This window comes from Xanthomonas sp. NCPPB 3761, from assembly GCF_041475705.2.
Taxonomy (GTDB): domain Bacteria; phylum Pseudomonadota; class Gammaproteobacteria; order Xanthomonadales; family Xanthomonadaceae; genus Xanthomonas; species Xanthomonas phaseoli.
The window spans coordinates 2,702,818-2,933,503 of sequence record NZ_CM191262.1 but is presented as its reverse complement, the minus strand read 5'-3'; the positions used below and the strand labels follow the sequence as shown (position 1 = coordinate 2,933,503).

The following is a 230,686-nucleotide window of genomic DNA, read 5'->3' as shown; positions in this document are numbered from 1 at the left end:
TGGGAAGAGCGCAGGATCTGCGATCGCCTGCAGCGCCTGTTGCCTGGATGGACCTGTTACGTCTGGGACGACGCCGATAACGCAGAACTGATGCGGCGTGCGTTCCCCGAGTTTGCCGCGCGCTACGAGCAAATCCGCTTCGGCGTGATGAAAGCCGACATCGCCCGCTGTGCGTACATGCACGCGCATGGCGGCTTCTACTTCGACACCGACTACAAGCTGCTGCGACCACTCGATGCGCAGGTGCTGTCGCAGCGTTGCGTGCTGCCCGTCGAGGAAGGTGCGCCGGGCCGGGAAGACTTCAAGATCGGCAATGCCGTATTCGGCTCAGAGCCCGGGCATCCGTTCTGGCGCGCGTTCATCGAACACATCTTTACCGCGCACGCGCCGGAAACGCTGAAGGACCACCGCGAGATTCCGATGATTTCGGGCCCGCGTGGGCTGACGCGTTTCTACAACGCGCACGGTGGGCAGTTCGCCGACATCCTGTTCCCCCCACGCGACGCCTTCCATCCGGATCGCACCTGGTTCGGGCTTGGCCATCGTGGCGGCAAGATCGCGGTCGGCTCGCACCTGTGCTGGGCATCGTGGCGCGGCAAGTCGCCGCGGCGTGCGCTGACCAACTACCTGCGCCGCAAGTTGAATGCGGTGCCGATTTGAATGGCAACATGCGCGGCGATACGGCAATCGACCTGGGGCACGCCCGCCCAGGTCGAAACCGAGTGAGGTCATTGCCCTGCATGCTGCAGGAGATTTATGCAAGCGCAAGCTTGCATGTTCAATTGGCTTCGCATCGGGTGTTGCCGGTGTTGCGCGAAGTCTGGCAGGCAGTGCAGATGGCGCGCGTTCGCTGATGGCGCGACCTGGCTCGATTGAATGCCAGCGGTGCTGGCGCTGATCAGACCGCCAGGCTACACAGCATGTGGCCGGAGCAGACTCGCCGTCTGCCAGGGTGCACGCCGACGACATGCGCGCCGGCGTGCCGCATGGAGCGACTCAGGCCGCTTCGGCCTGCACCTGACGTGGACCTTCCTTGAGCGCACGGGCGATCAGGCCGACCAGCAGATCGAGCTCGTCTTCGTCCATCGCGAAGTGCGGGGTGAAACGCAGCGAATTTTCGCCGCCGTGGATCACGTTGACGCCGCGATGGCGCAACCATTCCTCGGTGGAACCGGCGCCGTAGCACTTGAATTGCGGTGCCAGTTCGCAAGAGAACAACAGGCCGGTGCCTTGCACCTTGGTAATCAAGCCGCCGAGTTCGGCTTGCAGCGCTTCCAGTTTGGCAATCGCCTGCGCACCGCGGATGCGGATGTTCTCGCGCACTTGCGGCGTGAACAACGCCAGCGTGGCGCAGGCCACGTCGAGCGCGCGCGGGTTGGTGGTCATGGTGTTGCCGTAGGTGCCCTTGCGGTACACCTGCGCAGCGTGCTCGGTCACTGCCAGCACCGACAGCGGGTACTGGGCCGCGTTGAGCGCCTTGGAATAGGTTTCCAGATCCGGCGGGTCGAGCTGCTCGAATCCCGGGTAGTCCACCACCGAGAGCACGCCATGCGCGCGCAGCCCAGCCTGGATGGAATCGACCAGCAACAGGCTGCCATGGCTACGGGTGAGCGCGCGCGCAGCGGCGTAGAACTCGGCCGGCAACGCACGTCCCGGGTCGCCTTCGCCCATCACCGGCTCCAGGAACACCGCTTCGATAAACCAATGATTGCGCGCGGCCTCATCGAAGGCGCGTTGCAATGCGGCCACGTCGTACGGCGCGATCGCAATCACCGAATCTTCGTCGCGGTAACTGGCCAGGTACTTGGTGTAGGTCTTGCGGCTGGAATCGGAATACAGCCCCGGGCGATCGGTGCGGCCATGGAAGCTGCCCTTCACCACCAGGCGCTTGATGGTGGCGCCGGCGTGCCGTGCGCCCGGGTCGGTGTGCAGCTTGGCATTGGTATCGACGATACGCGCGGCCAGGCCCACCGCTTCGGAGCCGGAATTGAGACACATGAAGCGTGCGAACGGACAGCCGCCGCGGCTGTGGCCGATCTCCGCACGCAGGGCGCGATCGAGCCGGCGTTGCGCCAGGCTGGGCGTCATCACGTTTGCCATCACCTGCGGGCGCGCCATGGCCTCGAGCACCGCGGCCGGCGTATGGCCGAAGCCGAGCATGCCGTAGCCGCCGGCGTCGTAGAGCACTGCGCCCTTGAGCGTGACCACCCATGGCCCGCGTGCGGCCAGTGCCACATAGGGCGTCACTGCATCGTCGGCGTAGAAATTGATGAAACCTTCCTGCACGGCACCGATCTGCGCCTCTTCGTCCAGGTCCAGCAGGTCGGCGGCGTCATCGCGCACCAGCGCGTATTCGGCAGCGGCGGCCTGGATGGCGTGCTGCAGGTCAGGGTGGTTGGCGGCCAGGCGCGCGATGGTCGCGTCGTCCAGGCCTTCGGTCAGGCGGCGGCCGGCATGGGCACGCAGCGGGGCGAGCGGGGCAAGGACGGACATGGCGCATCTCCTTTAAGGTGGCGTTCCCTTTCTATTATCGGCAGAAGATCGGCATTTGGCAGCGTGAATCTGGGCAGGAAGTGCGGTATTTTCGGCGAATCGCCGAAACCAATGCGCAATAGTGAAGATAACCCCCTCCGACGAACGCCTGTTGTCGCTGCTGCGCGAGGACGCGCGCGCTTCCACCGCCCAGATCGCGCGGCGGCTCGGGCTCTCGCGCACGACCGTGCAAAGCCGCATCGAAAAGCTCGAACGCGATGGCGTGATCAGCGGTTACACCGTGCGCACGCATGACGACTACGAGCAGGGCCGCATCCGCGCGCACATCCTGATCACCGTGCTGCCCAAGAAGATGCCGGCCGTGGTGAAGGCGCTGCGCGATATCCCGCAAGTGCGCCTGCTGCACTCGGTCAGCGGTGCGTACGACCTGGTCGCCCTGGGCGTGGTCGGTGGCGTCAACGAGATGGACGTACTCACCGACGCCATCGGCGCCATCGACGGCGTGGAGCGCACGACCAGCGCGATCATCCTGTCGACCAAGTTCGAGCGGTGAATGGAGAATCGGGAACAGGGAATCGTAAGAGCAGCGAATCGGGGGCGGAAAGGCGACGATGAAGCCCTGCCGCTCGTCCGATTCCCCATTCCCAATTCTCCATTCCCGGCCGCAGTTACACTATGCGGCTACTCAGACAACGATCCTGCGGCCTTGAAGAAGTCCGATTTCCATTACGACCTGCCCGACGAACTGATCGCCCAGGCGCCGCTGGCCGAGCGCGCGGCGAGCCGGTTGCTGGTGGTGCCGCCGTCGCCGCAGGCGCTGGCCGACCGCCAGGTGCGCGATCTGCCCGAGCTGCTGCAGCCCGGCGATCTGCTGATCTTCAACGATACCCGGGTCATTCCGGCGCGCTTGTTCGGGCAGAAAGCCAGTGGCGGGCGGGTGGAAATCCTGATCGAGCGCCTGCTTGGCGAACGCGAGGCGCGCGTGCAGATCGGCGCCAGCAAGTCGCCCAAGGCCGGCAGCGTGATTGCGCTCGATGCCGGCGGCCAGGCCGAGGTGCTGGGCCGCGATGGCGAGTTCTATCTGCTGCGTTTTCAGATCCCGACCCCGCTGGAGCACTGGTTGCTGGAGGCTGGTCGCCTGCCGCTGCCGCCCTACATCCGCCGCGAGCCGGGCGTGGAAGACCGCGAGCGCTACCAGACCGTATTCGCGCGCGAAGTCGGCGCGGTCGCCGCGCCCACCGCCGGGCTGCACTTCGACGAGCCACTGCTGGCGCGCTTGCGCGAGCGCGGGGTGGAGTTCGGCCACGTCACCTTGCATGTGGGCGCCGGCACCTTCCAGCCGGTACGGGTGGACAAGCTCGACCAGCACGTCATGCACAAGGAGTGGCTCAACGTGGGTGCGGCGCTGGTGGAACAAGTGCGGCGCACCCGCGCCCGCGGCGGCCGCGTCATCGCGGTGGGCACGACGGTGGTGCGCTCGCTGGAAAGCGCCTGGCGCACCACCGAGGCCGCGCCCGAAGGCGAATTGCAGCCGTTCGCCGGCGAAACCCAGATCTTCATCCTGCCCGGCTACCGCATCCGCAGCGTCGATGCGATGGTCACCAACTTCCATCTGCCCGAAAGCACCTTGATGATGATGGTCTCCGCCTTCGCCGGCCGCGAGCGCATCTTCGAGGCCTACCACCACGCCATCGCGCAGCGCTATCGCTTCTTTTCGTACGGCGATGCGATGTTGTTGTGGGGCAGGGAATCGGGAATCGGGAATGGAGAATCGTAAGGCGGTATCCGCCAAACGATCAGCCGCCTGCCAACCGCTTTTCCGATTCTCCATTCCCGACTCCCCATTCCCGGCCTTTCAATGTCCCGACTCCAGTTCCAACTCCAAGCCACCGACGGGCATGCCCGGCGTGGGCGCCTGACCTTTCCGCGCGGCACGGTCCAGACCCCTGCGTTCATGCCGGTCGGGACCTATGGGTCGGTCAAGGGCATCCTGCCCGAGCAGATCCGTGCCCTGGGTGCGGAGATCATCCTGGGCAACACCTTCCATCTGTATCTGCGCCCCGGCCTGGAGGTGATCGGCGATCACGGCGGGCTGCACGGGTTTGCGCGCTGGGATGGCCCCATCCTGACCGATTCCGGCGGGTTCCAGGTGTTTTCGCTGGCGCATCGCCGCAAGATCACCGAGCAGGGCGTGACCTTTTCCTCGCCCACCGATGGCGCGCGGGTGTTCCTGGGCCCCGAAGAGAGCATGAAAATCCAGAAGGTGCTCGATTCGGACATCGTGATGATCTTCGACGAGTGCACGCCATACCCGGCCACCGAAGAGGTGGCGCGCCGCTCGATGGAGCTGAGCCTGCGCTGGGCGCAGCGCTCGCGCGATGCGCACGACGGGCTGGGCAACGATGCGGCGCTGTTCGGCATCGTGCAGGGCGGGGTGCATCCGGATCTGCGCAGCCGCTCGCTGGATGGCCTGCAAGGCATCGGTTTCGACGGCTATGCGATCGGCGGGCTGGCAGTGGGCGAGCCCGAGCACGAGCGCAACGCCATGCTCGAACACCTGCATCCACGCCTTCCGGCCGAGCGCCCGCGCTACCTGATGGGGGTGGGGCGGCCGGAGGATCTGGTGGAAGGGGTGGCCCGCGGGGTGGACATGTTCGACTGCGTCATGCCCACCCGCAACGCCCGCAATGGTCACTATTTCACCTCGTTCGGCACGGTGCGCATCCGCAACGCCAAGTACGAACGCGACCTGGACACCATCGAGCCGGGCTGCGGTTGCCATGCCTGCAGCAGCGGCTATACGCGCGCCTACCTGCGCCATCTGGACCGCTGCAACGAAATGCTGGCGCCAATGCTGGGCACCCTGCACAACCTCTGGTACTACGAAAAACTGATGGCCGACATGCGCGCGGCGATTGCGGCGGGAACCTTTGTGGAGTTCCGGCGGTCCTTCTATGCGGCACGCGGCGCCACCACGCCGCCGTTGCCGGGGGAAGCCAGCTGAGACCGGCCGCCCGCGCCCTGGCGCGGACGGCGTGGAACCTGCGTGGCATAATTCCCGGCTGTTCCGCTCCGGCGGTACCTGAATAGCGAGCGAGCCCATGGGCGCGCTGGCACCAAACTAGGATGCACTGAATGAATCTGCTCGATTTCCTGATCCCCGCTGCCCAGGCGCAGGCCGCTGGCGGCGCGCCGGCACCCGGCCCGATGGGCGGCCTGTCCACCTTCGCGCTGCCGATCATCCTGATCGCGGTGATGTACTTCCTGATGATCCGCCCGCAGATGAAGCGTCAGAAAGAGCACAAGGCGCTGCTGGACAAGCTGGCGCGCGGCGATGAAGTGATCACTTCCGGCGGCGTGGCAGGCGTGATCACCGACATCGGCGACAACTTCATCAGCGTGGAAGTGGCCGACAACGTGCGTATCCGCGTGCAGAAGAGCGCCGTGGGCCATGTGCTGCCGAAGGGCACGCTGAAGTCGGCGAGCTAAACGCGTGTTGCAACGGCTGCGCCGCCGGCAGGCAGGCGCAGTCGCAAAGTGGAGCCGGAGATTGTGACCCACCGGTTCCGCCGTACCGCCCGTATCCATCTGAAGACCATTGGCGACGTTGTACCGGTCGCTTGAAGTCGTTCTCACTGCTAGGCGCGGCGCCGGGATGGTGCCACGCGGGACTGTCGCAATGCTCGAATTTCCTCGCTGGAAGTATTTCCTGATCCTGCTGGTACTGGCCGTCAGTGCGCTGTATGCGCTGCCCAATGTGTACCAGAAGGACCCGTCCGTGCAGATCACCGCCAGCCGCGGTGCGCAGCTCGACGACGCATTGCGCAGCCGCATCGACGGCGAGCTCAAAAGCGCCGGCATCACCCCGAAGGCGATCACCAAGGAAGGCGACAGCCTGATGGTGCGGTTGCCTTCGCTGCAGGCGCAGACCCGCGCCAACGACGTGTTGCGTCAGCAGCTGGGCGAGAACTACACCGTGGCGCTGAACCTGGCCTCCACCGTGCCGGACTGGCTGGCCAAGCTGGGCGGCCGGCCGATGGTGCTGGGTCTGGACCTGGTGGGCGGTGTGCACTTCGCCATGCAGGTCGATCAGAAGGCCGCGCTGGAAAAGCGCCTGGACGGCTTTGCCGAAGACATCCGCACCACCTTGCGCGATGCGCGTATCCCGTACCGCTCGGTGGAGCGTCGCGCCGACAACAGTATCCAGGTCAACCTGGGCGAGGGCGCCAATGCCGACGCCGCGCGCGTTACGCTGGCCAAGGCGCAGCCGACCCTGACCTACGACGTCAGCGGCCAGAACATCGCAGTCAAGGTGCCGGAGGCCGAGCTCAAGCAGATCGCCAGCGGTGCGATCGAGCAAAACCTCACCACCTTGCGCAACCGCGTCAACGCGCTGGGCGTGTCCGAGCCCACCATCCAGCGCCAGGGCGAGGACCGCATCGTGGTCGAACTGCCCGGTCTGCAGGACACCGCCGAAGCCAAGCGCCTGATCGGTGCTACCGCGTCGCTGGAATTCCGCGCCGTGGTCGACGGCAACGCCGACGACGCCGTGCGCAGCGGCAACATTCCGCCGGAGGCCAAGGTCTATCGCCTGCGCGACAGCAACGCTCCGGTGTTGTTGAACAAGCGCGCGCTGGTGACCGGCGACCAGATGGTCAGCGCATCGGTCAGCACCGACCAGAACGGCATGCCGGCAGTGGCGGTGACCCTCAACAACGTCGCCGGCCAGCGCATGTTCGACTACACCAGCGCCAACGTCGGCAAGCTGATGTCGGTGGTCTACATCGAGCGCATCCCCACCGTGACCATGGTCGACGGCAAGGAAGTGCGCAGCGTGCGGGTCAAGGAAGAAGCCTTGTCGCCGACCCGCATTGCCGGCGTATTCGGCAAGAACTTCCAGACCACCGGTCTGGAAAAGACCGAAGCCGAGAACCTGGCCAAGCTGCTGAAGTCCGGCTCGCTGGCCGCGCCGATGGATTTCGTCGAGGAATACGTGATCGGTCCGAGCCTGGGTGCGGAGAACGTGGAGCGTGGCGTCACCGCGGTGGTCTACTCGTTCCTGTTCACCCTGGTGTTCTTCACCATCTACTACCGCGTGTTCGGCGCGATCACCTCGGTGGCGCTGCTGTTCAACCTGCTGATCGTGGTGGCGGTGATGTCGCTGTTCGGCGCCACCATGACGCTGCCGGGCTTTGCCGGCCTTGCCCTGTCGGTGGGCCTGTCGGTGGACGCCAACGTGCTGATCAACGAGCGTATCCGCGAAGAGTTGCGCCTGGGCGTGCCGGCCAAGTCGGCGATCGCGGCCGGCTATGAAAAGGCGGGCGGCACCATCCTCGACGCCAACCTCACCGGCCTGATCGTGGCGGTGGCCTTGTACGCGTTCGGTACCGGCCCGCTGAAGGGCTTCGCGCTGACCATGATGATCGGTATTTTCGCCTCGATGTTCACCGCGATCACGGTTTCGCGCGCGCTGGCGGTGTTGATCTACGGCAGCCGCAAGAAGCTGAAGTCTGTCGCTATCTGAGATGCGAGTCCGGCCCTGGCCGGTGCAGCCCAGCTGCACGCGGTCGGGGAATGAATCCCTTCGCAAGCGTCTGCGCCCCAATGGCGCAAACGTCTTAAACGGAAGATCTTTTCCATGAAATTGTTCCCGCTCCATCTCATTCCCAACGACACCAAGATCGATTTCATGAGCTGGCGCAAGCCGGTGCTGAGCTTGATGCTGGTGCTGGCAATCGCCTCGGTCGGCATCATCGTCGGCAAGGGTTTCAACTACGCGCTGGAATTCACCGGCGGCACGCTGGTGCAGACCTCGTTCCAGAAGACCGTGGACGTGGAACAGGTGCGCGAGAAGCTGTCCAAGGCCGGCTTCGAAAACGCCCAGGTGCAAAACGCACGCGGCGGCAATGAAGTGATGATTCGCCTGCAGCCGCATGGCCAGAACAATAATCGCGACGATGCCGCGCGCACCGTTGCCGAAGATGTGCGCAAGGCAGTGACCAGCGACGAGAATCCGGCCACCGTGCAGCCTGGCGAATTCGTCGGCCCGCAGGTCGGCAAGGATCTGGCCTTGAATGGCGTGTATGCCACGGTGTTCATGCTGGTGGGCTTTTTGATCTACATCGCGTTCCGCTTCGAGTGGAAGTTCGCGGTGGTCGCCAGCCTGACCGCATTGTTCGACTTGCTGGTCACCGTGGCCTTCGTGTCGCTGACCGGTCGCGAGTTCGACCTGACCGTGCTGGCCGGCCTGTTGTCGGTGATGGGCTTTGCGATCAACGACATCATCGTGGTGTTCGACCGCGTGCGCGAAAACTTCCGCGCACTGCGCGTGGAGCCGCTGGAAGTGCTGAACCGCTCGATCAACCAGACGCTCTCGCGCACGGTGATCACCGCGGTGATGTTCTTCCTGTCGGCATTGGCGCTGTACATCTACGGCGGCGAGTCGATGGAAGGCCTGGCCGAAACGCACATGATTGGCGCGGTGATCGTGGTGATTTCCTCGGTGATCGTGGCCGTGCCGATGCTGAGCATCGGCCCGTTTGCGGTGACCAAGCAGGACCTGCTGCCGAAGGCCAAGGACGTGGAGGCGCTGGCGCGTCGTCCTTGATGGGTTGGCAAAAGGTCTGACGAAAAAACCGCGCAGTGCGCGGTTTTTTCGTTTGTGGCGTTGGGCGCTTAGTTCACGGTTGAGCACTGTGACGCCACTACTTGAGATTGTGGGAACTAGGGATTTCGTCGGCCAAGTGATGCCGATCGATACGCAGTACGTTGCGTGGGAGGGCGGCTGGCCAGGATGAAGCGACATGTCTAACTGAGATGCGCCTGCACGGTGCGCAGGCTGTAGTGCAGAACGCGTAAGCGGTCGCTTACTCGATAGAGCAACTGCGTCGGCGTACATGCTGTTACGCCATTGTTTTTGGTGGTGTATTTCATACGCCTGTTTCATTTCTGGATAAAATTAGAAACCGCGCAAAGGTGGAGTCCGTTTGACGTCGCGTAATTCCTTGACGGCGGTTAGGATTTCCCCATTCACAAAGCGCCAGCGATCGGAGATACTCCGTGCCACACCGCATCTCAGCGGTCCAATAGTAGTTAGGCCGCGGAGGTAAGGCATATGTTTAGCTACTCAGACGAAACGACCATGAAGATCGGATACCCCGTGCTGTCGGAGAACGGCCAGACACCCGGCACCATGGGCGTGTCCTAGATTTTGTGTAACCGGGCCACAGGCAGGAGACTGCCACCTAACCCGGAGACACCATGAGCCCACGCACACATGAGGTACCCGACGAGCTGCTTAGCAGCCTGTTGGTCAACTACACCAAACCCGAGGATCTGATCGGCGAGAACGGCCTGCTCAAGCAGCTGACCAAGCGGTTGGTGGAGCGGGCGCTGGACGCGGAGATGACCGAACACCTCGGTCATGACAAGCATGAGCCGGTCGCCAACGCGGCCGGCAACACGCGCAACGGACGCAGCCGCAAGACGCTCAAGGGCGAGTTCGGCGAGCTGCCGATCGAGATTCCGCGTGATCGCCACGGCAGCTTCGCGCCACAGCTGATCCCCAAGCACCAGACCCGCTGGGCCGGCTTCGATGACAAGATCTTGTCGTTGTACGCGCGCGGCATGACCGTGCGCGAGATCCAGTCGCACCTGGAGGAGATGTACGGCACCGAGGTGTCGCCGAGTCTGATTTCCTCAGTCACCGATGCGGTCGTCGAGGAGGTCAAGGCGTGGCAGGCGCGGCCACTGGATCCGGTCTATCCGATCGTCTATCTGGACTGCATCCACGTCAAAGTGCGCGAGGGCGCGGTGCGGGTCAAGGCGGTGTACCTGGCCATCGGCATCACCATGGGCGGCGAGAAGGAAGTGCTGGGCCTATGGCTGGCGCAGGCCGAGGGTGCCAAGTTTTGGCTGCAAGTCGTGACGGAGCTACGCAACCGCGGGGTGCAGGACATCTTCATTGCCTGCGTCGATGGCCTGAAGGGGTTTCCCGAGGCGATCGAGGCGGTGTTCCCGCAGACCACCGTGCAGCTGTGCATCGTGCACATGGTGCGGCACAGCCTGAACTACGTCTCGTGGAAACGCCGCGCCGAGGTTGCCGCCGATCTCAAGCGCATTTACGCCTGCGCCACCGTCGAGGAGGCCGAGCAGGCACTGACCGAGTTCGAGGCCAAGTGGGACGCCCAGTACCCGCCCATCAGCCAGTCATGGCGGCGCAATTGGTCACGACTGATCCCGTTCTTCGACTACCCACCGGAGATCCGCAAGGTGATCTATACGACCAACGCCATCGAGTCGGTCAACATGAGCCTGCGCAAGCTGACCAAGAACCGCGGCGCGTTCCCCAGCGACGAAGCCTTGATGAAACTGTTCTACCTGGCTCTGCGCAACATCACCAAGAAATGGACGCTGCCGATCCGCGACTGGAAGGCTGCGCTGAACCGCTTTACGATCCAGTTCGAGGGGCGACTTCCTCAGCGGTAACCCAAACCACGGTTACACAAAATTCTGCACACGCTCGGAGCACGGACGGCGCGAGCCTCGACGAGTTCCCGCAGCGCGAGCAAGCGCGTCGCTCTCCCAGTGAAGCGGCTGAGCAAACCGATGCCTTTCCACCTCTAGCTCAGCGCTTCGCCGGTCCTGGATCAGGGGATGCGCCAAACGATGCCTCGCAGGTTCAGCGGAAATCCATTACGGGCGACCCGGACGTGGACGAGGTGCTCTACGCACTCGATAGCAAGAACGAGCTGGCGATCGAGCAGGCCTTGAACCGGGTGGCCAACAGCGCAGCAACGCAGGCGCTGATCAAAAGAGGCAACGAGTTCCTGGAGGCGCAGGCCCAGCAAGAAGCCCAGGAGCACGTCGCCACACGCCAGGCGCTGGGGATGGATGTCTCAGCTGAGGTCAACACCAGCCGGGGGCCGGTAATGGTGATGACCTTGCCGGAGTTCGCCAAGGGACCGATGCAGAGCGGTCCCCAAGGTGACGGCGGTGGAGGTGGAGACGGCGGCGGGGGAGGAGGAGGAGGAGGCGGTGGTGGTGGGGGCGGTGGTTAGTCAGAATCTCTTCCATGACCAGCCGAGCTGAGGAGACCTATGGACAGGCAAGACGCCGCCGCAATGGCGGAAATGATGGCGACGTTGAACGCATCCAATACGTCTTTGCAAGAGACCATCACGGTGCTGACGACCCTGGTGGCATCCATGCAGCAGCGCGAACAACGGCTGCGCGATGTGGTTGCCGAGCAACTCCAAGTGCTGCAACGCGCGGCCAGCAGCGCCGATGCCAAGGTCAACCGGGTGCTGGAGAATGCATTGCCGAGGCTGACGCAGCTGACCGATCAGGCGTTGACGCAGACGCTGGAACCGGCTGCCAAGCGGTTCAACAAAGAGATGGCACATGCGGACGAGACATTGCAGCAAGCCACTCGACGTTATGCGCAGGCCCAGCAATCCTTAGAAACACGGATCACACGGCGCATGTGGATCGCATCGGCCACGATGCTCTTGGCAGGCATTTTGGGGCTGGGTGCGGTGGCTTACTCGTTTGGGAACATCAACGAAAAGAAGGCCGAACTCGCGCAGCTTCGGGCCTCAATCGATTACCTGGATCGCGTGTCGCGTGCCGACTTGGCTCCCTGTGGCGAAGGCCGGCTCTGTGGCACCTTCGAGAAGAACGGGCCGCGTTACGGCAACCAGAGGCAATACAGAGCGATCAATCTGCGCGCGACATCAGATTCGCAATGATGCGACGTCGTTATTACAGCGACGTGCTTGCGCGCGATCTGGTCGACCGATACGCCTCATTGCGTGCGATCGCACGCCTAAGCGGCTCATCGAACTCGTCTACCACATCCGGCAAATGCCAATGCCAACCGGGTCGACGCAATGCGTTGCACTGCAGTCAGATGCAACGCACCCGCCACTCGCTTCACGCAGTGGTGTCCACCAAGCATGCGCGCAACGCGCACACCCTCTCGATGGCTCACAAATTCCAATCGATCCGCATGCCCGCAATCAACGCGTTCTTCAGATCGTTGGTGCGCGTGGGTTCGTTGAACTGGTCGGGGTTGATGACGTAGTGCAGGTTCGGGGCGATGCGCAGGCGCTTGGTGACCTGGATGCCGTAGCTCAGCTCCATCATGATCTGGTTGTCGGCTGGGGTGCCGGTGCCGCCGGCGGAGGCGCGCGCCAGGCGCAGGTTTTCGATCGCTTCGTCGCTGTATTTCTGCTGCGTGATCACGAAGGCGATGTTGTCCTGCGGGCGGCTGGCGAAGGTGCCTTTCTGCACCAGGCCGAGCTGGATGAAATGGTCCTCGATGGCCTGGCCGCCGGTGCTCTTGAGCACGGCACCGAACACGGTCAGGCCACGCGTGCCCGACGGGTCGGGATTGGTGACCTGCTGTTCGAAGCGTGCGAACAGGCCCGAGCGGCCCTGCTTGTTCTCATACCCCAGGCCGCTCAGCACGGCCGGGTTGCCGTTGCGGTCGCGCAGCGGATCGGTGTAGTCGGAGTTGTCCTGCCAGCCACCGAGTTCGTACATCGCGGCCATGCTGCCGTCGCCGCCCTTGTTCTTGTAGCCCACGGCGTAGGGCACCACCACGCCGGTGGTGTCGTTGGTGCTCCAGTTCAGGCCGTGCTGGCCGCCCTGCGCCTGGATGGGGTTGACCTCGTAGGCGCCGACATGCAGATAGACCTTCGGTGTGGCCCAGGCGGTGGCATGCGCGGCCCAGCTGGAGACCGGCCAGTAGGTGAAGTTGCTGGTACGGAAGACGAAGGTGGGGTTGCCGCAGGCCGAATTACCCTGAAAGTACTGGCACAGGTCCGAGCCGAGGAAGTGGATGTTGGCCACGCTGCGGCCGGCTTCCAGTTCCAGGCGGTCGTTGAAGAGCTTCTGCAGCAGGGTGAAGTTGGCCAGGCGGGTGCCCTGGCCGCCGTAGATTTCCTGCACCGAGGTGCTGTTGCCGATGCTGCTGTTGGCCAGGTTGGTGCCGTGGCGGTTGGTGATGTACAGCTTCACCGTGGCGCCGTTCCAGCCGAACAGGCGGTCCATGTCGACATCGGTGCCGACCATCAACTGGCCGGCGTAGGCGTCGCCGCTCTTGCGGCCGCCGTCGATCATCGAGGCGGCTTCGCCGGTGTAGCCCAACTTGAGCTTGAAGGCGTCGGCGGCGTCCTGCGCGTGGGCGAGCGGGGCAAGTGCCAGGGTCAGCGACAGGCACAACAGGCGGGGGCGGGCACGGCGGGGGGCGAGGGCGGTCATGGCAGGACTCCGGACAAAGGGCGTGGCCGTGGTGGCGAACGCGACAACACGTGGGTGGGCAAGCCGCTGGCAGCGCACCTGGGTGCGCGTGCAGCGGTGAAGCAGGTCAGGGGCGCGCGGGAAAACTCGGGCGCGTCAGGTGCGGCGGCAGGTTCATGCCGCCGTGGATGCCTCAGGCGACGACGTCGGTCACCGGCTTCTTGAGCAGGCGCAGCGCGATGGCCGTGACCACGACGCCGACCACCAGGGCCAGCACGTAGTTGAGCAGGTGGGTGACCGCGTTGGGGATTAGCAGCACGAAGATGCCGCCGTGGGGGGCCTTCAATTCGGCACCGGCGGTCATCGAGATGGCGCCGGCCACGGCCGAGCCGATCACCAGCGCCGGGATGGTGCGCAACGGGTCGCGCGCAGCGTACGGGATGGCGCCTTCGGTGACGAAGGCCAGCCCGAGCACGCCGGCCGCGGTGGCCGATCCGCGTTCTTCGGCGGTGAAGCGGTTGCGGAACACCCAGGTCGCCAGCGCGATGCCCAGCGGCGGGGTCATGCCGGCGACCATGGCGGCGGCCATCGGGGTATAGACCTGGCTGGCGATCAGGCCGGTGGAGAACGCATAGGCCGCCTTGTTGACCGGCCCGCCCATGTCGAAGGCCATCATGCCGCCAAGCAACAGGCCCAGCAGCAGTGCGCTGCTGCCGTGCATGCCGCGCAGCCAGGCGGTGAGCCAGGCCAGCAGGTCGGCTACCGGCTGGCCGAACACGTACATCATCGCCAGCCCGACCAGCAGGGTGCCCAGCACCGGCAGGATCAGCACCGGCTTGAGGCCTTCCAGGTTGCGCGGCAGCTTGATATAGCGGTTGAGCGCAGCCACGCCGTAGCCGGCGATGAAGCCGGCAATGATCCCGCCGAGGAAACCGGCGTTGAGATTGGCCGCGACCAGGCCCCCGATCATGCCGGGCGCGATGCCCGGGCGATCGGCGATGGAGTAGGCGATATAGCCGGCCAGGGCCGGCACCATCAGGGTGAAGCCGGCCTTGGCGCCAATCTGGAACAGCGACCAGGCCAGGGTGCCCTGGTGCGCATCGTCGCCGGCGTAGATACCGCCGAGCGCAAATGCCAGCGCGATCAGCAGGCCGCCGGCAGTGACGAACGGCAGCATGAACGAGACGCCGGTCATCAGATGCTTGTAGGCGCCGGTGCGGCCCTTGCTCGCGGTGGCGCTGGCGGGCGTGGCGCCGCCCTGCACGCTGGCGTCGGCCAGGGCCTTGTTGATCAGCGCCGGGCCATCGTTGATCGCCGGCTTGGTGCCGCTCTTGAACACGCGCTTGCCGCCGAAGCGGGCCAGGTCGACCTCGCGGTCGGCCGCGATGATGACCACGTCTGCTGCGCGGATTTCGTCGTCGGTGAGTGCGTCCTGCGCACCCACCGAGCCCTGGGTTTCCACCCGCATCTGGTAGCCGAGCTTCTTGGCGGCTTGCTGCAGGCCCTCGGCGGCCATGAAGGTGTGCGCGATGCCGGTAGGGCAGGAGGTGATGGCCACGATGCGCTTGCTGCCGCTGGCGGTGCCGCCGGGATTGCCGGCGACGGCCGGGTCGGCGTGTGCGGCCAGCTTGCCGATCGCAGCCGCCGGATCGTCAAGCACCGCGCCCAGGCTCAGGCGCACCAGTTGCGCATCGCCAAAGCGGGCGGTATCGACGTCGGCGTCGCCGACCACCAGGACCTGGGTGGCGGCGTTGGCGAGTTCGCCCGGCAAGGCGCCGAGCACGCCCTGGTCGCTGCGGATTTCGATCGTCACGCGGCGGCCGGCGGCAGTGGCCGCGCGGCGCAGCGCTTCGGCCGCCAGGACGGCTTCGGTACTGCGTTCGCCAGCGGCGATGACCACGATGGAAGAGGACATGGCAAAACTCCTGCTGTGTTGCGGTCGCCGGTGTCGCCGGCGGGGGAATTTCAAGCGTTATGCGTGGCGGTGATGCGCGCGATCTGCCGCCGTCTGCGACTGCCAGCCAGACGAACGCCTGGGTGCATGCATCGGCAGCGGCGAATGGCTGCTCATGACAGTGCTTCGATCACCACATCGGTTGCGGCGCGGCGCACGCCCTCTGGCGTAATCCGGCGCGCATCGCCGCTTTCCAGCCGGCACATCGAAAACGCCGTGGCCAGCCGTGCGCACTGCTCCAGCGTGGTCGCGGCATCGAGCGAGGCGGCGGCCAGACCGGCCACCATCGCATCGCCTGCGCCCACGCTGCTGCCGTGCGCCAGGCGAGGCGGGCGGGCGATCAACCGCTGGTCGCGTTGCACGAACAGGGCGCCTTCGGTGCCCATCGAAATGACCACCAACTGGATGCCGCGGGCGATCAGTTCGTGCGCGGCGGCGCTGAGTGCGCCGCGGTCGTTCAACGGGCGGCCGGTCCAGGCTGCGAGTTCGTCGCGATTGGGCTTGACCGCATACGGCAGCGCCTCGCGTGCGGCATCCAGCGCCCTCGCCAGCGGCATGCCGCTGGTATCCAGCAGCACGCGCGCACCGGCAGCGCTGGCCTGGGCCTGCAATTGCGCCCAGCTGTCGTCCGGCAGCCCGGCCGGCAGGCTGCCCGACAGCACCACCGGCAGGCCGGGGCGCAGCAGCGGGGCGAGATGATCGGCCACGCCTTGCAGATGCGCAGGCCCTAAGCGCAGGCCGGGCAGGTTGATGTCGGTGGTGTCGTTGCTGCGCGCGTCGACCAACTTGAGATTGGTGCGGGTTTCGCCGGCCATGCGCTGGCAGTGATCGGCGATGCCGCGTTCGCGGAACAGTGCTTCGAACACGCCGGCGTTGCCGACCCCGAGCACGCCCAGCGCGGCCACCTGGCTGCCCCAGTCGGCCAGGCACGCGGCCACATTGATGCCCTTGCCGCCGGCATCGTTGCGCACGCTGCTGGCGCGGTGCACGGCGCCCGGCTGCAGGTGCTCGAGCTGGATGGTCTGGTCGATCGCCGGGTTCAGCGTGACGGTGATGGCCTGCAGGCTCATGCCTTGTCCTCGCGCTTGGCTTCCAATGCGCGCACCTGTTCGGCGGTTTCGCAGGCCAGTGCCTGTTCGGCAAGCTGTTGCAGCTGGCTCAACGCGGCGCCACGCAGGCGTGCCTTGACCGCCGGGATATCGTTGGGCGTCATCGACAATTCCTGCACGCCCAGGCCGGCCAGCAGGCTGGCGCCGAACGCGTCGCCGGCCAAGCCGCCGCACACACCGACCCAGCGCTCGTGCTTGCGTGCACCGTCAATGGTGCTGCGGATCATGCGCAGCACCGCCGGGTGCAGGCTGTCGGCTTCGGCGGCCAGTTCCGGGTTCTGGCGGTCGATCGCCAGCACGTACTGGGTGAGGTCGTTGGTGCCGATCGAGAAGAAGTCTGCGTGGCGCGCCAGCACGTCGGCCTGCGCGGCGGCGGCCGGCACTTCGATCATGATGCCGATCGGCACCTCCGGTGCATCGAGGTCGGCGCGGATGCGTGCGCAGATGGCGCGCAGCGCGACCAATTCCGGCACCGAGGTGATCATCGGGAACATGATCGACAGCCGCGCCCCGTCCTTGGCGGCGCGATACAGCGCACGCAGTTGCGGCTCCAGCAGGTCGGGGCGGCGCAGCAGCAGGCGCGCGCCGCGCACGCCCAGGAACGGGTTTTCTTCGTGCGGCAATTCCAGATGCGCCACCTGCTTGTCGCCGCCGATATCCAGCGCACGCACGATCAGCGGGCGGCCATCCAGCGCCTGCGCCATGGCCAGGTAGGTGACGTGTTGTTCGTCTTCGCTGGGGGTGCGGCCGCTTTCCAGGAACAGGAATTCGGTGCGCATCAGGCCAACGCCCTCGGCGCCCTGGGTCAGCGCCATCGCCACCTGGTCGGGCAGATTGACGTTGGCGCCGATGTCGATGTGGTGGCCGTCGCTGGTTTCGGCCGGCAACGCGCGCTGCGCGGCCTCGCGCTCGCGGATGGCCTGCTGCTCGGCGATATGCGTGCGGGCCGCGTCCAGATCCTGCGCGGACGGGTCGATGTACAGGCGCCCGCTGCTGCCGTCGATGATCGCGGTAACGCCTTCTTCGATGTCCAGCAACTGGCCGCCGGCCGCCACCAGCGCCGGCAGGCCCAGGGTGCGCGAGAGGATCGCGGTGTGCGAGGTCGGGCCGCCTTGCGCAGTGGCCAGGCCGAGCACGCGCGCGGTGTCCAGGTTGGCGGTGTCAGAAGGCGACAGGTCGCTGGCGAGCAGGATGCACGGCTGTTCGGGCAGGTCGGTGAGACCGGCGCCGGCGGCGGCCGGGTCGAGCTGGGCCAGTACGCGGCGGCCGACGTCGCGCAGATCGGCCGCGCGACCGGCCAGCACCGGGTTGCCGAGGGCGGCCAGGCCGGAGGCCATCTGTTCCACCGCCTGGTGCCACGACCACGCCACGCCGTGGCCTTCGACCATCAGCTGGCAGGTGCGGGTGATCAGGTCGGTGTCGTTGAGCAGTTCGGCCTGGGCCTTGAAGATGGCCGCGTCCGAGGCACCGAGCCGGCGCTGGGTGTCGTCCTGGATCGCCGCCAGCTGCTGGCGGGTGCGGGTCAGCGCGTCGTGCAGTTGCGCGCCACCATCGCCCAGGCCCACCGGTTGATCGGCCACTTCGGTCTGCGCGGCGCGCAGGCGGTGCACGATGCCGATCGCCACGCCCGGGCTGGCGCCGATGCCGACAATGGCCGGCTGCGCCTGTGGCGGCGTCCAGCCGGCCACCGGGGCGGCGCGACGTTGCGCGGCGCGCTCGGCATCGGCCTTTTCCTGCGCGGTGAGGCTGTCCATGACGGCGCGCAGGCGTTTGAGCAGTTCCGCCGCGTCGCTGCCTTCGGCCGAGACGGTGATGCGGTCGCCGGCACGCAGGCCCAGCTGCAGCAGGCCGACCAGGCTCTTGGCATCGGCGGCCTGGTCGCCGGCGCGCACCTGCGCACGTGCGGAAAAGCCGCGTGCGGTCTCGGCCCAGCGGGTGGCCGGGCGCGCGTGCAGGCCGCTGGGGTAGGCGATGGTCCACTCGAATGTTTCGGCCAGGTCGGTGGCCGGCGTGGCATTGGTCTCGGGCGCACGGTCGCCGGTGAGTGCGGCCACGATCACGCCGGGGTCGTCGGTACTGAACAGCGCTTCGAGCTGGGCCGGGTCCTGGATCAACCGGGTCAGCCGGCGCAGCAGGGTGATGTGGGTATCGGACTGCGCGGCGATGCCGACCACCAGCCGGGTGACCTGGCCGGGGTTCCATTCCACGCCGTCGGGCAGTTGCAGCACTGCGATGCCGTCGCGGCGCACCAGGTGGCGGTCTTCGCCGACGCCGTGCGGGATCGCCAGGCCGTGGCCGAGGAAGGTGTTCGCCAGGCCTTCGCGGCGCCGCATGCTGGCGTCGTAGCCCGGCGCCACGCAGCCGGCCGCGACCAGCAACTGGGCGGCCTGGGCGATGGCGTCGTCCTTGTCGCGGGCGGAGGCGCGCAGGCGCACAAGGTCGGGGGTGACAGGGGCTGGCGACGGAGAGGACAAGACGGGCTCCGGATGGGGTCGGGCTGGGAAGTATAGTGGGAACGTTCCCACGATCCAGGTCAATGTGCGGTGCACAAAAACACTGTAGTGCTTTCGGGTTAGCATCAGGGCCGACACCGCGCCTGGGTCAAGGTGCGCAAAATGGAGCGGGAACGGTCCCAGTGAGTATCAGCATCAATGACGTGGCCCGCGTGGCCGGTGTGTCCAAGTCCACGGTGTCGCGCGCGCTGGGCAGTGGCCCGGTCAGCGACGACGTACGCGCCAAGGTGGAAGCGGCGGTGCGCCAGACCGGCTATCGGCCCAACCTGATGGCGCGGCGATTGCGATCCCAGCAATCCGGCATCCTGGGGGTGATCGTGGCCGACATCCGCAACCCGTACTTCACGGCGCTGATCCGTGCGGTGGAAGAGGTCGCCTACCGTGCCGGTATGCGCGTGACCCTGTGCAATACCGATGAAGACCCCGAACGCGAGGCGCTGTACCTGGAGCTGATGCAGGAAGAGCGCATCACCGGATTGATCTTCGCCCCGACCCGGGTCACGGTGGGGCGCATGCACGAGTTGGCGCTGGACTACCCCACCGTGCTGGTGGACCGCGCCGGCCCCGGCAGCCGCTACGACAGCGTGGTGCTGGACAACGGCGCGGCGATGGCCGAGCTGGTGGCGCATCTGCAGGCGCAGGGCTACCGGCGCATCGGCGGGCTGTTCGGCAGCACCAGCACCACCGCGGCCGAGCGTCGCGACGGTTACCTGGCCGCGATGCGCGCGCAGGGGCTGCAGCCGGATTACCGCGAAGTGGCACCCACCGCCGAGGCGGCGATTGCCGAGTTGGGGACATGGCTGGCCAACGACGGGCGGCCCGAGGCCATCGTCACCAGTAACAGCCTGCTGCTGATGGGCGCGCTGAAGGCCGCACGCACCGCCGGCCTGCGCCTGCCGCAGGATCTGGCGCTGGCCGGGTTCGACAACGAGCGCTGGACCGACCTGGTCGAGCCGGGCATCACCGTGGTCGAGCAGCCGGTGGAAGACATGGGCCGGGCGGCGATGTCCTTGCTGCTGGAACGGCTAAGCAATCCGCAATTGCCGATCCGCCGCATGGTCATGACCGGGCGCTGTGTGGTGCGTGGTTCGACTGGTGCGCGTATGCCGGGCGTCTGACTGCTCTGGAATCGCGTGGGTAACTTGAAGCACGCCATGCATGTTCGTGTCGTGGCTTGGCTTGATGCAGTCAAAGGCTTCAAGTCAAAAGACTGGCTTAGTCGAGATGCGGCGTCCTCACCGCTCGCGGGACACGCCGTAAATCCGTCCGTGGGGGCTCGATTGCGGAATCCATGCCGCCATCGGTCCCGCAAGCGGCGAGGGCACCGCGCAAGACAGTTTGCTGGCTGTTTAGTGGCAGCTCTGCGCACCGACCATTGTGATTGGTCCTTGCCCGCCTACCGTCGCGGGACCTTACGCGGCATGGATGCCGCGTAAGAGCTTACAAGGACGTACTTGCAGCGTGTCCCGCGATGGTAGGCGGGCAAGGGCCCTGCAACGAAGTGGCCGATTGCAGGCTCTCCAACGTGTCCATCCGCGCGCTATTGGAGAAACCGCTTCGAGTCGTCGCTTGGTTTGGATGCAGTCAAAACTTTCATGTCAAAGCATAAAAAAGCCCCGGCACTGCCGGGGCTTTTCGGTTTACAGCAAACGCCTGACTCAGCGATCCGGGCGGTGGGTGCCACCGTCGTTCTGCACGGCCAGATATTCCTTGGACTGCTCGTCCAGCTTGTCGCCCAGCATGCGCCGCACCACCACGAAGAACAGCGGGATGAAGATCACGCCGAGCACGGTGGCGAACACCATGCCGCCGATCACGCCGGTACCGATGGAGTGGCGCGAGTTGGCGCCGGCACCGGTGGAGATGGCCAGCGGCAGCACGCCCAGGATGAACGCGAACGAGGTCATCAGGATCGGGCGGAAGCGCAGGTGCGCCGCTTCCAGGGTGGCCTCGCGCAGGGTCTTGCCCGCCGCACGCTGCTCCACGGCGAATTCCACGATCAGGATCGCGTTCTTCGCCGCCAGGCCAATCACCGTGATCATGCCGATCTTGAAGTACAGATCGTTCGGCAATCCGCGCAACATCGAGAAGGTGATCGCGCCCAGCACGCCGATCGGTACCACCAGCAGCACCGCCACCGGAATCGACCAGCTTTCATAAAGCGCGGCCAGGCACAGGAACACCACCACCACCGACAACGCCAGCAACAGCGTGGCCGCATTACCGGCGATGATTTCCTGGTACGACATGCCGCTCCAGTCGAAACCGAAGCCCGGCGGCAGATCGTTGTTGACGATATCTTCCATCGCGCTCATCGCCTGGCCGGAACTGCCGCCCGGTGCCGGGTTGCCGACGATATTCACGGCGGAATAGCCGTTGTAGCGGTTCAGGGCCGGCGAGGCGTAGTTCCACTCGGCCTTGACCACGTTGCTCAGCGGAATCATCGCCGGCTGACCATCGGCACCGGTGGCGGTGGCACTGGGCGTGAAGAAGTCGCGCAGCGACTCCGGGCCGGCGCGGAACTGATCGTCGGCACGCATGTTGACGCGCTTGATGCGGCCCTCGGCGAAGTAGTCGTTGACGTACACCGGCGCCAGCATCAGCTGGATCGAGCTATAGATATCGCTGACATCCAGGCCCATCGACTGCGCCTGCACGCGGTCCACGTGCAACTGCAGCTGCGGCGAGTTTTCCAGGCCGTTCGGACGCACGCCAACCAGGGCGTCCTGCTTCTCCGCGGCCTTGCCGAGCACGATGTTGCGCGCATTGATCAGCGCCTCCTGGCCGGCACCGGAGCGGTCCTGCAGCCACATGTCGAAGCCGCCGAACTGGCCCAGGCCCTGCACGGTGGGCAGGTTGACCACGAAGATCTGCGCGCCCTTGATGCCGTAGAAGGCGCCATTGAGCTGCTGGATCAACTGCTCGGCAGTGACGTCGCGTTCTTCCCACGGCTTGAGCCGGATGAAGCCCATACCGACGTTTTCGCCCGAGCCCAGGAAGCTGAAGCCGGCGATCTGCAGCATGCCTTCCACGGCCGGCTGCTTCTCCAGCACCGCACGCATCTGCGCGAACGCCTCGTTGGTGCGGATCTTGGTCGCGCCCGGCGGCAGCTGCACGATGGCCACCGCAAAGCCCTGGTCTTCTTCCGGCAGGAAGCTACCCGGCATGCGCGTGAACAGGAAGCCGCACAGCACTACCAGCGCCACGAACGCAATCATCCACGGCGGCGAGCGCTTGAGGGTATGGCCGACCACGCCGACATAGCGATGCGCCAGCTTGTCGTAGTACTTGTCGAAGGTGCGGTAGACCCAGTTCTTCTTGGTCGAGTGGGTCGACTTGAGGAACGCCGCGCACAGTGCCGGGGTGAAGCTCAACGCCAGGAACGCGGAGAACCCCATCGACATGGCGATGGTCAACGCGAACTGCTTGTAGATCGCGCCCGAGGCGCCAGGCTGCAGCGAGGAGGGGATGAACACGGCCGCCAGCACCACGGTGATGGCCACCACCGCGCCGGTGATCTGGGTCATCGCCTTCTGCGTGGCCGCCTTCGGCTCCAGGTGCTCCTCGCTCATGATGCGTTCGACGTTCTCGATCACCACGATCGCATCGTCCACCACGATGCCGATCGCCAGCACCATCGCAAACAGCGTCAGCTGGTTGATGGTGAAGCCGATCATGTACATGCCGAAGAACGTGCCCAGCAGCGCGACCGGAATCACCAGCGTGGGAATCACGGTGGCGCGGAAGTTCTGCAGGAACAGCAGCATCACCAGGAACACCAGCACGATGGCTTCCACCAGCGTGTGGATCACTTCCTCGATGGATATGCGCACGAAGGTGGTCGATTCGTACGGCGCAAACCAGGTCACGCCCTGCGGGAAGGTGGGCTGCAGTTCGTCGAGCTTGGCGCCGACCGCCTCGGACACGTTCAATGCATTGGCGCCCGGCAACAGCTGGATACCGAAGGCACCGGTGGGCTTGCCGTTGTACTGGGTATCGAAGCCGTAGTTGCTCGGCCCCACGGTCACGCGCGCGACGTCCTTCAAGCGCACGGTGGCGCCATTGTTGTCGGTCCGCAGGATGATGTTTTCGAACTGCTCGGGCGAGCTGAAGCGGCCTTCCGCCGACACTGTGGCGGTGAAGCTGATGCCTTCCGGGGTCGGGTCGGCGCCCACCGAACCGGCAGCGAACTGCACGTTCTGGTTACGCACCGCAGTCAGCACCTGGGTCGCCGACAGGTTGTAGCCCTGCAGTTTCTCCGGGTTCAACCAGATGTTCATTGCGTACTCGGCGCCGAACTGGTTGGTGCTGCCCACGCCGGGCACGCGCGAGATCTGCTCGAGCACGCGCGAGCCGACGATGTCGTTGAGCGCGTCGCGGTTGATCGACGGGTTGTCCGAGCGCAGCGCGGCCACCATCAGGAAGCCGGCGTTGGCCTTGGCCACCACCACACCTTGCTGGGTCACTTCCGACGGCAGGCGCGGCGTGGCCAGCGACACCTTGTTCTGCACCTGCACCTGCGCGATATCCGCATCGGTGCCGGTTTCGAAGGTCAGCGTGATGGTCACGCGGCCGTTGGCGGCCGAGGACGAGTTGAAGTACAGCAGGTGGTCGATGCCGGTGAGCTGCTGTTCGATGACCTGGGTCACCGCCTTTTCTGCTGTGTCGGCGCTGGCGCCGGGGAAGTTGGCGGTAACGGTGACCTGCGGCGGGGCGATCGTCGGGTACGACTCGATACCCAGATTCAGGATCGAGATCACGCCCGCAAGCGAAATCAGGATCGCCACCACCCACGCAAAGACCGGGTGTTCAATAAAAAACTTAGGCATGTCCGGGTTCCGTCACTGCTGCTTGGACTGGGAGTCGGCCGGTTGCGCGGCCGCATCCTGCTTGGGCTGTTGCTGGGCGGCCGGCGCCGCTGCATCGGCCTTGTCGGCGGACGGTGCGGCTTGCGCGTCGCCGCCCTGTGCCGCGGCCGGTGCGCCGGGCTGGCCGCCCTGTGCCGGCTTGTTCGGATCCCACGGCACGCCCTTGGCTGGCTGCCCTTCCTTGGCCTTCTGCACGCCATCGACGATGACCTGGTCGCCCGGGGTCATGCCGCCGGTGACGATCCACTGGCCCTTCTGCTGGCCGTCGACGGTCAGGTTCTTGCGGACCACCTTGCCGTCCTTGCCCAGCACCAGGGCGTAGGGTCCGGTGGCATCGCGCTGCACTGCCTGCTGCGGCAGCAGGTAGGCATTGTTGCGCTGGCCCAGGCTGGCCTTGAAGGTCACGAAGGCGCCCGGCAGCAGCGATTGTTCGGGGTTGGGCAGGGTGGCGCGCAACGACACCGCACCGGTGCTCGGGTCCACCGTTACCGCAGACACGTCCAACGTGCCGGGGTGCTGGTATTGCGTGCCGTTGCCCAACTCCACGTTGATGGACGACTTGCCGTCGCCGCTGAGCTGCACGTTGCCGCTGCTCTGCGCCTGACGCAGGGCAGCCAGCTCTTCGCTGCTCATGGCGAAGTTCACGTACAGCGGGTCGATCTGGTCGACGGTGGTCAGCAGGGTGGCTTCACCGGCACCGACCAGCGCGCCTTCGGTCACGCGCTGGATACCGGCGCGGCCGGTGATCGGCGAGGTCACGGTGGCGAAGCCGAGCTGGATGCGCGCCGCTTCGACCGCCCCGCGCGCCTGTTGCACGTTGGCGCCGGATGAGCGCTCGTTGGCTTCGGCGGTGTCGATGTCGGCGCGCGAGACGTACTGCTGCGGCGCCAGGCTGCGTGCACGCGTAGCGGCGATCTTGGCGTTGGTATAGGTCGCTTCGGCGGCGGCCAGCTGGCCTTGCGCCTGCAGCAACGTGGCCTTCAGCTGCGACGGATCGATCTGGAACAGCGGCTGGCCTTCGGTGACGTTGGCGCCTTCGGTGTACAGGCGCTTGAGCACCACGCCGTCCACGCGCGCGCGCACGTCCGCCGAACGGTACGCCGAGAGGCGGCCGACCAGGTCGCGTTCCAGCGGCAGCGTCTGCGGCTTCATCTCCAGCACCGACACTTCCGGCGGCGGCGCCTGCTGTTGTTCGGGCTTGCTGCAGGCAGCCAGCGCCACGGTGATGGCACAGGCCAGGCCGAATGTGCGGAGCGGGGCAATCATCAGGAGGAACTCCGTTAGGGTCTTGAAGTGAGAAGAGAAGGTGGCGACGTCGGCGCGGCAGAAGCCGGAGCAAACGCACGCAGGAAGGTGTCCACGGCGAACTGCGCCCATCGCTGCCTGGCCGGAAGGCCGGCGCGATGGGGGACTTGAAACCGTTGGCGGTCGAAATCCAGCCCGACGATCATGCCCAGCAGCAGTTCGGCCATGAAGTGCGGATCGTCATGCCGCAGTTGGCCGGCGTCGATCGCCTGTTCGAAGCGATGCGCCAGGCGCTGCTGCATGCCGACCACGCCGTCGTGGAAGATCTGCTGCGACTGGTCGGGAAACCGATGCGACTCGGCTTCGACCAGACGGCAGGTCTGTAGCACATCGGGGTTGTTCAAACGGTCAAGATGGGCCAGCGCGAAAGCCAGCAGATCCGCGTGGAGATCGCCCGATACCGTGCCCAGCGGCCCGGCCGCCAGGTGCACGTGGTCCTGCAGCACATCGCGCAGCAGGTTTTCCTTGCAGCCGTAATAGCTGTACAGGGTCTGCTTGGAACAGCCGGCCCGCTCGGCCACCGCATCCATGCTCAGCCGCATGCCACGCTCGGCCAGCAGCGCATGCACGGCCGCATGGATGCGGCGGTCGCAGTCCGAACGCCGGGCAGCACGGTGGGAACGAGGGGTCATGGCGGTAGACTATACCGTCCAGTTTAGTTTTCAAACAGCCTTGACGGTCGCGGCGTTGTCTGCGCAACGCCTTGTGTGCCAAGCATTCGCCAGGACTTTGCCGGTTGTGGCGGTCCGGCCCCGCCTCCCGCCACTGCGTCCTCGTCCTACATTGATGTAGCGCTTTTGCATGCCGCCAGGAGCCATCGCAGCCGGCACATTTGCGCTATGCAGCAAGGCGTCGTCACCGCGCCCCGGTACAATTCAGGTTTTCCACCGAGCATTCCAGCTCTACTCATGACAGCCAAGAAAGCCGCTTCGAAATCGTCCACGACGTCGGTCAAACCGGTCGCCGAACGTGCCGTCCCCGTGCTTGCCACCGAACCGCAGGCGGTTACCCTCGAGCCGGTGTTTGCCGCGTTGCGCAAGCGCTACCCGGCCGCCCGTCAGGCCGAAGTCCAGGCGTTCGCCGCCGACTTCTACCGGCGCATGGAGGAAGACGAATTCCCGAACCATCCGCCGGAGCAGTGGGCGGCGCTGGCATCGGACATGCTGGAGTTCGCGCGCGCGCGCAAGGCCGGCACGGTCAACGTACGGGTGTTCAACCCGACCTTGAAGAGCCACGGTTACGAGTCGCCGCATACCCTGCTGCAGATCGTCAACGACGACATGCCGTTCCTGGTGGATTCGGTCAGCATGACCCTGGCCGACCTGGGCATCGGCGTGCACGTGCTGGGCCACCCGGTGCTGCGCATCGCGCGCGACAAGTCCGGCAAGCTCACCGCAGTGGGCGAGGGCAAGAGCGAATCGCTGATGGTTCTGGAGATCGACCGCCAGCCGCCGGAAGAAATGCCCAAGCTGGAAGCGGCAGTGCGCAAGGTGCTGGCCGAGGTGCGCGCCATCGTGCAGGACTGGTCGGCGATGCGCGAGCGCATGGTCATGCTGGCCGACGATCTGGCGACGCGTCGTTTGCCGATCGACGACATCAACCGGCACGAGGCGCAGGAGTTCCTGCGCTGGGCCGCGGCCGACCACTTCACCTTCTTCGGCTACCGCGAGTATCGGGTGGAGAAGCAGGATGGCCAGGACGTGCTGGCGCCGCTGGAAGAGACCGGCCTGGGCCTGCTGCGCGGGCGCGACACCTCGCCGGCGCGTCCGGTCACCACGCTGGCCGCGCATGGGCTGAATGCCTCGTCCAAGCTCAAGGATGCGTTGATCCTGACCAAGACCAATGCCCGTTCGCGCGTGCACCGGGTCGGTTACATGGATTACATCGGCATCCTGGAATTCGACGCCAAGGGCCGCATCGTCGGCGAGCAGCGCTTCCTGGGACTGTTCACTTCCAGCGCCTACAACCGCCGGCCGTGGGAAATTCCGCTGGTGCGTCAGCGCCACGAATACGTGATGAGCAAGTCGGGGCTGACCCCGAGCAGCCATAGCGGCAAGGCCTTGCGCCACATCCTGGAAACGCTGCCACGCGAGGAGCTGTTCCAGTCCAACGAAGAAGAGCTGTACCGCACCGCGATGGGCATACTCGGCTTGCAGGAGCGCGTGCGTAGCCGCCTGTTCCTGCGTCGCGACAAGTACGGGCGTTTCATCTCGGCGCTGGTGTACATCCCGCGCGAACGCTTCAACACCGATGTGCGCCTGCGCATCGAAGCCTTGTTGAAGGACGCGTTGCACGGCGAATACATCGACTCCAGCGTGGTGCTGGGCGAATCGCCACTGGCGCAGCTGCACCTGATCGTGCGTCCCAAGAGCGGCGAGGCGCTGGAGTTCAACACCACCGAACTCGAATCGCGTCTGGCGCACCTGCTGCGCAACTGGCGCGATGCCCTGCGCGAAGCATTGGTCGCGCGGCATGGCGAGGCCAATGGCCTGCGCATGGCGGCCAATTTCGGTCGTGCACTGCCGGCCGGCTATATCGAAGATTCCTCGATCGAATCGGCGGTCTCCGACGTCGAGCACCTCGCCTCGCTGGATGGCCCGGACGATCTGCATCTGAGCCTGCAGGAAATCCGTCGCGAGGATGGCATGCGTCTGGATGCTGGCGAAGGCCTGCGCCTGAAGCTGTACCGCCAGCTCGACGACATTCCGCTGTCCGATGCGATGCCGATGATGGAAAACATGGGCCTGCGGGTGATTTCCGAGCGGCCGTATCGGCTGCAGGTCGGCGACACGCCGGTCTACATCCAGGATTTCGAGGTCGAATCGACCTCCGGCAAGATCAATGCCGCACACGCCGATGCCAGCTTCGGCGAAGCGTTCGAGCGCATCTGGAACGGCGATGCCGAAAACGACGGCTTCAATCGCCTGATCCTGGCGGCCGGCCTGCATTGGCGCCAGGTGGCATTGCTGCGCGGCTACTGCAAGTACCTGCTGCAGACGGCAGTGCCGTTCTCGCAAGCCTACGTCGAAGCCACCTTTACCCGCTATCCGCTGCTGGCGCGCTTGCTGGTGGAACTGTTCGAAGCGCGCTTCGATCCGTCCACCGGTAGCGAAACCAAGGCACAGATCTTCGCCGGCCAGGAGCGCCTGCGCGAAGAGCTGTCTGCGCTGGCAGGCGGCGACGAGGCCACGCTCAAGGCGCTGGACGCCGTGTTGGAAGCGCGCGGTGGCGATCGCGACGCGCAGCAGGACGCCACCCGCGCCACCTTGCTGAAGTTGATGGATCGCGTTTCCAGCCTGGACGAAGACCGCATCCTGCGCAGCTTCATCGATGTGATCGATGCAACCTTGCGCACCAACTATTACCAGACCGACAAGAACGGCAAGCACCCCCACTGCATCAGCTTCAAGCTGGATTCGTCGCGCGTGCCGGACCTGCCCAAACCGCGTCCATATCGCGAAATTTTCGTCTACGGCCCGCGCGTGGAAGGCGTGCACCTGCGCTTTGGCGCAGTGGCGCGTGGCGGCCTTCGCTGGTCTGACCGGCGCGAGGATTTCCGCACCGAGGTGCTGGGCCTGGTCAAGGCGCAGATGGTCAAGAACACCGTGATCGTGCCGGTCGGCGCCAAGGGCGGGTTCTACGTCAAGCGCTCGCCGGTCGGCGGCGATCGCGACGCGATCCAGGCAGAAGGCATCGCCTGCTACAAGCTGTTCATCCAGGGCCTGCTCGACATCACCGACAACATCGTCGGTGGCAAGATCGTGCCGCCGCCGCAAGTGGTGCGCCACGACCAGGACGACCCGTACCTGGTGGTTGCGGCCGACAAGGGCACCGCCACGTTCTCCGATATCGCCAATGGCCTGGCGCTGGATCACGGCTTCTGGCTCGGCGATGCGTTCGCCTCCGGCGGTTCGGTCGGTTACGACCACAAGGGCATGGGCATCACTGCGCGCGGCGCGTGGGAATCGGTCAAGCGCCACTTCCGCGCGATGGGTCGCGATTGCCAGAGCCAGGACTTCAGCGTGGTCGGCATCGGCGACATGTCCGGCGACGTGTTCGGTAACGGCATGCTGCTCTCAAGGCACATCCGCCTGCTGGCCGCGTTCGACCACCGGCACATCTTCCTGGATCCGAACCCGGATGCAGCGCTGTCCTTCGGCGAGCGCGACCGCCTGTTCAAGCTGCCGCGTTCCAGCTGGGCCGACTACGACGCCAAGCTGATCAGCGCCGGTGGCGGCATCTATCCGCGTACGCTCAAATCCATCGACATCAGTGCACCGGTGCGTGAAGCGCTGGGCCTGGGCGCCAGCGTCAAGCAGCTGTCGCCGAACGAACTGATGAACGCCATCCTCAAGGCCCCGGTGGACCTGTTCTGGAACGGCGGCATCGGCACCTACGTCAAGGCGGCCAGCGAGTCGCATGCCGATGTCGGCGACCGCGCCAATAACGGCTTGCGCGTCAATGGCGGCGAGTTGCGCTGCAAGGTGGTGGGCGAGGGCGGCAACCTGGGCCTGACCCAGCTGGGCCGCATCGAAGCGGCGCAGGCCGGCGTGCTGCTCAACACCGACTTCATCGACAACTCGGCCGGCGTGGACACCTCCGATCACGAGGTCAACATCAAGATCCTGCTCAACGACATGGTGCAGGCCAAGAAGCTGACCTATGACGCACGCAACAAGCTGCTGGCGTCGATGACCGACGAAGTGGCCGACCTGGTGCTGTGGGACAACTACCGGCAGAACCAGGCGATCAGCCTGATGGAACGCATGAGCGTCAAGCGGCTCGGCTCCAAGCAGCACTTCATCCGCACGCTGGAACTGCAGGGCCTGCTGGATCGGCAGATCGAGTTCCTGCCCTCCGATGCCGAGCTGTCGGCACGCAAGGCGCGCGGCCAGGGCCTGACCCGGCCGGAGCTGTCGGTGCTGTTGTCGTATTCCAAGCTGGTGGCGTTCCAGCAGCTGCTGGAATCTGACATTCCCGAAGACCCGTACCTGTCCAAGGAATTGCAGCGCTACTTCCCGCAGCCGTTGCAGAAGAAGTACGCCGATGCGATGGAGCGTCACCGCCTCAAGCGCGAGATCATCGCCACCGCGGTCACCAACACCACCATCAACCGCATGGGCGCCACCTTCCTGATGCGCATGCAGGAAGATACCGGTCGCAGCATCGGCGAGGTCGCCAAGGCCTATACCATCAGCCGCGAAACGCTGGATGCGCGCGCGCTGTGGACACAGATCGACGCGCTGGACGGCAAGGTGCCCGAATCGGTGCAGATCGACGCGCTGGAAGTGATCTGGCGTCTGCAACGCTCGTTCGTGCGCTGGTTGCTGCTGCGTCCGGGCCAGATGCCGGGCATCACCGCAGCGGTGGAGCGTTACCACGGCCCGTTCAACGACATCCGCGTGGCGTCGGGCGTGCTGTCGGATGCGCAGCGCCCGCAGTACGAAGCCAGCGTGCAGGAGTGGCAGGACAAGGGCCTCACCCCGGCATTGGCGCAGCAGTTGTCCGAGCTGCGTTATCTGGAGCCGGCCTTCGACATCATCGAAACCGCACGCACGCGCAAGCTCAAGCCGGTGGACGTTTCCAAGGTGCACTTCCGCCTGGGCGAAGCGCTGCGGCTGCCGTGGCTGTTCGAACAGATCGACGCGCTGGAGGTCAACGGCCGCTGGCATGCGGTGGCGCGTGGGGTGCTGCGCGACGAACTGGCCGCGCATCAGCGTGCATTGGTAGGCCAGGTGCTGACCATGCCCGGCAGTAGTGCCGAGTACAAGGTGGCCAACTGGATGGCACGCGACGATTCCAGCCTGCGCTTCACCCTGGCCATGCTCGCCGATGTGGCCGAGCAGAAGACCCTGGACTACCCGACCGTGTCGGTGGCAGTGCAGCGGTTGGGCCAACTGGCTGCGCACGGGGTGTAACGTCAGTGTCCGTGGTGGCGAGACGCTGTTTCGCCACCACGCCGACCGCAGCGCGCCGTGTTGCCACTGCTTCTACAAAAAAGCCGCCTCAGCGCGGCTTTTTTTGTATGCAACTGCGGCACTTGACACCCGTGGTTGCCGCAATGAAGACTCTCTGAGCCGCGATAAATCTTGCAGCCGGGTGTGGAAGCCCGAAATCCAAGGCGCACAAGCGCCCACGCTGTCGATGCAGGCGCTTTTTTTGTGCTTGCTGATTGATGGGCGGGGCGTGCTCGTCAGCTTTATGGCGGGCGGTGCGTGGGGGCCGAAAGGCCCGCCGGCCCTTGGACCGGTCTTCCAACCGCGCACCGTCCGCCACCCTGTTTGGAAGCGGGGTGACGGACTCCCTCATCCAAGGAGATCTTCATGCCGCGTACCAATCCCGCCCATTCGGCCACTACTGCAACCGCCTCGCAGCCGACCGCCCATACCGTGGCCGATCATGGTGATGAGCGTGAGGACGTGTTCTTCCGTCGCCTATCCGAGTCACGTGGTGCGGAAGCTACCAACGGCCTTCATTGGTCCGATCTGCCGATGCAATTTGGCCTGGCTCTCAAATGCGCGCATATCGATCACTGCTTGCTCGGGCTGCAGGGCGTGTTGGAGATGCTGCACGCCGGTGAGGCGGCCCGCGAGGCGGGTCAACCTGGCCTGGGTGGCGAGCTCACCGATCGCCTGCTGTACGCCTCGCGTGCGCTGGCTGAGTCGGGAAAAGAATCGCTCTATGCGTTGCAAGCGCGTCTTGCGGCTACGCCAAAGTGAAGTGAGCAGGCGTCCAGCAATCGTGTGTAGCCTGCGACGTAGGTAGCGAAGACTGGTGGATGCCGAAGAATATCGGCCAAAAACTGCATATCTCGCATCAGTTTTAATCCATCCTTGTCATCGCCGCGGCAAATGGGGCAAGGCCTGGTGGTGATAGTATCGCTTGCGTTAACCTTTCTGTCGTGACCTGGCGAATCTTTCAGCGTTGCGCCATAGCTAATGACTTGCAAAGTGGATGACGGATAGCTCGGGAGACGGAACCGTGTCACCAACGCAAGACCATGCCTTGTTTTCCCTGCAGCTCATCATCGACTGCGTGATACGCGATCAAAGCCGATTGCTGATTTATCTTGAAGGGCAGGGCGTATTCGCGATCGATACTCCGGACAACGGGCTTTACCTGCCCAATGATCAGGCCTTCGCGAAAGAGCTGGGGTGCGCCTGCTACTGCAATGATCCGCATCCGTCCTACGTGGAAGGCATGCTTGGGGAACTACGACGGATCGAAGTGTCGGCCGACGGGCAGACGGCCATGCAAGGCGACCCGCTGGCTTGCCGACGTGTGGCTGAAGCCGTTACACACCTGCAGGCGACGATCAAGGTGGCATTGATCAATGGCGATCTGATACTTGCTTAATGGGTCGGTATGAGTGCCCGGTGTAGCCGGACGTACGGCGCTGGGATTGGCAAGTAGCGAAGAGCGCGCAGAACCCGCCCAGCCCGAGCAACGGCATGCGCAGAATTAGCCCACAGTGCTGGAGGGAAGCCGGGTTGCCAAAACCGCAGGCGTCGCGGTGCGACGATTGCGCGTGTTGTAGGTAGTCCCGTTCGCTGATGCAAGCAAACAGTTTGCTACGCTTTATCGATACATCATCTTGGAGAAATACGTGTCTACTCAGAATAAACCGAGGAAAGGCGAGTTCTACATCCTCAGGTCCGACGTGCGAGGCGGTGGTCGCGGGCATGGCGTGGAGTTCGACAACGAAGATGCGGTACCGTTCCCGATTGCTGACAGTCTGCCCGGAGAGGATGCAGGCCTGGCTGCATTGAAGGGAACCCCGCGCTTGCGCTACGACAGCCGCATCGGCGATATGCCGGATGACCTTGATAGTGGATTCAAAGGTTACTGGCTAGTCTCCGAACCGCTAAAGCAGCTACTCGAAGCCGCGGACCCGGAAGGCTTTGCCTTTGCGCTATGCGACTTCCGATTGGAAGACGGTACGCCCGGGGCACCGCGCTATCTCTGCGAGGTAGTGCGGATTATCGACGCCATCGACGAGGAGGCATCCACCGTCAAGGTGCTGACCGGGTATCCAAATGGCAAGTACTACAGTGTTATGGGGGGCGCCGAGTTAGCATTCAGGAAAGACGTGGTCGGGTCCGCACATGTCTTCATGACACCATATACGGCAAATGCCTTTTGCGATCGGTTCTTGCGCGACACCTTGATTGCGCAGGGATTTGGCAAATCACCCAGGACGCGCGGCGTCTGGCTGACAGACACTTTCGGCTGCTGAGCGATGAACCTTTGACCGTTCGATGGAGTAAAAGCAGATGCCGTCCAGTAACGTCATCCTTCAAAGTCATCATGTCATTGAAAATACTACCTTTCGAAAGCATGATTTGCTCAAGAAGTTGGCCGAGCATGGCTTGATCGAAAAGGACGTATCGACCAATCGCCTGTATCTACCGGTAGATGGCACGCTGGCCGACGCGCTCGAAACATCCCCCCACCGAGGACGCACGCGCAGTTCCTACACGAAGGGAGTTGTGGATTATCTTGACGATCTCGGTAAATCGCCAGATGGTCGCGCCGCCATGCGCAATGACGCTGCGGCATTGAAGCGCGTCGCCGCCCAGGTCCACGACCTGCAGGACACCCTCAAAGTCGCCCTGATCAATGGCGATATGTTCGCAACCACTCCGGATCGCTTGACCAAGGCCGAGGCCAACGCACAAAACCGCAGCACGCTCTCCGAATATGAGCAATACCTCACCACCCATGCTGACCAGCTGAAGACGCTACGCTCGATGAGCGCTGTCGAATCGGAATGGTTCGCCATCACCCGTTCGGAGCAGGGCATCGCCAAGGTGATCGATGCCGCACGCACGACCGGCAAAAATCTGGTCGGCGTTCCAGGCGAGCCCGATGCCGTTGCCCGAGAAATCGCCGGCCGCGAGGAATTTCGCATGGCCATCGCGCATGCCGAAGATGCCGGCCGTGTGAGGTTATCCGAGTCCAATGCGGCGTTGGTCCAGCAGGTATTGGATGACATGCCAGCGAACATCGGCGGTGCTGCGCGCAGCATCGGCCAAAGCGCAGGCGCCGTATCGCATCCGTCGTACACACCGCTCTCGCAACGCGGCTTCACCACCGCCGAGCTGTTGGCAGGCGACTTATCCGCAGGCCAGGCGCTACGCACCGCCGGCCTGCTCGCCACCGCCGCCGACACGGTCATGACCGGCCGACGCGCCACCCAGCTTCTTGGCCAGGACAACCCGCTCGCTGCGCAATCGGAGCTTGCGCACTTTGCCGGCCGCAACGTCGGCGGCTGGGCCGGCGGTACCGCCACTGCCTACGCGCTGGGAAGCTCGGGCGCGGGTCCGATGGTGTTGGTCGCGGCCGATGCGTACTTCATGACCGCGGCCGGCGAGAAGGCCGCTGATCTGCTCGACAACCGCGCCATCTATACCCAGACCGATCGCGATGGCACGCAATGGTCGTTCAACGGCACCGCGTGGGCACGCGCCGGCAAGGCAGACACCACTGCCGATGGCGTGGACAATCCCACCGCAACGCCTATCGTCGCCAGCTATCAAAAGGCGTGTGAACTCAACTACCAAGCCACCAATGCTGCCGCCGCGCTTGCTCTCAAAGATGCGCCCACTCCACAGGATCCATATCGCCAACCGGCCAACGCCACCGACCGCCCCAGCCTGAGCCCTGCCGCCTGGAAGCGCGACCCGGCAGACGGGCAATGGCATCGCCTGGTGAAGACCGAGGTCTCCGGTGCCAACGATCGCGGCAGCTACGTGCAGGAAACCGCATTGCCGCCCCGCGCGGCCGAACTCGACGCGCAGGCGCAGGACACCATCGCCCGCAACATCGCCAACAGCCCCGGCGCCATCGCCGCGCGCTATGAACTCGCTTACCACCGGAGCGGTTGGGCGGCCGATGGCCTGCCGATGTCGCCGGCGGTCCAGCAGGCGCTGCCCGACCCGGATGCGCTGACCGCCTCGAACGGCCAGCGCTATTACCGCAACATCGAAGGCCAGTGGACCAGCAACGGCGCCCCACCAGATGGCAACCGCGTGCTGGAATTGGAGACCACGCGCGCGATGCTGCAACCGGCACTGGCCGAACAGGCGCAGGCCATTGCCGCCATCCGGCAGTCTCCGCAAGACATACAGGGCGAGCAGACGCTCTACCGCTATCGCATTGTCGGCACCGAGTTGCAGCCGCAATGGCGGGAAGCGATCGAGCTGGCGACGCAACGCACCCGCGAGTCAGAGGGACTTGCGGGCGACGGCGCGATGCAGTTGCAGCGTGGCCCTGGTGGCACCTTCGGCGCCGATAGCCCAATTGCGCATCTGCAGCGCGGCCCCGACGGTGTGGAGCGCATTGCAGCGATCACCAGCACCGAGGACATTCGTCAGGCGCTGCAGGAGGTGCGGGCACACCAGGAGACGGGCGTGCCAGTGCAACAGCTGGCCGCTGCGCCTCGCTCGTCGGACGGATCCGCAGATGCGGACACCTCGTCTTCTGCCCCCTCCAACCAGCATGCGCTCGACGTGCAGGCGCGGGCCCAGGCGGCCAGCGCTGCGCAGGAGCGTCAGGAACGGCAGCAGGAGAGCCAGCAAGTGCAGGAACAGCAGCTGGCGCAGGCACGCGCGCACACGCTGCAGGAGCAAATCGCGCACGAAGATCGGGCGCAGGACGCTCAGGCATTGCAGGCGCACGCATTGCAGGAGCTTCGCCAACAAGATTCGCAACAACTTGAGCAGCAACAACGTCAGGCGCAGGACGCGCAGCAACGCGAACACGTTCAGCGGCAGGCGCACGACACCGAGCAGCGCGAACAAGCGCAGCAGCAGGCCCAGCAGACGCAGCAGCGCGAGCAGGAAACACGCCAGGCGCAGGACGCCCAGCAGAGCCAGCAGGAACGCCTGCAAGCGCAGGATGTGCAACATGCCGAGCAACAGCCGCTGCATGCCCATGCTGCTCCACAACGCGAGCAGGAGCTGGCACAGGAAGCCGCCGCACGCGAACTGTCGTTGCTTCATGCGCAAGACACATCGCCGCGCCTGCCCGAGCAGCGGTCTACCCATGATGACGCCGCCCAACGGCCACAGGAGCAGCTGGCAGCGCCTGTGCAAGCACATGCTTCCGAGGTAGTGCAGCAGTGGCCACAAAGCCAACACGCGCAAGAAGAGCGTCCGCAGGAACTCCAGCAGACGGCGGCGATCACGCAGACAGCACCGGTAGATCAGCAGCAGGTAGCGGAGCTGCACCAAGACCAACGGTCGATGACGGCGCAAGCCCCGGATGCGCAGCAAGGTGCACCTGCGCAGCAGCTCGGGCAACCAGCGGACGCGCGCCTGGTCCAGGCGGCAACGGCGCCTTCCGCGCCATCGCTCGCCGCCCCGGTGGCGGCAGAACACCGCGACGATCAACAGGCGCGCACGCCACAGGCTCAAGTACCGGAAGCACCAGAACCCACTGCAGCGTTGCCAGTGTCCGCACACCTCGCCCAGGCGAAAGGGCCATCGCCGGAAATGCCGACCGCTGACCGTTCCGCCGACACACCCGAGGACACAGCCGATGCGCGCGAGCCGCTTTCTGCGTCCCTGGCAGATCAGCACGACCTTCCTGCCGCTGTGCCCGCCGATCCAAACTCCTGGGAGGAAATAGCGCGCTCCATGCGTGAGCTGCGTATCCAACTCGAACAGGAGCTCGAAACAGAAGACCGCGTCGCAGCAGCGCGGCAGGCGCGCGTGGACCGTGGTGAGCGGCCATTTACCGAGTTGGAATTGCGTGAAGGGTACGATCCGGATGGTCCCTCTGGGCTGAGGCCACCACGCGCTCAGCCTGCAGACACCGCGCCACACCCTCTTGCCGCTGGCGAGCAGGAAGATCGGGCGCAGCCCCAGCGTAAAACCATCACCGGCGACCCGGATGTGGACGAATTGCTGTACGCCATCGATTGCAAGAACGAACTGGCGATCGAACAGGCCTTGAAACGGGTCGCCAATAGCCCCTACAGCCAGGCGCTTGCCAAACAAGGGCATGAATTCCTGGATGCCCAGGCGATGCAGGAGGCGCAGGAACAGGCGAGTACGCGCCAGGCACTGAACATGTACGTCTCGACAGAGGTACAGACCAGCCGTGGCCCAGTGATGGTGATGACACTGCCACAGTTCGCCAACGGGCCGGCGATGCAGGGGCCGCAGGGCGGTCCGCCAGGTGGTGGCGGAGACGGCGGAGGCGGAGGCGGTGGTGGGGGCGGCGGTGGTGGAGGTGGAGGCGGCGGTGGGGGCGGATAGCCGGGACACGTGCAGCAAGTTGAATCATCGAGAGAACACTATGGATATGCAGAACACCTCCGCATTACCCGATGCCAGCAGGGCAGAACGCACACTCAAAGAATCGATACAGGCCATGGCGGTGATGATTGGGACGCTGCAGCGGCGCGAGCACGCATTGGAAGATCTCGTCCGGGAGCAGCTGCAGCTTCTGCAGAGCGCGGTCAACAGCGCCGATCAGAGCGTCACTCGCGTGGTGGAAAACGCGCTGCCCCGGCTAACGCAATTGAGCAATCAGGCGCTGACGCAGACGCTGGAACCGGCGGTCGAGCGATTCAACAAGAAGATGGCAACTGCGGAGCAGACGGTCCAGCAGGCGACCCAGCGTTACGCACACGCGCAGCACTCCCTGGAAACAACGACAACGCGACGCATGTGGATCGCATCGATTGCGCTGCTGGCGGCGGGTGTCATCAGTCTGGTCGTCGCAGGCTACGCGCTCTACAGCACGAAGGAGGCTGTGGCTGAAGCCGCCCAGCTCCGGGCGGAAATTGCTTTTCTCGATCGTGTTGCTCGTGCCAATCTCGTGCCGTGCGGCGAAGGCAGATTATGTGCGGAGCTGGAAAAGAAGGGGCCGCGCTACGGCAATCGCGGCCAGTACCAAGTGGTCGCTACGCGTCGATGACGCTGCGAGAATGCGCGATCGAGGAAATGGAGCCATCGACACGTCGTGCGAGATTATATCCAGCCCCGATGCCGAGCCAATTTCCGTATTAAGCCTCTCGCCACGTAATGGTTTCAAGTGTGCTGACGCAGATCAGGCTTGCCACTTAGGAGATTGGCGCAGCTTGGCGCCACTGCGACTGGATGTGATCATCTTGTTGTAGGCGTACGTCCGCGGTCTGCAGTCAGAGCGAGAGATTGGCTGCCGACGGCCTGCCGTGCTATCCGAGGCGCTTGGCCAGCCGCCGTTTCCATTCCTGCGGTGACCTGTTCGGCGCATCGAGCCATGTCAGCCCAGACGCAGCTGCCGGCCACTGGCTCAGAACGCCTGCCAGCCCCTCTTCCAAGGCAGCGTTCAACACAAGGATGGTGGTCTGGAAGGCGATGCCGTCGATGACGCTGATGATGTCGGCGATCAAAACTGACCCGTTACGCCCGGTGCCCGCTCATTTCCCGCCCGGCATCCTTGTCGAAACGCACATGCCACCAGGTGGCGCTGAGCGAGATCAGGCTGACCACGCAAAACGCCAGCGAGAAATCGCTCTGACGCGGCGTTGCATGGCCGCCGGCCAGCATCGCCAGGTTGAGGATCATCGCGCCGGCACACACGCCGACCGAGAGCATCAACTGCTGCAAGGTCGTATACAGGCTGCTGGCGCGGCTCATGCGCGCGGCCGGCACGTTCTCGTAGGCGATGGTGTTGTAGGCGGCGAATTGAAACGACATGAAGGCGCCGCAGCCCAGCAGCAGGCCGAACATCACTGCCGGTGGCCAGTCGGGGCGGAAGAATGCGCACACCATATAGCCCAGGCTGGCGAGGACGCCGTTGCCGATCAGGCTGTTGCGATAGCCAAAACGACGCAGCAATTGCGGGGTGATGCTGCGCATCAATAGGGCTCCGAGCGCAGTGGCCAGGATCAACCGGCCGCTATGCGCCGCGCTCATGCCAAAGCCGATCTGAAACAGCAACGGCAACAGAAACGGCTGCGCACCCTGGGTGATGCGCATCAGCGCGCCGCCGATCACCGACAACCGGAACGAGGCGATCCGCAACAAGCTCAGATCCAGCAGCGGAGCGGGGTGGTGGCGCGCGTGCCACAGATATCCCAACCCAGCGCTGCCGCCGATCGCCAGCAGCCAGCTGGCTTGGCCGATGCCGTTTTGCTGGCTGACCATTTCCAGGCCGAACAGCAGGCAGCCCAGTGCGGTGCCGCACAGCAGAAAGCCGCGCAGATCGAAACGCGCTGGCGCCGATTCGCTGGGAATCTCCGGAATGAAACGCCGCACCAGCAGGAAGCCGGCGATACCGATCGGCACGTTGATGTAGAAGATCCAGCGCCAATCCAGGTACGAGACGAAAAAGCCGCCCAACGGGGGGCCCAGCATCGGGCCGATGAAGGCCGGCACCAGCGTCCAGGCCATGGCCGACACCAGGTGGCGGCGCTCCACCGTGCGTAGCAGGATCAGCCTGCCCAGCGGGGCCATCATGGCGCCGCCTGCGCCCTGCAGCACGCGCGCGGCGACCATGGTGGGCAGGCTATCGGCCAGCGAACACAGGATCGAGCCACCGACGAACACCCAGATGGAGGCGCCGAACACGCGGCGCAGGCCGAAGCGGTCGGCGATGGCGCCGCTGGCCGGGATCAGCACCGCCAGCGCCAGCAGGTAGCTGGTCATCGCGATGCTCATGGCCGGTGCCGCCACGCCGAAATCGCGCGCCAGGGTCGGCAGCGCGGTGGCCAGCACGGTGGCATCCATCTGCTCCATGAAAATGGCGCACGCCAGGATCAGCGAGATGATGCGGTAATCGGGATAAGGCGGCGGCGTAGCGCCAGCCTCGGACACGCTGGAGGACATCGGACTCTCGGTTGCGGGGCCGCGCCGCCTGCGCCGCAGACGGCAGCAGGGTCGGCCCGCGTCGCACGGTGTTGTGCGGCGCAACATGGGCATTGTCTGCTGGTGAGGGGCGGGGTTCAAGCGCACCTGGGTAACAGTGCGTGCTTGTGGATGCAGAAGCGGCGGTTTGGTGGCGGGTGTTGGCGTGATGCAAAAGAACGCAGCTAATGCGGCTGGCGGTGACGTGAGCGCGCGATGGCGATGTGGGACGCGCGAAGCGATGCAGCGTGGGCTGGTGGTCCCCGAGCTGCCCGCACCCTCATCCGGCGCGACGCGCCACCTTCTCCCAGAGCGAGAAGAATCAAGATGCGGCACGCGGAGGGATCGCCGCTGGGAAAGCCCCTCTCCATACGCGGACAGGGATCGAGCCTGGAAAAGCCCCTCTCCCTGTAGGAGAGGGGTTGGGGTGAGGGTGCGGCGGAAGACAGCCAACCTGACGTGGTCGCCCCCGAGCGCCCGCACCCTCATCCGGCGCTACGCGCCACCTTCTCCCGAAGGGAGAAGGATCAAGATGCGGCACGCGGAGGGATCGCCGCTGGGAAAGCCCCTCTCCCTACGCGGGCAGGGGTCGCCCCTGGAAAAGCCCCTCTCCTGCGGGAGAGGGGTTGGGGTGAGGGTACGGCGGAAGACAGCCCAGCTGACATCGCCAATGGGCGGTTGCCTTAGCTGCCCGAATCAGCGCTCAGCCGCAGGTCTGTCCCAAGCGTCCTTGATCTGCAGAATCTGCGGCAACGCTTCGTGGAAGTGCTGCACCAAGCGCGGTTCCAGTTGTTTGCCCGCCATGCTGTCGAGCTTGCGCAGGGCGTCTTCCACCGTCCAGGGCGCTTTGTAGGCGCGTCGTCCGCAGAGCGCATCGAAGACGTCGGCCACCGCCACGATGCGTGCCGATTCGGGAATCGCCTCGCCTGACAAGCCTTGGGGATAGCCGCTGCCGTCCCAGCATTCGTGATGATGCAGCGCGATTTCCGCTGCCAGCTGAAACACCGGACCGCGGCCGTGGCGCAACAGATCATGGCCGGCTTGCGGGTGCTGACGCACCACCGAGCGTTCGTGCTCGTCCAGCGAATCGGGCTTTTGCAGGATGCTGCCGGGCACCGCGATCTTGCCGGCATCGTGCAACGGGGCGGCGTCCTGCAGGGTCTGCGCCTGTTGCGGCGACCAGCCCACCGCTTCGGCCAGGACACGCGCATACACTGCCATGCGCCAGATATGCGCGCCGGTGTCGGCGTCCTGGCCCTGGCCGGCGGTGCCGAGCAGATGGATCGCCTCGCGGTAGTGCTGGGCAAGACGTGCGTTTTCGGCCAGCTTCAACTGGGTACCGATGCGTGCCTTGAGCAGTGCAGGCGAGTAGGGCTTGCTGACGTAATCGGCCGCGCCCGCTTCCAGCCCGAGGCGTTCGTCGTGTTCGCTGTTGCGCGAGGTCACGAACAGGATGGGAATGGCGTTGCTGGATGGTTGCTGCTTGAGCGCGCGCGCCACCGCATAGCCGTCCATGTCCGGCAATTCGACGTCCAGCAGGATCAACTTGGGCGTGTGGCGTGTCACCGCATCCAGGGCTTCGGCGCCGGATTTGGCGAATACCAGCGCGAAGTCATCGCGCAGCAGCTGGCGCAGGGTGGCCAGGTTGCTGGACTCGTCGTCGACACACAGCAGGGGGCGGGACGGCATGGGGGATCCTTGCCAGATGCTCGGGGAGCGCGATTAGTGCGGGTGGGTGGTCTGCCACTCGCGCAGCGTGGTTTCGGCGCGGCGAAAGTCGAAATCTTCGACCGCGCGCTGCAAGGCTTCCTGCAGTGCGCGCGGTAGGCGTGGCGCGCAGATCAACAGCGCGTGGTCGATCCGGTCGGCATCGTCGCTGGCAAAGGCCGATGTCAGGATCTGCACGCTGTCTGCATCCAACGCAGCGCCATCCTCGTCGGCGGCAACGTCGCTGTCGCCATGCTGCAAAAATGCCCGGATCGCGTCGGCGGTGCGCTGCATGACGTCCTTCAACGCACTCAGCGATGCGGTGATGTCGTGTCCTTCCTCGATACGCGTTTCCAGGTCGCCGGCTGCACCGGCCAGGGCCGGCAGCGCGAGCGAGCCGGCCGCGCCACGCAGCTTGTGCGCCATCGCGCCGATGGCCGGCAGTTCGTTGCGTCGCAGATGCTCGGCGGCTACCTCGGCCGGGTCCGGGTTGTCGCGCAGCAGCTTGATCAGATAGCGCGCGTAGGGTTCGCGCTCGCGCCACAGGCTGCGCGCGCCGGCGGCGTCCAGCAGTTCCGGGTCGCTGTATTCCCATTCGGGACCGGCGTGCGCCTGCGCCTCGTGCGGAAGCGATGGAATGCGCCGCGTGCCCGGCTGCAAGAAATGACGAATGGCAGTGACCAGTTCTTCGACGTTGAATGGCTTGGCGATAAAGCCGTTCATGCCGGCTTCCAGCGCTTTTTCCTGCTGCGGGCGGAATGCGCCGGCAGTCAGTGCGATCACCGGCAGGCTGGCCAGCGCCGGGATCTGGCGCAACCGGCGCGTGGCCTCGTAACCGTCCACCACCGGCATCTGCACATCCATCAGCACCAGGTGGAACAGATTGGGCGCGCGTTTGAGCGTGCTCACCGCTTGCTCGCCATCGTGAGCGACGGTGACCATGGCACCTTCGCCCTCCAGAATGCGCTGGGCGACTTCGCAATTGATGTCGCTGTCGTCCACCAGCAGCAGGTGCGCGCCCTCCAGGCGTCGCGCAACGAATGTCGGCGTGGCAGGGCGGGCACCCGGGCGTTGCTCGAGCAGTTGTTCGACCAGCCGGTGCAGGGCCGCGCCGGTCACCGGCTTGGTCATCACCGCATCCAGATCCTGCTGCTCGGGATGCTGCTCCAGCAGGCGGCGCTCGTAGGCGGTGACCATTACGATGACCGGATGCGGACCGGGCGTGGCGCGTGCACGGATCTGGCGTGCGATGGCCACCCCGTCGATATCGGGCATGCGCCAGTCGAGCAGGAAAATATCGTAGGGCTCCGTAGCGTGTTCGATGGCCTGCAATGCGGCCTGTCCGCTGGCCACCGCATCCACGCGCCAGCCAAGTTCGGTGGCGATGCGCACCAGGTTGTTGAGCGCTGCATCGTGGTCGTCGGCGATCAGCACGCGCGGCATCGCTTCCGGCGGCAAGGCCGGCAATTCGCGCTGCGCCTGTGGTGGCGCGGATTTTTCCAGCGTCACCACGAAATAGAATTCGCTGCCGCGGCCGGGCACGCTTTCCACTTCCAGTTCGCCGCCCATCAGTTCGACCAGGCGTCGGCTGATGGTCAACCCCAGGCCGCTGCCGCCGTACCGTCGACTGGTGGACGTGTCGGCCTGCAGGAACGGCGAGAAGATCACGCTCTGCTTTTCCTTGGAAATACCGATGCCGGTATCGCGGACCGAAAACAGCAGCTTGAACTTGTTGGGGTCGCCGCTGGGGAAGCGGCGCACCGACAGCACTACTTCGCCCTGTTCGGTGAACTTGATCGCATTGCCGACCAGGTTGACCAACACCTGGTTGATGCGCAGCGCATCGCCCAGCAGCCAACGACTGTCGCGTGGCAGGGGTTCGACGATCATTTCCACCGGTTTGGCGCTGAGCGAGGAGCGCATCAGGTCGGCGATGTTATCGAACAGCTGGTTCAGATCGAACGGCGCGCATTCCAGGTCGATACGCCCGGCCTCGATCTTGGAAAAGTCGAGAATGTCGTTGATGATTTCCAGCAACGTGCGCGCGGAGCGATCGATCTTGGCGACCATGTCCTGCGCGGCGCCGGGCAGTTCGCTGCGCTGAAGCAGGTACAGCATGCCCAGGATGGCGTTCATGGGCGTGCGGATTTCGTGGCTCATGTTGGCCAGGAAATCGGACTTGGACTGGTTGGCGCTCTTGGCCGCATCCATTGCCAGGCGCAGCTGTTTTTCGTGCAGCTTTTGCTCGGTGAGATCCACCGCCACGCCGAGATAGCCGATCACCTGGTCGTGGTCGTCGCGCAGGGTGCTCAAGGTCAGCAGCACCGGCAGGCGGCGCCCGTCATGACTGACGTAGGTCCACTCGCTGGTGTCGCTGCGACCCAGGCTGGTGAGCGCGGCGATCGCTTCCAGCGTCTGCGCCACCGGCGTACCGGTCTGTTCGGCCAGCATCTGCGCGCGCTCCTGCAGTTCCTCTTGCTCGACGAACTGGCTGGCCTTGCGCCGCCCGATCACCTCTGCCGCGTTGTAGCCCAACAGCTTTTCGGCGGCCGGATTGAACAGCGTGACGAAGCCGCTGGAATCGGTGGCGATGATGGCGTAGCCGGCGTGCGCCAGGATCGCGCGTTGCAGCACCGAGAACTTCACCAACTCGCTGGTGCGTTCGGCGACCTGGTGTTCGAGCGATGCATTGAGGTCGATGATGCGTTGATGCGAGCGCACGCGGTCGGAGATGTCGCGGAAGAAATGCGAATGGCCGCTGAGCGTGCCTTCGCTTTCGATGATCGGCGCCTTGCTGGCCAGCACATGCACCTGATGCCCGTCGCGATGGCGCATGGTCTGCGCCGCCGATGCGTTGCCCGCCAGTGCCGCATCGGCAGGGTCGACCTCCGGCATCGCATACGGCTGCGGCGACAGCAGCATGGTCAGGTCCTGATCGATCGCCTCCTCGGCCGTGTAACCGAACATCGCCTCGGCGGCCGGGTTCCAGTGCGTGATACGTCCATCCGGGGTTTCGGCGACGATGGCTTCGCTGGAATGGCTGACCAGCGCGGCCAGCTCCATCTGCTTGCGCAGCACTTCCTCGCGGCGCAGCCCGTTGCTGAAATACAGCACCAGCAGGGCGGCAAATAGGACCGCGGCACCCATCACCAGCCCGCCGATCAACCAGGGCGAACTCTGGTTGAGCGATGCGACGAAGCCGGCGGTGGGGTGGGCGGTGATGACCCAGGTGCGGCCGTAGATCGGCAACAGCCGCACCACCGGAGGACGCAGCGCGCTGTCGCTGGCGGGCGTGCCGCTGCGGTAGAAATTGTGGGTGGGCTCGTTGCGGTCGGACAGGTCCAGCGCCACGTCGTCGCGCTCGCCCAATGCGCTTCGCACCATCTGCTCGACGCTGAAAGGCGCATACACCCAGCCGCTGGTGGCGAGCATGCGTTGTTGCGGCGTCTGCAGCGGCATGCCCTCCCGATAGACCGCCAACAGCACCAGAAAGCCGCTTTCGTTGGGAACGCGGTAGCCGGACAGCGAGATCGGCGAGGTCATGACCGGCTCGCCGCTGCGTGCGGCTTGCAGGGCGGCGGCGCGCCGGCGCGGCTCGGAGGCGATATCGATGCCGAGCGGACGGTTGCCCGAGGATTCCGGCTCGAAGTACAGCACCATGTAACGCTCGCCATCCCACGGCGCCAACGGCCGGCGATGGATGTCCGGCGCACCATCGGCACGCGCGGCCTGCAGAAATGCGGCCTCGTCGGCAGGAGCGACCCGATGGATATAGCCGTACCCCAGCACCCCGGGAAACTCGCGTGAATAATCCCGCGAGCGGCTGTACAAGGTGAAGCGTTCTCGACTGATGATGCCGCTGCCTGCGCCGATCACCGCACCGCGTGCGCCGCGCAAGCCATGCTCGAAGGTGGACATGCGCTCGCTGATGTTGCGCGCCAGCGTACGCACGACGTAGTCGAACCGTTGCTGGCGCTCGAGCTCGTTATGGCGTTGCAGCCACACGCCGGTGACGATCGCGGCAACCAGGCCGGCGCTCAGGATCAGCAGTGCACCGAAGAATGCGCGACGCCCGTATGTCCTGCGCAAATCCCAGCGGCCCTTCGGCATGTTCGTTCCTTCGCCTTGCCTGTTACGTGCCCAGAGTGCTGGCCGACCTGCGTCGACCTCGTGGAACCGCCCGACATCCGACGGCTGTGTACAGTCCCCTAAGCCTGCACGTCGGCGCGGATAGGCGATCGACGTTTCCGCATCAAAACGACAGCCAGATCGACAACGCGTGAAGAATCAGTCCGATCAGTCCACCGACCAAGGTTCCATTGAACCGAATGTATTGCAGATCGCGTCCCACCCCCAATTCCAATTGTTCGACGAGGTGACGTTCGTCCCAACTTTTCATCGTCGATGCAATATGGTCGGTGACCGATGTGCGCAAGCGCGCCGTAAGTTTGTCGGCAGCCTGCAACATATGTTGATTGAGCGCCTCACGCAGCGAGGGATCCTGCGACAAGGCCCGGCCGAGCGATTGCATGGAACGCTCCACGTGCGCGGCCATCGACGATTGCTCGCGCGCCAGATCATTGCGCAGTGCGTCGCGAATTTCGCCCCATAACCCTTGCACATAGTCCTGCAGTGCCGGATGTTCGATGGCGCGTTGCTTGAGTTCTTCCACGCGCACGGCCATTTCCGGTTCGTCGCGCAAGCGCGTGATGTAGCCCTGCAGCCACGCTTCGTAGTCGAGCCTGATTGGGTGCTCGGGTGTTTTGAGGATGTCCTGCAGTTCTTCGATCGCCGCACGCGCCATGCGGTCGGCCAGGCTGTCGCCGATCTCACCGATCGGCTTGACCCAATTCACGGTGCCGACCAGCTTGGGCCATTCGCGGCGCGCGTAACGCACGATCAATGCAGACGCGCGCGTCTTGACCTGCTCCTGGTCCAGCCATTCGCCCAGCCGCAGCAACACTTCATCCAGCAGTTTTTGGTGGCGGCCGTCGGTGGTGAGCAGGGCCATGACATCGCCGATGGTGGCGGCGGCGTTCCATTTGCGCAGGCGGTCGACCACGAAGCCTTGAATCGCGCGGCGGACGGCCGCCTCGTCGAGCAGTTCCAGCGCCTGCAGCATCCAGCCGCGCGTCATCTGCGCCAGCATGCGTGCCTGCTCTGGTTTGGCCAGCCAATCGCCCAACCGGCTGGCGGGATCGAATACCCGCAGTTTTTCCATCAACGCATCCGGGGCGAGGAACTGGTCGCGCACGAACACTGCCAGCCCATTGGCCAGCCGTTCCTTGCCACGCGGCAGGATGGCGGTGTGCGGAATCGGCAGGCCCATCGGGTGGCGGAAAAGCGCCACCACGGCGAACCAGTCGGCCAATGCGCCCACCGTGGCCGCTTCGCAGAAGGCCGACACCCAGGCCCAGATGCCGTGCTCGCCCATCAGGTGGCTGACGACGAAGCCGGCGAACATCGCCAGCAACAAGGCCACCGCCAACAGCTTCATGCGCTGCAACTGGGCACGACGAGGATCGATCGGACGGGGAGTGCTGGGACTTGGTTCCATCGGTGAAGTGTACCCAGTCGTTTGACCAGGGCATGTCCACGGCAGGTGCCGCCAGCGCGCGCGCAGGTTGGTGGCCGCGTCTTGCGTGCCCTGTGCTCAGCTGCGCTTGGGTCGGGCGACCCAGCGCTGTTGCCGGCGTAGGAGCGTACCCGGGCGCGACGGGCTTTATCGGCAATGCCTGTCGCGCCCGGGTGCGCTCCTACGTGCTGCTGTCGACGGTCGGGTGCGCGCTCAGCCGCGCAGGCGTTCCAGCTGCGCCTGCAGTGCGGTCACCTTCGATTGCAGGGCGGTGTTTTCGTTTTCCAGTTCGGTGACGCGGCGCTGCAGGGCCTTGATGTCGCGGCGTTCGGCTTCGCCACCTTCGGCTTCGTCGGCCTTGGGTTTGCGCTTGGCATCGCGTACGCGCTTGGCGGCCTGTTTGAGCTCGGCCTTGCCGGCCTGCGCGGCGGCGCGTTGTTCGTCTTCGGACAGCGTGGCCACCGCAGCGGCGGCGCTGATCGAAATCTCGCCCGCCTTGACCGCCTGCACCACTTCCGGCGCGGCCTGTTTGTGGATGCGTTCGATCATCACCACTTGGTTGCTGCTCAGGCGCGCTTCGCGGGCCAGCTCGGCACGGCTGACCGGGGTAGAGGTTTCGTCCCAGGGTGGGCTGTCGGTGTCGTCAGCGGCGTGCGCGCTGCTCTGCTCCAGGCCAGTGTCGTGCTGGTCGCCAGCCACGGCCGGCGCTTCGGCAGCGGCGTCGGTGTCGCGCTGGCTGCGTTGGCGTGCGGCCAGGATCTCGCGCTTGCGCAACGCCAGTACGCCACGCTGGAAGTCGGACACGCTACGCCGGCCCAGGTGCTGCTCGATCATCCACAGGTGCACGTCCTGCATGGACTGGAAGCGCGGGTTCTGTACCGTCTGGAACGGCAGACCGTGTTTCTGGCAGATACCGTAGCGGTTGTGGCCATCCACCAGCACATCGCCCCACAACACCAAGGCATCGCGGCAGCCTTCGGCCAGCAGGCTGCGTTCCAGGGCCTCGTGCTCGTCGGGCGTCAGCGGGTCGATATAGGCCTTGAGTTCTTCTTTGACAACGATGTTCATACGGCAACTGCTGGGATGCGGGGCGGGCATTGTAGTGAGCCTGCCCCGGCTTTGCGCGCTTGACGGGTGCCTGCATGCGTGACACGCGGGAGCCCGTTGCCAGCGCAGGTTGCGGTCGTCGCCGATGGCCAGCCGCGCCTAGTCCACCTGGCGAAGAATCCTGCCCAGTGTCTCCACCATCTGCACGATCTGCGCTGGGGTGACGATCAGCGGCGGTGACAGTGCGATGACATCGCCGGTGACGCGCACCAGCAGGCCGCCCTCGTGGAAACAGCGCTCGAAGACGTCGTAACCGCGCGCGCCTGGGGCGCCGTCGCGTGGTGCCAGCTCGATCGCGCCGATCAGGCCGATGTTGCGGATGTCGATCACATGCGGCGAGCCGCGCAGGCTGTGCAGTGCGTCTTCCCACTGCGGGCCAAGCGTGATCGCGCGCGTGAACAGCTCTTCCTCGGCATAGGTGTCCAGCGTGGCAATCGCCGCTGCACAGGCCAGCGGGTGGCCGGAATAGGTATAGCCGTGAAAGAGCTCGATCGCGTTTTGCGGCCCGTGCATGAAGGCATCAAAGATCGCATCGGCCACCAGCACCGCGCCCATCGGCACGGTGCCGCTGGTCAGGCCCTTGGCGGCGGTGATGATGTCCGGGGTGACGCCGAAGCGCTGCGCAGCGAATGCATTGCCCACGCGGCCGAAACCGGTGATCACCTCATCGAACACCAGCACGATGCCGTGGCGGTCGCAGATGGCGCGCAAGCGCTGCAGGTAGCCCTCCGGCGGCAGGATCACGCCGGCCGAACCGGACACCGGTTCGACGAACACCGCGGCGATGGTGGATGCATCGTGCAAGGCGATCAGCCGCTCCAGATCGTCGGCCAGCTCCGCGCCGTGTGCGGGCAAACCACGCGCATAGGCGTTGCGCTGCAGATCCAGCGTGTGCCGCAGATGATCTGTGCCGGCCAGCAGCGGGCCGAACCATTTGCGGTTGTTGGGCAGCCCGCCGATCGACATGCCGCCGAACCCGACACCGTGGTAGGCCTTCTCGCGGCCGATGAAACGGGTGCGCTGGCCTTCGCCGCGCAGCCGGTGATAGGCCAGCGCGATCTTCATCGCGCTATCCACCGCTTCCGAGCCGGAGTTGGTGAAGAACACATGGCCCAAGCCCGGTGGGGCGATCGCGGCCAGCCGCTGCGCCAGCACGAAGGGCAGCGGCGAGCCCATCTGGAAGGTCGGCGCGAAATCCAGCGTGCCGGCCTGTTCGCGGATGGCTGCCACGATGCGCGCCCGGCTATGTCCGGCATTGCAGCACCACAGGCCTGCCGTGCCGTCCAGGATCTGGCGGCCGTGCACATCGCGGTAATACATGTCCTGCGCCGAGGCCAGCAGGCGCGGCCGTGCCTTGAACTGGCGATTGGCGGTGAACGGCATCCAGAAGGCATCCAGCTGCGTCGGTGCCTGCAGCGCATCGGCGGTATCGCTGGGAAGGTGGTGGGGCATGGCAGGCTCCATCGTGCAGGATCGCCCGACTGTACGCAGCCGGCACCTCGTCCGTCACCTGAGATGCCGGCACGCGCATGGGAACGCCGGCGCGTCGTGCGTACTCCGGTAGACGGGGCAGGGGGCGGACGATGCCAGCACCCACCACACCGCGGCGCGTGCAGCCGGTGCGGCGGGAACGGTTTCGCGACGCGGTTGGCGAAGTGCAGACAGACTAGTCAATTAGTCGCAGCTGCGGCCGCTAACACCAAGGCACGCTTACGCGGCATGGGCGGTGGCGGCGCTTTGCAACACTGCAGGGCGCTGGCGAGCATTGCAAACAGGCACGGATCGCCGATGATGCGCCAGACGACCGCCAGTTGGGCCTGGTCGGTGTCGCTGCCCGTATCGCAACGCGTTATTTGATTGCAGCTATCAATCGTATTCGGAACGGCCGACAGGACGTCGCCATCGCCCGCGAGGCGTTGGTGGTAGTCCTGTCAGCCGTGCTTTCGCAGTTCATCGTTGGTTTTTTGGGGGAAATGAGAATGACGCAAGGGTCCACCGTGGCGACAGCCAGCGGCGCAGACGCCGGGTTACTGTCCAAGGAGCGCATCATTGCGCGGCCGGGGTTCAATCGTTGGTTGGTACCGCCGGCAGCATTGGCGATCCACCTGTGCATCGGCATGGCCTACGGCTTCAGCGTGTTCTGGCTGCCGTTGTCCAAGGCGCTGGGCATCACCGAGTCGATCGCGTGCCCGGCCGAGATGGGCCTGTTCGCGCGCATGGTGGCCACCACCTGCGACTGGAAGATCAGCGAATTGCAGTGGATGTACACGCTGTTCTTCGTGTTGCTGGGCTGCTCGGCAGCGATCTGGGGCGGCTGGCTGGAACGGGCAGGCCCGCGCAAGGCCGGCGTGGTCTCGGCGCTGTGCTGGTGCGGCGGCTTGGTGATCTCGGCAGCCGGCATCCACTTCCATCAGATCTGGATGCTGTGGCTGGGTTCGGGCGTGATCGGCGGTATCGGCCTGGGCCTGGGCTACATCTCCCCGGTGTCGACCTTGATCAAGTGGTTCCCGGACCGTCGCGGCATGGCGACCGGCATGGCGATCATGGGCTTTGGCGGCGGTGCGATGATCGGCAGCCCGTTGGCCGATGCGCTGATGCGCCATTTCGCGACCCCCACCTCGGTGGGCGTGATGGAAACCTTCCTGGTGATGGCGGCGCTGTACTTCGTCTTCATGATGGCGGGCGCGTTCGGTTACCGCGTGCCGCCGAGTGGCTGGACCCCGGCCGGCTGGACCGCGCCGGTGGCCAGCAGCAATGCCATGATCACCGCCAACCATGTGCACGTGAAAAAGGTCTGGGGCATCCCCCAGTTCTGGCTGCTGTGGGGCGTGCTGTGCCTGAACGTCTCGGCCGGTATCGGCGTGATCGGCATGTCCTCGCCGATGCTGCAGGAAGTGTTCGGCGGCCGTCTGATCGGCGTGGATGTGGGCTTCGCCAGCCTGGATCCGACCCAGCTGGCCAGCATCGCGGCCATCGCAGCCGGTTTCACCGGTCTGCTCAGCCTGTTCAACATCGGTGGCCGGTTCTTCTGGGCCAGCATGTCCGACAAGCTCGGCCGCAAGAACACCTACACGCTGTTCTTCGTGCTGGGCATCTGCCTGTATGCAGCGGCGCCGTCGGCTGGCGGTATCGGCGGCATCGCGCTGTTTGCGGGCATCTTCTGCATCATCCTGTCGATGTACGGCGGCGGTTTCGCCACCATTCCGGCGTACCTGGCCGACCTGTTCGGTACCCAGATGGTCGGTGCCATCCACGGCCGGCTGCTAACGGCCTGGGCGACCGCCGGCATCCTGGGTCCGGTGGTGGTGGGTTACATGCGCGAGTACCAGCTGGCGCACGGCAGCCCGCCGTCACAGGTCTACAACACCACCATGTACATCCTTGCCGGCATGCTCGTGCTTGGCCTGATCTGCAACCTGTTGGTGCGCCCGGTGGCCGCACGTCACTTCATGACGCCCGACGAACTGGCACGCGAAAAGCAGCTCGCGCACGAGAAGGTCGACCGCACCGGGCATGGCGTGATTCCGCCGGAGCAGTTGGCGCGTATCGGTCATGGCGGCAACCCGGCACTGGTCGCGTTTGCCTGGCTGGCGGTGGGTATCCCGATGCTGTTCGGTATCTGGGTCACGCTGCAGAAAGCCTTCGTGCTGTTCCATTGAGGTGAGATGACCAGTCCGTCTTCCCGCACCGTGCGTCCCGGCAGTGTGGTACGCACGGTCCGTCGCCATCGCGGCGGCCGCAGCGCCACGGTGCAGGACATGGTGGCGGCCGAAATGCCGGTCGCCTTCATCTACAACGGCGTGCCATTCGCGGTGATGATGGCCACGCCGGAGGATCTGGAGGATTTCGCCCTCGGGTTCTCGTTGAGCGAAGGCATCGTCGATCACGCGCAGGACTTGCGCGTGATCGCGGTGGAGACGTTTCTGGAAGGCGCTTCGTTGCAGATCGAAATCCCGCCCGAGCGGGCAGCCGCGTTGGACCAGCGGCGGCGCAATCTGGACGGGCGCAGCGGTTGCGGGGTGTGCGGCAACGAGTCCATCGAAGCGGTGCTGCGTGTGCCGCCGGTGCTGCAAACGTCCCTGCAGATCGACGTGGATGCCTTGGCGCATGCGCTGGATGCGCTGCAAGCACGGCAGCCCATCGCCGCGCAGACCGGCGCCGTGCACGCGGCCGGTTGGGCCGATGCGCAGGGCAATGTGCAGCTGGTCCGCGAAGACGTGGGCCGGCATAACGCGCTGGATAAATTGATCGGTGCATTGGCGCGCGCGCGCATCGATGCATCGCACGGGTTCGCGGTGGTCACCAGCCGCGCCAGTTACGAAATGGCCATGAAAGCCGCGCAGGCCCGAATTCCGCTGCTCGCAGCGATTTCGGCGCCAACTGCGCTGGCGATCAGCCTGGCCGAGAGTGCGGGACTGACCCTGATCGGGTTTGCCCGCGATCACGATTGTGTCGTTTACAGCCATCCGCAGCGCCTGGATCTGGGCGTTGCCGTGGGAGAGCCCGCATGAGCAAGAAAACCATCAAGCAGTACGACAATCCCGCGGGCGGCTGGGGCGCATTGCGCTCGGTGGCCAAGCACCTGATGGAACAGGACATCGCCGTGCAGGGCGCCAAGACGCTGCTGCACGCCAACCAGCCGGACGGCTTCGACTGCCCCGGTTGTGCCTGGCCGGATCGCGACCACACCTCCACGTTCGAATTCTGCGAAAACGGCGCCAAGGCCGTGGCGGCCGAGTCCACCGCACGCCGTGCCGGGCCGGAGCTGTTCGCCTCGCACACCGTCAGCCTGCTGTCGCAATACAGCGATTACTGGCTGGAAGGGCAGGGTCGCCTAACCCACCCGATGCGCTACGACGCGGCGACCGATCACTACGTGCCGGTGAGCTGGGACGATGCCTTCGCGCAGATCGCGCGGCACCTCAATGGCCTGGCAACGCCGGATGAGGCCATCTTCTACACCTCCGGGCGCACCAGCAATGAGGCCGCGTTCCTGTATCAGTTGTTCGTGCGCGAGTTCGGCACCAACAACTTCCCCGATTGCTCCAACATGTGCCACGAGCCCTCCGGCACCGCGCTGCGGTCGCAGATCGGCGTGGGCAAGGGCACGGTGTCGCTACACGATTTCGAGCTGGCCGACGCCATCTTCATCTTCGGGCAGAACCCGGGCACCAATCATCCGCGCATGCTGGGCGAGTTGCGGCAGGCGTCCAAGCGCGGTGCGGCGATTGCGGCGTTCAACCCGCTGCGCGAGCGCGGGCTGGAAAAGTTCGCCGACCCGCAGGACAAGCTGGAGATGTTGCACAACGGCTCCACGCGCATCGCTTCGGATTATTTCCAGCTCAAGATCGGCGGCGACCTGGCCGCGGTGAAGGGCATCATCAAGCATGTGCTCGAGCGCGATGCGCAGGCGCAGCGCGATGGCACGCCGCGCTTGCTGGACCTGGAGTTCATCCACGCACATACCGCCAATTTCGACGCGTTCGCTGCCGACGTGCATGCGGAACGCTGGGACACCATCGTCGAAGAATCCGGGCTGGGCGAAGCCGCGTTGCGCAAGGCCGGGGAGATCTATCTCAATGCCGAGCGCGTGATCGCGTGCTGGGGCATGGGCATCACCCAGCACAAGCATTCGGTGGCGACTATCCACATGATCACCAACCTGCTGCTGCTGCGCGGCAACCTGGGCCGGCCCGGCGCGGGCGTCTGCCCGGTGCGCGGGCACAGCAACGTGCAGGGCGACCGTACGATGATGATCTACGAGAAGCCGCCGGCCGCTTTCCTGGACAAGCTGCAGTCGGTATTCGGCTTCGCCCCGCCACGCACAGACGGGTTCGATACCGTGGGTGCGATCGAGGCGATGCTGGACGGCCGCGGCAAGGTGTTCTTCGCGATGGGCGGAAACTTCGCTGCCGCCACGCCGGATACCGATGCCACGCACCGCGCGTTGCGCAATTGCGAATTGACCGTGCATGTCACCACCAAGCTCAATCGCAGCCACCTGGTGCATGGGCGCGATGCGTTGATCCTGCCGTGCCTGGGGCGCACCGAGATCGACATCCAGGATGCCGGCTCGCAAGGCGTGACGGTGGAAGATTCGATGAGCATGGTGCACCTGTCGGCCGGCATCAATCCGCCGGCCTCGCCGGACCTGCTGTCGGAACCGGCGATCGTGGCGCGCATGGCCGAAGCCACGCTGGGCGCACGCAGCGCGATCCGCTGGCGTTGGCTGGTGGGCGATTACGACCGCGTGCGCGATCTCATCGCCCAGGTGTTCCCGGATTTTGCCGGGTTCAACGAGCGCGTGCGGACGCCGGGAGGGTTCCGTTTGTCCAACACCGCGCGCGATCGCCAGTGGGTGACGCCGGAACAACGCGCGGTGTTCAAGCCGCACGCGGTGCCCACCGACAACCCGATCCATCGCGCGCGCCGCAGCCACGCCGAGCAGATGGTGTTCACCCTGGCCACCACGCGTTCGCACGATCAGTACAACACCACCATTTATGGGTTGGACGACCGCTATCGCGGCGTGTTCGGCGAGCGCCGCGTGCTGTTCATCAATGGCGCGGATATCGCGGCACTGAACATGAAGGCGGGCGATTGGGTGGACCTGGAAAGCCTGTGCGAGGACGGTGTGCGCCGCGAGGCGCGGCGTTTCCTGTTGGTGGACTACAACATCCCGCGTGGCTGCCTGGCCGCGTACTACCCGGAAACCAACGCGCTGGTGCCGTTGTCCAGTTTCGCCGACGAGGCGCGTACGCCGACTTCCAAGTCGATTCCGGTGATCGTGCTGCCGCACCGCGCCGAAACCGCCGATGCGGCACCGCGCGATATCGGAGCGGTGCTTGTCCGCTGATCCACAGCTGACCGCGCAGCTGCTGCATGTGCTTGCCGACGCGCCCGATGGCGTGTCGCTGGCGCGGCTATGCAAGCATCTGGGCGTGCGCATGAGCGTGCTGCTGCGCACGCTTGCCTGGTTGGGGGCCGCAAACCTGGACGGTCAACCGGGTCCGGATTGGGTGCGCGTGGAAGCGCGCGGCGAGCGGCAGTTTGCGGTGCTGACGCCGATCGGTTTGGCGGAGCAGACGCAGCGCTCAGCAGCGCAGGCGCCACAGAGCGGTTGAGCGAGTTCCTGCGGCTTTTGAAAGCTGTGCAGAACGACCAACTCAACTGGTCCTTGCCCGCCCATCGGCGCGGGACCGGTGGCGGCATGGATGACGCCACGGAGCTGACGTGGATGTAGTTGCAGCGTGTCCTGCGATGGTGGGCGGGCAGGGCTCTGCAGCAAACGCAAAGACCTTAAGTGCGCGGCATCCTCACCGCTTGCGGGACGCGCCGTGAATCCATCCATCGAGCCTGCGAGGACGTCCCTGCGGCGAGTCCTGCGATGGTGGGCGGCCCAGGGCGAGTAGCAAATGCGAAGACCTCGCACCTTGCAGGCTGAGCAGGCGACGATCTCCGGCGACGGGTTGCCGGAAACTTCTGCAAACACATCTGGTTCAAGACCAGTAGGACGCGATCCAAAGCACTGTCGGTCACGCCTGTAACCTTCTATCCCGGTTTGCCTGCGCAAAGCAGCGCCGCGATCTGCCAGAATCGGCCGTCTTGCTTCCCGGATGTCGATCAACCATGACTGCCGCTGCGCCGCTTGCCGCACCCACCAATTCACCCGCGCGCGTGCTGTTCGCCAGCCTGATCGGCACCACCATCGAGTTCTTCGATTTCTACATCTACGCTACCGCTGCAGTGCTGGTGTTTCCCACGCTGTTCTTTCCCGCCGGCGATGGCAGTGCGGCGATGCTGCAGTCGTTGGCGACCTTTGCGGTCGCGTTCGTCGCACGGCCGGTGGGCTCGGCGGTGTTCGGTCACTTCGGCGACCGGGTAGGGCGCAAGGCCACGCTGGTGGCAGCGCTGCTGACGATGGGTCTGTCCACCGTGGCCATCGGCCTGCTGCCCAGTTACGCGCAGATCGGCGTGTTTGCGCCTGCGTTGCTGGCGTTATGCCGCTTCGGCCAGGGCTTGGGACTGGGCGGGGAGTGGGGCGGGGCCGTGCTGCTGGCCACCGAGAACGCGCCGCCGGGCAAGCGCGTCTGGTACGGCATGTTTCCGCAACTGGGCGCGCCGCTGGGATTTTTGTTGTCCACCGGCACCTTTCTGGGCATGGGCGCAGTGCTGGACGATGCGCAGTTCATGCAGTGGGGCTGGCGCGTGCCGTTCTTGGCCAGTGCGTTGCTGGTCCTGACCGGGCTGTGGGTGCGCCTGAGCATCACCGAGACGCCGGATTTCCAGAAGACGCTGGACCGCAAGACGCGTGTCAGGCTGCCGCTGGGCACCGTGGTGTCGCAGCATTGGCCGGCACTGATTGTCGGCACGCTGGGCGCATTCGCCACCTTCGTGCTGTTTTATCTGATGACGGTGTTCGCGCTTGGCTACGGCACCAAGACGCTGGGCTACGACAAGGAACAATTCCTGTTGCTGCAGATGGCCGGCATCGTGTTCTTTGCGCTCGGCATTCCGCTGTCGGCCAAGTTTGGCGACCGGCACGGCGCGCCGCTGGCGATGATGCTGGCCAGCATCGCCATCGTGGCATTCGGCCTGGCGTTTGCACCGCTGTTTCAGGCCAGCCACCCGTTGCAGGTGCTGGCGTTCCTGTCGCTGGGATTTTTCTTCATGGGCCTGACCTATGGTCCCTGCGGCACGCTGCTGGCCGAGCTGTACCCCACCGAGGTGCGCTACACCGGCGCGTCGCTGTCGTTCAATCTGGCCAGCATCCTGGGCGCGGCACCGGCGCCCTACGTGGCCACGCAACTGGCGGCCAGTTACGGCGTGCAATCGGTGGGGTATTACCTGGGTGGGGCGGCCGTGCTGAGCCTGGTGGCGCTGGTCGTGGCGCGGCGTTGGCGTCGCTGAGCGGAGGTCGCGACGGTGTGTGAAGTGTCCGGATCGTGCAGCGAACTGGCGGTGCCCGATGACGCGATAGCGTGCGCGCATCAAAGTGCTGCTGCAGCGCCGCGGCGTCGATCCGGCTTTTAGCCGAAGATCCGCTTGAGCGTGCGGCCCAGCCAACTACCGTGCTGATGGGTCCGCGAAAACCGGTCCAGGTGTGCGATCACCTGCGGTGCGTAGGCCTGGTCGTCGCCGCGAATATGGTTGAACAGCCAGCGTGAGAGCATGTTGCGCAGCTCGTCGCTGACGTCTTCGCCGGCCTGGAAGCGCAGGCGGTATTCGCCCACGCGCTTGCCGAATACCGCATGCAGGCGTTGGTGCGCCTGGCTGAAGGGGTAGCCGGCTTCCTGCATCAGTTCTTCTTCGAAGGCGAAGTGCGAGAGCGTGTAATCGATCAGTTCGTCGATCACCTCCGCCACAGCCAGTTGCTGCAGACTGGTCTGCGCAACATGCAGCTGATTGATCATGTCCACAATGCGCCGGTGTTGATGATCGATCACCTCGATCCCGGTGTTGAGGTCGTCCTGCCAGACCAGCAGTGCCATCGAAGTCCCTTGCCCAGTGCGATGGGCATACGGTAAGCCGCGCACGCCGGCCGGGCGTTGATCTGGATCAAGGCATGTCGGCAGGCGCGTCATCCGCACGCGCCGCTTGGGCCTGCCGACGATGCAGCGTCAGCTTGCCAGACGCACCTGGTTACGGCCGCCGGCCTTGGCCAGATACAGGTGCTTGTCCGCTTCGTTCAGCAGGTAATGCAGCGACTGGTCGCTTTCGCTGGCGATGCATACGCCGATGCTCACCGTCATGCTCAACGTCTCGTCTCCCACGCGCACGCGCAGGGCGCTGATGCGCTCGCGCAGGGTTTCGAAATAGCTGGTGGCGTTGGCGGCATCCAGCCCGGGCACCAACAGGCAGAATTCCTCGCCACCGAAGCGTGCGACCAGATCTTGCGGCCGCGCATGCCCGGACACCGACGCGGCCACCGCACGCAACGCTTGGTCGCCGGCTTCGTGGCCCCAGGTGTCGTTGATGTGCTTGAAATGGTCGATATCCACCATCGCGGCGGTCACCGTCTGGTCCTCCAACAACAGCTTGGGAATGACCCGTTGGCTCTGTTCCAGAAAATAGCGCCGGTTGGGCAGGCCGGTGAGGAAGTCGCGGGTGGCAAGATCCTGCAGCGTGCCGATCAGTTCCAACTGGTCCACGTTTTGCGACACGCGGCAGAAGAATTCTTCGCGCGAAAAGGGTTTGCGCAGGAAGTCGTTGGCGCCGTTCTTCAGGAAACGCGGAATCAGCGACGAATCGCTGTTGCCGGATATGCCGATCACCGCCACCTTGTCGCGCGAGCGGATCGCGCGCAGCCGGCGGGTGAATTCCACGCCATCCATCCCAGGCATTTCCTGATCGACGATGGTCAGGCGAATGCCGGGATCGCGTTCGATCGCGTCCAGCCCGGCGGCGCCGTCGGCCGCCAGTACCACGCGGTAGCCGTACATCGACAGCAGCGCGCCGGCATAGGTGCGTGCCGACAGCGAGTCGTCCACCACCAGGGCGGCGATGCGGCGATTGCGCTCCAGGCGCTGCACCAGCCATGCCAGGTATTCGATGCTGCCCGGTGCATTTTTCAGCACGTAGTCGATGATCTGCTGCTGCAGCACGCGCTGGCGCAGGTCTTCGTCGTATACGCCGCTGACCACCACGGTGGGCAGTTTGCGCGAGAGAAAGAATTCCACGACCTTGTCGCGGTCGCCGTCCACCAGCACCAGGCCGGTGAGGACCAGGAACCAGCCGTCCTCTTCGTCGAGCACGCGCGCGGCTTCGGCCAGTGTCGAGACGACCGTGACCGGAAGTTCCACGCGTTGCTCGATGGCTTCGCGCAGCATGCTGGTGAACGTGCGCGAGTTCTCCACCAACAGCACGCGCTGCGGCAGGACTGCACTTTCACTATTGCGATGTAGGGTACCTGGAGACATCGGCTGGCCATCTGGATCGAACCGTCAGGTCAGCTAACGGCCCTGCTCGCCAAAACTTGAGCACCACGTTCCAAAGCGGGGCGCTCACCACAACGCATCGCGCAGCCGATACCAGCTCATCGCCGCCACCAGCAGCGGGGTCCGTAGCCGCTGCTCGCCGGGGAACGGTCGGTGCGGGATGCGTTCGAACACGTCCAGGCGCCGGCTCTGGCCGGCGATGGCCTCGGCAATGACCTGGCCGGCCAGCCCGGTGGCCGCCACGCCGTGCCCGGAAAAGCCCTGCGCGAAGTACAGGTTGGGCGCCAGCCGGCCCCAGTGCGGCGCACGGTTGCGCGAGATGTCCACGTAGCCACCCCACAGCGTTTCCAGCGGCACATCGTGCAGCTGTGGGAATACCGTGTGCATGCGCTGGGTCATCAGGCCCTGCAAGCCCGCAGGCGGACGCGAGGAGTAACTGGCGCGCCCGCCGAACAACAGGCGGTGATCGGCACTGAGCCGATAGTAATCCAGTGCCCAGTTGGTATCGGCCACCGCCATGTCGTTGGCGATCAGGGCGCGTGCACGCGCCTGGCCCAGCGGCGGCGTGGCGCCGACATAGGTGCCGACCGGCATGATGCGTTGTTCCAGCGTCGGGGCGATGCCGCGCAGCAGGGCGTTGCCGGCGATCACACCGAACGCGGCGGTCACGTTGCCGTGGGCGGTATGCATCACCACCCGCTCCCCGGGCTGCTGCCTGGTCACGGCCGAGTCTTCGTAGATGCGCACGCCGGCGGCCAGCGCGGCTCGCGCCAGGCCCAACGCATAGGCCAGCGGCTGCAGATGGCCACTGGCGGGGTCGAACATGGCACCCAGGTACAGCGGGCTGTCCAGTACCTGGCGGGTCCGTGCGCGGTCCCACCATTGCAGCGGGTAGTCGTAGCGTTCGGCCATGCGCAAGATGCCGTGTTGCAGCGCCCGCACCTGACGCGGCTTCAGCGGTACATGCGCGTGGCCGTCGCGCCAGTCGCAGGCGATGGCATGACGCGCGATGCGCTCGCGCAGCAGGCGCATGCCGTCGCGCGAGAAATCGAACAACAGGCGAGCATCGTCGTTGCCGACCAGCGCTTCCAGCGTTTCCTGCTCGCACCCGTAGCCAACGATGGCCTGGCCGCCATTGCGCCCGGACGCGCCCCAGCCCACGCGCCGGGCTTCCAGCACGATCACGGCGTAACCGGCCTCGGCCAGCACCAGCGCGGCGGCAAGGCCGGTATATCCACCGCCCAGAATGCAGACGTCGGCGTGCTCGGCGCCTTGCAGGCGCGGTTGTTGGGGCAAGGCCGGCGTGCTGCGTGCGTACCAGCTGTCCGGATACCCGTTGCCCGGTGAATCGCTGTGCGGCAGTGGCGCGTGCGGGTAGGCCATCACACGGTACGCAGGTACCGCGCGTAATCCAGGTCGGGGACCTGCGCCTGGTAGTCGAGCAGCTCGCGTTGCTTCTGCTGGCCGAATACGTGCTGGAACTGCGTGCCGAACTGCTCGGCGATGAAGTCGCTGCCGAGGAACGCATCCACCGCGCCTTGCCAGCTGCGCGGGATGAACGCCGACTGCGCGTACGCATTGCCGGTGACCGGTGCGGTGGGTTCGGCCGGCTGCCGCAGGCCGTCCAGCATCGCCGCCAGCACGGCCGCGGCGGCCAGATACGGGTTGGCATCGGCGCCGGCAATGCGGTGTTCGATACGGGTATTGTGCGCATCGCTGTGCGGGATGCGCAGCGCCAAGGTACGGTTGTTGAAGCCCCAGCTCGCATCCAGCGGCACGAACGCATTGCTGACGAAGCGGCGATAGCTGTTGGCATGCGGGGCGAACATCAAGAGCGAGGCGTCGGCATGCCGCTGCAGCCCGGCGATGGCGTGGCGTAGCGGCTGCGCAGGCACGTCGGCGGCACTGGCCAGCACGTTGTGCCCGGCGGCATCGAGCAGGCTCACATGCAGATGCAGGCCGCTGCCGGCCTGGCCGGGGAAAGGCTTGGCCATGAAACTGGCCAACTTGCCCTGCTGCTGCGCAATGGCTTTGATGGTGCGCTTGAGCAACATCGCCTCGTCGCAGGCGGCCACCGCATCGGCACGGTGTTGCAGATTGATTTCGAACTGGCCCGGTGCGTACTCGGCCACGGCGGTGTCGGCCGGAATGCCTTGCTGCCTGCACGCGGCGGTGACCGCATCGGTGAAGCCGCGCTGGTCGTCCAGGTCCTGCAGCGAATACACCTGCGTGCTGTCGCTGCGTTCACCGGTGATCGGGTCGCGCGGGGTCTGCGGTCGCCCCTGTGCATCGGCGATTGCATCGAACAGATAGAACTCCAGCTCCACTGCGATGACCGGGGTCAGGCCGAATGCGCCAAACCCCTGCAGCACGCGCTGCAACACTGCACGCGGGGCGACGTCGAACAGCCCGCCTTCGGGGGTATGCATCGCCAACAGCAGGTGCGCCATCGGCCGTGGCGCCCAGGGCACCGGGCGTAGCGAGCCTTCGATCGGCCGGCAGATGCGGTCGGCGTCGCCGATCGCATAGCCAAGCCTGGTTTCTTCCACCGTATTGCCGGTAATGTCGGTGGCGATCAGCGACATCGGCAGGCACACACCGTCGCGATACACCTTGCCCAGCGCATCGGCGGTCACCCGCTTGCCGCGCAGCACGCCATTGGTGTCGGGCAATAACAGATCGACGGACTCGCACCCGGCGATGCGAGAGAGGGTATCTGCATCGGCAGCGGGCAGGGAGGCGATGGAGTTCTCGGAAGCCATGGGCAACACCTGCAAAGTCGCCGCGCAGCGTAGCAAAGCGCGCGTGAGTAATCGCAAGCGCAGTGGCGCGCTTGGCAATGCCGGCAGTGGCGCGGTAACGTCGAGCGTATCGACGTTCCACCGAACGTATCGGATTTTCGCGCATGGCTGTCGTTCCGCTGGTCGGCCTGCCGACCGATCGCATCCTGCAAGGGCCTCATCCGTTCCTGGCCGCCGGCGAGAAGTACATCCGCGCGGTGGTCGAGGCAGCCGCCGCGATGCCGGTGCTGTTGCCCAGCCTGCAGCCGGCATTGGATGCGGGCGCGTGGCTGGAGCGGCTGGATGGGCTGTTGTTGACCGGAGCGGTCAGCAATGTGGAGCCGCATCACTACAGCGACGAGCCCAGCAGGGAAGGCAACCCGCACGATCCGGCGCGCGATGCCACCAGCCTTGCGCTGATCCCGCAGGCGCTTGCGCGTGGCCTGCCGGTGCTGGCGATCTGCCGCGGGCTGCAGGAGGTCAACGTGGCGCTGGGCGGGCGCCTGCATCAGCGCGTGCACGACGTGCCCGGCCTGGCCGATCACCGGGAAGACCGCGGCACACCGATAGACGCGCAATATGGCCCCGCGCATGAGGTGCACCTGCATCCGGGCGGCTGGCTGGCGGGCATGAGCGATAGCGCCCAGGTATGGGTCAATTCCCTGCACGGGCAGGGCATTGCCGCACTGGCTCAGGGCCTGCTGGTCGAGGCCACCGCGCCGGACGGCCTGATCGAAGCATTCCGCGGCCCGGGCCCCGGCTTTCTGCTGGCGGTGCAGTGGCATCCGGAATGGCGTGTCACACAGCATCCGTTCTACCGTGCCATCTTTCAGGCCTTCGGCGAGGCCTGTCGCCAATACGCCGCGCGACGCGGCACGTGAGGTTGCATGTCCATCCGCACACGTTCGCGCAAAACCACGTCCACGCAGCCGGAGAGCGCGCTGCGCCGCTGGCTGAAAGAGCGCAGCATCACCGAGGTGGAATGCCTGGTGCCGGACATCACCGGCAACGCGCGCGGCAAGATCATTCCTGCCGACAAGTTCTCGCATGACTACGGGACGCGCCTGCCGGAAGGCATCTTCGCCACCACCGTGACCGGCGATTTCCCCGACGATTATTACGCGCTGACCTCACCGTCGGATTCGGACATGCATCTGCGCCCGGATGCCAGCACCGTGCGCATGGTGCCATGGGCGGCCGACCCCACCGCGCAGGTCATCCACGACTGCTATACCAAGGATGGCCAGCCGCACGAACTTGCCCCGCGCAACGTGCTGCGCCGCGTGCTGGACGCCTACGCCCAGGCCAAGCTGCAACCGGTGGTGGCGCCGGAGCTGGAATTCTTTCTGGTGCAGAAAAACACCGACCCCGATTTCCCGCTGCTGCCGCCGGCAGGGCGCTCCGGGCGCCCGGAAACCGCACGGCAGTCGTATTCGATCGATGCGGTCAACGAGTTCGACCCCATCCTGGACCTGATGTACGACTATTGCGATGCGATGGAGCTGGACGTGGACACGCTGATCCACGAATCCGGCGCCGCGCAGTTGGAAGTCAACTTCACCCATGCCGACCCGATGTCGCGCGCGGACCAGGTGTTCCTGTTCAAGCGCACCATGCGCGAAGCCGCGCTGCGGCACGGTGTGTATGCCACGTTCCTGGCCAAACCCATGGAAACCGAGCCAGGCAGTGCGATGCATATCCACCAGAGCCTGCTGCATGCCGGCACCGGCAAGAACGTGTTCAGCGGCAAGCGCGAGGGCGGTTTCAGCGATACGTTCGCGCATTATCTGGGCGGCTTGCAGAAATACATTCCGATGGCGATGGGCCTGCTGGCACCCAACGTCAATTCATACCGGCGGTTGATGTTCGGCGAGGTGTCGCCGAGCAATGTGCTGTGGGGCTTCGACAACCGCACCTGCGGGCTGCGCGTGCCCATCGATGCGCCACAGAACATGCGGGTGGAAAGCCGCTTCGCCGGCTCCGACGCCAACCCGTATCTGGCGATGGCCGCGACGCTGGCGTGCGGATTGCTGGGCATTGGCGAAAAGCTCGAACCGACCGCGCCGATCAGCAGCAATGGCAAGGAGCAAGGCTACGATTTGCCGCGCTCGCTGGGCGAAGCGCTGGATGAGCTGGAAGGCTGCGAGGCGTTGCAAGAGATGTTGGGGCGGCGGTTCGTGCGTGCCTACATCTCGGTGAAGCGGAAGGAATACGAAACGTTTTTCCGGGTCATCAGTTCGTGGGAACGGGAGTTCTTGTTGTTGAACGTGTGAGCGGCGTGATTGAGACCGGTGCCGGGTGTTTCCCTAGTTCCGTCGGGAGCCCAGGTTTTTCCCTTCTCCCGCCGGGACATTGTCCTCCTTTATGGGAGAGAAGGTGCCCGAAGGGCGGATGAGGGTACGGCGCTGGGCGATGTTGAAGCGTGGCGTGATCAGTGCTTGCGCGTTTTTTTTGGGGGGCAAATTTAAAGCAGACCTTTCACGTTTCTTTGGAATTGTTCTGGATAGTTGAGCCGAAAGCAGGGCTTTCACGCCCTTCGGGCGCGAGTTAATTTTTCTTTGCACAAGCAAAGAAAAAGTAACCAAAAAGAAAGCACACCCCGTCCTCGCGCCCTGCGCGCCTTCGGCGCTGCGGGTGCGCAAGTCCGGCAGAAATTTTTGTAAGGGACATCCATGTCCCTTACAAAAACGTCGCGCATCCATGCGCGCCGCCCTGCGGGTCGTATCTGCCGGCCTTGCCGCTGCGGTATGGGGCCCCGGAAAAGCGTAAGCAAGGCAAAGCAAAGCAGGACAAGGCAGAGCAGGACAAGGCAGAGCAGGGCAATGCAATGAAGGGCCAGCGCCGCTTTGCGCAATGCACGGAGGTGCGGCGATGCCATGCACAGGCCAGGCAGTGCTGGGCAGGAGGCCGAAAGTGCGGTCGAAATGTGCAGGCCGTTTACGTCGCCAGATGTTTCCTTCTTCCATCGGGACATTGGCCTCCTTCATGGAGCGAAGGTGCGCGAGGGGCGAATGAGGGCGACGTCGGTGGCAGGGCAAGTTCTTGCGCCCCCCCTGTGTGTCGGGCGTGCAAGGAAGTGGCAGGGCTTTCTGCAAGGCCGTCCACGGTCCGGCAACAGGGCCTGGGTATGCTTGTAACCCCTCACGCGCGGAGCAGGTCGTGGATCCTTCGGTGCTCAAGGCGTTGCAGCAGCTCGATGCCGCCCATCATCTGCATCCTTTCAACGACAACGCGGAATTGGCGCAGAAGGGCACGCGCATCCTGACGCGCGGTGAGGGCGTGTACGTGTGGGATGCCGATGGCAACCAGTTGCTGGATGCGTTTGGCGGATTGTGGTGCGTCAATGTCGGCTATGGGCGAAGGGAATTGGCGCAGGCCGCGGCGCGGCAGATGGAGCAGCTGGCCTACTACAACAGCTTCTTCCAGTGCACCACCGAACCCACCATCCAGCTGGCGGCCAAGCTGGCGCAGTTGGCGCCGGGCGATTTGAATCATGCGTTCTTCGCCAACTCCGGATCGGAGGCCAACGACACGATCCTGCGCCTGGTGCGGCATTTCTGGGCCGTGCAGGGGCAGCCGCAAAAACGCATCTTCATCGGCCGCCATGATGGCTATCACGGCACCACCATGGCCGGCGCCAGCCTGGGCGGCATGAAGGGAATGCACCAGCAGGGCGGGTTGCCGATTGCCGATATCCACCATATCGCACCGCCCTATCACTTCGGCGATGGCGGGGAGATGGATCCGGAGGACTACGGGGTGCTGGCGGCGCGTCGTCTGGAAGACAAGATTCTGCAGCTCGGGCCGCATCACGTCGCCGCTTTTATCGGCGAGCCGATCATGGGCGCGATCGGCGTCTACATCCCGCCGCGCAGTTACTGGCCGGAAATCGAGCGGATTTGCCGGCGCTATGACGTCCTGCTGGTTGCAGACGAAGTGATCTGCGGCTTCGGCCGCACCGGCGAGTGGTTCGGTGCGGAGTATTTCGGCTTCCAGCCCGACGTGATGACCCTGGCCAAAGGCATCACCTCCGGCTACATCCCGCTGGCGGCGGCGATGTTCAACGACCGCGTGGCCGGTGTGCTCAAGAGCCAAGGCGGCGAGCTGGCGCACGGTGGCACCTATGCCGGGCACCCGGTGTGCGCGGCGGTGGCGCTGGAAAACCTGCGCCTGCTGCAGGACGAGGGCATTGTGGAGACTGCGCGCACGCAGGTTGCGCCGTACCTGGCGCAGCGCTGGGCCGCGCTGGGTGAGCATCGGTTGGTGGGCGAGGCACGCATCGCCGGGTTGGTCGGGGCGCTGGAACTGGTGCCGGACAAACAGCGTCGCGGTGCGTATTTCCCAGGGCGCGGGCGGGTCGGGGCGCTGTGCCGCGATTTCGCGCTGCGCCGCGGGCTGATCCTGCGCGCGACCTACGATGCCATGCTGCTGTCGCCACCGTTGATCATCACCCGCGCGCAGGTCGACGAACTGTTCGACAAGGCCTGGGCCGCGCTGGACGACACTGCGCAGGCGCTGGGCCGATAGCTCCCGCACAACCGGTCCCACCGCACGGCGGCAGGCCGCGACGAGGACGAGGACGAGGACGAGGACGAGGACGAGGACGAGGACGAGGACGACCAAGCATGCGCACACAGCGGTGCCACGCGGCGGCTGCCGCGCTCGCCAGCCGGCAAGGCCTGTCTGTGCCGGCCTCGCTGCGCTGGGCAAATCCGGGCGTGGTGGGTAGGCTGGAAAGAGCCCGGATTCGACACCGGCCGCCCCATCGCGCTGCCTGGAGACCCACATGACGCTGCGACTGCTCGCCCTGACGCTGTCCATCACCCTGTTGTCCGGCTGCGGCGGCGCTGGCGCGCCCGGCAAGACCGACGCGCAGGCCAAGGTGCTCAACGTCTACAACTATTCCGATTACATCGCCGAAGACACCATTCCCGCGTTCGAAAAGAGCACCGGCATCAAGGTCACCTACGACGTCTTCGACAGCGACGAAATGGTGGAAACCAAGCTGCTGGCCGGCGGCAGCGACTACGACGTGGTGGTGCCCACGCTGAACTTCTTCGGCCGGCAGATCCAGGCCGGCGTCTTCCTGCCGCTGGACAAGAGCAAGATTCCCAATCTGGTCAATCTGGATCCGGACGTGATGCGCCGCATCGCCGCGCAGGACCCGAACAACGCCTATGGCGTGCCGTACATGATCGGCACCACCGGCATCGGCTACAACGTCGACAAGCTCAAGGCCATCTTCGGCACTACCGACGTCGCCAACAGCTGGGATCTGGTGTTCAAGCCGGAGAATCTGTCCAAACTCAAGGACTGTGGCGTGACCATCCTGGACACGCCGTCGGACATGATTCCGATTGCGCTCAATTATCTCGGGCTCGATCCGCACAGCACGGCGCCGGCCGAGATCGAAAAAGCTGCCGCGCTGATCAAGGCCATTCGCCCGTACGTGCAGAACTTCCACTCCAGCCAGTACGTGACCTCGCTGGCCAACGGCAATACCTGCCTGGCGGTGGGTTGGTCCGGCGACATCATCCAGGCGCGCGACCGTGCCGTGGAAGCCGGCAACAACATCAAGGTGGCCTACGCCATTCCGAAGGAAGGTGCGCCGCAGTGGTTCGACATGCTGGCCATTCCCAAGGACGCCAAGCACCCGGACAACGCCTATGCCTTCATCAATTATCTGTTGAAGCCGGACGTGGCCGCGGCCAATACCAATTTCATCCATTACGCCAACCCGGTACGCACCGCCACCCCGTTGGTGGATGCGGCGATCCGCAACGACCCCACCATCTACCCGCCGCCGGAAGTGACCGCCAAGATGTTCACCTACGCGATCAATCCGCCGGAAGTGGACCGGCTGTACACGCGGCTGTGGACCGAGATCAAGACCGGGCATTGAACTGCGTCGTTGACGGTGGGTGCTGCGCCCGAGCGCCGTGCTGCCTGGCAAGACGGCTCATTCCGCGTGCCCAGCGCACGGCGTCGGGACGGCACCATCGGGACCTGGTAGGCCAATTGTCGGCCGACCAGGTCATCACGCAATCTGTACCGGGCAGTTCAAATAATTGTATGGTTGCGCCGCCGTTGCCGACGCCGCCGAGACGGCCGCTGCGTGGCGCGCCTCGCCCATCACACAGGACGCATCCTTTTGAGTAACCACGACCATCAGTCCAATGACGGCCAGTCCTCGGCCACGGATGCGCAGGGCGCAGGCGCGCGCGACGAGCAGGACGCGCCCAAGCCCTCGCCGTTGAAGAACCCCAGGGTGAAGTGGACGCTGATCCTGGTCGGGGTGCTAGTGCTGATCCTGCTGGTGGTATGGCTGGCCTATTACCTGATCAAGGGCCGCTACATGCAGGACACCAACAACGCCTATCTGCAGGCCGATTCGGTGGCCGTGGCACCGCGCGTCAGCGGCTACGTGACCAAGGTGCTGGTGAGCGACAACCAGATCGTGGAGGCCGGCCAGCCCTTGCTGCAGATCGACGACCGCACCTACCAGGCCACCCTGCAGCAGGCCGAAGCCGCCATTGCCGCACGTCAGGCCGATATCGTCGCTGCTACTGCCAATGTCTCCGCGCAGGAATCGGCGCTGCTGCAGGCGCGCACCCAGGTGACCGCGGCCGCTGCCAGCCTCAAGTTCGCCCAGGCCGAAGTGAAGCGCTTCGCACCGTTGGCCGCCTCCGGCGCGGACACCCACGAACACCAGGAAAGCCTGCAGCACGATCTGGCGCGCGCGCGCGCCCAGTACGACGCCGCGCAGGCGCAGGCCAAGGCCGGAGAGAGCCAGATCCAGGCCAGCCGCGCGCAACTGGAACAGGCGCAGGCCGGCGTGAAACAGGCCACCGCCGATGCCGACCAGGCACGGGTGGCGGTGGAAGACACCCGTCTGACCAGCCGTATCCACGGCCGGGTTGGCGACAAGACCGTGCAGGTGGGCCAGTTCCTCGGCGCCGGCACCCGCACCATGACCATCGTGCCGCAGCAATCGCTGTATCTGGTCGCCAATTTCAAGGAAACCCAGGTCGGCCTGATGCGTCCCGGCCAGCCCGCCGAGATCGAGGTCGATGCGCTTTCCGGCGTAAAGCTGCACGGCAAGGTCGAGAGCCTGTCGCCGGGCACCGGCTCGCAGTTCGCATTGCTCCCGCCGGAAAACGCCACCGGCAATTTCACCAAGGTGGTCCAGCGCGTGCCGGTGCGCATTCGTGTGCTGGCCGGTGAAGAGGCGCGCAAGGTGCTGGTGCCGGGTATGTCGGTGGAGGTCACTGTGGACACGCGCTCGGCCAAGGACGCCAAACAGCGTGCCGAACAAGAATCCGACCGCGTGCAGGAGCAGGAGCGCGCGCGATGAGTGCAGCGGCCGCCACCGGCCCGCGTGCCGGCGGCAGCGCCCAGCGCGAGAAGGCCGAGCCGGGCGCCTGGCTGGCGGTGCTGGCCGGCACCATCGGCTCGTTCATGGCGACGCTGGATATTTCCATCGTCAATGCCGCGCTGCCCACCATCCAGGGCGAGGTCGGCGCCAGCGGCACCGAAGGTACCTGGATTTCCACCGCCTACCTGGTGGCCGAGATCATCATGATCCCGCTGACCGGCTGGTTCGTGCGCACGCTGGGCCTGCGCAATTTCCTGCTGATCTGTGCGGTGATGTTCACCGCGTTCTCGGTGGTGTGCGGGCTGTCGACATCGCTGTCGATGATGATCATCGGCCGCGTCTGGCAGGGCCTGGCCGGTGGCGCGCTGATTCCGACTGCGCTGACCATCGTCGCCACGCGGTTGCCGCCCAGCCAGCAGACCATGGGCACCGCCTTGTTCGGCATGACCGTGATCATGGGCCCGGTGATCGGCCCGCTTCTTGGCGGCTGGTTGACCGAAAATGTCAGCTGGCACTACGCGTTTTTCATCAACGTGCCGATCTGCGTCGGCCTGGTGGCGCTGCTGCTGCTCGGCCTCAGGCATGAAAAGGGCGACTGGGCAGGCCTGCTCAACGCCGATTGGTTAGGCATCTACGGATTGACGGCCGGTCTGGGCGGGCTGACCGTGGTGCTGGAAGAAGGCCAGCGCGAGCGCTGGTTCGAGTCCAGCGAGATCAATACGCTGAGCCTGATGGCGCTGAGCGGATTCATCGCCCTGGTGATCAGCCAGTTCCGGCGGCGCCCTCCGGTGATCCGGCTGTCGCTGCTGCTGCAGCGCAGCTTCGGCGCGGTCTTCATCATGGTGATGGCGGTGGGCATGATCCTGTTCGGCGTCATGTACATGATTCCGCAGTTCCTGGCGGTCATCTCCGGCTACAACACCGAGCAGGCCGGATACGTGTTGCTGCTGTCCGGCCTGCCGACCGTGTTGCTGATGCCGATGATGCCCAAGCTGCTGGAAACGGTGGACGTGCGCATCCTGGTGATAGCCGGGCTGATCTGCTTTGCCGCTGCCTGCTTCGTCAATCTGTCGCTGACTGCCGACACCGTGGGCACGCACTTCGTCGCCGGGCAGCTGCTGCAGGGCTGCGGCCTGGCATTGGCGATGATGTCGCTCAACCAGGCGGCGATCTCGTCGGTGCCGCCGGAACTGGCGGGCGATGCCTCGGGCCTGTTCAACGCCGGCCGCAACCTGGGCGGTTCGGTCGGGCTGGCGCTGATCTCCACCTTTCAGGAGCGCCGCATGACCTTCCACACCGAAACCATCGGCAGCTCGATCACCGCCAACGCCAGCCGCGCGCAGGAGGCGCTGGCCGGCCTGACCGCACAGATGCAGGGCAGCGCCGGCGGCGAGGCCGCCGCCCGCTCGATCGCCCAGTTCGCCCGCGTCGTGCAACAGCAGGCCCTGGTGATGACCTATAGCGATCTGTTCTGGATCTTCGGCGTGATCGTGGTCTGCACGATTCCGCTGGCCTTTTTGCTCAAGCCGTTACCCAAGGGGGCGCACCTTGCAATGCACTGATTCCATGCGCCTGATCCGCATGCCGCTGGCTGCGGCGTTGAGCACGCTGCTGCTTGGCGGCTGCATGCTCGGCCCCAACTACACCAAACCGCCAGCGGTTGCCGACGCGGCGATGCAAGCACCCACCCTGCATCGCGCCAGCGGCGCGGACGTGGTCGCCGCCGCACCGTTGAACCATTGGTGGGAGGAACTGCACGACCCGCTCCTGACCCAGTTGGTTACCCAGGCATTGGCCGATAGCCCCAACCTGCGCGCGGCGCAGGCGCGATTGCGCGCCAACCGCGCGCTGGCCCAGCAACGCCGCGCCGAACGCCTGCCCAAACTCAACGCCAGCGCGGTGTATGCCTACGCCGAGCCGCCGCAGACCATCGTCGATACGCTCGGCGGGCTGCAACAGGGCCAACCCGGCCAACCGCCGGCGGCCGGCAGCCAGGCGCTGGATCTGGAAAAGACCGAGATCTACAGCGCGGGCTTCGATGCCAGCTGGGAGCTGGATTTCTTCGGCCGCCGCCGTCGCGCCGCCGAAGGCGCGCTGGCGCAGGCGCAGGCCTCCGAAGCCGAGCTGGCCGATGCGCAGGTGCAGCTGGCCGCCGAAGTCGGGCAGGTTTATCTCAATTACCGCGGCTTGCAGGCCCGCCTGGCCATTGCCGATGCCAACCTGGACAAGATCCGCCAGTCGCTGCAGCTGGTGCAGCAACGCCGCGGGCAGGGCGCCGCCTCGGATCTGCAGGTCGAGCAGATCGCCACCCAGGTGCAGCAGCAGCAAGCCCAGCGCCTGCCGCTGGAAATGCAATCGCAAGAAGCGCTGGACCAGCTGGCGTTGATGGTCGGGCGCGAGCCCGGCGCGCTGGATGCGCAGCTCAGCGCGCCGCAGCCCTTGCCGATGTTGCCGACACAGGTACGCGTGGACGACGCCGGCGCGTTGATCCGGCGGCGCCCGGACGTGCGCAAGGCCGAGCGCGAGCTGGCCGCCTCCAGCGCACAGATCGGCGAGGCCTTGAACGGCTACTTCCCGCAGGTAAGTCTGCTGGGGGGGCTGAGCTGGGTCGCCGGCTCGCCGAGCGATTTCAATTCAGATGCGCGGACCACGCTGGCGGTGCCGATGCTGCGCTGGTCGATCTTCGATTTCGGCAAGACCCGCGCGCAGGTGGAGCAGGCGCGCGCCGGCAATGCCGGTCGTACTGCAGCATACGAAGGGACCGTGCTGGCTGCGTTGCAGGATGCCAATTCGGCATTGGCGCGCTTCGGTTCGGCACGCAGGCAACTGGTGGTCGCACGCCAGGCCGAAGCCTCGGCCACGCGCTCGGCCGGGCTGATGCAGCAGCGTCGCGATGCCGGTGCCACTTCATCGATCGATCTGCTGGATGTGCAGCGCCAGCAGTTGTCGGCGCAGGACGCTGCCGCGCAGGCGCAGGTGCAGTTGCTGGTGAATTACGTGGCCCTGCAGAAGAGCCTGGGGCTGGGCTGGAGCGAACCGGCGCAGGCCGCGCGCTGAGAGCAGGCAAGGCAATCTGTGACGCGCCAGCCCATGCGGCGGCCGCGTCCGGGTTTTGCCATCATGGTCGGCAGTCGCCGTTGTGGCGTACGCATTGCGCAATCGAGAGGTTCAATGGCATCCCCCGAGGCCACTTCGCAACCCCACTTCACCGCTGGCGACAGCGGCTACCTGAGCATCGACGCGGTCCGCAAGGAGTTCGACGGCTTCGTTGCGGTCGACGAGGTCAGCCTGCAGATTCGCAAGGGCGAGATCTTCGCGTTGCTCGGTGGTTCCGGCAGCGGCAAATCCACGCTGTTGCGCTGCCTTGCCGGGTTCGAGCGGCCGACCAAGGGGCGCATCGTCCTGGATGGTCAACCCATCGATGCGCTGCCGCCGTACGAACGCCCGATCAACATGATGTTCCAGTCGTACGCGCTGTTTCCGCATATGAGCGTGGAGCAGAACATCGCCTTCGGGCTGAAGCAGGAAGGCTTGCCCAAGGCTGCGATCGCCACCCGCGTTGGCGAGATGCTCGAGCTGGTGCGCCTTGGCGCGCTGGCCAAGCGCAAGCCGCACCAGCTCTCCGGTGGGCAGCAGCAACGCGTGGCGCTGGCGCGCTCGCTGGCCAAGCGCCCCAAGCTGCTGTTGCTGGACGAACCGATGGGTGCGCTGGATAAAAAACTGCGCTCGCAGATGCAGCTGGAACTGGTCAACATCATCGAAACCTCCGGCGTGACCTGCGTCATGGTCACCCACGATCAGGAAGAGGCCATGACCATGGCCACCCGGATCGCGCTGATGGACCAGGGCTGGATCCAGCAGGTCGGCACGCCCGATGAAATCTACGAACAGCCGGCCAACCGGTTTGCGGCCGAGTTCATCGGCTCGGTCAATCTGATCGAGTCAATCATCGTCGAAGACCAGCCGCAGTACGTCACCTTGAAAACGCCTGCGTTCGATGCCTGCATCCGCATCGGCCACGGCATCACCGGCTTCGAAGGGCAGGCGGTGGCGTTCGCGTTGCGTCCGGAAAAGCTTGCGATCGGCAAGGACGAGCCGGCGCAGGCCTGCAACAAGGCGCGTGGCGTGATCGAAGACATCGCCTATTTCGGCAGCCATTCGGTGTACCACGTGCGCTTGCCCAGCGGGGTCAAGCTGATGGCCAATTTCGCCAATCGCCAGCGCTGGGCCAGCGAAGCGCTGACCTGGGGCGACACCGTGTGGGTAGGGTGGGGCGAAGACGACGGCGTGGTGCTCACCGCATGAAGCGCGTGTTCGTACGCGGGTTGCCGGGCACACGCTGGGGCGTGATCGCCGCACCGTATCTGTGGCTGCTGGTGTTCTTCGCGATTCCGTTCTTGATCGTGCTGAAGATTTCCTTCGCCGAGCGCGCCACCGCGATGCCGCCGTATACGCCGCTATTGGCGGTTGCGGCAGACGGTGCGGTGAGCCTCAAACTGCATCTGGGCAACTATCTGGCCTTGCTGCGCGATAGCCAGTACGTGGCTGCGTACCTGAGTTCGATCAAGATTGCGGCCATTTCCACTGCACTGGCGCTGTTGATCGGCTACCCGATGGCCTACGTGATCGCGCGGCTGCCGCTGGCCACGCGCAACGTGGCGATGATGCTGGTGGTGCTGCCGTCGTGGACCTCGTTCTTGATCCGCGTGTACGCGTGGATCGGCATTCTCGATGGCAATGGGGTGCTCAACCAGGCGCTGTTGGCGTTGGGCGTGATCAAGCAACCATTGCAGTTGCTGTACACGCCGATCGCTGCCTACATCGGCATCGTGTACTGCTACCTGCCGTTCATGGTGTTGCCGCTGTACGCCAACCTGGTCAAGCACGATCAGCGCCTGCTCGAAGCGGCTTACGATCTGGGTGCGCGGCCATGGCAGGCATTCGTGCGCATCACCTTGCCGCTCTCGCGCAACGGCATCGTGGCCGGCTGCATGCTGGTGATGATTCCGGCGGTGGGCGAATTCGTCATCCCGGAAATGCTGGGCGGGCCGAACACCTTGATGATCGGGCGCGTGCTGTGGGGCGAGTTCTTCAATAACCGCGACTGGCCGGTGGCCGCGGCCGTGGCCACGGTGATGCTGGTGTTGTTGCTGCTGCCGATCGTGATCTTCCACCGCTACCAGCAGCGTGAACTGGAAGGGCGGCTGACATGATGCGCGCTTCGCGCGGTGGGCGCCTGCTCGGCGGCAGCGTGCTGGCGCTGGGTTTCGGCTTCTTGTACCTGCCGATCCTGTTGTTGATGGTGTACTCGTTCAATGCCTCGCGCCTGGCAACGGTGTGGGGCGGGTTTTCGACCAAGTGGTACGGCGAATTGGTGCGCGACCGGCAATTGCTCGACGCGGCCTGGGTCAGCCTGGAGGTGGCGTTCTGGACGGCGTGCGCATCGATGGTGCTGGGCACGATGGCCGCCATGGCGATGGTGCGCATGCGACGTTTTCCCGGCAAAACCCTGTTCGGCGCATTGATCACCGCGCCATTGGTGATGCCCGAAGTCATCATCGGTCTGTCGATCCTGCTGTTGCTGGTGTCGATGGGAGGCGTGCTCGGCATCGCGCCGCGCGGTGCGGTGGCGATCTGGGTAGCGCATGTCACCTTCACCGTATCGTTCGTGACCGTGGTGATTTCTTCGCGGCTGCAGGAACTGGACCGCTCGCTGGAAGAAGCTGCGATGGATCTCGGTGCCACGCCGTTGAAGGTGTTTTTCCTGATCACCTTGCCGATCATCGCGCCGGCCCTGGCATCGGGCTGGCTGCTGGCCTTTACGCTGTCGCTGGACGATGTGGTGATTGCCAGCTTCCTGGCCGGGCCCAGTTCCACCACCTTGCCGATCAAGGTGTTTTCGTCGGTGCGCCTGGGCATCAGCCCGAAGATCAATGCGCTGGCCACGGTGATGGTGCTGGCAGTGTCGGGGGCCGCGCTGATCGGCTGGTGGCTGCTGTCGCGCAGCGAAAAACGCCGCCTGCGCGATACGCAACTGGCGTTGCAACGCGAGGGGTGAGCGCGCAGCAGGCTGGGCGCGAGATACAGATGCGTACGCGGGCAGGTGGACTTTCGGCAGAACTGCCTTGGAAACCAATGCGGCTGCACGCACCAAGTGGCTGACGGCCACGGTCCTTGCGAACACAGTGTTGCAGCAGTTTCAGGCGATTGTGACGCGCCCCGAACTTGCCGGCGTCTAGCATGACCGCCTCGCAACAGGAGACCGTCATGTCCTACGACACCGTCAACCCCGCCAATGGCCAGGTCGAGCACACCCAGCAAACCCTGGACGCCGCTGCCATCGAAGCGCGCCTGGCTGCTTCCGCCAAGGCATTTCCGGCCTGGGCCGCGTTGCCGCTGGCCGAGCGTGGCGCCTTGCTGCGCCGCATTGGCGAGGAGCTGACCACGCGCCGCGACGACCTGCAACGCATCATGACCGCCGAGATGGGCAAGCTACGCCGCGAGGCGCTGGCCGAGATCGACAAGTGCGCGCAGGCCTGCGCGTATTACGCCGAACACGCCGCCGACTATCTGGCGCCGCGCGACATTCCCACCGAAGCGCAGTCCAGCTATGTGCGCTACGAACCGCTGGGCTGCGTGTTCGCGGTCATGCCGTGGAATTTCCCGCTGTGGCAGGCATTCCGGTTTCTGGCACCAAGCCTGATGGCCGGCAACGTGTCGCTGCTCAAGCACGCCAGCAATGTGCCGCGCTGCGCTGACGCCATGAAAGAAGTGCTGGACGCCGCCGGCATTCCGCCAGGCGTGTTCGATGTGCTGCATATCGATAACGACCAGGCTGCCGATGTACTGCGCGATGACCGCATTGCTGCGGTAACGCTGACCGGCAGCGAACGCGCCGGCCGCTCGCTGGCCGCAAACGCAGGCGACCAGCTCAAGAAGTGCGTGATGGAGCTCGGCGGTAGCGACGCGTTCGTGGTGCTGGAAGACGCCGATCTGGAGCACACCGTGCCATCGGCCGTGCAGTCGCGCTTCGACAATAGCGGGCAGACCTGTATCGCCGCCAAGCGATTCATCGTGGTAGACGCGATCGCCGAGCAGTTCATCGAGCGCTTTGTCGCCGCCGCAGCCAAGCGTGTTCTCGGTGATCCGCAGGATGACAGCACCACGCTGGCGCCGATGGCACGTGCCGACCTGCGCGACGAATTGCACAAGCAGGTGCAGGCCAGCGTGGCGAAGGGCGCCAAGGTTTTGCTGGGCGGCGAACCGGTCGCCGGCTCGCATGCCGGTTATCCAGCCACCATCCTCGACAACGTCGCTCCCGGCATGCCGGCATACGACGAAGAATTCTTCGGCCCGGTCGCTTCGATCATCCGCGTGGCCGATGAGACCGAAGCTGTGCGCGTGGCCAATGACACCGCCTTCGGGCTGGGTGGCAGCGTGTGGACGGCCGACGCCAAGCGCGGCGAGCGCGTTGCGCAGCAGCTGCAGTGCGGCGCGGCGTTCGTCAACTCGGTGGTCAAGAGCGATGTGCGCTTGCCGTTCGGCGGCATCAAACGCTCCGGCTTCGGCCGCGAACTGGCCGAGCACGGCATCCATGAGTTCATGAACGTCAAGACGATTTATGTGGCTTGACGGCAGGGATTTGGGATTCGGAATTAGGGATTCGTAAGAGCAGGCGCCCGCGACTCAAGTGCATTCTGGCTTTGGTTGAAAATCAACAAACCGGCCAACCGCTCAAACCAATCCCGAATGCCCAATCCCGAATCCCCGGCCGCAACGCGGCCCTACAACCACTTAGCGCGCTTGAACAGGCGATACAGCACCAGGCACGAACCCACCACGCCGGCGACCAGCAGGGGGTAGGCGTAGCGGGCATCGAGTTCGGGCATGTGGGCGAAGTTCATGCCGTACCAACTGGTGATCAAGGTGGGGGCGGCCAACAGGGCGGCCCACGCGCCGAGGCGCTTGACGGTTTCGCCCTGGGCGAGCGTCACCATCGACAGGTTGACGCTCAGCGCCGTGCCCAGCATCTCGCGCAGGGTGTCGATGGCGTCGTTGATGCGTACGGCGTGATCGAGCACGTCGCGCAGGTAAATGCCGACTTCTTCGTGGATCAACGAGCCTGGATTGCGCTTCAGGTGCGAGAGCACGTCCTGCAGCGGCGCCACCACCAGCCGCATCTTGTTGAGTTCGCGCTTGAGCTCATACAGGCGCACCACCGTCTCGCGCTTGTAGTCGTCGGCGAAGATGTCTTTTTCCAGGCGTTCGAGCGTGTCGCGGAACTCGTCCATGATCGGCAGGTAATTGTCGACCACGAAATCGAGTACGCCATACAGGCAGAACGACGCGCCCATGTGCAGCATCGCCGGCTCGCGTTCGACCCGATGCCGCACCGGCGCGTACGACAGCGACGCGCCATGCCGCACTGTCAACAGGAAGCGCCTTCCCAGGAACGCGTGCGTCTCGCCATAGCGGATGCGCTCGTTGACCAGCTGCGCGGTGTTGACCACCACAAACAGCGAGTTACCGTAACTTTCGGCCTTGGGGCGCTGATGCGCCTTGAGCGCGTCTTCGATCGCCAGATCGTGCAGGCCGAATTCGTCCTGCAGCTTGCGCAGCACCGATTCCTGCGGCTCGTACAGCCCGACCCAGACGAAGCCATCCGGCCGCTGCAACACATCGCTGATGTGCTCCAGGCTGATGTCGTGGCGCTTGCCGTCGCCGTCGTAGTAAGCGCAGGTGATGACACAGGACGGATTATCCGGATGATGGCCGTGGCTGTTCATGAGCGCATCCTCGGGTCAGCGCATACGGACGGGCAGGTCACGCGGTCGCAGGGCAATGGCGAGTGCGGTATGGATCGGCAACAACAGCATCACCCATTGCAGGTTGTCCTGCGCCTGGAAGGACAGCCAGTGGATCACCAGCGCCGCCAGCGCGCAGGCCGCCACCACCCAGGACAGCACGTTGAACCAGCGGCCCGGCCGATGGCCCAGCTGCAGCCGTATGCCGCCGAACCACAGCAGCACGCACAGCGGGTTGACCAGCAGCAGGTTGCGGTTGCCCCACGCCGATTGATGCGCGGTGAATCCCCACAGATACACCAGCAGGCCGCCGCCGATGGCGCACAGCAGCCAGAACGGTAACGCCAGTCCAGCCAGCAGGCGCTGCCTACGGCCCAGGGCCAGCACGCCTGCGGCCACGAGGAGCCCGGTCAGCAACCACGGCCACCAGTGCCGCGGCTGTTCGGCCGGCTCCGGCGCGATGCGATGCGGCAGCAGGACCTGCGTGGATTGCACCAACGGGCGACCGGCGCTGTTGTGCACCTGGGTCAGGCTGTCGGCCAGCCGCATCGGCACGAAGGCCTCTTCCCAGCGCGACAGCGGACGGTCTGCATACGGCCCCAGGCCCAGGTCGAAGCCCAGCCACATCCAAGGCGCGGGGGAGGCCAGTCGCACCGCTTCGCTGCGGAAGGTGTTGCCGCGCGAACGACCAGCCAGCTGCGACTTGAGCGCACCGCCCATCGCACGGTCCAGCGTGTCGCGCACCATGGTGGCGCAGTTGGCCATGAAGTAATCGTAGTGGTAGCGCGCGTTTTCCGGTTGGCTACGCACTGCCAGGCCGTCGGCCAACGCGCGCGCCTGGTCCGGCGGCAGATCCAGCCACTGGATGCTGACACCGCGCCCGGCATCGCGATATTGCGACAGGTCTTCGTCCAGCGGCAGCGCGACCAGGTAGTACATCATTTCGCCGCGCGCAAACCGCGGTACGAAGTCCGGCTCGCTCGGGTCGAAAAAACCGAAGTTGTACGAGGTGGCCTGCTGCGTGCGCGGGTCGACCACCACGATGGCATCGTGGCCGAAACGTTCGAAAAACACTTCGCCCGGTTGCATGGTCACCACGCCGACGCGTGGCGCCGGTGCAACGCTCAGAGCTGCTTCCTGCGAGGCATTGCCTTGGACGGCCTGGGCTACTGCGAGCGGGGCTACCAGCAGCGTGACCAGGAGCAGTGCCCAGCAGGCAACACACTGCCAGGCGCCACCACGCTGCGGCGCCGTGTAGGCACTGCGGGTCAGCTGGTTCAAGCGTCGTCCTGCGGATCGGGCGGCAGAATGGTGACGTGGAAGGCGTGCACGCGCCGCGCATCGGCCTTGGCCACGCGGAATGCGAAGCGCCCCAGCGTCAACTCTTCGCCGGTTTCGGGCAGGTGCCCGATCGCATCGGTGACCAGCCCACCCACGGTGTCGTACTCGTCGTCGGGGAACTCGGCGCCGAAGCGTTCGTTGAAGTCTTCGATCGGCGTCAGCGCATCGACCACATAGCGCCCATCGGCCTGGATCGCAATGAGCGAATTCTCTTCCTCGGCATCGTCGTGCTCGTCGTCGATCTCGCCGACGATCTGCTCCAGCACGTCCTCGATGGTGACCAGTCCGGCAACACCGCCGTATTCGTCCACCACGATCGCCATGTGGTTGCGCGAGAGGCGGAATTCCTTGAGCAGGACGTTGAGCTTCTTCGACTCGGGGATCAGCACCGCCGGGCGCAGCAGTTCGCGCACGTTGCCCGGGCCGTTGTCGGCCACCACGCCGCGCAACAGGTCCTTGGCCAGCAGGATGCCGAGCACTTCGTCCTTGTTCTCGCCGTGGACCGGAAAGCGCGAATGGCCCGATTCGACCACCTGCTTCATCAGGTCGATGAAGCGCGCCTCCACCGGCAGCGAGACCATCTGCGAGCGCGAAATCATCACATCGCCCACGGTGAGCTCGGACACGGAGATTGCGCCTTCCATCATGCGCAAGGTGTCTGCGGCGATGAGACCGTCCTGTTCGGCGGTCCGCAGCAAGGCGACGAGTTCGTCGCGGGTATGGGGTTCGCCAGAGAAGGCAGCGCTGAGGCGCTCGAGCCAGCTACGGCGTTTTTCCGGTGTTTCTAGGGATTGGCTACTGTCGTCTTCGGACATCGTGACGGGGAAGGGCACCCGGCAAACCAGGCGTTAGCCATCAGTCTAGCAGGAAGCCGGCAAGGCGCTGTGGATGCGCCGTCGCCTGGCCCGGCTCAGGGCAGGTCCAGGCTGTAGCCGCAGCCGACCACGGTCTTGCCCGGGTGCGATTTGACGTTGGTCACGCTCAGCACGACCGATTCGATCATCGCCTCGCCGGTCTTGGGGTTGGTGGTGTCCTCGCTGACCAGCTCGCGCCCGTACATGACCTTCTCGGCGTTATCCACGCCCAGTTCCAGATCCAGTTGCTTGGCCAGCGGGCGCGGATCGGGCAGGTCCAGGATCGCCATGATGCTGGCGCCGGAAAACGCGATGTGATTGGTACTGTGGCCGAACACGCGAATGGGCGTGTTGAGCGTGTATTCGGTCATGAACAGGTTGGACTGATTCAGCGGCGTCCAGCCCAGCGCCACCGCCTTGAGCGGGTCGGCCAATACCGGCGCCAATGCGCTGAAATCGCCGATACGCTGGCGGCATTCGATCAAGGCGGCAAGGTCCGGGCGCACCGGTGCGGTCTGCGCCCAGGCCCCGGGCACGCTCAACAGCAGCAGGGCGCCGGCAATGCAAAAACGCATCAGTGTTCTCCTGCGTAAGGGTCGTCGATGCCGAGGTCGGCCAGGATCTCGCGCTCCAGTTGCTCCATCGCCTCGGCCTCCTTGTCGTCTTCGTGATCCCAGCCAAGCAAGTGCAAGGTGCCATGCACGGTCAGGTGCGCGTAGTGCGCTGCCAGCAATTTGCCTTGCTCGGCGGCCTCGCGCGCCACCACCGGCGCGCAGATCACCAGGTCGCCCAGCAGCGGCATCTTGATGCCCATGGGCAGGCCTTCCGGCAGTTCGGCGGGGAAGCTCAGCACGTTGGTGGCGTAATCCTTGCCGCGGTAGTGGTGATTGAGCGAGCAGCCTTCCTTCTCGTCGACCACGCGCACCGCCAGATCGGCCTCGCGGATGCGTCCCTTCAACGCTGCGGCCACCCATTTGCGAAAACTCACCGCCGACGGCAGGCCAGCGCGCGGCAGCGCATAGCTGACGGCAACGTCGAGGCGGACAGGGCCCTTGGTCATGGAACACCGGCATTCAGATCAGACAGAAGTGACAGTATCGCGCGAGTGGCGTCCTGCTGCGACGCCTGCGTGTGCGTCCTGGCCGCCCGGTGGGGGATCAGCGAACGCACTCGACCAGCACCATGACAAGCGCGCCGCCGTTGGCAACACGATAAAACGCACTGCCCATCGGCCCGTTCTGGCAGTGCGGGTCGACCCGTCTGATCTCCAGGGCCGGCGCGAAACCCGGTAGCGATTGGGTCCAGATTGCGGCTTGGCCGTGCTCCAGCAAGCGACCAACCAGATAGCGTGTCGGCACTTTCCTTGTCATCGTGAGCCACTGCGCAGCCGAAGCGGTCGCGCGCGTTGCCGGTAGCGGCAAGGAGCGCCTGCGCTCGCGTTGCGGCTAGCAGCGCCTGTCGCCGCGCATCCTCGTCGGCCGCCGCCGCACCGGCTGCAGGTGTCGCCGACGCCAGGCGTTCCAGTTCGGCCCGATCCAACAGGATGGTCGCTTGCGCACCGGCCAGCGAGACACAGGACGCGGCCAGCTGCTGCCGCAGCATGACGCGCGTGGTCGTGTCGGTCTGTTGGCGTGCCTGCGCATGCGCAGGTTGGTGGCAAGCCAGTACCAACCACACCCCAAGCAGGAGGGCGCGGCCTTGCACGTCAGTCAGCCGCAGGAGGCAGCACGGCGCTATCGCGCTTGTCGTAGGCGGTGACGATGCGCTGCACCAATGGGTGACGCACCACGTCGCGCGCTTCGAAGAAAGTGAAACTGGTGCCTTCCACATCGCGCAGCACTTCGATCGCATCGCGTAGCCCGGACTTGACGTGCTTGGGCAGGTCGATCTGGGTGAGGTCGCCGGTGACCACCGCCGTGGAGCCGAAGCCCAGGCGGGTCAGGAACATCTTCATCTGTTCGATGGTGGTGTTCTGCGCTTCGTCCAGAATCACGTACGCATCGTTGAGCGTGCGGCCGCGCATATAGGCCAGCGGCGCGATCTCGATGACGTTGCGCTCCAGCAACTTGACCACTTTTTCCACGCCCAGCATTTCGTACAGCGCATCGTAGAGCGGGCGCAGGTACGGATCGACCTTCTGGCTGAGATCGCCCGGCAGAAAGCCCAGCTTTTCGCCCGCTTCCACTGCCGGGCGCACCAGAATCAGCCGCTGCACACGCGATTCGTTGAGCGCTTCGACCGCGCTTGCGACCGCCAGGAAGGTCTTGCCGGTGCCGGCCGGGCCGATGCCGAAATTGATGTCGTGGGTGGCGATCGCGTGCAGGTACTTGGCCTGGTTGGCACCACGGCCACGCACGGTGCCGCGCTTGACCTTGATCGCCACATCCTGGGCCTGGTACGCGCGCTCGGCCACATGCTCGAGGTTGGCATCGTTGAGCCGCAGGTGGATTGCGTGCGTGTCGAACGTCGTGGCTGCGGCCTCGTCGTACAACGCGGTCAACAGCGACTGGGCAGCGGCGATGGCCGGCTCCGGTCCGGTCACCCGGAAGACGTTACCGCGGTTGGCAATCTCCACGCCAAGCTTGAGTTCGATCTGGCGCAGATGCGCATCGAACGGACCGGCCAGGTTGGCCAGGCGCTCGATGTCCTCCGGTTCCAGGGTGAAATCGCGATGTGCGGGTGCGTTCATGGTTGGATCGGACAGTGCACCTGGGTGCGCGTCGGTAGGGCGGGAGCGAAAGGGTAGCGCGCGGCATGTGATCCCGCCAACACAGCGGGCGGCGCGGCACCTCGGCGATGCGACTGTCCGCAGACACGTGCAGGTTTTCCACAAGCGCTGTGGAGTCACGCATCACTAAGCTGTGGATAAAACGCGGCGCGCTTACTGGCGCAAGGTTTGCCGGGGAGTTGGTGAAAAAATCGCCAGTGCCGACAGGGTTGTCCACACAGGATGTTGATCGAATTCGGCAAAGCCTGTGGGTAAGTAAGACGAGGCCTTGCGTTGCAAGGCGCTACGGAGGTGTGGCGAAATTTTGACCATTGCGCGCAACACGCTTCGCCGCGTGGCTGGCCTGCTTGAAGGGGCGCCGCATCGCGCAGCGCCCACGCGCCATCATCGTGCGCTGACGTCCAGTTGAATCCGGCCGCGCAGCGAATTGCTCATCGCCTCGGTGATCAACACATCGACGAACTGTCCGATCAAACGCGGGTTGCCCGGGAAGTTCACCGGGCGCATGTTCTCGCTCTTGCCGGTCAATTCGTTCGGATCGCGCCGCGAGGGGCCTTCCACCAGCACGCGCTGCACGCTGCCCACCATCGATTGCGAAATGCTCGCCGCGCGCGCGTTGATGTGCGCCTGCAGGCGCGCAAGACGCGCCTGCTTCACCGCCTCCGGCGTGTCGTCCTGCAGGTCCGATGCCGGGGTGCCGGGGCGGCGCGAATACACGAACGAAAAGCTCTGGTCGAAGCCCACGTCCTCGATCAGCTTCATGGTCTTTTCGAAGTCCGCCTCGGTCTCGCCGGGGAAGCCGACGATGAAGTCCGAACTGATCGAGATGTCCGGGCGCACTGCGCGCAGCTTGCGAATCTTCGACTTGAATTCCAGCGCGGTATAGCCGCGCTTCATTGCCGACAGAATGCGGTCGCTGCCGGCCTGCACCGGCAGGTGCAGGTAGTTGGCCAGCTGCGGCACGTCGCGGTAGGCATCCACCAGCGAATCGGAAAATTCCAGCGGATGCGACGTCGTGAAGCGGATGCGGCCGATGCCGTCGATCTGCGCGATGGTGCGAATCAACAGACCCAGATCGGCGTACTGCACCGCCTCGCCCGCATCGGCGCCATATGCGCCGCGATAGGCGTTGACGTTCTGGCCCAGCAGGTTGATCTCGCGCACGCCTTGCGCCGCGAGCTGCGCCACTTCCACCAGCACGTCCTCGAACGGACGGCTGACTTCCTCGCCACGGGTGTAGGGCACCACGCAGAACGAGCAATATTTGGAGCAGCCTTCCATGATCGAGACGAAGGCCGACGGACCTTCGGCACGCGGCTCGGGCAGGCGGTCGAACTTCTCGATCTCCGGGAAGCTGATGTCCACCTGCGACTTGCCCGATTCGCGCCGCGCGCGGATCAGTTCCGGCAGCCGGTGCAACGTTTGCGGCCCGAACACCAGGTCCACGTAGGGCGCACGCTTGACGATGGCTTCGCCTTCCTGCGACGCCACGCAGCCGCCGACGCCGATGATCACCGGCTTGCCGCCGGCCTTGAGCGCCTTCCAGCGACCCAGCTGGCTGAAGACCTTTTCCTGGGCCTTTTCGCGAATGGAGCAGGTGTTGACCAGCACCACGTCCGCTTCTTCCGGGTTGTCGGTCAGCTCCAGGCCTTCGGAAGCGGCAAGCACGTCGGCCATCTTGGCCGAGTCGTACTCGTTCATCTGGCATCCGTGGGTCTTGATATAGAGCTTGCCGCGGACCGCGGCAGGTGCCGATGGGCGCGCGACGGGCAAGGGCAACAGGGCGGGTGCGTCCACGGCAGCGGCCGCGGACAGGTCGGAAACGGGTGTCCCGGGCATGGCGCTTATTCCAGGCGGGTAGGAAGAGAGCCGCGCAGTTTACCCGCTTGCGCTGGCGCCGTCCGCGGGCGCGCGCCCGGCACTGACGGCGTCGGCGCGCGCCACTGCCGGGCGCGCGGCCATCCGGGCGATATAGGCGCGGGTCGGGGCCGGCGGGTCGATCAGGCCGAAGTCCACCATCCACGCCAAGGCGCCGCCCCACAGCACATCGGCTGCACTGCAGCGCTCGCCCAGCAGGTAATCGCCCTTTGCCAGCTGCGCATCGACCACCTGCAGCACCGTGTCGGCGTCGGCATAAGGCGAGAGCGAGCGCGGCGGGGCGGGGCGCTTGAGCGCAAGGTCGATGATCGCCGGTTCGAAGGCCGAGCCGTAGAACGCAAGCCAGCGCAGGTAGGCGCCGCGGTCGGCATCGCCCGGCGCCGGGGATAGGCCGGCTTCCGGGTACAGCTCGGCCAGGTACTGATAGATGGCGCCCTGTTCGGTGACCACGCTGGTGCCATGAACGATGGTCGGAATCTTGCCCATCGGGTTGATCGCAAGGAATTCCGGTGTGCGCTGCTGTTCCTTCTCCAGATCGATGGGCTGCAGGCTGTAGCGTGCGCCCAGCTCTTCCAGCAAGACCAGCACCCCCCGCGAGCGGGAGCGGGGGTTGTGGAAGAGGGTGACGTGGCGGTCGTCGGACATTGGGGGCTCCGGGGTGGCTGCGGTGGCGAAGCGGTGGTGTGAGGGCGGGGTATCACGATGTTACGGGCCACTTGCGGACAGTTTCTGTCCGCAATACGGTGGCGTAATGGCTTCCACTGCTGCTCGTCTGTTGCGTCTGCTTTCCCTGCTGCAAGGCGGGCGGAGCTGGTCCGGTGTCGCGCTGGCAGAGCGCTTGGACATCCATCCGCGCAGCCTGCGGCGCGATATCGAGCGCCTGCGCGAAGCGGGTTACCCGGTGCATGCAGCGCCCGGCAGCGGCGGAGGCTACCGGCTGGGGCAGGGCGGTGCGGCATTACCGCTGTTACTGGAAGAAGACGAGGCGCTGACCGTGGCGGTCGCCTTGCGCGCCGCCGCGCCAGCGGTGCGCGGGATGGACGCCGCCGCGGCACGCGTGATGGCCAAACTGGATCCCCTGCTGCAGCGCCGCAGCGGCCAGCGCGCCAGTGCCGCACATGCCGCCATCGCCAGCATGCCGGCTGCCGAAACGGAGTCGCTGGTCGATGCGGGCCTGCTCGCGCAGTTGGCCGCCGCCTGTCGCGACCGGACCACGCTGCGGCTGGACTATCGGCGCCATTCGGGTACGGCCATCACCCGCAACGTCGAGCCCGCGCTGCTGGTGAACTACGGGCGGCGCTGGTACCTGCTGGTCTGGGACTGCGAACGCCAGGATTGGCGCAGCCTGCGCGCGGACCGGATCGATCAGGCGGTCGCCACCGGCGCGCGGTTCGCTCCCCGCGCATTGCCCGAAGAGCCACTCCAGCTCTTGCGCAAGGCGATCGGCGAAGCGCCGTTTCCGTGCCGGGCGCGGGTGCGTCTGGCCGGCACGGTCCAGGCATTGGCCGCGCGCATCCCGCCCTGGCTGGGTGCATTGCAGGCCGATGGTCCCGCGCATTGCTGGCTGGGTCTTGGTGCGCCGAGCATGCCCGCGCTGGCAGCCAACCTGTTGTTGCTGGACCTGCCGTTCGACGCGATTGCGCCGGCCAAAGCCCGGCCCGCCTTGACCCAGGCGCTGGACGCGTTGCGCACGCAGCTGGACCGGCTGCCGCAGTGAGGTCGGCCACCAGGCCGTCGCGAGCGGTCCTCGGGTGGCTGGCGGCGCGCTCGTCATCGGAGTGCGGGATGGGGACTCGAGGATTTCGAGCACCGGTCCCGCACGCCTGGCGGCTGCGCAGGCGCTTTGCTGGCGACTCCCAAACGCCGGCCGACACTTGGCAAGCCCTGGGCAAGCTGGGACACTCCGCGCATGAAGGGGATGTCAAGATTGCTGGGGCTGATGCTCGTCACGTTGTCGGCTGCGCCGGTCAGCGCCGGCACGCTGTACAAGTGCGTCGGCGCTGACGGCATCACCAGCTACCTTAGCAAGCGCCAGAGCGGCGCCACCTGCAGCGTCATCAGCAGCTATACCCCCGACCGTTCGGCCCGCCGCCTGCCGTCATCTTCTTCGGCCGGGCGTCTGGCCGTCAGCCCTGCGCACAGCATGGCCAATATCGACAGCGGCGCGCCCGCCACCATTATCAGTCAGCCGGTCAGCCAGCCACCACGGCATGTTGCCGAGGTCGCTTCTGCACCCGCTCCGCGTGCCTTGCCGGAGTCGTCCGTCTCGGTCGTCACGCCGCCAGCGCCAGCAGCAACCAACCCGCGCCGGGTCGTCAGCGGGCAGGTTTACTCTTATATGAAGGACGGCGTGCGTCACTACACCAGCGCCCGTCCGCGCCAGGTCGCCAGCATCGAAGGCTTGCGCACCATCCATTACAGCTTCATCGAAACCTGCTACGCCTGCGGTGCCAAGCCCGGGGTGAATTTCGGTGCGATCCGGCTCAACACCAATGCATACCAGCAGGAAATCGCAGCGGCGGCGCGCGAGTTCGGGGTGGAAGAATCGATCGTGCGCGCGATCATCCACGCCGAATCGGCCTACAACCCGCTTGCGCTCAGTCGTGCCGGTGCGCAAGGCCTGATGCAGTTGATGCCAGGCACCGCGCGCCGCTTCGGCGTCAGCGATGCCTATGATGCAACGCAAAATATTCGCGGGGGCGTGCAGTATCTGTCCTGGCTGCTGAAGCGCTTCAATGGCGACCTGACCCTGGCCGCTGCCGGTTACAACGCCGGCGAGGGCGCGGTGGACCGTTACGGCGGCGTGCCGCCGTACAGCGAGACCCAGCGTTACGTGCAACGAGTGGGCGTCTTGGCCGGCCGCTATCGTGGCCAGGCCACGGCAGCCAACTAAAACGGCTAGCAAAACGACTGTGCAGCCGCCCGGCGGGCGCGGCCGGCGCTGCTGACATCTCACAAATCCCGAGGCGTCTGCGCGATCCATGCCCAGACCGCTGATTGACGTGCTTGGTAGCTGCGGTCGGGAATCTCCGCCACGGCGCCGCGCAGCGTGCGGTGGGGCGAGTGCTTGTGTACCAGCGACCTCGGTTGCAGCGTCCGCAGCGAGTCGCGGACGCGTATTTGCTGCGCTTGCACCATGTCCACGCATCCGCCGCACGCGTGCATTGCCGTTGCAGGCGACGCAATGGCACTACGTCACAGCCATGCGCCTTCCATGCTGCTTGAACTCCGTCGAATCGGCTGCCGTCTGCATCGGCCGTTGCATCGCATAGGGCCGACTGCGTACATTGCGTTGTCTGTGCATTAAGCGTTCCGCTACACTGCGGTCGATTCATCGCGGCTGGACCCCCCGCCAGCCGTTGGCAGCCTCACGCTACCTAATCAAGATCGGAGAGCCGGATGGCCAACGATGGGGTTAACGCACCTGCTGATATCGGGCGTCGTCGGTTTTTAACCGCGACAACGGCTGTGGTCGGTGCGGTCGGAGCAGGATTCGTTGCAGTTCCGTTCGTGAAGTCGTGGAATCCCAGTGCGCGCGCCAAGTTGGCCGGTGCACCGGTCACCGCCGACATCAGCGCCTTGCAGGAAGGCCAGCGCATGGTCCTTGAATGGCGCGGTCAGCCCATCTGGATCGTCAAGCGCTCCAAGGCCATGCTCGACGCACTCCCGTCGCTGGACGACCGGCTCAAGGACCCCAAGTCCGAGAACAAGGATCAGCAGCCTGAGTACGTGCTGAAAAACCCGGAATACCGCTCGATCAAGTCCGACATTTCGGTACTGGTCGGGCTATGTACGCATCTGGGCTGCTCGCCGGAGATGGTCGCCGAAATCCGCCCCGAGCCTTACGACCCGCAGTGGAAGGGCGGTTATTTCTGCCCTTGCCACAAGTCGCGCTTCGACATGTCTGGCCGCGTCTTCGACGGTGTGCCGGCGCCGATCAATCTGCTGGTGCCCCCACACCACTACGTGGACGACAACACCTTGGTGATCGGCGTCGATCCTGACGATGCCGGTGCGTCGACCAAAAGCACGGGGGCTGCCTGATGAGCAATGTTCTGGTCCGTACCGCCAACGGCGTGTTCGATTGGGTCAACGAGCGCGCGCCCGGGCTGATGCCCATGTATCGCAAGCACATCAGCGAGTACTACGCGCCGAAGAACTTCAACCTCTGGTACTACTTCGGTTCGCTGGCCATCGTGGTGCTGGTCAACCAGATCGTCACCGGCATCTTCCTGACGATGCACTACAAGACCAGCGCCGCCGATGCATTCGCGTCGATCGAATACATCATGCGCGACGTGGAGTGGGGTTGGCTGATCCGCTACATGCACAGCACCGGCGCCTCGCTGTTTTTCATCGTGGTGTACCTGCACATGTTCCGCGGCTTGATGTACGGCAGCTACCAGAAGCCGCGCGAGCTGGTGTGGATTCTCGGCATGTTGATCTACCTGGTGCTGATGGCCGAAGCCTTCATGGGCTATGTCCTGCCGTGGGGACAGATGTCGTTCTGGGGCGCGAAAGTGATCATCTCGCTGTTCGGCGCCATTCCGGTGATCGGCAATGGGCTGACCGAATGGATCATGGGCGACTACCTGCCCGGCGATGCCACCCTCAATCGCTTCTTCGCCTTGCACGTGATCGCATTGCCGTTGGTGCTGCTGCTGTTGATCGTGCTGCACATCGGCGCGCTGCACGAAGTAGGCTCCAATAACCCGGACGGCGTGGAGATCAAGAAAGGTCCGAAGGGCAATCGCTGGGATGCGCACAAGCCTGCCGACGGCATCCCGTTCCACCCCTATTACACGGTCAAGGACCTGGTCGGCGTTGGATTCCTGCTGTTGATCGCTGCATTCATCATCTTCTTCGCGCCGGCGTTCGGCGGCCTGTTCCTGGAGCACGACAACTTTACCGAAGCCAACCGGTTGGTGACGCCGGAGCACATCAAGCCGGTGTGGTACTACACGCCGTACTACGCCATGTTGCGCGTGGTGCCCAACAAGCTCGGTGGCGTGCTGGTGATGTTCTCGGCCATCGCGATCCTGTTCCTGGTGCCCTGGCTGGATCGCGCCAAGGTACGCTCGGTGCGCTACCGCGGCTGGATTTCCAAGCTGGCGTTGGGCGTGCTGGTGGTGTGCTTCGTCTGGCTGGGCGTGATCGGTTCCGGCCCCGGCACCGACGCGCACGAAACCTATGTCGGGCGGGTGTTGACCTTCCTGTACTTCGCCTTCTTCATCACCATGCCGGTGTGGACGCGGCTGGACAAGACCAAGCCGGTTCCGGAGCGGGTGACGACCCATGACTAATCCCAACGTGAGGTCATGGAAGTCGCGCGTGGTCGCCTTGCTCTGCGGCCTGATGGTCGCTGGCGGTGCGGTGGCGGCCGAAGGCGGGGCGGTGCAGCAAGCAGGTAACGACCTGAGCGATCGCGCTTCGCTGCAACGCGGTGCGCAGTTGTTCATGAACTACTGCTCCGGCTGCCATTCGTTGAAGTACCTGCGCTATTCGCGCATGGCCAGCGATCTGGGCTTGAGCGAAGAGGAGGTCATGACCAACCTCAACTTCACCGGCACCAAGGTCGGCGAACACATCGAAGGCACCATGCCGCACGATGCGGCGACCAAGTGGTTCGGCAAGGCGCCGCCGGATCTGACCTTGATTGCACGCGTGCGCGGAACCGACTGGGTCTACACCTATCTCAAGTCGTTTTATCTGGATCAGACCCGCCCGCTGGGCTGGAACAACAAGCTGTTTCCGAATGCATCCATGCCCAACCCGCTTTGGGAGTTGCAAGGCCTGCAGCAGGCGCAATTCGGCCCGGCCGACAAGGCCACCGGCGACAAGCCGGTAGAGGCATTGAAGCTTGGGCAGCCGGGGCGTCAAACGCCGGTGGAATTCGACCAGACCGTGCGCGATATCGCCAACTTCCTGGAGTACGCTGGCGAGCCAGCCGCATTGAAGCGCCAGAGCATGGGCGTGTGGGTGGTCCTGTTCCTGGCGCTGCTCACATTCATCGCTTATTTGCTGAAGAAGGAATACTGGAAGGACGTGCATTGAGCGCTGCGTAGGTCGTCATCGGCTGCGGAAGCGAACAAACGCAGTGCACTGCAGGGCAGGCATCGCCAGGTGCTTGGAGACCTCGCTGATCGCCGAGCCTTGCGGCCGCTCCCAACGGGAAAGCGCTTGCCCCCCTCCCGTGCGGAGAGGGGGCAGGGCGATGGTTGGCAGGCGAACGGCGTGTCTACCGGGCCAGGTAGAACCCTGCGACCGTGTTGCAACGCCCACACGTCCTGCGGTTCTCGGGGAGCAGCGCAACAGCTGGCTTATCGGAACATTAATAAGCCTTATCACTCTTGGCTTTTGCGTGACGTGATTGCACACTCGATAGACCGTGGTGACTGTCGGCGTTGGGCCGGCCGCGCCGATGCGGCCGGCGGATTCCGGTCGTCGGAGAGCCTTGAATGGCGACGAGTGTGCGTATGCGGAATACTTTGACTTTGTTTTCGTCCAACGACGACGTGTTGTGCCACCGGGTTCGTCTGGTCCTGGCGGCGAAAGGGGTGACCTACGACCTGGTGCCGGTCGACCCGCAAAATCCTCCCGAAGATCTGATCGATCTCAATCCCTACCATTCGGTGCCGACGCTGGTCGAACGCGACCTGGTGCTCTACGCCGCGTCGGTGGTCAGCGAATACCTGGACGAGCGCTATCCGCATCCGCCGCTGATGCCGGTGGACCCGCTCTCGCGCGCGCGTCTGCGCTTGGCGATGTTGCGCATCGAGCATGACTGGGTGCCGCAAGTACAGGCGATCCAGCTCGGCAACAAGACGCAGGCCGAGGCCGGCCGCAAGCGCCTGAAAGAACTGCTCACCGCATCGGTGCCGTTGTTCAAGGCCAGCAAATTCTTCCTCAATCCGGAAATGAGTCTGGCCGATTGCGCGATGGCGCCGATCATCTGGCGACTGGACGCGTTGGAAATCAGCCTGCCCAAGGATGGCAAGGCGATCGAGGATTACGGCAACCGGATCTTCCGCAACCCGGGCTTTATCCGCAGCCTGACCGATCAGGAAAAGAAGCTGCGCGATCTGCCGGGCTGATGCGACGGCTGTATGCCAACAGACCGACTTCCGATTGCATGGCCGCCGCGACGGGCCATGTGCGGGTAAAATGAGGCAATGAGCGAAGATTTCCCCCGCATGACCAGCCATCGCCCGTACCTGTTGCGGGCCTTGGTCGAATGGATCAACGACAACGGCATGACGCCGCACGTTTTGGTGGATGCCGGCCTGCCCGGTGTGCAGGTGCCTGCCAGTGCCGTCAAGGACGGTCGCGTCGTCTTGAATGTCGCCGAGCGTGCCGTGGTCGGCCTGCAGGTGGACAACGAAAGCGTGAGCTTCACTGCGCGCTTCGGTGGCGTGAGCCACCCGGTGATGGTGCCGATGGCCGCCGTGCTGGCGGTCTATGCGCGCGAAACCGGGCAGGGCATGGCCCTGCCGGACGACATTCCCGGCACCAACAGCGAGCCGCCCGATCCGGGCACGCCACCGCCGAGCGCGCCGACGCCGGACGAACCGCCCAGCGGTGGCAAGCGCCCGCATCTTCGCGTGGTGAAGTAAGGAGCGCGCGCCACACCACTGCACAGCCGCAAGGCGAATGCAGGTCGGTGCTCGGAATCAGCAGGGGCCATTTGTAAATTCTGGTTCCTGCGTGCCGTCCACAGCCGGTGATGGCGTGTCAGGTTCGCTGGCTGCGGTGAAAGCGGCCCAGCGTATGACCTGCAGATCCACGGAAATGGAGGGTCTGATTGCACGTGCAGCGCACCTGTCGATTGCAGCGCCCCGGATGCGTCCGGCGCACTCGAGGACGCCTACGAGTACGACATCTATCGCTTCTTGGACGGCGAGCGTTCTCTGATTGCGCGCAGCTACATCGACACACCGAGTGAGGCGCATTTTCTCAGCATCGACGTTGCCGGCGAGTCGCGCCTCTTGAAGGATGCCGATCTGCTCGAGTCGTTGTGGCTGTTTGCCCAGGCGCAGCTGCGTCGAGAGGGCAAGCTGCAGTTGTGCTGGCTGAGCGGCAGGGACAATGGCTACGAGCCCGTCCCCGCGGATTCGACGCCTTTGGAATGACGTGGCGGCTGTGGAGTGCCGCCAACTGCCGGAACGACCAACCCCGCGCGCAGATCGCAACTGCGCGTAGCGCAGCTCGATGAGTGCTGAAAGTCAGGATGAGTGCTGAAAGTCAGGGGGAAGCTGGCCGGCCAATCGCTGTAACCCGGGCAGGTGAAGCTGCAGGGATGTCAGGTGTCAGCTCGCGCGTGACCTGCGTTGCAACCGCGCGCCTTACTCCAGCCGCTCATGCTCCGGGTGCAAGGCCCTGACGGTAGCGACCTGCGGCCCGGTGAAGGCAATCAGTTGATCGCCCCGCAGCACCAGCTTGCCGCTATGGCGATCCACGCCGTCGTAGGAATACTCGAAACGGAAGGTGCGCTCGAAGCCCAGCCAGCCGTTGGGCATCCTGCACACGCGGAGATTGGTGGAATGCACGCTCTGGTCCAGCCATTGCACGTCGGCCGCGCGGCAGGCGTTGCGGCCGAGGATGTCGGCGCGTTCGGCAGCCGCACGCGAGGAGTTCCAGAACGCGAACAGCGCGGCGCCGGCAATCATGAAAAGAATCAGGCTGGGCATGCCGTCAATGTGCCACGGCACGTGGCCGGCGGACAATCGCCGGACCGGCGCCGCAGCGTTGCGAAGGCGTCGCCTTGTCGACGGCAGAGGCCGTCGCCATAGCGCTAAGAGCGGCTAACAAAACGTAGCGAGCAGCTGTCAGGTTGGCGCGGACGGCGCGCTCAGAGCCGGAGGGTACGAGTGGGACATGCCGATTCCGAGCACCGGCCGCGCCCGCCTGGCGGCTGCACAGTCGTTTTGTCAGCGCTCTAAATCGTTCACTACCGGCCTGGCCCATGGCTTGTCTGGACCGCTGCGCAGCCCCATTGATCGTGGTTCCCGCCGAGTTACATCCGCGCGCCTTGCCGTCATGATGAGCCCTTGCCGTCATGATGAGCAACGGCCTCGGGCATTGCCAATGCATCCTGTCCTGCAACACTTCCATCCTGTGGTCGCTGCGTGGTTCGCGCAGACCTTCGCTGCGCCGACACCGGCGCAGATCGCCGCGTGGCCGGCGATCCAGGCTGGACGCCACACGCTGGTGGCCGCGCCCACCGGCTCGGGCAAGACGCTGACGGCGTTCTTCGCCGCCATCGATGCGTTGATCCGCGACGGGCTGGCCAACGGCGGTGCGTTGCCAGACGAAACCCGTGTGGTGTATGTCTCGCCGTTGAAGGCCTTGTCCAACGACATCCACCTCAACCTGGACGCGCCGTTGCAGGGCATCCGTGCGGCGCTGGTCGCCGGTGGCTTGCCGGACGTGCCGATTCGTACGGCGGTGCGCACCGGCGACACCCCGCAGCGCGAGCGCGCGCAGGCGCGTCGCACGCCGCCGCACATTCTGGTGACCACGCCGGAGTCGCTGTACGTGCTGTTGGGGTCGGCATCCGGGCGCACGTCGCTGCGGCATGTTCGGACCGTGATCGTCGATGAAATCCACGCGGTGGCGTCGGACAAGCGTGGCAGCCACCTGAGCCTGACACTGGAGCGCCTGCAGCGGCTGGTCGCGCAGCCGATCACGCGGGTGGGGCTGTCGGCGACGCAGAAGCCCATCGAAACGGTGGCGCAATTTTTGGTCGGTGTCGACGCAGACGGCGTGCCGCCGCCATGCGAGATCGTCGATATCGGCTACACCCGCCGGCGCGACCTGGCCCTGGCGTTGCCGCCCACGCCGCTGAGCGTGGTGATGTCCAACGACCAGTGGCTGCAGGTGTACGCCGATGTGGCCGCACTGGCGCAGCAGCATCGCACCACGCTGGTGTTCGTCAACACACGGCGCATGGCCGAACGCGCGGCGCGGCACCTGGGCGATCTGCTCGGCAAGCAGCGCGTGTCGGCGCATCACGGCAGCCTTTCGCGCGAGACGCGCCTGCTGGCCGAGCAACGGCTCAAGGCCGGCGACCTCACCGTGTTGGTGGCGACCGCATCGCTGGAACTGGGGCTGGATATCGGCGATGTCGATCTGGTCTGCCAGCTCGGTTCGCCGCGCTCGATCGCCACCTTCCTGCAACGCGCCGGGCGTTCCGGACACAAGGTCGGCGGTACGCCCAAGGCGCGCCTGTTTCCGCAAACCCGCGACGAACTGGTCGAATGCGCCGCGCTGCTGGACAGCATCCGCCGCGGCGAACTGGATGCCTTGCGCATCGTGCCAGCGCCGGTGGATGTGCTGGCGCAGCAGATCGTTGCCGAAACCTCCTGCGAAGACTGGGACGAAGATGCGCTGTTCGCGCTGGTGCGGCGCGCGTGGCCGTTTGCCGGGTTGAGCCGTGCCAGCTTCGACAGCGTGGTGCGCGTGTTGTGCGATGGCTTCAGCACCCGGCTCGGTCCGCGCGCCGGCTACCTGCATCGCGATGCGGTGCATCGGCGCTTGCACGCCCGGCGCGGTGCGCGCATGACGGCGCTCACCTCCGGCGGCACCATTCCCGAAACCGGCGACTACAGCGTGGTGCTGGAACCGCAAGCCGAAAAGATCGGCACGGTGAACGAGGATTTCGCCGTCGAAAGCCTCACCGGCGATGTGTTCCAGCTCGGCAATGCGAGCTACCGCATCTTGCGCGTGGAAGCCGGGCGCGTGCGCGTGGAAGATGCCAAAGGTGCGCCGCCGAACATTCCGTTCTGGCTGGGCGAAGCGCCGGGTCGCAGCGATGAACTGTCTGCGGCGGTGTCGCGCCTGCGTGGCGAGATTGCCGCGCGTCTGGACACCGCGCCGCACCAAGCCGCGCGCGACTGGCTGCAGCGCGAGCTGGAGATGTCTGCCGAAGCGGCGCGGCAACTGGTGGATTATCTGGCAAGCGCTTGCACGGCGTTGGGCGCGATGCCTACCCAGCAGTGCCTGGTGATGGAGCGCTTCTTCGATGCCAGCGGCGGTACCCAACTGGTCATCCATTCGCCGTACGGCAGCCGCATCAACCGTGCGTGGGGGCTGGCGCTGCGCAAGCGCTTCTGCCGCACCTTCAATTTCGAATTGCAGGCGGCAGCCACCGAAGATGCGATTGTGTTGTCGCTGTCGACCAGTCATAGCTTTGCGCTGGAAGAGGTTGGCCGTTACCTGCATTCTTCGTCGGCCGAGCATGTATTGATCCAGGCATTGCTGGATGCACCGCTGTTCGGCGTGCGCTGGCGCTGGAACGCGACCAACGCGATGGCGCTGCCGCGCTTCAGTGGCGGCAACAAGGTTGCGCCGCAGTTGCAACGCATGAAGTCCGAAGATTTGCTCGCCACGGTATTCCCGGACCAGGTGGCCTGTGCGGAGAACCTGGTCGGCGAGCGCGAGGTGCCGGACCATCCGTTGGTGGCGCAGACCTTGGAAGATTGCCTGCACCACGCCATGGATAGCGAAGGCTGGCTGCAGGTATTGCGCGGTCTGGAATCGGGCGCGGTGACACTGGTCGCACGCGACCTGGCCGCGCCGTCGACACTGGCCGCCGAAGCCTTGAATGCGCGTCCGTATGCATTCCTCGACGATGCGCCGCTGGAAGAACGCCGCACCCAGGCCGTGCAAAGTCGGCGCTACACGCCGCAGAGCAGCGACGACCTGGGCCAGCTCGATCCGCAGGCCATCGAGGCCGTTCGCGAAGAGGCCTGGCCACAGCCGCGCGATGCCGAAGAGATGCATGAGGCACTGGTCGGGCTGGGCGTGCTGCCGGTCGCAGAGGCCACCGATGCGCAGTGGCAGGCATGGTTGGGCGCGCTGGCCGCAGCGGGTCGTGCCAGCTGTATTGCCTTGCATGGCAGCCCGGCGCTGTGGATCAGCGCCGAGCGCATCGACTGGTTCATGCCGTTGTATCGGCAAGCAACTGCGCAGCCGCCGCTGCAGGCGCCGGCCGATTGCCGTGTTGCCGACTGGCAGCGCGACTGGGCGGTGCGCGAACTGCTGCGCGGGCGCCTGTCTGCGGTTGGTCCGGCACAGGTACCGGCCCTGTCCAATGCGTTGCTGGTGCCCGAATCAGAGATCGCGCTGGCGCTGGCGGCCCTGCAACGCGAGGGCTATGTCATGGCCGGGCAGTTCAGTGCGCATGCGCAGGCCGAAGAGTGGTGCGAGCGCCATCTGTTGGCACGCATCCACCGCAACACATTGGGGCGTCTGCGCCGCGAGATCGAACCGGTATCGCAGCGCGATTACGCGCGTTTTCTGTTCGAGTGGCAGCACGTGGACAGCAGCAGCCGGGTGGCTGGGCCGGATGCGCTGGCCGGGGTGGTGGGGCAGCTCGAGGGCTTCGAGGCGCCTGCGGTGCTGTGGGAGAGCGAGCTATTGCCGGCGCGCATCCGCGACTATCAACCGGCCTGGCTGGACGAGTTGTGCACCGCCGGGCGCACGCTGTGGGCACGCTTGCGGCCCGGCGGTGGCCGCAGCGGCGCCGCCCTGCGCAGCACGCCGATCGTGCTGCTGCCACGGCGCGAAGCGCAGCGTTGGAGCGCATTGGCGCGCGATGCCGACGACGCGCCATTGGGTTCGCGCGCGCAACGCGTCATGGACGTGTTGCAGCAGCAAGGCGCGCTGTTCTTCGATGAAATCGCCGACGCGGCACATCTGATGAACACCGAGCTGGAAGATGCATTGAGCGAGCTGGTAATGCGCGGCCGCGCGCATTGCGACAGCTATGCCGGCCTGCGCGCGCTGCTGGTGCCGGCGTCCAAGCGGCCGTCGGCACTGTCGCGGCAGCGTCGCCGTGCCAGCGCGCTGGGCATCCGCGATGCGGGCCGCTGGGCGCCGGTGCGGGCGCTGCCCGAGCTGCCGCTTGCCGAGGCCGCGCAGCGCCATCAGGACACGCTCGAGCACGTGGCGCGCACGTTGTTGCGCCGCTACGGCGTGGTGTGCTGGCGGCTGCTCGAACGCGAGGCCGCGTGGCTGCCGCCATGGCGCGAATTGCTGCGCATGTATCAACGGCTCGAAGCGCGCGGCGAAATCCGCGGCGGGCGGTTTATCGCCGGGCTGTCCGGCGAGCAATTTGCGTTGCCGGAGGCGATTGCGGCCTTGCGCCGCGTGCGCGCGCAGCCATTGCCGCAGCAGTGGATCTGCATCAGTGCGAGCGACCCGAGCAATCTGCTCGGCAGTCTGCTGCCGGGCGAGCGGGTCGCGCGCGTGCCGGGCAATCGGGTCGCTTCGCTGGATGGGCTGCCGATGGCGGTGTGGGCGGCAGACCGCTTCCAGGCCTTGCAGGAGCTCACCCCCGCGCAGGCCGAGCAGGCGTTGCGTCTGCTACAGCGCGGACCGGGCGCGGCCGAACAATCGCCGATGGAGCGCTGGTTGGCTCAATCGCCGGCAAGCGCCGTGCCTTTTCCGGTCACGCGCGGAAGCCTACGCGATAAATAGCGGCTATCTGCAACCACCCAGCGCCATGGCGCATCCATGGCCTTGCGGATGCCGATGCGCGGCGTCGCCAATGGGTTGGACGGAGGCGGCGCGCCGTCGTCCTCGATCCAGAGCCGCGCGGTCGCAGTGCTGAGATCCAGCCCATTGTCCGCAGCAGTCACGCCGAACGCCTGCGCCAGGCGGCCTGGGCCGGTGGTCAACGCGGTGACCGGCGCGGCGCCGCGCGCGGCCTGCATGCGGTCGATACCGTCCAGCGGTTCCAGGGCGCGGATCAGCACCGCATGCCCGGGCGCACCGCCGCAGACCGCATTGATTGCCCAGTGCATGCCATAGATGAAATACACATACAGGTGCCCGGGCGCACCGAACATCACCCGCGTGCGCGGGGTCATGCCGCGGAACGAGTGCGCGGCCGGGTCGTCGCTGCCGCAGTAGGCTTCCACTTCGGTGATGCGCCCGCGGCGTCCGTCAGCGCTGACCAGCACCTTGTTGAGCAATTGCGGCGCGACCTGGCGGGCATCGTGGGCATAGAACGTGCGGGGCAAGGGCTGTGCAGGCATGGCAGAAGCATAGCTTCACGGACGTGATGTCCCAGCGGACTGGCCTGGACAGCGCACGGGCGAGGGTAGGGTTTTTCCGAATATGGGCTGTGACGAGCGCGTGATCTGTCACAAAAGCGCAGATTCGATTGGATGAATAGGCACTCCGGCCCTGGCTGCATCTCAAGCGGGTTTTGTCGTCGCCGATAGCCATTAGCGATGGGTTAGACCAGCCGTAGCGCCATGCGCGATACGCGCAGCGCCATCGCCATCCTGCAGCGCATGTCGCCCACGCACCCTTCTTGAGAGAACTCCCCAATGTTAGGCAACTTCAGAATCGGAACCAGACTGATCGTGGCATTCCTGATCGTCTCGGCCATCGGCGCATGCATCGGGTGGGTGGGCTATTCCAACTCCGGCCGCATCAGCGCGCTGTCGACGTCGTTATACGAGCGCGAGTTGCTCGGCATGTCCCACGTCAAGGAAGCCAACATCAACCTCATCTATGCGGGCCGCGCGCGCGCCAACCTGTTGTTGGCCAGCAGTGCAGAGGAGCGCCAGTCGCATGTGCAGAACATCGACAAATACACCGCCAAGGTGGTCGATCACATGGCCCGCGCGCGGGAGAGCTTCCAGAGCGAGGAAGGCAAGAACAAGCTGGCGCAATTCGATCGCGCCTGGCAGAAGTATCTGGACGAGCGCGGCCGCTTCATCGAGGTCGCCAACCGCGAAGCGCTGCGCGAGGCCAATCCGGAACTGGCCGCGCTCTCGCGCGCGGTCCGTGCCAGCTCGGACGAAGTGGATAACCTGATGACCGACCTGAGCGGCCTGCGCGAGCGCAGCGCCGCGGCGGCCAACGCCGAAGCCGGTGCGATCCACACGCGCAGTTCCAGGCTGCTGGTCGCCATCATCTGCAGCGGCGTGTTGCTCGGCGCCATTCTCGGTGTGGTGATCAGCCGCAGCGTCACCGGGCCGATCCGCCGCGCGGTGGCGGTGGCCAACGGCTTGTCGGAAGGCGATCTCACCATGCGCATCGATGTGCACGGCCGCGACGAAACCGCCCAATTGCTCGAAGCGATGCGCACCATGGTCGGGAAGCTGTCGCAGGTGGTCGGCGAGGTCAACACCAGCGCCGAAACACTTGCCAGCGCGTCGGAAGAAGTCAGCGCCACCGCGCAGTCGCTGTCGCAGGCAGCCAGCGAACAGGCCGCCGGTGTGGAAGAGACCAGTGCTTCACTGGAGCAGATGACCGCATCGATCAGCCAGAACACCGAGAACGCGCGCATCACCGACGGCATGGCCACCCAGGCCGCCAAGGAGACCGTGGAGGGTGGCGAAGCGGTGGTTGCCACCACCCAGGCGATGAAGCAGATCGCGCAGAAGATCGGCATCATCGACGACATCGCCTACCAGACCAATCTGCTCGCGCTCAATGCCGCGATCGAAGCCGCGCGCGCCGGCGAACATGGCAAGGGGTTTGCCGTGGTCGCCGCCGAGGTGCGCAAGCTGGCCGAACGCAGCCAGGTGGCCGCGCAGGAAATTGGCGAGGTGGCCAGTTCCAGCGTGGAATTGGCCGACCGCGCCGGTCGTTTGCTGGATTCGATCGTGCCCAGCATCAAGCGCACCTCCGACCTGGTACAGGAAATATCCGCTGCCTCCGAGGAGCAATCTTCCGGCGTCAGCCAGATCAATTCGGCGGTCGTGCAGTTGAGCCAGACCACCCAGCAGAACGCCAGCGCATCCGAAGAGCTTGCCGCCACTGCCGAGGAAATGAGCGCGCAGGCCGAACAGCTGCAGCAGAGCATGGCGTTCTTCCGGCTGGGCGGGCAGGGCGCGCCGACTGCGCCGCCCAAGCGCGGCAAGCAGGTCGCTGCGCGGCCGGCGCGTGCGGCGGGCACGCGTGGCTGGCGTAGCAACGCAGCGCCGGCGTATGCGATGTCCGAGGGCCCCGACGAAGGCCAGTTCGCGCGTTTCTGAGAGAGCGACCAATGACCGCACCGACGCTTGATGTGATGCCCGGCGACGCCGATGTTGCCGCGCAATATCTGACCTTCCAACTGGATGGCGAAACCTTCGCCACCAGCATTCTCGGCATTCGCGAGATCATTCAGTACCGCGCTCCCACACCGGTGCCGTCGATGCCGGATTGCGTGCGCGGGGTGATCAATCTACGCGGCGCGGTGGTGCCGGTGGTGGACCTGCAATCGCGCCTGGCGCGCGCGGACAGCGCGATCGGGAAACGCAGCTGCATCGTGATTCTGGCCACCGAGCAGCCGCAAGGCACGCAGGTGATTGGCGTGCTGGTGGATGCGGTCAATGCAGTGATCGAACTGGCCGACCAGGACATCGAGGCGGCGCCCTCGTTCGGCACGCATATCCGCCGCGACCTGCTGCGCGGCATGGGCAAGGTCGGCGAGCGCCTTGTGGTACTGCTGGAGATGGAGCAGGTGCTGCAGGTGGACGAGATCGCCGGAAATACCGACGCACTGGCGGCCTGAGCGACCGCCGTGCCGCAGGGCGATCGGCGCAAGCTGGGTCGATCAGGCCCGCAGCTGCCAACCGTCGAAGCGGTGCACGTGGTTGCGGCCAGCGTCACGCGCCTGCTGCAACGCGTGCCGCGCACGGGCCAACAAGGTAGCGCTGTCGAGCACGGTGGGCGTGGCAACATCCACCAGACCTGCGCTGAGCGTCAACGGGCCGGTCGGCCAGTGCGCGTCTGCCACCGCCTTGCGCACGCCTTCGGCAGCAGCAAGGGATGCAGATGCTGCGGTCGCCGGCAGCGCCACGCAGAATTGATCGCAGGCCAGGCGCGCCACGATTGCGGCAGGCGGAAGCTGCGCTTCCAGCAATGTAGCGACCTGCAGCAAAGTAGCATCGGCCGCTGCGGCGCCGGCCTGCAATTTTTGCCGCTTGAAGCCATCCAGTTCCAGCAGCATGAAACCCAGTGGCGCATCCGCGGCAGAGCTGGGCGCATCGGCAAGCGCGTGCAAGGCGTGCTCCAGCCCGGCGCGATTCCATCGCCCGGTGAGCGCATCGCGCAGCGCATCCAGCTCTACCAGCCGCGCGGCCTGTTGCAGTTCGAGGGTGCTGACGACTTGCCTGGCCAATGCTTGCAGCGCGTCGCGCTCGGCCACCGACAGTCGCCGCGGAACGCGATCCAGCACGCACAGGGTGCCCAGCGCGATGCCGTCCGGGGTCAACAACGGCGCGCCCGCATAGAAGCGGATCTGCGGCTCGCCTGTCACCAGCGCGTTGCCCACAAACCGCTCGTCCTGATGGGTGTCGCCGACTTCCATCACCTGATCGGGTTCGAGAATGGCGTGCGCGCAAAACGACAGCTCACGCGGCGTCTCGTTCTGCTGCATGCCGATCCTGGATTTGAACCATTGGCGATGCGTATCGACCAGTGAGATCAGCGCCATCGGCATCCGGCAGACTGCAGCTGCGATCGAGGTGAACGCGTCGTAGCTCGGCTCCGGTGCGGTGTCCAGCAGGCGGTAAGCATGCAGCGCCTGGACGCGCTCATCTTCGTTGGCCGGCAGGCGCGCCCCGATCGTGGCGTTGACGCCGCCTGGCAGCAACGTTGCGTGGAACAGGTTCAACGCGGGTGCCTCGGGTACCTGCATGCAAAACACCACCGGGAACAAGGCGCCATCAAGGCGATGAGGGTTAATGCGACAAGGCACTGGCCGATGCGATCGCTACCCTGGCACGGCACTGCTTCCCAGGGCAGCGGCATACCGGCGAGCGCCTGTCCGGATCTTGCCACAGGAGTGGCGTGGTTGGCCGGCGCCGGCTTTCCAGTTCCGTAGACGCAGCATTTTCAGCTGCGCGATAGGGCGCAACGCGCCGCCGACGATGCAGCACGGGGGCTCACCGCATCAGCGTTGCCGCGGAGCTGCCCGGTGCCAGACTGCAGGTTTGTCCAACTCACTTTCCCTGAGCGGCCTTGCCAGTTGGGCGACGGCTTTGCTCGTCGTGCACCTTCAGATCTTCCTGGCCCGGGCGCTGCCTGGCGGCATCGTCGTGCCGGCGGTCTTGCTGGCTCTCGGTCACGCCGTGCGCATCGTCGGCGACCTCGTCGGGCTGTTGGTCTTTCTTGCTCATGGCGTGGGTCCGCTGTGGAGTGAAGCCGGACGTTAGCGCGCGCGATGTGATCTCCACGCCATGGCGACCGGCCCGCCTGCACCGCAGGTTGCCCCACAGCCCCCCTCAAAACGCGCAAGCCCCGGAAACATGAGGTTTCCAGGGCTCGTGCGTTTGACTCGATGGTGGAGCGGAAGGGGATCGAACCCTCGACCTTCGCGATGCGAACGCGACGCTCTCCCAGCTGAGCTACCGCCCCACGTGCTTCGATTCTACCCACAAGCCGCGCGGTTCGCCAAGCGAAGGAGGCGGCCGACGGTGCGAGGCGGCACCGTCGTGCGGGCTTTCGCCTTACTCGCGAACCAGCGGAAACTTCAGGTCCGGGTTCTTGGCCTTCCATTCCTTGTACGACACCGAACCTTCCCAGGCGGCGAAAGCCTTCGGCGTGCGACCACGACCGGACCAGGTTTCACCGGTGTGCGGCAGTTCGTACTTGGGCTTCACTTCGCTGCGGCCGCTCTTGACCACTTCCTTGCGCGCGGCAGTGGTGCCCAGGTAAGCGGCAATGTCGTTGCGCTGCTTGGTGTTGAAGTGACCGGCGAACTGTTCGAGCAGCGAAACGATGGTCGCATGCGCAGAGGATGCCTCGCTCGCGCGCTCGGTTTTCTCCTGTTCTTCCAGCTTCTGCAGTTCGTCCAGCAGCTTGGCTTTGGCTTGCGCGATGGAATCCAGTTTCGAAGAGGTATTGCTCACAGAGGTATGGCCTCGGAATAAAGAGTGGACACGCCGCCCGGAGGGCGCGCGGCATTATGGCATGTGGCCCGGGAGCGGCCGTTATGGAGCGGGGGCTTGCACATGGCGTGAACAGGCCTTTCACGACGCCTGTTCGAACGCTCTCGCATTGTCGCCACGGGCGCTGCTGGGCCGAAGGCTCACGTTAGCAGACCCGACCACGACGATACAGGAGCATGTCATGAGTGACGACAAACGCAACGTCGGATCGCCAGACCGCGACCGCATCAACGTCAATGAAGCCTATGAGCTGCAGTACTGGACCAAGACCCTTGGCGTCAGTGCCGATGACTTGCGCGCGGCCGTGCAGAAGGTGGGGCCAATGGCCGCCAGCGTACGCCAGCACCTGGGTAAATAAGCGGAAGGTCTGCCATGAGCCTGAGCGAATACCGCCGCAAGCGCAGCTTCGACAAAACCCGCGAGCCGGAGCCGGGCAAAGCCCTGCCGCCGGGCCAGCGTGCGATCTTCGTGGTGCAGCTGCACCACGCCAGCCGTCGCCATTACGATTTTCGCCTGCAGGTGGGCGATGCGCTCAAGAGCTGGGCGGTGCCGAAGGGGCCAAGTTACGACCCCAAGGTCAAGCGCATGGCGGTGGAGGTGGAAGACCACCCGGTCGATTACGCCAGTTTCGAAGGCGAGATTCCCAAGGGCGAATACGGTGGCGGGCACGTGGCGCAGTTCGACCATGGCGTGTGGGCGACCGCGGGCGACCCCGAAGCGCAGTTGGCCAAGGGACATCTGCGCTTCGAGTTGTTCGGCAACAAGCTCAAGGGCGGTTGGCATCTGGTGCGCTCGGGCAAGCCCGCGCGGCAGCCGCAGTGGCTGCTGTTCAAAGAGGACGATGCCTACGCCGGTACATTAGAGGCCGACGACCTACTGGCCGACGTCGCTGCCGCGCCTGCCGACGATGTACGCCGCGCAGGCGCCGGCAAGACCCAGCGCAAGGCACTGACCACCGTGCCGACGCCGGTGGCGAAAAAGCGTGGTACGTGGGCGAAGCAGGCGCTGGCGCTGAGCAACGCACGTCGCGCCGAGATGGAGGATGCGCCGTTCGCGCCGCAGCTGGCCAAGCTGGGGCAGTCCCCGCCCGAAGGCGCGCAGTGGCTGCACGAAATCAAATGGGACGGTTACCGCATCCTGGCTACTGTGACAGACGGCAAGGTAAGGCTGTGGTCGCGCAATGCATTGGAGTGGACCGACAAGACGCCGGAAATTGCCGATGCCATCCAGTCGCTGGGCCTGCGCAGCGCGCAGCTCGATGGCGAATTGATCGCCGGGCGCGGCACCAAGGACGACTTCAACCTGCTGCAGGCCACCTTGTCCGGCGAGCGCCAGGTGCCGCTGGCGTTGGCGGTGTTCGATCTGCTGCACGTGGACGGGGTGGACATCAGCGAGGCGCCGTTGCGCGAGCGCAAACAGCTGTTGGAGCAGGTGCTGGAGGCTGCACCCAACACGCATCTGGCCTATAGCTCGCACGTCGAAGGCGATGGCACCGAGGCGTTCCGGGTGGCCGGCGAACAGCACTTCGAAGGCATCATTTCCAAGCGCGCGGATCGCCCGTATCGCGACGGGCGCAGTGACGATTGGCGCAAGACCAAGCAACTGGCCAGCCAGGACTATGCGGTGGTCGGCTACACCGCGCCCAAGGGCAGCCGCAGTGGCTTCGGCTCGCTGTTGTTGGCCACGCCGGACCCGGTGCATGGCTGGTTGTACGTGGGCCGTGTGGGTTCCGGGTTCTCCGATGCCCTGATGCGTGAGGTCACCCGGCAACTGGAAGGTGGCGGGCGCAAGCCTACCGCGCACATTCCCACCGAAGACACCGACCTGCGCGGCGCCACCTGGTTTGCGCCGCGCTTTGTGGTGGAGGTGTTCTATCGTGGCATTGGGGGGCAACAGCTGTTGCGCCAGGCCTCGTTCAAGGCGCTGCGCCCGGACAAACGCATTGCCGATCTGGCCGACAGCGATGCAGGAGCCGGCCCGGCTGCATCGTCGTCTGCCAAGCGTGCGCCAAAGAAACGTGCTGCCAAAGACGCCGCAACCCAGGCGCCCAAACGTGCAGCGACGCGAGCAACAGCGCCTGCGCGCAAATCTGCGGTTGCCACACCTTCCTCGGCTGCGCTACCCACGCTGTCCAGCCCGACCAAGTTGATCTACCCGGATATCCGCGCGACCAAGCGCGATGTCTGGGACTACTACCAGGCGGTGATGGATCACCTGTTACCGCAGATCGTAGGACGGCCGCTGTCCATCATCCGCTGCCCTAGCGGTGCCGAAAAACCGTGTTTTTTCCAGAAGCACCATACCGCCGGCCTCGAGCGCGTGAGCTCGGTCAAGCTGACCGAAGAGACCGGCACCAACGCGTATTACCTGGTGGTCGAAGACGCGCCCGGGTTGCTGGAACTGGTGCAGTTCAATGCGCTGGAATTCCATCCCTGGGGCTCGCATGCGGATCGCCCGGATGTGGCCGACCGGGTGGTGTTCGATCTCGATCCTGGACCGGACGTGCCGTTTGCCGAGGTCAAACGTGCGGCCAACGATATCCGCAAGCTGCTGGCGCAGCTGGAGCTGGAATCGTTCCTGCGTGTCTCCGGCGGCAAGGGGCTGCACGTGGTGGTGCCCCTGAACCCCGGCTGCGACTGGGAGGTGACCAAGCGTTTCGCCAAGGGATTTGCCGATGCCCTGGCGCAGGCCGAGCCGCAGCGGTTCATCGCCACAGCCACCAAGCGGCTGCGCAACAAGCGCATCTTCGTCGACTACCTGCGCAACGGCCGTGGCGCCACTGCAGTTGCGTCCTATTCCTTGCGTGGTCGTCCGGGGGCGCCAGTTGCGTTGCCGTTGGCGTGGTCGGACTTGTCCAAGCTGCAGCGCGCCGATGCGTTCACCTTGCGCGATGTCCCGGAGAAGCTGCGCCGTCGGCGCAAGGACCCTTGGGCAGACATGGACCGCATCCGGCAGAACCTGGCGCGCTGGGCGGAGCAGGACGAGGAGTGATGTGATTGGGCACAGAGCATGCCGGCATCGCCGCTGCGCGTGCGCGACCGGTAGTGAAGTCGCCGCGACGCAGGCGCTGCGCGCGTTCTGACGCATTCCATATTGCTCGCTAGGCGGCCTTCGCCAGTTCGGCGCCGCTCGCCCGCATCTGACGAAGAGCCCGCATCGCTGCCGGCTCTGGCGCGTCAACACGCCGCGATCCTACGCTGCGGTATTGTCCAGCAGCGGCATCAGCTGTGCTTCAAGCAGGGCACGGCGCCATTGGCCCAGCGCCGCAGGCCAGCTGCGCTGTTCCATCAAGGTTTCCAGGTGGCGGCGCGAGGCCAGCAGGCCGTCCGGCAAGCCGAGTTCGCGGCTACGTTGCGCCACCGTGTCTTGCAGCCGCTTGAGTAAGGCCTTGTTGCCGTCGGTGGCGGCCTGCGCCAGCGGCGCGTGCTCTTCGTCCGGAAGCGGGGTGTTGAGTGCATCCCACACCGCGTTGGCGAGCTTGCGCGGCGCCTTGGGAAATTTATCGAACTGCCGCAGCAAGGCGTCCAGATCGGCGGGCGGAAACCGCGCCAGCTGGCTGGCCAGTTCGTTGTCCAGGATCCAGCTGCGCGGGCGATCGCTCTGCCGTGCCTGCAAGTCCCGCCAACGCAGCAGACGCAGCAGCCGGCGTTGCGCTGCCGGTTCCAGGAACTTTGCGGCGCGCAGGCTCACATGCGGCCAGCGCTCGCCATCGTCGTGCTCCACCGTGGCGAGCAGGCGGTCGGCGTCTTCGGCCAGCCACTCCAGCCGGTTCTGCTCGGCGAGGCGGCGGGTGAGCTTGTCGTGGATCGCAAACAGGTAGCGCACGTCGTCGGCGGCATATTCCAGCTGCGCCGGCGACAGCGGGCGACGCATCCAGTCCGAGCGTGTTTCGCCCTTGGTCAGCAAGGTGCCGGTGACTTCCTGGACCAGTTTCTGGTAGCCCATGCCGCCACCGACACCGGCCAGCGCCGCGGCGATCTGGGTGTCGAACAACGGCCGCGGCAATGCGCCGCACGCGCATTTGAACGTGACCAGGTCTTCGCTGGCGCTATGCATCACCTTGACGATGTCGGTGGCGATCAACCACTCCTTGAGCGCCGCGTTCATGCCGGGGATCAGCGGGTCGATCAGCAGGATCTCCTCGCCGATGGCCATCTGCACCAGGGCCAGTTGCGGCCAGTAGGTGCGTTCGCGAATGAATTCGGTATCCAGGCCGATGCGCGATGGTCGCGCTGCCTGCAGGCGGTCAGTCAGCTCGGAGGGGTGGGTGATCCAATGGGGCACGTGATTTCCGTCGGCGGCAAGGGTTTGCGCAGAGCGCGCAGAATAGCCTAACGTCGCGATCGCCTGTCGTGCGGCAGAGCACTGGAAGGAGCAGGTGGTGGGTGAGTGCGGTGACCGGATGGCAGCGTGGGCAATGGTCGCGCCCAGAGCGGCTGGCAAAACGCCTGCGCAGCCAGCAGGCGGGCGCGGCCGGGGTGCGGAAGCGACATCCAGCATGCGCACGCTTGGGTTGCTGCGCACCGGCCACGCCCGCCCGAGCGCTGCTCGCTATGTTTTGTTGGCCGCGCTTGGCCTGTGCGCCTGTTCGCGCACGCCGACGCCCGCACCTGCGGTCGCGCCGCAACCGGCGCCTGCCGCCGTGCCGAGCAAGCCGAACGTTTCCATCGGTGGCGAAGAATCCGCCGAAACCGTGGCGCAATGGCAAGCGCCGGTGGTGGACCTGGGCGACGAGCCCCTGGCGCAGGTGCGCAAGCGCGCCGACCAGGCATTGCGGGAAGACCGCCTGTATCGCGATGCCGGCGATGCGATCCCGTTGTATCTGGCGATCCAGCAGCGCGCCGGTGGCAAGGATGCAGCCAGCCGGCGTGGCCTGGAGCAGGCGCGTGGCCGGTTGCTCGAACGCGGCGCAGCGCTGATCGAACAAACCGAGCGCCAGTACGACGCGTTGGAGCAGGCGCGTGAAGTGGCCTTCGTCGCGCTCGCCCTGGCGCCACAGGACCCGAAGGTGCGCGCACTGCAGCGCGAGGTGGAAACCGCGCAGCGCGTGCTGGCGTTCAACCGCGCCGGCGAAGACGACCTGCGCGGCGGGCGGCTGGGCGAAGACGGCAATGGCGCGCTGGTGAATTTTCGCGACGCTGCGCAACTGGATCCGGACAACCCGCGCACCCGACAGGGCCTGGCCGCCGTGGAAAGCGGCCTGCTGGAGCGCGCCGAACAGGCGGCGCAGGCGAGCGACTTCATCGGTGCCCGTTACTGGCTGCAGATGGCCGGGCAGGTACGCGAGCGTGCGCCCACCATCGCCGATGCACGCGCGCGGGTGGAACGCGTGCGCCGGGCGCAGATCGCGGCGTTGCACGACGCCGGCCTGCACGATCTGACCTCGCCGCGCGGGCTCAAGGCGGCCGGCGAGAAACTTGCCGAAGTGCTGCGCATTGCCGACCCCGGCGATGCGGTGGCCGGCGATCTGCGCCGTCGGCTGGAATTGGCCACCCATTACGGCAGCTTCCGGCCCGGGCAGGTGTTCACCGACGGGCTCAAGGTCGGCGGGCGCGGGCCGCAGATGATCGTGGTGCCGCATGGCGCATTCCAGATGGGCGCCGGCGATGCCGAACCGGGCGCTTCCGACAACGAGCGCCCCGCCCATTACGTGCGCTTCGCACGCGGCTTCGCGTTGTCGATCACCGAGGTCACGGTTGCCGAGTTCCGCCAGTTCGTCGACGCCACCGGCACGCGCCCGCGTGCCACCCGGCGTGGGCATTCGGTGGTCTACGACGAGCGCAGCGGCAACTTCATCCGCCGCAGCGGGGTGGACTGGCAGTCCGATTACAACGGCGCCCAGGCTGCGCCCAACAGCCCGGTGATGCACGTCAGCATTCGCGACGCCGAAGCGTATGCGTCCTGGCTGTCGGAACAGACCGGCCGCCATTACCACGTGCCCAGCGAGGCCGAGTTCGAGTATGCGGTGCGTGCCGGCACCACGGGACGTTACCCGTGGGGCAACGCGGGCTCGCCGCCGGCCGACGCCGGCAACTTCACCGGCGGCAACGACGTTTCGCGCAGCGGCCGGCATTGGAACAACGGCTTCGTCGGCTACGGCGATGGCTTTTGGGGTCCAGCGCCGGTCGGCAGTTTTCGCGCCAATGCCTGGGGTCTGCACGACATGGGCGGCAACCTGAGCGAATGGGTGGCCGACTGTTGGCACGCCAGCTACCGCCGTGCACCGGCCGATGGCGCGGCCTGGTACAACCCGGGCTGCCGGCAACGCATGATCCGTGGCGGCAGCTGGGCCAATTCGCCGCAACAGACACGTGCGGCCTGGCGGCAGTCGCAGGACTCGGACACTACCAGCGCCCGTATCGGCTTTCGCGTGGCACGCGGAATCTAGCGACGACCGGTGGCGCGTGGGCGCATCGATCGCGTCCGGCGTGACTGCAACATTAGGCTTGACGTCGCCGTCGCCGTCGCCGTCGCTGCGAACGCCTTCGGCTCAGCCCTACGTCCTGCGATGTCACGGCGGAAGGCGTTCATTCCGACTAAGTCGGCGGAGGCGCGCGGCTACACAAGCGAGGCATCTCTCTTGTACGAGGAAGGAACACGGCCGGAAGAGCGCTGCAATCGCGCAAGCGCCTTCGGGAATCGAGTGTGTGAACCGCGCTTGGATTGCGCTACTTCCATCCGACAACGTTCCCAAGGCGACCAACCAGGAGCGGACGTTTGCGGGGCGTCGGCTCCCGGTCCTTCGCGTTGCAGTGGGCGCCGACAGGCACGTGCTGCGCTGACCAGGCGCTATGCGCAATAGCTGGGATTCAGTTGGCTTAACAGCAACGAACACCGCGTGCATTCGCGGTGAAACCGGTCGTGTCTGCTGTGGTCAAATCGCAACCGCTATCAAGGGACTGCCGTCATGGGCATGGGGATCAAAATGTTTCGTTGGGTGATTGCGATCCTGCTGATCGGCGGCAGCGGCTATGCCGTGGCGCGGCATCTGCAGGACAGTAATACGGCTGGGCATTACGGCTCGGTCGAAGTGATTCGCCCGGAGGGTACGCCCAAGGCGATGGTGATCCTGCTGCCCGACAGCGATCATCCGCAAGACGGCCAGAAGCTGGCCGACCTGCTGAGCAACGATGGCGCGCTGGTGGCAGTGGTCGACACCGGCAAATACCGCGAACGCGTGCGCTCGCACCAAGCCGCCTGCAGCTCGCTGGCCGACGACGCCGAGCGACTGGGCAAGAAGTTGTTGCGCGCCGAACATGTCGATGCGTTCCTGCCGCCGGTGATGGTGGGGCAGGGCGATGGCGCGGTGCTGGCGCGCCAGGCGGTGGCTTCGGCCGCGCCCGACGTGCTGGGCGGCGCGGTGGTTGCCGATGCCGGCACCCAGGATCCAGGTCTGGCATGTTCGCGCGATCTGCCCAATGCCAGTCAGGGCTTCCTGGACGATCTGGCCGACGCATCCAGCCCGATGCAGATCGCCGCGGCCACGCGCGGGCACTTCCTGGCTGCCCAGTCGCAGGGCCTGGGCGATCTGCCGCTGGTGGAACTGCACGCTCCCGGCAGCGACCGTCTGGTGGTGATGCTGTCCGGCGATGGCGGCTGGCGCGAGCTGGACAAAGGCATTGCCGCGCAATTGCAGCAGCAGGGCGTGTCGGTAGTGGGCTGGAATAGCCTGCGCTACTTCTGGGGCAGCCGCACGCCGCAACAAGTTGGTGCGGATCTGGACCGGGTGATCGCCAGCTATCGCCAGCGCTGGCACATCCAGCACGTCGCCCTTGTCGGGTACTCGTTCGGTGCCGATGTGCTGCCCTTCGCCTATCCGGAACTGTCGCCCCAGCAACGCGCCTCGGTGCAGTTCGTCAGCCTGCTCGGCCTGGGGCACGAGGCTGACTTCAAGGTCCGCGTCGGTGGCTGGCTGGGCTGGCACAACGACGCCGAGCGCGATGTGGAACCGGCCATCCAGGCGCTGGATGCGCACCGCCTGCAATGCATCTACGGTAACGAAGAAAAAGACACGCTGTGCCCGGAACTGCGCGCACGTGGCGTGCAGGTGCTGGCACGTCCGGGTGGGCATCATTTCGATCACGACCCGGTGGTGCTGGCCAATCTGTTGATGGAGGGCTGGCAGCATGCAGCGCAGACGCCGATTGCGAAGACAGCGAGTCGCTCCTGATGCCGCTTGCAACCAGCCAAGCGTTGCATAACGTTTCCCAGAAAGGTTGATCGACAAGCAATGCTCGGCACTAAGCACCTTCCCAGGTGAAGGTGCTCAGTGCTGAAGCGCGGCTGGCGACCCCGTTTCAGCGAAATCGCGGATTCGCCCGACCTTGCGGCCTGTTTCGAGCGCGCACTCTGGCGCCGCGCAGAGCCTGGTGTTCAGAGTGCAATGGGCACCGTCGACGAGTGCATGTCAGCGCCCAGCGCCGGCATTGCCGCCGGAGCGACAGTGCTGCGCACGGCGTGCGGTCAGCTTTCGCCAGACTCCACACGCACCTGGATGCTGCCATCGGCCAGCTGCGCGCGCAGGCGTTCGCCGGTGACCACCTCGGCGGCGCTGCGCACCACGCTGCCGTCGGCAGGGCGGGTCACGATGGCGTAGCCGCGCGCGACCGTGGCCAGCGGGCTGACCGCTTCCAGCGAGCGCGCAATGCTGCGTAATTGCAGCTGATCATGCTGCAGGCGGCGTTGCATCGCCGCCTGCGGGTGCAGTGCCCGCAGGCGTTGCTGCAAGCCGGCCAGATGGCGTTGCGGGTTGTGCGATTGCAGCTGCGCTTGCGCGCGCTGCACACGCGCCTGCAAGCGTTCGAGCACCTGCATCATGCGCGCGCGCAGCTGGCGGCCGGCCTCTTCCTGGCGGCGATGGAGCAGTTGCAAGCGCGCCTGTGGGCTCTGCGCACGCAACCGCAGTGCCAGCCGGTCTGCGCGTTGCATGGCGTTGCCCAAGGCGTGTTGCTGCAGTTGGGTCATGCGCGCCTGCGCACGCCGCACGCGCGCGAGCAGCTCGCGTTGATCGGGCACCAGCAATTCGGCCGCGACCGAGGGCGTGGGCGCACGCACGTCGGCCACGAAATCGCTCAGGCTGAAGTCGGTCTCGTGGCCCACGGCAGACACCACCGGCGTCTGCGCGGCGGCGATCGCGCGCGCCAGGCGTTCGTCGTTGAAGGCCCACAGGTCCTCCAGCGAGCCGCCACCGCGGGTGATCAGGATGACGTCGTAACGCCCGGAGGCATCGGCGCGTTGCAGCAGCGAGGTGATTTGTGCGGCAGCGCTGTCGCCTTGCACCAGCGAGGGCAGCAGGTCCACTTCCAGCAGCGGAAACCGCCGCGCCAGCACGCTGAGCACATCGCGTACCGCCGCGCCGCTGAGCGAGGTGATCACCGCCAGCCGCTGCACATGCGCAGGCAGTGCCTGCTTGCGTTCGGCATCGAACAGGCCTTCGGCGGCAAGGCGCGCGCGCAGTTCGTCGAAGGCCCGACGCAGCGCGCCTTCGCCGGCTTCTTCCAGATGGTCGAGCACCAGCTGATAGTCGCCGCGCGCTTCGTACAGGGTCAGGCGCCCCCGCGCGAGCACGCGCAGGCCTTCGCGCGGCTGGAATTTCAGCCAGGTGCTCTTGGGCTTGAACATCGCGCAGCGGATCTGCGCGCGCGCATCCTTAAGCGTGAAATACAGATGTCCCGACGAGGGCCGGGTGACGCTGCTCAGTTCGGCCTCTACCCACACCAACGGGAAGCTGCCTTCCAGCAGGTCGCGCGCCAGCGAATTGAGCTGGCTGGGAGTGAGGATCTGTTCGTTGCGGTCGGCCATCGCTGCATTATCCCGTAGCGACGACGGTCATGGGTGATTGGCTGGCGAACGCCGATGCCAACGGTGTCGCATCGGTGATCAACGCATGCGCGTGCAGGCCGCAACTGTCGCACGCGAACCGCGCTCATAACTGGCCTGCGCGGATCAAAGACCGTGTTGCGCCAGCGCCCAGCCAACGTGTTCGCGCACCAGCGCCGAGTCGTCGTGGCGACGCGCTTCCAGTGCGGCCAGGACCTCGGGCGTGCCAGGCGCGTTGCCCAGGCCCACGGCAAGATTGCGCAGCCAACGCTCGTGTCCGCTGCGGCGGATCGGGCTGCCCTCGGTGCGGCGCAGGAAGTCGCCTTCGTTCCAGGCGAACAGCTGCGGCAGCGTCGCCACATCCAGCTCGTTGCGGGCGCGGAAATCGGCTTCGTCGGTGCGCTTGGCGAACTTGTTCCAGGGACAGATCAGCTGGCAGTCGTCGCAGCCGAAGATGCGGTTGCCGATCGGCTTGCGCATGTCTTCGGGAATTGCGCCATCGTGTTCGATGGTGAGGTAGGCGATGCAGCGGCGCGCATCCAGCCGGTAGGGCGCGATGATGGCTTGCGTCGGGCAGATATCGATGCAGCGCGTACAGGTGCCGCAATGCGCGGTCGCGGGCGTATCGATCGGCAGTGGCAGGTCGAGGTAGATCTCGCCGAGAAAGAACCACGAACCGCCGTTGCGATCGATCAGGCAGGTGTGTTTGCCGATCCAGCCCAAGCCGGCATTGCGTGCCAATGCGCGCTCCAGCACCGGCGCCGAATCGACGAACACGCGGAAACCGAATTGGCCGATTTCGCCCTGGATGCGCTCGGCCAGCTTCTGCAGCCGGTTGCGCATCAGCTTGTGGTAGTCGCGCCCCAGCGCATAGCGCGCCACATAGGCGCGGTTGCCGTCGTGCAAGGTGTTCCAGGCCTCGGTGTCGTCCTTGCGGCCGTAATCCATGCCAACCGACAACACGCGCAGGGTGCCGGGAACCAGTTCCTGCGGGCGCGAGCGTTTGTCGCCGTGCTGGGCCATCCAGTGCATGGTTCCGTACAGGCCTTCTGCCAGCCAGCTGCGCAGATGCACTTCATCCTCGCCCAGTTCGATGCCGGTAATGCCGCAGCGTTGAAAGCCTGCTTCGCGCGCAAGCACGCGAATGCGCGCAGCGGCATCGGCAGGGTCGGGGCGGGCAAGGGCGGCAGACATGCCGACAAGTATAGAATTCCCTGCATGTACGCACCGCTCGCTCTTTACGACACTGCCGCCGCGCGCACGCTCGATGCGCAGGCCACCACGCTGCTCGGCGGCGATGGCTACACCCTGATGCAACGCGCCGGGCAGGCGGCCTGGCAGTGGTTGCTGGAGCGCTGGCCGCAGGCGCGCCGCATCGTGGTGGTCTGCGGCACCGGCAACAATGGCGGCGACGGCTATGTGCTGGCGCGCCTGGCACACCGCGCAGGGCGTCAGGTCGGTGTGGTGCACCTGCCCGAACATGGCCCTGCCTCGGACCTGGCGCAGCGCGCCTGTACCGACTACCTCGCCGTCGGTGGTGCAATCGAATTGTTTCCGTATCCGCTGGCGCAGGCCGATGTGATCGTCGATGCGCTGTTCGGCATCGGCCTGAATCGTGCACCGGACGATGCGACTGCCGGGTTGATCGACGCCATCAATGCGGCGGACGTGCCGGTGTTTGCGCTGGATGTGCCCAGCGGCATCGATGCCGACCATGGGGTGGCCTTCGGTGCGGCGGTACGCGCAGCACTGACCTTGCAGTTCATCGTGCCGCATCTGGGGCTCTACACGGGCGATGCGCTGGAACATGCCGGCGAGCGTGAAGTGGCGTCGCTGGAGGTGCCGGTTTCAGCATTCGACGGGCTCGCGCCAGCCGCCCACGGCTGGAATGGCGATGCCGTGGCGGCGCAGTTGCGCCCGCGTCGTCGTAACACGCACAAGGGCGAATCCGGGCGGGTGTTGTGCGTGGGCGGCAATCTCGGCAGCGGTGGCGCGATCATGCTGACCGCCGAAGCGGCATTGCGCAGCGGCGCCGGGTTGGTGCAGGTCGCGACGCGCGCCGAGCATGTCACGCCACTGTTGGCGCGCTGCCCCGAAGCGATGGCGCGTGCCATGCAGGCCGACGACGACATCGCCACATTGGCCGAGGCCGCGGATGCAGTCGCGCTCGGGCCCGGGCTAGGGCAGGACGCCTGGGCGCAGGCGTTGTGGCGCGCAGCGCTGGGCGCCGCTACGGCGATGGTGATCGATGCCGATGGGCTGAATCTGCTGGCCGCCAACGACGTTGCAGCGCGTGGTCCGCGCATCTTGACGCCGCATCCGGGCGAAGCCGGCCGTCTGCTGGGCCTTTCGACCCGACAGATTCAGCGCGATCGTCCGGCCGCTGCTGCGGCACTCGCAAAACGCTACGACGCAGTGGTCGTGCTCAAGGGCGCCGGCACCGTGGTCGCCTCGCCAGGTCATCTGCCGCGCATCATCGACGCCGGCAATCCCGGCATGGCAGTCGGCGGAATGGGCGATCTGTTGACCGGCGTCATCGCGGCATTGCTGGCGCAGGGCTTCTCGCCGTTCGATGCCGCCAGCCTTGGCGCGCTGTTGCACGCCTGCGCCGGCGATGCGGCAGCGCACGCGGGCGAGCGCGGCCTGCTGCCCACCGACCTGCTTCCCGAGTTGCGCCGCCTCGCCAACGCTGGAGCCATTGCATGATCGACCTCAACGGACAACTGCACGACGTGCAGGCCACCGAAACCCTGGGCCAAGCGCTGGCCGCAGTGCGACCGGCCAGCGCGGTGGTGCAGTTGCATGGCGACCTCGGCGCGGGCAAGTCCACGCTCGCGCGCGCGCTGCTGCGTGCGCTCGGTGTCACCGGGCCGATTCGCAGCCCCACCTACACCTTGGTCGAACGCTATCCGCTGGCAACCGGCGATGAAGCCTGGCATCTGGACCTCTACCGCATTGGCCATGCCGGCGAGCTGGATTTCCTCGGGCTCGACGAGGGCAGTGCGAGCTTATGGCTGGTCGAATGGCCCGAGCGCGGTGCTGGGGTGCTGCCGCCGGTGGATCTGGATGTCGAGCTGGCCGTGGCTGGCGAAGGCCGCAGCGTTCGGTTGCTGGGCCGCAGTGCGATCGGGCATGCCTGGATGGAAAGCTTGTCGCAGCAGCCCCAGTTGCAGGCCCTTTTTGCCTCCTCACGAGAAGAATGAACGCCAGGTTATGGATTATTAAGGGAAATTGCCTTGCAATTCACACAGTTGGATGCTTGAATCCAGCGCCATGACACCGGGGATTCGCCAGTTCTGTCTTTCCGCCCTGACCGCCAGCTTGAGCCTGGCGGTTTTTGCTGCTTGGGCCGGTGAAATCAAGGGTGTTGGCGTCAGTACCGGAGCCACCGGAACCCGCGCGGAAATTCAGCTGGCCGGCAGCGGCGGCTTCAAAACGCTGTCGCTGGCGAACCCGACGCGCCTGGTTGTCGATTTTCCCGAGTCCTCGGGCGTGCGTGGTCTCAAGCTGCCGCCCGCTGCCGGATTGGTGACCTCGGTGCGCACCGGTCAGCCGGTGCCTGGCACGTTCCGTGTGGTGTTCGAATTGGCAACGCCGGTTACGCCGCTCAAGCCGCAGATGCAGACGCTGGGTAGCGTGTCGACCTTGGTGATCGAATGGCCAGGCGATCCGACGCCGGCGGCGGCCTCCGCAGTTGCCGCGGCTGCACCAACGGCAGTGCCGGCGCCGCGTCCGCTCAATGCGCAGGCCGAAGCTGCACGCGCAACTGCCGCCTTGGCTGCGTCTGCGCAACGGGCCTCGTCGGTGCCGCCGCCCCAGCCGTCGACTCCGCCGCCTGCACCGCCTGTGCCGGCATCGGCGATGCCCACCGTTACCCAGGCTCCGGTACCGACCACTGTCGCCACCGGTGTGCCGACGCCTCGGCCTGCCACCTCCGCGAGTGCACCGGCGCCGACCGGCGTCTCCGGCAACGCGCCGAACCGTGCCTCTGTGACCAACCCCAGCGGACTGTCCGGGGCGGGAGTGGCGGGCAGTAGTGCATCTGCAGCTGCCATCTTGAATGGCGGCAGCGCACCGATGGGCGCACCTTCCGGTAATGCCGCAGCAACCGTCCCCAACAATGCGGTCAGCAGCGTGGCTGCGGCAGGCGACGACGACCTGCCGCCGCGCCCGGTGCTGCCAAGCGAAGCGTCGCGGATCAAGATGGCGCCGGGTATGCGGCCATTGATCGTGGCGATCGATCCAGGCCACGGCGGCCAGGACCCGGGCGCCATGGGTCCCACCGGTAAGCGCGAAAAAGACGTCACACTGGCGGTGGGCCGTGAACTGGCACGCCAGGTCAACGCCACGCCGGGCATGAAGGCCTACCTGACCCGCGACACCGACGTGTTCATTCCGTTACCGATGCGTGCGCAAAAAGCCCGCGCCGCCAAGGCCGACATCTTCATCTCCATCCACGCCGACGCCGCCGAAAACCGCAGCGCCACCGGCTCCTCGGTGTATGTGCTGTCGACCAAGGGAGCCTCGTCGCAACGTGCGCGCTGGCTGGCCGACAAGGAAAATGCCGCCGATCTGGTCGGCGGCGTGCGCCTGCAGCAAACCGAGAGCACCCTGGCCAACGTGTTGCTGGACCTGGCCCAGAGCGGCCACATGAAGGCTTCCGAAGATGCCGCCGGCCACGTGCTTGGGGGGTTGAAGCGCATCGGCAACAACCACAAGCCGCAGCTGGAGCGCGCCAACTTCGCGGTGCTGCGCACCTCCGACATGCCGGCAATGCTGGTGGAAACCGCCTTCATCTCCAATCCGGACGAAGAACGCCGGCTGATCGATCCCGCTTACCAACGCAAGATTGCCGGCGCCGTCCTCGACGGCATCGATACCTTCTTTACCCGCCAACCGCCGCCAGGTACCTTGTTCGCCGCGCGTGCGCAGGCCGAAGCCGATGCAGTGGGCACCGTGGCCGGCGGCAGCCGCTGACCCGCTCGGCTATCATTCCGCACTGATTCCTTGATGACGGCGCCTGGCGCCGCCGGATTGCCGTGCCGACGTCTGTCTTGCCTGTCACACCGCCGATCTACCGCGTTTCGCGCGTGCCGCACGGGAGCGTGCGCTGATGGCGATCCGCCAGTTGCCCGAGATTCTGATCAACCAGATCGCTGCCGGCGAAGTCGTCGAGCGGCCCGCATCGGTGGTCAAGGAACTGGTCGAAAACGCGCTCGATGCCGGTGCCACGCGCGTGGATATCGAGCTCGAAGAAGGCGGCGTCCGGCTGATCCGTATCCGCGACAACGGTGGCGGCATCTCCCCTGACGAACTGCCGCTGGCGGTGTCGCGGCATGCCACCAGCAAGATCGCTTCGCTGGACGACCTGGAAACCGTCGCCACGCTTGGTTTTCGTGGCGAAGCCTTGCCGTCGATCGCCTCGGTCAGCCGCTTTACCCTGATCTCGCGTCGCCCCGACGCCGAACACGGCTTTGCATTGGAAATCGACGGCGGCCGCCTGGGCGAGGTGATTCCGCGTGCGCACGCGCCAGGCACCACCGTCGAAGTGCGCGAACTGTTCTTCAATGTGCCGGCGCGGCGCAAATTCCTGCGTGCCGAACGCACCGAACTCGGCCACATCGAAGAGTGGCTGCGTTCGTTGGCGCTGGCGCGGCCGGATGTGGAATTGCGCGTCTCGCACAACGGCAAGCCATCGCGGCGTTACAAGCCGGGCGATCTGTATTCGGACGCGCGGCTGGGTGAAACGCTGGGCGACGATTTTGCGCGCCAGGCCTTGCGCGTGGACCACAGTGGCGCCGGCCTGCGCCTGCATGGCTGGGTGGCGCAACCGCATTACTCGCGTGCCAGCACCGACCAGCAATATCTCTATGTCAATGGCCGTTCGGTCCGCGACCGCAGCGTGGCGCATGCGGTAAAGATGGCCTACGGCGATGTGCTGTTCCATGGCCGGCAGCCGGCCTATGTGCTGTTTCTGGAGCTGGACCCGGCACGCGTGGACGTCAATGTGCATCCGGCCAAGCACGAGGTGCGTTTCCGCGAAGCGCGGCTGATCCACGATTTCGTCTATCGCACCTTGCAGGATGCCTTGGCGCACACCCGTGCTGGCGTTACCCCGAACAGTATCGGTAGCGAGGGCGCCAGCGACATGGGCGGCACGTTCGGTGGAATGGGCAATTTCGCTGGCGGCGGCGCCCCGAGTCCAGGCGGCACGCCCGGCAGCGGCAATGGCACGTATGGCTACGTCAGCTGGACGCCTTCGCAAACGCCGTTGGGACTGCGTGTGAACGAGGCCCGCGCCGCCTACAGCGCGCTGTATGCGCCGCCGCCGAGCAGCGCGCAGCAATCGGCAGGCATGCCGAGCATGGCCGGCACCGGATTGCCGGCAACGGCAGAAGACAGCGGAGTGCCGCCGCTCGGGTATGCCATCGCGCAATTGCACGGCATCTACATCCTGGCCGAAAACGCCGAAGGTTTGATCGTGGTCGACATGCACGCGGCGCACGAGCGCATCGGCTATGAGCGGCTCAAAAATGCGCACGACAGCATCGGCCTGCACGCACAGCCGTTGCTGGTGCCGATCACGCTGGCGGTGGGCGAGCGCGAAGCCGACACCGCCGAGCGCGAAGCGGAGACCTTGGCCACGCTCGGTTTCGAGATTACCCGCGCCGGCCCGCAGTCGCTGCACGTGCGCAGCATTCCCGCGCTGCTGGCCAATGCCGAGCCGGAGGCGCTGCTGCGCGATGTGCTGGGCGATCTGCGCGAGCATGGTCAAAGCCGCCGCATCGCCAGCGCACGCGACGAATTGCTCTCCACCATGGCCTGCCACGGCGCAGTGCGCGCCAACCGCCGCCTCACCGTGCCGGAAATGAACGCGCTGCTGCGCGATATGGAAGCCACCGAACGCTCGGGCCAGTGCAACCATGGCCGACCGACCTGGGCGCGGTTTACGCTGAGCGATATCGATCGTTGGTTCCTGAGAGGGCGTTGATGGCAGTGCATGGGGGGAAGGGCTGGCTGCTCGGCATGCTGGTCGCAGCAGCGGTGGTCGGTTGCGGGCGCGATGCGCCGCCGCCGGCTGCGCCGGTCGCACTCGACAAGACATTTCTGGCCGACACCGCCGCCTGGCGCGAAGCACGGCTGAAGGAACTGCGCGCGCCCGATGGCTGGACCAGCCTGGTTGGCCTGCATTGGCTGTCGCTGAAGGCGCATTACATCGGCAGCAGCGCCGACAGCGGTATCAAACTCGCGGTAGGCCCGCCGAAGATGGGCATGGTGTCCACCGAAAACAACGCGGTCTGGTTCGTGCCCGAGCGTGGCGCAGCGCTGACTCTCGATGGCAAGCCGCTGACCAGCCGGATCCGCTTCCAGTCCGACCGCGATCCGCAGCCCACCCTGATCCATTTCGATGACGGCAAGGGCGTGTTGAGCCTGATCCATCGCGGCGACCGCTATGCGCTACGGGTCAAGCATGCCGACGCGAGCTCGCGCACGCACTTCGCTGGCCTGGACTATTGGCCCTTGGATCGGTCCTGGCGCATCAACGCGCGCTATGTGCCCAACGCCGTCGGCAAGACCATCCCGATCGTCGACATCGTCGGCATCAGTAGCGAGCAGCCGAACGCAGGCGCGATCGAGTTCGAGCGCGACGGCAAGAGCTACCGACTGGAAACCATCGGCGAGCCGGGGCGGCCGATGTTTGTGGTATTCGCCGACCGTACCAGCGGCCACGGCAGCTATCCGGCCGGACGTTTTCTGGATCTGGACGTGCCCGATGCCTCGGGGCATGTGATGGTCGATTTCAACCGCGCCTACAACCCGCCATGCGCGTTCACCCCGTTCGCCACCTGTCCACTGCCGCCGCCGGAAAACCGCATCGATCTGGCGGTGTCGGCAGGCGAGAAGGCCTACAAGGTGCCGCACTGACATGCGCGACATCTACATGTGCGGAGAAGCCTCGTGACCAGGCGACGGACACTGTCGACGCGCCAACGGATTGCCGCCTGGTGCAGCGGCGCGCTGCTCGGCCTGACTTTGTGGAGCGGCGCGCTCGTACCGGTATGGGCGCGCGGTGCTGGCGACGCGCCGGCAGGCCCGCCCGTGCCGCTGTTGTGGAAGGTCGAGGGCAAGGGCGGCACGCTGTATCTGCTGGGCTCGTTTCATGTGCTCAAGCCCAGCGACTACCCGCTATCGCCGGATGTCATGCAGGCCTTTGCCAAGGCCGACCGCCTGCTGTTCGAATTGCCGCCTGACGATGCGCAATCGCCAGAGCTGGCCGGTCGCATGTTGCAGGCGGCACGGCGCACCGACGGGCGTACGCTGCAGGACTCGCTGGATGCGAAGACCTGGCAGGCGCTGAGCGCCTACGCCCGCAAGTACGGTATGTCGCTGGCGAGCCTGCAGCCGCTCAAGCCCTGGTTCGTGGCGCTGACGATCAGCCTGGCGGAGATGACCCGGCAAGGCATGGACCCGAACGCAGGGCTGGACCATTACCTGATGGAACAGGCGCAGGCACGCGGCAAGCCGGCCGACGGCCTGGAGCGCGCCGCTGAGCAAATCGCCTTGCTCGATGGCATGTCGCCGACCGAGCAGCATCAGCTGCTGGAGGAATCGCTGGACGAGGCCGATGCCGCCGACCAGCTACGCCAGCTGCACGCCGCCTGGCGCAATGGCGATGTGCGGACGCTGTCCACGCAGATGGCCGAAGACATGCGCCGCCAGTATCCGGCGCTGTATCAGGACATCAATGTCGAGCGCAATGCACGCTGGGTGCCGCGGCTGGAACAACGGCTCGGCAAAGGCAGCGGAACCACGCTGGTAGTGGTCGGTGCGCTGCATTTGCTGGGCAATGACGGGGTGGTGGAGCGTCTGCGTGCACGCGGCTACCACGTGGAGCGGATCTGCTCGGCCTGCACGAAGCAGGCCAGCCACTGAGTGGTTGCGCCTGGGAGCGTGACGCTCCTGGCGCAGCGTCCGACGATTGAAACAGTCGACACCACGCCGCGACCAACCCGCAGGTGGCATGGTCGGCGCAGCGAAACCGGAATGTCCGAGGAGTACATTCCGGTCGCCGGCCGCATCTGCCGGGTTGCTGCCAAATCGTGGTGTTGGCGCCCTTAGCCGCGGTTGCGGGCCTTGCCGGTCGTGCCGTGGTTGCCACCGGCCGAGCCGTGCGTGCCGGTTCCCATCGGGCCACTGCCCAGGCCGCTCGCCCCGGGTGGGTTCGGCGGCGTGCCAGGGCCACCCGGGCGACCGAAGCCGGCGCCGAAGTTGCGCTGGAACTCCTGCCACAACTCCAGGTTGCGCTCGGTCAGCTGATTCATCATCGCCCACGGGGTCTGCCCGAGCAGGTTGCCCATCTGTTGACGGAACTGCTGCTGCTGGTCCAGGAACACCTGCATGCTGCGCTCCAGGTAGTTGCCCATGAAGCCCTGCAGCGAGTCGCCATAAAACCGGATGATCTGGCTCAGCAACTGGGTGGAGAGCATCGGCTCGCCGTCCTGTTCGCGGTCGGCGATGATCTGCAGCAGCACTGCACGGCTGAGGTCTTCGCCACTCTTGGCGTCGCGTACTTCGAATTCTTCGCCATCGATGATCAATTGGCGCACATCTTCGATGGTGATGTAGCTGGAGATTTCCGTGTCGTAGAGACGGCGATTGGGATACTTCTTGATGATGCGAAGTCCGGCCATGGAACGTTCACCCACACTGATAGTGCGCGCAGGATGGCGCACCGCAGCAGCGCTTGCAACAGCCAAAACGCCTTATTTGCTTAAGCGGACACATTAAAAATGTTGCGCAGCATGGTTTTTGAGCAAAATCCATGCTGCACCGCAAAGTCGCAGCAAACGTTACCAGCCCATGTGGTGGCCGCCGTTGATGTCCAGGTTCGACCCGGTGATCCAGGCAGCCTCTTCCGCAACCAGAAAGGCCACAGCGTAGGCGATCTCTTCCGGCCGGCCCAGACGACCGGTAGGGATGTCGGCCACGATCTTGGCGCGCACTTCTTCCGGCACCGCCATCACCATGTCGGTGGCCACGTAACCGGGCGAGACCGTGTTGACGGTAACCCCGAAGGCGGCGTTCTCGCGCGCCAGCGAAATGGTGAAGCCGTGCATGCCGGCCTTGGCGGCGGCGTAGTTGGCCTGGCCATACTGGCCCTTGAGCCCGTTGATCGAGCTGATCTGGATCACCCGGCCCCAGCCGCGTTTGCGCATGCCCTCGATGACCGGGCGGGTCACGTTGAAGACCGAATTGAGGTTGGTGTTGATGACCTCGTGCCACTGCTCGGCACTCATGCGATGGAAGGTGGTGTCGCGGGTGATGCCGGCGTTGTTGACCAGCACCTCGATCGGCCCCAGCGAGGCTTCGACCTCTTCCACCAGCGCGCGCGCATGCTCGGAGGAGGCTACATCGCCGCGAAACAGGGCGACCTCATAGCCCTGCGCCTGCATGCGCTGCTGCCAGTCGCGGGCCTTTTCTTCGTTGCGGAAGTTGCTGGCGACCCGGTGGCCCTGGTCGGCCAGGCGCTTGCAGATGGCAGTACCGATACCGCCGGTGCCGCCGGTGACCAATGCGACGCGAGATGTCATGACGACTCCAATCAACAAGTGAGGCTGAGGGCGATTCGGGGGCGCGGCAATGCTGCGCCCCGGCGCCGGTGCTGGGCCGCAATTCTAGTCACGCTGGAGGCCGGATGCGTACACATCGAGGTCCAGCTCGCGTTGGCGCGGAAGCAGCCGTGGCGAAAAGTGCTGCACGGCGTGCTGCAGCAGGGTTTCCACGGCTGCATGCCGCGGCAGCGCGTCGGCCTGTTGGCCCAAGGCGACCCAGGCGGCGTGCAGGACCGGCAGTGGATCGGCGTCGTCCAGTGCGGGCGCGTCGTGCGACTTGGACAGCTTGCGGCCGTTGCGATCCAGCATCAGCGGCAGGTGCACGTAGCGCGGCTGCGGCAGGCCCAGTGCGCGCTGCAGCAGCATCTGGCGCGGGGTGGAGTCGAGCAGGTCGGCGCCGCGCACCACATCGGTGATGCCCTGCGCCGCATCGTCCACCACGACCGCCAGTTGGTACGCCCAATATCCATCGGCGCGGCGCAGCACCACATCGCCCACCTCGGCGTAGACGTCCTGCAATACCGGGCCTTGCAAGGCGTCGTCGAAGCCGATCGGCGATTGCGGCGGCACCCGCAGGCGCACGGCACGGCGCTCGCCCAGTGGCGCGACGCAGGCGTGGTGGATGCCGCCCATGTCGGCCAGGTCGGCACGGCTGCAGCTGCATTCGAATGCCTGGCCGGTTTCCAGCAGTTGCGTGATAGCGGCGGTGTAGGCCGCATCGCGCTCGGACTGCCGGATCACCGGCAGGTCCGAGTGCAGCCCGAACGCGGCCAGCGTGCGCAGCTGCCGTTCGCTGGCGCCGGGTTCGGCACGCGGCGGGTCGATGTCTTCGATGCGTATGCACCACTGCCCCCCGGCATGCCGGGCCAGCAGCCAGCTGCCGAACGCTGTCAGCAGGGAGCCGAAGTGCAGGGGGCCGGTGGGCGAGGGCGCGAAGCGGCCGAGATAGGAGGGCGATGGCATGGGCAGCTGAATCGTCGGTCAGGTGCTTGCTTGATTTCAAGCCGCAACACCCGCAGATCCGCATCAGTTCACCCCGCATCCGTGGAGCCATCGCGCCATGTTCAACCGCATTTTCCTGTTCCTGCTGACCAATCTTGCGGTGCTGATGCTCGCCGGCATCGTCATGTCGTTGCTGGGCGTCAATCCCGCGCAGATGAGTGGCCTGCTGGTGATGGCCGCAATCTTCGGTTTCGGCGGCTCGTTCATTTCCTTGCTGCTGTCCAAGTTCATGGCCAAGCGCAGCACCGGCGCGCAGGTCATTACCGAGCCGCGCACGCCGACCGAGCGCTGGTTGCTGGAGACCGTGCGCCGCCAGGCCCAGGCCGCCGGCATCGGCATGCCGGAAGTGGCGGTCTACGACGGCCCGGAAATCAATGCGTTCGCCACCGGTGCCAACCGCAACAACGCCCTGGTGGCGGTGTCCACCGGCCTGCTGCAGAACATGGACCAGGATGAAGCCGAGGCGGTGCTTGGCCACGAGATCGCCCACGTTGCCAATGGCGACATGGTCACCATGGCGCTGCTGCAGGGCGTGCTCAATACCTTCGTGATCGTGCTGGCCCGCGTGGTCGGCGGCATCATCGACAGCGCCTTGTCGGGCAACCGCGAAGGCGGTCGTGGCTTTGCGTACTACATCATCGTGTTTGCGCTGGAGATGGTGTTCGGCCTGTTCGCGACCATGATTGCGATGTGGTTCTCGCGGCGCCGCGAATTCCGCGCCGATGCCGGTGGCGCGCAGTTGGCCGGCCGTAGCAAGATGATCGCTGCACTGGAGCGGCTGTCGCTCAACCATGGCCAGAACACCTTGCCCTCGCAAGTGCAGGCGTTCGGCATCTCTGGCGGAGTGGGCGAGGGCTTGCGCCGCCTGTTCCTGAGCCATCCGCCGCTCACCGAACGCATCGCTGCGCTGCGCGCCGCCAGCGGTAGCGCCATGTAAGTGGCCGGGTCGGTGGCTGCCTGGCAGGCAACAAAAAACCCGCGCAATGCGGGTTTTTTGTTGCGTTGCGATGGTGCAAACGCGCGGGCGCTGCCGGCATTCAGCCGAACTCGTAATTCATCAGCGGCCCGGTCGGCGCCACGAAATCGCCCTGGACATAGTCCACCCCGGCACTGAAGAAGCTGCTCATCGACTGCGCATCGGCGACGAATTCGGCCATTGTCAGAATGCCGGCCGGTTGCGCGCGCGAGGTGATTTCGCGAATCTTTTCCTGGCTCTCCCGCGCCGAGGCGATGTCGCCGGTGATGCCACGATCCAGTTTGAGGAAGGCCGGATGGAAATGCGCCAGCAACTGGAACGAATCCAGGCCCGAGCCGAATTGTTCCAGCCCGACCTTGCAATCCATCGCCGACACCGCAGCCAGGAATTGCTGCGCATTGCGCAGGTGCGTAAACACCTTCGACTCCGGCGTCTGCAGCCACAGCCGTTCGCCGGGGACGCCGTAGACCGCCAATTGCTCGCGGATGGTGTCGATCATTTGCGGGTCCGAGAACGAGTTCGGCCCGATGCGCACCAGCAGGTGGGTCTTGTGCCCGGCACGCTGGCGTTCGCCCAGTTGCCGGATCGCCCGCGCCACCACCCAGCGGTCGATTTCGGTGACCAGGTCGTGCTCTTCGGCAATGGCCATGAACGCGTTCGGCGACATCATTTCGCCGTTGCGTTCCAGGCGCAGGAAGGCCTGGTACAACTCCAGCGGCTCGCCTTGCAGGTTGAGCACCGGCTGGTAATGCAACAGGAAACCGTCGCCGACCAGCGCTTCGCGCAGCTGCTCGACCCAACGTTCGATGCGTTCTTCCTCGGCCCGATCTGCCGCAGCCGGGTCGTAGATGCTGACCGCGTTGCCACCGAGCTCGGCCGTGGTGCGCACCGCCTCGGTACCGCGATTGAGCACCTGGCCGATGCTGGCGATCTTTTCGCCGATCTGCACGCCGCCGATACTCACCGTCACCGTGGCCGAGCGCGTCCCTACGCTGACGACATGCTGCGCGAACGCATTGCGCACGGTTTCGGCCAGCGCATGCGTGCGCGCGTAATTTCCGTTCAACAGCAGGGCGAAACTATGTTCGCCGAAACGCGCGGCCAACACGCTGTCGTCTAGCACGCTCGCCACGTGCGCGGCGAGCGCCGCAATCAGCGCATCGGCCGAATCCAGCCCGAACTCCGGCAGGATGCGTGCGTAGTGATCCGGCTCGATCAACAGGAAGCCGGATTGGCCCTCGCTGCGGCCGGCCTGCGCGACGGCCTGTTCCAGCGCCACCATGAAAGTGGGGCGATTGAGCAGGCCGGTGACCTGGTCGCGCTGGCGCAAGTCTTCGACCTCGCGTGCCAGTTCCGGGTCGAACTCCTCGCGGCGTCGGAAAACCACCTGGATGCACGGCTCGCCTTCATAGGTGGCGGTGGCGAACTCCATCGTGGCCGGGAAGGTGTCGCCTTCCACGCGGCGTGCATCGAGCTTGTACTGCGCCGGCGGCGGCTCGCCCTTGGACATCGCCTTGAGCAGTTGCTTGAAATCGTCGACGTACTGCGCGGCGATCATGTCCAGCAGCGAGATGCCTTCGACATCGTCGAATGACTCGAAGCCGAACATTTCCAGATAGGCATCGTTGGCGCGGATATGCATGCCTTCGTGCACGTAGGCGATCGGGTCGCGCGAGGAGGCGATCAGGGCGTCGCAGCGCCGCTCGGTCTCGCGCATCTGTGCCTCGATGCGGCGCAGGCCACGGCGTGCCTGCAGGTCGTCCCATTCCGAGCGCACCAGTGCAAGCAGATGCGCAGGGCGGTGGCGCAATGCAATGGCGCGTACCCCGTGCGAAGCGGCCTCGACCAGGGTGTTCTCTTCGATCCGCTCGGCCAGCAAGATGATCGGGATGTCCTTGCCGCTGCCCGCAATCTGGGTCTGCAAGGCGCTCATGGGGATTTGCTGCGCCTGACCCAGGATGGCCAGATCGATCTGGCCCGACAGCATGCTGGCCAGTTCCTCCTGACTTTGCGGTCGCGATGGACGCACCGCAATGCCGCCGTTGCGCAGCGCGGTGACGATGGTCTCCGCACTCTCCACGCTGTCGTCGACGATCATCAGGCGGAGGGTGAGATCTTTGCCTTTTTGCATGCGCGGCTCCCTAGAGACGGGCTTTAATACACGAAGGGGTCTGGCACGTCCATGTGTGTGGAGCATGCCGCATCAAGTGTGAGACGTAGAGCAATATTTGCATTTGGAAGATGCCTTCTGGCGAGCATCGGCCGTTTCTCCAGCGCGCTGTCCGTGCCGCGAGCGCGTGTTCGAGGCGCCTGGGTGATTGCTGGGCGACCCGCAATGCCTCGCCAGCGGCATTACGCCACGCTTCCCGCTGCATGGCCGGACGCCCACGCCCATTGGAAGTTGTAACCGCCCAGCCAGCCGGTGACATCCAGCACCTCGCCGACAAAGTACAGGCCTGCCACCAGACGCGACTCCATGCTCGCACTGGAAACCTGATGGGTATCGACCCCGCCCAGGGTGACTTCAGCCGTCCGATAGCCTTCGGTGCCGCTGGCGATCAGCGGAAAGCTGCCGAGCAGCTCGGCGGCGGCTTTCAGCTGCGGCGGATCCAGCTGACGCACCGGCTTGTCTGGCAGCCACAGCTCGCACAAGCGCTGTGCAAACCGTTTCGGCAGCACGTCGGCCAGCACATTGCGCAGCTCGGTGGCGCCGCGTTGCTGCTTTTGTTCGCGCAGCCACGTCGCCGCATCGCGACCGGGCAGCAGATCCAGCCGCAAATCATCACCCGGCTGCCAATACGAGGAAATCTGCAGGATCGCCGGGCCGCTGACCCCGCGATGGGTGAGCAGCATGAAATTGCGGAAGCTGGCTCCGTTGCACTGCGCCTGCACCGGCAGCGCCAGCCCGGACAACGCTTGAAAACGTTCCTGATGCGTGCCGCTCAGCATGAGTGGCACCAGCCCGGCGCGGGTGGGCAGCAGCGCATGGCCGAACTGCTTGGCCAAGGTATAGCCGAAGCCGCTGGCCCCCATGCTGGGAATCGACAGCCCCCCGGTTGCCACGATCAACGACTGCGTCTGCACGCACCCCTGGCTGGTCTGGACCTCGAAGCCGTCGCTGCCGCGCTGGACCGACTGCACATCGCACTGGGTGCGGATCTGCACGCCGGCCGCGTCGCATTCGTCCAGCAGCATGCGCACGATCTGCTTGGAGGAGATGTCGCAGAACAGCTGGCCCAGCTCTTTCTCGTGATAGGCGATGGCATGGCGTTCGACCATCTCGACAAAGTCCGCCGGGCTGTAGCGTGCCAGCGCGGATTTGCAGAAATGCCGATTGGCCGAAATGAAGTTGCCAGGCGTGGTGCCGGTGTTGGTGAAATTGCAGCGCCCGCCACCGGACATCAGGATCTTCTTGCCGACCTTGTTGGCATGATCGATCACCAACACCTTGCGGCCGCGCTGGCCGGCAGTGAAGGCGCTCATCAGCCCAGCAGCGCCGGCGCCGATGACCAGCACGTCGCAACGCATGCTCATTCGGCCGGGGCTTGCCGCACCATCGGGGTCAGGGTGACGCTGCCGTGGTCGGCCAGCATCTGCACTTCGCCGTCCTGGATGATCACGTCGAACCGCATGCCGCGCTGGATCAATGCGCCCAGCGCTTCGGTGGCCTGCGAGTCGAGCTCGATCACGCGCAGATTGCGGTACCGGCCCATGGCGTTGGCGTGCTTCTTCCACCAGGTTTCGGTGGCCTGGCCGCCGTAGCCGATGACCACCGCCTCGCGCGAGCGGTTGCAGGCCTTGCGCACGCGGCTTTCGTCCGGCTGGCCGAGGTCGATCCACAGATCCGGATCGCCGGTGTAGTCGCGCCGCCATAGGTCCGGCTCGTCGTCGTTGCTGAGGCCACGGCCGAATTCCAGACGCTCGTCGGCGAAGAGCGCGAACGCCAGTAGCCGCACCATCAGGCGCTCGTCGGTCTCGGAAGGGTGCTGGGCCAGGGTCAGCGAATGGTTGGCGTAATAGCCGCGGTCCATGTCGCTGATCTGAAGTTCCGCCCTGCGGACGGTGGCGGTGAGGGCCATCAGGATGCCGGTTGCAAAGGGCGCTTATGATACGCGCCCGGTTCATGCGCCGGGTGTCGCCCGCATCTGGCAGAGGCGCGTCGTCGGTCGGGTCTGGGCTGGCTGACAGCTGGATGGTACGACCAAGGGCAGGGTGGGCCTGGCGCAGAGAGCAATCGGGCGCTGGGGCGCGAGGCGTGGCGGTACGTGCGGCGGCGCGGGCCGGCAGGTTCCGGAATTAAGGTCGCTCGGGAGTCGCTGCCGCCTTTCCTGATCTGCGCAGTTGCGGGGCGTCAGGCGGTGTCGCCAGGCCAATCGGGATGGGGGCGGTCCTGACAGGCCGTCGGATTGGACCTGACTGCAAAAGATTTGACGCAGGGTGTCGCTTTTTGCAGAAAACACGAGTACTGTGCACGCACTGTGTTTGCAAGGGTCACCGTGAATCGTGGCCTGGTGCAGCCGGATCGTTACAGATCTCGCTTCATCGTTCCGCTTTACCAACGCCTGCAACTCAGTCTCAGCTCCGGCTTTTCGGATGCTGCGATTTATCCATTTATAGTTTCAGGAGTTAGTAAAATGTCAGAACGTATGAACGGTACTGTGAAGTGGTTCAACGATGCCAAGGGCTTCGGCTTCATCACCCCGGAAAGCGGCCCGGACCTGTTCGTGCACTTCCGTGCCATCCAGGGCACCGGCTTCAAGTCGCTGCAGGAAGGCCAGAAGGTCACCTTCGTTGCAGTGCAGGGCCAGAAGGGCATGCAGGCTGACCAGGTGCAGGCGGTCTAATCCGCCTGCAACCGTAAGGTTGCCAAAAACGCCGGTCGCGCAAGCGACTGGCGTTTTTTATTGCCTGTCGACAAGCGGCTGGCCTCGCTGGCGCGTGCACCAGGCGCTGCTTGCGCACAGCGACGGCGCCTGGATCGGTAGGATGTGCGCTTTCCGCGCGCAGCCATCCCATGATCACTGTTCACCACCTCAATAATTCCCGTTCCCAGCGCGTACTGTGGCTGCTGGAAGAACTGGCGCTGCCTTATCAGATCGTGCGCCATGAGCGCGACCCCAAGACCATGCTGGCGCCGCCTGCGCTGCGCGCGATCCATCCGCTGGGCAAATCGCCGGTGCTCGTCGATGGCGATCTGGTGGTGGCCGAGTCGGGGGCCATTCTGGAGTACCTGACCGAGCGCTACGACACCGAGTGCGCACTGTCGCCCTCGCCGCGGCCGCTGGATTCGCCCGAGCGCCTGCAGTTTCGCTATTGGATGCATTACGCCGAAGGCTCGGCGATGCCGCCGTTGCTGATGACGCTGATCTTCGGTCGCATCCGCAGCGCCCCGATGCCGTTCTTCGCCAAGCCCATCGCACGTGCGATCGTGGACAAGGCGATGTCGGGCTTTGTCGGGCCGCAGCTCACCTTGCATCTGGACTGGATGGAGCAGTCGTTGCAGGCCGGCAACTGGTTCGCTGGCGAACGCTTCACCGCCGCCGATATCCAGATGAGCTTCCCGGTACAGGCAGCGGCTGCACGCGGCGGCGGTCTGGAGAAATACCCGCGCCTGCACGCGTTTCTAGAGCGGATCCAGGCGCGTCCGGCGTATCAGGCTGCGTTGAAGAAAGGCGGCCCGTTCGAGCTGATGGGAAGCAAGCCAATGAAGTGATGGCTGCGGGGAGCAGGGAGCGGGGTGCGAGCGAAACTGGGCGGGACCGTGTTCGCCCGCCACCTGCTGCTACGGCAGACCGTCTCTCATCGCGATGCATTCGCGCATCCCGACTCCGAATGGCGACCCAGCGACATCGGCGTCGGCATCGCCGCCACGGTAATCCCCCCGCCCATTAGCAGACGCCAGAAGTGGAATTTTCTCGTCCCCTTTCCCGAGGAGGTTCCATGAAGAAGTCCCGCTTTACCGACAGCCAGATCATCGCCGTGCTCAAGCAGGCCCAGGCCGGTGCGCCCGTGCCGGAGCTGTGCCGCGAGCACGGCATCAGCTCGGCCACGTTCTACAAGTGGCGCAGCAAGTTCGGCGGCATGGACGTGTCCATGGTCGCGCGCATGAAGGAGCTGGAGGAGGAGAACCGCCGGCTCAAGAAGATGTACGCCGAGGCGCAGCTCAGTACCGACCTGCTGAAGGAAGCGCTCGCAAAAAAATGGTGAGGCCATCTCAGCGACGCGAGATGGCCCAATCGGCAGTCACGAGCGGGCGTACGAACATCCGCCACGCCTGCCAGGCCTTCGCGGTGAGCGAGACCTGCTTCCGTTACCAGGCCAAGGCCAGCGAGCAGAACGCCCGGATCGCCGACTGGCTGGTCCGCCTGACGACCGCCCATCGCGACTGGGGCTTTGGCCTGTGCTACCTGTACCTGCGCAACGTGAAGGGCTTTGGCTGGAATCACAAGCGGGTCTACCGGATCTACCGCGAGCTGGAGTTGAACCTGCGGATCAAGCCGAGGAAGCGGCTGGTGCGTGAGCGGCCCGAGCCTCTGGCGGTGCCGGAGGCTATCAACCAGGTCTGGTCGATGGACTTCATGCACGACCAGTTGGCCGACGGCCGCAGCTTCCGGCTGTTCAATGTGCTCGACGACTTCAATCGCGAGGGGCTGGGGATCGAGGTGGATCTGTCGCTGCCGTCAGCCCGTGTGATCCGATCGCTGGAGCAGATCATCGAGTGGCGCGGCAAGCCCGCCGTGATCCGCTGCGACAACGGCCCTGAATACATCAGTGGCGCGTTGCTGTCCTGGGCGCAGCGGCATGGTATCCGGGTCGAGCACATCCAGCCGGGCAAGCCACAGCAGAACGCCTACGTTGAACGCTACAACCGCACCATCCGCTACGCCTGGCTCGCCCAAACCCTGTTCGACACCATCGACCAGGTGCAGGACAAAGCCACCCGCTGGCTATGGACGTACAACCACGAGCGTCCGAATATGGCGCTCGGCGGCATCACGCCTGCCATGAAGTTGGCGATGGCCGCTTAGCTCCACTTCTGGCGACCGCTAGAAGTGGGGGGATTACCCCACCAGTCGTTCGCGCAGTCACTCACTACCTAACTACGTCAGGGCGCATCGCGGTTCAAGGCGCCCGGCACTGGCGCACAAACTGCAGCGTATCGTTCAGTACCTGCGAGCGCTCGGGGGATTTACGCAGCGCCAGCAGGATGCCCAGATGGCCCATGCCGGGGTAAACCTTCAGTTCGGCACTGCCGCCTTCGCGCTTGAGCGCCTGCTGCAGCGAGATGCTGTTCTGCAGTTCGACCACGCGGTCGGCATCGCCATGCAGCAGCAACATGGGCGGTTCGTCGCCGCCAACGTAACGCACCGGTTGCGATTGCCGTTGCGCTGCCGGCGCATCGCCGAAGATTTCGACCAATTCGGGATCGGTCATCGGCATGAAGTCGTACGGCCCCGCCAGGCCCACCACGCCGCACAACTGGTGGGGTTTGAGGCCTTGCGCCTGCAGCCAGCGGGCATCGGTGCCGAGCAACGCGGCCATATGCGCGCCTGCCGAATGGCCCATCACCGCAAGGCGATCCGGGTTGCCGCCGTACTGGTGCGCGTGGCGGTAGCTCCATGCGGTGGCGCCCGCCGCGTCGGACATGAACCCGTGCAGCCCGACCTGCGGATACTTGCGGTAGTCGGCCACCATCGCCACCACGCCCTGGCGCGCAAGTGCGCGGCCTACCCAGCGATAGTTGGCGCGTGAACCGCGCTTCCAGGTGCCGCCGTAGAAGAACACCACCACTGGCGCATCGACTGCGCCGCGCGGCTGGTAGACGTCCAGCGCCAGACCGTGCGCGGGATCGAACACCTGGTCGCGATGCTCGACGATGCCCGATCGGCTGGATACAGCGTTGATGCCCCCAAAAAAGACGCTGCTGCAGGCCGTCATGGTCAACGAACCGAGCAACAGGATGGCAGGACGGAACCAGCGGGAAGCGCGCGAATGCATGGGCAATATCGGTGTAGGGGCAGGAAGGGTGGTGGGGGCCAGGTACGAACGCAGCAGGCCGGCAAGTGCAGGCGTGAAGGTGGCGAACCGGCAATGTTCGCCTCAATCTGGTTTGCACCTGATCGGCGGCCGGCGGCTATTAGCGGCTATCGCACGTCGCAAACATGTGCAGGACGAGCCCGCTCGGCACACGCCAAGCGAGTGAAGATACGGTGCGCGCGCAGCGGCGGATGCGGCAGCGCCCATGCCAGGTTCACCGCCGGTGGCCTAGGCTTGCCGGCATGACATACCTGCATTTCGATAATCGTCTGCGTCGACAGCTGCCCGGTGACCCGGAAGAGGGGGCGCGCCGGCGCGAGGTAGGCGCTGCCTGGTCGTCAGTCTTGCCCACGCCGGTCGCTGCTCCGTACCTCATCGCGCATTCGGCGGAGATGGCGCAGGTGCTGGGCCTGGATGCGGCCGAGATCGCCAGCGCGCAGTTCGCCCAGGTATTCGGCGGCAATGCGCTGTACCCGGGAATGCAGCCCTGGGCGGTCAACTACGGTGGGCACCAATTCGGGCATTGGGCCGGACAGCTTGGCGATGGCCGGGCGATTTCGCTGGGTGAGGCGATCGGAACCGACGGCGGGCGCTACGAATTGCAGCTCAAGGGTGCCGGCCCGACGCCGTATTCGCGCGGCGCCGATGGGCGCGCCGTGTTGCGCTCGTCGATCCGCGAATTTTTGTGCAGCGAGGCCATGCATCATTTGGGCGTGCCGACCACGCGTGCCTTGAGCCTGGTCGGTACCGGCGATGCGGTGGTGCGCGACATGTTCTACGACGGCCACCCGCAGCGCGAGCCGGGCGCGATCGTGTGCCGGGTGGCGCCTTCGTTCATCCGCTTCGGCAACTTCGAATTGCCCAGCGCGCGCGGCGATATCGCACTGCTGAAGCAATGGGTGGATTTCACCATCGCCCGCGATTTCCCGGCGTTGGTCGGTGCCGGCGAGGCGCTCTACGCCGACTGGTTCGCACAGGTCTGCGAGCGCACTGCGGTGATGGTGGCGCACTGGATGCGGGTCGGGTTCGTGCATGGGGTGATGAATACCGACAACATGTCGATCCTCGGTTTGACCATCGACTACGGCCCATATGGCTGGGTCGACGACTACGACCCGGACTGGACGCCCAACACCACCGACGCGCAGGGGCGGCGCTACCGCTTCGGCACCCAGCCGCAAGTGGCCTACTGGAACCTGGGCCGGCTTGCCCAGGCGCTGGCGCCGCTGTTTGCCGACCAGGCCCTGCTGCAACATGGGCTGGATCGTTTTCGCGATACCTACCTGGCCTGCGACCGCCACGACACCGCCGCCAAGCTGGGCTTGGCAGAGTGTCGCGACGAGGATCTGCAGCTGATCGACGCGCTGCGCGCATTGATGCGCGAATCCGAGATGGACATGACGCTGGCCTTCCGTGGCCTGATCGATCTGTCGCCCGAACATCCGGACCCCGCACAGCTGCGCGAGGCCTTTTACGACGAAGACAAACGCTTGGCGGATGCGCCGCAGCTGCAGCAATGGCTGCAGCGCTACGCCGCGCGCCTGCAGCAGGATCCACTGTCGCCGGACGCGCGCCGCGCCCGCATGCGCCTGGCCAACCCGCGCTACGTGTTGCGCAACTATCTGGCGCAGCAGGCCATCGACCGCGCCGAACAGGGCGACCCGTCCGGGGTGCAGGAGTTGCTGGAGGTCATGCGCCGCCCTTACGACGATCAGCCCGGGCGGGACGCATTCGCGGCGCGGCGGCCGGAATGGGCCCGCGATCGCGCTGGGTGTTCGATGCTGTCGTGCAGTTCCTGACGCGCTCAGATGCAGGTGTGCCGCAAGTCCGGCGCCGATGGCGCGCGCAGCCTAGAATAGGCGCAACCCCACCGGCCACCACGCCACCGCCCTCATGACTGACTGCAGCCGCTGCGCCGGCACCACTACGTCCGGACCCAACCATTGGTCGGAGCGCATTCGCGACATCGCCGATTTCCCCAAGCCGGGCATCGTCTTCAAGGACATTACCCCGTTGCTGTCGGACGGCCCGGATTTCGCTTCTGCGCTGGACGAAATGGCCCAGCCGTGGCGCACCACGCCGCTGGATGCGGTAGTGGGTATCGAGGCACGCGGTTTCATTCTGGGAGCGGCGCTGGCGCGCGAACTGCGGACCGGCTTTGTGCCGGTGCGCAAGCCGGGCAAGCTGCCCGGGCGCACGCTGATCCAGGAATATGCGCTGGAATACGGCACCGATCGCATCGAAATGCATGAGGATGCGCTGCCGCGCGGGGCACGCGTACTGATTGTCGACGACGTGCTGGCCACTGGCGGCACGCTGCGCGCGGCCTTGGGACTTGCTGCCCAACTCGAACTCGAAGTCGTTGGCGCAGCCGTGCTGGTGGAGTTGCAGGTGCTGCAGGGTCGCCAGAAATGGGCGAACGATGTCCCGCTGTTGGCGACGCTTTCTTACTGAGCCCAGGCTCTGGAAGCGCCCCTGGGTGCGTAGACGTGCGCGCATCCAGGATGGCTCCTGCTCAAGCATGGGCGGCCGGTACGACGCCGGCCGCGCTGCGTTCAGAGCTTGCTGACCCGAAACCGGCGTCCCTTGATCTTGCCTGCGTGCAGATGTGCCAGCGCCTTGGCGACCTGCGCGCGGGCAATGGCCACGTAGGAGCGGGTCGGGTAGATGGCGATCTTGCCGATTGCCGCGCCCGAGAGCCCGGCTTCGCCAGTCAACGCGCCCAGGATGTCGCCGGCACGCAGCTTGTCGGTCTTGCCGCCATCGATGCGCAAGGTGGTCATCGCCGCCTGCGGCAGTTGCGCCGGGCGCGCCGTGGCCAGCGGTGCACGCGACCATTTCAACGGCTGGCCTTGTTCGGTTTCCAATGCCTGCGCGCGGGCAGTTTCGCGCGGGGCAACCAGGCTCAGTGCCAACCCGTGCTTGCCGGCGCGCGCAGTACGGCCAATGCGGTGGCGATAGGTTTCGGTATCGGTGGGCAGCTCGTAATTGACCACGGCCGAGAGGTCTTCCACGTCCAGCCCGCGTGCGGCCACGTCGCTGGCCACCAGCACGTTGCAGCTGCGGTTGACGAAGCGCACCAGCACTTCATCGCGGTCGCGCTGCTCCATGTCGCCATGCAAGGCAAGCGCAGAAAAACCGAATTCCTGCAGCGAGCCAGCCACCTCGTCCACTTCCTTGCGGGTATTGCAGAACACCACGCTGGATTCGGGATTGAAGCGCAGCAGCAGGCCGGCGACGGCCTTTTGCCGATAGGTCGGGTCGACCTCGAAGAACTGCTGATCGATCTCCGGTGCGCTATCGGCGCCTTCCACGGTGATCTCGACCGGCTCTTTCAACAGCTCGCGTGCGAGCGTGCGAATACTGTCCGGGAACGTGGCCGAAAACAGCAGGCTCTGGCGATGTTTATCGCAGCGGCTGGCGATCTCGCGGATGGGTTCTTCGAAGCCCATGTCGAGCATGCGGTCGGCCTCGTCCAACACCAGCGTACGCACGCCGCCCAGGTGCAGGGCGCGTTTGCGGGCCAGTTCCTGGATGCGACCGGGCGTGCCGACCACCACTTGCGGGTCGTGCGCCTCCAGCGAGGCCAGCTGCGGGCCCAGCGGCATCCCGCCGGTGAGCACCACCAGCTTCATGTTGGGGATGCCGGTGGCGAGCTTGCGCAGCTGCTTGCCGACCTGGTCGGCTAGCTCGCGGGTGGGGCACAGCACCAGCGCCTGTGCGCGGGTCACTGCCGGGTCGAGCTTTTGCAGCAGGCCCAGTCCGAACGCGGCGGTCTTGCCGCTGCCGGTGGGCGCCTGCGCGATGACATCGAGCCCCTGCAGGATCGGCGGCAGGCTCTGCGCCTGGATGGGGGTCAAAACGGTGTAGCCAAGGGCGTCGATGCCGGGGGCCAGGGCCGGCGACAGCGGCAGCGCGGAGAATTCGTTCATGGCGCATTTTAGCCCGGGATTGGGGAGTAGGGATTCGGGATTCGTCACCGCGACAGCGTGCGCTTTTGCCAATCCCGAATCCCGAATCGCCAATCCCGTACAATTGCGCCATGCCTTTAATCACTCTGCAAAGCGTCGACTACAGCGTCGGCGGCCCCTTGTTGCTGGAAAAAACCGACCTCGCAATCGAGCCGGGCGAGCGTATCGCCTTGATCGGCCGCAACGGCGCCGGCAAATCGACCTTGATGAAATTGATCGCCGGCGAGCTCAAGCCCGACGATGGCGAAGTGCGCGTGCAGCAGGGTGTGCGCATCGCGCGGCTGGAGCAGGAGGTGCCGCAGGGCACCGGTGGCAGCGTGTTCGACGTGGTGGCCGATGGTCTGGGCGAGTTGGGTCATTGGCTGGCCGAATTCCATCAGCTCAGCCATGCCGAGGTGTTCGACGCCGAGGCGTTCGGCAAGGTGCAGGCCAAGATCGATGCGGCTGACGGCTGGGCGCTGGATCAACGCGTCACCGAGACGCTGACCAAGCTGGAACTGGACGGCGATGCGCAGTTCGCGCGGCTGTCCGGTGGCATGAAGCGCCGCGTGCTGTTGGCACGTTCGCTGGTGTCCTCGCCCGATGTGCTGCTGCTGGACGAACCGACCAACCATCTGGATATCGAAGCCATCGACTGGCTGGAAACCTTCCTGAAGGGCTGGAGTGGCAGCGTGCTGTTCGTCACCCACGACCGGCGCTTCTTGCGTGCGTTGGCCACCCGCATCGTTGAAATCGATCGCGGCCAGGTCACCAGCTGGCCGGGCGACTGGGCCAATTACGAGCGCCGCCGCGAGGAGCGGCTCAATGCGCAGGCGCAGGAGAATGCGCGCTTCGACAAGCTGCTGGCGCAGGAAGAGATCTGGATCCGTCAGGGCATCAAGGCCCGGCGCACCCGCGACGAGGGCCGCGTGCGGCGCCTGGAATCGATGCGCAACGAGCGGGTGCAACGGCGCGAGCTCACCGGCAATGTGCGCATGGAGGTCTCGCAGGGCGAGTCGTCCGGCAAGAAGGTGATCGAGGCCAAGCAGGTCGGCTTTGCGTTCGGTGCGCGCACGATGGTCAAGGAGTTTTCCACCATCATCCAGCGCGGCGACCGCATCGGCCTGATCGGCCCCAACGGCAGCGGCAAGACCACCTTGCTCAAGCTGTTGCTGGGCGACCTGCAGCCGCAGCAGGGCGAAATCCGCATCGGCACCAATCTGCAGATTGCGTATTTCGATCAGTACCGCTCGACCCTGCGCGAAGACTGGAGCGCGATCGAGAACGTGGCCGAGGGCCGCGATTTCCTGGAGATCAACGGCAAGCGCAAACATGTGCATGCGTATTTGCAGGACTTTTTATTCACTCCCGAGCGTGCGCGCGCGCCAATCACCCGGCTGTCCGGCGGCGAGCGCAATCGCCTGTTGCTGGCACGTCTGTTCGCGCAGCCGTCCAATCTGTTGGTGATGGACGAACCGACCAACGACCTGGACGTGGAAACGCTGGAGCTGCTGGAAGAATTGCTGGGCGAATACACCGGCACCTTGCTGCTGGTCAGCCATGACCGCGACTTCCTCGACAACGTCGTGACCTCCACGCTGGTGATGGAAGGCGATGGCCTGATCGGCGATTACGTCGGCGGTTATAGCGATTCGCTGCGCCAGCGCCGTACGCCGGTCGGCAATGCGATGGCCGTGGCCAAGGCGTCGGCCACTGCGGTGGCGACCGCGCCCGTGGCTGCAGTGCCTGCGGACAGCGCGCCCAAGCGCAAGCTCAGCTACAAGGATGCGCGCGAGCTGGAACAGCTGCCGGCCCTGATCGAGACGCTGGAGCAGCAGGTCGCCACGCTCACCGAGGCAATGAACGAGCCGGCCTTTTATCAGCGCGACAGTGCGGCGATGGCGGCCCACACCGCCGCATTGGCCGATGCGCAAAAACAACTGGATGCGGCGTACGCGCGCTGGAGCGAGCTGGATAGTTGATCGTCGCTCGGCACGCGCAATGCGTGCCGTTCGCGCGGTCTGGCGCGACGACGGCGATGGTGTGCGATCGCGCCTGGATGCAGGCGGGTGCGGTGCGTAGCGATCTGTGTTCGCCAGAAATGCCCGCGCTGATCGACAGCGCCGCGCGGTGCCTACCAGACACCGCGCGCTCATCAGGTCGGTGCGGGCGACATGCATGCAGCCATCGCCTCTGCACGGGGCATGTGGTGCCGGCGCCAGGCCTGTCCGCTCGCCGGCGGTGCAGGAGTTCTGTTGGTGCTCTCAGTCGCAGGCGCTTGCGGGCGCAACGAACGCGGCAAAGGTCAGCCCGCGCGCTGACCAGGCATTTGCAACGTCATCGAGGATGTCCAGCAAGGTGTCGCGGTCGCTGGGCGCCGTGCTGGCCAGCGCCTGGGCGCCGTCGATGAGCAGCGCATACCCATGCGGCGACGGCAGCCAGGCCAGGTCGCGCAGGGCATCGCTGAGCGCGTCCCAGTTGCGGCCGAAGCTGGCCGGGAAATCCAGTTGCGTGGCCAGGCGCATCAGCAGCATGCGTTTGTCGCTGCAGGCGGCCAGATCCACGCGCAAGATGCGTAAGCCGGCATCGCGGGCGAGCGCCGCCATGGTGTCCAGATCGGCTGTCTCGGCCTGATACACCCCCGATTGCTGCGGATCGGACAGATCCAGCGCGAAGTCGCCTGCGCTCATGGTGCCTGGTCCGGGGTCGGGCCATCGAAGGCTTTGAAGCTCTGGTAATGATCGTCGCTGTAGTACCACGCCTCGGGCGGGGTGCCGCCGGTGACGATGCGGCGTGCGCCGCGATCCGGGCTGCCGGGGGTATCGACAGTGTATTCGCGGTAGTAGCCGCGCGGACGCTCGGGCAGGCGATGCTCGCGATTGCCGAACACGCTGCCATCCTGCGGATGCGGGAACGGGCCGCCGCGCTGGATCAGCACGATGGTGGCCATCGCCTCGGTCGGCAGAAAGGCGGGCAGACGCGGCACCTCGCGCGTCGGTGCGGTCGCGGCGATCGGTGCGTTGAGTTGCGGCGCGAACTGCGGCTTGGGCGTCTGCATCGCGCGCATGCCCCACAGGCCGGCGACCAGCAGCGCGATGGCGACAATGAGCAAAGCGGGCTTGCGCATGAAGACGGTCCGAAAAAATGGGTACGGCAGAGCAAGTATGCCGATGCGCGACTGTGTCGACTTTGAACGTGGCCGGCACCGGCACGGTTCACGCCCAAGTAACCGGGACATGGTGCAAGGTGTGCGGCGAACATCGTGCGGCATGCGGTGGGATGAAGTTTCCCTGCCAGCACCCTTGGTAAGCGCTGCCGCCGTCCTTACCATTCACCCCGCAACGCCCGGCCTTCGCCGGGCGGCAAGTCCAGGAGATACGCATGGCTTACACCCTTCCGCAGTTGCCCTACGCCTACGACGCGCTGGAACCGAACATCGATGCGCAGACGATGGAAATCCATCACACCAAGCATCACCAGACCTACATCAACAACGTCAATGCGGCGCTGGAAGGGACCGAGTACGCCGATCTGCCGATCGAAGACCTGGTCTCCAAGCTGAAGAGCCTGCCGGAAAACCTGCAGGGCCCGGTGCGCAACAACGGCGGCGGCCACGCCAACCACTCCCTGTTCTGGACCGTGCTGTCGCCCAACGGTGGCGGCGAGCCCAAGGGCGAGGTCGCCAAGGCGATCGACAAGGATCTCGGTGGTTTCGAGAAGTTCAAGGAAGCCTTCACCAAGGCCGCCGTCAGCCGCTTTGGCTCGGGCTGGGCGTGGTTGAGCGTGACTCCGGACAAGAAGTTGGTGGTGGAGAGCACCGCCAACCAGGACAGCCCGCTGTTCGAGGGCAACACCCCGATCCTGGGTCTGGATGTGTGGGAACACGCGTACTACCTGAAGTACCAGAACCGTCGCCCGGAATACATCGGCGCGTTCTACAACGCCGTCAATTGGGAAGAAGTCGAGCGCCGCTACCACGCCGCGATCGCCTGAGGTCTTGCACCGGGCTAGGCAATGCCTGGCCCGGTGACGGCGGCACCCAACGCACAAGGCCGGGAGCGATCACGGCCTTGTGCGTTTACTGTGCGCTGTGTGCAGCAATGACCCTGGTCGCGAGGGGCTTTGCAAGGAACGCCTTCGCGCTCGGGCGCGCTCCCACGTCTCCCGGGCTGCCTGCGAACGGGTCGATCAGAACTTGGCGTCGAACTCGCGGGCGTAGCCGGTGTTGACGATGACCTTCTGCAACGCGTCGCTGATCTTGATGTTGCCGGCCACGATCTGCTGCGTCTCAGGGCCCATGTTGTCCATGCGCGGCGGGGTGGCGCCCTTGTAGTCGCAAACGCGGCCACCGGCCTCGCGCACCAGCAGCACGCCAGCGGCGATGTCCCAGGCTTTGACCCCTGCTTCGAAATAGGCATCGGCGCGGCCGCAGGCGACATAGGCCAGGTCCAGCGCGGCCGAGCCGGTGCGGCGCACGTCTTCGGCCTGTACCAGCAGCGCATCCACGCACTTGAGCTGCGCACTGGCGCGCGCGCGTTCGCGCGGCGGGAAGCCGGTATGGACCATGGCGCCTTCCAGGTCCTTGCGCTCCGCAATACGGATGCGGCGGTCGTTGAGCACCGCGCCTGCGCCGCGGCTGGCGGTGAACAGCTCATTGCGCAACGGGTCGAAGATCACCGCATCGGTCGGTTCGCCGTTTTCCACCAGTGCGATGGACACGCAGTAATGCGGAAAGCCGCGCAGATAATTGCTGGTGCCGTCCAGCGGATCGATCACCCAGGTATAGCGGCCACTCTTGCCGCCCTGCACGCCGCCTTCTTCGCCGAACACGGCGTATTCGGGGTAGCCGCGCTTGAGTTCCTTGATGATGACCTTCTCGGCATCGGCATCGACTTCGCTAGCGTAGTCCATGCGGCCTTTCTGCACCACATTGAGCGCATCGAGCTTGTTGATGCCGCGCAACAGCACATTGCCGGCGAGGCGGGCGGCTTTGACCATGACGGTGACGGCGGGTTTCTGCATGGTTAAAGCTCCCGTGAAGGCAGAATCGGACAATGGCGAAGGTAAAAGAGCGGTCCGGCGCGAAAGCCGGCCGCGCAGTTTACCATCTACGGCCGAACAGCTTCCCGATCTCCGTTCATGTCCGTCAGCCAGCGCATCCGATTTGTTCTTGTGGGTACCCAGCATCCAGGCAACATCGGCGCCGCGGCGCGTGCGATGAAGACCATGGGGGTCTCGCGCCTGGTGCTGGTAGCGCCGGAGCGCGCACTCGACGAAGACGCCTACCGGCGCTCGGCCGGCGCCGAAGACGTGCTGGGCCAAGCGCCGATCTTCGCCACGCTGGGCGAAGCGGTGGCCGACTGCACGCTGGTGATGGGTTGCACGGCGCGCGCGCGCCGGGTGGCACTGGAAGAACTGCTGCCGGACGAGGGCGCGCAGCGCGCATTGGCCAAGGCGGGCGAGCCGGCCGAGGTGGCCTTCGTGTTCGGCCGCGAGCGCACCGGTCTGACCAACGACGAGTTGCAGCTGTGCCACGCCGCAGTCCACATTCCCTCCGATCCGCAGTTCAGTTCGCTCAATCTGGCTGCGGCGGTGCAGGTGCTGGCGTACGAAGTGCGACTGGCGCAGCTGGCGGCAGGCGAGGCCGACCCCGCGCCGACAGCGGCTCCGGGCTTGCGCGACGGGCCGGCCAGCCACGCACAGCTGGAAGGCATGTTCGGCCAGCTGGGCGACACGCTGGACGAGATCGACTTCCACAAGGGCCGTGCGCCGGAGTCGGCGATGCGCAAGCTGCGCCGGTTGTTGCTGCGCGCAGAGATGACCGAGCAGGAGGTGCGGCTGATTCGCGGCATCCTGTCCGATGCGCAGCGCATGGCCATGCTTGCCAGGCAGGCCGGAAACTGACGTCTGTCACATCTTCAAAGATTCGGCTAGGCTGTCCGCGGCTCTAGGGGAGTGTCCGTTTTGCGCGGTCTACGATGGTGTCTGATTGCCTGCTGGCTGATCGCCGGGGCAGGCTTGGCCGTGACGGCTGCGGCAGCGCCTTCCTCGGTCCTGGTGCTTGGACGGATCAGCGATGATCCCGCCAGCCATTACGAGCAGCTCAAGCCCCTGCTGGATTACGTGGTGCCGCGCATGCGCGAGGTCGGGATCCGCCGCGGCGAAATCCTGATGGCGCCCGATGCGCGCCAGATGTCCAGCTATCTGCGGCGCGGCCGGGTCGATTGGGTCAGCGAAACGACCGGTGCGGCGATGCTGCTGGAGCAGCGCGGCAATGCGCACCCCTTGCTCATGACCGAGCGTGGCGGACTGCGCGACTTCCACACGCTGTTCTTCGTGCGCCGCGACAGCCCGATCCAGTCGCTGTCGCAGTTGCGCGGCCACACCTTGGCGTTGCAGAACGCCTCGTCCACCAGCGGCTACCTGCTGCCGATGCTCGAGCTGCTGCGTAACGGCATCGCGTGCGACGTGCTGCTGTCGGCCGACGACACCCCGGCGCGCGGATCGGCCGGCTATCTGATGGTGGGGTCGAAATTGAACGTCGCCGCGTTCGTGCACAAGCACCTGATCGACGTGGGCGCGCTCAGTAATGTGGATTGGGACGACGAACGCCACATGCCACCGGTGTTCAAGCGCGACTTCCGCATCGTGCACCGCACTGCGCCGGTGCCGCGCGCGGTGGAAATGGTGCGCGCAGGAATGGATCCGGCCGTGGAGCAGCGTCTGCGGGTGGTGTTGCTGCAGGCCGCCTCCGACCCCAAGGCCGGCCCGGCACTGAAACGCTTTTTCGATACCACCGGGTTTCGTCCGCTGGATCCCGCCAGCCGCCGACGTCTGCAAGAATTGAGCGCGGGCGTGCAACGCGTCAGGGATCACGTGGAATGACTCAGGTGCGCTTCGGCTTGCAGGCACGCTTTCTGTTGGTGATGGCGCTGACGCTGCTGCTGGTCGGTGCGATTCTGGCTTCGCTGCTGCAGCGACAAAGCGCGATGCAGCGCGAGGTGCGCGGCTTGAGTGCGCAGATCCTGCACGAACTGTTTGATCGCAGCCTGCGCACGCGTGGCGAAACGCTGGCGACCGAGCTGGCTTCCGGATTGGCCAACCCCTTGTATTACTCGGACCTGGGCGCGGTGGGCGCGCTGGTGCGCAATGCCTCGCGCCAGCAGGTGGTGAGCTATGTGCTGGTGTTCGACCGCCATGGCCGGCTGGTGCATGACGGCACGCCGACCTTGCAGCGTTACGGGCAGGCCATGACCGATCCGCTCGCCGCCAAGGCGCTGGCGGCGCAGGCGATGGTGTTGCAGTCCTCGCCGGAGGTGCTGGATGTGACGGTGCCGATCAAGATCGGCGACCAGCGCATCGGTGGGGTGCGCGTGGGCATGTCGCGCGAGCGGGTGCGCAAGATCGAAACCGGGGCCAATCTCACCCTGGTGCAGAATCTCAACGCCATCGGCAAGCGCGATCTGGGCTGGTTGCTGGTCCTGCTGGCCGCGTTGGTCGGGCTGGGCGTGTTGCTGGCCATCTACGTGCAGCGCACGCTGGTGGCGCCGATCCGGTTGCTGGCGGCAGCGGCAAAGCAGATCGAACGGGGCGACTACGCGGTGCAGCTGCCGCCGCACCCGCGCAACGACGAGATCGGCGAGTTGATTTCCGCGTTCGGGCGCATGAGCGAAAGTATCGCCCGGCACGACCGCGAAGTGCGGCACATGGCCTACACCGACGCGTTGACCGGGCTGACCAACCGGCTGGGCTTCCGTGAGGGTCTGGATCATCTGCTCCACACCGCGCGCAGCACCGGCAGCAAGCTGGCCTTGCTGTTTGCCGACATCGACGACTTCAAGCGCGTCAACGACACGCTTGGCCATGAGGCCGGCGACGAAGCCTTGCTGCAGTTCGCCAGCCGTATCAGCCGCGCAGTGTCCGCGCTGGGTGGCGACGATGCGATTCTGGCGCGCTTCGGCGGCGATGAGTTCGTGATCCTGCTGCAGAGCGGCGATGTCAGCCTGCTGGCGGCGCAACTGGCCGACCGGCTGGTGCACGAACTGAGCCGGCCGTTGAACGTGCAGGGTCGCGAGGTGTTCCTGGGGACCTCGATCGGCATCACGCTGTTCCCCGATGACGCGCGCGATGCCACCGCGCTGCTGAAGAATGGCGATATCGCCATGTACCAGGCCAAGGTGGCCGGCAAGAACTGCCATCGCTTCTATAGCCGCGCCGCCGACCACGCGGTGGAACGCCGCGTGCACATGGAGCACGAGTTGCGCGGGGCCTGGGAACGCGACGAGCTGCGTCTGGTCTACCAGCCCATCTACCGCACCAGCGACCGCGTGCTGGTGGGCGTGGAAGTGCTATTGCGCTGGCAGCACCCGGCGTTGGGAACGATTGCGCCGTCCACCTTTATCGATATCGCCGAGCAGAGTGGCCTGATCGAGGTGATCGGCCCCAAGGTGCTGCGCGCGGCCTGCCTGGAGGCGGCGCAGTGGCCCGTGGTGGGCGAGGGCTTGTTCGTGTCGGTAAACGTTTCTCCGCGGCAACTGCGCAGCGGTGCGCTGATCGACACCGTGGCCGGGTGCCTGGCCGAGTCGGGGCTGCCGGCCGCGCGCCTGCATCTGGAGCTGACCGAGACCGCGGTGATCGGCGACGAGATGATGGCTGCCAGCCTGCTCGACCAACTGCACCGCACTGGCGTGAAGGTATGGCTGGACGATTTCGGCACCGGCTTCTCCGGCTTGAGCCATTTGCGTCAGGTGCCGGTGGACGGGGTCAAGATCGACAAGAGTTTCATTGCCGACCTGCAGCGCGACCCGGACGATCTGGCGCTGACCACCGCGATCATCAACATGGCGCACTCGCTGGGAATCACCGTGGTTGCCGAAGGCATCGAGCAGGAAGCGCAATTCAACCTGTTGCGCGAGCGCGGTTGCGACCTGGGGCAGGGCTACTGGTTCAGCAGGCCGTTGAGCCCTGCCGACATGATCAAGCTGATCGCGGCGGGGTGAGTGCCGCCGGAGCGCGCCCGAGCGCAACGGGCTGTACTGGATAAGGCTCCATCGCCCCGGTGTGCTCCTGCAAGGCGCATGTCCGGGTCGTTGCAGCGGTCATCGCCGAAGACTTCGCGAAGTACCCGATAACAGCGTATGAGCGAACCTGGGCGCGATTGGGCGTTACCGGTACAGCTTCATCGCGCCCCGGGGGGGCGCTTCTACAACGGATTTGACTGAGCCGAGGGCTGTTACAACGGCCGCTTGCCGGTATCGCCGGGAACTTCGCGCACCAGCCGCGGGACCAGGTAGCCGGACAGGCGCGCGGCCAGCTCGGCATGCAGCGCGCGCGCGCGGGCATCGTCCACTTCGAAGTGCGCCACCCCGGCGACCCGGTCGAGCTGATGCAGGTAGTAGGGCAGCACGCCGGCGGCGAAGCTACGCTCGCTGAGCGCCGCCAGCGCATCCACGCTGTCGTTGACGCCATGCAACAGCACGGCCTGGTTGAGCAATTGTGCGCCGGTGTCGCGCAGCCCCTGCACGGCGGCGTCTACCGCGGGGTCGAATTCATTGGCATGGTTGGCATGCAGGACGAATGCCACCGGCCACGGCAGGCCGCGCAGCCAGGTCTGCAGGGGCGCATCCACGCGCTCGGGCAGCACGATCGGCAAGCGGCTGTGGATGCGCAGGCGCTTGAGGTGCGCAATGGCGCCCAGGGCGTCGGTGAGTTCGGCCAGCTTGGGGGTGGCCAGCGAAAGCGGGTCGCCGCCGGAAAGCAGCACTTCCTCGATGCTTGGGTCGGCGGCGATTGCGGCGACGGCGTCGCGCCAGCCATCGCGCGCAGCGGTCTCTTCGGCATACGGAAAGTGGCGGCGGAAACAGTAACGGCAGTGCACCGCGCAGCTGCCGGTGGCGATCAGCAGGGCGCGGCCGCGATATTTCTGGATCACCCCGGCAGCGGTCCTGGCGGCGGCATCGCCCACCGCATCCAGGCCAAAGCCTGGCACCGGCTGCATCTCAGCATCCAGCGGCAGCACCTGGCGCAGCAGCGGATCGTCGAGGTCGCCATGGCGCATGCGCGTCACAAAGGCGTGCGGCACCCGCAACGGGAACTGCGCGGCGGCGGCATCGCTGATGGCCGCCGCCTGCGCATCCAGGCCCAGCAGCTTCAGCAGCACGCGCGGGTCGCGCACGGCGTCGCGCCACTGCTGCTGCCAGCGCGCTGGCTGCGGGGCGGGGGGAGGGGATGGCTGTAAGGCGAGGGGGGCTGCGGTTATCATGTGCGGTCACAAAACCAAATGCCGGCCGGTTGCGGCGGGCGCCCCATTCTAATCCGACCTGCCACTGCATGGCGGGTCGTGGTCTTATCGAGGAGCTGCACCATGGCCACTGTTGGCATGAACGACGTCAAGAACGGCATGAAGATCCTGGTCAACAACGAGCCGGCGGTCATCACCGAGACCGAATACGTCAAGCCGGGCAAGGGCCAGGCCTTCACCCGCATGAAGTACCGCTTCATCAAGTCCGGGCGCGTGGTCGAAATGACCATGAAGGCGACCGACGATGTGGAAGTGGCCGACGTGGTCGATACCGACATGCGCTACCTCTACAGCGATGGCGAGTACTGGCACTTCATGGACCCGGAAACCTTCGAGCAGGTGCAGACCGACAAGGCCGGCATGGGCGGCGCCGACAAGTGGCTCAAGGGCGAGGAAGATTGCATCGTGACCTTGTGGAACGGCACCCCGATCTGGGTGCAGCCGCCGAACTTCGTCGAACTGAAGATCACCGAGACCGACCCGGGCGTGCGCGGCGATACCTCCGGCGGCGGCGGCAAGCCGGCCACGCTGGAAACCGGCGCGGTGGTGCGCGTGCCGCTGTTCGTCAACCAGGACGAAATCATCAAGGTCGACACCCGTTCGGGCGAATACTCGGCGCGCGTCAAGTAATCCAGATGCGCCTGGGACGCCGGTCCGGTCGAGCGGTACGCAGTGCCAGTGTCCTGATGGCGCCAGGAGCAGCTGACAAGACGACTGCGCCGCTGCCAGGCTTGGGTGGCCGGTGTGTGGAAGCTGCGTGTGCCACGGGTACGCCGCCGGTCCCGTGGGTCTCCGGCAGTCACCCGATCGCCATTCGCGTCGCGTTGCTGGCCGGGCTGAGCGGCCTGCTGGCGGCCTGTCCGGTGCTGGCACAAACCGCCGGCGCCACCGCCTGCGACGCGCAGAGCGTGGCAGCGGTGGCAGCTGGTGCGGCGTCCGGCGCGGCAGGTGCGGCGTCCGGCGCGGCAGGTGCGGTGCCGGTCGACCGTGCCGTGGCGCAGACCTGCAAGCCGTGGCCGTACGACCCATCGATACGGCTGGCGGCCATTGCGTTCGCCAGCGATGCCACCACCGAGGCAGGCGAACGCAACCTCGAGTTGCGCGTTGCCATGCTCGATGCCCGCACTGCCCAGGTCGTGGCGTTGTACACGCAGGACATGGGCGAGGATGCCGGCTTCGAACTTGCTGCCGACAGTCTGCGCCTGGATACCGCACGCTATGACCTGGCGCAAGGCGTACGCGCAGTTGGCGTGGTGGTGCACAGCGTTGCGCGCGGTCCCAGTTGTCCGGATTTCGACAGCAACGATGCGCTGACCTTGCTGGTGCGCGAAGGGCGCCGGTTGCGCCCGGTGCTGCAGCGGGATCTGACGGTGTGGCGGCGGGTGGAAGGCGAACCGTGCAACTGGGGCGCGACGGGTGTGGTGACCGAGCGCGGCACGCTCACCCTGTCGATGGACGCGCCGGTCCACGCCGGCTATGCCGACATCGCACTGACTGCCAACCTGGTGACCTCCACCACCGTCAAGGATGCCGAGGACATCGAGCGCACCCATCGCCAGCGCCAGGTGCTGCGCTACGACGGCACCCGGTATGTGCCTGTGTCACGCTCCGACGACTCCTGGCCGTTCGGCAACTAACTTCAATGGATCCACTCATGACCAATGCCCCGCCCGAACCCTGCGACCTGCTGATCGAGGCCGGCTATGTCGTGCCGATCGAACCGCATGCGGTGGTCCTGGAAGACCATGCGGTCGCGGTCAGTCACGGCGTTATCATTGCCGTGCTGCCGGTTGCAGAAGCACGCGCACGTTTTGCGCCCAAGCAGACCGTGTCGCGGCCTGATGCTGCGTTGATGCCGGGCCTGGTCAATGCGCATACGCATAATCCGATGACGCTGCTGCGCGGCGTCGCCGACGACCTGCCGCTGATGGTGTGGTTGCAGCAGCACATCTGGCCGGTGGAAGCGGCGGTGATCGGGCCGGAATTCGTGGCCGATGGCACCACGCTGGCCATCGCCGAAATGCTGCGTGGAGGCACCACCTGCGTCAACGAGAACTACTTCTTCGCCGATGTGCAGGCGGCCGTTTACAAGCAGCACGGCTTCCGTGCGCTGGTGGGCGCGGTGATCATCGATTTCCCGACCGCCTGGGCCTCCTCGGACGACGAATATTTCGCGCGTGCCGGCGAGTTGCACGACCAGTGGCGCGACGATCCGTTGATCAGCACCGCGTTCGCCCCGCATGCGCCGTACACCGTGAACGATGCCAACTTCGAACGCGTGCGCATGCTGGCCGACCAGCTCGACATCCCGGTGCATCTGCACACCCACGAAACCGCGCAGGAAGTGGCCGATTCGATCAAGCAGTACGGCCAGCGCCCGCTGGCGCGGCTGGATCGCCTGGGCCTGGTCAACGACCGCCTGATCGCGGTGCATATGACCCAGCTCACCGATGCGGAAATCCATCTGTGCGCCGAGCGCGGCGTCAGCGTGGTGCATTGCCCCGAATCCAATCTCAAGCTCGCCTCGGGTTTTTGCCCGGCGTGCGCGCTGCAGCGTGCCGGCGTCAACCTGGCCATCGGCACCGATGGCTGCGCCAGCAACAACGACCTGGACATGTTCAGCGAGAACCGCACCGCTGCGATCCTGGCCAAGGCCGTGGCCAACGATGCGACCGCGCTGGATGCGGCCACCACCTTGCGCGCGGCCACGTTAGGCGGCGCCCGTGCCTTGGGCTTCGGCGACAGGATTGGCTCGATCGAGGTCGGCAAGCAGGCCGACCTGGTCTGCGTGGACCTGGCCGCGCTGGAAACCCAGCCGCTGCATCATGTGCTGTCGCAGTTGATCTACGCGGCCGGCCGCCATCAGGTCACCGATGTGTGGATCGCCGGCAAGCCAAAACTGGTGCAGCGCGAGCTCATCGACATGGATACCGCCGCCCTGCTCGCCAATGCGCGGCAGTGGCGCGACCGCATCCGCACCGTCCGCGCCTGAGCGCGCGTCACCGCATCACGGAGCCCCCCGCATGAATTCGAATACGCACGCCAAATCCAGCAATTTCCATCAGAGCGAGCTGGATAAATTCGCCGCGCTGGCCAACCGCTGGTGGGATGCCGACGGCCCGCAGAAGCCGCTGCATGCGCTCAATCCTGTGCGGCTGGAGTACGTGTCCGCGCGGCTGGAACTTGCCGGTGCACGCGTGCTCGACGTCGGCTGCGGTGGCGGCTTGCTCAGCGAGTCGATGGCGCGCCTGGGCGCGCAGGTGACTGCGATCGACCTGGCGCCGGAATTGGTCAAGGTGGCGCGTCTGCACAGCCTGGAATCGGGCGTGCAGGTCGACTATCGCGTGCAATCGGTGGAAGACCTGGCCGCCGAACAGCCGGGCAGCTTCGATGCGGTGACCTGCATGGAAATGCTCGAACACGTGCCGGATCCGACCGCGATCATCCGTGCCTGCGCCAGCCTGCTCAAGCCGGGCGGCCAGCTGTTCCTGTCCACGCTCAACCGCACCCCGGCCGCGTTCGCACTGGCGGTGGTGGGCGCCGAATACATCGCGCGCCTGCTGCCCAAGGGCACGCATCACTACAAGGATTTCATCAAGCCGGCCGAGCTTGCGGCATGGTTGCGCAACGCCGGGCTGCAGCTCGAAGACGTCAGCGGCATGCTGTACGAGCCGTGGCGCAATCGCGCCCGCCTGTCTTCGCGTACCGAGGTGAATTACCTGGCGCATGCGGTGAGTCCGTGATGGGCGGGGATTCGGGAATCGGGAATCGGGAATCGAAAAGGCGGTTGGCTGAGGGTTTGAGATTTTCTCGTTTTCGGTGGAGTGCATGCAGTTGCATGCCCGTGGCGCTGTGGTGAGTTTCCCGCGCGCGGTGTTGTTCGATCTGGATGGCACCCTGCTGGACAGCGCGCCGGACATGCTCGCGACGGTTAACGCCATGCTGGATGCGCGTAGGCGTGCGCCCGTTGCGTTGGCTTCGCTGCGCCCGGTCGTCTCCAAAGGTGCGCGTGCGATGCTCGGCGTGGCCTTTGCCGAGCTCGATGCCGCGGCGTGCGTTGCGCTGGTGCCGGAGTTCCTGCAGCGCTACGAAGGCTTGATCGGCACGCAGTCGCAGCTGTTTGATGGCATCGAGCAGATGCTCATGCGGCTGGAGGACGCCGGCTGCGTCTGGGGCATCGTCACCAACAAGCCCGAATATCTGGCGCGCCTGATCCTGCCGCAGTTGGGCTGGGAGCAGCGCTGCGCGGTGCTGATTGGTGGCGACACGCTGGCCGAGCGCAAGCCGCATCCGTTGCCGCTGGTGGTAGCCGCCCAACGCATCGACGTTGCACCTGCGCACTGCGTGTATGTCGGCGACGATGAGCGCGACATCGTGGCTGCGCGCGCGGCGGCGATGCCGTCGGTCGCGGCGCTGTGGGGCTATCGCCTGGACGACGACGACCCGACGCGCTGGCAGGCCGATGTGCTGGTCGAGCAGCCGCAGGCGCTTTGGAATCCGGCAACGTGGCCGCAACTCTGATCTTTCTTGGTATTTTTCTGGACCCGCCATGAGCCAATCCAGCGCGCTCGACAGTTTTCTCGACAAGTGGGCAACCCGCTGGCCGGAATGGTCGGTTGCCGAACCGTTCGTGCCCGAGCCGCATCGCCGCCTGGCAGTTGCCTGGTTCGCGCTGCTGCAGGAATGGGAAGACATCATGAACATCGCCGGCGACCCGTTGCCGGCCGATGCCAAGCTGGCGTGGTGGCAACAGGAGCTGCGTGACTGGTCGAGCCAGCGCTCGCGGCATCCGTTGGGGCGCGTGCTTGAGCCAGTGCGTGCGCCGTGGTCACAGCTGGCCGACACCTTGCCGGCCATGCAGGCCGCGCGCGTCCAACCGCAATCGCTGCAGCAGGCACTGAGCACATTGCATGCATTTGCAGAGGCCGTGGTTGCGGCGGAAGCGGTGCTGTTTGCGCGCACTCAGCCGGGCGATGCCACTGCGGTAGCGGTGCAGTGGCTGGATGCACGTCAACGCGTGGCCGGCGATAGCGCCGCGCCTGGCGGCGTGGTCACGGCTGCATGGCGCACACAGTTGCTGCAGGCCTGGCCGCGCAAAGTCGCGTTGGCGCGGCCGCATCGGGTGTGGTCGCGGCTGGCGCGGCTGCGTCTGCAGCGCGCGCTGAGCGGCAGAACAGCCTATCCGCCGCCGGTGCAGCAGTTGTGGCATAGCTGGCGTGCGGCCAGCGGTACGGACTAACCGCAGCTAACGAAACATGTTGGTCGTCAGGCGGGTGTTGACTGCGCGGTCAGAACCGCAGTGTACGAATGGCGTATGTCGATTCCGAGCGCGGATCGCGCCCGCCTGGCGGCTGCGCAGTGTTTTTAGGCCCCTTAGGCGCAGCACGTACGCTGACCGCGTCGGCATCCGCGCTTGCCGTGTGGCAAGCGCGGTGTCCGGTAATCCCCCCACTTCTAGCGGTCGCCAGAAGTGGAGCTAAGCGGCCATCGCCAACTTCATGGCAGGCGTGATGCCGCCGAGCGCCATATTCGGACGCTCGTGGTTGTACGTCCATAGCCAGCGGGTGGCTTTGTCCTGCACCTGGTCGATGGTGTCGAACAGGGTTTGGGCGAGCCAGGCGTAGCGGATGGTGCGGTTGTAGCGTTCAACGTAGGCGTTCTGCTGTGGCTTGCCCGGCTGGATGTGCTCGACCCGGATACCATGCCGCTGCGCCCAGGACAGCAACGCGCCACTGATGTATTCAGGGCCGTTGTCGCAGCGGATCACGGCGGGCTTGCCGCGCCACTCGATGATCTGCTCCAGCGATCGGATCACACGGGCTGACGGCAGCGACAGATCCACCTCGATCCCCAGCCCCTCGCGATTGAAGTCGTCGAGCACATTGAACAGCCGGAAGCTGCGGCCGTCGGCCAACTGGTCGTGCATGAAGTCCATCGACCAGACCTGGTTGATAGCCTCCGGCACCGCCAGAGGCTCGGGCCGCTCACGCACCAGCCGCTTCCTCGGCTTGATCCGCAGGTTCAACTCCAGCTCGCGGTAGATCCGGTAGACCCGCTTGTGATTCCAGCCAAAGCCCTTCACGTTGCGCAGGTACAGGTAGCACAGGCCAAAGCCCCAGTCGCGATGGGCGGTCGTCAGGCGGACCAGCCAGTCGGCGATCCGGGCGTTCTGCTCGCTGGCCTTGGCCTGGTAGCGGAAGCAGGTCTCGCTCACCGCGAAGGCCTGGCAGGCGTGGCGGATGTTCGTACGCCCGCTCGTGACCGCCGATTGGGCCATCTCGCGTCGCTGAGATGGCCTCACCATTTTTTTGCGAGCGCTTCCTTCAGCAGGTCGGTACTGAGCTGCGCCTCGGCGTACATCTTCTTGAGCCGGCGGTTCTCCTCCTCCAGCTCCTTCATGCGCGCGACCATGGACACGTCCATGCCGCCGAACTTGCTGCGCCACTTGTAGAACGTGGCCGAGCTGATGCCGTGCTCGCGGCACAGCTCCGGCACGGGCGCACCGGCCTGGGCCTGCTTGAGCACGGCGATGATCTGGCTGTCGGTAAAGCGGGACTTCTTCATGGAACCTCCTCGAGAAAGGATACGAGAAAATTCCACTTCTGGCGTCTGCTAATGGGCGGGGGGATTACCTCCCAATCAGCTGTGCTCAGATCGGCGAATCCGGCAGCACCGAGTGGTAGGCGATGAAGGCGTCGTTGCATTGCAACGGCACGCCAGGGCCAGGCTTACCTTGCAGCTGCACATCGCTGGACGCTGATTCGGTCAGCTGATCGAAAAAGCTCACTGGACCGCCTTCAAACGTGAAATGCGTCGCGCCCGGGTTGCTCGCAGGCCCGCCGAAATGCGGCTTTGCGAACGCGACCTTTCCACCTTCCAGCACCACGTTGTCGAGCGAAATGCTGATCGGCAAGGTGGTCTTCGCATCGCGGTAGCCGTAGAAGCTCAGCTCGCCGCCGCCGAATGCCTTGGAACCCAGCGAGTGCACATTGGTCAGCGTGATGCCGCTGAAACTCGGCAGTTTGCGGCGCACTTCAGCATTGGCGTAGTTCGCATCGAACACCAGCGGCCTTGCCACACCACGCATGCAGATGTTTTCAAAACTGATGTCGTACACCTGGCCGCCGCGCGTGCCATCGGATTTGATCCGCAGCCCGTTGGAAGAATACGGGTCGGTGTATACATCGTTGCTATTGAAGCCATCGATGCTCAGCCCGCGCACGGCGATATGGCGTATGCCCGAGTCGGTTTCGCTGCCCAACGAAAAACCATGTGTGTAATAGAACTGGTTGTAGGCGAACAGCATGTTTTCCGATGCGATGCTGCGCTTGCTACTGGCATGTGCCTTGATCGCAACACCGTCATCGCCGGTAGCGATGTACGAATACGTCAGCAGTACATTCTTCGACTGGCCCGGATCAAAACCATCGGTATTCTTGGCGGTTTTCGGGGTGAAGCAGGTGGCGTGCGGATTGACATCAGGCGTGCTGCCGGCCGGGCAGTGGTAGCCTGGCCGCGAGTAGACCAGGCTGGGCGCAAGAATTTTGATGCCCCACGCCGTCAGGCCAACCACGTTATCGCTGGTCACATGGAAATTCGCCGAATTTTCCAGAGTGATGTCGTACAACGTGAAGTCAGTGCTGTCGTCGATCTGCAGCAGCCGCGGGACGTGTTGACTCAGGCCTTTAGTGACGTTGAGATAGGCCAGATCCCACCAACTGGCGGTGCCGGCGTTTGGCCCGGCAGTCAGCGTGCTGCCGCCGCGTCCATCAATCTTGCCCGCACCAACGATCGCGCTTTTTGCGGTATCGGCGACGTGGATGAGTGGCTTGCATGACTTCGTCTTGTCGCTGGTCGCAGTGCCGCAGGTGCCCAGGCCGTTGTCGTAATCCAGCGGATTGCGCGAGCCGAACAAGGTGACGCCGCGGTCGATCCATAGCGTGACACCGCTTTTAATGGTCAGCGGCCCGGTCAGCAACCCGGATTCGCCGGCATCGCCGGGCACAAGGTGCACTGCGCTGCCGGCAGGGCAATCGTCGATGGCCGCCTGCAAGCGCGCGGTGTCGCGTTTGGACTGTGCCGGATTTTGGTCAAGCGTATCGAGCGAGCCGCCCACCGGAATCAGCGCGGCCTTGAGCGTGGCGCATACCTGGGTCGGTAATGTGGGCTGCTGGACCACCCCCCAGCTGCTGGAAATGCTATGAGCGGTATCGGGTGCATCCTGCCCGTGCGGTCGCGCCGCGCTGGCGTGAAACGTGGCCAGGCCGAGCAGGGCAAGGGTCAGTGGCGCGACGGTGGGAACAAGGCGATGGTACGGCATAGTGCTTTCTCCGGTTAATGCGGCAGGCGCGCCAGATCAACGAGCGCAGCGAGATGCACCTGTATGCGGCGCTGCGAACATCGCTGCCCTGCACATGTGTGGTCTTTGCGTTGCTGTGTCGACCAGCGATAACGAGATGCAAGCTTGGCGAGCCCTGCCGAAGTTCGATGGCGCCAGCACGAATTCAGCACCGCAGCGCCGAAGGTATTACACGTGTTTTGCAGGGCTCCTGCATGCTGCAGATGCACGCCGCGGCGAACTGTGCAGTCGATCGATCGCATGCATAGACAAAGAGAGCTGGACGAACTGTTGTTGAAACATTCGTGATGTAGGCCGACCAACATATTTTTCGGTCACGCTGGATCACAGCTAGCGAACCTGTGGATGGCGCGCCGGCAATTGCTGCCGGTCCGGTGGTAATGCTGCCTGGCCGCAGCCAGAACCGCCAGAACGTTGCAGAAATCGCACCCTGCTCAGATTTTTGCCAGCCACTGACATACAAGAAGCAAGACTGAGGGGGCGGTGAGTTGTTAAGACTACCCTGGCCTTGTATATGGGGTTTCTCAAACATTCTTTAGGCGCATATTTCTGGTGCGCGGTGGATGCTGGAGAAATCGTGTTTAGGGATGGTCTGATCAATGCGGCCAGAGGATGCGTCGACCCGCATCGGTAGCGCTGACTACGCTCACACCTTCGGTTTTTCGCTGTTTCCAGCGCATTCTCGGGGCGTTCTCCCCATTACAGGCACAACTTCCCAACGGCAGGCATCAACTGCTTCCGCTTCAGCCACAGGTTCGACAGCGCAAAGAGCGTCAGCACCTGCGCGGTGTTTTTGACCAGGCCGCGATAGCGCACCTTGGCATAGCCAAACTGGCGCTTGATCACCCGAAACGGATGTTCCACCTTCGCACGCAGGCTGGCCTTGGTGTGCTCCCAGCGCTTGGCCAACTTCAGTTCGCGCTTGTTCTTGATCTGCTTCAGCTTCGAGGGCTTCTCCGCGATCAGGTAGCGTAGCTTGCGCTTGCCCTTGATCTCATCGCGCTTCTCAAGCCCGGTGTAGCCGCTGTCCCCACACACCGTGTCTTCCTTGCCATGCAGCAGCTTGTGCGCTTGCGTGATGTCCGCCACGTTGGCTGCCGTGCATTCCACGTGGTGCACTAGGCCGGATTCATCATCCACTCCAATGTGCGCCTTCATCCCGAAGAAGTATTGGTTGCCCTTCTTGGTCTGGCGCATCTCCGGATCGCGCTCACCGTCCTTGTTCTTGGTCGAACTGGGCGCAGAGATAATCGTGGCATCCACAATCGTCCCGCCGCGCAGGCTCTGACCCTTGCGCGACAGATGCGCGTTCACCCGATTGAACAGCTTGCGCGCCAAATCGTGCTGCTCCAGCAGATGGCGAAAGTTGAGAATCGTCGTCTCGTCCGGCACCTCATCCAGCCCGCCGATCTTGGCGAAACGGCGCATCGACACCGTGTCGTACAAGGCTTCTTCCGCCGATGGATCGCTCAATGCATACCACTGCTGCAAAAAGTGGATGCGCAGCATCGTCTCCAGCCGATACGGCTGTCGTCCCGGTTGCCCCGACTTCGGATAGTGCGGCTCGATCAGCCCCAGCAGCTCCTTCCACGGCACGACCTGCTCCATCTCGGCCAAAAACACCTCACGCCGCGTCCGCTTGCGCTTGCCGTCGTACTCCGCGTCGCCGAAGGTCAGCTGCATCGAAATCGTCTACTCGGGTCGATGATCGATTGTGGCAGATCAGGACGGATTGTTCAGAGTTTCCTTAGTGCGGCCCCGCAGTGGACCGAACGATGCCGGGGACTCTTGCCGCATCGTCAGGCTCGTAGCTGTATTTAACTGGTGCATTATTGAAGGTTAAGCCGATCGCCGAATTACCCGTTACTGCGTGATATACATTTTCTTTTTCGTAAAGATTGTACATGTCACCGTCTGATTCCAGTCGAATTTGGTTGCTATTGTTGGTTTTGTAGAAGTAGTTTGATTCGGAAAAAACAATACTGCCGCTACCTACTTGCAAAGCGTTGTACTGCTGCTTTTCATAGCGGCGACCATCGGCAGCGGTGTGCTCACCATTGGGTGATGTGCTATTGTCAAAGTAATTGTTATAGGCATGAACCCAGCCACGTAGTAGGGGGCGCCCGGCAAGATTGGGGCCAAACCAGTTGTGGTGCAGCGTTACGTGCAGCTTATTGCCACCATATACATATGAATCGTTCTTGCTGTGACCAACAAGGATAGCTAAGCGCTCATTTGCGAGGTCATGGTAATTTTTGTCGAACCAGTTCCATACCGGATCCGGATTCATGTTGACCCAGCTGTTGCTGAAGTAAAAGTGATTATACGACAGTGTGACGTAATCAGATGACATGCCGACTGATAAAAGGTCATCGCTCATGTCGTAGAAATCGCAGTGGTCGATCCAAGCATTGGATATACGTCGCAATGATACGCCTACGTAGTTGATGCCAGTGTTGTTGGAAGTTCCTTTGACTTGGTTAGGCAGGGCTTGCAAGTCGCCGATATTGCCAGCGAATGAGATGTTTCTGATAACCACATTCTGAATGTTTATCCCGGCGGGCAGGTTCTCGCCGCTAAATTTCAATTGGATATTCTGCAAGGCTGCTCCACCGCCTGCAGCACCCTCGATTGTTATGTTGTTCCAAATAGTGCTGGAGAAATTCAGGGTAGTTAGCTTTGGTCCGCCGTAGATCTTTCCACGGATGATAATATGGTGACTTTTGGCATTGAGTGCCGCTTGCAGTTCTGCAAGTGTTGCCACTGTAACAGCGGATTCGCCAGATATAGATGCAGAGGAAAAGCCGCCGGTATCAGCCTTGGCGATACCAGCCTGCGTGATTAAAATAGCCAGAAACAGCCGGATAGCGGGGAAATGTAAATGTAAATGCAAATGCGGGCCTTTACTGCAAAGCGAAAAATTTATATGGATCTCTAGATAATTTTTGCTAGAAGAAACACGCTATTCGATTAAATTGAACAGCGTGCTGTGTGTCAGCGAATAACGAGCGGTTATCGATCAGGTAAGGAATTATATGTCGCAGCGATCTTAATGCTTAGTTGGAGGCTGCTGCGGTCTGATACAGGTTACGGATTGCTGACGTCCACTGAGGACCGAACGAAGCGTGGGTGAACTGCTTATAGGCAAATGAGGTCATGCCGACTTCGACGTCCTGCACGGGATCCTCGTCGGTCGAAACCCACGGTGAGCCGCTGACACCGGAGCGTGCGTCCCACTCCAGGCCTTCAATGGCATAGTCCTTGTTCATCCATGGGTTGGGCTCTGCTGTGCTGTTCACGCTGACAGGCGTGTTCCCATTGGCGCCAGGGTCGGTGTTGTAGCCAGTTACCCGATATTCGTTGTCGTCCTCCTGACCGTCAAAGCGAACGCCAGACGCTCCTACAGTATTCGACAAAGTGGCGCCAGAGAGCTTCATTGTCATGGGAGCTTGCACCTGGAAGAAGGCCGTATCGTAGTCCACGGCTCGCTCTGAGACCCAGCGATTATCGGCCGTGATGGTCGTCGCAGGCCAAACACCATAGGGGGCGGTACCGTTGTAGGCTGGCACGAACACCAAGTCCGACACAAACTTGCCTGCTAGGGCAGAGATGCATCGCCCCGAGGTGGCTACGACGTTCCCGGAATCGGAGACGACCGCGTTGCCAGTGCAGCGCTGGTCTATGCCGTTCGCCCGAAAGAAGACCACGCCGAGGTGGGCTGAGGGGGAGAATCCTGGAACCGGCACGGACGGATCCGTCTTCGGCGTTGGCACAGATCTTGTCACCAACTTCAACTTTTCGCTCCTGTTTTTCCCACGGGCCAATGCCGAATTCTGCAACTCTGGCGGGTCGCCGTCGGCCGGGTTGGCATCCACGAATGATGCGGAAACAGCAGCTTGCATCCGTCCGAGAGTCCAGTAAGAAGCACTCTCATCTCGCTGAGCAGTCGGAACAACGTGCTGCACGATGGTGCCGGCGGAGAGGTTGGCCGAGTTTGTGCTTGCAGACACGTCGGTAATCGCTAGGAAGGCTAGGACCGCGCAAGAAGTACGCAGGGATGTAGTTTTTGGCATATATTTCATTATTATTTTAACCTGTATGTTTTGCTTGGAGTTGGGTGATTCAAGTGGATTGATTTAAATTATATTAAATAAATAATTTAAAATTAAATTGCAGCGTGCGCCCGTGATTATGGGATATTTTCGTCGCTCCTACCATCAGCGCTACTGCTTTTTTTCGCGCGCAGATGGGCTGCATTAGCAGCGTTTTTACCATATCCGTGATCCGCTTATTTGATTGTTTTTTTTGCGAATGCAAGCGTACGTGTGCGAAGTTTGCCACTATCTTCTGCCAAGGCGCGCGCTGGTGACGATGTTGGTATGTTGGTATTGGTGCCCAAGCAGAATTGCGTTGTCGCAATATGGTAGACGAGAGTGCGCACCGTCACATGCTCTGGTCAGAGCGAGTTCCAGACTGGCTCACCCGCGTACCACGCGCATGTCAGGAATCGAAATGGCAGACACCAAAGAGTTGCAGGAAAAATTCTGGAAGGCGCTCAAATCAGATCGCACCGTGATGCTGGGCCTGGACGGTGTCGAAGACGGCCACGCGCGTCCGATGACCGCACAGATCGAGGGCGATAGCGGTGGGCCGATCTGGTTCTTTACATCCAAGGACAACGCGCTGATCGCCATGCTGGGGCAGGGCCGCCGCGTCATCGGCGCCTTCAGCAGCAAGGGCCACGACTTGTTCGCCCGCATCAGCGGCTCGCTGCGCGAAGACACCGACCCGGCCATGGTCGACCGGTTGTGGAATCCATATGTCGCCGCGTGGTACGAAGGCGGCAAGACCGATCCGAACTTGGCGCTGCTGCGCCTGGATGCCGACCATGCGCAGATCTGGCTCAACGAGTCGAGCCTGCTGGCAGGAATCAAGGTGTTGTTGGGCGTAGACCCGAAGAAGGATTATCAAGACAAGGTGGCGGACGTTCCGCTGCGCTGACACCTGCCTCGCATACGCCACCGTCAAGGTGGCGTATGCGCGCTGGTTGCGCGATCGGTACCGCTCACCGCTGTGCAACGGCTGCGTTGCAATGCTGGCCCGCCAAGCGGAGCGCGCCGATGCGCGTGCATCACCTCAATTGCATCTCCACCTGCCCGCTAGGCGGCCATCTTATGGACGGCCGTACGCCGGGGGTACTGGATCGCGGCCATCTGTGTTGCCATTGCTTGCTGGTGGAAACCAGCGCCGGGTTGGTGCTGATCGGTACCGGTTTCGGCCTGCGCGATGTGGCCGAGCCACGCGCGCGTCTGAGTCGATTTTTTCTGGCGCTGGTCAAGCCAGACTTGCGCGAGGACATGACCGCAATCCGGCAGATACAACGGCTCGGGCTGGATCCGCGCGATGTGCGGCACATCGTGCTGACCCATCTGGATTTCGACCACGCCGGCGGGCTGGACGATTTTCCGCATGCGCGCGTGCACCTGATGACGAGCGAGCGCGATGCCGCACTGGCACAGCGTACCTGGATGGATCGCCAGCGCTTTCGTCCGCAGCAGTGGTCTACGCGTGGGCAGTGGCGCACCTACGATGGCGCAGCAGGCGAGCACTGGATGGGCCTGGAGTGCGTGCGCGACCTGCATGGACTACCGCCAGAACTGCTGATGGTGCCGCTTCCCGGCCACACCCTGGGTCACGCCGCGGTTGCGGTGCATACGCCGGAGCGATGGCTGCTGCTGGCAGGTGATGCATATTTCTTCCATCGCGAAATGGATGCAGATGCGCCTTACTGCACGCCGGGGCTGCGTGCTTACCAATGGATGCTGGAAAAGGACCGGACTGCGCGCTTGACCAACCAGCAGCGTCTGCGCGCGCTACGGCAACAGCACGGCGGTGAGGTGGAGGTGTTCTGTTCGCACGATGTAAGCGAGTTCGAGCGCGTTGCCGGGCAGCCGGCCCGACTGCCAAGCGGCGCCTTGCTGCACGCACCCACGCCACAGTGATCTGCGCTTCACCGCGCGCCAACGCACCGCAGCGCGATGATCTGCCACCGGCACAGCGCGCTTGCGTGATGACGCCATTCCAGGAGATCGAACATGCAGCAAATTGAAATTGGCCAGATGGTGTTTCTACGCGATGGCGAAGTCGGCGTCGGTGCCATCCGCGACATCCGCAACGAGGGGGCCGAGCTGGTCATCAATATCGAAAACGGCGGCGACTTCGTGCTGCCTGCATCGGTGGTGCGTGATGTGCATTCGGGAAAGGTGATGCTGGATGTCGACAAGCTTCCCGATGATGTACGCAATGCCCTGCGCCATCCGCATGACAACGAGCTGCAGACCAGCACCTATGCCGCCAGCAATATGCAGGATGGGGCATTGAAATAACGGAGTGATTGCTTGCTGAGCGGTGTCGATCCCGGGTCCCGCACACGCCGCGCAGGTCAGTCAGGCAGCAAGAACGTGCGCGGCGCAACATTGGCAGGGCCTGCCAACAATGCAGGTTGCTCGGCTTCGTCTTTCAGCTGCACGCCAGAGAGTTTGCGGCGAAATGCCTCGCGCAGCAGATACCCCAGTTTGTGGGCCGCCTCGGCGTAGCTCAGTCCTTCGGCGCGAATGTTGGAAATGCAGTTGCGCGCTGCATCGGTGAGCCCGACACGGGGCATGTAGGTGAGATACAGGCCCAGGCTGTCGGGCGAGCTCAGGCCCGGCCGTTCGCCGATCAGCACGATCACGGCACGCGCGTCGAGCAGCTCGCCGACCTCATCGCCGATCGCCACGCGCCCTTGTCTCACCAATACCACCGGGGCGAGTGACCAACCTTCTTGCGACGCCAGTGCGTCGATCTGGTCGAGCATGCGCGCCGCATGCCGATGCACGGCCAGCGCGGACAGCCCGTCAGCGACCACCACCGCAACGTCATGTCTGCCGCCATGCACGGCCGTGAGGCCGCGTAGCTGGGCGGCGGCTTCCTCGGCAAGACGCCGTCCCAGATCGGGACGTTGCAGATACTGATGACGATCGGCCGCAGCGCTTTGGAGCAAGATGCTGCTGCGCCCGCGTTGCTCCAGCGCGGCCTGAAGCGGTGCCGGGTCGAATGCCAGATGCACCGCATCGCGTGCCTGCGCATGCGCCAGTTGGAATTCCAGGTGCGCGTCCGTGGGCAGACTGGTCCCCACCCGGCCCAGCGCAATGCGCGCGGGGGTCAGTTGGCGCAGTTGCGCCCAGGCATCGCGTGGCGGTCTGGAGGGCGTGCTCATGGCGTCGTTCTACCGCTGACCTGTGCCAATGCACGCCGAAATGGCGCCGGTACTTCGCTGCCAAGTTCGAAGCGGCCATCGCGCAGCTGCAGGATGTCGTGCTGCTCCAGCCACTGTTCGAACTCGGGCGCAGCGCGCAGGCCGAGCGCCTGGCGTGCATACAGCGCATCGTGAAACGAGGTGGTCTGGTAATTCAGCATCACGTCGTCGGAGCCGGGAATGCCCATGATGAAATTGATCCCGGCAGTACCGAGCAGGGTGAGCAACATATCCATGTCGTCCTGATCGGCTTCGGCATGATTGGTGTAGCAGATGTCGCAGCCCATCGGCACGCCGAGCAACTTGCCGCAGAAGTGATCCTCCAGCCCGGCGCGGATGATCTGCTTGCCGTCGTAGAGATATTCCGGCCCGATGAAGCCCACCACGGTGTTCACCAGCAGCGGTTTGTAGTGGCGCGCCACCGCATAGGCGCGCACCTCGCAGGTCTGTTGATCCACGCCGTGGTGCGCATTGGCCGACAACGCGCTGCCCTGGCCGGTTTCGAAATACATCACGTTATCGCCGACGCTGCCGCGGCGCAGCGACAGGCCCGCTTCGTAACCTTCCTGCAGCAGGGCCAGATTGATGCCGAAGCTGGCATTGGCCGCCTCGGTGCCGGCGATCGACTGAAACACCAGGTCCACCGGCACGCCACGGCCGATCGCTTCGATGGTGGTGGTGATGTGCGCAAGCACGCACGATTGCGTGGGGATCCGATAACCGCTGATCATCGCATCGAGCATGCGCAACAAGGCGGTGGTTGCGGCCAGGCTGTCGCTGGCCGGATTGATGCCGATCACTGCATCGCCGTTGCCGTACAACAATCCGTCGAGCACGCTGGCGGCAATGCCGGTGGCATCATCGGTCGGATGGTTGGGCTGCAGGCGCGTCGACAGGCGTCCGCGCAACCCCAGCGTGTTGCGAAAGCGGGTGACGACCCGGGTTTTCTGCGCCACCAGGATCAGGTCCTGCACCCGCATCAATTTGGACACCGCGGCCACCATTTCCGGCGTCAGGCCGGGGGCCAACGCGGTCAATGCGGCTTCGTCGGCCTGCGCACTCAGCAGCCAATCGCGAAAGCCGCCCACGGTGAGATGCGCCACAGCGGCAAATGCAGCGGCATCGTGCTGGTCGATGATCAGCCGGGTGACTTCGTCCGCTTCATAAGGCACCACCGCCTCCTGCAGAAAATGCTGTAGCGGCAGATCGGCCAGTGCCATCTGTGCGGCGACGCGCTGCAGGCCGGAATCGGCGGCGAGTCCGGCAAGCTGGTCGCCAGAGCGTGCCGGCGTCGCCTTGGCCAGCAGCTGCTTCAGATCGGCAAACCTAAAACGCTCGCCGCCTGCGGTGAAGGCAAAGCCGCTCATCCGGCGCTGGCCGCGGGCGTGTGCTGCGTGCGCAGGCTAAGGACGCAGCACACCGCACCGAACAGCAGCAGGCCCAGAAAGATCAAGGCCACAATCGGGTTGAACCACACCATCGCCATCAGGCACACGAGCGCCAGCAGCAGCGCAATGGCAGGCACCACCGGGTACCCCGGTGCGCGGAAACTACGCTCCAACCCCGGTTCGGCGCGACGCAGCTTGAACAGGCTGAGCATGCTCATCACATACATCACGATCGCGCCGAACACCGACATGGTAATCATCGCTGCGGTCAACGACATGCCCTGGATCTTGACCACGCTGTCGCTGCAGATCGCGGCAATGCCGATGACGCCGCCGGCCAGAATGGCGCGATGCGGCGTGCGAAAACGCGAGAGCCTGGCCAGCCCATGCGGCAGGAAGCCGGCACGCGCCAACGCAAAAAACTGCCGCGAATAGCCCAGGATGATGCCGTGGAAACTCGCCACCAGCCCGAACAAGCCGATCCACACCAGCATGTGCAACCAGGTGGAACTGTTGCCGACCACCGCCTTCATCGCCTGCGGCAGCGGGTCGTTGATGTTGGACAGCTGGCGCCAGTCGCCGACGCCGCCGGCAAACACCATCACCCCCAGCGCCAAGATCACCAGGGTGAGAATGCCGGCGATATAGGCGCGCGGAATCGTGCGCCTGGGGTCCTTGGCTTCTTCGGCCGCCATCGCTGCCCCTTCGATCGCCAGAAAAAACCAGATCGCAAACGGAATTGCGGCGAAGATTCCGGAAATGGCCGCCGGCCCGAACACGTCGCTGCCGGCCCAGCCATTGGCGGTGAAGCGCGCCACGCTGAAACCCGGCGCCACCACCCCCATGAACACCAGCAGTTCGATCACCGCCAGCAAGGTCACGATCAGCTCGAAGGTGGCGGCGATCGCCACGCCGACGATGTTCAAGCCCATGAAGACGAGGTAGGCACCGATCGCGGCGATGCGCGGGTCCAGGGTCGGGTACTGCACATTCAGATACGCGCCGATCGCCATCGCGATGGCCGGCGGCGCGAAGACGAATTCGATCAACGTGGCCAGGCCCGCCAGCATGCCGCCATAGGTGCCGAACGCGCGCAGGCTGTAGGCGAAGGGCCCGCCCGCATTGGGAATGGCGGTGGTCAATTCGGTGAAGCTGAAGATAAAACAGGTGTACATCACCGCGACTAGCAACGTGGTCACCAGGAAGCCGAGCGTGCCGGCGGTGCCCCAGCCGTAACTCCAGCCGAAATACTCGCCGGAAATGACCAAGCCCACGGCGATGCCCCACAGCTGCCAGGTGCCCAGGGTCGGTTTGAGGTGCTCGTTGCGCATGTCGCACATCTCCTGCTGTCGGGGGAGGGAGATGAAGCACGCCCGACGCCGAAGCGACGGACCGACCGTCAGCAGCCCAAGCGCCTACGTGCAGCGACGCGCGACGGTCGTTCCGGTTATACCGCAACGGCCGCCGGCGGACACACGCACGACGGGTAGGTCGCCGCCGACCGGGTATGTAGCGTTCCGACGCACTGGTCGTGGGTTGCGTTTTTTTTCTTCTGGCGCCGCAGGCGTGGCGCGTTGTTGAATTGAGGGGGCCTGATCCAGTGGTCGCGACGCATCGAATAGTGGGGTCATCGCAGGATGACTCTGCAGCCGCACGCTAAGGCGGATCGGGATCACGGTCCATCAACGGGGCGGGGATGCGACCATTCGGTGTCATCCCGCTGACGACTGCGCCGGTAGCTGGGGCGCGCGGGTTCCGTCACGGCCCAGCCGGCTGCATGAACTCGATGGAAATATGGTCCGGACCAGACACGTAGGCGGTGAGCGTTCCTGTTCTCGGACCTCCCGGAATCGGCAGCGGCTTGCCCTTCGCCTTCCATCCGGCAGCTTCGACACGGGAGATGGCCGCATGGATGTCCCGGACGGTCAGCGCCAGATGGGCGGCCCCGATCGCACCCGCGCTGTCCGGCGACTGCCCATTCCGAGGACCTTTGGAATACTGCAGCAACTCGACGATGAATCCGTCCGGAGCCTTCACGATTGCCGTTCGCACGCTCGGATCATCCACGCCGGTGACCTGATGCAGGAAATCGCCGCCCATCTGTGCCTGTCGTTCGAGCGTAAACCCCAGGGCCTCGGTCCAGAACCGGATAGCCTCGTCAAGCGATGAAACGGCAAACCCGATGTGATCGACGCTGGTCACGCCTGCATTGCTATCCACTGTGGCGGCTCCGTTCCAGTACGTCCGAGACGCGATAATTTGTGTGAGCGAAGCTAGAGCCAGCAGAAGACCGCTGGCCAAGCAGGTTCTTATAGGAAGCGTAGGACAGCGTCCTCAATGCCTCCGCACGTCAACGAGGCGATCTTTCGAACGCTCTACTTCGTCCGCTCAAGCACCAGCAACGGATCGATGCGGGTGTCGAACCAGTTCATCCCCCAATGCAGATGCGGCCCGGTGGCACGTCCGGTGGCACCAACCGCGGCAATCACCTGGCCTTGCTCGACCCGATCGCCCACTTTCACGTCGATACGCGACAAGTGCAGGAAATTCGAGCTCACGCCAAAGCCGTGATCCAGCAGCACCGTGCCGCCGGTGAGATACAGGTCCGGCGCCGCGAACGTCACTACGCCGGCCGCCGGCGCCTTCACCGGGGTGCCGGTGGGCACGGCGATGTCCATGCCCGAATGGCCGGCGCCGGGCTGGCCGTTGTACACGCGTGCATTGCCGAAGCGGCCGCTGATGCGACCCTGCACCGGCCAGATGAAGGGTTGGGCGAAATCGGTGCGTGCATCGTCGCGGTCGCGTGCGGCGGTGACCTGCGCCTGCTCGCGCTTGATCCGTTCGGCGATTGCCGGCGGTGGGTTGACTGTCTTGGGCGGCACGCCGTTGACGCGTTCGATCGGCCAGTCGCGCGGCGTCACTGCGATGCTCACGTTCTGCGTGCTGCCTCCGGGCGGGGTGATCTGCACCTGCAATGGCCCGGTGGCATCGCGGCCGATACCGAACACCACGCTTCCATAACCGCTCACCCGCAAGCTGCGGCCGGCGTATTGCACCTTGCTGCCAGACGGCACCTTGCCGATCACCAGCGCACCTTGCGAGGCTCTTTGCGGAAACACGACATCAGTCGCGGCGGCCGCACTCTGCGCATCCGCGCGACCTGCAACCAGCACGACCGGCGCCAGGAGCAACCAGGCGCCAAACAGGGCTGCGCGCATTAGCGGTCGAAGGTCAGGCGCTGGCCGGCAGCGCTGCCCACCAGTTGTTCGCCGTCCCACACCTGCTGGCCGTTGACCCACGTCGCAGCGATACGCGAACGGAAGGTGGTGCCCTCGAATGGCGACCAGCCGCACTTGGACAGCACCTGCTCACGCTTCACGGTGAACGGGGTGTTGTCGATCATCACCAGGTCGGCGAAATAGCCTTCGCGCAGGAAGCCACGCTCTTGCACATCGAACAACTGCGCCGGCGCATGCGCGAACTTCTGCACGATACGGGTGATCGGCAACTTGCCTTCGTGCACCAGCTCCAGTGCCGCGACCAGCGCGTACTGCACCAGCGGCAGGCCCGAGGGCGCCTGCGCATAGGGCTTGTGCTTTTCTTCCCAGGTATGCGGGGCATGGTCGGTGGCGAGCACGTCGATGACATCTTCGGCCAGCGCATCGATCAGCGCCAGGCGATCTTCGGCATCCTTGATCGCCGGGTTGCACTTGATCAGGTTGCCCAGTCGTGCGTAATCGCTGCGATCGAAGCGCAGGAAGTGGATGCAGGTCTCGGCAGTGATGCGCTTGCGCAGCTTGCCGTCGGCATCGACCAGCGGGCCGGCTTCGAACAGCGACAGCTCGTCGGCGGTGGAGATGTGCAGCACATGCAGACGGGTGTTGTGCTTGCGCGCCAGCGACACCGCCAGTTGCGAAGACTTCAGGCAGGCCTGACGCGAACGGATGTCCGGGTGCATCTCCGGTGTCAGCGCATCGCCGTATTTTTCCTTGTACTGCGCCATCGTCGCATCGATGGTCGGGGTGTCTTCGCAATGCGTGATGATCGGCGTGGGCGCGTCGCGGAAGATCGCATCCAGCGTTTCGGGGTTATCGACCAGCATGTTGCCGGTGGAGGCGCCCATGAACACCTTGATGCCCGGGGCAGTCTTGGGGTCCAGCGACTGGATGTGGACCAGGTTGTCGTTGCTGGCGCCCATGTAGAAGCCGTAGTTGGCCCAGGCGCGCCCAGCGGCGGCATCGTATTTGGCCTGCAGCGCCGCGGCATCCAGCGTCGGCGGATTGGTGTTGGGCATGTCCATGAAGCTGGTCAGGCCACCAGCCACCGCGGCGCCGGATTCGGTCGCGATGTCGCCCTTGTGGGTCAGGCCAGGCTCACGGAAGTGCACCTGGTCGTCGATCATGCCTGGCAGCACCCAGCGTCCGGCGGCGTCCACAACGGTATCGCCAGGGGCAGGGGCGATCTTGTCGTCGATCTTGGCGATACGGTCGCCCTCGATCAGGAGATCGGCGTCGAACTTCTTGCCTTCATTGACCAGGCGGGCATTGACGATGACGGTTCGGCTCATGGATGGGGTCCTTTGCAGCTGCAGGAAGAAGACGGGGAGGGCGAGGCGGGTGCATCGGGCACCGGATCGAATCCGCCCGGATGGAAGGGATGACAGCGGCCGAGCCTGCGTGCGGCAAGCCAACTGCCGCGCAGCGGGCCGAAGCGGCCGATGGCGGTCATCGCGTAGTCCGAGCAGCTGGGTGCAAAACGGCAGCGCGGCCCGAGCAGGGGGCTGATGACGAGCTTGTAGACGCGCAGCAGCGCGATGAGCAGGCGTGAGATCACTTGCCAATGATATGCCACTTGCATTAATAGGTGGTTGCCGGGGGTCCGCGGGGTACGTTATAAAGGCCCGCTTTCCCGGGCCCCGGGGGAACCAAGGATGAGCGTTTCGTGGCTGCTAAAAAACCTGCAAAAAAGGCCGTAGAGGCCGCCAAGAAGTCCGCCAAACCCGTTGCGAAAAAGGCAGCGACGTCCGCTGCTGCGAAACCGGCCGCAAAACCGGCGACCAAGCAGTCGGCTGCCAAGAAGGCACCCGCGAAGAAGGCACCTGCGACGAAGACCGCTGCCAAGCCGGCGCCGGCTTCCAAGACCGCCGCGTCCGTAGCCCCCAAGTCAGTGAAACCCGTTGCCAAGCCTGCTGCCAAGCCGGCGGCGAAGAAGGCAGCTCCGGCTGCCGCCAAACCGGCTGCCAAGCCGGTGGCGTCCAAGTCCGTACCGAAGCCGGCCACCAAGCCGGCTCCGGCCAAGTCAGTCCCGGTCAAGGCTGAAAAGCCCGCGCCCGCACCGGTCCCCAAGGCCGTCCCTGCGAAGCCGGCAAAGCCTGCGACCCCGTCATCTAAGAATCCCGTGCCCGTTTCGAAATCTTCCGCAAAAACGCCAACCAAAACCGAAGCCCCCGCCAAGCCTGCTGCGACCCGTCCGGTCGGCAAAGTGGCCGTGGCAGTGACGTCCAAGCCGTCCAGTGCGGCTCCCAAGACCAAGTACAAGGTGGTCGAGTACAAGACCGACGAAGCAACCGGTCGCCCGATCCTGCCGCAGGGCTACAAGCCTTCCGCGGACGAGGAGTACATGAACAAGTTGCAGCAGGAATATTTCCGCCAGCGTCTGCAGAGCTGGCGCAACGAGATGGTGGAGGAATCCAAGCAGACCATCGAAAACCTGCGCGAAGAAGTGCGCGATATCGGCGATGAAGCCGAACGCGCCACCCGCGAGACCGAAAACTCGCTGGAACTGCGTGCCCGTGATCGCGCCCGCAAGCTGATTTCCAAGATCGACAGCACGCTCAAGCGTCTGGAAGACGGTGATTACGGCTACTGCGTGGATACCGGTGAAGAGATTGGCCTGGACCGCCTGGAAGCGCGTCTGACTGCCGAGCGCACCATCGACGCCCAGGAGCGTTGGGAGCATTTGCAGAAGCAGCAGGGCGACTGACCGTCCGCCTGGCTCATGAAGACCCCGCCATGTGCGGGGTTTTTTTATGGACGCCTGATCCGTTGCATCGGTACCTGGCCAGTCAGCGCACGTCGGCGAACCCCCGTCGCGCGCAGTTGAATGACGGCACCTGGCCGCGGCTTGCGGCACGAATGCCTTCGCTCCACCGCGACGCAGTGGGCCGGCAATCGCGCAATTGCGCAGCTCATTGCAGATCGCGCAGGTCCAGCTTGCGCAGGCGCGGCGCCTTCCACGCGGTGGTGGCCACCACGCCCAGGGTGACGCAGCCGCCGATTACCACCGCAGGCACCAGGCCGACCAGGCGCGCCATGACGCCGTCGTAGAATGCGCCCAGCTCGTTGGACGAGCCGATGAAGATGCCATTGATCGAAGACACCCGGCCACGCATGGCATCGGGGGTGGCCAACTGCAGGATGGTCTGGCGCACCACCACCGAGACGCCGTCGCACATGCCGTACACCAGCAGGATCGCCGCGGACAGCCAGAAATGGCGCGACAGTCCGAAGGCGATGGTGCAGAGCCCGAAGCCGGCCACCGACAGCAGCAGCACGCGCCCGGCATTGCGCTGCAGCGGGTGCCGCGCCAGCCATACGCCAACCACGATCGAACCCAGCGCCGGCGCCCCGCGCAGGATGCCCAGGCCTTCCGGGCCGTAGTGCAGGATGTCGTGGATGAAGGCCGGCAACATCGAGACCGCGCCGCCAAGCAGGACCGAAAACATGTCCAGCGCCATGGCACCCAGCATGATCTGGTTGGACAGTACGAACTGCGCGCCTTCGGCGATGCTGCGGAAGATCGGCGCACGCGGGCCCTCGCTGACCGGCTCGCTGACACGCAACAACGCCAGCGCCAGGATCGCCAGCATCGCCACGCTGGCGGCGACCCCGTAGGCCAGGCCCTTGCCGCCCCAGCCGACCAGCACACCGCCCAGCGCCGGGCCGATCACCATGCCGGCCTGGAAGGTGACGCTGCCGATGCTGGCACCACGTGCGAATGCTTCGCGCGGCAGCGCCCGTGCGAACAAGGCGTTGTAGACCGGCGACAGGAAAGAGCGCGCCGCGCCGGTGAGCGAGATGGCGGCGTAGATCGGCCACACGCCTTTGATGGGCAGCCAGCCTTGCGTGATCGCCAACAGCAGCAGTGCGGTTGCGACCAAGCCGAGCACGGCCACCATGCCCAGCCGGCGGCGCGGCAGGTGATCGACCAGGTAGCCGGCAAAAGGGGCGATGCAGAAGAGCGGCAGGATTTCAGCCAGGCCGATCAGCCCCAGCGAGAGCGGGTTGCCGGTCATTTCGTAGATATGCCAACCGACCGTCACGGCGACGATCTGGTAGGACAGCATCGCCGCCACGCGGTACAGCAGCACCAGGCCGAAGCCTGGATGGGCGAGCAGCGTCCGCAGCGAATCGGCGGGCGATGGGGTGGGCGTGCTCACTGCTGCGCGCGCGCGGTATCGCGGATGAAGGCCAGCATCGCTGCCACGCCGTTGCTGCGGGTCGGCGACAGATGCTTGGCCAGGCCGATTCCGGCGATGTAGTCAGGCTCGGTGGCCAGGATCTCTTGCGCGCTACGCCCCGAATACACGCGCAGCGCAAGGTAGATCAGCCCGGAGACAATGGCCGAATCGCTGACGGCATGGAAATCCAGCCGCTCTGCGTTGCCCTCCGGCACGATCCAGACCATCGATTGGCAGCCATGCAGGCGGTGCTCTTCGGTTTTCCACTGTTCCGGGAAGGCGGGCAACTTGCGGCCAAGGTCGATCAGGTACTGGTAGCGCTCGGACCAGTCGCCGAAAAAGGAAAACTCCTCGGCAATGGCGGCCTGCGCCTCGGCGGCAGTGGGTTCGAGCGGGAAGGGGGAGTTGGTCATCTAAGTTCCAGGATCGATCGCAAAAACTAAGGGCGTTTGGTCAGAGCCCCTCTCCTTCCGGGAGAGAGGGGTGAGGGTACGGGCGAAGCCTCGTGGCTGTTGCACGTGGCTTCGCTCGCACCCTCATCCGGCGCTGCGCGCCACCTTCTCCCGGTGGGAGAAGGGTAGGTCATGCGCGTTGGGTGTGGAGGTGTGCAAGTGCGGTTTCAGGGGATGAGCAGGGTATCGAACTCAGGCATTGCCCCTCTCCCATCGGGAGACGGGTTGGGTGAGGGTACGGGCGAAGCCTCGTGGCTGATGCAGGTGGCTTCACTCGCACCCTCATCCGGCGCTGCGCGCCACCTTCTCCCGGTGGGAGAAGGGTAGGTCATGCGCGTTGGGTGTGGAGGTGTGCAAGTGCGGTTCAGAGGATGAGGTGAGTGGTGAACCCGGGTATTGCCCCTCTCCCATCGGGAGACGGGTTGGGTGAGGGTGCGGGGGAAGCCTCGTGGCTGATACAGGTGGCTTTGCTCGCACCCTCATCCGGCGCTGAGCGCCACATTCTCCCGACGGGAATAGGAACGGTCAGGCGCGCTTCCAGCGTACGCCCTGCGGGGTGTCTTCCAGGACGATGCCCTCGTCGGCGAGCTGCTTGCGGATGGCATCGGCGCGGGCGAAATCCTTGGCTTTCTTCGCCGCGCTGCGCTCTTCGACCAGGGTGGTGATGCGGGCATCGTCGCCGGCATCGGTGCCGCGCGAGAACCATGCCGCCGGGTCTTGTTGCAGCAACCCCAGCGCCATGCCGGCACCGAGCAACTTGGCGCGCGCGGCATGCAGCTCGGTCATGCGCGCCGGCGCTTGGCCGCTGTGCATCAGTTCGCTGCGCAATGCACGCGCATCGGAGGCGATGCTTGCCATGACGGACAAGGCCAGCGGCGTGTTGAGATCGTCATCCAGAGCGGACTCCACCTCGGCGGGAATCGTCTTGGATGGTGCAAAGTCGCTGCCGCTGTTTTCGGCTTCCAGCGCAGCAAGATCCCGCAACGTCCCATACAACCGGTCCAGCGTGTTCTTGGCCTGCTCGATCAACCCATCCGACCAATCCAGTGGCTGACGGTAATGCGCGCTCAACAGCGCATAGCGCAGCGCTTCGGGCGGATGCCTGGCGATGAGCTCGTGCACGGTTTCGATATTGCCCAGCGACTTGCTCATCTTCGCGCCGCTGAAATTGAGCATGCCGTTGTGCAGCCAGAAGCGCGCAAAGGTGGCACCCCCATGCGCGCACTCGCTCTGCGCAATCTCGTTTTCGTGATGCGGAAACTGCAGGTCCACGCCGCCTGCGTGGATGTCGATGGTGGGGCCCAGATGCGCCGCAGCCATCGCCGAGCATTCGATATGCCAACCCGGGCGGCCGCGGCCCCAGGGCGATTCCCAGCCGGGCAGGTCGTCGCTGGAGGGTTTCCACAACACGAAGTCGCCGGGTTCGCGCTTGTACGGCGCCACGTCCACACGTGCGCCGGCCAGCATTTCGTCCGGGTCGCGCCGCGAGAGTTTGCCGTAGTCCTCGAAGCTGGAGACCGAAAACAGCACGTGGCCTTCTGCGGCATAGGCATGCCCGCTGGCGATCAGCTGCTCGATCATCGCCACGATCTGCGGGATATGCGCGGTGGCTTCCGGTTCGATGTCCGGTGGAACCACGCCAAGCGCCGCCATGTCCTGCCGGTAGATTGCCGCGAAGCGATCGGTGATCGTCGCAATCGGTACGCCCTGCGCCTGCGCGGCGGCGTTGATCTTGTCGTCCACGTCGGTGATGTTGCGCGCGTAGCGCAGTGCGCCGTAGCGTCGGCGCAGCAACGCGGCAAGCACATCGAACACCACCGGGCCACGGGCGTTGCCGATGTGCGCGTAGTTGTAGACGGTGGGACCGCAGACATACAGGGTGGGGCTGGACGGATCGAGCGGCGCAAACGGCTCGACCCGCCGCGTCAGGTTGTTGTGCAGGCGCAGGCTCATCGGCATCCGAAAAAGGGCAATCGCGCGATTCTAGCCCGTTGTGGCGCGATGGCGAATCGCCAGCCCGACCATGGCCACCGGATGGGTTGCGTTCAGCCCAGGCGGCCGCAAGCTCCATACACTTACGTACTGCCTGGCTGCGCGTTCCCGGTATTGATGCGACCTTCTCCGTTCTTCATGCTGCTGTGTACGTTTGCCGGGCAAGTCATTCCGGCGCATGCGGCAGAGCCCGACCCCAAGAACCGGGTTGTGGTGATCGAGAACGTGAAACTGGATTATGCGCAGGTGCTCAACGTCGAGCCGGTCTACCAGACGCTTCGCGCCACGCGTATCGAAGAGCAATGCGAAGCCGAGCAGGCGGCACAGGCTGCGGCAGCGCCGGCCGAGGACGAGGGCCGCATCAACCGCATGGTGGATTCGGTCAAGGAAATGTTCTCGCGTCGCCCCGAACCGGCCGCGCCCGCTGCGGTGCCGCCGACCAGTACGCGGCGCAACTGCAAGGTGGTGGAAGTGCCGCGCGAGTTCCGCCGGCCGATCGCCTTCGACGTGGACTATGTCTACAAGGGCACCAAATACCGTTCGCGCCTGCCGGAAGATCCGGGCAACCGGCTGCGCATCCGGGTCTCGGTGACTCCCTACATTCCCGACGCCATCGTCGCGCCGCCGCGATGAGATGCGCAGCGGTTGCGCCGTGCCCACATGCGTGCGAGGATTCGCGCCCTATGCAAGCAAACGCCTTTCAGCACGACACCAGCGCCGCCCGGATGGCCTCCGGCATGACCTCGCGTGCCCGCCGACCGGAATCCCACATTTTCGCTGGGTAAGCCGGGGCGTTTGCTGTTCCGACGTTGAAGACCCAGCCCCCAGGCTGGGTTTTTTCGTTTTGGCGTCACAAAAGTTTCAACCGCAAGAAACGCGCATGTCGCGCACCCCGTCGCTCCTGGCGGACCAACGCAGCAGTAGCACGCAGCACAAAGGATCGATCGATGTCACTGAAGCACTTCTTGAACACCCAGGACTGGAGCCGCGCCGAACTGGATGCGCTGTTGACCCAGGCCGCGTTGTTCAAACGCAACAAGCTGGGAAGCGAGCTGAAGGGCAAGTCGATTGCGCTGGTGTTCTTCAATCCCTCCATGCGCACCCGCACCAGCTTCGAGCTGGGCGCGTTCCAGTTGGGCGGGCATGCGGTGGTCCTGCAGCCGGGCAAGGATGCGTGGCCGATCGAGTTCAATCTGGGCACGGTGATGGACGGCGACACCGAAGAGCACATCGCCGAAGTGGCGCGCGTGCTGGGGCGTTATGTCGACCTGATCGGCGTGCGCGCGTTTCCCAAGTTCGTGGACTGGTCCAAGGACCGCGAAGACCAGGTGCTCAAGAGCTTTGCCAAGTATTCGCCGGTACCGGTGATCAACATGGAAACCATCACCCACCCATGCCAGGAGCTGGCGCATGCGCTGGCGCTGCAGGAACACTTCGGGACCCAGGATCTGCGCGGCAAGAAGTACGTGCTGACCTGGACCTACCACCCCAAGCCGCTGAACACCGCGGTGGCCAACTCGGCGCTGACCATCGCCACCCGCATGGGCATGGACGTGACCCTGTTGTGCCCGACGCCGGACTACATCCTGGATCAGCGCTACATGGACTGGGCCGCGCAAAACGTGGCCGAAAGCGGCGGTTCGCTGCAGGTGAGCCACGACATCGACAGCGCCTATGCCGGCGCTGATGTCGTCTACGCCAAGAGCTGGGGCGCGTTGCCGTTCTTCGGCAACTGGGAACCAGAGAAGCCGATCCGCGACCAGTACCAGCATTTCATCGTCGACGAACGCAAGATGGCGCTGACCAACAACGGCGTGTTCTCGCACTGCCTGCCGCTGCGCCGCAACGTCAAGGCGACCGATGCCGTGATGGATTCGCCCAACTGCATCGCCATCGATGAAGCCGAAAATCGCCTGCATGTGCAGAAGGCGATCATGGCTGCGCTTGCTTCGCAAGCGGGAATCGGGAATCGGGATTAGAGAATCGCAACAGCAACACCCTTGGCCCCCACCTTACGTACTAAGGAACATTGATGAGCGCTGCTTCCACCAATCCCGAATCCCCAATCACCACTCCCGGCGCCAAGGACATCGTTCTCGCGTTTTCCGGTGGCCTGGACACCAGCTTCTGCATTCCGTATCTGCAGGAGCGCGGTTATGCGGTGCACACCGTGTTTGCCGACACCGGTGGTGTGGATGCCGAAGAGCGTGAGTTCATCGAGAAGCGCGCCGCCGAATTGGGCGCGGCCAGCCACGTCACCGTGGACGGTGGCCCGGCGATCTGGGAGGGTTTCGTCAAGCCGTTCGTGTGGGCGGGCGAGGGGTACCAGGGCCAGTACCCGTTGCTGGTATCGGACCGTTACCTGATCGTGGATGCTGCGCTCAAGCGTGCCGAAGAATTGGGCACGCGCATCATTGCGCACGGCTGCACCGGCATGGGTAACGACCAGGTGCGTTTCGACCTGGCAGTGAAGGCGCTGGGCGACTACCAGATCGTCGCGCCGATCCGCGAAATCCAGAAGGAACACACCCAGACTCGCGCCTACGAGCAGAAGTATCTGGAAGCGCGTGGTTTCGGCGTGCGTGCCAAGCAGCAGGCCTACACCATCAACGAGAACCTGCTGGGCCTGACCATGTCCGGCGGCGAGATCGATCGGTGGGAAGCGCCGGGCGAGGGTGCACGTGGATGGTGCGCGCCGCGCAGCGCCTGGCCGAGCGAAGCGCTGACCGTCACGCTGAAATTCGTCGAAGGCGAAGCGGTGGAACTGGATGGCAAGCCGCTGCCGGGTGCCAAGATCCTGGCCAAGCTCAACACCTTGTTCGCGCAGTACGGCGTGGGCCGTGGCATCTATACCGGCGACACCGTGATCGGTTTGAAGGGCCGCATCGTGTTCGAAGCGCCGGGCCTGATTTCGCTGCTCACCGCGCACCGTGCGCTGGAAGATGCAGTGCTGACCAAGCAGCAGAACCGCTTCAAGCCGGACGTGGCGCGCAAGTGGGTGGAGCTGGTGTACGAAGGTTTCTATCACGACCCGCTCAAGAGCGATATCGAGGCGTTCCTGAAGTCCTCGCAGGCCAAGGTCAATGGCGAAGTGACTCTGGAAACCCGCGGCGGCCGCGTCGATGCGGTGGCGGTGCGTTCGCCGCACCTGCTCAACACCAAGGGCGCGACCTACGCGCAATCGGCCGACTGGGGCGTGGAAGAGGCCGAGGGCTTCATCAAGCTGTTCGGGATGAGCTCGACCCTGTACGCACAGGTCAACCGCTGAGCAAAAGCCCCTCTCCCCCGGGAGAGGGGGTGGGAGCGCCGCAGGGAATCTTCAGGATCGATCATGACGAACGCGTCGCCACGCGCCAGTCATGGGAACCACTGCAGCATTTGCTTCCATTGTTCGCCTTCTGGGCGCGTGGCGACGCGTTCGACCCGGTTGCCTCTCGAAGTTTCTGGAGGCGCCCCTCATCGCCCCCTTCGGGGCACCTTCTCCCGGTGGGAGAAGAGGGCCACTGCGATGGAATCCATGCCCGCACTACGCATCAGTACCGACAAGCAGGAACTCGACCTGCCGTTGATCCATCGCTTCCTCAGCGAGCAGGCCTATTGGTGCCTGGGCATCCCGCTGGACACGGTGCAGCGGGCGATCGCCGGCTCGCTGTGTTTCGGCGGTTATTGCGAGGGCGTAGGGCAGGTGGCGTTCGCGCGAGTGATCACCGACGGTGCCACCTTCGGCTATCTGGCCGATGTGTTCGTGCTTGATGCCCACCGTGGGCGCGGCTATGGCAAGCAACTGGTGGCGGCAGTGATGGCCCATCCGCATCTGCAGGGCCTTCGCCGCTTCATGCTCGCCACCTCCGACGCGCATGCGCTGTACGCACAGCACGGCTTCGCCGCGCCGGCGCGGCCGCAGGCGTTGATGGAAATCGCCTATCCCGATCTCTACCGCACCACCACCACGGCTGCCTGACACACATGACTGACCTGCTCACCGCCACGCTCGACCACCTGCAGGCGCTGGTGTCCTTCGACACCCGCAATCCGCCGCGTGCGATTGCCGCGCATGGCGGCATCTTCGATTATCTGCGCGCGCAGCTGCCGGGGTTCCAGGTCGAGGTGGTCGATCACGGTGCAGGGGCGGTGAGCTTGTATGCGGTGCGCGGCACGCCGAAGTACCTGTTCAATGTGCATCTGGACACCGTGCCGGATTCGCCGCACTGGAGCGCCGACCCGCACGTGATGCGGCGTCTGGACGACCGCGTGGTGGGCCTGGGGGTATGCGACATCAAGGGCGCGGCGGCGGCGCTGGTTGCCGCGGCCAATGCCGGCGATGGCGATGCCGCGTTCCTGTTCTCTTCGGACGAAGAAGCCAATGACCCGCGCTGTATCGCCGCGTTCCTGGCGCGTGGCGTGCAATACGAAGCTGTCTTGGTGGCCGAGCCGACCATGGGCGAAGCGGTGCTGGCGCATCGCGGCATCAGTTCGGTGTTGATGCGGTTTGCCGGGCGCGCAGGCCATGCCTCGGGCAAGCAGGATCCCTCGGCCAGCGCGCTCCATCAGGCAATGCGCTGGGGTGGCAGAGCCCTGGACCATGTGGAATCGCTGGCGCATGCGCGCTTCGGCGGCTTGACCGGATTGCGCTTCAACATCGGCCGCGTTGAGGGCGGCATCAAGGCCAACATGATCGCGCCGGCGGCCGAAGTGCGCTTCGGCTTTCGTCCGCTGCCGTCGATGGACGTGGATGGCTTGCTCGCAACCTTCGCCGGTTTCGCCGAACCGGCGGCAGCGCATTTCGAAGAAACCTTCCGCGGGCCGAGCCTGCCATCGGGCGACATCGCACGCGCGGAAGAACGCCGCCTGGCTGCACGCGATGTGGCCGATGCGCTGGACCTGCCGATCGGCAACGCAGTGGACTTCTGGACCGAGGCCTCGCTGTTTTCGGCCGGCGGCTATACCGCGCTGGTGTATGGTCCGGGCGACATCGCCCAGGCGCATACCGCCGACGAATTCGTGACGCTGGCGCAGCTGCAGCGTTACGCAGAATCGGTCCATCGCATCATCAACGGTTCGCGTTGAACCGACACGCGCCTGGCGCTCCCTTTCCTCTTTCGAACATGGCAATGTCCCCTTCCGCACAGCCCCACAAACAAACCCGCCAGACCATCGTGCGCCTGCTTTCGAGCATGGCCAGCGCGAAGGAAATCAGCCAGTACCTCAAGCGGTTTTCGCAGCTCGACGCCAAGCGCTTCGCAGTGGTCAAGGTGGGGGGCGCGGTGTTGCGCGACGATCTGGACGCGCTGACCTCGTCGTTGTCGTTCCTGCAGGAAGTGGGGCTGACCCCGATCGTGCTGCATGGCGCCGGCCCGCAACTGGATGCAGAGCTGTCGGTAGCCGGCATCGAAAAGCACACCGTCAACGGACTGCGTGTGACCTCGCCGGAAGCCTTGGCGATCGTGCGCAAGGTGTTCCAGGCCTCCAACCTGAAACTGGTGGAAGCGCTGCAGCAAAACGGTGCGCGTGCGACCTCGATCACCGGTGGCGTGTTCGAGGCAGAGTATCTGGATCGCGACACCTACGGCCTGGTCGGTGAGGTCAAGGCGGTGAATCTGGCGCCGATCGAAGCCAGCCTGCAGGCCGGCTCCATCCCGGTGATCACCAGCCTGGGCGAAACGCCCAGCGGGCAGATCCTCAACGTCAATGCGGATTTTGCCGCCAACGAGTTGGTGCAGGAGCTGCAGCCGTACAAGATCATCTTTCTCACCGGCACCGGCGGCCTGCTGGATGCCGATGGCAAGTTGATCGATTCGATCAACCTGTCTACCGAGTTCGATCACCTGATGCAGCAGCCGTGGATCAACGGCGGCATGCGGGTGAAGATCGAGCAGATCAAGGACCTGCTCGATCGCCTGCCGCTGGAGTCGTCGGTGTCGATCACCCGGCCGGCGGACCTGGCCAAGGAACTGTTCACTCACAAGGGCTCGGGCACGCTGGTGCGGCGCGGCGAGCGCGTGCTGCGCGCCACCTCCTGGGACGAACTGGATCTGCCTCGGCTGAAGTCGCTGATCGAGTCCAGCTTCGGCCGCACGCTGGTGCCGGAGTATTTCGACACCACCACGTTGCTGCGCGCGTATGTCAGCGAAAACTATCGCGCCGCGGTGATCCTGACCGACGAAGGCCGGTTCGGTGCGGGCAGGCTGACCTATCTGGACAAGTTCGCCGTGCTCGACGATGCGCAGGGCGAAGGCCTTGGCCGTGCGGTGTGGAACGTGATGCGCGAAGAGACCCCACAACTGTTCTGGCGCTCGCGTCATAACAACCAAGTCAATATCTTTTACTACGCCGAATCGGACGGCTGCATCAAGCAGGAGAAGTGGAAGGTGTTCTGGTACGGGCTGGAAAACTTCGAACAGATCCAGCATTGCGTTGCGCACTGCGCGACGCGTCAGCCGACGTTGCTGGGCTGACTGCGATGAGCGTCGTCGGCTTGCCAGCACGTTGGCGCGAACAGCCCAGCCTGCGTGGACGGCATGCGAGCCTGGAGCCGCTGCAGGCAGTGCACGCCGATGGGTTGCGCGAGGCACTGGGCGAGGGCGCGCTGTCGCGGCTGTGGTACACCAGCGTGCCCGCACCTGAGCAGGTCGATGCGTATATCGCCGCAGCCCTGGCCGCCTGCGCCGACGGCGCGGCGTTGCCATTTGCGGTGCGCGACGCGGCCGGCGACATCGTCGGTTGCACGCGCTATTACGCGCTGGATGCAGCGGTGCCCAGGCTGTCGATCGGCTACACCTGGTACGCGCCGCGCGTGCAGCGCACCGGCGTCAACACCGAAACCAAGCTGATGCTGCTGCAATACGCATTCGAAACACTGGGATGCTTGAGCGTGGTGTTCGAAACCAGCTGGTTCAACCATCCCTCGCGCGCAGCGATCTCGCGGCTGGGCGCAAAACAGGACGGCGTGCTGCGCCACCACACCCGCCACGCCGACGGTACGCCGCGCGATACCGTGGTGTTTTCCATCATCGATACGGAATGGGCCGGGGTCAAACGCCACCTGCAGTTCCGCCTGGAAGCAAACGCATGACTGTTCAACCAAAGACCATCGGCATTGTCGGCGCCCGCGGGCATACCGGCTCGGAATTGATCAAATTGGTGGCGGCGCACCCGCAGCTGCAATTGAGCTTCGTGTCCTCGCGCGAGCTGGCCGGGCAGCGCGTGGCCGAGCATAACGGTGCCTACCAGGGGCAGTTGCGCTACGAGAACCTGGATGCCGACGCGGTGGCCGCCAAGGCTGCCGATGTGGTGATCCTGGCGCTGCCCAATGGCATGGCAGCGCCTTTCGTCGCCGCGATCGACGCAGCAGCGCCGCAGACGCTGGTGATCGATCTGTCGGCAGATTACCGCTTCGATCCGGCCTGGTACTACGGCTTGCCTGAGTTGACGCGCGGCAGCTACGCCGGGCAAAGACGCATCAGCAACCCGGGCTGCTATGCCACCGCGATGCAGCTGACGATCGCGCCATTGCTCGACCAGCTGGCCGGCCCGCCGCAGTGCTTCGGCGTGTCCGGCTATTCGGGCGCGGGCACCACGCCTTCGGACAAGAACAATCCCGAGCTGCTCGCCGACAATCTGATGCCGTATGCGCTGACCAACCACATGCACGAGCGCGAGGTGTCTGCGCAGCTCGGCGTGCCGGTGGAGTTCATGCCGCATGTGGCACCGCATTTCCGCGGTATCACCATGACCGTCAATCTATGGCTGCAGCAGCCAATGACGCGCGAGCAGATCCAGGCACGCTATACGCAGCGTTATGCCGACGAGCCATTGATCGAGATCGTCGACGAGGCGCCCTGGGTGAGCCGCATCGCCGGCAAGCACGGTGTGCAGATTGGCGGAGTAACGCTGGCGCCCGGCAACAAGCGCGTGGTGGTGGTGGCGACGCTGGACAATCTGCTCAAGGGTGCGGCAACGCAGGCGATGCAAAACCTCAACCTGGCGCTGGGCTGGGACGAGTTGATGGCAATTGGTTGATGCGAGTCCCTCGCAAGAGCCTGTACATCCTTGTGCAGGGATTCAACGAAGCGAGTCCCTCGCAAGAGCCTGCACATCCCTGTGCAGGGATTCAACGAAGCGTGTGCATTGCAACAGCCCGCACATCCCTGTGCGGGGATCGAAACTGGACGACTGACTCGAGACGCTTTCCGATGACCAATCTGTTGTGGCAAAAACCTGGCGTTGCCGTGGACGCCAAGATCCAGAGTTTCCTGGCCGGCGACGATGTGATCCTGGATCGCGAATTCTTCCTGTATGACATCGCTGCCAGCAAGGCGCATGCGCAGGGGCTGCAGCACATCGGCATCTTGTCGTTGCAGGAGCTGGATGGCTTGAGCGAACAGCTCGACCTGCTGGCCGCCGATTTTCGCAGCGGCGCCTTCGTGCTCGATGCGCAATACGAAGATTGCCACTCGGCTATCGAAGCGCGCTTGACCGAGCGTCTGGGCGATGCAGGCCGCAAGATCCACACCGGGCGCAGCCGCAACGACCAGATCCTGGTCGCTACGCGCTTGTGGCTGAAGGACAAGCTGCAGCGCGTTGCCACGCTCAGCGCCGAGATCGCCAAGGTGGCGTTGGATCGCGCGCAGGCAGAGGCCGAGCTGCCGGTGCCCGGTTATACGCACATCCAACGGGCGGTGGTGTCGTCGGCCGGCATGTGGTGGGCGGGCTGGGCGGAAGCCTTCATCGACAATGCCGTGCGCGCAACCGATACCTTGCAGTTGGTGGACAGCAACCCGCTCGGCACCGCCGCAGGCTACGGCGTGAATCTGCCGCTGGACCGTGCGCATACCACCGCCGAACTGGGGTTTGCACGTTTGCAGGTCTCGCCGATCTACGCCCAGCTTTCGCGCGGCAAGTACGAACTGGCCGCGCTCGAAGCGCTCGGCGGCGCCACGCTGGATCTGCGCCGCATCGCCTGGGATCTGTCGCTGTTCACCAGCGGCGAATTCGCGTTTGTCGCCTTGCCGGCCCAATACACCACCGGCAGCTCGATCATGCCGAACAAGCGTAACCCGGACGTGATCGAGCTGATGCGCGCAACCCATGCCAGCGTGGCGGCAGCGCGCACCGAGATCGAACAGCTGCTGTCGCTGCCGTCGGGTTATCACCGCGATCTGCAGAGCAGCAAGGGCGCGATCGTGCACGGCTTTGGCCGCGGACTTGCAGCGCTGGAACTGTTGCCGGCCTTGCTGGCCAATCTGGAATGGCGCCCGGACAACTTGCGTGCCGCCATCGATTCGGGCATGTACGCCACCGATGTGGCCGTGGAAGCCGCGGTAGCCGGCGTGCCGTTCCGCGAGGCGTACAAGGCCGCAGCGCAGGCCTCCGAGACCGCAGGGCAGGGACGCACACCGGAAGGCAGCCTGGCTGCGCGGGTGTCGCCCGGTGCGGCAGCCGACCTGCAACTGGACGTGTTGCAGGCGCGCTGGCAGGCGCTGCGCGCATGACGACCCGCTATCTGGTGCTTGCGCTGCGCAAGCCGGGGTTTGCTGCCGATGTGGTGCAGCCGCATCTGGACTTTCTCGATGCGTTGCGCGCCGCCGGGCAGCTCGAGCTGACCGGCGGCTTCAGCGATCGCAGCGGTGGCGCGTATGTGCTGGTCAACGTGGCCACGCTTCAAGACGCAAAGCAGATCGTTGCGCGCGACCCGCTGGTGCTGCGCGATGCCTCTGCACTGACGGTGTACGAGTGGAACACGCACTGAGGACGCCATTGCCATGAGCACGCCTGCCAGCACCTTGTCGCCGTTCACCGAGCAGGCGCTGCCGCCATGGCGCCGTGCGGTGCTCAAGGTCGGCAGCAGCCTGCTCGCCGCCGATGGGGGCGGGCTGTCCCCACGCTTCGCGCTGGGTCTGGCGCAGTTCGTCTCCGCCAACCTGGCTGCCGGGCGCGAGCTGGTGATCGTGTCGTCGGGCGCGGTGGCCGCTGGTCGCGCCATCCTGCCCAAGGCGGTGGATGTCGGCGCGCCGATCGCGGCGCGGCAGGCACTGGCCGCCTTGGGCCAGGCGCAGTTGATTGCGTTGTGGCAGCGCTTTTTCGAGCGGCCGGTTGCGCAGGTACTGCTCACGCATGACGACCTGCGCAACCGTCGCCGCTATCTCAACGCGCGTGCCACCTTGGGCGAGTTGCTGCGGCTGGGCGCGCTGCCGGTGATCAACGAAAACGACACCGTCTCGGTGGATGAGCTGAAGCTGGGCGACAACGACAATCTGGCCGCGATCGTAGCGGCGCTGGTCGATGCCGACGCGTTGTTCATCGCCACCGACATCGATGGCTTGTACAGCGCCGACCCACGCAGCAACCCATTGGCGCGCCCGCTCGACGATGTGCCCGAGCTCACTCCCGAAGTGTTGGCGATGGCTGGCGGCAGCGGCAGCAGCGTGGGCACCGGCGGCATGCGCACCAAACTGGAGGCCGCTGCAAAGGCCGGTGCGGCCGGCATCGAAACCTATCTGTTCAACGGCCGAAGTGGCGAGGTGGTACGCGCCCTGGCGCAGGACCGCCTGCGTGGCACGCGCATCCACGCTGCACGCACGCGCATCGCTGCGCGAAAATACTGGCTACGGCACGCACCGGTGGAGGCTGGCGCGATCCTCATCGACGACGGTGCTGCGGCGGCCCTGACCGGCAAGGGCGCCTCGCTGTTGCCAGGCGGGGTGGCCGGTGCGCAGGGCGATTTCCGTCGCGGCGACATGGTGGAGATCCGCCTGCGCGACACCGCGGGCGAACAGTGTCTGGCACGCGGAGTGAGTCAGTACTCGGCCCTGGATATCCGTCGTATCGCAGGCCGCCACTCGCGCGAAATCGAGAATGTGCTCGGCTACAGTTACGGCGAAAACGTGGTGCATCGCGATGATCTGGTGGTGTTGTAGCAGAGATTTGACATTTGGGATTGGGGATTCGCAAAAGCATGTGTGCTGCGCGTTTCACCTTTTACCGCTTTGTTGCAGTGAATGAGTCCGTTTGTGGTGATAAAACGATGTCGCCTCCTTTTGCAAATCTCCAATCCCGACTCCCAAATCCCGGCCCCCAAATGACCATCAAAACGCTCGCTCTGCAATGCCGTGACGCCGCGCAGGTGGTGTCGCAATTGTCTGCACAGGCCAAGCACGCCTTGCTGGAGGCGATGGCTGCCGCGCTGGAAGCCGATGCCGCGGCGATCCTGGCCGCCAATGCGCGCGATCTGGAGGCAGCGCGTGCCAAGGGCACCGGCAGTGCCATGCTCGATCGTCTGGCGCTGGACGACAAGCGCCTGGCCGGTATCGCGGCTGCGTTGCGCGAGGTGGCGGCCTTGCCCGATCCGGTCGGCCAGGTCACCCGCGAAGATGTGCGCCCCAACGGGATTCGCGTGCAGAAGGTGCGTGTGCCGCTGGGCGTGATCGCGATGATCTACGAAGCGCGGCCCAACGTCACGGCCGACGCCGCCGCGCTGTGCATCAAGGCCGGCAATGGCGTGATCTTGCGCGGCGGCTCGGAGGCGATCCATTCCAACACCGCCATTGCGCGCGCACTGCAGCGGGCCTTGCGCGAGGCCAATGTGCCGGAAGCGGCGCTGACCCTGGTCGAGGATTTGCGCCGCGAGACCATGCTGGAGCTGCTGCAGCTCAACGAGATCGTCGACCTGGCGATTCCGCGCGGTGGTGAAGGGCTGATCCGGTTTGTCGCCGAGCACGCGCGCGTGCCGGTGATCAAGCACTACAAGGGTGTGTGCCATCTGTTTGTGGACGCGTCGGCCGATGTGGAGCTTGCGCTGCGGTTGTTGATCGATGGCAAGGCGACGCGGCCGGCAGCCTGTAATTCGCTGGAGACCTTGCTGGTGCATGCAGACATCGCCGAGCGCTTTCTGCCGCTTGCCGCGCAGGCATTGCGCGAACGCAAGGTGGAACTGCGTGGCGATGCGGCGACTCAGGCGGCGCTGCCGGACATCGGCGCTGCCAGCGACGACGATTATGCCGCGGAATTTCTCGACCTGATTCTGGCCATCCGCGTGGTGCCGGATCTGGACACGGCGCTGGCGCACATCCACCGCTACGGCTCGGACCACACCGAAGTCATCGCCACGCAGGACGCCGGCAACGCAGAACGGTTCGTGCAGTCGCTACGCTCGGCGGTGGTGATGGTGAACGCCTCCTCGCGCTTTTCCGACGGCGGTGAACTCGGCCTGGGCGCGGAGATCGGCATCTCCACCACGCGCCTGCATTCTTATGGCCCGATGGGCCTGGAAGCGCTGACCGTGGAGCGCTTCGTGGTGCGCGGCCAAGGCCAGGTGCGGCATTAGGCAAGGCTGCACACCTGCCGCAAGCGCCATCAACGGCTGCTGCTTGCATCGCTGAGCGATCGGCAATGTCGTCGCTGCGTCATTGGATGCTGCCCGGACGCACCTACCTCCCACAACACCTTGCGTGCGCAGTGCGACCTGGCTCGGTGACGCTGGGCCAGGCCATACCGTGCGGCGCAGCCAATCGCCGGCCAACGCGCAGATGCCTTGCCGCGCTTGCAACCGCGTCACGCTTCAAGCGCGGCCGGCACGTGGCACTGGCTCACAGCACGCGCAGCACTTGGCCACGTGCAAGCGTAATGTCGTGCGCCTGGGCGCCCCAGCTAAGGCGAGTGCGGGTGCCGCCGACGCTGCGCACGCTGACCTGCGTCGGCACGCCGTTGCGCCACGCCATGTCCACCGTAAATCCGCCACGTGCGCCCAGGCCGGTAACGCGGCCTTGCGCGGCCCAGGCCTTGGGCAGTGCCGGCAGCAGCGTGATCTGGCCAGGGCGCGAATACAGCAGCATTTCCAGCATTGCGGCCGGGGTGCCGAAGTTGGCATCGATCTGGAACACCCCGCCAAGGGTGGGGTCGCCGTGCTGGCTGAGATCGTAGATATCGAACAGATTCGGCGCGGTGCCATTGCTGTGACCGATCGAGGGTTTCAGATTGGTCAGCACCAGCGCATAAGCACGCTCCGCATCGCCCAGTCTTGCCCAGCACAGCGCCCGCCACGCGCAGGCCCAGCCAAAGCTCTGCATGCCGCGCGCTTCCAATAGCTTACGCGCTGCTTCCAGCTGCGCAGGCGGCGCCAGATCCGGATGCAGGCGATGGCCGGGGAACAGACCCATCAGCGGCGACAGGTGCCGGTGATGGGCTTCACCCAGGTCCGTGGGGGACATCCATTCCTGCAATTGGCCGCTGAGCGGGCTGATCTCCGGCAGGTACAGACGCTGCTGCAGCGTGGCGATGGTCGCGGCGTAGGCCGCGTCGCGGCCAAGCAGGGCGCTGGCCTGGCGGTATTGCCCGAACAACGTCCACACCAGTTCCTGCGCATAGGCAATACCGCGCGCATTTTCCGGGCCATGCTCGGGCGACCAGTCGTGGTCGTCGACCAGGCACTGTCGCGTGCGTCCGTCGGCGTCGGTGACCTCCATTGCGATCAGGCGCGCCTGCCAGAATTCGCAGGCGCCCTTGAGCAACGGATAGATGCGCGTCAGGTCGTCCCGGTCCTGGGTGAATTCGTAGTGCTGCCACAGGCTATCGCATAACCACGCGTTGCCTGCCGGGTGCCAGTACCAGCCGTTGCCGCCGAACGGATTGGTGGAAATGGCCACGGTCCAGCCGGCGATCTTGCCGGAGGTATTGCGGAAACGATTGCGCGGGTCGTTGAAGTGGGTCTGGGTGATGCGTGTCCAGGACGGCAGCTGCGCCAGGCAATAGCGTGTCAGCGCATCGACGCAGGCGCCCAGGCCGGACGGGTCCGCCAGCCAGTAGTTCATCTGCAGATTGACGTCGCTGTGGTAGTCGCTCATCCATGGCGGGTCGTTGTTTTCCAGCCACAGGCCCTGCAGGTTGGTGGGCAATCCATCACGCGAGGCGGCGATGGTGAGATAGCGGCCAAATTGCAGATAGGCCACCTCCAGTTCCGGGTCGGGGAGCGCCGGCGTGGCGGCGCGGGCCTGGATGCGCTGCCAGGTCTCCAGGCCGCGTTGCGCATCGCTGGACTGGCCAAGCTCCACCTGCAACGTGTCGAACAACGCCCGGTGATCGGCGACGTGGGTGTCCAGCAACAGCGCCGCAGGCACTGTGGCGGCGGCCTGTGCGCGGTTGCGCGCCAGCGCAAGCGGGTCGCGCGTGGCATCGCGCCAGCCGCGTGCGCCATCGGCGGCGTAGTCGGTGTCGCCGCACAACACGATGGTCAGGCCACGGCAGTCATGAAACTGCAGCAGGCCGTCGCCTGTTTCGAGCCTGCCACCGTCGCTGTGCACGCGCAGCGCTGCGGCATAGCGCAGGCCGTTATCGAGCTGGCCGGCGAAGCGCAGCCCGGCGCGGCCGTCGGCGCGACCGGCCCCGGCATGCGTGTCGACCAGGCGAATGCGGCCACGGTGGCTGCCTGCGCCTTCGCAATCCAGGCGCAACACGATGGCCGCATCCGGGTGGCTTGCGAACAGCGTCCGCGTATAACGCGTGTTGCCGATGCGATAGCGCACGCGTACGCAGCCGTTGCTCATGTCCAGTTCGCGCTGGTAATCGGACACCTGCGCCTGCGCATGTCCTTCCAGTTCCACGAAGAGTTTGGCCAGCAGCATGAAGCTGCCGAACTCTTCCTTGGTATACGCAAACTGGCCATCGTCCTGCAGCACCGCGTTGCTGCCGCCCGACCAAAGGCTGCCTTCGGAAACGAACAGCGTCTCGCAGGCAGGAGCTCCGCCGCAGAGCGCACCGAGCCGGCCATTGCCGATCGGCAGTCCTTCGCGCAACAGCTGGGCATCGCTGGCAGGTGTCGCATACGGTAGGCGTAGCGCATGCTCGGGCGGCAGCAACGGCGAGCGGGTGGGGCGCAGCGGTGGCGTGGTCGCATCGCTACTGCCAGCACGGCCGAGCAACGGCAGCAGCGTGGCCGCACCGAGGTGGGTGAGCAGGCGACGGCGGTGTGGGTCGACACCGGCATGTGAGGGGATATCGCGCATACGAGCGGTCGCTGCAATCGTGGGATCAAACGTTGTAAAGCATCTGCCGCGCCTGCGGAAGCGTGCGATTTTGCCGGTCTTCCAATGACGTTGGCTTGGCTTGTGGGTGGCTTGTGCGCACCGATCGAAGACTGGCGTGCAAGCGATGCAACGCGCGGCGTGGTCATTTCAGGACACCACCAAGGCACTGCCTTGCCGCCGATCCGCAGCGCGTGCTCTGCGCAGCGTGGCCGACCCGGTACCTTCGACACTCCCGCAAGCCAGTTGTCTATGCCTACGCTGCTGCAGTTGTTCACCCTGCCCACCGTTGCTGCCGGAGATTCCATGCGCCGCCTTGCCGCCTGCCTGCTCGCCACCGCCATTGCCGCCGCCATTGCCGCCGCCACCGGCAGCGCCTGGGCGCAAACCTCGCCGATGACGCCGGACATCACCGGCAAGCCGTTCGTGGCTGCCGATGCGAGCAACGACTACATCAAGCGCGAGGTGATGATTCCGATGCGCGATGGGGTCAAGCTGCACACGGTGATCGTGCTGCCGAAGGGCGCCAGGAACGCGCCGATCGTGCTGACGCGCACGCCTTACGATGCCAGTGGCCGCACCGAACGGCTGGCCTCGCCGCATATGAAGGACCTGCTGTCTGCCGGCGACGACGTCTTCGTGGAAGGCGGCTACATCCGTGTGTTTCAGGACGTGCGCGGCAAATACGGTTCCGAGGGCGATTACGTGATGACGCGCCCGCTGCGTGGGCCGCTCAATTCCAGCGAGGTCGACCATGCCACCGATGCCTGGGACACCATCGACTGGCTGGTGAAGAACGTCAAGGAATCCAATGGCAAGGTCGGCATGATCGGTTCGTCCTACGAAGGATTCACCGTGGTGATGGCGCTGACCAACCCGCATCCCGCCTTGAAGGTGGCGGTGCCGGAAAGCCCGATGATCGACGGCTGGATGGGCGACGACTGGTTCAATTACGGTGCTTTCCGCCAGGTCAATTTCGATTACTTCACCGGCCAGCTCAGCAAGCGCGGCAAGGGCGCCGGCATCGCGCGCCAGGGGCACGACGACTACAGCAATTTCCTGCAGGCCGGCTCGGCCGGCGACTTCGCCAAGGCTGCAGGCCTGGAGCAGTTGCCGTGGTGGCACAAGCTCACCGAACACGCCGCCTATGACGCGTTCTGGCAGGAACAGGCGCTGGACAAGGTGATGGCGCGCACGCCGCTGAAGGTGCCCACGATGTGGCTGCAAGGCCTGTGGGATCAGGAAGACATGTGGGGGGCGATCCACAGCTATGCGGCGATGGAGCCGCGCGACAAGGGCAATACCCTCAACTACCTGGTGATGGGCCCGTGGCGCCACAGCCAGGTGAACTACGACGGCAGCGCCTTGGGTGCGCTGAATTTCGAAGGCGACACCGCGCGCCAGTTCCGTGCCGAGGTGCTGCGCCCGTTCTTGGACCAGTACCTGGTCGATGGCGCGCCCAAGGCAGACACGCCGCCGGTGTTCATCTACAACACGGGAGAGAACCACTGGGACCGCCTCAAGGCGTGGCCGCGCAGTTGCGACAAGGGCTGCGCCTCGTCCAGCAAGCCGCTGTATCTGCAGGCCGGCGGCAAGTTGTCGTTCCGGCAACCGGTGGCCGGGCAGGCGGGGTTTGAAGAGTACGTGTCCGACCCGGCCAAGCCGGTGCCCTTCGTGCCGCGACCGGTGGATTTTGCCGACCGCGCGATGTGGACGACCTGGCTGGTGCACGACCAGCGCTTTGTCGATGGCCGCCCGGACGTGCTGACCTTCGTCACCGAGCCGCTGACCGAGCCGCTGCAGATCGCCGGTGCGCCCGAAGTGCATCTGCAGGCCTCCACCAGCGGCAGCGACAGCGATTGGGTGGTGAAGCTGATCGACGTGTATCCGGAGGAGATGGCCTCGAACCCGAAGATGGGCGGCTACGAGTTGCCGGTGTCGTTGGCGATTTTCCGCGGCCGCTACCGCGAGAGTTTCAGCACGCCCAGACCCTTGGCGTCCAATCAGCCGCTGGCATTCCAGTTCGGCTTACCAACCGCCAACCACACCTTCCAGCCGGGCCACCGGGTGATGGTGCAGGTGCAATCCAGCCTGTTCCCGCTATACGACCGCAATCCGCAGGCCTACGTGCCCAACATCTTCTTCGCCAAGCCTGGCGATTATCAAAAAGCCACGCAGCGGGTGTACGTGTCCCCCGAGCAGGCCAGCTACATCACTCTGCCGGTACGTTGAGCGCGTGGGCGCCGCGTGCCGGCGGCGCCCACGCATCTTCCAGCAACTGCGGGCGGCAGACCACCCAGGCGGCGGCCAGCTGCACCAGCAGGCAGATGACCAGGAACACGAACGGGGAGGTCCAGCCGCCACTGTGCGCGTGCAGCCAGCCGAACAGGAATGGCCCCAGGCAGCTCACCGCATAGCCCACGCCCTGCGAGAAACCGGACAGTGCGGCCGAACCGGCCGCCGTGCGGCTGCGCTGATTCACCAATACCAACGCCAACGGAAACGTGCTCGGCCCCAGGCCGAGCAGGGTCACCCACAGCACCGGTGCGGCCAGCGGCGCCCACCACAGCCCGGCGAACGCGACGAGGTGGCAGGCTGCGCAGAGCAGCACGATCGGAAACGGGTTACGCATGCGCACCGCCAGCGCCGGCATGGTCAGTGCACCGGCCATGCCCAATGCCGCGAACAACGCCACCATGGTGCCGCCGAACGCAGGCGATGCACCGGCTTCGCGCAGCAGCGTCGGCAGCCAGGTGAACATGGAATAGGTCACCAGCGAGGTCATGCCGAAGGTCACCGCCATGCACCACCCCAGCGCAGTACGGGCGACGCGGCCTTCGGCTTCGGGCGTGGGGGTGACCGGTGCCGGGCCGGTGGCGCGGAGGCGCCGATGGTTGGCGTGCACCAGCGCCCACGCCGCCGTTGCCAGCAGGGCCGGCAGCACCCACGCCACCATCGAACTGCGCCAACCCAGCGCATCGGCCACCGGCACTGCCAGCAGCGCCGGCAGCAGCGTACCGACCTGCAGCACGGTGATGTACAGCGTGCTCACCCGGCCCACGCGGTCGCCGAAGTAGCGCTTCACCAGTGGCGGCAGCACCACGTTGCCCATGCCCATGCCGGCCAACGCCACCAGCGAGCCGACCAGCAACCCGGCGGTGCCCGGCAGCAGCGGGCGCAGCACTAATCCCAGCGTGGCCAACGCCATCGACGCCAGCGCCACGCGCAGCAAACCGAAACGGCGCAGCAACGCCGGCGTTGCCACGCCGGTGAGTGCGAACGCTGCGGTCGGCAACATGCCGAGCGCACCCATGGTAGGCGCGCCGAAGGCGTACTCGTCGGCAATGCGTTCCAGCAGCGGCGTCAGCGACGTCACCGCGGTGCGCAAGTTGAATGCGGACAGCAAAATCGCGGCCAGCACCAGGCCGCGACCACGCAACTGGGCGGACGAAGAAGACGCGGCAGTGACAACAGACATGACAGACCATCCGCGCCGCGCACCTGCGTGCAACGACGCCTGAAAACACAAAACCGGCACGAGGCCGGTTTGTGTTTTGAAACTGGTCGGGGAGACAGGATTCGAACCTGCGACCTCTACGTCCCGAACGTAGCGCTCTACCAGACTGAGCTACACCCCGAAGGAGCCGAGTATGTTACATAGGGAATGGGGAATCGGCAAGCATCTGATGAAATTATTTTACTGAGGCGGCTCGCCACGCTCGGGCTCGCGTGCTTCGAACCACATGCCGTTGAGCACCGCGGCCAATGCCGCCAGGCCGGTGCCGAGTATCCATGTGAAATACCACATTGGTGTGCTCCTCGAATCCTTGAACAAGATGATGATGACGCGCAATGCGGCGACGGCAGCGCAGGCACTGCGATCGCTGCCGCAGCGCTCAGTACGCGTTGGGATTGGTCGTGACCGCATCGTCGGTGACCTTGCCCTTGAGCACGCGATACACCCAGCTGGTGTACGCCAGCACGATCGGCATGAACACGGCCGTGGCCAACAACATGATCCACAACGTCAGCCGGCTGCTGGATGCATCCCACACTGTCAGGCTCGCGCTCGGCGTGGTGGAAGAGGGCAGCAGGAACGGGAACAACGCAAAGCCCACCGTGAACACGATGCCGACGATGGCGCTGCCGGAGGCGATGAAGGCCAGGCCGCCGCGCCGCATGCGCAAGCACACCGCGCTCGTTGCAAGCCCGACCAGGCCCACCAGCGGCGCCATGAGTGTGGCCGGCATGCTGCTGTAGTTGTGCAACCAGCCGCCCGCGGCGGTGAGCGCAGCGGTCTTGCCGAGCGGGTTGGTGGCCGCATCGGTGGCCAGCACCGAGGTCACCGCGTAGCCGGGCAGGCCCAGCGCCACCCACGCGCCGCCTGCTGCAAACAGTGCCAGCGCACACAGCGCGGCAATGGCGCCGAAACGTGCCGCGCGCTCGGCCACCGGTCCATCGGTCTTGAGCACCAGCATCGCGGCGCCATGCGCGAGCAGCATCGCCACGCTGAGCAAGCCGGCAAGCAATGCGAACGGCGTCAGCAGCCCCAACAGGTTGCCGGTATAGAACGTGCGCATGCTGTCGTCGAAATGGAACGGCACCCCCAGCAGCACGTTGCCGACCGCCACGCCCATGATCAGTGCCGGAATGAAGCCGCCGACGAACAATGCCCAGTCCCAGTTGCTGCGCCAGCGCGGACTCACCAGTTTGCCGCGGAACTTGAAACCGACCGGGCGCAGGATCAGCGCGAACAGGATCAGGAACATCGCCAGATAGAACCCGGAGAAACTCACTGCATACAACGGTGGGAACGCGGCAAAGATCGCGCCGCCGCCCAGGATCAACCACACCTGGTTGCCTTCCCAGACCGGGCCGACGGTGTTGATCACCAGCCGGCGTTCGGCATCGTTGTTGGCGACGAACGGCAGCAGCGCGCCCACGCCCAGATCGAAGCCGCCCATCACCGCGTAACCGGACAGCAGTACACCGAGCAGCAGCCACCAGATCACGCGCAGGGTTGTGTAATCGAGCAATACGAAATCCATGATGTCTCTCCTTCGCTTACGGTGCGCTGCCGGCCACGGCACCGGAACTCAGCGGTGCGTGAGGCGAGGTGGCGTGGTCTTGCTTGGCATGCTCGGGTGGGGCGACAGGCAATGCGTTGGGCAGCATTGTCGGGAACAGCATCTCCGGGCCCTTGTTGATGGTCTTCAGCGACAACTTGATCGCAATTACCAGCAGCGTGGTGTACAGCGCGGTGAAGCCCACCAGCGTCATCACGATCTCGTACAGATCCAGCCCCGAGGCGGCGTAGAAGGTGGGCAACACGCCTTCCACCGCCCAGGGCTGGCGGCCGTATTCGGCCACGAACCAGCCGCATTCGATCGCGATCCACGGCAGCGGCAGCGTCCACAGGGCCAAGCTCAGGAACCAGCGTTTTTCCTGGAAGTTGTGCTTGCAGGCAAACCAGAAGGCGACAGCGAAAAACACGATGAGATACATGCCGATGGCGGCCATGATGCGGAAGGTCCAGGACAGCGGCAGCACGCGCGGCACGGTGTCCATCGCAGCCTGGGCAATCTGCTCCGGTGTGGCATTGCCGATATCGTCGCGGTAGCGCTTGAGCAGCAGGCCGTGGCCCAGGTCCTGCCAATGCGCATCGAAGGCCTTGCGCGCTTGGGCGTCGTTCTTGTCGGCACGGATGCGTTGCAGTGCGCCGTAGGCGATCTGACCACCGCGGATGCGGTGTTCGGCACGGCCGACCAGTTCGAGAATGCCTGGAACTGGCTCATCCAGCGAACGCGTGGCGATCAAGCCCATCAGGTACGGAATCTTGATGGCGTAATCGTTGCGATGGGTGGTCTGGTTCGGAATGCCGAACGCTGTGAAATCGGCCGGCGCAGCTTCGGTTTCCCACATCGCTTCGATGGCCGCCAGTTTCATCTTCTGGTGTTCGCTGGCGGCATAGCCGCTCTCGTCGCCCAGTACCACCACCGACAGCGACGACAGCAGGCCAAACGCTGCAGCCACCGCAAACGAACGCCGTGCCATTTCAATATGCTTGCCGCGCAACAGGTAAAACGCACTGATCGACATCACGAAGACCGCGCCCAGCACGTAGCCGGCACTGACGGTATGCACGAACTTGGCTTGCGCCACCGGGTTGAACAGCACCGCCACGAAATCCACCACTTCCATGCGCATGGTGTCGGGGTTGAACACCGCGCCGGCCGGATTCTGCATCCAGCCGTTGGCGATCAGGATCCATAACGCCGAGAAGTTGCTGCCCAGCGCCACCAGCCAGGTGGTGATCAGGTGCTGCACCTTGCTCAGGCGGTTCCAGCCAAGGAAGAACAGGCCCAAAAACGTGGCTTCCAGAAAGAACGCCATCAGCCCTTCGATCGCCAGCGGCGCGCCGAAGATGTCGCCCACGTAATGGCTGTAGTACGACCAGTTCATGCCGAACTCGAATTCCATCACGATGCCGGTGCCGACGCCCATGGCGAAGTTGATGCCGAACAGCACACCCCAGAACATGGTCATACGCCGCCAGATCTGCTTGCCGGTCATGACGTAGACGCTTTCCATGATGCCCAGCAGGAACGACAGGCCCATGGTGAGCGGCGGAAAGATGAAGTGGTACATCGCGGTGACTGCGAACTGCAGCCGCGACAGTTCGACAACTGTCGAGTCGATCATGGCGGGTGGGCCTGGTTGAGGGTCGGTAAGGAATGTGGCGATCATCTGCCGCCAGCGCGCCGGCCGCGTTGATCCAAATCAATGCGGCGCTGAACAGGTGCGTCACACTGTCTATCCCCCACCGGGAGGCGGCGACTTACAATCGCGTGCAATGTGCAGTCTTCAGAAGAGCGACGTGAGCCAGCCCAGCGTGCAAGCCAGCGAAACGCCCGCCCAGCGCCGTCAACGCGGCCACTGGCTGGGTGCGCTGGCCGCATCGGCCACGCGCGCGCGTCGGCTTGCCGGCGTGGCGGTGGCGTTGTCGGGTGTGCTGCTGCTTGTGCAATCGGCTGCAATCGCCTGGCTGGTACAGGCGGTGCTGGTGCAGCACCTGGCATTGGCGCAATTGCGCAACGTGGGCGCCGGATTGCTGGTTGCGCTGATCGGGCGCGCGCTCCTCAACGCCTGGGCGCAATCGTTGACCAGTGAAGTGGCCGACGTGGCCAAACGCGAACTGCGCGCGCGCATTGCGCGACGCCTGGTGCAGCACGGGCCGCTATGGCTGCGCCGGCAGCGCAGCGGCGAACTGGGCGAATTGAGCCTGGCGCATACCGATGCGCTGGAAGGCTATTTCGTTGGCTATCAGCTGGCTCGCATCGAAATGTTGCTGGTGCCGCCGCTGATCCTGATCGCGGTGTTTTACGTCGATTGGGTGGTCGGGTTGGTGTTGCTGCTCACCGCGCCGCTGATTCCGTTCTTCATGATGCTGGTGGGGTGGGGCGCCGAGGCCGCAGGGCGCGAACAACTCGGCGAGTTGGCGCGCACGGGCGGGCATTTTGCCGATCGCCTCAAGGGCCTGGGATTGCTGCGCGTGTATGGCCGCGGCCAGGCTGAGTTGCAGGGCATTGCCGCCGCTGCCGAGGGCGTGCGCGAGCGCTCGTTGAACGTGTTGCGTATCGCATTCCTGTCGTCGACCGTGCTGGAATTTTTTGCCTCCGTCAGCGTGGCGATCGTGGCGCTGTACTTCGGTTTGAGTTACCTGGGCATGCTCCATCTGCACGGTCTGCCATCGCTGGGTGCGGGCATGTTCTGCCTCCTGCTGGCGCCGGAATTCTTCGCACCGCTGCGGCGCTTGGCCGCGCACTACCATGACCGCGCAAACGCCTTGGCTGCAGTCGCCGAGGCCGAGCGATTGCTGCAGGGTTTCCAGCCGCCTGCCGCTGCGCAGATCGCGGCGCCTCCCGCACGTGCCCTGGAGCCGGCACAAGCGCATGCGCCCTTGTTGCAGGCGCGCGGATTGGCGCTGCGTCCTGCCGGCGCGCCGCAGCTGGTGGTCAGGGACTTTGCGCTGACGCTGGAGCCTGGGCAGCGCGTTGCGGTGATCGGTGCCAGCGGCAGCGGCAAGAGCACGCTGCTGGAAGGGCTCGCCGGTTGGCTTGCACCCGAGGCGGGCAGCGTAGCCGTGCGCCCGGGTGCGCGCATCGGATATGCCACGCAGCGGCCCTATCTGTTTCAGGCCAGCATTGCCGACAACCTGCGCCTGGCCGACCCGCAGGCCAGCGATGCGCGCCTGCACGCGGCGGCCGAGGCGGCCCAAGTGCTGCGCTTTACCGCGCACTTGCCGGCCGGCCTAGACGCGGTCATCGGCGAGCGTGGCTTCGGTCTGTCCGGTGGCGAAGCCCGCCGCGTAGCGTTGGCGCGGCTGTTGTTGCGCGAGCCGGATGTGTTGCTGCTGGACGAACCCACCGCCTTTCTCGACCCGGATACCGAAGCGGAATTGCTGCGTACGCTGGGCATCTTTGCGCGCGGCCGTGCGGTCGTTCTGGCGACGCACAGCGCTGCGGTGATGCGTTGGGCCGACACGGTCATCGATCTGCGCGGCGCGCCGGTCACGGTGCAGGCACCATGAGCCGCACCCAGCCCGAGCGTCTGCGCGATGTGTTTGGTCTGCATGCCTGGCGCCTGCTGCTGTCGGCAGCGCTGGTGCTGGTCACCATGCTTGCCGGTGTCGGCCTGCTGGGCTTGTCCGGCAGCTTTCTGACCGCCGCTGCGCTGGCTGGCGTTGCCGGCATGGGGGCCGGCTTCAATTTCTTCTCGCCGTCGGCCGGCATTCGCGCCTTGACCTTCGCGCGTATCGTGTCGCGTTATGGCGAAAAGTTGATCGGGCACGATGCCACCTTGCGCATCGCACGCGATCTGCGGGTGTGGTTCTTTCGCCGCGCCTTGCCGCTGGCGCCCGGGCGATTGTCGGCCACCCGGACCGGTGATCTGCTGGCGCGGCTGATGTCCGACATTGGCGAGGTCGACGGCCTCAGCGTGCGCGCATTGGCACCGCTGGCTGCGTTGCTCGGCATCTGGTTGGGCGGTGTGGTCGCCGCTGCACTGATCTATCTTCCCGCTGCATGCGTGTTGCTGGTACTTGGCGTGCTGATCGGCGGGCTGGTGCCGTGGCAGGTTGCACGCGGCGGCGCGCAGCGCGAGCGGTTGCGTGCACAGCAGCGAACCGACTTGCGTACACAAGCCTTCGAAGGCCTGGAGGGCGCAGCCGACCTTGCTGCGATCGACGCACAAGGCGCCTGGCTGCAGCGCAGCGACGCCGCGGCCGCCGCCGTGACCGGTGGCGATCGCATCCAGCGCAAACGGCTGATCACCGGCAACCTGCTGCATGCGCTCTGCGGCGGGCTGGGGCTGGCCGGCATGCTGTGGCTGGCACTTGGCGCGGCCGAGCGCGGGCTGATCGGCGCCGAGCGTGCTGCAGGGTTGGTGTTTTTGACCATGGCGTTGCTGGAAGTCTGGGCCGGTGCCGGGCTGGCCTTGCAGGCGCTGCAAAGTGCGCGCGTTGCCGCCGGGCGCCTGCAGGCCATCGTCGACCAAGCGCCGTCGGTGAGCGATCCGGCGCGCGCGATCGATGCGCCGCGCACTGGCACGCTGCAATTGCAGCAGGTGTCGTTTGCCTGGTCCGGTAGCGTGCGCCCGGTACTGCATGCGCTCGATCTCACCCTGGCGCCGGGCGAGCGCATTGCCATCAGCGGCGATAGCGGCAGCGGCAAAAGTACATTGTCGGCGTTGTTACTGCGCCTGTGGGATCCGCAGGCCGGGCAGCTGCGCTATGCGGGCATCGACCTGCGCCACGTCGCACAGGCGCAGTGGCACCAGCGTATCGCCTGGCTGCCGCAGAATGCGCCGGTATTTGCCGGCAGCGTGCGCGACAACCTGCTCATCGGCCATCCTGCTGCCGAGGATGCCGCGTTGTGGCAGGTACTCGAACAGGTGCGCCTGGGCGCGTGGGCCAGCGCGAACAACGGCCTGGACACCTGGGTTGGCGAAAACGGTGCCACGCTGTCTGCCGGCCAGGCGCGCCGGCTCGCCCTGGCGCGGGCACTGCTGCGCGATGCCCCGATCCTATTGCTCGACGAACCCACCGACGGTCTGGACGTGGATACCGCCGACGCGCTGCTGCTCGACCTGGCCGCTGCACTCGGCGAACGCTCGCTGGTGATGATCACCCACGACGCGTTACCGCCCGGCGTGGTGCAGCGGCATTACCGGATGCGTGAGGGAAAGCTGGAGTTGCTCGATCAGGGCGCATAGCCAATCGCTGCGTTGCTCGAAGGTTGTCACGGGGTGAGCGTTGATCACCCCGGCCACACGTTGTTGATCGCGTTCAATCGAATAGCACCGGAAGCGCGGCCATCAGATCGGTCTCGGTCACCACGAGCACCAGTGCGCTGACATTTAATGCAACCGTGATCCAGAACGTCATCTGGAACGCCGCCTTGCTGCATTTGTGCCGGTAGATTTCCTGCGCCAGCAATGCACCTGGCCAGCCACCGATCAGCGCCAGCAGGTGCAAGCTGGATTCGGGTGTGCGCCATTGATTGCGTTGCGCAGCCGATTTGTCCATCGCATAGATCAACAGTGTGAGCAGGCTGGCCGCCGCGTATCAGAGCGCTACGATCATCGGTATCACGTGCATCAGCGTGGCCGCCGCCAAGGCGAGCATCGACACCGCAGCCAGCGTCTTGCGTGGCAATCCGCTGCGACGCTGTTCGGCTCTGGCGGCGGTGGTACGGTCTGCCCACCGCACTTGCGTGGCATTCAGGCGCTTGTGCGCATCGCGTTCGATCGCGTAGGTGATGATCTCCCCGTCGCGCGGGCGACGGGTCTGCTGTGCAAACGCGCTGATATGGACGAATGCGCGGTCGCCACCACCATTGGGCGTGACGAAACCAAAGCCCTTGTGATCATTCCAGTCGCTGAGACGTCCCTGGTAGCGCATTCGCATTGCTCCGTTGGATGGTGTGGCGTGCTGGTGCGGTGTGCGCGCATCTCACGCATCGATTGCTCGGCCGGAAAAACAGCGGTGATGGTCGCCCCAGTCCAGCAACATCGGCCGAGATCCAGCAGCGCAGCGCGAGGTTCGAGCAGCTCAACAGCCCTGCAAAAAGTTGCTCACCGCTGGGCCGAACCGGGCGAAATCGACCAGGAACGCATCGTGGCCTTGCGGCGAATCCAGGCCGATGAAGTGCGCATCGGCGCCGCCGGCACGCAAGCCGTCGGCGATCTGTTCCTGCTGCTGCACCGGGAACAGGATGTCGGTATTGGCACCGATCGCCAGCGCACGCGCGATGCGGATACGCGCCAGGCCGGCAAGCACCGCGTCGGCGGTCGAGACGCCGGTCTGCGGCTTGGCAGAGGCGGGCAGGGCATTTGCATGGGCGTGGTCGACGGGAGAGCCGGCAGCGGGTCTTTCCTCGACATACTCGGCCAGGTCGAACCAGTCCATCGAGCGGCTCAGATACAGATAGCAGTTGGGGTCGAAGAAGCGCACGAAGCGGCGCGCGTGGCCTTCCAGATAGCTTTCCACCTGGAATTCCAGCCCGAACGGATCATCGGCGGCCTGTTCGGAGTCCAGCCGCACACGGCCGAAACGGCCGTCCCATTCCAGCGCCGAGCGGTAGGTGATCACGCCGAGCTTGCGCGCCATGCGCATGCCCGATTCGGGGTAGCTGGCATCGTCGTAGTGGCCGCCGTTCCAGTGCGGATCCAGCCGGATCGCCTCGCGTTGCAACGAGCGGATCGCGATCGAAAACGGCAATGCCTGCGCGCTGCCGGAGATATTGATATGGCTGCGCGCGATGCCGGGATGACGCAGCAACAGCGCCAGCGCCGTCATGCCGCCCATCGAGTTGCCGATCAGGCAGGCCAGTTGCGCGATACCCAGCGCGCGCACCACATCGGCTGCGGCGTCGGCCACGTCTTCGATCGACAGGTCCGGAAAGGTGAGGCGATACAGCATGCCGGTGGCAGGGTTCACCGAAGCCGGCCCGGTCGAGCCCTTGCAACTGCCCAACGAATTGACGCACACCACGAACCAGCGTGTGGTATCGATCGGCTTACCCGGCCCCAGCATTGCGTCCCACCAGCCCGGCTCGGGGTTGGCCTGGTTTGCCGCCGCGTGCGCGTTAGGCGACAGGCCGGTGACGATCAGGATCGCATTGCTGCGGTCTGCTGCCAGCGTGCCCCAGGTCTCGTACGCCACGCGTGCCTGATGCAGCACGCCGCCGCGTTTCATCGGAAACGGCGAGGGCAGGGCGTGGTACAGCGTGCCGGCGGGGATGAATTCAGTCATGGGCCAATTCTATCTGCCATGGCACGCGCCAGTGTGCAGGATGGGAATGGGAAATCGGGAATTGGCTGGAAGCCATGCGCTGCGTGATGCCACTTTGCAGGGCGGCAGACCTGCGGTTTGGCTGCAAGACCCTTGCATGCCCACCAGCGCGGAACGCTGCAATGCGTCTTTGCAAGCGCCTGAGCGACATCCGTGCCGCGACGGTGAGCAGGCAAGGGCCAGTCGAGATGGTCGGTACAGATGGTTTGAACATCGCAACCGACCAGGAGCGACCAACAGAACTCCTGCGCAGCCGTCAGGCTGGCGCAGATGGTGTTTGGCATTCTTATGCGACACTGCGCCGAAGCGTCGTAATGCAACGCAACACGCCATCAGCGGCCGATCACCAGCTCCACTGGCGCGTCCGCAGGCAGTGCGACCGTCACCGGTGCGCTTTCCACGTCGTCGGCCTGACGCATGGCGTTGCCGCTGCGCGACAGCCGGGCCAGCAGCTGTACGTTGTCCAGCGACGACAGCGTGCGCGTCGGCATCGGGCTGTCGCCATCGTCCAGCGTAATAGTCAATGGAAGCTCGCTCAGCGCGTGTTTTTCCACCGCCACCGGCATCGGCGTGTCGGCCGCGCGCGCGATCACGAACACGCTGGTGTCGCCGGACAATCCGGCGCGCTTGGCGAATTCGGCATCCAGCGTCACGCGCACCTGGATGCGTTTGTCGTTCGCTGCAGCGGCGGTAGGTGCAGCCGGTGCCTGGATCGGCTCGAGCTTGGCGTCCTGTCGAGCAGCATTGATCTGTTCGAGCAGGCCAGGGCGGGTTGCGGCATCGACCACGCGCAATAGCGGCTCCCATGTCGCACTGGCCTTGGCTGGCTCACCGGCCTGGCGCTGCACCACCCCCAGGAACCAGCGTGCGCGTTGATGGTCCGGTTGCACCGCCAGCGCGTGTTCGAGCAGGCGCATGGCTTCCGGATCCGGGCGACCGCTGTCGTCGGCAAGCATGCGCGCCTGCGCCGCGGCGACCAGCACGTCCGCTTCGTCCGGACGCAGTGCCACCGCGCGTGCGAAGGCATCGCGCGCTTCGGCAAATTTTTGCTGGCTGGACAGCGAGCGCCCCAGCAACACCCAGCCTTCGGCCTGTTCGGGGTTACTGGCCAGCGCCGCGCGCAGCTGCACGATGGCTTCATCCAGCGAGCGTGGGGTGGCCGGGCGATTGGTCGGCTGGGTCATGGCGCCTGGCGTGCCGACCAACCAGTACAACGCCGCACTCGCGGCCAGCAGCAACACTGCCACGCTTGCGGCCAGGCCGCGCGCCTCGCGCCACAGCGGGCGCACCACCACGCCGAAGGCCAGCAGCGCAATCACGATCCCCGCAATGACAAAGCCGGCCATCACCACTCCTGCTCGTCGGCAGGCATGGCAGGCGCGGCCACGCTGCGTTTGCGTACCACCAGCACAACGGCGCCCGCGCCCAGCAGCAACACCAGCAGCGGACCGAACCATAGCAGCCAGGTGCGCGACTCCACACGCGGACGGTACAGCACGAACTCGCCATAGCGCGCGACCAGGAACTGGCGGATCTGCGCATCGCTGCGGCCTTCGTGCATCAATGCCAGCACCTCGCGGCGCAAGTCCTGCGCAATCTGCGCGTTGGAATCGGCCAGCGACTGGTTCTGGCATTGCACGCAGCGCAACTCGGCGGTAAGTGCATGAAAACGCGCCTCCTCTTCGGCCGATGCATAGCGCAGCGGCGCCGGGTCGCCGACCGGCTGGGCAACGGCCAGACAGGGTAGCAACAGCAGCAGGAGCAGCCAGGTGCGCGTCATCGTTTGGCGTGCAGGTCCGGTGCGGCAGTGGGGGAACGCTCGATCTTGCTCAGCGCCGGAATCAACTGGGTGTCGATGATGGATTGGGTCAGCATGCCGCTGTACTTCCAGCGCACCACGCCACGCCCGTCGACCAAGAAGGTTTCCGGCGCGGCGGCGATGCCGAAATCGATGGCGGTGCGGCCATCTTGATCGGCGACCACCAGCAGATACGGGTTGCCGAGTTGTTCGAGCCAGCGCAGCGCATCGTTGCGCTCGTCCTTCCAGTTGTAGCCGATCACGCGCACGCGCTTGGTCAGGGCGAAGCGGCTCAGCACCGGGTGTTCTTCGCGGCAGGCCGGGCACCAGCTGCCCCACACGTTGATGATGTATGGCGCGCCGCGCAATTCGCGCGCATGCACCACGATGGCCGGGTCGTGCAGCAACGGCAGCGCGAATTCCGGCGCTGGTTTGCCGATCAGCGCAGAGGGCAGGGCATCGCGATCGTCCTGACCAGAGCGCACCACCGCATAGACCAGCAGCGCTGCCAGGGCGAGCAGCAGCACGATGGCGCCCACGAGAACCGCAGTGGGCAGGCGGGGCGAACGTGACTCAACCATCTTGGATCTCCGGAGAACGACGAAAACGCCGGTCGGCCGCGGTCACCAGGCCGCCAAGCGCCATCAGCAACGCTCCCAGCCAGATCCAGCGGACGAACGGTTTGAGGTGGACACGCACCGCCCAGGCCTGATTGCCCAGCGGTTCGCCAAGGGCGACATACAGGTCGCCGAACGGGCCAGGGCGGATCGCCGCCTCGGTCAACGTCTGCCCGCCACTGGCGTAACGGCGCTTTTCGGCATGCAGCGCGCCCACCGGGGCATCGTCCTTGAATACCTGCAGGTTGGCACGGTCGGACACGTAATTGGGTCCGCGCAGTTCTTCCATCCGGTCGAAATGCAGTGCATAGCGGCCGATCTGCACCTGTTGCCCGGGCGCCAGCGCCACTTCGCGCTGCAGGCTCAATCCCTCCACCAGCATGGCACCGGACAGGAACACTGCAACGCCCAGGTGCGCCAGCACCATGCCCAGCATCTCGGCCGTGAATTTGCGCCCCTTGGCCGCCCGCCGCGTCCACAGGAAGCGCGCGGTGCCCAGCAGCACCCAGGCTGCACCGGCGACACCGAAGGCGGCTTTCAATTGTCCCTGCGGCGCGGCGAACCAGGCCAGTACGCCGGCCGCCACCGCCAGACCCGCCCACGGCGCCAGCATCGCCATCGGCCGCGAAGCCTGTTCGCGCTGCCAGCGGGTGAGCGGGCCGAAGGGCAACAGTGCCACCAGCGGCGCCATCAACACCACGAACAAGGTGCCGAAGTAGGGTGGCCCAACCGACAGCTTGCCCAGCCCCAAGGCATCGGCGAGCAGCGGATACAAGGTACCCAGCAACACCATTGCGCAGGCGCAGGTGAGCAGCAGGTTGTTCAACAGCAACAAGGTTTCGCGCGAGCTGCCGGCGAATGCGCGACGCGGATCGTCCACCACCGACAGAAGCGGCGCGCGCAACGCATACAGCAGCAACGAACCACCGACCACGGCCAGCAGGAAGACCAGAATGAACAGCCCACGCGACGGGTCGGCGGCGAACGAGTGCACGCTGGTCAGCACGCCCGAGCGCACCAGGAAGGTGCCCAGCAGCGACAGCGCGAAGGCGGCGATTGCCAGCAACAAGGTCCAGCTGGCGAAGCTGCCGCGCTTTTCGGTTACCGCCTGCGAATGCAGCAGCGCGGTGCCCACCAGCCACGGCATGAAACTGGCGTTCTCCACCGGGTCCCAGAACCACCAGCCACCCCAGCCCAGCTCGTAATACGCCCACCAGCTGCCAAGCGCGATGCCGACGGTGAGCATCGACCAGGCGACATTGGTCCACGGCCGCGTCCAGCGCAGCCAGCGCGCATCCATGCGGCCTTCCAGCAGTGCGGCGATGGCGAACGCGAACGGCACCGCAAAGCCGACGTAGCCGCAATACAGCATCGGCGGATGGACGATCAGCCCCGGGTCCTGCAGCAGCGGATTGAGGTCGCCGCCTTCCAGCGGCACCGGGAACAACCGCGCGAATGGGTTGGAGGTAAACAGCAGGAAGGCCAGAAACCCAATGCTCACCAGCGCCATGACGCCGAGCACGCGCGCGATCACGTGCGCGGGCAGCTGCCGCGACCAGAGCGCCACCGCGCCGGTCCATAACGCCAGTACCAGCGTCCACAGCAGCAGCGAGCCTTCGTGCGCACCCCACACCGCCGAATAGCGGTACATCACCGGCAGCAGGCTGTTGGAATTCTCGGCGACGTAGCGCACCGAAAAATCCTGCACCAAGAAAGCGTGCGTCAACACGGCGAAGGCCGATGCGATCAGTGCAAACTGCACCAGCGCTGCCGGTCGCGCCACGGCCATCCAGCTGCTGCGTCCGCGCTGTGCGCCTGCCAGCGGCACCACGGCCTGCACCAGCGCCACCAGCAGGGCCAGCACCAGCAGGAACGTCCCGAGTTCAGGAAGCATCGGGGCGCCGCGTTGTCGCGCATGGGCCGGTGCGACGACCGCAGGTGCCCTGCAGCGCCAGCATTCCTGCAGCGCCTGCACCTGCTTGCCCACCCACCGCGACGTCGTTGGCCATGCACCTCCCGCGCAAGCCATCCGCCTGCCGGCATGCAGATGGCCTGATGCACGTCATCAATGCCGCTCTCCAACCTGATCCGCCGCGGCTGGCACATCGTGCTTGCGATGCGCGCTGCCCATCTTGTCGGCCACTTCCTTCGGCATATAGGTTTCGTCGTGCTTGGCCAGCACATCTTCGGCGACGAAGATGCCGTTCTGCATGCGGCCGGTGGCCACCACTGCCTGCCCCTCGCGGAACAGGTCCGGCAGGATGCGGTCGTAACTCACGGGCAATTGCGCATCGCCATCGGTGACGCGGAAGTGTGCTTCCAACGAGCCGGAGGCGCGTTGGAACGAGCCTTTTTCGACCATGCCGCCAAGCCGGAAGCGCGAATGCGCGCCGGCGTCGCCACGCAGCACTTCCGAGGGCGTGTACAGGTAGGCCACGTTGCGTTGCAAGGCCATGGCCACCAGCGTGGTTGCCAGCCCGCCGGCCAGTATCAAGGCCAGCACCAGCCACAGGCGGCGGCGACGTTGCGGGTTCACCGGATCAGCTCCGCATCACTGGGCACCGCGCGCTTGCGCTCGCGCAGGCGGCGCGCCTGGGCGGTCTTCAGGGCGCGACGCACCTGCCAACGGCCGGCGATCAGATCCCACAGCAGCACCAGCACGAACACCGCGTAAGCGGCGATGACGTAAGGCAGGTAGCTCATGCCGCGCTCTCCTGCGCATCGCGCACGATCCAGGCCTTGCCCGCCTCGCGGCGCAGGTTGTCGGCGCGCGCGCGCGTCAACAGCGACCCGACAAACCAGAACTTGGTACCGATCACCATCAACCATAGCGGCAGCAGCATGCTTGCATCGATCGTGGAAGGCCCAAGCAGGCGGATGCTCTGACCCTGGTGCAGCGAATTCCACCACACCACCGAATAGCGGATCACCGGCAGCAGCGCGACCCCGACGATGGCCAGCAACGCCGCCGCGCGCGCCGCCTGACGACGGTCGTCGATGGCGTGATACAGGCCGATCACGCCCAGATACAGAAACAGCAGAATCAATTCGGTGGTCAGGCGCGGGTCCCAGTCCCACCAGGCGCCCCACATCGGCTTGCCCCAGATGCTGCCGGTCAGCAGGGTGATCACGGTAAACGCAGCGCCGATCGGCGCGCACGCCATCGCCAGGATCTCGCAGATCTTGATGCGCCAGATCAACGCGATGGCCGCGTACAGCGCCATCAGCCCGAACACGAACAGGCTCATCCACGCGCTCGGCACATGGATATAGAGAATCCGGAAGCTGTCGCCTTGCTGGTAATCGGCCGGCACCGCGAACAAGGCCTGCCAGATGCCCACGCCCAGCAGCAACGCGGCCAGCGCGTAGCACCACGGCGCCCAGCGCGCAGTGAAACGGTCGAAGATCGGGGGCGATGCGAGTTGGTGGAACCAGCGGACGACGACGTTCATGCGATGGCAGTAGCCTTTGGAATGGCATTGGCTCTCGAAACAGCAACAACGCGTTGTACGGGGCGTGCTATCGACAATGCATCGAGTGCAGCGCTCAACTCAACGAAATGCGGATCGCGGCCGCCGCAGCCAGCGGTGCCAGGACCACGCCGATCACCAGTCCGGCGCCCAACAACAACAACGCACCCACTGCATCCTGCCCTTGTCCGCTGGCCGCCACGCTGCCGGCACCGAACACCAGCACCGGCACGTACAGCGGCAACGCCAGCAACGCCACGAGAATACCAGAGCGTTTCATCGTCACCGTCAGTGCCGCCACCACAGCGCCGAGCAGGCTCAGGAGCGGCGTTCCCAGCGCCAACGATGCCAGCAGCACCGGCAATTGGTCATGCGGCAGGTGCAGCAATTCGCCCAGCAGCGGCGTCACGGCAATCAGCGGCAACGCACTGGTCGCCCAGTGCAGCAGCACGCGCACTGCGATCAACCAGGCCAACGGCACCGGTGCCAGCAACCATTGTTCCATCGAGCCGTCTTCCACATCGCTGCGGAACAAGGCGTCCAGCGACAGCAGGCCAGCCAGCAATACCGACAGCCACAACACCGCCGGCGCGGCCTGCGCGAGCAGGTCCGGGCGTCCGCCCAGTCCCAACGCGAACAACACCACGATCAGCAATGCGAACAGCGCCGGCTGCAACGCATCGCTGCGGCGCCGCCACAGCAGCTGCAGGTCGCGGGCAAGCAGGGCGCGGGCGGCCTGCCACAGCGAGGGTTGCGGCGAATGCGTGCTCATGCCGCAGCCTCCAGCGTGAGCATGCGGGTGCGCACCGGCGGCGCTGCATACGCACCGTGCGTGGTGACCAGCGCCGCGCCACCGCCGCGCAGATGCGCAGAGATCATTCGGTTCACCAGGGTGATGCCGTCCAGATCCAGATTGGCGTACGGCTCATCCAGCAACCAGAGCGGTGCCGGCGAGAGCCATAGCCGTGCCAGCGCCAGCCGCTTGCGCTGGCCAGCCGACAACTGCCGCACCAGCGCATCTTCGTAACCGGCCAGGCCGACGATCGCCAGCGCGCTGCCTGGCATCTGCTTGGCGCGGCGGCCGTGCAGGCCGCACAGAAAGTGCAGGTTTTCCAGCGTGCTGAGGTCGGCCTTCAAGCCGGGCAGGTGGCCCAGGTAGGCCATGAAGCGGCTGCGGTCGCCGCGCTTGGCGGTCTTGCCATCGATCTGGATCTGTCCGCGCTCCACATGCAGCAGGCCAGCCAGCACGCGCAGCAACGTGGTCTTGCCGGCGCCGTTGTCGCCTTGCACCAACAACGCTTCGCCGGCATCGACATGGAAATCCAGCGGGCCAAACACCGGCTCTTCGTTGCGGCTGAAGGCCAGGGCGTGCGCCGCCAGCAGCGGCGGTGCGGTGTGCAGCGGTTCGATCATCGGTGCAGCAGGCTCGGGTCGCAGGACGGCATGGGGAAGGGCCGGGGCAGGCACGCGCCGGACCGGGCGCGCATTGTAGCGACGATGGTGGCATGCCGGGGACATCTGCGGCAGCGCCACAGGCGCCGCGATGGGTCGGGGAACGCTGTTTTGCAGTGTCCGGGCGCAACCGCCTGGCGGCTTTGCGTACACTCGCGGTCCCCGTTTCTTGTCCGGACAGGCACCATGCCCCTCACGACCAAGCTGCCCAAGGTGGGCACCACCATCTTCACCGTCATGTCGCAGCTGGCGGCCGAGCACGGCGCGGTCAATCTGGGCCAGGGCTTTCCCGATTTCGCGGTGCCGCAGCGGCTGGTCGACGAACTGGGCAAGGCCATGGCCGCCGGCCACAACCAGTACCCACCGATGACCGGCGTGGCCGCGTTGCGCCAGGCCATCGCCGGCAAGGCACAGCGCTGCTACGACGCGCACGTCGATGCCGACACCGAGATCACCGTCACCAGCGGTGCCACCGAGGCCATCTTCAACGCCATCCACGCGGTGGTGCGGGTGGGCGAAGAGGTCATCGTGCTGGACCCGGCCTACGACTGCTACGAGCCGGCGATCGAGCTGGCCGGCGCACGCGCCGTGCATGTGGCGTTGCACCCGCAGACCTTTGCGGTCGACTGGGCTGCGCTGCGCGCCGCGATCACGCCCAAGACGCGCCTGTTGATGATCAACTCGCCGCACAACCCGTCCGGCGCGATGCTGTCGGCCGCCGACATGCAGACGCTGACCGAGCTGTTGCGCGGCACCGACATCCTTTTGCTGTCCGATGAGGTCTACGAACACATCGTGTTCGATGGCCGCCGGCACGAATCGGTGCTGCGCTGGCCGGAACTGCGCGAGCGCGCATTCGTGATCTCCAGCTTCGGCAAGACCTACCACTGCACCGGCTGGAAGATCGGCTACGCCATCGCACCGCCGACGCTCACGGCCGAATTCCGCAAGGTGCACCAGTACAACACCTTCACCAGTTTCGGTCCGGCCCAGCACGCCTTCGCTGCGATGATCCGCGACGAGCCCGAACACGACGAGCAACTGGGTGCGTTCTACCAAGCCAAGCGCGACCGCTTCCGCGAGCAGCTGCTGACCACGCGCTTGAAGCCGTTGCCGGTGCCCGGCGGTTACTTCCAGCTGGTGGATTACTCGGCCATCAGCGATCTGACCGACACCGAATTCGTGAAGTGGCTGACGATCGAAAAGGGCGTCGCCGCGATCCCGTTGTCGCCGTTCTACGAGAACCCGCCTGCAGGGCAGCGCCTGGCGCGGCTGTGCTTTGCCAAGAACGATGCGACATTGGATGCAGCGATCGAGCGCTTGCAGCAGCTCTGACGAGCGGGGATTCGGGAATCGGGATTGGGGATTGGAAAACGCGGCGCGCTGTTGTCGCTTTGAATCCACACCAAACCGATAGCCCAGGCCGCCCGACACCCGCTGTTTCGAATCCCCAATCCCGACTCCCCAATCCCGCCTCTCTATGAACGACCTGCGCATCTCCCTGATCCAAGGCGACACCCTCTGGCATGACCCGGCCGGTAACCGCGACTATTACGCAGCGTTGCTGGAGCCGCTTGCCGGGCAGACCGATCTGGTGATCCTGCCGGAAACCTTCACCAGCGGGTTCTCCAACGACGCCATCTTCAAGGCCGAGGGGATGGACGGGCCAACCGTGGCGTGGGTGCGCGCGCAGGCCGCACGCCTGGGTGCAGCGCTCACCGGCAGCGTGCAGTTGCGCACCGAGGCCGGTGTGTTCAACCGGCTGCTATGGGCCACGCCCGACGGGGCGCTGCAGTATTACGACAAGCGTCACCTGTTCCGCTTCGGCAACGAGCATCTGCGCTACGCGGCCGGGCGCGAACGGTTGACCGTGGAATGGAAGGGCTGGCGGATCAATCCGCAGGTCTGCTACGACCTGCGTTTTCCGGTGTTCTGCCGCAATCGCTTCGATGTGGAGCGCCCGGGGCAACTGGATTTCGATCTGCAAGTGTTCGTCGCCAATTGGCCGTCCGCCCGCGCCTATGCGTGGAAGACGTTGCTGCGCGCACGCGCGATCGAAAACCTGTGCTTCGTCGCGGCGGTCAACCGTATTGGCATCGATGGCAACCAACTGCACTACGCCGGCGACAGCGCGGTGATCGATTTCCTCGGCCAGCCGCAGGTGGAAATTCGCGAACGCGAGCAGGTGGTCACCACCACCCTCAGCGCCACCGCGCTGGCCGAGCACCGCGCCCGTTTTCCCGCGATGCTGGATGCCGATCGGTTCGAGATTGGGGATTCGTGATTCGAGATTGGTACAAGCACTGCCGCGCAGATGCCTGCCTGCCCGCGGTTGCCAATCTCCAATCCCGAATCTCCAATCCCGGCTACTGAGCCAGCTTGATCTCGTAGATCTTCGGCCAGCGTTTTCCGGTGACGAACAAGCGATCGTGCGCGGCGTCGTAGGCGATGCCGTTGAGGACATCGTTGGTGGGGTCGGTCAAGGTGTCGGGGTCCGGCACCAGCGCCTTGAGGTCGATCCAGGCGACGACCTTGCCGCTGGCGGGGTCGATGCGTGCGATGCGGGTGGTCAGCCAGACGTTGGCCAGCAACTGTCCCTTGACCCATTCCAGCTCGTTGAGCTTGTCCAGCGGCTTGCCGCGGGCGGTGACCTTGATGCTGCCGATCTGCTTCAGGCTCTGCGGATCCAGGCGGCGGATGTTGGCGGTTCCGTCGCTCATATAGAGCTGGCGGTCGTCGCTGGTCAGCGCCCAGCCCTCGCCGGAATAGGTGAATTGGGTACGCGGTGCCAGCGTGGCCAAGTCGTAGACGAAGCCGCGCTGATTGCGCCAAGTCAGCTGGATCAGGCGATCCTTCCAGGCCACGATGCCTTCGCCATAGAACGGCGGCGGCGTATTGACCTGCTGCAGGACGTTGCCGCTGTCCAGGTCGACCTTGCGCACGCTGGACTGGCCCAGCTCGCCGGTGCTCTCGTAGAGATGCCCGTCCAGATAGAACAGGCCCTCGGTGAAGGCGGCGGTATCGTGCGGATAGGTCCTGACGACGGTGTAACCCTGGGTGGGAATCGCCTCGCCGCAGTGGGCGAGGGTGGGCAACAGCAGGGCGCTGACGAGCAGGCTGTAGACGGTGCGTGGCATGCGGCAATCATCCCATGCCGCGGCTGCAGACGGCAGTTCTGCTGACATCTCGAAGCCAGCGAAGACCTCGCTGAACAAACGCGTGCGTCGCGCTGGCATCTTGTCGCGGCTGCCACATCGGCGCTGCTAGTCTCGCGCCACGTCCACCACTGGCACTGCCCACATGATCAAGTCACTTTCGCTTATCGCGCTGCTTGGCGCCGCCACGCTGGCCCCGCAGGCGCGGGCCGCCGGCAATATCGATTGCCAGCTGTCGTTCAACTTGTCCGGCTGGTCGGTGTTCTACAAGACCGCCAGCGGTACCGGCACCATCAAGTGCGACAACGGTGCGGTCATTCCGGTCAAGATCTCCAGCAAAGGCGGTGGCCTGACGGTCGGTAAATCCAAGATCGTCGGCGGCCGCGGCACCTTTAGCGGCGCCTATAGCCTAAACGACCTGTTCGGCACGTATGCGGCCGCCGAAGCGCACGCGGGTGTGGTGAAGTCCAGCACCGCACAGGTGGTCACCAAGGGCGATATCTCGCTCGCGCTGGCAGGCACAGGCGAGGGCGTGGACCTGGGCGTCAACGTCGGTAACTTCGTGATCGAGCGTCGCAAGTAAGCGCGATAACGAATTGAGCGAGTGGTCCCCGGATGGGCGTGCACTGCACGTCCTTCACCGGAGCGCACGAGCGGTACGTGTCGATGTCGAACGGCGTTTGCGCCCACACGGAGGCCGCGCAGTTGTGTTGTAGGCTAGATCGCAGCATCGAGGTCGTGCCCACCCGGACCGGTGCGTGCGGCCCATGCATCGCGGTAGCGTCGTAGCGAGGTGGCTTTCGTTAAACGACTGCACCGCCGGATACGCGGCAGCGTCTCGGTCTCGGTGGATGCCCCGTGGCGTCCATCACAAAAAACGGCCCTTTTCGGGGCCGTTTTTATTGCGTGGATCGGTTGACGGTCAACGACCGCGATTACCGCCGCCGGGAGGACGACGATTGCCGCCGCCCGGCGGACGGCCGCCGGGGCCGCGCGGTGCGCCGCCTGGGCTGCCCGGACCGCGCCCGCCACCACCGGGACCGCCGGGGCCACGGTTGGCCGACGCGGGGCCGCGATTACCACCCGGACCCGGACGCCCACCGCTCGGGCGACCAGCAGGGCGTGCCGTACCGTACGGGCTGAAACCCGGGTTGGCGTGATCGGAGGGGAAGCTCGGTGCGTTGCCCGGGTGGCCATACGGATGCTTGCGCTGCCCCTGACCCTGCGACTGACCCTGTCCGCCGCCAGCGCCGCGTCCTGGACCACCCGAGCGGGCGCCGCCTGGACCGCCAGCGCCGGGACGCGCGCCGCCCGGCCCTTTCTTCGCATATGGGCGTGCCTGGCCGGTGCCCGGGCCGCTCGGGCCGGTGCTCACGCCATCGGGCACATACCAACTGCGGAACGCGGCCGGGTTGCCGTCCGGCAACGCGCCACGGTCGCCCTTGGCCGGGCCGCGCTGCTTGAACGGGCGCTGCTGCGATTGCTTGGCGGCCGCTTCGCCGCTGACGGTCAGGCCGCCCCTGAAGCCGCCAGGCTTGCCGCGACCGCCGCGGCCGCGATCTTCGCGCAAGTTGTCGAAACGTCGCAGCTCGCGGCCTTCATCGGCGCCGGAGGTCTGGCCGTTGACGTAGGCATTGCTGCGGCCATCGCGCGAGACGTGCACGGTGGACTTGGCGGCGCGGCGCTGGCCGATCACCGGCTGCAGGGTCAGTGCCGACGGCGCGCCTTCTTCCAGTTTCAGTTCGGCGCGCAAGGCGTCAACCTTGTCCTGCGCCACTTCCACCGAGTGCCCACGCAGCAGCTCGCGCGGCAGCGAGATCTTGCCGTAGCGGCTGCGCTTGAGGCGGCTGACCTGGCAACCCTGCGATTCCCACAGGCGGCGCACTTCACGGTTGCGGCCTTCCTTGACCACGACGCGGAACCAGTCGTGCGAATCGGTGCCGCCGATGCGTTCGATCTCGTCGAACTTGGCGCCGCCGTCTTCCAGCAGCACGCCGCGCGACAGGCGCTCGATGATGGCATCGGAGACTTTTTCTTCGCCTTCCGGCGCGCGCACGCGCACCACATATTCGCGCTCGACCTCGTAGGAGGGGTGCATCATCGCGTTGGCCAGCTCACCGTCGGTGGTGAGCAACAGCAGGCCGGTGGTGTTGATGTCCAGGCGGCCGATGGCGATCCAGCGCGAGCCCTTCAATGCCGGCAACGACTCGAACACGGTCGGGCGGCCTTCGGGATCTTCGCGCGTGGTCACTTCGCCTTCGGGCTTGTTGTAGATCAGCACGCGCGACGGTTCGGTCAGCGCGCTGGCCACGAAGCTGCGGCCGTCCAGCTCGATCTTGTCGCCGCTGCGCACCGACATGCCGGTCTGCGCAACGGCGCCATTGACCTTGATCAGGCCGTCGGCGATGCGCTGCTCCAGTGCGCGGCGCGAACCCAGGCCGGCCTGGGCCAGCACCTTGTGCAGGCGCTCTTCCAGCTTGGGCGCTTCGGGCGCGCTGTCGCGCTTGAGGGAAAGCTTGTTCAACGACAGCTTGCGGGGCGTGTCACTCATGTGTCTGGCTCCGGCCGCCGCGTTGCGGGTCGGCCTCTGGGTCGGAATCGGCTTCGTCAACAGCCACGGTCGTCGTCGCGACGGCGTTGTCTTCGTCTTCGTTCACTGCATCCGCGCGCGTTCCCGGCGCGGTGTCGGGGTCGCCCTCACGGGCGTCGTCTGGGTCCTGCATGTTGTTCTGGTGCGCCGAGCCATGCTCGGGGTGCTGCTGTGTCTGGTCGTTCACTGCATCGACCGCTTCGGTGTCGATCGCCTCATCGAGACCGTGGTGTTGCCGGTCGACTGCGGCATCGTCGGGTGAGTCCTGTACATGCTGGTCGGCGTCGGCACCACTTTCAATGTCGCTTTCAGTATCGCGTTCGGCGTCGGCCTGGTCATCGCTCGGTGCTTCGGTGCTGCTGGCCGGGTTCGCCGAGGCGTCGGTCTGGTCCGTTTTCAAACCCGCTTGCAAAGCGCCGGTGCCGCTGTCGTCAGCCGCAGCGCCAGCGTTGGCTTCCCTATCTGTGTCTGTGTTGCCAGCATCCGCATCGTCGGTATTCGCAACCGTATCGTCGCCCTCAGCGCCAGCCTGGTCTGCATCGGCCTGATCCTGCGCCGCGTCCATCGCTGCCGACGCCGGTACGGCGCCATCCAGTTGCCCGTCGCGGTCCAGCGGCAGCTGCGGTTCCAGCTCGGCGATGTCCTTCAACTCAGACAATGGCGGCAGCTCGTCCAATCGCTTGAGCCCGAAGTAATCCAGAAAGCCCTTGGTGGTGCCGAACAGGGCCGGCTTGCCGGGCACGTCGCGGTGGCCCACCACGCGGATCCATTCGCGCTCTTCCAGCGCCTGGATGATGTTGCTGCTGACTGCCACGCCGCGTACCTGCTCGATCTCGCCGCGGGTGATCGGCTGGCGGTAGGCGATCAGCGCCAGGGTCTCCAGCGTGGCGCGGGTGTACTTGGTGCGGCGCTCGGTCCACAGCCGGGCGACCCAGCCATGCACGTCGGCCTTGACCTGGAAACGGAAGCCGGAGGCCACCTCGACCAGTTCCACGCCACGCTCGGCACAGGCCTCGCGCAGCAATTCCAGTGCGCGCTCCACGCTGCCGGGCGGGGCCGGCTCTTCTTCCGGAAACAGGCCCTGCAGCTGCGCCAGCGTCAGCGGCTGGCTGCTCGCCAGCAGGGCGGCTTCGATAATGCGGGTGATCAGCGCTTGATCCATTCGATGATCGGCTTCAGATAGATTCGTTGGCGGCATCGCTGTCGTCGAATTCGCTGGAGAATTGCAACGGCGCATTGGTATTGCCCAACGCCAGCGACTTCACGTAGATCGGCGCCAGCGGCGCTTCCTGCACGATGTCCAGCAACTGCTCCTTGGCCAGTTCGAGCAGCGCCAGGAAGGTGACCAGCACGCCGAGCTTGCCTTCTTCGGCCGTGAACAGCGATTCGAAACGGTAGAACTTGCCGTCGTCCAGGCGGCTCAGCACATCGCCCATGCGCTGGCGCACGCTCAGCGCCTCGCGCTTGATCGCGTGCCCGGTGAACAGCTCGGCGCGTTTGAGCACGTCGTACAGCGCCATCAGCATTTCTTTCAATTCCACCGGCGGCGGCAGCTTGACCGCGGCGCGCTCGGGCAGATGCGCCTGCACCGGCGCGCTGTCGCGGCCCATGCGGGGCAGGGTGTCCAGATCCTCGGCGGCCTGCTTGAAGCGTTCGTATTCCTGCAGCCGGCGGACCAGCTCGGCGCGCGGATCTTCTTCTTCGCCATCCTGGCTGGGGGGGCGCGGCAACAGCATGCGCGATTTGATCTCGGCCAGGATCGCCGCCATCACCAGATATTCGGCTGCCAATTCGAAGCGCAGCTCCTGCATCACATTGATGTAGTCCACATATTGCCGGGTGATCTCGGCGACGGGGATGTCCAGGATGTCCAGGTTCTGTCGGCGGATCAGGTACAGCAGCAGGTCCAGCGGGCCTTCGAAGGCATCCAGGATGACTTCCAGCGCATCCGGCGGGATATACAGATCCTGCGGGATCTGCAGCACCGGTTGCCCATGCACCACCGCCAGCGGCATTTCCTGCTGCTGTGGCGGCGCGCTCGTGGCTGGCGGAGTCGCGACGTGCGCGAGTTCGGAATTCATCAGGTCGACATCGGTCTTACGGTCGCCGGCGGCGGTCTTAAGCCGCGCCCGCAGGGCTTTGCCTTGAGTTATTGCGATCAATGTCGTGCCTGCGCCGGCACGATCCCACAAATCCACATACAACGTGCGCCGCGTGGCATGCGGCGACGGAACAGCGAGGAGGTCGTCTACGCGGGCCGGCGGTGGGCAGCGAATCGGTCGTCGGGAAAAGCGTTGAGCCTGGGCCGACGGGCCGCTGCGTCCGGTTGCGTGTGCAGTAGTGGCAAGGGTAATGCGTGCGCGGGGGCGGTGTCCAGCGCCGGGCCAGCTAGAATCCCCTTGGCGATCTTCAAGTTCTGGCGAGGTGGCGTGTGTGGTACGTAATCGAGGGGTATGACCGGGCCGACGCACTGGCGGCGCGGCAGCAGGCGCGGCCGGCGCATCTGGCGCGTCTGCAGGCGCTGGCGGCCGCGGGACGATTGCTGGTGGCGGGCCCGTGTCCGTCCATCGATGCCGAAGATCCGGGTCCGGCCGGTTTCAGCGGCAGCGTCGTGATTGCCGAGTTCGACGCGCTGGAAGATGCCCGCGCCTGGGCCGATGCCGACCCCTATGTGGAAGCGGGTGTGTACACGCGCACCGAGGTCCGCCCGTTCCGCCGGGTGCTGCCATGAACCGGGTCGAGCAGATCCGCGCAGCATTTCAGGCGGCACTGGTGCCGACCGAGCTGGACGTCGTCGACGACAGCGCGCGGCATGCCGGCCACGCCGGCGCGCGCGACGGGCGTGGGCATTTCAATGTGCGCGTGGTCAGTGCTGCATTTGCCGGCAAGCCGCCATTGGCACGGCACCGCGCGGTGTATGCCGCGGTGGGCGAGCTGATGCAGACCGATATTCATGCCTTGTCGATCGAGGCCTTCGCGCCGGGCGAGGTTGGCTGAGCGTTCCCATGCAGGGAGCACTGCGGTGGTGCCAGCCGTTTGCTGGCGTCAGAATCGCTGGGGCGCAATGGTGATGGCCTTCGTGGAAGCGCGCGTCAGGGCGCCGCTGCCGAGGCGCACGGGGTGCCCCATGACGGTTGCTGGGTCGTGCGGCGCCTGGCCAGGCCGGGTTGACCCGCTGTCAATCGTGACCTGCATCGAGCTTCGCTTGTGGACGCATGGGTGCATGTTTGTTGCGCCGCAGCACATTGCTTCACGCGTCCCTCACCTGCAGCTGATTGATCTGTAAGCGTTTTCACGCATGTGAAGATAGGGGTTTACGCCTCTGTATGAAAACGCTTACAGTCCGCGCCAGTTTTGGGAAGTCGGTCGCGGAGGGCGACACGAATGGCCAAGGGTGCGGTCACCATCAAAGATGTCGCGCGGGAAGCGCAGGTCTCCGTCGCAACGGTGTCGCGTGCGCTCAATGGGCACGACAACGTTGCCGGACCGGTGCGTCAGCAGGTGCTGGAAGTGGCCGAGCGGCTGCGTTACAGCCCGCATGCGGCCGCTCGCAGCCTGAGCAGCCGGCGGTCGCAGACGCTGGGCGTGGTGTTGCCGGACTTGTACGGCGAATTCTTCTCCGAATTGATTCGCGGCATCGATGGCGCGGCGCGTGGGGCGGGCCAGCACCTGCTGGTGTCCAGCTATCACGGCGACCCGGAAGCCCAGGGCAGGGCGCTGCGCTCGATGCGCGGGCGCGTCGATGGCTTGCTGGTGCTCTCGCCCTACGCCGAGCAGCCGGGGTTCCTGACCGACAACCTGCCGCAGTCGCTGCCGACGGTGTTGATCAATGCGCACCTGCCCGGTGCCGACTATCCGGTGCTGAGCATCGACGACCACGCCGGTGCCATGGCCATGACCGAGCACCTGCTGCGTGCCGGGCACCGCCGCATCGCCTTCATCGGTGGCCCGGCGCTGAACTTCGATGCGCGCGAACGCCTGCGCGGCTTCCGCGATGCGCTTGCTGCGTTCGGTGCGCAGGCGCAGGGCGTGGAATACCCGGGCGACTTCGACGAAGCCTCCGGCCACCGTGCCGGGATGGCGATGCTGGCGGCCGGCGCGTTGCCGGATGCGGTCTTCGCCGCCAACGACATGACTGCGCTGGGTTGCCTGTACGCGTTCGCCCAGGCCGATGTGTCGGTGCCTGGCGACGTGGCGCTGGCGGGTTTCGACGACATTCCGCTGGCCCGCTTTGTCCACCCTGCGCTGACCACGATGCGGGTGAGCATCGCCCGGCTGGGCGAGCAGGCGATGAGCCGGCTGATGCGCCTGGTCGAAACGCCCGACCGCGACGACGGCATCCGGCAATTGCTGACACCCGAGCTGGTGATCCGCGCCTCCTGCGGTGCCGGCGAATCGGCTCACTGACCTTTGCGGCCACCCGTTTCTGGGCTGCCGACCCTTTCGCGGACGTTCTGTCCGCTCCCGCTGTCCCCGCAGCGGCTGTTCCTGCACCACTGCACTGCCACAACAACAATCTGTACCGATCCCTGGAGGGACGACCATGCGCCACCACCACCCCCATTCCGCCCGCCCGGCGCGCAAGCTGCTCAGCTGCGCGCTTGCCAGCTGCCTGCTGCTCGGCGCCGCACCGGCCTTCGCACAGAGCACCGCCGCCACCATCCGCGGCCAGGTCACCGTCGATGCCGCACCTGCCGCCCAGGCGCAGGTCACCGCCACCAATCTGGCCACCGGCCTGACCCGCACCGTGCAGGTCAGCAATGGCGGCTATTCGGTAGGCGGCCTGCCGCCGGGTTCGTACCGCATCGATGTCACCGCCAATGGCCAGACCAGCTCGCAGAACGTCACCGTGCAGGTCGGCCAGACCGCGACCTTGAACCTGGGCGTCGGCGGCGAACCGGCCACGGCCGCCGGTGGTAACGCCACCACGCTGGATGCGGTGCAGGTGAAGGCGCCACCGGTACTGGTGGAGACGCGCACCTCCGAGAACGCGACCTACATTTCCAACGTGCAGATCCAGAACCTGCCGCGCGCCACGCGCAACTTCCTGGAACTGGCCGACACCGTGCCCAACGTGCAGTTCACCCGCGAGGCCAACGGCACCACCAAGGTGCGCACCGGCGCCACCTCGGCCGAAGGCACCAATGTCTACATCGACGGTGTGAGCCAGAAGAACTATGTGCTGACCGGCGGCGTGAGCGGCCAGGATTCCAGCCGCGGCAACCCGTTCCCGCAGTCGGCGATCGGCGAATACAAGGTCATTACGTCCAACTACAAGGCCGAGTTCGACCAGGTCAGCGGCGCGGCCATCGTGGCCTCGTCCAAGTCCGGCACCAACGACTTCCACGGCAGCTTCTTCTGGGACACCAGCAACGACGGCTGGCGCGAGGAAAGCCCGCTGGAGAAGAAGGCCGGCGTGCGCGACGACTTCGAAGAAACCCAGTACGGCGCCACCTTCAGCGGCCCGATCCTCAAGGACAAGGCGCACTTCTTCATCGCCTATGAGGCCAAGGAATACACCACCCCGAACGTGGTGATTCCCGGCTCGATCTATTCGGACCGCGTCGACCAGTTGCCGGCCCAGCTGCAGCCGCTGGTGGTGACCTCCAGCACGCCGTTCAAGGAAGACCTGTATTTCGGCAAGATCGACTGGACCATCGGTGAGAACAACCTGTTCGAGCTGACCGGCAAGTACCGCAAGGAAGACGAGCTCAACGACGTCGGCCGTACTTCGACCTACGAGCACGGCAGCATCAACGGGCAGGAAGAAAAGCGCGCCAACCTGCGCTGGCAGTACAGCGGGGCCAATTTCCTCAACGAGGCCAACCTGAGCTACGAAAGCGCGTTCTGGAACCAGGCGCCGATCAACAACGGCAATGGCTACATCCTCAGCTACGCGCCGGGGCGCGGCAACGAGACCGACATCCTGGCGGCGGGCGCCGGCAGCAGCTTCCAGCGCAAGGGGCAGAAGGGCTGGACCTTCCAGGACGACCTGACCCTGAACAGCCTGGAATGGCACGGCGCGCACACCGTCAAGATGGGCGTGAAGTTCAAGAGCATCGACCTGGATTCGACCCAGTTCAACCCGGCCAACCCGCAGTACTACTACAACATCCTCACCGACGTCGAAACGCCGTACCGGGTGCGCTTCGGTGCGCCGCTGGTGGAAGGTGGCGGTTCGGTGGTGTCCAAGAACAAGCAGTACGGCATCTACCTGCAGGACGACTGGGAAGTCAACGAGCACTGGACCTTGAACCTGGGCGTGCGCTACGACTACGAAGAAACCCCTGCATTCCTGGATTTCGTGACCCCCTCGGATGTCGCCAGCGCGCTGCAGAACTGGCCCAACCTGCGCAACGCCAACTACAACATCAACGACTTCATCAGCACCGGCAACAACCGCAAGGCGTTCAAGAATGCCTGGCAGCCGCGCCTGGGTGCGTCCTACGACCTGTTCGGCGATCAGGCCCACGTGATCTATGGCGGCGCCGACCGTGCCTACGACCGCAACATCTTCGATTACCTGGCACTGGAGCAGCTCAACAACTCCTTCAAGTCGTACAGCTACTACTTCACCAGCGCCAACAATCCCACTTGCCTGGGCGACCCGTGCACGGCCTGGAATCCGGCGTACAACAGCCAGGATGGCTTGAACACGCTCACGGCCAACAGCACCGGTGGTGGCGGACGTGAGGTCTACCTGATCGACAACAACCTCAAGACCCCGTACTCCGATCAATTCAGCATCGGCATGCGCAACATGGTGCCGTTGTGGGGCCAGGACTGGTTCACCGATGTCACCCTGAGCCGCATCGAGAGCCATGACGGCTTCGCTTTCGTGCGCGGCAACCGCCTGCCGGACGGGTCGTTCTTCCAGCCGGGCACCACCTCCGGGGTGCCGACCGACGGCCCGAATGGCTATAGCGCCATCGTGCTGGGCACCAACGGCGTGGAAACCCGCAACAACCAGCTGGCCTTGCAGGTGGAAAAGCCCTTCGACGAAGAATCCGGCTGGGGCCTGACCGTGGCCTACACCTATTCCGATGCCAAGGAGAACCGTCAGTTCGGCGAGCACTATGCGCTGGACCGCGAACGCATCCAGGACTATGGCTGGCGCGAGGCCGGCGGCATCCCGAAGAACCGCCTGGTGGTCACCGGCATCTACGAGCTGCCGTATGAGATCAAGCTGTCCGGCAAGCTCTCGCTGGCCAGCCAGACCGCGCGCTACGGCCAGAATTGCCTGGCCGGCAACGACCAGTGCGAGATCATCCAGTTCAAGCCGGATGGCACGCTGGGCTACAAGGAATTCAGCATCGCCGCCAATAAAGAGTGGGACACCGGCGGTGGTGTCAAATTCAATGTGCGTGCGGATATCCTCAACGTGTTCAACTGGGTCAATTACGCCACCTTCAACGGCGATACCGGAACATTGCAGGACTTGAACACGGCTTACGGCACACCGACCGGTGTGCTGGCGTCGCCGATGCGTACCTTCCGTCTGGCCTTCGGCCTGAACTGGTGAGGTGCTCGACCGCCCTGGCCACAACGCCAGGGCGGTCGAACTCGGCGCCTGGATAGGGTAGGTTGGCGTGTCAGATGTAATCGATTACACACGTGGGGGGCGGATGGACAGGGGCAACACGTCGCGATGGTTGACGATTCCACTCTTGCTGGGCGCGCTGGTCCTGGCGTCGTGCAAGCAAGCCGAGGAACCCAAGGTGGCCGAAAAGAAGGCACCGGTGAAAGTCATCCTGGTTGAGGCGCAACTGCCGCCCAAACCGGTCAAGCCGCCGCTGCCGCCGCTGTTTTCGGACATCGAACGCCGCACGTTCCAGTTTTTCTGGGACACCACCAACGAGGTCAACGGCCTGTCGCCGGATCGGTTTCCGTCGCGCCCGTTCGCCAGCATTGCGTCGGTCGGATTTGCGCTCACTGCCTATCCGATCGGCATTGAAAACGGGTGGGTCAGCCGCAATCAGGCGATCGACCGCACCCTGACCACGCTGAAATTCTTCCGCGACGCGCCGATGGGCCCGCAGAAGACCGGCCGCGCCGGCTACAAAGGTTTCTACTACCATTTTCTGGACATGCAGCAGGGCAACCGCTACGACAGCTGGGTCGAACTGTCGAGCGTGGACACCGCACTGCTGATGATGGGTGTGTTGTTCACCCAGTCGTATTACGACGGCGACGACCCGCGCGAGAAGGAGATCCGCCAGATCGCCGACACGCTCTATAAGCGCGTGGACTGGCGCTGGCTGCAACAGCGTGCGCCGCTGATCTCGATGGGCTGGTTCCCCGAGAGCGGCTTCATCAACCACGACTGGATGGGCTACAACGAGGCGATGATGCTGTACATCCTCGCGCTGGGCTCGCCGACGCATGGCGTGGACCCGGACGCCTGGACCAGCTGGACCCGCACCTACAACAACGACTGGGGCGTCTACCAGGGCCAGGAATACCTGTCGTTCGGCCCGCTGTTCGGCCACCAATACAGCCATGTCTGGATCGACTTCCGCGATATCCAGGACCAGTACATGCGCGAACGCGGCATCGACTACTTCCTCAACAGCCGCCGCGCCACCCTGGCCCAGCGCGACTACGCCATCGACAACCCGATGAAGTGGAAGGACTACGGCGAGAACGTCTGGGGCCTCACCGCCAGCGATGGTCCGCAGAACACCAGCCAGGAATACCGCGGCGAGCAGCGCCAGTTCCGCCATTACTCTTCGCGCGGCGCCGGTCTGCGTGAGAATTTCGACGACGGCACCATCGCCCCGACTGCGGCGATCTCCTCGATCGTGTTCGCCCCGGAAGTGGTGATTCCTGCCACCCAGGAGATGCACAAGCGCTATGGCGACTTCCTGTATTCGAGCTATGGGTTCCTGGATTCGTTCAACCCCAGTTTCAACTACGACATCCCGATCAAGACCGGGCGCATGGTGCCGGACCGTGGCTGGGTGGCCAGCGACTACATCGCCATCGACCAGGGCCCGATCCTGACGATGATCGCCAACTACCAGGACGAATTCGTCTGGAACGTGATGAAGAAGAACGCCTACATCCGTGCCGGCCTGGAACGCGCCGGCTTCACCGGCGGCTGGCTCACCCCGGAGGGCGAGCCGCAGCCGGCGCCGCAGAAGGACGAGCAGAAGGCCGCTGCGCGCGCGCTGGGCATGGCCGAATCGCGTGCCGCCGCCGCCCAGGCCCAGCAAGACCCCTCGCAACGCCAAAAACCCGAGTAATCCGTGCGCCTTTTGAAACTGTTGATGTTGGCCCTCGCCCTGTGTGCAGGTGCGACGGGATGCGAACGCTCCGATCCGGGCAAGACCACGCTGCGCTTCTGGGCGATGGGCAAGGAGGCTGAAGTGGTCGCCGAGCTGGTGGCCGACTTCGAAAAGCAGAACCCCACCATCCATGTGGATGTGCAGAACATCCCGATGACCGCGGCGCACGAAAAACTGCTGACCGCCTTTGCCGCCGACGGCCTGCCGGACGTGTGCCAGCTCGGCAACACCTGGCTGCCGGAATTCGCGCTGCTGGACACGCTTGAGCCGATGCAGCCGTACGTGGCGCGCTCCAAGATCGTCGACCCCGCCGATTATTTCCCCGGAGTGTGGGATACCAATCTGGTCGACGGCACGCTGTACGGCGTGCCGTGGTACGTGGACACGCGCCTGCTGTTCTACCGCAAGGACTTGCTGCGCGAGGCCGGCTATAACCAGGTGCCCAAGACCTGGGCCGAGATGGAACAGGTGATGGCCGCAATCAAGCGCAAGGTCGGCCCCGACCGCTACGCCATCCTGATGCCGCTCAACGAATTCGAGCAGCAACTGTCGTTCGCGCTGCAGCAGGACGACCGCCTGCTGCGCGACCATGACAACTACGGCAATTTCCGTGGCGCCGGTTTCCGCAAGGCGCTGGGCTTCTACGACAACATGTACCAGCAGGGCTGGGCGCCCAAGGTCTCGGAGACCCAGGTCTCCAACGTCTGGTACGAGTTCTTCAACGGCTATTACGCGTTCTATCTGTCCGGGCCGTGGAACGTGCGCGAATTCAAGCTGCGCCAGCCGCCGGGCATGGAAGGCAAGTGGGGCACCGCGCCGTTGCCGGGGCCCAATGGCTTGGGTGCCGGTATTGCCGGCGGTTCCAGCCTGGTGATCTTCAAGTCCTCGCAACACAAGGACGCCAGCTGGAAGCTGATCGAATACCTGTCCCAGCCCACGGTACAGGCACGTTTCCACGCCATCATCGGCGACCTGCCGCCGCGTCGCAGCACCTGGAAGCTGCCCTCGCTGGCCAACGACGAACTGGCGCATGCCTTCGGCGACCAGCTGGAGCGTGTCAAGGCCACGCCCAAGGTGTTGGAGTGGGAGCGCATCGTGCAGGAAATGCGTCTGGTCACCGAACGCGTGGTGCGTGGCGGGCAATCGCACGAAGCCGCCGTGCAGGAACTGGATCAACGCGTGGACGAAATCTTGGCCAAGCGCCGCTGGATCTTCGAGCAGGAGGGCGGCCATGTCGGCCCGGCTGGTAACACGGCTCGGCCGGCAGTGCAGCCAGCGGCTGCAGACACCACTGCGCCAGCCGCCGCAGCGGACCAGGGAGCCGCACGATGATCAAGCGTAATTCCGTTGCCGGCTGGGTCTTCGCCGCGCCGTCGATCATGGTGCTGGGCATGTTCTTCGGCGTGCCGGTGTTCGCCGCGCTGGTGCTCAGCGTGACCGACTTCGACCTGTACGCATTGGCCGACAGCAGCCATCTGCGTTTCGTCGGCCTGGGCAATTACATCGACCTGCTACAGACGCCGCTGTTCTGGAAGTCGTTGTGGAACACCACGTACTTCGTGCTGCTGGGCGTGCCGATGTCGATCGGCGTGTCGCTGGGCGCGGCCGTGCTGCTCAACGCCAAGGCCTCGCGCTTCAAGGCGCTGTTCCGCACCGCCTTGTTCGCACCGGTGGTGACCACGCTGGTGGCGGTGGCGGTGATCTGGCGCTACCTGTTCCATATCAAGTACGGCCTGGTCAACTTCGGGCTGAGCCATCTGGGCATCGCCCCGATCGACTGGCTGGGCGACCCGCGCTGGGCGATGCCCACCATCATGCTGTTCGCGGTGTGGAAGAACTTCGGCTACAACATGGTGATCTTCCTGGCCGGGCTGCAGGCGATCCCGCAAGACCTGTACGAGGCCGCGCGCATCGACGGCGCGTCGCGCTGGAAGCAGTTCCTGCACATCACCTTGCCGATGCTGGGCCCGGTGCTGATGGTGGTCGGGGTGATCACCATTTCCGGCTACTTCCAGCTGTTCGCCGAACCCTACGTGATGACCCGCGGCGACCCGCTGCAAAGCACCGTCAGCGTGCTGTATTTCATGTTCGAAGAAGGCTTCAAGTGGTGGAACCTCGGCCGCGCGTCGGCGGTGGCGTTCCTGTTGTTCCTGATCATCCTGGCGGTGACCACCGTCATGCTGCGCTTTGGCCGCAAGAAGGACCTGATATGAGTCGTGATGTCGGCGAGTCGCGCTGGAATGCCGTGCTGATCAATGGCGGCCTGCTGGTGCTGGCGCTGATCAGCCTGGCACCGCTGCTGTGGATGCTGTCGGTGTCGTTCATGCCCACCGGCGAGGCCAGCCGGTTTCCGCCACCGATGCTGCCCTCGGCGTTCACCACGGCCAACTACCACGAGCTGTTTGCGCGCACCGGCATGGCGCGCAACTTCGCCAACAGCTTGCTGGTGTCCGGGCTGATCACGCTCGGCTCGCTGCTGGTCAACACCATGGCCGGCTATGCGTTCGCCAAGCTGCAGTTCGTCGGGCGCGAGCGCATCTTCAAGATCCTGATGGCGGCGCTGGTGATCCCGGCGCAGGTGGCGATGCTGCCGCTGTTCCTGCTGATGAAGCAGCTGCACCTGGTCAACAACATCGGCGGGGTGGTGGTGCCGGTGTTGGCCACGGTGTTCGGCATCTTCCTGGTGCGTCAGTACGCGCGCAGCATTCCGGATGAATTGATCGAGGCCGCGCGCATCGACGGTGCCAGCGAGATGCGCATCTTCTTCCAGATCGTGTTGCCGATGCTCAAGCCGGTGCTGGTCACCTTGACCATCTTCACGTTCATGGGCTCGTGGAACGACTTCATGTGGCCATTGATCGTGCTGACCGACCAGGAGCAATACACCTTGCCGGTGGCGCTGGCGGCGCTGTCGCGCGAGCACATCATGGATGTGGAATTGATGATGGCGGGCGCAGTGGTGACGGTGATTCCGGTGCTGCTATTGTTCCTGGCGCTGCAGCGTTACTACATCCAAGGGCTTCTGCTGGGGAGTGTGAAGGGGTGAAACCAGTGTTCCTGCGACTGTGTGCCATGGCCGCTTTCGTCACGTCTGCGGGCGCGGCGCAGGCGCAGGAGCGTGTGCTCGACGGCTTCAACGACATCGGCGCCTGGCGCCTGGTGGTGTCCAACCAGGTCAGCGGTTCGCTGCGTCCGGTGGCCACGCCCTCGGGCGGACATGCGCTGTGCCTGGACTACAACTTCAATGGCGTCTCCGGCTATGTCGGCATCCGCCGCAATTTGCCGATTACCTATCCGGACAATTACCGGATGTCGTTCGCGGTGCGTGGCGAGTCGCCCTCCAACGACCTGCAGCTCAAGCTGATCGACGCCAGCGGCGACAACGTGTGGTGGGTCAACCGGCCGGGCTTCAACTTCCCGAAGAACTGGACCACGTTCAACTACCGCAAGCGAACCATCGAGAAGGCCTGGGGCCCGGGTGCGGACAAGCAGTTGCGCACCAGTGCGGACGTGGAGTTCACCATCTACAACAAGGTCGGTGGCCAGGGCACGGTGTGCTTCGACCGGCTCACGCTCACGCCGCTGCCGCCCGAAGACACCTCGCCGCTGCAGGCCAAGGCCATCACCGACACCGCGCCTGCGTTGGAACAGCGCCTGGCCGATGGCAAGCCGGACACGTTCTGGCTCAGCGGCGCGGTCAAACAGCAGACGGTCACGCTAGATCTGGGCAAGGTGCGTGAATTCGGCGGCGCCGTGGTGCAGTGGGTGCCGGGCCTGCAAGCTTCGCAATATGTGGTGCGTTCCTCCAGCGACGGACGGAGCTGGCGCGACCTGCGCACGGTTACCGCCGGCGCGGGCGGCACCGATTGGCTGGCGCTTCCCGATACCGAGGCGCGCTACCTGCGTTTCGATCTCAAGGACGGCCCCAACTGGCGCTATGGCATCAAGGAAGTGCAGTTGCAGCCGCTGGCATTTGCCGCAACGCCCAACGACTTCATCAAGTCGCTGGCGGCGCAGCTGCCGCGCGGCAGTTATCCGCGCGGTTTTTCCGGGGAACAGCCGTACTGGACCATTCTCGGTCTGGACGGCGGCACCGAACAGGGCCTGATCGGCGAAGACGGTGCGGTAGAAGTCGGTAAGGGCGGTTTCAGCATCGAGCCGTTCGTGGTTACCGGCGGCAAGGTGTTGCACTGGTCCGATGTCAGCAGCGAGCAAAGCCTGCAGGACGATTACCTGCCGATTCCCAGCGTCGATTGGCACCACGACCTGATGAACCTGCGCGTCACCGCTTTCGTGCAGGGCACCCCCGATCAGGCGCAACTGGTCGCGCGTTACCAACTGCACAACACCGGCAAGGATGCGCGCGAGTTCACCCTGGCGTTGGCAGTCCGGCCATTCCAGGTCAACCCGCCGGCGCAGTTTCTCAATACCCTGGGGGGCGTCAGCCGCATCGAGCAACTCGCGGTGGAGGGCGGCCAGGTCAGCGTCAACGGCAAGCCGCGGGTGTTCGCTGCACAGCGGCCGGATGCCGGCTTTGCGAGCGCCTTCGACAGCGGCATGGACGTCAGCCATCTCACCGCGGCCACGCCCCCAACGGTGACCCAGGTCAAGGACGAAACCGGCCTGGCGTCGGGTGTACTGCTGTATCGCTGGAAGTTGGAGCCCGGCCAACGCCGTGAAGTGGCCCTGGTCATTCCGCAAACCGGCGCTGCGCAGCTGCCGGCTAATTTCGACGCGGACAAGGCGCAGCAGCAGGTGGCGCAGCAATGGCGCAGCAAGCTCGATCGCGTGCGCATCAGCGTGCCGGCCGAAGGCAAGCCGGTGGTCGATACCTTGCGCACGGCGCTGGCGCACATGCTGATTTCGCGTATCGGCCCGCGCCTGCAGCCGGGTACGCGCTCTTACTCGCGCAGCTGGATCCGCGACGGCGCGATGATTTCCGAGGGGCTGTTGCGGCTGGGTCGCGAAGACGTGGTGCGCGACTATGTGGACTGGTTTG

184 protein-coding genes, 2 tRNA genes, 3 other RNA genes and 4 pseudogenes (2 of these 193 running past the window's edge) are annotated in these 230,686 nt (G+C 65.3%); 103 read left to right on the top strand and 90 right to left on the bottom strand.

All coding sequences use genetic code 11. The features are described 5' to 3' along the window. On the top strand, positions 1-660 hold the 3' portion of the coding sequence (locus ACCQ00_RS12760; protein ID WP_039571807.1) for a glycosyltransferase family 32 protein. Its footprint begins 48 nt before the window's first position; 660 of the gene's 708 nt are visible here — the last part of the coding sequence; its start codon lies beyond the left edge, outside the window; its stop codon occupies positions 658-660. 336 nt (positions 661-996) lie between these two features. Here the strand turns inward: ACCQ00_RS12760 and ACCQ00_RS12755 are convergent, their stop codons facing one another. Then, on the bottom strand, positions 997-2,493 hold the full coding sequence (locus tag ACCQ00_RS12755) for an aminotransferase class III-fold pyridoxal phosphate-dependent enzyme (protein ID WP_039571813.1): 1,497 nt from the start codon (positions 2,491-2,493) through the stop codon (positions 997-999). Positions 2,494-2,614: 121 nt separating this feature from the next. On the opposite strand from ACCQ00_RS12755, the gene ACCQ00_RS12750 reads away from it, so the two are divergent. The 9 genes and pseudogenes from ACCQ00_RS12750 to ACCQ00_RS12710 all read left to right on the top strand — a co-directional run bounded on the left by ACCQ00_RS12750 (position 2,615) and on the right by ACCQ00_RS12710 (position 12,242). Then, positions 2,615-3,046, top strand: a complete 432-nt coding sequence (locus ACCQ00_RS12750) for an Lrp/AsnC family transcriptional regulator (RefSeq protein ID WP_017157266.1) — start codon at positions 2,615-2,617, stop codon at positions 3,044-3,046. Between the two features lie 153 nt (positions 3,047-3,199). Continuing rightward, on the top strand, positions 3,200-4,270 hold the full coding sequence (gene queA / locus ACCQ00_RS12745; RefSeq protein ID WP_039571816.1) for a tRNA preQ1(34) S-adenosylmethionine ribosyltransferase-isomerase QueA: 1,071 nt from the start codon (positions 3,200-3,202) through the stop codon (positions 4,268-4,270). A gap of 81 nt (positions 4,271-4,351) precedes the next feature. Then, positions 4,352-5,497, top strand: coding sequence for a tRNA guanosine(34) transglycosylase Tgt (gene tgt, locus ACCQ00_RS12740; protein WP_017157264.1), 1,146 nt, complete (start codon positions 4,352-4,354; stop codon positions 5,495-5,497). A gap of 131 nt (positions 5,498-5,628) precedes the next feature. Then, the gene (yajC, locus tag ACCQ00_RS12735; RefSeq protein WP_003489768.1) at positions 5,629-5,982 is read left to right on the top strand and encodes a preprotein translocase subunit YajC; all 354 of its coding nucleotides are present in this window, start codon (positions 5,629-5,631) and stop codon (positions 5,980-5,982) included. A gap of 190 nt (positions 5,983-6,172) precedes the next feature. Beyond that, complete coding sequence (gene secD / locus ACCQ00_RS12730; RefSeq protein WP_014090428.1) at positions 6,173-8,017, top strand: protein translocase subunit SecD; 1,845 nt, start codon at positions 6,173-6,175, stop codon at positions 8,015-8,017. Between the two features lie 114 nt (positions 8,018-8,131). After that, positions 8,132-9,100 (top strand): protein translocase subunit SecF, encoded by a 969-nt coding sequence (gene secF, locus ACCQ00_RS12725; RefSeq protein ID WP_039571822.1) that lies wholly within the window; start codon positions 8,132-8,134, stop codon positions 9,098-9,100. Positions 9,101-9,753: 653 nt separating this feature from the next. Next, positions 9,754-10,980, top strand: a complete 1,227-nt coding sequence (locus ACCQ00_RS12720; protein WP_011345585.1) for an IS256-like element ISXax1 family transposase — start codon at positions 9,754-9,756, stop codon at positions 10,978-10,980. 179 nt (positions 10,981-11,159) lie between these two features. Next, a pseudogene (locus ACCQ00_RS12715) lies at positions 11,160-11,552 on the top strand (hypothetical protein); the annotation flags it as partial. A gap of 39 nt (positions 11,553-11,591) precedes the next feature. Beyond that, positions 11,592-12,242, top strand: a complete 651-nt coding sequence (locus ACCQ00_RS12710) for a hypothetical protein (protein WP_039584316.1) — start codon at positions 11,592-11,594, stop codon at positions 12,240-12,242. A 238-nt stretch (positions 12,243-12,480) separates the two neighbouring features. On the opposite strand, the gene ACCQ00_RS12705 is transcribed toward ACCQ00_RS12710, so the two are convergent. The 4 genes from ACCQ00_RS12705 to ptsP form a co-directional block, all read right to left on the bottom strand. Beyond that, a complete protein-coding gene (locus ACCQ00_RS12705) occupies positions 12,481-13,758 on the bottom strand; it encodes a carbohydrate porin (protein WP_022559390.1) in 1,278 nt (425 codons plus the stop codon). 172 nt (positions 13,759-13,930) lie between these two features. Next, entirely contained in the window at positions 13,931-15,652 is a 1,722-nt protein-coding gene (locus tag ACCQ00_RS12700; protein WP_022559389.1) for a PTS fructose transporter subunit IIB'BC, read from the bottom strand. Positions 15,653-15,804: 152 nt separating this feature from the next. Next, positions 15,805-16,761 (bottom strand): 1-phosphofructokinase, encoded by a 957-nt coding sequence (pfkB, locus tag ACCQ00_RS12695; protein WP_022559388.1) that lies wholly within the window; start codon positions 16,759-16,761, stop codon positions 15,805-15,807. Further along, positions 16,758-19,274 carry a phosphoenolpyruvate--protein phosphotransferase gene (gene ptsP, locus ACCQ00_RS12690; protein WP_039573437.1) on the bottom strand — a complete coding sequence of 839 codons (2,517 nt, stop codon included), beginning with the start codon at positions 19,272-19,274 and terminating at the stop codon, positions 16,758-16,760. The genes pfkB and ptsP overlap by 4 nt, the downstream gene beginning before the upstream one ends. Before the next feature lie 161 nt (positions 19,275-19,435). On the opposite strand from ptsP, the gene ACCQ00_RS12685 reads away from it, so the two are divergent. Next, complete coding sequence (locus ACCQ00_RS12685; RefSeq protein ID WP_039573435.1) at positions 19,436-20,431, top strand: LacI family DNA-binding transcriptional regulator; 996 nt, start codon at positions 19,436-19,438, stop codon at positions 20,429-20,431. A 540-nt stretch (positions 20,432-20,971) separates the two neighbouring features. On the opposite strand, the gene ACCQ00_RS12680 is transcribed toward ACCQ00_RS12685, so the two are convergent. The 3 genes from ACCQ00_RS12680 to ACCQ00_RS12670 are packed head-to-tail and all read right to left on the bottom strand — an operon-like array spanning position 20,972 to position 26,118. Continuing rightward, complete coding sequence (locus ACCQ00_RS12680; protein WP_039573433.1) at positions 20,972-24,142, bottom strand: multidrug efflux RND transporter permease subunit; 3,171 nt, start codon at positions 24,140-24,142, stop codon at positions 20,972-20,974. 12 nt (positions 24,143-24,154) lie between these two features. Then, a complete protein-coding gene (locus ACCQ00_RS12675) occupies positions 24,155-25,447 on the bottom strand; it encodes an efflux RND transporter periplasmic adaptor subunit (RefSeq protein ID WP_039573429.1) in 1,293 nt (430 codons plus the stop codon). Positions 25,448-25,461: 14 nt separating this feature from the next. Continuing rightward, positions 25,462-26,118: a TetR/AcrR family transcriptional regulator gene (locus tag ACCQ00_RS12670; protein WP_039573425.1), complete on the bottom strand. Its 657-nt coding sequence runs from the start codon at positions 26,116-26,118 to the stop codon at positions 25,462-25,464. 276 nt (positions 26,119-26,394) lie between these two features. Between ACCQ00_RS12670 and ACCQ00_RS12665 the strand changes: the two genes are divergently transcribed. The 6 genes from ACCQ00_RS12665 (at position 26,395) to ACCQ00_RS12640 (ending at position 38,413) form a co-directional block, all read left to right on the top strand. Then, a complete protein-coding gene (locus ACCQ00_RS12665; RefSeq protein WP_039573422.1) occupies positions 26,395-31,404 on the top strand; it encodes an NAD-glutamate dehydrogenase in 5,010 nt (1,669 codons plus the stop codon). Between the two features lie 501 nt (positions 31,405-31,905). Continuing rightward, positions 31,906-32,205 carry a hypothetical protein gene (locus ACCQ00_RS12660; protein WP_039573447.1) on the top strand — a complete coding sequence of 100 codons (300 nt, stop codon included), beginning with the start codon at positions 31,906-31,908 and terminating at the stop codon, positions 32,203-32,205. A gap of 235 nt (positions 32,206-32,440) precedes the next feature. After that, positions 32,441-32,842, top strand: coding sequence for a hypothetical protein (locus ACCQ00_RS12655; protein ID WP_039573420.1), 402 nt, complete (start codon positions 32,441-32,443; stop codon positions 32,840-32,842). A 250-nt stretch (positions 32,843-33,092) separates the two neighbouring features. Further along, positions 33,093-33,722: an imm11 family protein gene (locus ACCQ00_RS12650; protein WP_039573444.1), complete on the top strand. Its 630-nt coding sequence runs from the start codon at positions 33,093-33,095 to the stop codon at positions 33,720-33,722. 322 nt (positions 33,723-34,044) lie between these two features. Continuing rightward, complete coding sequence (locus ACCQ00_RS12645) at positions 34,045-37,749, top strand: hypothetical protein (protein ID WP_099770614.1); 3,705 nt, start codon at positions 34,045-34,047, stop codon at positions 37,747-37,749. Positions 37,750-37,789: 40 nt separating this feature from the next. Continuing rightward, positions 37,790-38,413, top strand: a complete 624-nt coding sequence (locus tag ACCQ00_RS12640) for a hypothetical protein (RefSeq protein WP_039568991.1) — start codon at positions 37,790-37,792, stop codon at positions 38,411-38,413. 364 nt (positions 38,414-38,777) lie between these two features. On the opposite strand, the pseudogene ACCQ00_RS12635 reads toward ACCQ00_RS12640, so the two are convergent. The 8 genes and pseudogenes from ACCQ00_RS12635 to ACCQ00_RS12600 form a co-directional block, all read right to left on the bottom strand. After that, positions 38,778-38,867: pseudogene (locus tag ACCQ00_RS12635) on the bottom strand (methyl-accepting chemotaxis protein); the annotation flags it as partial. 13 nt (positions 38,868-38,880) lie between these two features. Further along, positions 38,881-40,308 carry a DHA2 family efflux MFS transporter permease subunit gene (locus ACCQ00_RS12630; RefSeq protein ID WP_039568987.1) on the bottom strand — a complete coding sequence of 476 codons (1,428 nt, stop codon included), beginning with the start codon at positions 40,306-40,308 and terminating at the stop codon, positions 38,881-38,883. A 714-nt stretch (positions 40,309-41,022) separates the two neighbouring features. Beyond that, the gene (locus ACCQ00_RS12625; RefSeq protein ID WP_039568986.1) at positions 41,023-42,015 is read right to left on the bottom strand and encodes an HD-GYP domain-containing protein; all 993 of its coding nucleotides are present in this window, start codon (positions 42,013-42,015) and stop codon (positions 41,023-41,025) included. A gap of 33 nt (positions 42,016-42,048) precedes the next feature. Then, a complete protein-coding gene (locus tag ACCQ00_RS12620) occupies positions 42,049-46,143 on the bottom strand; it encodes a CHASE domain-containing hybrid sensor histidine kinase/response regulator (RefSeq protein ID WP_039568984.1) in 4,095 nt (1,364 codons plus the stop codon). Positions 46,144-46,285: 142 nt separating this feature from the next. Next, on the bottom strand, positions 46,286-47,590 hold the full coding sequence (locus ACCQ00_RS12615; protein ID WP_039568983.1) for a DUF445 domain-containing protein: 1,305 nt from the start codon (positions 47,588-47,590) through the stop codon (positions 46,286-46,288). A 231-nt stretch (positions 47,591-47,821) separates the two neighbouring features. Continuing rightward, on the bottom strand, positions 47,822-48,676 hold the full coding sequence (locus ACCQ00_RS12610; protein WP_039568981.1) for a plasmid replication/partition related protein: 855 nt from the start codon (positions 48,674-48,676) through the stop codon (positions 47,822-47,824). A gap of 138 nt (positions 48,677-48,814) precedes the next feature. After that, on the bottom strand, positions 48,815-50,179 hold the full coding sequence (gene aptA, locus ACCQ00_RS12605) for an omega-aminotransferase AptA (protein WP_180301679.1): 1,365 nt from the start codon (positions 50,177-50,179) through the stop codon (positions 48,815-48,817). A gap of 206 nt (positions 50,180-50,385) precedes the next feature. Then, on the bottom strand, positions 50,386-50,568 hold the full coding sequence (locus ACCQ00_RS12600; RefSeq protein WP_080576027.1) for a hypothetical protein: 183 nt from the start codon (positions 50,566-50,568) through the stop codon (positions 50,386-50,388). Positions 50,569-50,694: 126 nt separating this feature from the next. Here ACCQ00_RS12600 and ACCQ00_RS12595 point away from each other — a divergent pair, with 126 nt between their 5' ends. The 5 genes from ACCQ00_RS12595 (at position 50,695) to ACCQ00_RS12575 (ending at position 57,625) form a co-directional block, all read left to right on the top strand. Then, positions 50,695-52,374: an OFA family MFS transporter gene (locus ACCQ00_RS12595; protein WP_017159940.1), complete on the top strand. Its 1,680-nt coding sequence runs from the start codon at positions 50,695-50,697 to the stop codon at positions 52,372-52,374. 6 nt (positions 52,375-52,380) lie between these two features. After that, the gene (gene fdhD, locus ACCQ00_RS12590) at positions 52,381-53,226 is read left to right on the top strand and encodes a formate dehydrogenase accessory sulfurtransferase FdhD (protein WP_039568979.1); all 846 of its coding nucleotides are present in this window, start codon (positions 52,381-52,383) and stop codon (positions 53,224-53,226) included. Beyond that, positions 53,223-55,571 (top strand): FdhF/YdeP family oxidoreductase, encoded by a 2,349-nt coding sequence (locus ACCQ00_RS12585; RefSeq protein ID WP_039568976.1) that lies wholly within the window; start codon positions 53,223-53,225, stop codon positions 55,569-55,571. The genes fdhD and ACCQ00_RS12585 overlap by 4 nt, the downstream gene beginning before the upstream one ends. Next, positions 55,561-55,839: a hypothetical protein gene (locus tag ACCQ00_RS12580; RefSeq protein ID WP_039568974.1), complete on the top strand. Its 279-nt coding sequence runs from the start codon at positions 55,561-55,563 to the stop codon at positions 55,837-55,839. Before ACCQ00_RS12585 ends, ACCQ00_RS12580 begins: the two co-directional genes overlap by 11 nt. A 505-nt stretch (positions 55,840-56,344) precedes the next feature. After that, complete coding sequence (locus ACCQ00_RS12575) at positions 56,345-57,625, top strand: MFS transporter (RefSeq protein ID WP_039568971.1); 1,281 nt, start codon at positions 56,345-56,347, stop codon at positions 57,623-57,625. A 119-nt stretch (positions 57,626-57,744) separates the two neighbouring features. Here ACCQ00_RS12575 and ACCQ00_RS12570 read toward each other — a convergent pair whose 3' ends face one another. The 4 genes from ACCQ00_RS12570 to ACCQ00_RS12555 all read right to left on the bottom strand — a co-directional run bounded on the left by ACCQ00_RS12570 (position 57,745) and on the right by ACCQ00_RS12555 (position 62,414). After that, entirely contained in the window at positions 57,745-58,206 is a 462-nt protein-coding gene (locus ACCQ00_RS12570; RefSeq protein WP_039568969.1) for a bacteriohemerythrin, read from the bottom strand. Between the two features lie 129 nt (positions 58,207-58,335). Next, a complete protein-coding gene (locus ACCQ00_RS12565) occupies positions 58,336-59,634 on the bottom strand; it encodes a diguanylate cyclase (RefSeq protein WP_039568966.1) in 1,299 nt (432 codons plus the stop codon). Between the two features lie 84 nt (positions 59,635-59,718). Beyond that, on the bottom strand, positions 59,719-61,038 hold the full coding sequence (locus ACCQ00_RS12560) for an NAD(P)/FAD-dependent oxidoreductase (RefSeq protein WP_180301680.1): 1,320 nt from the start codon (positions 61,036-61,038) through the stop codon (positions 59,719-59,721). After that, positions 61,035-62,414 (bottom strand): glutamine synthetase family protein, encoded by a 1,380-nt coding sequence (locus tag ACCQ00_RS12555; RefSeq protein WP_372353942.1) that lies wholly within the window; start codon positions 62,412-62,414, stop codon positions 61,035-61,037. Before ACCQ00_RS12555 ends, ACCQ00_RS12560 begins: the two co-directional genes overlap by 4 nt. Positions 62,415-62,557: 143 nt before the next feature. Between ACCQ00_RS12555 and ACCQ00_RS12550 the strand changes: the two genes are divergently transcribed. Continuing rightward, positions 62,558-63,313, top strand: coding sequence for a gamma-glutamyl-gamma-aminobutyrate hydrolase family protein (locus tag ACCQ00_RS12550; RefSeq protein WP_039568958.1), 756 nt, complete (start codon positions 62,558-62,560; stop codon positions 63,311-63,313). Between the two features lie 6 nt (positions 63,314-63,319). Continuing rightward, positions 63,320-64,705 (top strand): glutamine synthetase family protein, encoded by a 1,386-nt coding sequence (locus ACCQ00_RS12545; RefSeq protein ID WP_017156188.1) that lies wholly within the window; start codon positions 63,320-63,322, stop codon positions 64,703-64,705. Between the two features lie 33 nt (positions 64,706-64,738). Here the strand turns inward: ACCQ00_RS12545 and ACCQ00_RS12540 are convergent, their stop codons facing one another. Further along, positions 64,739-65,419 carry a hypothetical protein gene (locus ACCQ00_RS12540; protein WP_201442188.1) on the bottom strand — a complete coding sequence of 227 codons (681 nt, stop codon included), beginning with the start codon at positions 65,417-65,419 and terminating at the stop codon, positions 64,739-64,741. Positions 65,420-65,591: 172 nt separating this feature from the next. On the opposite strand from ACCQ00_RS12540, the gene ACCQ00_RS12535 reads away from it, so the two are divergent. The 9 genes from ACCQ00_RS12535 (at position 65,592) to ACCQ00_RS12495 (ending at position 77,439) form a co-directional block, all read left to right on the top strand. Further along, a complete protein-coding gene (locus ACCQ00_RS12535) occupies positions 65,592-66,959 on the top strand; it encodes an aspartate aminotransferase family protein (RefSeq protein WP_039568956.1) in 1,368 nt (455 codons plus the stop codon). 259 nt (positions 66,960-67,218) lie between these two features. Next, positions 67,219-68,334, top strand: a complete 1,116-nt coding sequence (locus ACCQ00_RS12530; RefSeq protein ID WP_039568953.1) for a polyamine ABC transporter substrate-binding protein — start codon at positions 67,219-67,221, stop codon at positions 68,332-68,334. 249 nt (positions 68,335-68,583) lie between these two features. Continuing rightward, a complete protein-coding gene (locus ACCQ00_RS12525; RefSeq protein WP_039568950.1) occupies positions 68,584-69,786 on the top strand; it encodes an HlyD family secretion protein in 1,203 nt (400 codons plus the stop codon). Further along, positions 69,783-71,369, top strand: a complete 1,587-nt coding sequence (locus tag ACCQ00_RS12520) for an MDR family MFS transporter (protein WP_372353941.1) — start codon at positions 69,783-69,785, stop codon at positions 71,367-71,369. Before ACCQ00_RS12525 ends, ACCQ00_RS12520 begins: the two co-directional genes overlap by 4 nt. A 4-nt stretch (positions 71,370-71,373) precedes the next feature. Further along, a complete protein-coding gene (locus ACCQ00_RS12515; RefSeq protein WP_017156183.1) occupies positions 71,374-72,864 on the top strand; it encodes an efflux transporter outer membrane subunit in 1,491 nt (496 codons plus the stop codon). Between the two features lie 114 nt (positions 72,865-72,978). Beyond that, positions 72,979-74,112 carry an ABC transporter ATP-binding protein gene (locus tag ACCQ00_RS12510; protein WP_039568948.1) on the top strand — a complete coding sequence of 378 codons (1,134 nt, stop codon included), beginning with the start codon at positions 72,979-72,981 and terminating at the stop codon, positions 74,110-74,112. Continuing rightward, complete coding sequence (locus tag ACCQ00_RS12505; RefSeq protein WP_039568946.1) at positions 74,109-75,020, top strand: ABC transporter permease subunit; 912 nt, start codon at positions 74,109-74,111, stop codon at positions 75,018-75,020. The genes ACCQ00_RS12510 and ACCQ00_RS12505 overlap by 4 nt, the downstream gene beginning before the upstream one ends. Continuing rightward, positions 75,017-75,865 carry an ABC transporter permease subunit gene (locus tag ACCQ00_RS12500; RefSeq protein ID WP_039568944.1) on the top strand — a complete coding sequence of 283 codons (849 nt, stop codon included), beginning with the start codon at positions 75,017-75,019 and terminating at the stop codon, positions 75,863-75,865. Before ACCQ00_RS12505 ends, ACCQ00_RS12500 begins: the two co-directional genes overlap by 4 nt. A 182-nt stretch (positions 75,866-76,047) precedes the next feature. Then, positions 76,048-77,439, top strand: a complete 1,392-nt coding sequence (locus ACCQ00_RS12495; protein WP_017159214.1) for an NAD-dependent succinate-semialdehyde dehydrogenase — start codon at positions 76,048-76,050, stop codon at positions 77,437-77,439. Between the two features lie 152 nt (positions 77,440-77,591). Here the strand turns inward: ACCQ00_RS12495 and ACCQ00_RS12490 are convergent, their stop codons facing one another. The 9 genes and pseudogenes from ACCQ00_RS12490 to ACCQ00_RS12450 form a co-directional block, all read right to left on the bottom strand. Beyond that, positions 77,592-78,593: a magnesium and cobalt transport protein CorA gene (locus ACCQ00_RS12490; protein WP_039568941.1), complete on the bottom strand. Its 1,002-nt coding sequence runs from the start codon at positions 78,591-78,593 to the stop codon at positions 77,592-77,594. A gap of 15 nt (positions 78,594-78,608) precedes the next feature. After that, a complete protein-coding gene (locus tag ACCQ00_RS12485) occupies positions 78,609-79,892 on the bottom strand; it encodes a lipoprotein N-acyltransferase Lnb domain-containing protein (protein ID WP_039568939.1) in 1,284 nt (427 codons plus the stop codon). Further along, the gene (locus ACCQ00_RS12480; RefSeq protein ID WP_003488337.1) at positions 79,889-80,767 is read right to left on the bottom strand and encodes a CorC family transporter; all 879 of its coding nucleotides are present in this window, start codon (positions 80,765-80,767) and stop codon (positions 79,889-79,891) included. The genes ACCQ00_RS12485 and ACCQ00_RS12480 overlap by 4 nt, the downstream gene beginning before the upstream one ends. Positions 80,768-80,862: 95 nt before the next feature. Beyond that, complete coding sequence (locus ACCQ00_RS12475) at positions 80,863-81,381, bottom strand: hypothetical protein (protein ID WP_039568938.1); 519 nt, start codon at positions 81,379-81,381, stop codon at positions 80,863-80,865. Then, entirely contained in the window at positions 81,381-81,866 is a 486-nt protein-coding gene (gene ybeY, locus ACCQ00_RS12470; protein ID WP_039568936.1) for an rRNA maturation RNase YbeY, read from the bottom strand. The genes ACCQ00_RS12475 and ybeY overlap by 1 nt, the downstream gene beginning before the upstream one ends. Before the next feature lie 97 nt (positions 81,867-81,963). Further along, positions 81,964-82,510: pseudogene (locus ACCQ00_RS12465) on the bottom strand (hypothetical protein). A gap of 1 nt (position 82,511) precedes the next feature. Continuing rightward, positions 82,512-83,495 (bottom strand): PhoH family protein, encoded by a 984-nt coding sequence (locus ACCQ00_RS12460; protein ID WP_017156173.1) that lies wholly within the window; start codon positions 83,493-83,495, stop codon positions 82,512-82,514. A 423-nt stretch (positions 83,496-83,918) separates the two neighbouring features. Continuing rightward, complete coding sequence (gene miaB, locus ACCQ00_RS12455) at positions 83,919-85,373, bottom strand: tRNA (N6-isopentenyl adenosine(37)-C2)-methylthiotransferase MiaB (RefSeq protein WP_039583731.1); 1,455 nt, start codon at positions 85,371-85,373, stop codon at positions 83,919-83,921. A gap of 39 nt (positions 85,374-85,412) precedes the next feature. After that, the gene (locus tag ACCQ00_RS12450) at positions 85,413-86,057 is read right to left on the bottom strand and encodes a glutathione S-transferase family protein (RefSeq protein ID WP_046735983.1); all 645 of its coding nucleotides are present in this window, start codon (positions 86,055-86,057) and stop codon (positions 85,413-85,415) included. A gap of 106 nt (positions 86,058-86,163) precedes the next feature. Between ACCQ00_RS12450 and ACCQ00_RS12445 the strand changes: the two genes are divergently transcribed. The 8 genes from ACCQ00_RS12445 (at position 86,164) to ACCQ00_RS12410 (ending at position 93,541) form a co-directional block, all read left to right on the top strand. Next, the gene (locus ACCQ00_RS12445) at positions 86,164-87,129 is read left to right on the top strand and encodes a helix-turn-helix transcriptional regulator (RefSeq protein WP_039568930.1); all 966 of its coding nucleotides are present in this window, start codon (positions 86,164-86,166) and stop codon (positions 87,127-87,129) included. A 192-nt stretch (positions 87,130-87,321) separates the two neighbouring features. Next, positions 87,322-88,305: a lytic transglycosylase domain-containing protein gene (locus tag ACCQ00_RS12440; protein WP_039568929.1), complete on the top strand. Its 984-nt coding sequence runs from the start codon at positions 87,322-87,324 to the stop codon at positions 88,303-88,305. Between the two features lie 506 nt (positions 88,306-88,811). Next, positions 88,812-89,456 carry a ubiquinol-cytochrome c reductase iron-sulfur subunit gene (gene petA, locus ACCQ00_RS12435; RefSeq protein WP_007965672.1) on the top strand — a complete coding sequence of 215 codons (645 nt, stop codon included), beginning with the start codon at positions 88,812-88,814 and terminating at the stop codon, positions 89,454-89,456. Continuing rightward, the gene (locus tag ACCQ00_RS12430) at positions 89,456-90,715 is read left to right on the top strand and encodes a cytochrome b (protein ID WP_022559344.1); all 1,260 of its coding nucleotides are present in this window, start codon (positions 89,456-89,458) and stop codon (positions 90,713-90,715) included. Before petA ends, ACCQ00_RS12430 begins: the two co-directional genes overlap by 1 nt. Next, a complete protein-coding gene (locus tag ACCQ00_RS12425; protein WP_039568925.1) occupies positions 90,708-91,466 on the top strand; it encodes a cytochrome c1 in 759 nt (252 codons plus the stop codon). The genes ACCQ00_RS12430 and ACCQ00_RS12425 overlap by 8 nt, the downstream gene beginning before the upstream one ends. A 404-nt stretch (positions 91,467-91,870) precedes the next feature. Next, positions 91,871-92,506, top strand: a complete 636-nt coding sequence (locus ACCQ00_RS12420) for a glutathione S-transferase N-terminal domain-containing protein (protein ID WP_005915265.1) — start codon at positions 91,871-91,873, stop codon at positions 92,504-92,506. Between the two features lie 78 nt (positions 92,507-92,584). Continuing rightward, positions 92,585-93,025 (top strand): ClpXP protease specificity-enhancing factor, encoded by a 441-nt coding sequence (locus ACCQ00_RS12415; protein WP_039568923.1) that lies wholly within the window; start codon positions 92,585-92,587, stop codon positions 93,023-93,025. Between the two features lie 165 nt (positions 93,026-93,190). After that, on the top strand, positions 93,191-93,541 hold the full coding sequence (locus tag ACCQ00_RS12410) for a hypothetical protein (protein WP_046735982.1): 351 nt from the start codon (positions 93,191-93,193) through the stop codon (positions 93,539-93,541). Between the two features lie 213 nt (positions 93,542-93,754). Here ACCQ00_RS12410 and ACCQ00_RS12405 read toward each other — a convergent pair whose 3' ends face one another. Both ACCQ00_RS12405 and ACCQ00_RS12400 read right to left on the bottom strand, forming a co-directional pair. Continuing rightward, positions 93,755-94,135: a DUF3301 domain-containing protein gene (locus tag ACCQ00_RS12405; protein ID WP_039568921.1), complete on the bottom strand. Its 381-nt coding sequence runs from the start codon at positions 94,133-94,135 to the stop codon at positions 93,755-93,757. Positions 94,136-94,211: 76 nt separating this feature from the next. Then, positions 94,212-94,288: non-coding RNA, sX9 sRNA (locus ACCQ00_RS12400), on the bottom strand. A 208-nt stretch (positions 94,289-94,496) separates the two neighbouring features. Between ACCQ00_RS12400 and ACCQ00_RS12395 the strand changes: the two genes are divergently transcribed. Further along, on the top strand, positions 94,497-98,891 hold the full coding sequence (locus ACCQ00_RS12395) for a DEAD/DEAH box helicase (RefSeq protein WP_372353940.1): 4,395 nt from the start codon (positions 94,497-94,499) through the stop codon (positions 98,889-98,891). Here ACCQ00_RS12395 and ACCQ00_RS12390 read toward each other — a convergent pair. Then, positions 98,831-99,436, bottom strand: a complete 606-nt coding sequence (locus ACCQ00_RS12390) for a DNA-3-methyladenine glycosylase (RefSeq protein WP_173644158.1) — start codon at positions 99,434-99,436, stop codon at positions 98,831-98,833. The genes ACCQ00_RS12395 and ACCQ00_RS12390 overlap by 61 nt on opposite strands. Positions 99,437-99,748: 312 nt before the next feature. Here ACCQ00_RS12390 and ACCQ00_RS12385 point away from each other — a divergent pair, with 312 nt between their 5' ends. Continuing rightward, on the top strand, positions 99,749-101,407 hold the full coding sequence (locus ACCQ00_RS12385) for a methyl-accepting chemotaxis protein (protein WP_007965688.1): 1,659 nt from the start codon (positions 99,749-99,751) through the stop codon (positions 101,405-101,407). Positions 101,408-101,418: 11 nt separating this feature from the next. Continuing rightward, positions 101,419-101,928: a chemotaxis protein CheW gene (locus tag ACCQ00_RS12380; RefSeq protein ID WP_022559339.1), complete on the top strand. Its 510-nt coding sequence runs from the start codon at positions 101,419-101,421 to the stop codon at positions 101,926-101,928. A 42-nt stretch (positions 101,929-101,970) separates the two neighbouring features. Here the strand turns inward: ACCQ00_RS12380 and ACCQ00_RS12375 are convergent, their stop codons facing one another. From ACCQ00_RS12375 to ACCQ00_RS12360, 4 genes are all read right to left on the bottom strand, one after another. Then, on the bottom strand, positions 101,971-103,077 hold the full coding sequence (locus ACCQ00_RS12375) for a sensor domain-containing diguanylate cyclase (protein WP_180301681.1): 1,107 nt from the start codon (positions 103,075-103,077) through the stop codon (positions 101,971-101,973). A gap of 283 nt (positions 103,078-103,360) precedes the next feature. Further along, positions 103,361-103,537, bottom strand: coding sequence for a hypothetical protein (locus ACCQ00_RS12370; protein ID WP_022559337.1), 177 nt, complete (start codon positions 103,535-103,537; stop codon positions 103,361-103,363). A gap of 162 nt (positions 103,538-103,699) precedes the next feature. Next, positions 103,700-103,775 (bottom strand) — tRNA-Ala (locus ACCQ00_RS12365). 92 nt (positions 103,776-103,867) lie between these two features. Then, the gene (locus ACCQ00_RS12360; protein ID WP_003485983.1) at positions 103,868-104,269 is read right to left on the bottom strand and encodes an H-NS histone family protein; all 402 of its coding nucleotides are present in this window, start codon (positions 104,267-104,269) and stop codon (positions 103,868-103,870) included. A gap of 220 nt (positions 104,270-104,489) precedes the next feature. Here ACCQ00_RS12360 and ACCQ00_RS12355 point away from each other — a divergent pair, with 220 nt between their 5' ends. Both ACCQ00_RS12355 and ligD read left to right on the top strand, forming a co-directional pair. Next, complete coding sequence (locus ACCQ00_RS12355) at positions 104,490-104,666, top strand: DUF3606 domain-containing protein (RefSeq protein WP_022559336.1); 177 nt, start codon at positions 104,490-104,492, stop codon at positions 104,664-104,666. A 14-nt stretch (positions 104,667-104,680) separates the two neighbouring features. Further along, positions 104,681-107,299 carry a DNA ligase D gene (gene ligD, locus ACCQ00_RS12350; RefSeq protein ID WP_039568913.1) on the top strand — a complete coding sequence of 873 codons (2,619 nt, stop codon included), beginning with the start codon at positions 104,681-104,683 and terminating at the stop codon, positions 107,297-107,299. Between the two features lie 201 nt (positions 107,300-107,500). Here ligD and rnd read toward each other — a convergent pair whose 3' ends face one another. Further along, complete coding sequence (gene rnd / locus ACCQ00_RS12345) at positions 107,501-108,592, bottom strand: ribonuclease D (RefSeq protein WP_039568910.1); 1,092 nt, start codon at positions 108,590-108,592, stop codon at positions 107,501-107,503. 214 nt (positions 108,593-108,806) lie between these two features. Between rnd and ACCQ00_RS12340 the strand changes: the two genes are divergently transcribed. The 3 genes from ACCQ00_RS12340 to ACCQ00_RS12330 all read left to right on the top strand — a co-directional run bounded on the left by ACCQ00_RS12340 (position 108,807) and on the right by ACCQ00_RS12330 (position 112,478). Then, positions 108,807-108,875, top strand: a non-coding RNA gene (locus ACCQ00_RS12340) — sX9 sRNA. Beyond that, on the top strand, positions 108,867-110,696 hold the full coding sequence (locus tag ACCQ00_RS12335; protein WP_099770613.1) for a formylglycine-generating enzyme family protein: 1,830 nt from the start codon (positions 108,867-108,869) through the stop codon (positions 110,694-110,696). Before ACCQ00_RS12340 ends, ACCQ00_RS12335 begins: the two co-directional genes overlap by 9 nt. 519 nt (positions 110,697-111,215) lie before the next feature. Further along, complete coding sequence (locus tag ACCQ00_RS12330) at positions 111,216-112,478, top strand: virulence factor family protein (protein ID WP_039568905.1); 1,263 nt, start codon at positions 111,216-111,218, stop codon at positions 112,476-112,478. Between the two features lie 293 nt (positions 112,479-112,771). Here ACCQ00_RS12330 and xseA read toward each other — a convergent pair whose 3' ends face one another. Then, positions 112,772-114,109 (bottom strand): exodeoxyribonuclease VII large subunit, encoded by a 1,338-nt coding sequence (gene xseA / locus ACCQ00_RS12325; protein WP_039568901.1) that lies wholly within the window; start codon positions 114,107-114,109, stop codon positions 112,772-112,774. Positions 114,110-114,253: 144 nt separating this feature from the next. Then, positions 114,254-115,321 (bottom strand): tRNA epoxyqueuosine(34) reductase QueG, encoded by a 1,068-nt coding sequence (queG, locus tag ACCQ00_RS12320; protein ID WP_039568899.1) that lies wholly within the window; start codon positions 115,319-115,321, stop codon positions 114,254-114,256. A gap of 24 nt (positions 115,322-115,345) precedes the next feature. Here queG and ACCQ00_RS12315 point away from each other — a divergent pair, with 24 nt between their 5' ends. From ACCQ00_RS12315 to ACCQ00_RS12290, 6 genes are all read left to right on the top strand, one after another. Further along, the gene (locus ACCQ00_RS12315) at positions 115,346-116,833 is read left to right on the top strand and encodes a bifunctional ADP-dependent NAD(P)H-hydrate dehydratase/NAD(P)H-hydrate epimerase (RefSeq protein ID WP_039568896.1); all 1,488 of its coding nucleotides are present in this window, start codon (positions 115,346-115,348) and stop codon (positions 116,831-116,833) included. Continuing rightward, positions 116,830-117,330, top strand: a complete 501-nt coding sequence (tsaE, locus tag ACCQ00_RS12310) for a tRNA (adenosine(37)-N6)-threonylcarbamoyltransferase complex ATPase subunit type 1 TsaE (protein WP_017156148.1) — start codon at positions 116,830-116,832, stop codon at positions 117,328-117,330. The genes ACCQ00_RS12315 and tsaE overlap by 4 nt, the downstream gene beginning before the upstream one ends. 70 nt (positions 117,331-117,400) lie before the next feature. Next, entirely contained in the window at positions 117,401-119,104 is a 1,704-nt protein-coding gene (locus ACCQ00_RS12305) for an N-acetylmuramoyl-L-alanine amidase (RefSeq protein ID WP_046735981.1), read from the top strand. Positions 119,105-119,240: 136 nt separating this feature from the next. Then, on the top strand, positions 119,241-121,118 hold the full coding sequence (gene mutL, locus ACCQ00_RS12300; RefSeq protein WP_039575070.1) for a DNA mismatch repair endonuclease MutL: 1,878 nt from the start codon (positions 119,241-119,243) through the stop codon (positions 121,116-121,118). After that, on the top strand, positions 121,118-122,053 hold the full coding sequence (locus ACCQ00_RS12295) for a DUF1684 domain-containing protein (RefSeq protein WP_017159202.1): 936 nt from the start codon (positions 121,118-121,120) through the stop codon (positions 122,051-122,053). The genes mutL and ACCQ00_RS12295 overlap by 1 nt, the downstream gene beginning before the upstream one ends. 33 nt (positions 122,054-122,086) lie before the next feature. Then, positions 122,087-123,061 carry a TraB/GumN family protein gene (locus ACCQ00_RS12290; RefSeq protein WP_039575067.1) on the top strand — a complete coding sequence of 325 codons (975 nt, stop codon included), beginning with the start codon at positions 122,087-122,089 and terminating at the stop codon, positions 123,059-123,061. A 53-nt stretch (positions 123,062-123,114) separates the two neighbouring features. Here the strand turns inward: ACCQ00_RS12290 and ACCQ00_RS12285 are convergent. From ACCQ00_RS12285 to gluQRS, 4 genes are all read right to left on the bottom strand, one after another. Continuing rightward, positions 123,115-123,189, bottom strand: a non-coding RNA gene (locus ACCQ00_RS12285) — sX9 sRNA. Between the two features lie 54 nt (positions 123,190-123,243). Beyond that, on the bottom strand, positions 123,244-123,819 hold the full coding sequence (gene phaR, locus ACCQ00_RS12280; RefSeq protein ID WP_031423057.1) for a polyhydroxyalkanoate synthesis repressor PhaR: 576 nt from the start codon (positions 123,817-123,819) through the stop codon (positions 123,244-123,246). A gap of 159 nt (positions 123,820-123,978) precedes the next feature. Beyond that, on the bottom strand, positions 123,979-124,719 hold the full coding sequence (locus ACCQ00_RS12275; protein ID WP_017159201.1) for a beta-ketoacyl-ACP reductase: 741 nt from the start codon (positions 124,717-124,719) through the stop codon (positions 123,979-123,981). 84 nt (positions 124,720-124,803) lie between these two features. Then, positions 124,804-125,703 (bottom strand): tRNA glutamyl-Q(34) synthetase GluQRS, encoded by a 900-nt coding sequence (gene gluQRS / locus ACCQ00_RS12270; RefSeq protein ID WP_039575062.1) that lies wholly within the window; start codon positions 125,701-125,703, stop codon positions 124,804-124,806. 97 nt (positions 125,704-125,800) lie between these two features. Here gluQRS and htpX point away from each other — a divergent pair, with 97 nt between their 5' ends. Continuing rightward, on the top strand, positions 125,801-126,679 hold the full coding sequence (htpX, locus tag ACCQ00_RS12265; protein ID WP_008576145.1) for a protease HtpX: 879 nt from the start codon (positions 125,801-125,803) through the stop codon (positions 126,677-126,679). 100 nt (positions 126,680-126,779) lie between these two features. Here the strand turns inward: htpX and ACCQ00_RS12260 are convergent, their stop codons facing one another. The 3 genes from ACCQ00_RS12260 to ACCQ00_RS12250 all read right to left on the bottom strand — a co-directional run bounded on the left by ACCQ00_RS12260 (position 126,780) and on the right by ACCQ00_RS12250 (position 130,797). Next, positions 126,780-128,849, bottom strand: coding sequence for a GGDEF/EAL domain-containing response regulator (locus tag ACCQ00_RS12260; RefSeq protein ID WP_039575059.1), 2,070 nt, complete (start codon positions 128,847-128,849; stop codon positions 126,780-126,782). A 221-nt stretch (positions 128,850-129,070) separates the two neighbouring features. Then, positions 129,071-130,252 carry a BaiN/RdsA family NAD(P)/FAD-dependent oxidoreductase gene (locus ACCQ00_RS12255; protein ID WP_039575057.1) on the bottom strand — a complete coding sequence of 394 codons (1,182 nt, stop codon included), beginning with the start codon at positions 130,250-130,252 and terminating at the stop codon, positions 129,071-129,073. Further along, positions 130,249-130,797 carry a YaeQ family protein gene (locus ACCQ00_RS12250; protein ID WP_039575052.1) on the bottom strand — a complete coding sequence of 183 codons (549 nt, stop codon included), beginning with the start codon at positions 130,795-130,797 and terminating at the stop codon, positions 130,249-130,251. The genes ACCQ00_RS12255 and ACCQ00_RS12250 overlap by 4 nt, the downstream gene beginning before the upstream one ends. 555 nt (positions 130,798-131,352) lie before the next feature. On the opposite strand from ACCQ00_RS12250, the gene ACCQ00_RS12245 reads away from it, so the two are divergent. The 3 genes from ACCQ00_RS12245 to ACCQ00_RS12235 all read left to right on the top strand — a co-directional run bounded on the left by ACCQ00_RS12245 (position 131,353) and on the right by ACCQ00_RS12235 (position 133,746). Beyond that, entirely contained in the window at positions 131,353-131,562 is a 210-nt protein-coding gene (locus ACCQ00_RS12245) for a cold-shock protein (protein ID WP_024745895.1), read from the top strand. A gap of 170 nt (positions 131,563-131,732) precedes the next feature. Continuing rightward, positions 131,733-132,431, top strand: a complete 699-nt coding sequence (locus ACCQ00_RS12240) for a glutathione S-transferase (protein WP_039575026.1) — start codon at positions 131,733-131,735, stop codon at positions 132,429-132,431. 227 nt (positions 132,432-132,658) lie between these two features. After that, positions 132,659-133,746 (top strand): IS3-like element ISXac2 family transposase gene (locus ACCQ00_RS12235; RefSeq protein ID WP_087944778.1). Its coding sequence is split into 2 segments (ribosomal slippage): positions 132,659-132,911 and positions 132,911-133,746, totalling 1,089 coding nucleotides; the frame shifts between segments, so codons are not numbered across the junction. A 94-nt stretch (positions 133,747-133,840) separates the two neighbouring features. On the opposite strand, the gene ACCQ00_RS12230 is transcribed toward ACCQ00_RS12235, so the two are convergent. Beyond that, positions 133,841-134,716, bottom strand: a complete 876-nt coding sequence (locus ACCQ00_RS12230; RefSeq protein WP_039574661.1) for an alpha/beta hydrolase — start codon at positions 134,714-134,716, stop codon at positions 133,841-133,843. 281 nt (positions 134,717-134,997) lie between these two features. Here ACCQ00_RS12230 and ACCQ00_RS12225 point away from each other — a divergent pair, with 281 nt between their 5' ends. Together ACCQ00_RS12225 and ACCQ00_RS12220 are read left to right on the top strand one after the other, a co-directional pair. Further along, complete coding sequence (locus ACCQ00_RS12225; RefSeq protein ID WP_039574660.1) at positions 134,998-136,554, top strand: protein adenylyltransferase SelO; 1,557 nt, start codon at positions 134,998-135,000, stop codon at positions 136,552-136,554. 94 nt (positions 136,555-136,648) lie between these two features. Continuing rightward, positions 136,649-137,209 carry an adenine phosphoribosyltransferase gene (locus ACCQ00_RS12220; RefSeq protein WP_039574658.1) on the top strand — a complete coding sequence of 187 codons (561 nt, stop codon included), beginning with the start codon at positions 136,649-136,651 and terminating at the stop codon, positions 137,207-137,209. A 101-nt stretch (positions 137,210-137,310) separates the two neighbouring features. Here the strand turns inward: ACCQ00_RS12220 and dbpA are convergent, their stop codons facing one another. Beyond that, positions 137,311-138,687 (bottom strand): ATP-dependent RNA helicase DbpA, encoded by a 1,377-nt coding sequence (gene dbpA / locus ACCQ00_RS12215; RefSeq protein ID WP_017159198.1) that lies wholly within the window; start codon positions 138,685-138,687, stop codon positions 137,311-137,313. Positions 138,688-138,797: 110 nt separating this feature from the next. On the opposite strand from dbpA, the gene ACCQ00_RS12210 reads away from it, so the two are divergent. After that, positions 138,798-140,687 (top strand): ATP-binding cassette domain-containing protein, encoded by a 1,890-nt coding sequence (locus ACCQ00_RS12210; RefSeq protein ID WP_039574656.1) that lies wholly within the window; start codon positions 138,798-138,800, stop codon positions 140,685-140,687. A gap of 282 nt (positions 140,688-140,969) precedes the next feature. On the opposite strand, the gene ACCQ00_RS12205 is transcribed toward ACCQ00_RS12210, so the two are convergent. Together ACCQ00_RS12205 and ACCQ00_RS12200 are read right to left on the bottom strand one after the other, a co-directional pair. Continuing rightward, complete coding sequence (locus tag ACCQ00_RS12205) at positions 140,970-141,395, bottom strand: barstar family protein (RefSeq protein WP_039574654.1); 426 nt, start codon at positions 141,393-141,395, stop codon at positions 140,970-140,972. Then, entirely contained in the window at positions 141,392-141,832 is a 441-nt protein-coding gene (locus ACCQ00_RS12200) for a guanyl-specific ribonuclease (RefSeq protein WP_039574653.1), read from the bottom strand. Before ACCQ00_RS12200 ends, ACCQ00_RS12205 begins: the two co-directional genes overlap by 4 nt. A gap of 254 nt (positions 141,833-142,086) precedes the next feature. Between ACCQ00_RS12200 and ACCQ00_RS12195 the strand changes: the two genes are divergently transcribed. Next, positions 142,087-142,698: a superoxide dismutase gene (locus ACCQ00_RS12195; protein WP_039574650.1), complete on the top strand. Its 612-nt coding sequence runs from the start codon at positions 142,087-142,089 to the stop codon at positions 142,696-142,698. A gap of 195 nt (positions 142,699-142,893) precedes the next feature. Here ACCQ00_RS12195 and ACCQ00_RS12190 read toward each other — a convergent pair whose 3' ends face one another. Further along, entirely contained in the window at positions 142,894-143,727 is an 834-nt protein-coding gene (locus ACCQ00_RS12190; protein WP_005913068.1) for an inositol monophosphatase family protein, read from the bottom strand. Positions 143,728-143,844: 117 nt separating this feature from the next. Here ACCQ00_RS12190 and ACCQ00_RS12185 point away from each other — a divergent pair, with 117 nt between their 5' ends. The 3 genes from ACCQ00_RS12185 to ACCQ00_RS12175 are packed head-to-tail and all read left to right on the top strand — an operon-like array spanning position 143,845 to position 147,704. Then, entirely contained in the window at positions 143,845-144,609 is a 765-nt protein-coding gene (locus tag ACCQ00_RS12185; protein WP_039574646.1) for an RNA methyltransferase, read from the top strand. Between the two features lie 51 nt (positions 144,610-144,660). After that, positions 144,661-145,590, top strand: a complete 930-nt coding sequence (locus ACCQ00_RS12180) for a phosphate/phosphite/phosphonate ABC transporter substrate-binding protein (RefSeq protein ID WP_017156129.1) — start codon at positions 144,661-144,663, stop codon at positions 145,588-145,590. Continuing rightward, on the top strand, positions 145,587-147,704 hold the full coding sequence (locus tag ACCQ00_RS12175) for a putative bifunctional diguanylate cyclase/phosphodiesterase (protein WP_039574644.1): 2,118 nt from the start codon (positions 145,587-145,589) through the stop codon (positions 147,702-147,704). Before ACCQ00_RS12180 ends, ACCQ00_RS12175 begins: the two co-directional genes overlap by 4 nt. Positions 147,705-147,937: 233 nt before the next feature. Here ACCQ00_RS12175 and epmB read toward each other — a convergent pair whose 3' ends face one another. Then, the gene (gene epmB / locus ACCQ00_RS12170; protein ID WP_046830516.1) at positions 147,938-148,966 is read right to left on the bottom strand and encodes an EF-P beta-lysylation protein EpmB; all 1,029 of its coding nucleotides are present in this window, start codon (positions 148,964-148,966) and stop codon (positions 147,938-147,940) included. A 102-nt stretch (positions 148,967-149,068) separates the two neighbouring features. On the opposite strand from epmB, the gene efp reads away from it, so the two are divergent. From efp to ACCQ00_RS12140, 6 genes are all read left to right on the top strand, one after another. Further along, a complete protein-coding gene (gene efp / locus ACCQ00_RS12165) occupies positions 149,069-149,635 on the top strand; it encodes an elongation factor P (protein ID WP_007962665.1) in 567 nt (188 codons plus the stop codon). Between the two features lie 5 nt (positions 149,636-149,640). After that, a complete protein-coding gene (locus tag ACCQ00_RS12160; protein ID WP_461839029.1) occupies positions 149,641-150,642 on the top strand; it encodes a PA3715 family protein in 1,002 nt (333 codons plus the stop codon). A gap of 17 nt (positions 150,643-150,659) precedes the next feature. Further along, complete coding sequence (locus ACCQ00_RS12155) at positions 150,660-151,997, top strand: TRZ/ATZ family hydrolase (RefSeq protein WP_039574931.1); 1,338 nt, start codon at positions 150,660-150,662, stop codon at positions 151,995-151,997. A 31-nt stretch (positions 151,998-152,028) separates the two neighbouring features. Next, entirely contained in the window at positions 152,029-152,748 is a 720-nt protein-coding gene (gene ubiG / locus ACCQ00_RS12150; protein WP_022559309.1) for a bifunctional 2-polyprenyl-6-hydroxyphenol methylase/3-demethylubiquinol 3-O-methyltransferase UbiG, read from the top strand. Positions 152,749-152,833: 85 nt separating this feature from the next. Beyond that, complete coding sequence (locus ACCQ00_RS12145) at positions 152,834-153,526, top strand: phosphoglycolate phosphatase (RefSeq protein ID WP_039574930.1); 693 nt, start codon at positions 152,834-152,836, stop codon at positions 153,524-153,526. 28 nt (positions 153,527-153,554) lie between these two features. Further along, the gene (locus tag ACCQ00_RS12140; protein ID WP_039574927.1) at positions 153,555-154,244 is read left to right on the top strand and encodes an isoprenoid biosynthesis enzyme family protein; all 690 of its coding nucleotides are present in this window, start codon (positions 153,555-153,557) and stop codon (positions 154,242-154,244) included. A gap of 237 nt (positions 154,245-154,481) precedes the next feature. On the opposite strand, the gene ACCQ00_RS12135 is transcribed toward ACCQ00_RS12140, so the two are convergent. From ACCQ00_RS12135 to ACCQ00_RS12115, 5 genes are all read right to left on the bottom strand, one after another. Next, a protein-coding gene (locus tag ACCQ00_RS12135) for an IS3-like element ISXac2 family transposase (RefSeq protein WP_087944778.1) occupies positions 154,482-155,569 on the bottom strand; the annotation gives its coding sequence in 2 pieces (ribosomal slippage) (positions 154,482-155,317 and positions 155,317-155,569; 1,089 coding nt in all). Positions 155,570-155,654: 85 nt separating this feature from the next. Beyond that, complete coding sequence (locus ACCQ00_RS12130) at positions 155,655-157,325, bottom strand: diffusible signal factor-reguated family 28 glycoside hydrolase (protein WP_039575821.1); 1,671 nt, start codon at positions 157,323-157,325, stop codon at positions 155,655-155,657. 738 nt (positions 157,326-158,063) lie between these two features. Continuing rightward, positions 158,064-159,047, bottom strand: a complete 984-nt coding sequence (locus ACCQ00_RS12125; protein WP_022557821.1) for an IS5-like element ISXfu1 family transposase — start codon at positions 159,045-159,047, stop codon at positions 158,064-158,066. A 64-nt stretch (positions 159,048-159,111) separates the two neighbouring features. After that, positions 159,112-160,257 (bottom strand): pectate lyase family protein, encoded by a 1,146-nt coding sequence (locus ACCQ00_RS12120; protein ID WP_080948768.1) that lies wholly within the window; start codon positions 160,255-160,257, stop codon positions 159,112-159,114. A gap of 163 nt (positions 160,258-160,420) precedes the next feature. Continuing rightward, on the bottom strand, positions 160,421-161,446 hold the full coding sequence (locus ACCQ00_RS12115; protein ID WP_007969189.1) for a hypothetical protein: 1,026 nt from the start codon (positions 161,444-161,446) through the stop codon (positions 160,421-160,423). 415 nt (positions 161,447-161,861) lie between these two features. Here ACCQ00_RS12115 and ACCQ00_RS12110 point away from each other — a divergent pair, with 415 nt between their 5' ends. The 3 genes from ACCQ00_RS12110 to ACCQ00_RS12100 all read left to right on the top strand — a co-directional run bounded on the left by ACCQ00_RS12110 (position 161,862) and on the right by ACCQ00_RS12100 (position 163,750). After that, positions 161,862-162,365 (top strand): pyridoxamine 5'-phosphate oxidase family protein, encoded by a 504-nt coding sequence (locus ACCQ00_RS12110; RefSeq protein WP_372353939.1) that lies wholly within the window; start codon positions 161,862-161,864, stop codon positions 162,363-162,365. 119 nt (positions 162,366-162,484) lie between these two features. Next, positions 162,485-163,366 (top strand): MBL fold metallo-hydrolase, encoded by an 882-nt coding sequence (locus ACCQ00_RS12105; protein ID WP_039574842.1) that lies wholly within the window; start codon positions 162,485-162,487, stop codon positions 163,364-163,366. 93 nt (positions 163,367-163,459) lie between these two features. Further along, on the top strand, positions 163,460-163,750 hold the full coding sequence (locus ACCQ00_RS12100) for a hypothetical protein (RefSeq protein WP_022559300.1): 291 nt from the start codon (positions 163,460-163,462) through the stop codon (positions 163,748-163,750). A gap of 56 nt (positions 163,751-163,806) precedes the next feature. Here the strand turns inward: ACCQ00_RS12100 and eutC are convergent, their stop codons facing one another. The 8 genes from eutC to ACCQ00_RS12060 all read right to left on the bottom strand — a co-directional run bounded on the left by eutC (position 163,807) and on the right by ACCQ00_RS12060 (position 171,484). Beyond that, entirely contained in the window at positions 163,807-164,622 is an 816-nt protein-coding gene (eutC, locus tag ACCQ00_RS12095) for an ethanolamine ammonia-lyase subunit EutC (RefSeq protein ID WP_039574839.1), read from the bottom strand. Further along, positions 164,619-166,028, bottom strand: coding sequence for an ethanolamine ammonia-lyase subunit EutB (locus ACCQ00_RS12090; RefSeq protein ID WP_039574837.1), 1,410 nt, complete (start codon positions 166,026-166,028; stop codon positions 164,619-164,621). Before ACCQ00_RS12090 ends, eutC begins: the two co-directional genes overlap by 4 nt. Continuing rightward, complete coding sequence (gene eat, locus ACCQ00_RS12085; RefSeq protein ID WP_039574835.1) at positions 166,025-167,389, bottom strand: ethanolamine permease; 1,365 nt, start codon at positions 167,387-167,389, stop codon at positions 166,025-166,027. Before eat ends, ACCQ00_RS12090 begins: the two co-directional genes overlap by 4 nt. Before the next feature lie 418 nt (positions 167,390-167,807). Next, positions 167,808-168,350, bottom strand: a complete 543-nt coding sequence (locus tag ACCQ00_RS12080; RefSeq protein ID WP_039574833.1) for a VOC family protein — start codon at positions 168,348-168,350, stop codon at positions 167,808-167,810. Between the two features lie 74 nt (positions 168,351-168,424). Next, entirely contained in the window at positions 168,425-169,267 is an 843-nt protein-coding gene (locus ACCQ00_RS12075) for a M23 family metallopeptidase (protein WP_039574831.1), read from the bottom strand. Further along, on the bottom strand, positions 169,267-170,616 hold the full coding sequence (locus ACCQ00_RS12070; RefSeq protein WP_372353938.1) for a dihydroorotase: 1,350 nt from the start codon (positions 170,614-170,616) through the stop codon (positions 169,267-169,269). The genes ACCQ00_RS12075 and ACCQ00_RS12070 overlap by 1 nt, the downstream gene beginning before the upstream one ends. Continuing rightward, on the bottom strand, positions 170,613-170,906 hold the full coding sequence (gene yidD / locus ACCQ00_RS12065) for a membrane protein insertion efficiency factor YidD (protein ID WP_011347711.1): 294 nt from the start codon (positions 170,904-170,906) through the stop codon (positions 170,613-170,615). Before yidD ends, ACCQ00_RS12070 begins: the two co-directional genes overlap by 4 nt. Beyond that, positions 170,906-171,484, bottom strand: coding sequence for a hypothetical protein (locus ACCQ00_RS12060; protein WP_017156112.1), 579 nt, complete (start codon positions 171,482-171,484; stop codon positions 170,906-170,908). Before ACCQ00_RS12060 ends, yidD begins: the two co-directional genes overlap by 1 nt. A 52-nt stretch (positions 171,485-171,536) precedes the next feature. Between ACCQ00_RS12060 and dksA the strand changes: the two genes are divergently transcribed. Further along, the gene (gene dksA, locus ACCQ00_RS12055; RefSeq protein WP_236493604.1) at positions 171,537-172,031 is read left to right on the top strand and encodes an RNA polymerase-binding protein DksA; all 495 of its coding nucleotides are present in this window, start codon (positions 171,537-171,539) and stop codon (positions 172,029-172,031) included. A gap of 205 nt (positions 172,032-172,236) precedes the next feature. Here the strand turns inward: dksA and ACCQ00_RS12050 are convergent, their stop codons facing one another. From ACCQ00_RS12050 to cysS, 3 genes are all read right to left on the bottom strand, one after another. After that, positions 172,237-173,487, bottom strand: coding sequence for an MFS transporter (locus ACCQ00_RS12050; protein ID WP_039571969.1), 1,251 nt, complete (start codon positions 173,485-173,487; stop codon positions 172,237-172,239). Next, positions 173,484-173,921, bottom strand: a complete 438-nt coding sequence (locus ACCQ00_RS12045; protein WP_017156110.1) for a SufE family protein — start codon at positions 173,919-173,921, stop codon at positions 173,484-173,486. The genes ACCQ00_RS12050 and ACCQ00_RS12045 overlap by 4 nt, the downstream gene beginning before the upstream one ends. 564 nt (positions 173,922-174,485) lie before the next feature. Next, positions 174,486-175,913: a cysteine--tRNA ligase gene (gene cysS, locus ACCQ00_RS12040; protein WP_039571967.1), complete on the bottom strand. Its 1,428-nt coding sequence runs from the start codon at positions 175,911-175,913 to the stop codon at positions 174,486-174,488. A gap of 177 nt (positions 175,914-176,090) precedes the next feature. Here cysS and ACCQ00_RS12035 point away from each other — a divergent pair, with 177 nt between their 5' ends. The 12 genes from ACCQ00_RS12035 (at position 176,091) to ACCQ00_RS11980 (ending at position 188,274) form a co-directional block, all read left to right on the top strand. Then, on the top strand, positions 176,091-176,585 hold the full coding sequence (locus ACCQ00_RS12035; protein ID WP_039571965.1) for a hypothetical protein: 495 nt from the start codon (positions 176,091-176,093) through the stop codon (positions 176,583-176,585). 314 nt (positions 176,586-176,899) lie between these two features. After that, the gene (locus ACCQ00_RS12030; RefSeq protein ID WP_008573404.1) at positions 176,900-177,931 is read left to right on the top strand and encodes an N-acetylornithine carbamoyltransferase; all 1,032 of its coding nucleotides are present in this window, start codon (positions 176,900-176,902) and stop codon (positions 177,929-177,931) included. A gap of 53 nt (positions 177,932-177,984) precedes the next feature. Next, a complete protein-coding gene (locus ACCQ00_RS12025; RefSeq protein ID WP_039571964.1) occupies positions 177,985-179,220 on the top strand; it encodes an argininosuccinate synthase in 1,236 nt (411 codons plus the stop codon). A 240-nt stretch (positions 179,221-179,460) separates the two neighbouring features. Continuing rightward, positions 179,461-179,913, top strand: coding sequence for a GNAT family N-acetyltransferase (locus tag ACCQ00_RS12020; RefSeq protein ID WP_011408722.1), 453 nt, complete (start codon positions 179,461-179,463; stop codon positions 179,911-179,913). 5 nt (positions 179,914-179,918) lie between these two features. Further along, positions 179,919-181,019 carry an acetylornithine deacetylase gene (locus ACCQ00_RS12015; RefSeq protein WP_039571959.1) on the top strand — a complete coding sequence of 367 codons (1,101 nt, stop codon included), beginning with the start codon at positions 179,919-179,921 and terminating at the stop codon, positions 181,017-181,019. Positions 181,020-181,063: 44 nt separating this feature from the next. Beyond that, positions 181,064-182,407, top strand: coding sequence for an acetylglutamate kinase (locus tag ACCQ00_RS12010; protein WP_039571957.1), 1,344 nt, complete (start codon positions 181,064-181,066; stop codon positions 182,405-182,407). A gap of 5 nt (positions 182,408-182,412) precedes the next feature. After that, on the top strand, positions 182,413-183,024 hold the full coding sequence (locus ACCQ00_RS12005; RefSeq protein WP_017157783.1) for a GNAT family N-acetyltransferase: 612 nt from the start codon (positions 182,413-182,415) through the stop codon (positions 183,022-183,024). Next, complete coding sequence (argC, locus tag ACCQ00_RS12000; RefSeq protein WP_017157784.1) at positions 183,021-183,971, top strand: N-acetyl-gamma-glutamyl-phosphate reductase; 951 nt, start codon at positions 183,021-183,023, stop codon at positions 183,969-183,971. Before ACCQ00_RS12005 ends, argC begins: the two co-directional genes overlap by 4 nt. A gap of 173 nt (positions 183,972-184,144) precedes the next feature. Next, positions 184,145-185,443 (top strand): argininosuccinate lyase, encoded by a 1,299-nt coding sequence (locus ACCQ00_RS11995; RefSeq protein ID WP_039571955.1) that lies wholly within the window; start codon positions 184,145-184,147, stop codon positions 185,441-185,443. Then, positions 185,440-185,700, top strand: a complete 261-nt coding sequence (locus ACCQ00_RS11990; RefSeq protein ID WP_017157786.1) for a YciI family protein — start codon at positions 185,440-185,442, stop codon at positions 185,698-185,700. Before ACCQ00_RS11995 ends, ACCQ00_RS11990 begins: the two co-directional genes overlap by 4 nt. Positions 185,701-185,713: 13 nt before the next feature. Next, positions 185,714-186,868, top strand: a complete 1,155-nt coding sequence (gene proB, locus ACCQ00_RS11985) for a glutamate 5-kinase (protein WP_039571952.1) — start codon at positions 185,714-185,716, stop codon at positions 186,866-186,868. Positions 186,869-187,029: 161 nt separating this feature from the next. Continuing rightward, the gene (locus tag ACCQ00_RS11980) at positions 187,030-188,274 is read left to right on the top strand and encodes a glutamate-5-semialdehyde dehydrogenase (protein WP_039571949.1); all 1,245 of its coding nucleotides are present in this window, start codon (positions 187,030-187,032) and stop codon (positions 188,272-188,274) included. Between the two features lie 262 nt (positions 188,275-188,536). Here the strand turns inward: ACCQ00_RS11980 and ACCQ00_RS11975 are convergent, their stop codons facing one another. Further along, the gene (locus ACCQ00_RS11975) at positions 188,537-190,948 is read right to left on the bottom strand and encodes a glycoside hydrolase family 95 protein (protein WP_039571946.1); all 2,412 of its coding nucleotides are present in this window, start codon (positions 190,946-190,948) and stop codon (positions 188,537-188,539) included. A 324-nt stretch (positions 190,949-191,272) separates the two neighbouring features. Between ACCQ00_RS11975 and ACCQ00_RS11970 the strand changes: the two genes are divergently transcribed. Further along, on the top strand, positions 191,273-193,198 hold the full coding sequence (locus ACCQ00_RS11970; protein ID WP_039571978.1) for a CocE/NonD family hydrolase: 1,926 nt from the start codon (positions 191,273-191,275) through the stop codon (positions 193,196-193,198). Here the strand turns inward: ACCQ00_RS11970 and ACCQ00_RS11965 are convergent. From ACCQ00_RS11965 to ACCQ00_RS11945, 5 genes are all read right to left on the bottom strand, one after another. Beyond that, positions 193,179-194,444, bottom strand: coding sequence for a CynX/NimT family MFS transporter (locus tag ACCQ00_RS11965; protein WP_080949186.1), 1,266 nt, complete (start codon positions 194,442-194,444; stop codon positions 193,179-193,181). The genes ACCQ00_RS11970 and ACCQ00_RS11965 overlap by 20 nt on opposite strands. Positions 194,445-194,527: 83 nt before the next feature. Next, positions 194,528-194,604, bottom strand: a tRNA-Pro gene (locus ACCQ00_RS11960). A gap of 59 nt (positions 194,605-194,663) precedes the next feature. Beyond that, entirely contained in the window at positions 194,664-194,774 is a 111-nt protein-coding gene (cydX, locus tag ACCQ00_RS11955) for a cytochrome bd-I oxidase subunit CydX (protein ID WP_039571941.1), read from the bottom strand. Between the two features lie 88 nt (positions 194,775-194,862). Next, a complete protein-coding gene (gene cydB, locus ACCQ00_RS11950; RefSeq protein WP_039571940.1) occupies positions 194,863-196,014 on the bottom strand; it encodes a cytochrome d ubiquinol oxidase subunit II in 1,152 nt (383 codons plus the stop codon). 16 nt (positions 196,015-196,030) lie between these two features. Further along, positions 196,031-197,668, bottom strand: coding sequence for a cytochrome ubiquinol oxidase subunit I (locus ACCQ00_RS11945; protein ID WP_372353937.1), 1,638 nt, complete (start codon positions 197,666-197,668; stop codon positions 196,031-196,033). A gap of 151 nt (positions 197,669-197,819) precedes the next feature. On the opposite strand from ACCQ00_RS11945, the gene cydD reads away from it, so the two are divergent. Both cydD and cydC read left to right on the top strand, forming a co-directional pair. Beyond that, positions 197,820-199,556, top strand: a complete 1,737-nt coding sequence (gene cydD / locus ACCQ00_RS11940; RefSeq protein ID WP_372353936.1) for a thiol reductant ABC exporter subunit CydD — start codon at positions 197,820-197,822, stop codon at positions 199,554-199,556. Next, the gene (cydC, locus tag ACCQ00_RS11935) at positions 199,553-201,238 is read left to right on the top strand and encodes a thiol reductant ABC exporter subunit CydC (protein ID WP_039571934.1); all 1,686 of its coding nucleotides are present in this window, start codon (positions 199,553-199,555) and stop codon (positions 201,236-201,238) included. The genes cydD and cydC overlap by 4 nt, the downstream gene beginning before the upstream one ends. A 73-nt stretch (positions 201,239-201,311) precedes the next feature. On the opposite strand, the pseudogene ACCQ00_RS11930 reads toward cydC, so the two are convergent. From ACCQ00_RS11930 to ccmA, 11 genes and pseudogenes are all read right to left on the bottom strand, one after another. Further along, positions 201,312-201,926: pseudogene (locus ACCQ00_RS11930) on the bottom strand (DUF1294 domain-containing protein). A 150-nt stretch (positions 201,927-202,076) separates the two neighbouring features. Beyond that, complete coding sequence (gene metX, locus ACCQ00_RS11925) at positions 202,077-203,279, bottom strand: homoserine O-acetyltransferase MetX (RefSeq protein WP_039571932.1); 1,203 nt, start codon at positions 203,277-203,279, stop codon at positions 202,077-202,079. A 371-nt stretch (positions 203,280-203,650) separates the two neighbouring features. Next, on the bottom strand, positions 203,651-204,664 hold the full coding sequence (locus ACCQ00_RS11920) for a tetratricopeptide repeat protein (RefSeq protein WP_039571929.1): 1,014 nt from the start codon (positions 204,662-204,664) through the stop codon (positions 203,651-203,653). Next, positions 204,664-205,098 (bottom strand): cytochrome c-type biogenesis protein, encoded by a 435-nt coding sequence (locus tag ACCQ00_RS11915; RefSeq protein WP_039571926.1) that lies wholly within the window; start codon positions 205,096-205,098, stop codon positions 204,664-204,666. The genes ACCQ00_RS11920 and ACCQ00_RS11915 overlap by 1 nt, the downstream gene beginning before the upstream one ends. Beyond that, a complete protein-coding gene (locus ACCQ00_RS11910; protein ID WP_017157799.1) occupies positions 205,095-205,697 on the bottom strand; it encodes a DsbE family thiol:disulfide interchange protein in 603 nt (200 codons plus the stop codon). Before ACCQ00_RS11910 ends, ACCQ00_RS11915 begins: the two co-directional genes overlap by 4 nt. After that, the gene (locus ACCQ00_RS11905; RefSeq protein ID WP_039571975.1) at positions 205,690-207,627 is read right to left on the bottom strand and encodes a heme lyase CcmF/NrfE family subunit; all 1,938 of its coding nucleotides are present in this window, start codon (positions 207,625-207,627) and stop codon (positions 205,690-205,692) included. The genes ACCQ00_RS11910 and ACCQ00_RS11905 overlap by 8 nt, the downstream gene beginning before the upstream one ends. A gap of 171 nt (positions 207,628-207,798) precedes the next feature. Further along, the gene (gene ccmE / locus ACCQ00_RS11900) at positions 207,799-208,269 is read right to left on the bottom strand and encodes a cytochrome c maturation protein CcmE (protein WP_039571923.1); all 471 of its coding nucleotides are present in this window, start codon (positions 208,267-208,269) and stop codon (positions 207,799-207,801) included. After that, positions 208,266-208,436 carry a heme exporter protein CcmD gene (locus tag ACCQ00_RS11895; protein WP_008573809.1) on the bottom strand — a complete coding sequence of 57 codons (171 nt, stop codon included), beginning with the start codon at positions 208,434-208,436 and terminating at the stop codon, positions 208,266-208,268. The genes ccmE and ACCQ00_RS11895 overlap by 4 nt, the downstream gene beginning before the upstream one ends. Further along, on the bottom strand, positions 208,433-209,185 hold the full coding sequence (gene ccmC, locus ACCQ00_RS11890; RefSeq protein ID WP_008573810.1) for a heme ABC transporter permease CcmC: 753 nt from the start codon (positions 209,183-209,185) through the stop codon (positions 208,433-208,435). The genes ACCQ00_RS11895 and ccmC overlap by 4 nt, the downstream gene beginning before the upstream one ends. Before the next feature lie 94 nt (positions 209,186-209,279). Beyond that, complete coding sequence (gene ccmB, locus ACCQ00_RS11885) at positions 209,280-209,975, bottom strand: heme exporter protein CcmB (RefSeq protein WP_003487009.1); 696 nt, start codon at positions 209,973-209,975, stop codon at positions 209,280-209,282. Further along, positions 209,972-210,616 (bottom strand): heme ABC exporter ATP-binding protein CcmA, encoded by a 645-nt coding sequence (ccmA, locus tag ACCQ00_RS11880; RefSeq protein WP_008573812.1) that lies wholly within the window; start codon positions 210,614-210,616, stop codon positions 209,972-209,974. The genes ccmB and ccmA overlap by 4 nt, the downstream gene beginning before the upstream one ends. Positions 210,617-210,841: 225 nt before the next feature. Here ccmA and ACCQ00_RS11875 point away from each other — a divergent pair, with 225 nt between their 5' ends. Then, on the top strand, positions 210,842-211,990 hold the full coding sequence (locus ACCQ00_RS11875) for a pyridoxal phosphate-dependent aminotransferase (RefSeq protein WP_039571918.1): 1,149 nt from the start codon (positions 210,842-210,844) through the stop codon (positions 211,988-211,990). A gap of 145 nt (positions 211,991-212,135) precedes the next feature. After that, on the top strand, positions 212,136-212,939 hold the full coding sequence (locus tag ACCQ00_RS11870) for an amidohydrolase (protein ID WP_039571915.1): 804 nt from the start codon (positions 212,136-212,138) through the stop codon (positions 212,937-212,939). Between the two features lie 82 nt (positions 212,940-213,021). Here ACCQ00_RS11870 and ACCQ00_RS11865 read toward each other — a convergent pair whose 3' ends face one another. Beyond that, positions 213,022-213,792, bottom strand: coding sequence for a glutaminyl-peptide cyclotransferase (locus ACCQ00_RS11865; protein WP_277601107.1), 771 nt, complete (start codon positions 213,790-213,792; stop codon positions 213,022-213,024). Positions 213,793-213,955: 163 nt separating this feature from the next. Between ACCQ00_RS11865 and ACCQ00_RS11860 the strand changes: the two genes are divergently transcribed. After that, entirely contained in the window at positions 213,956-214,393 is a 438-nt protein-coding gene (locus tag ACCQ00_RS11860) for a hypothetical protein (RefSeq protein WP_039571911.1), read from the top strand. A gap of 339 nt (positions 214,394-214,732) precedes the next feature. On the opposite strand, the gene ACCQ00_RS11855 is transcribed toward ACCQ00_RS11860, so the two are convergent. The 3 genes from ACCQ00_RS11855 to ACCQ00_RS11845 are packed head-to-tail and all read right to left on the bottom strand — an operon-like array spanning position 214,733 to position 218,604. Continuing rightward, on the bottom strand, positions 214,733-216,361 hold the full coding sequence (locus ACCQ00_RS11855; RefSeq protein WP_039583902.1) for a pseudouridine synthase: 1,629 nt from the start codon (positions 216,359-216,361) through the stop codon (positions 214,733-214,735). After that, positions 216,354-217,562 carry an SMC-Scp complex subunit ScpB gene (gene scpB / locus ACCQ00_RS11850; protein ID WP_039571905.1) on the bottom strand — a complete coding sequence of 403 codons (1,209 nt, stop codon included), beginning with the start codon at positions 217,560-217,562 and terminating at the stop codon, positions 216,354-216,356. Before scpB ends, ACCQ00_RS11855 begins: the two co-directional genes overlap by 8 nt. Positions 217,563-217,575: 13 nt before the next feature. Then, the gene (locus tag ACCQ00_RS11845; RefSeq protein ID WP_180301686.1) at positions 217,576-218,604 is read right to left on the bottom strand and encodes a segregation and condensation protein A; all 1,029 of its coding nucleotides are present in this window, start codon (positions 218,602-218,604) and stop codon (positions 217,576-217,578) included. Positions 218,605-218,831: 227 nt separating this feature from the next. Between ACCQ00_RS11845 and ACCQ00_RS11840 the strand changes: the two genes are divergently transcribed. The 9 genes from ACCQ00_RS11840 to ACCQ00_RS11800 all read left to right on the top strand — a co-directional run. Beyond that, the gene (locus ACCQ00_RS11840; protein ID WP_039571903.1) at positions 218,832-219,131 is read left to right on the top strand and encodes a YciI family protein; all 300 of its coding nucleotides are present in this window, start codon (positions 218,832-218,834) and stop codon (positions 219,129-219,131) included. Continuing rightward, positions 219,128-219,397 carry a BolA family protein gene (locus ACCQ00_RS11835; protein WP_372353935.1) on the top strand — a complete coding sequence of 90 codons (270 nt, stop codon included), beginning with the start codon at positions 219,128-219,130 and terminating at the stop codon, positions 219,395-219,397. The genes ACCQ00_RS11840 and ACCQ00_RS11835 overlap by 4 nt, the downstream gene beginning before the upstream one ends. Positions 219,398-219,784: 387 nt before the next feature. After that, positions 219,785-220,807, top strand: coding sequence for a LacI family DNA-binding transcriptional regulator (locus tag ACCQ00_RS11830; RefSeq protein WP_017158700.1), 1,023 nt, complete (start codon positions 219,785-219,787; stop codon positions 220,805-220,807). Positions 220,808-220,943: 136 nt separating this feature from the next. Further along, positions 220,944-223,922, top strand: a complete 2,979-nt coding sequence (locus ACCQ00_RS11825; RefSeq protein WP_372353934.1) for a TonB-dependent receptor — start codon at positions 220,944-220,946, stop codon at positions 223,920-223,922. 103 nt (positions 223,923-224,025) lie between these two features. Next, entirely contained in the window at positions 224,026-225,645 is a 1,620-nt protein-coding gene (locus ACCQ00_RS11820; protein WP_033473687.1) for a glucoamylase family protein, read from the top strand. Positions 225,646-225,648: 3 nt separating this feature from the next. Further along, positions 225,649-227,019 (top strand): sugar ABC transporter substrate-binding protein, encoded by a 1,371-nt coding sequence (locus ACCQ00_RS11815; RefSeq protein ID WP_039571202.1) that lies wholly within the window; start codon positions 225,649-225,651, stop codon positions 227,017-227,019. Continuing rightward, a complete protein-coding gene (locus ACCQ00_RS11810) occupies positions 227,016-227,900 on the top strand; it encodes a carbohydrate ABC transporter permease (protein ID WP_039571200.1) in 885 nt (294 codons plus the stop codon). Before ACCQ00_RS11815 ends, ACCQ00_RS11810 begins: the two co-directional genes overlap by 4 nt. Then, complete coding sequence (locus ACCQ00_RS11805; protein ID WP_039583562.1) at positions 227,897-228,733, top strand: carbohydrate ABC transporter permease; 837 nt, start codon at positions 227,897-227,899, stop codon at positions 228,731-228,733. The genes ACCQ00_RS11810 and ACCQ00_RS11805 overlap by 4 nt, the downstream gene beginning before the upstream one ends. Positions 228,734-228,759: 26 nt before the next feature. Then, positions 228,760-230,686 carry the 5' portion of a discoidin domain-containing protein gene (locus ACCQ00_RS11800; protein ID WP_039571197.1) on the top strand. It continues 1,211 nt past the right edge of the window, so the window shows 1,927 of its 3,138 coding nt (coding positions 1-1,927); its start codon is at positions 228,760-228,762; the stop codon falls past the right edge of the window.

Excerpts from the sequence above, each read along its gene's own strand:
- ACCQ00_RS11975 (WP_039571946.1), bottom strand. The coding sequence starts at position 190,948 with ATGCGCGATATCCCCTCACATGCCGGTGTCGACCCACACCGCCGTCGC.
- ACCQ00_RS12700 (WP_022559389.1), bottom strand. The coding sequence starts at position 15,652 with ATGTCCTCTTCCATCGTGGTCATCGCCGCTGGCGAACGCAGTACCGAA.
- ACCQ00_RS11990 (WP_017157786.1), top strand. The coding sequence starts at position 185,440 with ATGACGACCCGCTATCTGGTGCTTGCGCTGCGCAAGCCGGGGTTTGCT.
- ACCQ00_RS12010 (WP_039571957.1), top strand. The coding sequence starts at position 181,064 with ATGTCCCCTTCCGCACAGCCCCACAAACAAACCCGCCAGACCATCGTG.
- ccmC (WP_008573810.1), bottom strand. The coding sequence starts at position 209,185 with ATGAACGTCGTCGTCCGCTGGTTCCACCAACTCGCATCGCCCCCGATC.
- ACCQ00_RS11910 (WP_017157799.1), bottom strand. The coding sequence starts at position 205,697 with ATGGTTGAGTCACGTTCGCCCCGCCTGCCCACTGCGGTTCTCGTGGGC.
- ACCQ00_RS11830 (WP_017158700.1), top strand. The coding sequence starts at position 219,785 with ATGGCCAAGGGTGCGGTCACCATCAAAGATGTCGCGCGGGAAGCGCAG.
- ACCQ00_RS12615 (WP_039568983.1), bottom strand. The coding sequence starts at position 47,590 with ATGGAACCAAGTCCCAGCACTCCCCGTCCGATCGATCCTCGTCGTGCC.
- ACCQ00_RS12275 (WP_017159201.1), bottom strand. The coding sequence starts at position 124,719 with ATGACATCTCGCGTCGCATTGGTCACCGGCGGCACCGGCGGTATCGGT.
- ACCQ00_RS11865 (WP_277601107.1), bottom strand. The coding sequence starts at position 213,792 with ATGCCACGCACCGTCTACAGCCTGCTCGTCAGCGCCCTGCTGTTGCCC.
- ACCQ00_RS12495 (WP_017159214.1), top strand. The coding sequence starts at position 76,048 with ATGACCGCCTCGCAACAGGAGACCGTCATGTCCTACGACACCGTCAAC.
- petA (WP_007965672.1), top strand. The coding sequence starts at position 88,812 with ATGGCCAACGATGGGGTTAACGCACCTGCTGATATCGGGCGTCGTCGG.
- ACCQ00_RS11875 (WP_039571918.1), top strand. The coding sequence starts at position 210,842 with ATGCCCCTCACGACCAAGCTGCCCAAGGTGGGCACCACCATCTTCACC.
- miaB (WP_039583731.1), bottom strand. The coding sequence starts at position 85,373 with ATGCCCGGGACACCCGTTTCCGACCTGTCCGCGGCCGCTGCCGTGGAC.
- ACCQ00_RS11820 (WP_033473687.1), top strand. The coding sequence starts at position 224,026 with ATGGACAGGGGCAACACGTCGCGATGGTTGACGATTCCACTCTTGCTG.
- ACCQ00_RS12425 (WP_039568925.1), top strand. The coding sequence starts at position 90,708 with ATGACTAATCCCAACGTGAGGTCATGGAAGTCGCGCGTGGTCGCCTTG.
- secD (WP_014090428.1), top strand. The coding sequence starts at position 6,173 with ATGCTCGAATTTCCTCGCTGGAAGTATTTCCTGATCCTGCTGGTACTG.
- proB (WP_039571952.1), top strand. The coding sequence starts at position 185,714 with ATGAGCACGCCTGCCAGCACCTTGTCGCCGTTCACCGAGCAGGCGCTG.
- ACCQ00_RS12755 (WP_039571813.1), bottom strand. The coding sequence starts at position 2,493 with ATGTCCGTCCTTGCCCCGCTCGCCCCGCTGCGTGCCCATGCCGGCCGC.
- ACCQ00_RS12625 (WP_039568986.1), bottom strand. The coding sequence starts at position 42,015 with ATGCCGTCCCGCCCCCTGCTGTGTGTCGACGACGAGTCCAGCAACCTG.
- xseA (WP_039568901.1), bottom strand. The coding sequence starts at position 114,109 with ATGGCCGACCGCAACGAACAGATCCTCACTCCCAGCCAGCTCAATTCG.
- ACCQ00_RS12255 (WP_039575057.1), bottom strand. The coding sequence starts at position 130,252 with ATGAGCATGCGTTGCGACGTGCTGGTCATCGGCGCCGGCGCTGCTGGG.
- ACCQ00_RS12105 (WP_039574842.1), top strand. The coding sequence starts at position 162,485 with ATGCGCGTGCATCACCTCAATTGCATCTCCACCTGCCCGCTAGGCGGC.
- aptA (WP_180301679.1), bottom strand. The coding sequence starts at position 50,179 with ATGGAGCCTGCCATGCCCCACCACCTTCCCAGCGATACCGCCGATGCG.
- ACCQ00_RS12025 (WP_039571964.1), top strand. The coding sequence starts at position 177,985 with ATGAGCGCTGCTTCCACCAATCCCGAATCCCCAATCACCACTCCCGGC.
- ACCQ00_RS12480 (WP_003488337.1), bottom strand. The coding sequence starts at position 80,767 with ATGTCCGAAGACGACAGTAGCCAATCCCTAGAAACACCGGAAAAACGC.
- eat (WP_039574835.1), bottom strand. The coding sequence starts at position 167,389 with ATGTGCGACATGCGCAACGAGCACCTCAAACCGACCCTGGGCACCTGG.
- ACCQ00_RS12630 (WP_039568987.1), bottom strand. The coding sequence starts at position 40,308 with ATGTCCTCCAGCGTGTCCGAGGCTGGCGCTACGCCGCCGCCTTATCCC.
- ACCQ00_RS11810 (WP_039571200.1), top strand. The coding sequence starts at position 227,016 with ATGATCAAGCGTAATTCCGTTGCCGGCTGGGTCTTCGCCGCGCCGTCG.
- phaR (WP_031423057.1), bottom strand. The coding sequence starts at position 123,819 with ATGGCCGGACTTCGCATCATCAAGAAGTATCCCAATCGCCGTCTCTAC.
- ACCQ00_RS11895 (WP_008573809.1), bottom strand. The coding sequence starts at position 208,436 with ATGAGCTACCTGCCTTACGTCATCGCCGCTTACGCGGTGTTCGTGCTG.
- ACCQ00_RS12540 (WP_201442188.1), bottom strand. The coding sequence starts at position 65,419 with ATGAAGGAGGCCAATGTCCCGATGGAAGAAGGAAACATCTGGCGACGT.
- ACCQ00_RS12550 (WP_039568958.1), top strand. The coding sequence starts at position 62,558 with ATGGCTGTCGTTCCGCTGGTCGGCCTGCCGACCGATCGCATCCTGCAA.
- ACCQ00_RS12610 (WP_039568981.1), bottom strand. The coding sequence starts at position 48,676 with ATGAACATCGTTGTCAAAGAAGAACTCAAGGCCTATATCGACCCGCTG.
- cydB (WP_039571940.1), bottom strand. The coding sequence starts at position 196,014 with ATGGATTTCGTATTGCTCGATTACACAACCCTGCGCGTGATCTGGTGG.
- ACCQ00_RS12565 (WP_039568966.1), bottom strand. The coding sequence starts at position 59,634 with ATGTCTCCAGGTACCCTACATCGCAATAGTGAAAGTGCAGTCCTGCCG.
- ACCQ00_RS12415 (WP_039568923.1), top strand. The coding sequence starts at position 92,585 with ATGAGCGAAGATTTCCCCCGCATGACCAGCCATCGCCCGTACCTGTTG.
- ACCQ00_RS12155 (WP_039574931.1), top strand. The coding sequence starts at position 150,660 with ATGACCAATGCCCCGCCCGAACCCTGCGACCTGCTGATCGAGGCCGGC.
- ACCQ00_RS12385 (WP_007965688.1), top strand. The coding sequence starts at position 99,749 with ATGTTAGGCAACTTCAGAATCGGAACCAGACTGATCGTGGCATTCCTG.
- ACCQ00_RS12295 (WP_017159202.1), top strand. The coding sequence starts at position 121,118 with ATGGCAGTGCATGGGGGGAAGGGCTGGCTGCTCGGCATGCTGGTCGCA.
- ACCQ00_RS12230 (WP_039574661.1), bottom strand. The coding sequence starts at position 134,716 with ATGCATTCGCGCGCTTCCCGCTGGTTCCGTCCTGCCATCCTGTTGCTC.
- ACCQ00_RS12370 (WP_022559337.1), bottom strand. The coding sequence starts at position 103,537 with ATGAGCAAGAAAGACCAACAGCCCGACGAGGTCGCCGACGATGCGCAC.
- ACCQ00_RS11905 (WP_039571975.1), bottom strand. The coding sequence starts at position 207,627 with ATGCTTCCTGAACTCGGGACGTTCCTGCTGGTGCTGGCCCTGCTGGTG.
- yidD (WP_011347711.1), bottom strand. The coding sequence starts at position 170,906 with ATGCAAGTGGCATATCATTGGCAAGTGATCTCACGCCTGCTCATCGCG.
- ccmA (WP_008573812.1), bottom strand. The coding sequence starts at position 210,616 with ATGATCGAACCGCTGCACACCGCACCGCCGCTGCTGGCGGCGCACGCC.
- ACCQ00_RS12575 (WP_039568971.1), top strand. The coding sequence starts at position 56,345 with ATGACTGCCGCTGCGCCGCTTGCCGCACCCACCAATTCACCCGCGCGC.
- ACCQ00_RS12460 (WP_017156173.1), bottom strand. The coding sequence starts at position 83,495 with ATGAACGCACCCGCACATCGCGATTTCACCCTGGAACCGGAGGACATC.
- ACCQ00_RS12420 (WP_005915265.1), top strand. The coding sequence starts at position 91,871 with ATGGCGACGAGTGTGCGTATGCGGAATACTTTGACTTTGTTTTCGTCC.
- ACCQ00_RS12585 (WP_039568976.1), top strand. The coding sequence starts at position 53,223 with ATGAGCAAGAAAACCATCAAGCAGTACGACAATCCCGCGGGCGGCTGG.
- ybeY (WP_039568936.1), bottom strand. The coding sequence starts at position 81,866 with ATGACCAAGGGCCCTGTCCGCCTCGACGTTGCCGTCAGCTATGCGCTG.
- ACCQ00_RS11970 (WP_039571978.1), top strand. The coding sequence starts at position 191,273 with ATGCGCCGCCTTGCCGCCTGCCTGCTCGCCACCGCCATTGCCGCCGCC.
- ACCQ00_RS12680 (WP_039573433.1), bottom strand. The coding sequence starts at position 24,142 with ATGCCTAAGTTTTTTATTGAACACCCGGTCTTTGCGTGGGTGGTGGCG.
- ACCQ00_RS12045 (WP_017156110.1), bottom strand. The coding sequence starts at position 173,921 with ATGACCAACTCCCCCTTCCCGCTCGAACCCACTGCCGCCGAGGCGCAG.
- ligD (WP_039568913.1), top strand. The coding sequence starts at position 104,681 with ATGAGCCTGAGCGAATACCGCCGCAAGCGCAGCTTCGACAAAACCCGC.
- ACCQ00_RS12005 (WP_017157783.1), top strand. The coding sequence starts at position 182,413 with ATGAGCGTCGTCGGCTTGCCAGCACGTTGGCGCGAACAGCCCAGCCTG.
- ACCQ00_RS11920 (WP_039571929.1), bottom strand. The coding sequence starts at position 204,664 with ATGGCCGGCTTTGTCATTGCGGGGATCGTGATTGCGCTGCTGGCCTTC.
- scpB (WP_039571905.1), bottom strand. The coding sequence starts at position 217,562 with ATGGATCAAGCGCTGATCACCCGCATTATCGAAGCCGCCCTGCTGGCG.
- yajC (WP_003489768.1), top strand. The coding sequence starts at position 5,629 with ATGAATCTGCTCGATTTCCTGATCCCCGCTGCCCAGGCGCAGGCCGCT.
- ACCQ00_RS12195 (WP_039574650.1), top strand. The coding sequence starts at position 142,087 with ATGGCTTACACCCTTCCGCAGTTGCCCTACGCCTACGACGCGCTGGAA.
- ACCQ00_RS12450 (WP_046735983.1), bottom strand. The coding sequence starts at position 86,057 with ATGTCCGACGACCGCCACGTCACCCTCTTCCACAACCCCCGCTCCCGC.
- ACCQ00_RS11835 (WP_372353935.1), top strand. The coding sequence starts at position 219,128 with ATGAACCGGGTCGAGCAGATCCGCGCAGCATTTCAGGCGGCACTGGTG.
- ACCQ00_RS11995 (WP_039571955.1), top strand. The coding sequence starts at position 184,145 with ATGACCAATCTGTTGTGGCAAAAACCTGGCGTTGCCGTGGACGCCAAG.
- ACCQ00_RS12260 (WP_039575059.1), bottom strand. The coding sequence starts at position 128,849 with ATGCAAAAAGGCAAAGATCTCACCCTCCGCCTGATGATCGTCGACGAC.
- ACCQ00_RS12595 (WP_017159940.1), top strand. The coding sequence starts at position 50,695 with ATGACGCAAGGGTCCACCGTGGCGACAGCCAGCGGCGCAGACGCCGGG.
- ACCQ00_RS11805 (WP_039583562.1), top strand. The coding sequence starts at position 227,897 with ATGAGTCGTGATGTCGGCGAGTCGCGCTGGAATGCCGTGCTGATCAAT.
- ACCQ00_RS12020 (WP_011408722.1), top strand. The coding sequence starts at position 179,461 with ATGGAATCCATGCCCGCACTACGCATCAGTACCGACAAGCAGGAACTC.
- efp (WP_007962665.1), top strand. The coding sequence starts at position 149,069 with ATGGCCACTGTTGGCATGAACGACGTCAAGAACGGCATGAAGATCCTG.
- ACCQ00_RS11980 (WP_039571949.1), top strand. The coding sequence starts at position 187,030 with ATGACCATCAAAACGCTCGCTCTGCAATGCCGTGACGCCGCGCAGGTG.
- ACCQ00_RS12070 (WP_372353938.1), bottom strand. The coding sequence starts at position 170,616 with ATGAGCCGAACCGTCATCGTCAATGCCCGCCTGGTCAATGAAGGCAAG.
- ACCQ00_RS12500 (WP_039568944.1), top strand. The coding sequence starts at position 75,017 with ATGATGCGCGCTTCGCGCGGTGGGCGCCTGCTCGGCGGCAGCGTGCTG.
- cydX (WP_039571941.1), bottom strand. The coding sequence starts at position 194,774 with ATGTGGTATTTCACATGGATACTCGGCACCGGCCTGGCGGCATTGGCC.
- cydD (WP_372353936.1), top strand. The coding sequence starts at position 197,820 with ATGTGCAGTCTTCAGAAGAGCGACGTGAGCCAGCCCAGCGTGCAAGCC.
- ACCQ00_RS12515 (WP_017156183.1), top strand. The coding sequence starts at position 71,374 with ATGCGCCTGATCCGCATGCCGCTGGCTGCGGCGTTGAGCACGCTGCTG.
- cysS (WP_039571967.1), bottom strand. The coding sequence starts at position 175,913 with ATGAGCCTGCGCCTGCACAACAACCTGACGCGGCGGGTCGAGCCGTTT.
- ACCQ00_RS12555 (WP_372353942.1), bottom strand. The coding sequence starts at position 62,414 with ATGGCTTCCGAGAACTCCATCGCCTCCCTGCCCGCTGCCGATGCAGAT.
- ACCQ00_RS12520 (WP_372353941.1), top strand. The coding sequence starts at position 69,783 with ATGAGTGCAGCGGCCGCCACCGGCCCGCGTGCCGGCGGCAGCGCCCAG.
- pfkB (WP_022559388.1), bottom strand. The coding sequence starts at position 16,761 with ATGAGCCTGCAGGCCATCACCGTCACGCTGAACCCGGCGATCGACCAG.
- ACCQ00_RS12250 (WP_039575052.1), bottom strand. The coding sequence starts at position 130,797 with ATGGCCCTCACCGCCACCGTCCGCAGGGCGGAACTTCAGATCAGCGAC.
- ACCQ00_RS12075 (WP_039574831.1), bottom strand. The coding sequence starts at position 169,267 with ATGCGCGCAGCCCTGTTTGGCGCCTGGTTGCTCCTGGCGCCGGTCGTG.
- ACCQ00_RS12015 (WP_039571959.1), top strand. The coding sequence starts at position 179,919 with ATGACTGACCTGCTCACCGCCACGCTCGACCACCTGCAGGCGCTGGTG.
- ACCQ00_RS11855 (WP_039583902.1), bottom strand. The coding sequence starts at position 216,361 with ATGAGTGACACGCCCCGCAAGCTGTCGTTGAACAAGCTTTCCCTCAAG.
- ACCQ00_RS12510 (WP_039568948.1), top strand. The coding sequence starts at position 72,979 with ATGGCATCCCCCGAGGCCACTTCGCAACCCCACTTCACCGCTGGCGAC.
- ACCQ00_RS12200 (WP_039574653.1), bottom strand. The coding sequence starts at position 141,832 with ATGCGCAAGCCCGCTTTGCTCATTGTCGCCATCGCGCTGCTGGTCGCC.
- eutC (WP_039574839.1), bottom strand. The coding sequence starts at position 164,622 with ATGAGCACGCCCTCCAGACCGCCACGCGATGCCTGGGCGCAACTGCGC.
- ACCQ00_RS11965 (WP_080949186.1), bottom strand. The coding sequence starts at position 194,444 with ATGTCTGTTGTCACTGCCGCGTCTTCTTCGTCCGCCCAGTTGCGTGGT.
- ACCQ00_RS12315 (WP_039568896.1), top strand. The coding sequence starts at position 115,346 with ATGTACGCACCGCTCGCTCTTTACGACACTGCCGCCGCGCGCACGCTC.
- ACCQ00_RS12620 (WP_039568984.1), bottom strand. The coding sequence starts at position 46,143 with ATGCCGAAGGGCCGCTGGGATTTGCGCAGGACATACGGGCGTCGCGCA.
- ACCQ00_RS12490 (WP_039568941.1), bottom strand. The coding sequence starts at position 78,593 with ATGAACAGCCACGGCCATCATCCGGATAATCCGTCCTGTGTCATCACC.
- cydC (WP_039571934.1), top strand. The coding sequence starts at position 199,553 with ATGAGCCGCACCCAGCCCGAGCGTCTGCGCGATGTGTTTGGTCTGCAT.
- ACCQ00_RS12190 (WP_005913068.1), bottom strand. The coding sequence starts at position 143,727 with ATGCAGAAACCCGCCGTCACCGTCATGGTCAAAGCCGCCCGCCTCGCC.
- ACCQ00_RS11825 (WP_372353934.1), top strand. The coding sequence starts at position 220,944 with ATGCGCCACCACCACCCCCATTCCGCCCGCCCGGCGCGCAAGCTGCTC.
- ACCQ00_RS12355 (WP_022559336.1), top strand. The coding sequence starts at position 104,490 with ATGAGTGACGACAAACGCAACGTCGGATCGCCAGACCGCGACCGCATC.
- ccmB (WP_003487009.1), bottom strand. The coding sequence starts at position 209,975 with ATGAGCACGCATTCGCCGCAACCCTCGCTGTGGCAGGCCGCCCGCGCC.
- ACCQ00_RS12545 (WP_017156188.1), top strand. The coding sequence starts at position 63,320 with ATGTCCATCCGCACACGTTCGCGCAAAACCACGTCCACGCAGCCGGAG.
- mutL (WP_039575070.1), top strand. The coding sequence starts at position 119,241 with ATGGCGATCCGCCAGTTGCCCGAGATTCTGATCAACCAGATCGCTGCC.
- ACCQ00_RS12225 (WP_039574660.1), top strand. The coding sequence starts at position 134,998 with ATGACATACCTGCATTTCGATAATCGTCTGCGTCGACAGCTGCCCGGT.
- ACCQ00_RS12655 (WP_039573420.1), top strand. The coding sequence starts at position 32,441 with ATGACGGATAGCTCGGGAGACGGAACCGTGTCACCAACGCAAGACCAT.
- ACCQ00_RS12330 (WP_039568905.1), top strand. The coding sequence starts at position 111,216 with ATGGGCATGGGGATCAAAATGTTTCGTTGGGTGATTGCGATCCTGCTG.
- htpX (WP_008576145.1), top strand. The coding sequence starts at position 125,801 with ATGTTCAACCGCATTTTCCTGTTCCTGCTGACCAATCTTGCGGTGCTG.
- ACCQ00_RS12245 (WP_024745895.1), top strand. The coding sequence starts at position 131,353 with ATGTCAGAACGTATGAACGGTACTGTGAAGTGGTTCAACGATGCCAAG.
- ACCQ00_RS12305 (WP_046735981.1), top strand. The coding sequence starts at position 117,401 with ATGACACCGGGGATTCGCCAGTTCTGTCTTTCCGCCCTGACCGCCAGC.
- ACCQ00_RS12035 (WP_039571965.1), top strand. The coding sequence starts at position 176,091 with ATGCTGCTGTGTACGTTTGCCGGGCAAGTCATTCCGGCGCATGCGGCA.
- ACCQ00_RS12720 (WP_011345585.1), top strand. The coding sequence starts at position 9,754 with ATGAGCCCACGCACACATGAGGTACCCGACGAGCTGCTTAGCAGCCTG.
- ACCQ00_RS12570 (WP_039568969.1), bottom strand. The coding sequence starts at position 58,206 with ATGGCACTGCTGGTCTGGCAGGACGACCTCAACACCGGGATCGAGGTG.
- secF (WP_039571822.1), top strand. The coding sequence starts at position 8,132 with ATGAAATTGTTCCCGCTCCATCTCATTCCCAACGACACCAAGATCGAT.
- ACCQ00_RS12140 (WP_039574927.1), top strand. The coding sequence starts at position 153,555 with ATGAGCCAATCCAGCGCGCTCGACAGTTTTCTCGACAAGTGGGCAACC.
- ACCQ00_RS12640 (WP_039568991.1), top strand. The coding sequence starts at position 37,790 with ATGGATATGCAGAACACCTCCGCATTACCCGATGCCAGCAGGGCAGAA.
- queG (WP_039568899.1), bottom strand. The coding sequence starts at position 115,321 with ATGTCTGCCGCCCTTGCCCGCCCCGACCCTGCCGATGCCGCTGCGCGC.
- ACCQ00_RS12175 (WP_039574644.1), top strand. The coding sequence starts at position 145,587 with ATGACTCAGGTGCGCTTCGGCTTGCAGGCACGCTTTCTGTTGGTGATG.
- ACCQ00_RS12705 (WP_022559390.1), bottom strand. The coding sequence starts at position 13,758 with ATGACCGCCCTCGCCCCCCGCCGTGCCCGCCCCCGCCTGTTGTGCCTG.
- ACCQ00_RS12145 (WP_039574930.1), top strand. The coding sequence starts at position 152,834 with ATGCAGTTGCATGCCCGTGGCGCTGTGGTGAGTTTCCCGCGCGCGGTG.
- ACCQ00_RS12240 (WP_039575026.1), top strand. The coding sequence starts at position 131,733 with ATGATCACTGTTCACCACCTCAATAATTCCCGTTCCCAGCGCGTACTG.
- ACCQ00_RS12100 (WP_022559300.1), top strand. The coding sequence starts at position 163,460 with ATGCAGCAAATTGAAATTGGCCAGATGGTGTTTCTACGCGATGGCGAA.
- ACCQ00_RS12160 (WP_461839029.1), top strand. The coding sequence starts at position 149,641 with ATGCGCCTGGGACGCCGGTCCGGTCGAGCGGTACGCAGTGCCAGTGTC.
- ACCQ00_RS12430 (WP_022559344.1), top strand. The coding sequence starts at position 89,456 with ATGAGCAATGTTCTGGTCCGTACCGCCAACGGCGTGTTCGATTGGGTC.
- ACCQ00_RS12210 (WP_039574656.1), top strand. The coding sequence starts at position 138,798 with ATGCCTTTAATCACTCTGCAAAGCGTCGACTACAGCGTCGGCGGCCCC.
- ACCQ00_RS12475 (WP_039568938.1), bottom strand. The coding sequence starts at position 81,381 with ATGCGTTTTTGCATTGCCGGCGCCCTGCTGCTGTTGAGCGTGCCCGGG.
- ACCQ00_RS11915 (WP_039571926.1), bottom strand. The coding sequence starts at position 205,098 with ATGACGCGCACCTGGCTGCTCCTGCTGCTGTTGCTACCCTGTCTGGCC.
- ACCQ00_RS12665 (WP_039573422.1), top strand. The coding sequence starts at position 26,395 with ATGACAGCCAAGAAAGCCGCTTCGAAATCGTCCACGACGTCGGTCAAA.
- ACCQ00_RS12445 (WP_039568930.1), top strand. The coding sequence starts at position 86,164 with ATGGCTTCCACTGCTGCTCGTCTGTTGCGTCTGCTTTCCCTGCTGCAA.
- ACCQ00_RS12530 (WP_039568953.1), top strand. The coding sequence starts at position 67,219 with ATGACGCTGCGACTGCTCGCCCTGACGCTGTCCATCACCCTGTTGTCC.
- gluQRS (WP_039575062.1), bottom strand. The coding sequence starts at position 125,703 with ATGCCATCGCCCTCCTATCTCGGCCGCTTCGCGCCCTCGCCCACCGGC.
- ACCQ00_RS11870 (WP_039571915.1), top strand. The coding sequence starts at position 212,136 with ATGAACGACCTGCGCATCTCCCTGATCCAAGGCGACACCCTCTGGCAT.
- ACCQ00_RS12030 (WP_008573404.1), top strand. The coding sequence starts at position 176,900 with ATGTCACTGAAGCACTTCTTGAACACCCAGGACTGGAGCCGCGCCGAA.
- ACCQ00_RS12130 (WP_039575821.1), bottom strand. The coding sequence starts at position 157,325 with ATGCCGTACCATCGCCTTGTTCCCACCGTCGCGCCACTGACCCTTGCC.
- ACCQ00_RS12395 (WP_372353940.1), top strand. The coding sequence starts at position 94,497 with ATGCATCCTGTCCTGCAACACTTCCATCCTGTGGTCGCTGCGTGGTTC.
- tgt (WP_017157264.1), top strand. The coding sequence starts at position 4,352 with ATGTCCCGACTCCAGTTCCAACTCCAAGCCACCGACGGGCATGCCCGG.
- ACCQ00_RS12110 (WP_372353939.1), top strand. The coding sequence starts at position 161,862 with ATGTCAGGAATCGAAATGGCAGACACCAAAGAGTTGCAGGAAAAATTC.
- metX (WP_039571932.1), bottom strand. The coding sequence starts at position 203,279 with ATGACTGAATTCATCCCCGCCGGCACGCTGTACCACGCCCTGCCCTCG.
- argC (WP_017157784.1), top strand. The coding sequence starts at position 183,021 with ATGACTGTTCAACCAAAGACCATCGGCATTGTCGGCGCCCGCGGGCAT.
- ACCQ00_RS11945 (WP_372353937.1), bottom strand. The coding sequence starts at position 197,668 with ATGATCGACTCGACAGTTGTCGAACTGTCGCGGCTGCAGTTCGCAGTC.
- ACCQ00_RS12205 (WP_039574654.1), bottom strand. The coding sequence starts at position 141,395 with ATGAGCGCAGGCGACTTCGCGCTGGATCTGTCCGATCCGCAGCAATCG.
- ACCQ00_RS12380 (WP_022559339.1), top strand. The coding sequence starts at position 101,419 with ATGACCGCACCGACGCTTGATGTGATGCCCGGCGACGCCGATGTTGCC.
- ACCQ00_RS12185 (WP_039574646.1), top strand. The coding sequence starts at position 143,845 with ATGTCCGTCAGCCAGCGCATCCGATTTGTTCTTGTGGGTACCCAGCAT.
- ACCQ00_RS12710 (WP_039584316.1), top strand. The coding sequence starts at position 11,592 with ATGGACAGGCAAGACGCCGCCGCAATGGCGGAAATGATGGCGACGTTG.
- ubiG (WP_022559309.1), top strand. The coding sequence starts at position 152,029 with ATGAATTCGAATACGCACGCCAAATCCAGCAATTTCCATCAGAGCGAG.
- epmB (WP_046830516.1), bottom strand. The coding sequence starts at position 148,966 with ATGATAACCGCAGCCCCCCTCGCCTTACAGCCATCCCCTCCCCCCGCC.
- ACCQ00_RS12115 (WP_007969189.1), bottom strand. The coding sequence starts at position 161,446 with ATGAAATATATGCCAAAAACTACATCCCTGCGTACTTCTTGCGCGGTC.
- ACCQ00_RS12505 (WP_039568946.1), top strand. The coding sequence starts at position 74,109 with ATGAAGCGCGTGTTCGTACGCGGGTTGCCGGGCACACGCTGGGGCGTG.
- ACCQ00_RS12675 (WP_039573429.1), bottom strand. The coding sequence starts at position 25,447 with ATGATTGCCCCGCTCCGCACATTCGGCCTGGCCTGTGCCATCACCGTG.
- ACCQ00_RS12440 (WP_039568929.1), top strand. The coding sequence starts at position 87,322 with ATGAAGGGGATGTCAAGATTGCTGGGGCTGATGCTCGTCACGTTGTCG.
- ACCQ00_RS11860 (WP_039571911.1), top strand. The coding sequence starts at position 213,956 with ATGATCAAGTCACTTTCGCTTATCGCGCTGCTTGGCGCCGCCACGCTG.
- ACCQ00_RS12125 (WP_022557821.1), bottom strand. The coding sequence starts at position 159,047 with ATGCAGCTGACCTTCGGCGACGCGGAGTACGACGGCAAGCGCAAGCGG.
- fdhD (WP_039568979.1), top strand. The coding sequence starts at position 52,381 with ATGACCAGTCCGTCTTCCCGCACCGTGCGTCCCGGCAGTGTGGTACGC.
- dbpA (WP_017159198.1), bottom strand. The coding sequence starts at position 138,687 with ATGAACGAATTCTCCGCGCTGCCGCTGTCGCCGGCCCTGGCCCCCGGC.
- ACCQ00_RS12220 (WP_039574658.1), top strand. The coding sequence starts at position 136,649 with ATGACTGACTGCAGCCGCTGCGCCGGCACCACTACGTCCGGACCCAAC.
- ACCQ00_RS12670 (WP_039573425.1), bottom strand. The coding sequence starts at position 26,118 with ATGACCCCTCGTTCCCACCGTGCTGCCCGGCGTTCGGACTGCGACCGC.
- ACCQ00_RS12090 (WP_039574837.1), bottom strand. The coding sequence starts at position 166,028 with ATGAGCGGCTTTGCCTTCACCGCAGGCGGCGAGCGTTTTAGGTTTGCC.
- tsaE (WP_017156148.1), top strand. The coding sequence starts at position 116,830 with ATGATCGACCTCAACGGACAACTGCACGACGTGCAGGCCACCGAAACC.